Below are 230,686 nucleotides of genomic sequence, written 5' to 3' on the forward strand. Positions count from 1 at the left end.
TTCGCCCGCGCCGTCACGAAGCGCACCGGCGCCGCCGTCGGCTTCTACGCCGAGGGGGCGCGCGTCGCCTCCGGCGCGCCCGAGGGGTTCGACAAGGCGAACCTCGACCAGATCACGCAGGATCTGAAGCTGCTCGACGACAACAAGGACTACATCGAGAAGGGGCGCTCGGAGGTCCGCGTCATCGGCCAGCACCTCGGCGTGGTCTACGCGCGGCTGCCCGGCGAGGCGTGGGAGCTCGGCGCCGGCTACGCGGTCGGCCGCCTCGCGGCGTCGGTCGAGTCGCCGCTCAACTTCCTCGACAAGGCGAACAACGACGACAAGAGCGAGGTGCCCACGGCGCTGATCCTGGCCGGCGTCCTCGCCATGGCCGCGATCGGGCTGGTGCTCTCGTTCCTGGAGCACACGCGGCCGCTCCATGTCTTCCGCGGCGAGGCGGCGCGCTTCTCCAAGGGCGAGGTCGACGTGCTGGCGCCGAGCCGCTTCCGCGGCGCCTTCCGGAAGATCGCGGCCGACATCAACGACGGCGTCGAGAAGGTGGCCGCGAAGGGCGGCGCGCCCCGGAAGGCCGCCGACCTCGAGCAGGTGCTCGGCCCGATCCCGACGCAGCCGGCGATGAGCGCGTTCTCGGTGCCGCTCGGCCCCGGCGAGCCGCGCCCTGACTCGCGCCCCTCGTACCCGAAGCCCATGGTGAGCCCGCGCGGCCCCACGCGGCGGCCCGGCTCGCACCCGCTCAGCGGCCCGCCGCCGGCCCGCGACTCCGTGGAGCCGGTCGAGGCGATCGAGGAGGTCTCGGACGCGGGGATGGCGATCTCCACCCTCGAGCCCGCGGGCGCTCCCGGGCGCCCGCCGCCGCGGCGCCCGCCGCCGCCGCCGCCGCCCAGGGCGCCGGGTGCTGCGCCCGCCCTGCCGAACCCGCTCCCCGAGCCGATGAGCGCGCCGGCCGCGCCGCTCGCGCCAGCGCCGCAGCAGGACGGCGCGGGAGATCCGGACGAGCTCACCGAATGGAACGCCGTCTACGAGGAGTTCCTGTCGGTCAAGCAGCAGTGCGGGGAGCCCACGAACGCGCTCACCTTCGAGAAGTTCAAGGGGACCCTGCAGCGCAACAAGGACGCGCTCGTGGCTCGCCACAACTGCTCGCGTGTTCGCTTCACGGTCTACGTGAAGGACGGCAAGGCGGCGCTCAAGGCGTCTCCGGTGAAGTGAGGCCGAGCGGCGGGGATCGCCGCGCGGTGGGGACGGGGGGGGTCATGAGACGAGGATCTGCCGGCGCCGCGGGCGCCGCGTTCGCTGCGATGGTGGCCGGCGGCGCCGCGCGCGCGTCGTCGGGGCTCGACTCGCCCGACATCGGGGTGCTCCAGCTCGGCCGCGGCGGGGCGTGGGTCGCGCGGGCGGACGATCCGCTCGCCGCCTACTTCAACCCGGCGGGGCTCGCCGCGCAGCGGAGCGGGGCGCACGGCGGCGTCCACTTCATCCAGCTGGCCCAGTGCTTCACGAGGCTCGGCCCTGGCGGCCGCCCCGTCCCGCCGAGCGCCACGACGGCGATCCCGGCGCCCGGCAGCGACGGGGGCCCCGACCCCGCGGTGTGCGCCGAGGGCGGCCTGTTCCCGAACCCGCAGCTCGCGGCGACCCTGCGAGTGAGCGACGCGCTCGCCCTCGGCGTCGCGGTGCTCGGCCCGCACGGCGTCGGCGAGCGGGCATGGCCCGAGTCGCTCCGGTACACGCACCCGAGCTTCGGCGACATGACGCAGCCGTCGCCGCAGCGGTACCTGCTCACGTCGCTCGACGCCCTGATGTTGATGCCGACGCTCTCGGTCGGCTTCACCCCCGCGGAGGGGATCTCGCTCGGCGCCGGCTTCATCTGGGGCACGGCGGCGATCGATTTCGTCAACTTCAGCGAGGCGCTCTCGGGCGAAGGGGGCGACGACTTCAAGGCGCACGGCGATCTGCGCACGCGCGCGGAGGCGACCGACCTCTTCATCCCTGGCTTCGTCCTCGGCGCGCGCTGGGCGGCGGCGGCTCACCTCGACCTGGGCGCATGGTTCAAGTGGCAGGACGCCGTGCGCGCGAAGACCGATCTCACCATCGAGTCTCGCTACTGGACGCCGGCAGGGGCGAAGGACGAGGACCCCTGCAAGGGCGAGGCGCCGAAGTGCAACGTCACCGAGGAGCAGGGCGCCGGCGATCTCAGGATGCGGATCCCCATGGAGGCGAAGCTCGGGCTCCGGTACCACATGCCCCGCGCCGGCGCGCGGCGCGCGGCGAACGCACGCCGCGCCTCCGCCGCCGAGCTCCACGTCCGCGACCCGCTGGCGGATGACCTCTTCGACGTGGAGCTCGACTTCACCTGGGCCAACAACAGCGCGGTCGACGCGATCGAGGTCCGGTTCCGCGAGGGCATCCCCGTGCGCGGCACGAGCGTGGGCACGGTGCCGCCCAACGCCGACGTCCCGCACCGCTGGCGAGACGTCCTGGGAGTCCGGCTCGGCGGCGATTTCGTCGTGCTCCCGAGCCTCCTCGCGCTGCGCGCCGGCGGCTTCTTCGAGAACAAGGGGCAGGACGACGCCGATCTGAACCTCGACTTCCACCTCGGCTACCGGATCGGCGTCGGGGCCGGCGTGACCGCGCGCGTCGGCCCGGTCGACATTTCAGCGGCGTTTCAGCACACGTCCTTCGGTGCGCTGGACAACGGCGGGAACGGGCGCCTCAAGGCCGTATCCGGCGCTGCGCTCAGCGGCTACCGCAGCGTCCAGAGCGTCAACGGCGGCCGCTTCGAGAGCAGCCTGGACGAGTTCGGTCTGAGCGGAACCATGCGCTTCTGAGCGGGCGGCTGCTCGGGCGTGGCTCCGGCGTGGCTCCGGCGTGCCTCTGGCGTGCCTCGGGCGTGGTGGAGCGGAGCGCAGGACGCGCGGCGCAGCGGAGGCGCGCCGGACCGCCGGGGCGGTCGACGCGGAAGGCGGTCGCGCCTATAAGATGCCTCCACCATGAGTGAATCGAACGTCCGCAACCTGGTCATCATCGGCTCCGGCCCCGCCGGGCTCACCGCCGCCATCTACGCGGCGCGCGCCAACCTGAAGCCGCTCCTCATCGAGGGCTTCAGCGCCGGCGGCCTGATCCCGGGGGGCCAGCTCATGTTCACGACCGACGTCGAGAACTACCCGGGCTTCCCCGAGAAGATCACCGGCCAGGAGCTGATGCAGCGCTTTCGCGATCAGGCCGCCCATCAGGGCACGGAGATCGTGACGGCGGACGTGACCAAGGTCGAGCTGACGGGCCACCCCTTCAAGGTGTGGGTGGAGGACACGCTCTACCTGGCGAAGGCGGTGGTGATCGCGACGGGCGCGCGCGCCAACTACCTCGGCCTCGAGAGCGAGGACAAGCTCAAGAACAAGGGCGTCAGCGCCTGCGCGGTCTGCGACGGCGCCCTCTTCCGCGGCCAGGACGTCGTGGTCGTCGGCGGCGGCGACACGGCGATGGAGGAAGCCACCTACCTGTCCGGCCTCTGCAGCAGCGTCACGCTGGTGCACCGCCGCGACGAGTTCCGGGCGTCGAAGGCGATGATCCAGCGCGTGGTCGAGAACCCGAAGATCAAGATCCTCTACAGCCACGTGGTGGAGGAGGTGCTCGACGTGAAGGCCGATATGGTGACGGGCGTCCGCGTGAAGAGCACGAAGACGGGCGACAGCCACCTCGTGCCGGCGGCGGCGATGTTCGTCGCGATCGGCCACACGCCGATGACCGATCTCTTCGTCGGGCAGCTCGACACGCACCCGAACGGCTACCTGAAGACGGTGCCGGGCTCGACGCGCACCAACATCCCGGGCGTCTTCGCCGCGGGCGACGTGCAGGACTGGAACTACCGCCAGGCCGTCACGGCCGCTGGCACGGGCTGCATGGCGGCCCTCGACGCGGAGCGCTGGCTCGCGCAGCAGGGCGGCCACTGAGAGGACGACCATGGTCGAAGCGCTGCGCGAAGAGCTCGCCGATCTGACCGCCTCGCTCCGGGCGTTCCTGGAATGGCACGCAACGACCGGCGCGGACGGAATGCCGGGCCACCCCGCAGCGCTCCACGAGGCGCTGGGCGCGACTTCTTCGGACGGCGCTACGCCGGCGCCTCGGCGGCCGGAGCGCGGCTTCTCCGGGCAGGATGCGCCCTCGCCGCCGGTGGCGCGAGGGGGCAGCAGCGCGGCGTTCTCGCCGCCGCCGCGCGGTGGCGCCGCGGGCGCCCCGCTGCCGCATCCGGAGCAGCGCGGAGCCGCCGCGGGCGCCTCCCTGCCGCATCCGGAGCAGCGCGGTGGCGCTCCGCAGCCGGAGCAGCGCGGCGGCTTCGAGTCGCAGGGGGCGTGGTCGCCGACGCAGACGCAGGCGCAGCGAGGTCCCGAGCCGTCGCCCCGGCCTGCCGTGGGCGCCGCACCGGCACCTCGCGCGGATACGGCTGCGCGCGCGAGCGCAACGCTGCCGGACACGAAGGAGGAGCGCGCGGCGCGGCTCTCGCTCATCGCGGAGGAGGTCCGCACCTGCCAGAAGTGTCCGCTCCACGAGGGCCGCACCCACACGGTGTTCTCGCGCGGCGACCCGAGCTCCGCGGTCGTGTTCGTCGGCGAGGGGCCAGGGGCGGAAGAGGACCAGCAGGGGCAGCCGTTCGTCGGCGCGGCGGGGCAGCTGCTCGACAAGATGATCGCGGCGATGGGGTACCACCGCGACGAGGTCTACATCTGCAACATCGTGAAGTGCCGGCCGCCGAAGAACCGGAAGCCAGAGCCGGCCGAGATGGCGGCCTGCAGCCCGTACCTCACGGCTCAGCTCGCGCTGATCAAGCCGAAGGTGATCGTGGCGCTCGGCGCCACCGCGGTGCAGGGGCTGATCGGCACGAGCGAGGGGATCACGAAGCTCCGCGGCACGTGGAAGCTCTACAAGGGCTCGATCCCGATCATGCCCACGTTCCACCCGGCCTACCTGCTGCGCCAGCCGAGCGCGAAGCGAGAGGTCTGGAGCGACCTGAAAGAGGTGATGCGCCACCTCGGCAAGAGCGCGCCCGACAGAGGCTGAGGTGGCCCCGTGCGCTTCCGGGCGCGGGCAGCCAGCGGCGCAGGTGCCCGCCGCCGTCCGCGCGGGCGCCGAGCCGCACGCGCTCGCCGCTGTCGGCGCAGGCGCCGAGCCGCACGCGCCCGGCGAATCGAGCCCGGCCGAGCGGCTTTCGCTGCTGTCGATCGTGCGCTGCGCGCTGGTCCTCCTCGGCGCCCTGCCCTGGTGCCTCCCCCTCGCGCGGAGCCGCGCGCCGCTCGGAGAGCTCGGCGCGGCGCTCGATCGTGTCTTCGCGCCGATGTGCCACCGGATGCCCGAGCGATCCCTCGCGCTCGACGGCGTCGTCATGCCGCTCTGCAGTCGCTGCGCTGGCATCTTCGCCGGGATCGCGGCGGGCGCCGCGATCGCGCGCCCTCGCCTGGCGATGACGGCGTGGCGCCCGATCCTCATCGCCCTCGCCGCGCTGATGGCGGTCGACGTGGCGACCCAGGACCTCGGGCTGCGCCCCGTCTGGCATGCGAGCCGCCTCGCCACGGGCGTGGCCTTCGGTTATGCCGCGGCCGCGGCGTTCCTCACGCAGATCGCTCGCCGCCCGCTCTGAGCGCTACTTGCGGCCGCCCATGGCCCTGCACTCGTGGACGGGGCCCTTCGTGGCGTTGCGAACGCAATCGCTGTACGCGGCGAGGCCGTCCTTCCACTTGCCCGTGTCCTGGAGCGCCGAGCCCAGGTAGAGATAGGGCAGCGCGTCGCTCGGATCGGCCGCAATGGCCGCGCGGGATGCCTCGATCGCGTCCTTGTACCTGCCGCGGTTGAGGAAGCTCAGCGCCTCCTTCTTCAGCTTGCCCGCGTCCTCAGCGCTGGCCGCCGGCTCCGCCGCCTTCTCTGCCTCGGCCTTCTCCGCCGCAGCCTTCTCTGCCTCGGCCTTCTCCGCCGCAGCCTTCTCTGCCTCGGCCTTCTCCGCTGCGGCCCTCTCTGCCGCGGCCTTCTCCGCGTCGGCCTCCGCCTTCACCGGATCGGGAACGGCGCCGGCCCCTTTTGCAGAGGACTCCGTCAGCGCCGACTCGGTTTGCGCAGGCGTCTTCGCCCGTGCCGGAGAGGGAGCACCCGCCGCAGCCAAGAGCTTCGCCTCGACGGGCGCTGGCTTCGGAGCCGGCGCGGCCATCGCGACCGGCGCAGGTGAGGACGGCTTGCTCGAGAACACCGCCTTGGCGACGACCGCAACGGAGATCACCCCGGCGAGCCCCGCGACCCCCGCGACGATCCGACGAAGGCGCGCCCGCCGGGCGAGGGTCTCGGGCGACAGCTGATGAACCACGACGAGCCGCTCGTCAGCGTGATCGTCGGGGCCGCTGGCCACCTCGGCGAGCGGCGGGAACGACTCTTCCTCCTCGCGCCGAAAGAACGCCGCCGTGGGCGAGGAAGGGTCGATCAGATCGAGCGCATCCTCGTCGGACGCCAGCTCATCGGGCGGGGACGCAAGGGCACCCGGCTGGGTCAGGGCGCCGGCTTGTGGAGCCATGATCAACGGGTCGTGCTCGAGCGCCTTGTGAGGGTCCGCGTCGTCCGTGTCGCCTGGAACGGCGCGCTGCGCGGCGAGCGCCTCGGACGCCGGCGCGAGCGCGGCGACCGGTGCAGCCGCGACGACCGGTGCAGCCGCAGCCACCGGTGCAGCCGCAACGACCGGTGCAGCCGTAACGACCGGTGCAGCCGCAACGACCGGTGCAGCCGCAACCACCGGCGCAGCCGCAACCACCGGCGCAGCCGCAACCACCGGCGCAGCCGCAACCACCGGCGCAGCCGCAACCGCCGGCGCAGCCGCGGCCACCTCCGCGACGATCGGTGCGGCGGGCGCCTCGAGAGCCGGCGACACAGCGGGAGCATCGTCCGCAGCGCTGGCTGCCAGCGCAGGAGCGGCGGAACACTCAGCTACCTCGGCGACGACGTCCGAGCCGCTCGCGACCGGCCTCGCGGAGTCCCTTGTCGCGACGGCCGGCCCCTCAGGCGCCGCCGACACCCGCGGCTGGGAGGCCCGGGGACGGAGACTTCGGCCCCTGTTCGCGCGGGCCGATCCAAGAAGTCGCTTCGACATGTCCGAACCATCCTCCCGTGATTGTCACGCCCCCGATGGCGCAGGGGACCGGCGACTCGCCCTATTCATGATCCAGGCCGACCCCAACGGCGAGCGCTCGCCCGCGCATTTCCGTGCCTTCGCAGCACCATCGCCTGTGCCGGATCGTGCCGCGGTCACCCCAGCCAACCCTACCCGCGCTCGAACGAGCACACACGCGATCTCGCCCCACCGCGTTCGACAGCCCCCCCGCAAAAATGCGCACCGAGCGCACCCGCTGCCCCCTCCAGCCGGTGCGCCCCGAAGGCACGGCGATCCAGGCGATGGAGCCCCCCGGCGCCGCGCACGTCAGCCTCCACCGAGCTGCACCGGCCGCCCCGCGACCGGGGCAGCGCGGAGCAGGACGAGCGTGTCGAGCTTCTTCTTCGCGTCGGAGGCCATGACCGTGCCCGCCAGGTTGTGCGCCATCTCCCAGGACACCTCGTCGTCCGCCGAGAAGAAGGCCACCGTCGCGCTGCACGCGGCGATGTCCTTCGTGAGCTGCTCGCCGGTGTTCGACAGATCCGGGCCGGCAAGCCCCTTGCGCTGCTTCTTGCCCATGCCGCCGCCGAACGGCCAGATCGCCGTCGCGAGGTCCTTCAGCACCATCGTGCTGACGGCGCAGGAGGGCGGCTTCGACACGCGCCCCTCGGGGACCACCGTGATCTCCTTCGGGAGGTCGTCTCGACCGTCGGTCTTGATGACGACCTTCGGCGCGCCGGCCGCGCCGAGCTCGGTCACGACCGCGGCGACGGCGCTCGGCTTCGCCCTCTTGTCGGCCAGCAGCGTCACGGGCTTGCCCTCGATCGGCAGCTCGCGGATCACCTTCGTCAGCTTCTCGGGCCCCTCCTTCTGCGCCAGATCCACGCGCTGGCCGCCGATGTAGGGGCCCATGGAGTCGACGAGCAGCTCGGGCATGCCCTTCGGCTTCGGCGGCGCGACGGGCGCCTCGACGCTCGGGGCCGCCGTGGCAGCCGCGCCAGGCTCGGAGGGCTTCGGCGCGCTCTCGCACGCCGCCGCGGCCAGGAGCAGGCCGGCGGCGAGCGCGATGCGCGGCGAGGCGCCGACAAGGAGGCAGGAAGCTCTCATGGCGCGGCAGTGTAACCAACCGGCCTGGCTCCGCGCACCTCCGCTGTGCGAGAGTTCGCGCGATGGCTTCTCCGCTCGTCGAACGGCTCGCGCAGCTCGGCTCGTCCGCCCGAACCGCCGTCGAGGACGAGCGGGGGCAGACCAGCTTCGCGGCGCTCCTGGAGCGAGCCCTCCGCGTCCGCGGCGCGCTGCTCGCCGGCGGCTCGCGGCGCGGCGCGGGTGAGGCCGAGAGCCCGAGCTCCCTCGAGGGGGAGCGCATCCTGCTCCTCGTGTCGCCCGGCGCGGCGTGGGTCTCGGCCTTCCTCGGCACCCTCCTCGCCGGGGGGATCGCGCTGCCGCTGTCGGCGCTCTATCCGCCGGCAGAGCTCGAGTGGCTCGCGAGCGACGCCGGCGTGCGGCGGATCATCGCCGACGGCGATCTCGCCGCCGTGGCCGCCCCGATCGCGCAGGGCCGCGCCGTGCTCCGCGTGGAGGATCTCGAGCGCGCCGCCCCCGGGCGAGACGCGGCGATCTCTGACATCGCCGCGGACGATCCGGCGCTCCTGCTCTACACGAGCGGCACGACCGGCAAGCCGAAGGGGGCGCTGCTCACGCACCGCAACCTGGCCGTGCAGGCGGAGCTCCTGCGCGCGGCCTGGGGCTTCTCGGATCACGACCTCTTGCTGCACGCGCTGCCGCTGCACCACCTCCACGGCGTCGTCATCGCGCTCATGACGTCGCTGCTCGCGGGCAGCGCGACCAGGATGCTGCCGCGCTTCGACGCCCAGCGCGTCGCCGCCGAGATCGCGGGCCGCTCGGTGACGTCGTTCATGGCGGTGCCGACCATGTACCAGCGGCTGTTCGAGCACGTCGACCGGGGCGGCGCGCCCGGCTTCGCCGCGGGGGCGCAGGCCCTGCGGCTCGCGACGAGCGGCTCCGCGGCGCTGCCGGTGACGCTCGCCGAGCGCTGGCGCGACCTCACCGGCACGATCCCGCTCGAGCGCTTCGGGATGACCGAGATCGGCGTCGGCATGAGCAACCCGCTCGATCCAGGCGCGCGCCGGGCAGGCTGGGTCGGCTTCCCGCTGCCGACCGTCGAGGCCCGCATCACGGACGACGCGGGCAACGCGTGGGCGCCGGGTGAACAACCGCCGGGGGAACGGCCGCCGGGCGATCCCTCGGCGCCGCGCGACGCCGCGGTCGCGCGAGGTGAGCTCTGGATCCGCGGGCCCAGCGTCTTCAAGGGATACCTCGGGCGCGAGGACGCCACCGCCGCGGCCTTCCAGGACGGCTGGTTCCGCACCGGCGACGTCGCGGAGCGCTCCAGCGACGGGCGCTTCCGGCTCCTCGGGCGGACCTCGGTCGATATCCTCAAGAGCGGCGGATACAAGCTGTCCGCCCTCGAGATCGAAGAGGCCCTGCGGGAGCACGGCGCGATCGCCGAGGTCGCGGTGATCGGCGTCCCTGACGAGGCGTGGGGAGAGCGCGTCGTCGCGGTCGTCGTCGCCGCGCCCGGGCGAGAGGCGGAGTGCGCCACCGGACCGCTCCGCGCCTGGGCGAAGGAGCGCCTCGCGCCCTACAAGGTCCCACGCGAGTCGATCGTCGTGCGGGCCCTGCCGCGCAATGCGATGGGCAAGGTCGTCAAACCAGAGCTCGTGAAGACCATCGCAGCGGGCATTGCCGTGGAGGAGCGCGGCCCTCTCGCGCGGTAGACGCGCGAGACGCGCGGTCGTCGCGGCTTGACCGACGCGCTCGGCTCCGGCCTACTCGACGCCAATGCAGCCTGCCAGCCCCATGGTCCAAGCCCAAGCCGCGTACGGCGGCCTCGCGGTTCAACCGTTCTCGCACCCGACGTACACGATCAAGCGGCCTTTCTGGTCGCTGCTCGGCCGCAAGTTCCACGTCTATGCGCCCGACGGCTCCCTCGTCTGCTTCGTCAAGCACCCGCTGCTCAAGCTGCGTGAGGAGTTCACCCTCTTCGCGGACGAGTCGGAGTCGCAGCCGCTGCTCACGATCCGCTCGCGGCAGGTCATCGCCCTCAACCGGTGCCTCGACGTCCTCGACGCGCGCACCGGCGAGCGCGTCGGCACCATCCGCTCGCGCGGGCTCAAATCGATCGTCCGCGACACCTGGGACATCCTCGACCCCGCGGATCAGCCGGTCGGGCTGATGCAGGAGGACGGCGCCGCGCTGCTCCGCCGCATGTTCCCGCTCCTCATCGGGAAGTGGCACATCGAGCTCCATCAGCAGGAGGTCGCGAAGGTGAAGCAGGTGTTCCGGTGGTTCGTGAAGGAGTTCACGCTCGACCTGTCGATGAACCAGGGGCGAATCGACGCCCGGTTCGCCATCGCCTGCTCCCTGCTCGCCCTCATGGCCGAGACCGCGCGCGAGTCCCGCTAGGCCCCCACCCGAGACCCGCCGCGGCCTCGCGAGCGGCCCGCGGACGCCGCGGCCGGCGCGGCCTTCGGACGCACGCGCATTCGCTCGCTCGCCGAAACTTGGCCCATTTCCGCGAGCTCTGCGAGGGTCCGGCGCGATGCGCCTCGATCCTGTCTCCCGCCTCGACTCCGCCTCCGAGGAGGGCCGACCGACGTCCCCCCCTGCGCCCCCGTGCGGCACGGCCCGCTTCGCCCCGAGCGGGCAGGGCGCCGACTCCGAGCGCGAGCTCAGGTCGCAGCGCTTCCTCTGGGCGAGCGCGCCGGCAGCACCCGACGGGCAGCTCCGCGCGACGATCGAGGAGGCCGTCGAGCTCGCGCTGGCCCTGCGCGGCGCGCTGCCGCCGCGGGTCCAGGAAGGCGCGCCGGTCGAGGTGGTGATCGCCGACCAGATCTTCCGGGCCAGGGCGCTCGGCGCCGCGGGCCTCGCCGTCGCCCTTCCGCGCCTCGCGGGCGGGCGCTCAGCCTCGCCGCGCGCGCTCCACCCGGACGACAGCGCGACGCTCCTCGCCTGGCTCGGCGCGGCGCGCGAGGCGCCCGTCGCCCTCGTCTTCGACGCGGACGACAGGTCCGCGCAGGTGCTCGCGCCGGTGCCCCTCGCGGACCTCGTCGAGAGGAGCACGCGCGGCGGGTACGGCGCCGTCTCCTCCATGTCCCCGCGCGGGCAGGCGCGGAGCCTCGCGGCGCGCGGGGAGGACCGCCCCGTCGGGCCGGCGCAGCCGAGCGCCGGAGCGAGAGCCCCGGTCGAGGCGCTCCCGGCGGGGCCGACAGCCGTGGACGAGGCGCCCCAGGCCGGACCGACAGCCCCGGACGAGGCGCTCGAGGCCAGGCCGACGGCCCCCGAAGCGCACGGTGCGCCAGCGTCGCCCGCCTCCGCCGAAGGGCGGACGGACGGGCGGCTGCGCGGCGTGCTGCCCCCCCGCTCCTCGAGGATCCGCCGCGCGGACGCGCCGGCGGCCGTCGCCGGGAGAAGCGCCGTCGCGGCGCGGGCGCCGGGCGCGAGCACGCCGCCGGCCACGGACGAGACGGCCGGGATGGCGCCCGCCAGCGCCGAGCCGGCCGCGCCGGCCGCCGAGCCGGGCGCGCCGCACGAGGAGCGCGGCGCAGCGATGACGCTCAGGCCGCCGCGAGGGGCGTACGAGGCCGCGCCGAACGCGCCGAGCGTGCCGAGCGCGCCAAACGCGCCAAACGCGCCAAACGCCGACGGAGCCCAGGCGGACGCCGACGCGCCCCCGCAGGCGCGGCGGGAGCGGAAGGCGCCGCGCGACCGGATCCTCAGCGCGGCGGAGTGGCGCGCGCTCGCCGTCGAGCTCGACAACGCCCGCGGCCCGAAGCCGGTCCGGGTCATCGAACAGCTGTTCGCGACCCACTACACGCCGCTGCTCGGCGCGACGCTCGCGGGCGAGACGGACGCTGCCGTGCGCGGCGTGGTCGACAGCTGGAGGACCAGCTTCGAGCACAGCTACCGGGAGGCGTTCTCGGCGCTGCGCGTGACCGGCAAGCGGCCGCCCATGGTGTTCGACGCCCCGGACATCGCCTCCCGCATCGCCCGGCTCAACGGGGCGCGCGGGGTGAAGCTCCTGCTCGTGGACGCGATGCGCTTCGACCTCGGCGAGCGGGTCGCCGCGCACCTGAAGGAGATCCTGGTGGATCGGGCCATCCTGGTGGAGCGATCGCTCCTCTGGGCGGCGCTGCCGCCGACGACCACGGCGCAGATCTCGCTGCTCGCCCGAGGACCGGACGGGCTCCGCGAGACGATGCCCCCGAGCGAGGCGGAGCCCGCCATCGCCCGCGGGCGCGCGGTGGCGACGCTGCGGCGCGAGCGGGTCGGGTCGCGCGAGCTGATGAAGCTCGACCTCGTGGAGGCGCGCCTGCGCGCCGCTGGGCCGCCGTTCGCCGAGCGGATCGAGGCCATCGCGGAGGAGGTCGCCGATGTGATCGCGCGGTTCATGGCCAGCCTGCCGCCGCGGACGCTGCTGCTCGTGTTCGGCGACCACGGGTTCCGCATGGCACCGATGGGAGACGGCAGCGCGACCGGCCCGGCGTCGCAGGGCGGAGGCTCGCCCGAAGAGGTGCTCGTCCCGGCGCAGGCGTGGCTCGTCGGCGGCGTGCACTGAGCGGCCCTGGACTCGACAGGGGCGCGCTGGCGTCCCTGGACGGCGCTCCCCAGTTCCTGGACGCCCACCGGCCCCCTTCCCGGAGGGCACGGCCGTGTCATGACGCCCAGGAGGGCTACAGGGAGGGATCTGCGCCGGCCGAGAGAAACGCGGTGAGCGCCGGGAGGACGACCGCCGGATCCTCCAGGTGAGGAGCGTGCCCGAGCGGCACCATGTGCAGCGTGGCGCGGGGGATCGCCGCGGCCGCGGCGATGCCGAGCGGCGCCGGGAACACGTCGTCACGCTCGCCCCAGAGCACCAGCGTCTCCGCGTCGATCTCGCCGAGCCGCGGGAGGCGATCGGGAACGGCGCCGAGGGCGGGGAACAGCGCGTTGAACGCGGCGACGGGCGCGACCCGGCCGTCGGGCACGGCGTAAAACTCGCCGTGCAAGGCGGCCAGGCGCTCGCCGAGCGGGGTGGGCCGCGGCGGACGGATGCGGCGGAAGAGCGCGGGGCCGAGCACCCGCGCCAGGCGCTCCGGCGGGGCGCGGAAATAGGCGCGGCTCCACGCCGTCATGACGGGACCGACCCCCATCGCGCCGATGAGCACGAGCTTCCGCGGGCGCGCGCGCTTGCGGAGCGCGATCTCCGCCGCGACCAGCGCGCCGAGGGAGTGGCCGACGAGGGCGGCGTCGCCGAGATCCAGCTCGAGAAGGAGCTCCTCCACGGGATCGGCGAAGAAGCGGAGGCCTTCCTCGAACCCCCCGCCCTCGAAGGGCGGAGACGACGCGTGGCCGAAGCCGGGAAGATCCACCGCGACGACGCGGTGGCGCCGCGCGAGCTCGGGGAGCAGCGGGAACCACGTCGTCGCGGCGTTCCCGCGGCCGTGCAGGAGGACCACCGGCGAGCCGCTGCCGCCCTCCAGGTAGCGGAGCGTCGAGCTCAGCGCGGCGCGGCGGTGCACAGCGAACGGCGGCGCGCCCGCGGCGAGCTCCGCAAGGATCGCGCTCTCGACCGGGCCAAGGCGGGAGACGACGGCGTGGACGTTCGTCACAGGCGCATTCCGTAGCGCGATCGAAACGGCGCGGGAATGCCGCAGCCCAGGAGCAGCCCAGAACCAGAAGAACCAGCGGGAGAGGGCCGCCGCCGCGCCCCCTCCTTCAGTCCCTGCCGTGCCCGGGGCCGAGGATGAGCTGCATCTTGGCCACGGGGTCGAAGCCCTCCACGTGCGGCGGGTGGTGGCACTGCGTGACGCAGCTCTGGGGCGGGGCCGAGAGCACGATGAGCCCCTTCTTCTCGGGATCCTTCGCGTGGAGCGAGCCGGGGCCGTGGCACTCCTCGCATTGCACGTTCTGCAGCGACGCGTTGTGCGTCACCGTGGAGCCGCCCGGCTTGCCGTACCCGGTCACGTGACAGCTCACGCAGTCCAGGTTGAACTCCTTGAAATCCTGCTGCAGCGTGGCGTAGGCCCGCGCGTGCGCGGTGCCGTCGAAGACCTTGCGCTCCTCGTCGTGGCAGTTCGTGCAGGCGTCGATGCCGATGTAGCTGGCCTCGCCCTTCGCCGGCTTCTCGGGGACGCGATCCGCGAAGGCCTGCTTGTTGTGGTCGTTGACCCGCTTGTAATAGGCGAGGAGCTGCCCGGCGACGTCCTTGTCGGCCCCGAGCTTCTCGCGCACCTCGACCGAGCTGTAGCGGAAGAAGCTGCCGGTCACCTTCGTCTCCGCCGCCTCGAGCTGCGCCTTCTCGGCCCGGAGCTTCTCGAGATCCGCCTTCCGCGCCTCGACGTCCTTCGCCGCCACCCGCTTGTCGCCCTCCCAGCCGTTGAGGCGGATCTCGAGCTCCCGGATGCGCTCCGACAGGCTGATGAGCTCCCCGGCCTTCGCGACGCCGCCCGCGTCGGCGAACACGAGCGGGCCGCTGCCGCCGCCTCGAACGAAGAGATCCACGACCGCCACCGACTGGAGGTGGTTCGGCGTCTCCACGACAAGCGTCGACCCGATGATCTCCGGCGGCTTCGGGCCGTCGTTGCCGTCGCCGCGCTCGCTCGGCTTGCCGAGCACCAGCACGTGCAGCTCCGGCACGTTGTCCGCGAGCCGCAGCGCCTCGCCCCTGGGCAGCGCCGCGAGCCCCACGAAGACGCTCGCGCCCTGCTTCTTCGCCTCCTCGACGCCGGCCTTCATCGCGTCGATCGCCGGGCCGGCCTTGACGCCGTCGGGGTAGGCGCCGGCGCGGCCCTTCGGGTCGCTCACGCCGATGAGGCCCACCTTCACGCCGGAGACGTCGCGCACGACGACGCCCTGGACGCCCTTCGCGCCCTCGAGGTTCTTGCCGAGCAGCACCGCCCCGGATTGCTCCTGGTACTTGCCGAGCGCCTCCGCGCCGAGCGCCCAGTCGTTCTCGCCAGGCGCCCACGCCGTCAGCCCGATGTCCTTCGCCGCGAGCGCCATCGCCTCGGCCTTCCACGCGTCCTGCGAGGAGCGCTCCGGCTTCACCTCGGGGTCCGTGAAGAGCATCGGCCCGGCGCCGACCACGAGCCGATCCGGGGCCTCGCCGCGCTGGGCCTCGATCAAGGCGGCGAGGTGGTCGATGCCTCCCAGCTGATCCTTCGTGCAGCCGCACGGCTCCAGCGCGCCGGCGACCGTGCTGAGCACGTAGAGCCGCACCGTCGGCTTGTTCGCGTTCGCGTTCGCGTCCACGTCCGCGTCCGCGCTCACGGCGGCCGTCGCGGGGAGCTTGCACCCCTGACAGGCCGAAGCGAAGGCCGCCGCGGAGATCGCGACGAAGGGGATCAAGAGCGCGTATCCGCGACGCACTCCGTGAAGAAGCGAGCGCTTCATGCTCGCGCTATAGCACAGGGGCCCGGGCGCACCTCCGGGGCCGCGCCGAGAGGGCGGGGGCGCGATCAGAAGCCCGACGGCGCGAAGGGCAGGACCGTCTTCAGGTCCGCGTCGTTGAACCGGAGCTGCAGGCCGATGAAGTAATCCCGGCGATCGGCGTTCAGGATGTCGTCCATCCCGCCGAGCAGCCACAGCTTCCGGATGAACTCGTACGCGAGCGCGACGCGCCAGCGCGGCGACAGCTCCTCGCCGAAGCCGAAGAGGTCCTGGCGGAGCTCGAACCGATCGTCGAGCAGGTGGAGATCGAGGCCGAGGCCGCCCGTCGACTCCTTGATGCCGAACCGGCCCGTGAAGGGGCCGAGCCGCTTCGCGAACTGGAACGAGAACCGGAAGGCGTTCGTCGTGATCGTGCGGACCTCGCGGTAGTGCGCGGGCTCGTTCGGGTTGGTCGTGTCGACGTCGATCTGCTGGAAGTCCGTCTTGCCGCGCGGGTCGTTCACCAGCTCGACGACGTAGTACTTGTCCTCCGTCGGCTGGAGCCTGAGCTCGACGTAGCTCTTGATGGTGTTCGCGAGGAAGTTGTAGTCGGTGCGCAGCCCGACCACCGTCTGGAACCGGCTGAGCCCGCCGACGAGCTCGCCGACGTTCTCGACGACCGTCTCGACCTCGTTGATCAGCGTCTCGTCCCGGGTGATGCGGCCGAGCGTCCCCTCCCCGCGGTCGACGCGCGCGGCGACGCTGTCGACGTGCTTCAGCGCCGACTCGAGGCTCTCGGTCGCGCGGCCCACGCGCTCTGCAGCGCTCCGGAGCTCCCCGGGCTGCCCGTTCCGGCCGGGCACCTCGGCCGCGGCCGTCATCATGCGGATGTCGCGGCTCACCTGCTCGACGTTGCGCAGGATCTCCCGCAGGCGCGGGCCCGAGTCGCCCGTGATCTGGTTGATGTTGTTGATGGTCTCCGTGACGCCCGCGCGGTTCTCGCGCACGGTCGCGTTCATCTGCTCGGTGACCTCGGCGAGGTTCTCGAGGATCTGCGCGAGCCGCTCCTGCCCGCCCTCGGAGCCGACGGTGTTCCTCAGCGTCTCGGTGACGGCCTTGACGTCCTTCAGGATCTCGGAGACCTGCCCCTGCATCGACTGGATCGTGGGCTCGTCGATGTAATAGAGGACCCTCCCCTCGTCGGGGATGCGCGGCTTGCCCTCGGTGCCGGGCGAGAGCACGACGAACGACTCGCCGATGAGGCTCGTCGCGCGCTTGCCGATGGCCGCGTCCTCGTAGAGCGGGACGTCGGGGCTCATCTTGATGTCGATGCGCGCCTGGCCGTTGTAGAGCGAGATCTTGTCGACGACGCCGACCTGGATGCCCGAGATCATCACCCGCGACTGCGGAGATACGCCGATCGCGTCGGGCAGCGTGGCCCAGACGCGGTAGCCGTTCCCGCCGCCGACGTCGCGCGAGACGAAGCGGTACCCGCCGTAGGCCGCGCCCGCGAGCACGATCGTCATCACGCCGACCTTCGCGGCCTTGGAGACCTCAGCCATGCTGCGCGACGGCCACGGTAGCACGAGCCGCCCGCGGGACCGCGCGGCTTTCGCGGCGACTCAGGTGAACGAGCGCCGGGGCGGGAAACCTGCTAGCCGAGTCGAATGCGGTCATGGTGGGCCAGCGGGGTGCTTGGCGCGGCGCTCGCCTCCGCGGGCGTGGCGGCAGCGGAGCCGCCGGCGCTCACGTGGGAGGCGACGACGCGCTCGCCCCAACCCCCCAAGGCGGTCTCGCCGGAGATCGCCGCGCTCGCGGCGCGCTGCGGCAGCGCGGACACGGCGCTCGCCGCCGTCGCCCAGCGCAACGTCGAGCGGCAGCTCCAGGGCGGGGAGATCATGGCGCCCGACGAGCTTTCGTTCACGCTGCGCGCCGCCGGCGCGCCGCACGCCTGGCCGAGGGGATGGTCGATCTCCGGCCGAGGGCTCGGTCCGGCGGAGATCGGGGCGCGGATCGACGGGTGGCTCTCGGGGTGGACCTCCCTCGGGGTGCGGCGATGTGGGGTGGCCCAGGCGAAGAAGCCGGACGGGACGGTGATCGTGTCCGCGATCGGGGTGGACGCGCTCGCGGATCTGTCGCCGCTGCCGACGACCGCGCGGGTAGGGCAATGGGTGACCCTCGAAGGGACGATGCGGGTCCCGGCGACCGCGGCGAAGGTGGTGCTGCTGGGGCCGCGGGGCGCGCCCAAGACGGTGCTGAGCTCCCTGTCGGGCGCGCGGCTCCGCTCGAGCTTCGCGGTCGACCAGCCGGGGAGCTGGCTCGTGCAGGTGCTGGCCACGGTGTCGACCGGGCCGAGGCCCGTGCTGGAGGCGATGATCTTCGCGGGGAGCGCTCCGCCGGGCCGGTTCGTCCGCGCTGCAGCGCCGGGCGAGGAGGCCGCGAAGGGGGCGCAGGGCGACGAGGACGCGATGCTGCGGATGATGAACGCCGCGCGGGCGTCGGAGCGCCTGCCCGCGCTCGCGCGCGACGCGGCGCTCGCCGCGCTGGCGCGGGCGCACTCCGAGGAGATGATCAAGGCGAAGATGGTGGGCCACGACGTGGGCTCGGGCGATCCGGCGGCGCGCCTCAGGGCGGCCGGGTACGAGGCGACGATCGCGGGGGAGAACGTGGCCAGCTCGGGCACGACCGAGGGAGCGCACCGCGCGATCTGGGCGAGCCCGTCGCACCGGGGCAACCTGCTCGACCGGCGCTACCGGAGGACCGGCGTGGCGGTCGTGCGCGACCCGACCGGCCGGGTCTGGGTGACGCAGCTGCTCGCAGGCTGACCGCGGGCGTCGCGGCGCTGCGCTGACGTACGCTGTTCCCGTACCCCGCGGGCGGACGCGCCTCGCGGCGGGCGGGCGGGCGGGCGCCCGCGGCGCGCCAGCCGCGCGCCAGCGGCTTCGCCGGGCGTGTTCCATGCCTCGCCGGGCGGCGGCCGTTCCGCGCGTGTATCCTTGCGAGCGATGGCTGCACGCCCGCTTTACGTCGGTATCGACCTCGGCACCACGAACTCGACCGCGGCCGCCTTCGACGGCGAGAAGGTCACCCTCGTCAGGAACTCCCAGGGCGCGACGCTCACCCCGAGCGTGGTGCGGATCGACGCGCGCGGGACGATCACGGTCGGCGCGCGCGCGCGCCGGTTCCTCGAGAGCGATCCGCAGAACACCCGCGCGGAGTTCAAGCGGCTGATGGGCACGGCCCAGCCGATCGAGTTCGCGGCGGCGAAGGTCGCGAAGAAGCCCGAGGAGCTCGCCGCCGAGGTGCTGCGCTCCCTGCGCGCCGACGTCGCGGAGCACCTCGGGGTCCTGCCGGCCTCGGCGGTGATCTCCGTGCCCGCGCTCTTCGAGCTTCCCCAGAGCGCGGCGACGTCGGAGGCCGCGCGGCGCGCGGGGTTCGAGCGCGTCGAGCTGATCCAGGAGCCGGTGGCCTCGGCGCTGGCCGCCGGCTGGACGGTCGAGGAGTCGACGGGCAGCTGGCTCGTCTACGACCTCGGCGGCGGGACGTTCGACGTCTCGCTGCTCGAGACGCGCGACGGGCTGCTGCGCGTCGTCGGGCACGACGGCGACAACTTCCTCGGCGGACGCGATTTCGACTGGGCGATCGTCGACTGGGCGCTCGCCGAGATCGCGCGCACCCAGGGCGTCACCGTGAGCCGCGCCGACCCGCGGCACGCCGCCGCGCTCCGCAAGCTCAAGCTCGCGGTCGAGGAGATCAAGATCGAGCTCACCCGCGCCGACGAGGCGGCGCTCGCGGTGCCCGCGGCGTTCGAGGTGGACGGCGCGCCCGTCGACGTCGACCTGGTCCTGCAGAGGTCCACGCTCGACGCGCTCTGCGCGCCGATCATCGACCGCTCGGTCGAGGTCTGCCGCCGGCTGCTCGCGGCGCACGGGCTCGACGCGTCGCAGCTCGCGCGCGTCGTGCTCGTGGGCGGGCCGACGGTGATGCCGGCGCTGCGCGAGCGCGTCCGGAGCGCGCTCGGCGCGCCCTTCGGCGAGGGGCTCGATCCGATGACGCTCGTCGCGCAGGGGGCCGCGATCTACGCGGCGACGGCGGGGCTCGACGCGCGGGCCTCCTCCTCGGGCGCGCGGCCCAAGGAGGAGGGGCGCCGGCTGTGGCTCCAGTACCCGGCCATGTCGAGCGATCTCACGCCCCACGTGGTCGGCCGCGTCATGGAGGGGCCAGGGGCCGCGCCCGAGCGGATCCGGCTCGCGCGCGAGGGCGACGGGTGGACGAGCGCCGAGGCGCCGCTCGACGCCGAGGGGGCGTTCGTGGTGACCCTCGACCTGCTGCCGCGCCGGCCGAACGTGTTCAACATCGAGGCGAGCGCGGCCGGCGGCGCGCGGGTGCCGGTGCACCCGCAGGCGATCACGATCGTCCAGGGGCTCACGATCGGCGATCCGCCGCTGTCGCGCACGATCGGGGTCGCGCTCGCGGACAACTCCGTGCGCGTCTACTTCGAGCGGGGCGCGCCGCTGCCGGCCCGGCGGACGTTCGTGCACCACAGCGTGGAGAGCGTCCCGAAGGGCTCCAGCGCGTGCGTGCTGAAGATCCCCGTCGTGCAGGGCGAGCTCGACGTCGCCCACCTCTGCCGCGTGGTCGGCACGCTCGAGATCGACGGGAGCGGGCTCACCGCGACCCTGCCCGCGGGCTCGGCGATCGAGCTGACGCTCGAGCTCGATCGGGGCGGGCACCTCTCGGCGCGCGCGCTGATCCCGTCGCAGGGGCTCGTGTTCGAGCGCGTCGCGCACCTGCTCGTCCCCGAGGCGGCGCCGGAGGTGCTCGACGCCTCGATCGCCGCCATGCGCGAGCGGCTCGCCGCGGTGCGCGAGGCCGCCCTGCGCAGGGACGCGCCGCACGCGCTCGGCAAGGTCACCTACGTGGAGTGCGCGCTCGCCGAGGTGGAGCGCGACGCCGCCGCGGCGCGCGGCGGCGACGCCGACGCGGGGCAGAAGGCGCGGCGCGCGCTGCTCGATCTCGACGTCCTGCTCGAGCAGGCCGAGGCCGACAAGCGCTGGCCGGAGCTCGACGCCGAGGCCCAGGCCGCCGTCGCGAGCGCGTCGACGTGGATCTCGCAGCTCGGATCGAGCACCGAGAAGGCGCTCCTCGAGGAGGCCGCGCAGGGCGTCGCGCGGGCGCGCGCCGAGAAGAACCAGGTCGAGCTGCAGCGGCAGCTGCGCCTGGTCCGCAACCTGAGCAGCGCGGCGTTCCAGCGCCACCCGAAGGCGTGGGTGTGGATGTTCGAGGACGCCGCCTCCGAGGCGCACCAGGCCTCGGATCTGGTCCGCGCGCAGCGGCTCGTGCGCGACGGGCGCGGCGCGGCGGAGCGCGGCGACACGGCGGCGCTCAGGACGATCACCGAGGAGCTCTGGCGCCTGTTGCCGGTCGACGCGCAGAAGCGCAGGCTCGGCCACGAGTCGGGGGTGCGGTGATGGACGACGCGCTCGGCCGCATCCGCGACAACCCGTTTTACGTGCTCGGTCTGCGCCCGAGCGCGAGCCGCGCGGAGATCGAGCGCGAGGGGCAGAAGCTGCTCGGGATGCTCGAGCTCAAGCTGGCGAGCGCCGCGACGTACCCGACGCCGGTCGGCCCCGGCGCGCGGACGGCCGACAAGGTGCGGCAGGCGATGGCGGCGCTGCGGGATCCGGAGCGCCGCCTGGCGCACGAGGTCTGGGCGCGGCTCGACCCGAGGCCGCCGCCGAAGGACGATCTCGACGACGACCTCGGCGAGCTGCCGCCGCCGGAGCCGCCCGGGGAGGATCCGCGCGCGCCGTGGCCCGAGGCGCTGTCCGCGCTCGGCTGGAGGGCGCGGTGATGGGCCACCTCGCCCTCGCGATCATGGCCGTCCTCATCGTCGTGACCGCGGTCATCGTCGCGCCCCTGCTCGTCAAGCGGCGGATGGCCGCCCAGAGGGCGACCGACGACCACGCGCTCGGCCGCACCTTCGCGCGCATCCTCCTGGGCGTGCTCGCGGTGTTCTTCGTGTCCACCGTTCCGCGCGGGTCGCTCGTTGGCCTCCTCGTGCTCGCGCCGGCCCTTGCGCTCTTCGGGCCCTGGCTCGCCGCGCGGCACGTATTCATCCCGCTCGGCCTGCCGCGCGCGGCGTACGGCGCCGCGAGGCGCTCGCTCTTCGCGTGGCCCGCCGACCCGCGCGGCGGTGCGGCGCTCGCGGCGGCGTGGGCGCTCTGCCGCGCGCGGCGTCCGGACCCGGCGGCGGAGGCGTGGATCGGCGACCTGCTGGAGGGGACCGGCCAGCGCCACGGCGCGGAACGGGGCGGCGACGGCGGGGCGGTCGCTGCGGGCACGGAGCCGCTGCGCGGCGCGGGCGTCGCGGCCGGCGCGATGCTCGCGGCGTACCGCGGCGACGTCGAGGGCGCGCGGGCGCTCTTCGCGAGCGTCGCCAGCCTCGACGAGCACGCCTGCCCCCGCGAGGCCCGCCGCATCGCCGCGGCCTGGCTCGCCGCCGAGGCGGCCGCCCGCGGCGATTGGGCGGCGGTGATCGAGCGCGCGGCCGACGGGGGCGGCCGGGCGACGGCCCTCCTCGGCGCGGCCGCCGCGCGGCTGCTCGGCGACGCGACCGCGCCGGGCGCTGTCGAGCTCTGGCTGCGCTGGCTCGCCGCGCCTCGGCGTCGCGCCACGCTCCCGCTGCTGCGCCGCGCCCTCGCCGCGGGCGACGGCGCGCCCCGCCCGGAGCCGGAGCAGCCCGAGCCCTGCGCCGCGAAGGTCGCCGAGGGCGATCTGTGGAGCCGGGCGGTGCTGCTCCACGCCGCGCTGCTGCTCCGGCCCCGGGACCAGGTCTCGGGCGACGACCTCAGGCGGCTCGGCGGCGCGTGGGACGCGGCGCTCGATGACGAGCGCGCGCAGGCCGAGCTCCGCGAGCGGGCGGCATCGCTCGGCGCCTCGGGGGCGCAGGCGGCGCTCGGTCCGCTGGCGCGCGCGGTCGAGGAGGACCTCGCGGCGACGCTGCGCGCGGCGCGCGTGCCGCGCGCTGCGTGGGACGACCTCGGCGCGACCATCGGCCGCACGCGCCGGCGCCTCCGCGACGAGCTCCTGTCCGAGGTCGAGATCGCGTGCGACGCCCTGCGCCGCCGCGTCGACGAACGGCGCGAGCTGCCGGCGCTCTCGGAGTGGCGCGAGTGGACGTCGCTGCGCGCGCAGTACGAGGCCGCGGCGGTGCTCGTCGGCGTGGAGTTCCGCCGCCTCGCGTTCCCCAAGCTGCACGCCGACGTGTGCCACGCGGCCGTCTGGCTGTTCAACACGCGCAAGGAGCGGGTGATCGCGAACGCGATGTTCCGGTGGCTCCTCGCCGAGGCCGAGGCGCTCGGCGACTCGCGCCTCACGGCGCTCCAGCGCGGCAACGTCGAGTGCGGCGTCTGACGCGGGCGAAGGGCCTGTCCCGGTAGGAGCCCTACGCGCCGCTCCGTTCGCCCGCGGGCCCGTCCCCGCCAGGGGCCCCGGCGCCCGGCCGCCTGAGCGTCACCAGGAGCTCTTCCTGGAGCGGCTCCGGCTGGATCGTGCAGTGGGTGAGCGCGTGCTTCTCGCGCAGCCGCCGGGCCACCGCGGCGGCCACGTTCGTGCCGTGGTGCCCCTTGGCGAGGACGACGTGCACGGTGAGCACGTTGAAGCCGTCGGAGATCGACCAGACGTGCAGATCGTGGAAGTCGACGACCCCGGGCACGCTCCGGATGGTGTCCTCGACGTGGGCGAGATCGATCTCGATCGGGCTGCCCTCCATGAGCACGCGGGACGTGTCGCGCACGAGCCGCCAGCCGCCCCAGAGCACGAGGGCGCCGATGGCCGCGCTGATCACCGGATCGGCCCGCGTCCAGCCGAAGGCGAGGATGAGCACGCCCGCCGTGATGGCGCCGACCGAGCCGAGCGCGTCCGACAGCACGTGCGCCAGCGCGGCCCGCGTGTTGATGTTGTGCCCGTGCTCGCCGGTCGAGAGCAGCAGCGCCGCGACCACGTTCACGAGCAGCCCCAGCGCCGCGGTGATCGCCAGCGCCTCGGCGTGCACCGCCTGGGGCGCGCGCCAGCGGTGGGCCGCCTCGATGAAGATCCAGATCGCCGTCAGCGCCAGCGCGATGCCGTTGGCGAAGGCCGCGAGCACCTCGGCGCGCCGGAAGCCGTACGTCCGCTCGCGCGTCCGCGCCTGCGCCGCGATGCGCTGGGCGATGATGGCCAGGCCGAGCGCCGCGGCGTCCGCGAGCATGTGGCCCGCGTCGGCCAGCAGGGCGAGGCTCTTCGACCACCACCCGACCGCCGCCTCGACGACCAGGAACGACGTCGTGAGCGCGAACGCCGCGATCAGCCGGCGGAGCGGCGCGCGCCGGAGATCGTGGCTGTGGTCGTGGTGCTGCGGGTCGCCGTGGTCGTGGTCATGGCCGTGATCGTGGTCGTGACCCGGGGCATGGTGATGCCCGTGATCGTGCCCCTCGCCGCGCCGAGCGCCGCGCCCGTGCTCGTCCGAGGCGCTCCCGTGATCGTCGCGCACCCCCATCGCCGCGCCGGAGCGGCTCACACCCGCTCGAGGATGGTCGCCACGCCCATCCCTCCGCCGATGCACAGCGTGATCAGCGCGGTCGCCTTGCCGGCGCGCTCGAGCTCGTCGAGCGCCGTCCCGATCAGGCAGGCCCCGGTCGCGCCCAGCGGGTGCCCGAGCGCGATCGCGCCGCCGTTCACGTTGACGCGGTCGAGGTCGATGTCGAGCTTGCGCGCCGTCTGCAGCGGCACCGCCGCGAACGCCTCGTTGATCTCCCAGAGATCGACGTCGCGCGCCTGCATGCCCGCCTTCTTGAGGGCGCGCTCCGACGCGGGCGCGGGGGCCGTCAGCATGATCACCGGCTCGGCGCCGGCCGTCGCCGTGGCGCGGATCCTCGCCCGCGGGGCGAGCCCGTGCGCCTTCACGTAGTCGCCGGACGCGAGCAGCACGACCGCCGCCCCGTCCACGATGCCGCTCGAGTTGCCCGCCGTGTGGACGTGCCGGATCGACGCCACCTGCGGATAGCGCGCCAGCGCCAGCGCATCCACGGTCTCGCCGGCGGGGCCCATCGGCGTCGACCCGAGGCTGGCGAACGCCGGCTCGAGCTTCGCGAGGGCCTCCATCGTCGCCCCGGCCCGCGGGTGCTCGTCCCTGTCGAGCAGCGGCTTGCCGTCGAGATCGACGACCGTGAAGAGGCTCTTCGCGAAGCGCCCCTCGCCCGCGGCCCGCTCGGCCTTGCGCTGGCTCTCCAGCGCGAAGCGGTCGACGTCCTCGCGCGAGAAGCCCTCGATCGTGGCGATGAGATCCGCCGAGATGCCCTGCGGGACCATCGCGAGCTTCTTGCGGAGGGCGAGGTTGTTGCCGTCGAGGGGCGCGCCGTCCGAGCCCATCGGCACGCGCGACATGCTCTCGACGCCGCCGCCGACGGCGACCTCCTGCTGGCCGGACATGACCCCCATGGCCGCGAAGTTCACCGCCTGCGCGCCCGAGCCGCAGAAGCGGTTGACGGTCACGCCGGTCACGACGTCCGGCCAGCCGGCCGCGAGGATGGCGGTGCGCGCGATGCACGCGCCCTGCTCGCCCGCCTGGGTCACGCACCCGACGACCACATCCTCGACGTCCTGCTTGCGGATCCCGGTCTTCTCGGCCAGGCGATTGAGCGTTTGCGCGAGGAGCTCTTGAGGGTGCACGCCCGAGAGCGCTCCCTTGCCCGCCTTGCCGCGCCCGCGCGGCGTGCGAACGGCATCCACGATGAAGACGTCTCGCATGACAGGCCTCCGAGCCCGGTGTCCGGCCCGTGCTTAGCACACCGCCCGTTCCCGGGGCAGCCTGGTCGCGCCGGCTCTCGGTGGACCTGAGCCGGCGCGGATCGGCTATGCTCGCCGCCGATGACGGACCGGTCGCAGCGCATGGTGTGGGTCGATCTCGAGATGACGGGGCTCGACGAGAGCTCGTGTGCGATCGTGGAAATCGCGACCATCGTCACGGAGCCCGACCTGACCGTGGTCGCCGAGGGGCCGTGCCTCGTCATCCACCAGCCGGAGAGCGTCCTCGCGGGAATGAGCGACTTCGTCCGCGATCTCCACGAGCGCTCGGGGCTCCTCGAGCGCATCCGCGCGTCCACGCTCTCGGTCGGCGACGCGGAGTCCGAGACGCGCGCGTTCCTCGAGGCGCACTGCGACAAGGGGACGGCCGTGCTGTGCGGCAACTCCGTGTGGAAGGACCGCGCCTTCCTGCAGCGCTACATGCCGGAGCTCCTCTCCTTTCTGCACTACCGCATCGTGGATGTCTCGACGCTCAAGGAGCTCGTGCGCCGCTGGTATCCGCTGCGCGCCGCGCCCAAGAAGCGCGAGATCCACCGCGCGCTCGATGACATCCGCGAGTCGATCGAGGAGCTCAGGTGGTACCGGGCCAACGTGTTCCAGCCGCTTCCGGGGAACGAGCTCCGCTGAGCGATCGCGGTGAGCCGAGGGGCGCCCGAGGGCCGACCGCGCCCTAGGGCTTGCGCCGGCATCCCCAACCTCGGTCGGCACCCCGCCCTCAACCTCGGTCGGTTCACCCGGCCCTCAACCTCGGTCGGCACCCCGCCCTCAACCTCGGTCGGTTCACCCGACCCTCAACCTCGGTCGGCGCCCCGTCCTCAACCTCGGTCGGCACCCCGCCCTCAACCTCGGTCGGTTCACCCGCCGCCCGCCCTCCAAAATCCCGCCGAAAAGGCGGCTCTGCTGGCAATCGAAGAAAAATTGTCCTCGAAGTGAGAAAATTCGATCGATCGAGGCAATGCATTGAGTAGGGTAGCCATGCGTCCAGGCCTCCGGCACGAGGTCTGCGGCGTAGACACCCCGGCGGCCCCAATCCGCCGGGGTGTCGTTTGCTACCCGGCCTGCGCGATTGCCTCAGAACAGCTGGTCGCCGTACCACCGTTGCCCGGGGCTACCCTTGGCTTCCACGGCGGGAGTCGCGACCAGCGGGGCGGGCTCAGCACGGCGCGTCACCCCGGATTTCGTCGCCGGCGCCTCCACGGCAGAACCCGCCGCCTCGGAGGCGCCGGGTTCGCACTGTACCGGGGACGCTGTCGGCTCATTGTGATGTGGATCACTCACGTGAACCGGCGGTCCGGCGGGTGAGGGCGGTATCCCACGTCGGGCGATGTACGAGCTCAACGGCACCGCGACGGCGGCGCTCGTCAGCGCGACGAGCAGCAGCGCTCCGCCGGCCAGCAGGACGTTGCTGCGCGAGCGCGGCGCGGCGATCTCGACGACGGGGTGCCGCATGGCCTCCGGAGGGAGGGTCCCGGTGGGCAGCGTGTTGCGGGACGCCGGAGCGGGCACGCTCCGCTCCGTATCCGGCGCCGGCTCCTGCAGCGACGAGGCGGCCGCTGCTCGAGGGCGCGACCCCCCCGGCGGTGGAGCGCCCCCCGCGAGCGGCGCCGCGCCCACGAGCAGCGGCCGCACGGCGGCCATGAGCTCGTGGACCGTCTGGAATCGCGCGTCAGGGTCCTTCGCGAGCGCCCGGGCCAGCGCCTCGTTCACCTGGGCCGACACCCCCTCGAGCGGCGGCGGCACCTCGTCGAGCGCGCACACATCCAGATCGTCGCGGCCGTCGAACGGGCGCTGACCCCCGAGGAGGCAATACAGCAGCATGCCGAGCCCGTAGACGTCGGTTCGTTCATCGATCGCGCGAGAATCGAAGAGCTCCGGCGCCCGGTACCGCGCCGCATCCGCCATGGCGTCCTCGGGCGCCCCGAACAGCGTGTGCAGCCCGAACGCCCTCAGGACAGCGGCGCCCTGACCGGTGATCACCACCGTGTGCGGGCCGAGATCCCCGTGCGAGAGCCCCAGCGCGTGCGCGGCGCCCAGCGTCCGCGCGACGTCGACGACGAGCTCGTACGCGACGGAGCGAAGCCGGGGCAGCAGATCCTCCACCGAGGGATCGTCGCTCTGCCGGGCAGCGATCCACCCCGCATCTCCCTCCATCCCGCCCGCGATCACAGGCACGATGCCGTGCACCCGCGCAGACAGCGAGAGGAGCCTCTCCATCGCGCCGCGGAACGCATCGGCGTCGATGCCCATGCCCTCCTGGACATAGAGCGTCACCTCGCGGCCATCCGCGTCGAGCGCGCGATACGCCTCCGCCGGAGCGGGAGAGTCGAGGCTCGCGACGATGGTGTACCCCGCGAACTCCTGCCCGAGGATCACCATGGCCCCTCCGCCTCGATCCGCGCGACGGGCACGGAGGATTCAGGCCTCGCGCGCTGGAAGGAGAGGACAGCGCGGCGCGCGTTCTTCAATGCTGGCTGCGGTGTTGGATCAGCCCAAAAGATTCTGCTCACTGCGTCGGACCTCCGGCACGAGGTTCGAGTCCATGACACCCCCGGACACGGCGCGGGGAACATCGGTTGGCGGGGACAGTAACAGAGGTCTCAGGCGCGCGGAAGCCGTCGCCAGCGCGGACCGGCGCCGCGGAGCGCGCGAGGCGGGTCTATCACTTTCCGGAACGACGGCTCGACGGCGGAGTAATACGCCCTGAAAAAGCGCGCTCCGGGCGGGGCGACTTGGGCGGAGCCGCCGGGCGTGCGCGCTCCGGATCTTCGCTGGCGAGGGCGAGCATTGCTTGCTTTCTCGGTGAATCGTCAGGCTCCATGAGCAGAAAGAGGATCGCGCTCTGGAGCGTCTCCTCGGCCTGGTCAAAGCGCTCTGCCACGATGGAGCCGACAGGGCTGCGCCCGTCGCCGGGGAGCAGGAGGCGCGGCTCGCACTGGAGCCCCTGGGCGATCAGGCCGAGGGCGCCGAGCCCGAGATCCCGCTCGCCGCGCTCGACCTGCCGCAGGTACGTGGCCGAGAGCTGCGCCCGCTCCGCGAACTCCTGCATGCTGAGCCCACGGAGCAACCGGAGGATGTGGACCGCCTGGCCGACCTCCTTGGGGAGCGTGTCGCGCATGAGCGCGAGCCTAGCAGGCAGAGCTCGCCCGAGCCCCCGAGAAGGCAGGCCGCCCCGCGTGAGGAGCGCGCCCGCTCGCCGGCGCGCCGAACGCGCCGCGCCGGCGGCGCTACAGGTACCCTTCGGCCTGCAGCGCGAACATGCGGGCATAACGCTGGCCACGGGCGACGAGCTCGTCGTGGGTGCCCTCCTCGACGATGCGCCCGCCGTCGAGCACGACGATGCGGTCGGCCATGCGCACGGTCGGGAAGCGGTGAGAGATGACGATGGTCGTCCGCCCCTTGGACAGGGACCGGAACCGCTGGAAGACCGCGTGCTCGGCCTCGGCGTCGAGCGCCGCGGTCGGCTCGTCGAGCACGAGGATGTCGGCCTGCTCGCGCATGAAGGCGCGCGCGAGCGCCACCTTCTGCCACTGCCCGCCGCTCAGCTCGACGCCGCCCTTGAACCAGCGCCCGAGCTGCGCGTCGAGGCCCCCGGGCACGACCGTCACGACCTCGTCGGCGCCGCCCTCGGCGACCGCGCGCGCGACGCGCGGCTCGTCCGCGAGGTGCTCGACGCTGCCCAGCCCGACGTTCTCGCGCAGCGTGAGCTGGTATTGGTTGAAGTCCTGAAAGACGACACCGATCCTCCGGCGGAGCGCGTCGGGATCCCAGGCGCGGAGATCCTTGCCGTCGAGCAGGATTCGCCCCTCGGTGGGCTCGTACAGCCGCGCGAGCAGCTTGATGAACGTGGTCTTTCCGGCGCCGTTGTGCCCGACGAGCGCCAGGCTCTGGCCGCTCGGGATGTGGAGATCGATCCCCCGGAGCGCCCAGCGCGACTGGCCAGGATACCGGTAGCCGACCCCCTCGAACCGCACGCCCCGGTCGCGCGCGCCGCCTTCCGCCAGGGGCGCAGGCGCGTCTCCGCGGTCGACCGCCAGGGGCGCAGGCGCGTCTCCGCGGCCGGCCTGCGGCGCGGGCGGCTCGCCGGTCGGGATGGACAAATACTGAAAGAGGTTCGACATGTAGAGGTTGTGCTCGTACATGCCGCCGACGCCGGCGAGCACGGCCTGGAACGCCTGCTGGCCTTGCCGGAAGGCGGCGACGTAAAGGACCATCTCGCCGAGCGAGAGGCGCCCCGCCGCGGCGCCGGCCGCCATGGCGCCATAGCAGCCGTAGAACGCGGCGGTGCCGAGGAGCGACAGGCCATAGGCCCACCCGGCGCGGCGGACCGCGAGGGCGCTGTCCTCCCGGTAGAACGACGCCGCGAGCGCCTTGTACCGCTCGAGGAACGTCGGCCCGAGCCCGAAGAGCTTCACCTCCTTGGCGTGGCCGTCGTTGGCGAGCACGTACTCCAGGTAATTGAGCCGGCGGGCCTCGGGAGAGCGCCAGTTCCGGAGGCGGAACGCCGCGCCGGAGAAGCGCGCCTCGGCGACCGTGGCGGGGACGGCCGCGAGCACGAGCGCGAGCACCGCGAGGGCGCTGAACCCGACGAGCAGCGCGGCGTACCCCGCGAGCGTGATCAGGTTCTGCACGAGGGAGAAGCTCTCGGTCACGACGGCGGCGGGGCGGGACGACGCCTCGCGGCGCGCGCGGGTGAGCTGGTCGTAGAACTCGGGGTCTTCGAAATGGACCAGCGAGAGCGAGAGCGCCTTCTCGAGGATCATCCCGTGGATGTCGATCGAGAGCCGCGCGCCGAGCAGCTGCCGCGTCAGCGAGAGCCCGCGCTGCGCGAGCGCGAGCGCGGCCACGAGGCCGAGCTCGACCGAGACCCACACGAGCGCCGCGCGCTCGTCGCGGGCGACCACCGCGTCCGTGATCGCCTTTCCCACGTAGGCCACCCCGAGCGGCAGCGCCGCCGCGGCGAGCGTGAGCGCGCCGAGGGCGACGCTCGCCGCCTTCGACGAGCGCCAGACGAGCTGGAGCGCCCGTGGTGTGTAGGCAAAGCTGTCCCGCAGGCGGGAGAGGCCGAGCATCGACGGCGGATTCTAGCCACGCCGCGGCGCTCCGCCCGCAAAGACCGGCGAGGGCGCGAGGGCTGAGGGACGCGAGCGCGACGATCACGGGCGGCCGCGGTCGCGGGCGCGCGGCGGGCGAGCGGATGCGGTGGCGGACGCGCGCCCGGCGCGGTATCCCGGGCCTCCGAAAGAAAAGGAGGCTCTTCATGTCGAGCATGTCCACGTTGACCATGGGCTACGGCGCGCTGCTCACAGCGCTCGGCGTCGGCGGATTCGCGGCGACGAGCGCGCCGACGGCGCTCATCCCGGCCGGCTTCGGGGTCGTCGCGATCGGGCTCGGCCTGCTCGCGCGACAGGAGAAGTACCGCATGCACGCCATGCACGCGTCGGCCATGGTCGGCGTCCTCGGCTTCCTCGGCTCCGCCCGGGGCCTGACCCAGCTGCCGACGCTGCTCTCCGGCGGCGACGTGGCGCGCCCCCCGGCCGTCATCGCCCAGTCCGTGATGGCCGTCCTCTCGGCGGGCTACGTCGCCCTCTGCGTGCGATCCTTCATCACGGCGCGCCGCGCCGCCGCCCGCACCTGAGCGCGACGCGCGCCGCCTCGCGCTCGAAGCGCGCCGCCCCGCCACGCGGCGCGCGCCGCCTCGCGTGAGGAGCGCGCCGCCCCGTGAAGAAGCCCAGGCGCGCCTTCTCAGTCCCCTCTTCCCATCGCCGTCCAGCCGGCGCGCTCGGTGCGGTCCTGTCGGGCGCGAGAGCCATCGAGCGGCGCGCTCCTGCCGATCCGTAGAGAACGGCCGCTGCGGCCCCTCTCGCGTGGCGCGTGGTGGATGAGCCCCCTCCCCTCTCCTCACCCGCCTTACTCTGCACGTCCCATCTCTGCGTGTCCGATCTCCGCGCGTCGGATCAGGGCGCTCGCACGCCGAGGACCACTTCATGTCGATTATTTGACAATCCGGACCACCAGTCCGGAATGCTATAAATCCGCGCGCAAAAAGCCAGATCGGTGCCCTCGATGCCCGTGCATGATGTACTGTCATCGTCACCAGACCATCAACTACGAGAAGAGCGAGCACCATGCTTCGACGCGTCATTGCATTGGGGCTGACGGCGCCTTTTTTCCTTTCCTGCGAGGGGAGTGGTGGTGTCATCCAGATCTGGAATTGCGAGGAGTGCCTCAAGGGCTGGACCTGCACGGCGGACGCCTGCATCCCCCCGCACTGCAGCAATGACGTCACGGATGAGGACGAAGGAGAGACCGACCGCGACTGCGGCGGCTCGTGCAAGCCTTGCGGCTTCGGCGCCTCGTGCGAGACGGGCATCGACTGCAAGGAGGGCGTGTGTCGCCTGGGGGTTTGCCAGGCTCCGACCTGCGTCGACGGCGTGGCGAACGGCTTCGAGACCGGCGTCGACTGCGGCACGCGCTCGTGCCCGCTCTGCCCCGCGGGCGAGGCGTGCCTCACCGGCGAGAACTGCGGGTCCGGCGTGTGCAGGGAGCGTGTCTGCCAGCCGCCCTCGTGCGACGACGGGGTCCTGAATGGAAGCGAGCTCGCCGTGGATTGCGGCGGGGACTGCCGGACGTGCCGGTAGCCCGGAGCGCCCAGCGACGTGACCAGGCCTCGCGACCCCACCCCGACGAAGCGTCGGCGCGTGGGAAGAGCGCCCCTCGCCTCAGAGGAACTGGACCACGGGCACCGTCTCCAGGCTGACCGTGCCGCCGGTCGCGATCCAGCGGAAGCCATCGATGAGCGCGGTCGAGTCGAAGCGATCGTCGCCGGTGTCGAACAGGATGAACCGGAGCGAGATCTCCTCGCCGCCATGCACCGGCGCGCGGGTCTTGAGCCACCGGGTGCCGCCGTCGCGGCGCGGGCTGAACCCCGTCCCCACGAGCTCACTCGAGCCGAGCGGACATCCGTCGCAGACATCGAAGAACGCGATATTGACGCTGACCGGCCTTCCCTCCCCGTCGAACGAGAGATTGCCGTTGTACGACCCGGGAGGCGCGGGCGTCGCCAGCGCGACGAACTGATCGTTGAAGTCCTCGCAGACCCACTCCGGGTATTCGAACGTATAGAACTTGAAGAGGAACTCGTAGCCGGTCGCGTTCGTCGGCGCGCGGAGGACGACCTCGAGGCCGACGTCGTCGTTGATGAAGCTGGACGGAGGACAGGAAGGGTTGTCCTGAGGGAACCCGGGCGGCGCGGAGCCGGGACCATAGCTCGCGCAGCTCCCGGACCAGCAGGCGTCGGGGTGGCCAGGCAGGCGTGCGCTCCCCGTCGAGAGCGCGAGCAGGCGCGCGCCGCCCTGCACGTGCACGTTGGGACCGAACCCATCGAAGAGGCCAACCGCGGGCGACCGCTCTGCAGGCGAGCCGTCCCCGCGGACATACCTCGCGGAGAGCACACCCCACCGCCTGTCCTCACGGGACGCCACGGCGCAAAGGTCGATCGCCTTGGCCCCGTTCGCCGGATCGAAGTCCTCCAGCGAGAGGCCCTCGTCGCACGGCGGCGGCACGTCGTCGATCACCCCGTTGCAATCCTCGTCCGCCGGCGCGGGGATCTGGCCGCTCGCGTCAGCCTCGGTGACCTGGACCTCGATCGCGCCTGGATTCACATTTTCATCAACATCGTTGCAGTCGCCCTCCGCGGGCGTGAACCCGTCCCCGTCGCCATCCACGTTGGGATCGGTGATGGGGATTGCGTCACCGGGGCCCAGCCCTGGCTCGCCCGGCTCATCGAGCCCGCCGGGGCCGTCCTCGCCGATGGTCCCCGAGGGCTCCTCGCGCCCGTCTCCCCCACCCCCCTGCACGGACGCGCCGCCCACCGCGGAGCACCCGAATGCGACGGCGAGCACCGCCATCACGGCCATGCCGGCGCAGGGGAGAGCCAATCGTTGTTCGATCATGCTGCACTTTGCCAGAGAGAACGGACCGACGTCGCGCGCAACCTCGAGCGGGCGAGCGCAACCTCGGTTCGAATGCGCGGACAGGCACGCGCAGCTCAGGCAGGTGCGCATCCTCAGGCGGACGCGCGATCGCCGGACGCAGGCAGGGGCGGGCGCCGCTGCCGGACGCGCTACATCCGCTCCGGCGCCTCGATCCCGAGCAGGCCGAGGCCCTTCGCCAGCACCTCCGCCGTCAGATCACAGAGCGCGAGGCGCGAGCGGCGCACGTCGTCGCTCTCGGCCCGGAGCACCGGGCAGCGCTCGTAGAAGCTCGTGAACGAACCGGCGAGCTCGAAAAGGTAACCGCACAGGCGGTGCGGCTCGAGCGTGGCCGCCACGTCCTCGAGCACGGCGCCGAACCGGAGCAGCTCCAGCGCGAGCGCCCGCTCCGCCGGCTCGCTCAGCACGATCCCGGCCTCGCGCGGCGACTCCACGCCGGCCTTCCGGAAGATCGAGCGGATGCGGGCGTGCGCGTACATCAGGTAGGGCGCCGTGTTCCCCTCGAACGCCAGCATGCGATCCCAGTCGAACACGTAGTCCTTGATCCGGTCGCTCGAGAGATCGGCGTACTTCACCGCGCCCACGCCGACCGCCCGCGCCACGGCGTCAGCGGCCTCGGCGTCGAGCTCGGGGTTCTTCTCCCGCACCACCTTCGACGCGCGCTCCGTGGCCTCGTCGAGCAGGTCCGAGAGCTTCACGGTGTCGCCGCTCCTCGTCTTGAACATCTTCTTGTCGGCCCCGAGCACCGAGCCGAACGCCACGTGCTCGGCCCGGGCCGGCGGCGCGAGCCAGCCCGCCTCGCGCGCGGTCGCGAAGACCATCGCGAAGTGCTGGCTCTGCGGCGCGCCGACGACGTAGACGATCCGGCGCGCGCCGACCGTGGTGAGGCGGTGGCGGATCGCGGCGAGATCCGTCGTGGCGTAGCCGTAGCCGCCGTCCTGCTTGCGCACGATGAGCGGCAGCGGCTCGCCGCCCTTGCCGGTGAAGCCGGCCGGGAAGACGCAGAGGGCGCCCTCGCTCTCGCGCGCCAGCCCCTTGCGACCGAGCTCCTCGATGACGTCGGGCAGCATCGGGTTGTAGAAGCTCTCGCCGGCGAAATCCGCGTCGGTCAAGGTCACGCCGAGGCGGCGGTAGACCGACTCGAAGTAGCGCGTCGACTCGCGCACGAGCTGCCGCCAGAGCGCGAGGGTCTGCTCGTCGCCGCCCTGCAGCCGCACGACCCGGCGGCGCGAGCGCTCGGCGAACGCCGGGTCGCCGTCGAACTTGGCGCGCGCCTGCCGGTAGAACGCGTCGAGATCGCCGACCGAGAGCTCCTGCGAGGCCGCGGCCTCGCCGAGATCGAGCATGTGCTCGATCAGCATGCCGAACGGCGTGCCCCAGTCGCCGAGGTGGTTCTGGCGGATCACGCGGTGGCCGAGCGCCTCGAGCACGCGCGCGAGGGCGTCGCCGATGATCGTGCTGCGGAGGTGGCCGACGTGCATCTCCTTCGCGGCGTTCGGGCCCGAGTAGTCGACGATCACCGTCTCGGGCTCGGCCGCGGGCGCGATCCCGAGCCGCCCGCCGCCCGCCGTCTCGGCGAGCTCGCGCGTGAGGTACGCGTCCTCGAGCGTCAGGTTCACGAACCCGGGGCCCGCGATCTCGACCTTCCGGCAGATCCCGTCGAGCTGCAGGGCCGCCACGATCGCCGCCGCGACCTCGCGCGGCGGCTTGCCGATGCGCTTGCCGAGCGCCATGGCGGCGTTCGCCTGGTAGTCGGCGTGGGTGGAGCGGCGCAGGGAAGGATCAACCGCGGCGTGCTCGGCGCCGAACGCGGCGGTGATCGCCGCCTGGAGTGCGCGGGCGAGGGCGTGGACGGGATCGGCCATGGCGCATCCTTTGGCCCGGGCGCCCGGCCAATTCAATAGGCAAGCCGGCGCGGCCACGCCACATCAGCCCACCTTTGACAAAAATCGGGGTAGGCCGGACAGTTCACGCCCCACGTGAGCGCTCCCCCGCCCCCTGCCCCCGGCGATCCGCCGCCCGCCGCGAGCAACGCGCTCGCGGAGAGCGCGGCGGCCCAGCTGGTCGGGACGGTCCTCTCGGACCGGTACCGGATCGTGGAGCTCGTGGCGACGGGCGGGATGGGCGCGGTCTACAAGGCCGAGCACCTGCTCCTGCGCAAGTGGCTGGCCGTGAAGCTCCTCCTGCCCGCGGCGAAGGGCTCCCCGGAGCTCACGGCGCGCTTCGAGCGCGAGGCGATCGCGGGCGCGCACATCCAGCACCCGAACATCGCCTCGGCGACCGACTTCGGCACCCTCCCCGACGGCTCCCGGTTCCTCGTGCTGGAGCACGTCCGCGGCACGACGCTCGATCGCATCATCAAGAAGGGCCCCTTGCCTGCCCCGCGCGCCGCGGAGATCGCGCGGCAGATCGCGGCGGCGCTCGCCGCGGCGCACGAGCGCGGCGTCATCCACCGCGATCTGAAGCCGCGCAACGTCATGGTCGAGGACGGCACCGACGCGGTGAAGCTCATCGATTTCGGCCTGGCGAAGGTGCCGATCGAGCGCCTCTCCACGACGGACGCGCACAGCAGCGAGGCGCGGCCCGACGCCGGCCGGATCACGCTGAGCGGCATGGTCTTCGGCACGCTCGCGTACATGGCGCCCGAGGCGGCGCAGGGCATGGATCACGTCGACGAGCGCTCCGATCTCTACGCGCTCGGGCTCATCCTCTACGAGATGCTCGCCGGGAAGCACCCGTTCGACGCGATCCTGCCCGTCGAGATCTTCCGCGAGCAGCTCCACACGGCGCCGCCGCCGCTCCGGCTGCGCGCCCCGGGCACGGCGGCGCCGCGCGAGCTCGAGGCGCTCGTGATGCGCATCCTGCGCAAGGACCCGGCGGAGCGCCCCGCGAACGCCCGCGCGCTGCTCGCGGCGCTCGACGCGGCCGTGCCGAGGTCCGAGGCGCTCGGCCTCCTCCCCTGGAAGGAGCCGCTCTCGAGCGGGTCGTGGCGGCTCAGCGACCCGCTGCGCGCGATCCCGCACGCCATGCCGCCCGAGCTGCCGGCAGGGCAAGACCGCGCGGGCGCGGCCGGCGGCGCTGCGGCCAGGGGATCCGCCGCTGGCGGCGCGGCGACCGGCGGCGCCGAGGCCGATGGGTTCGACCTGCAGCTCGGGGCCTCCGGCGCGGACGGCGGGGCGCCCGGGAAGGCAGCGCGCGGGGCGGCAGGGAGCCGGCCACGAGCGCGAGGGCGCGCGTGGGGCTGGATGCTCGGGGTGGCCGCCGTGGCCGCGATGGGCGCGGCGGGCGCGCTGCTCCTCGGCCGGCTGCCCGCGGGCGCAGGCTGGCTGCGCGCGGGCGCCCCGGCGGCCGCCGGCCCGGAGCTCCAGGCGGCGCCCGCGGCGGCGCAGACGGCCCCCGCCGGGGCGCCGGCCGCCCAGGCGCAGGATGCCCTCGGCACCCCTCTGCAAGCCCCCTCCGAGGCGCCCGTCGCGAGCGCCTCGGCCCCCGGCTCGGCCGACGTCGCGGCGGCGCTGGACGCGGGCGCGGCGGCGCTGGACGCGGGCACGGCGGCGCCGGACGCGGGCGCGTCGGGCGCGGCGCTCGCCGGCCCGGAGCCGCTCGAGGGCGCCGGGCTCCCGGCCGAGCGCGAGCGCCTCGTGGCGACGGTCCGGGCGAAGCGGTGGGGCGACGCGGAGAGCGCGCTGCTCACGCTGCTCGAGAAGGATCGCGCCGCCTTCGAGCAACGCGACGTGATGACGGCCGCGGCCGCCGTCGCCGTGAAGAGCTCGTACCGGACCGACGGCCGCGCGGACGCGATCTTCGACGCGCTGGAGAGCCGCCTGGGCCCGGAGGGCCTCGACATCGCCTACGAGATCTGGAGCGGCTACGGGGGCACGCAGGGCGGAAAGCGCGCGGCGGCGCTGCTCCGCCGCCCCGAGGTGCTGAAGCGCGCGAGCGTCCCGCTGCGCATCGCCGTGGCGCTGCGCGAGGCCCCCTGCCGGCGCAAGGAGGCGCTCTTCGAGCGCGCGGCGCTCGAGGGGGACGCGCGCGCGCTCGTGTTCCTGGAGATGCTCCGCTCGTCGCAGTGCCAGCCGCGCATCGGGCAGTGCTGCTTCCACCACCACGAGGGGCTCGAGCGCGCGGTGCGCGCCCTGCGGGACCGGCTGCGCTACTGAGCCGACCGCGCCCGCGTGGCGCGGGCTCCCGGCGCGACGCGGTCCCGAGGGCCGCCGAGATGGGCTAGGCTCGCGCCCCCGCGTTCCACGGCGCCCAGGAGGCCAGAGCACGGCGACGGGGCGACAGGCGGCGCGCGGACGACAAGGACGAAGGATCAGGAATGAGCGACAAGACGAATGAGGAGATCTACAGGGCGTATCTGCTGGCTTACGCGTGCAGCGGCGACGCCTCGAAGGTCGCGGTGCTCCAGGACGCGCGCCCGCTGACGGCGGTGGTCGCCGCCGCGCTCGCCCTGGCCGAGCGGGACCGCCAGGCGAGCGAGCCGCCGGACACGTGGGATTCCCTGAGCGAGCGCCTGCAGGCCATGTTTGATGGGTTCGATCCGCACGGGTACGACCTGGCGGGCGGAGGCGACGAGTCGCTCGAAGACGAGGACGAAGACGACGAGGACGAAGACGGCGACGAGCCGATCGCCTCCTGAGCCGACCGAGGCGCTTCATCGAGGAGCGGCCGCGCAGCAGGCGCCGGCGACACGGCCATTCGCCCGGCGATCACGGGCGGATGGCCTGCTGTTCCGTCATTCGAGCAGGGTAGGGTGAGTACCCCACCACCCGCCGTTCAGCCGGCTCGTGTGCCGCAGAGTTCGAGGCGCGGCGCGCGACGCTGCCCCGCTCACCCCCCGAGGGTCGCGCCGTTCGAGGCGATGACCTCACGATACCAGTGAGCCGAGTCCTTGAGCACACGCTTGCCCGTCGGGTAGTCGACGAAGACGAGGCCGAATCGGTGTTTGTAGCCGTGAGCCCACTCGAAGTTGTCGAGGATCGACCAGTGGAAGTAGCCGTTCACCACCGCGCCCTCGGCGATCGCCCGGCGGAGCTCGATCAAATGACGCGCCATGAAATCGATGCGCTGGGGGTCGTGCACCTTCCCGTCGAGCGAGATCCAGTCCCGGGTCGACAGGCCGTTCTCGGTGATCACGATGGGCCGCTTGTACCGCTCGTAGAAGAATTTGGGCCCCCAGTAGAGGCACTCGGGGGTGACCGACCACTCGAACGCGGTGATCGGGTGTCCCACCGGGTGGGGCACCACCTCGGCTGCGCCGTTCGCCCCGGCGCGCACCGGGACTCCCCAGTACACGTTCACGCCGCAGAAATCGACCGGCTGCGCGATGATCTCCATGTCGCCGCTCCGGACCTCGGGCAGCTCGTTCGCGAACAGGCGGAGCCCGTCCTCGGGGTACCTGCCGAGGAACACGGGATCCATCCACCACGTGTTGGTCCACGTGGTCCGCGCGTTCACCGACCACGTGGCCGCGCGCGCCGCCTCCAGATCCTCCGGCGACGAGGTCGCGGGGTATTTCACCTGCGCGACGGGCGCATAATAGACGTTGCACCTCCCGGGGCTCGCCGCGCGGATGGCCTGCACCGACTTGCCGTGCGCGAGCAAGACGTGGTGGCAGACCCGGAGCACCTCGGCGAAGCGCAGCCGGTCGCCGGGGGCGTGGCGCCCCTCGTAGTGGCCGGCGCCGGCGAACACCTGAGGCTCGTTGAGCGTCATCCAGTCCTTCACCCGATCGCCGAGCTTCCTGACCACGACGCTCGTGTACTCGGCGAACCAGTCGGCGCTGTCGCGGTTCAGCCACCCGCCCTTGTGGTAGAGCGCGAGAGGAAAGTCCCAGTGGAACAGCGTGATGTGGGGCTCGACGCCCGCCTCGAGCAGCGCGTCCACGAGGCGATCGTAGAACGCGAGCCCGCGCTCGTTGACGGGGCCCGTGCCCTCCGGGAGGACGCGCGGCCACGAGGTGCTGAGTCGATAGGCGCGGAGGCCGATGTCGCGCATGAGGGCGACGTCCTCCGGGTACCGGTGGTAGTGGTCGCACGCGACGTCGCCCGTCTGGCCGTTCCACACGGCGTCCGGCTTCCTGCAGAACATGTCCCACACGGACGGCCCCTTGCCGTCCTCGTGCGCCGCGCCCTCGATCTGGTACGACGCCGCGGCGGCGCCCCACAGGAACCCTTCCGGAAAGCCCTCTTCGCTCTGCTGTCGCGTCATGGTGGCCGCCACCATACCAAAGGCGGCCGCGTTTCGGCGCCGCGGCGCACCGCGGCGTCAGCCAGCGTCGCGCGCCTCGTAGCCGGCCTCGCGCACGGCCGCGAGGAGGGCCTCCGCCGCCGCGCTCCCCTCGACGACCGCCTCTCCCCGCTCGAGGCTCACCTCGCTCACCCGCGTCACGCCAGGGACCTTCGTGAGCGCCTTCGAGACCGCCTGGACGCAGTGGCCGCAGGTCATCCCTTCGATAACGATTCTGCGCATCTCCCCCCTATGCCCGCTCGAGGCAGCAGCGTCAACGAGGCACGCGGGTTGCGGCGGTTGCGGCGTCCACGCCCGCGTGATGTGCTCTCGAGCGTGACTGCCCTCGAGCACACGGCGCTTGTCGGCCACGGCGGCGTGCACATCGTCGAGGGCGCCGGGGGGACGCGCCGCCATGCGCTCCACCTGGTCAAGCTGGTGGTGCCGGTCGAGGGGCCTCTCGAGATCGAGGCCGAGGTCGGGCGGCCGTTCGAGGTGCGCGCGCCCGTGCTCACCGGCGCCGGGGTCGCCCATTCCATCGGCTCTCCCGGCGCGACGGTGACGACCTTCCTTGCGCCCGAGGGGCTCGGCGCCGGCGCGCAGGCGGCCGCCCGCGGGCGGGTGCTCGTCCTCGAAGGCGCGCAGGCCGAGCGGGCGCGCGCGGCGGCGCGCGACGTGCTCCGTGGCCGGCTCGATCACGCGGCGACGCACGAGCTCATGAGGGCGTGCGCCGGTGCATTCGCGCCGGGCGGCCCGCCGGTCGATCGCCGCGTGCTCCGCGCCATGCGCCGCCTGGCGGAGCAGGCGCCGGGCCGCCCCGCGCTGGGCCCGCTCGCCGCCGCGGACGGCCTCTCCCGCTCGCGGCTCTCCCACCTGTTTCACGGCGCCTTCGGCCACCCGCTGCGCGATTACGTGACCTTCCTTCGCGTGCTGACGGCCATCCGGGCGCTCACGGACGGCACCCCGCTGGCGCAGGCGGCGCTCGCCGGTGGCTTCCACGACCAGGCCCACCTGACCCGCGCGATCGTCGCCACGCTGGGCCGCACACCGGGCTCGATCGCTCGCAGCCGCTTCGTACAAGCCGAGGCCACACGGCCGGGCCCATGGTGATCCCCTGAACCCAAGGAGGATCCATGCCCCCCCGCGCTGTCGGCGCAGCCCGCGTCGCCCTCGGCCTCATCGTCCTGCTCGGCGGCATCAACGGATTCGTGCGCATCGTGCCGGTCCCCGAGCCGCTCCACCCGTTCGTCCAGCTGCTTGTCGACAGCGGCTACATCTATGCTGTCAAGGTCGTCGAGATCGCCGCCGCGGTCCTGCTCCTCCAGGGCCGCCGCCGTCCCCTCGCGCTCGCGCTGTTATGGCCGGTCGTGGTGAACATCGCCCTGTTCCACCTGCTGCTCGACCCCCGCGCCGGCATCAACGCCGTCGTCCTCCTCGGGCTGCTCGGCGCCCTCACCTGGCATGATCGCCACGCGTTCGCGCCGCTCCTCGCCGAGGGGCGGTCCGGGTCGCCCGCCCCGAAGGGCGACCCGGCGCGCGGAGAGCGGGCCTCGCTCGCCTAGAACCCGATCCAATGCGCGCTTCGGGAAACCAACAGCAGAGAAGAAGACCGCCGGCGGACCCGCGCGGCGGCGCCGGTAGCTACGGCGCGCTGTCCTGGAGCACGCCGTCGGGCACGAGGCGGAGCGAGCGAACCGCGCCCTCACGCGCGAGCAGGAGGGCGCCGAGCACGCCGGCCTCGCCGCCCAGCGGAGAGGCGACGACCGGCACATCCCCGCCGCGGACGGCGTGGCGCGGCAGCTCCTCGCGCACGCCGGCAAGCAGGATATCGGGCGCGGCCAGCAGCTCGCCGCCCAGCACGATGAGCTGGGGGTTGAGCAGGTTCAGCAGGACCGCGATGCCGCGCGCGAGCTGCGTGCCCGCCTCGTGGAAGATCGCGCGGGCGCTCTCGTCGCCGGCGAGCGCCGCGCTCGCGATGGCGCTGACGGCGTGCGGGCGGGCGAGCGCGGCGAGCTGGGGTGAGCGCGCCGACGCCGCCTCCGCGGCGCGCCGGAGCGCCATGACCGAGGCGAACGTCTCCAGACATCCGCGGCGCCCGCAGCCGCAAGGCGGGCCGTCGTCCGCAATGCGGCAGTGGCCGATCTCCCCGCTGTATCCCTGCATCCCGAAGAACAGACGTCCATCGGCGACGAGGCCCGCGCCGACGCCGAGCCCGACATAGATCCACACATACGACGCGTGCCCCCGCGCCGCGCCGAGCTCCCCTTCCGCCACCGCCGCTGCCTGAGGCAGGTTGTACACAGGCACCTGCATGCGAAGCGCGCGGCTGAGCTCCGCGCGCACAGGGAACCGCTCCCAGCCCAGGTTGGGCGCAAGCACGCAGACGCCGCTCGGCCGCTCGATGAGCCCAGGCAAGACCGCACAGGCGCCGCGCAGCCTCTTCCGCGGCACCCCACTCAGCTGCAGCACCTTCGGCAAGAGCTCGACGATATCGCGGACCGTCCGGTGCGGATCGCGCAGGACGGTGGGCTGCTCCAGCCGCGCCCGCAGCCGCCCGCGGGCGTCAGCCACGGCCACGGCCGTCTGCTCGACACCGATCTCGATGCCGAGGAAGGCCGCGCTGTCGTCGTTGAACTCGAGGAGGCGCGCCGGGCGCCCGCCGCGCGATTCGGTCCCGACATCGCGGACGCTGCCGCTGTCGAGCAGCTCCTCGATGATGGCCGAGACCGTCGGCTTGGTCAGCCCGCTCAACCGCGCGAGGTTCGTGCGGGAGATCGGGCCGTGCTCTTGCACGAGGTCGAGGACGAGGGAGCGGTTGAGCTCCCGAGGGGTGCGGTTGTTCGCCGTCTTGTCGTTGGCACGGACCATTCGAGCAAAACCAGACTTAGCCGTCCTCGCGCAGCAAAAGCAAGGGGGGTCGCAGCCGAGCTGTCACGAAAGCGCGCGCGGCGAGCGCTTCACCCGTGGTTCCCCGCCTCACCCGTGGTTCCCCGCGCTTCCGCCCTCTCCTCGCACGTCTTCCGCACGTCTTCCGCACGTCTTCCCGCTTCCTCTCGCGCACCGCACGCATCGCTGCCTCGACGCCCCGCCACCTCGCGGCGCGTCAGAGCTGCTTATGTCAGCACCACAATCGTCGCTGCCCGGACGGCCACCGGCGCAGCGCCCCTCCCGCCTTCCACGTAGCAAACTGCCCCGCTTCAGGGGATGGGCTCCTACAGCCCGCACCCCCGTGTGGCGGAACGCCGCATCGCCGCAGGTGAGATGGAAACAGGGAGCGCGCGCGCTCCTCTCGACGTTCGACCCGCCCGGACCTGGCGATCGCCCCGCTCCCCGCTCCCGCGAGGCCGCGAAGATCCGCGGCGGGCGGGCTCATCTCTTCTCCGAGGGAACACCGATTGCAAACGACAACGGGCAACGAACGACAAGCGGGGATGACAGACGGCAGGCGCTCACCGGCAATCGACGCTCAATGAACGACAAACGGCAAACGCGGAAAGCGAGCAAACACCGAGTCGATGAGCGAAGACGCCGTGGGGCGTGAAGGAGAGCGTTCGTCAAGGCGCTGGAGTCCGGACATGCCGACGCACTGTCACCCCAGGTCGAGCCAGGGCTCGACGCGTTGGAGGACACGGCGACATCGCGCAGCGACGCGTTGCCCAGCTCGCGCGCGATGCGCATGGCCGAGGAGACGCCCGGAGCGCCGGGCCGCTTCCTCACGAGGAGTTTTCACGATCATGAAGATGACACATGTTCTGGGTGCAGTGTTCGCTGTGACGCTCGCCGCCTGCACGGCGACATCCGATGATGCCGAGGTCGCGGATCTCGCGGATGCGGAGGAGACCTGGGCCGCGGAGGGCGCGCTCGCGGTGAGCGACGTGGCGGAAGTACCGGCGTATTTCGAGCGCGAGAGCGGATTCACCCGCGCGCGGCCCGGCGGCATGTGCGGGGGCATCGCCGGTATACGCTGCGCGGCGGGCCTATATTGCGACTTCGCCCCCGAGGCGAACTGCGGCGCGTACGACCGGAGCGGCGCGTGCAAGCTCATGCCCGACGCGTGCCCGCAGCAGTACGATCCGGTGTGCGGCTGCGATGGCCGCACGTACAGCAACGGCTGCGTCGCGGCCACGGCCGGCGTCTCGGTGAGGAGCGCGGGCGAGTGCGGCCCCACGATCGTGGGGATCGGCGAGAGCTGTGGCGGCTTCACCCTCGGCGGGCCGCGCGTGTGCGGCGAGGGGCTCTACTGCAAGTACGCGCCCTCCGCGATCTGCGGGCGCGCGGACGCGTCCGGCACCTGCACGGAGAAGCCCGAGGTGTGCACGAAGGAGCTCGCGCCCGTGTGCGGCTGTGACGGCCAGACGTACGCCAACGCTTGCACGGCGGCCGCGAGCGGCACCTCCGTCGACGCGCGGGGCGCGTGCGTGGACGCGCCGATCGAGTGAGCGAGATCGCCGCCCCGCTCCGCGGCGGATCGAGCGCGAGGAGCGCGGGCGGCGCGGCGCGCGTTCACGGCTTCTTCTCGACGGACTGCACGTCGAGCTGGATGAATTGACCGACGTACGGCTCGGGCGCCGGGGGGACGCCGTCCACGACCAGATGCTTGAAGTTGGCGATGCTGGTGTGATTCGGATCCTCGCCCTTGAAGGACACCTTGGATCCGCCCCGGATCGGAATGGTCTTCGTGTGGTCGATCTTGAACGTGTCGTGCCCCACGGTGGGGTTATCGTTGAGCCAGTAGACCTCGGCCGGGTCGGAGACAGAGATGCTGTAGCGGTTGTACGTCGCGTTGTCGGGTGTACCGCCCACGCGGAAGTGATTGCCGTCGGACGTGCCGCCCTTGTAGGTCTCCGGCTCGACGACGCCGCGGAGCCGGACGGTCACCAGATAGACCGTGTCGGGCGAGCCGCCGAACGTCTTGGTCTCGTCGACCAGCGCCGAACACGGACACTCGTCGCTGTTGCCCGGGTCCCGGTCGCACGGCATCTCCCAGCGGAAGCCGTCGATGCTGTCGGCCGCGGCGAGCAGGTTTTCTTCTTCGCCGCCGCTGCCACCGGCGCCGCCGCTGCCGCCGGCGCCGCCGCTGCCGCCGGTCCCGCCGCTGCTGCTGCTGGAGCTCACGCTGCTGGAGGCGCTCGTGCTGGCGGCCGTCGAGGCTCCCCCGCCCGAACCCGCAACGCTCGTCGTGCTGGAGCTGGACTGGTCGTCGGCAGGGGGGTCGGCGTCGGAGCCGCAGGCAAGAAGGAACAACATCGCAGGAGCTACGATCAGAGAGACTCTCATTTTACACCAGTCCGGCGAGGGCGCCGGCAGTTAAGGCTGGGGACGCGAAACGTGGTTGCCCAGGTATCGCGCCTCGTTCGCGTGGCCAGTTCAGGTTCGTGAGCGGCCCGGTACCCTACCGGACGAAGCCAAAGGAGGATGGGCGCGACCCCAAATGTGAACGTTCACATGTCGGGCGTCAATGCGAATCGACCGACCCGCGGGGTTCCTCGAGCGCGCGGGGGGCGAGACCGAGGACATGGGCCTGCGCTCGCGGTAGGATGCCATGGCGTCCGGGGGCGCCGCGCTCCGTCGCGCCGCCTTCACGCTTTGCAGCGAGGTTGAACGTGAGATCGTGGATCTCTGCCCGTCGAATCCTGTGCGTCATCCTGGTCGCGCCGCTCGCCCTCGGGATGGGCGTCAGCGAGCAGGAGTTCCTGTGCGAAAACGCGGCTGCGCATCTCGAAGAGTGCTGTCCGTCGTTCGCCGCGACTCCCGCGCTCTGCCAGCAGAACGTCGGCTGTAACGGGAACGAGGAGCTGTGGCTCACGGCCGACGAGAGCCGGTGCATCCAGGAGAGGGAGTGCGGCGATCTCGTCGCGAGCAACGTCTGCGAGCAGGCGGCGGCGCGCATGAAGCTCGCCGAGGGGGGGAGCGCAGGCGTCGCGCGCCCGGTGGTGTGTCAATGAGGCGGCGTATCCGCTCGTCGAGCCGGCGATGGGGCGGCGCGGCCGCGCTCTGCGGGCTCCTCGCCCCGGCCCTCGCCAGCGCGCAGGAGGCGCCGCCGGCCGCGCCGCCTGGGGCGCCCGCACCCGAGGGCCCGGCGGGGTGGAAGCGCGGCTTCGGCGTCAAGCTGCACGCCGGGGGCTCGTGGCAAAGCTTCTATTCCCTCGCCATCTATGGAGCGAGCTTCGGCGCCGCCGCCGGGGGCACGCTCGAGCACGTCGCGCTCTGGGGGGGGTTCGAGGGCTTCGTCGGCGCTACCGAGTTCGGCCTCCCCGCGCGCATGTTCCGCCCGAGCTTCGCGGTGGAGACCCACCTCGGCGATTTCCGGCTCGGCGGAGGCGCTGGCCTGCTCCTGCTCGCGGTGACCCGCGCGACGTCAACGTCGTCCATGACCTCGACGGCGTTCGGGTTCAGCGGGCACCTGAGCTACGACCTCGTCACCCTCGATCAGCACGCGATCTACCTCGAGGCTCGGATGAACGTCGATCTCGCCTCGGCGATCCTCTGGGGGCCCTCGGGAGCCCTGGGCTTCCGCTACTGAGTTTATCGACCAGGAGTCCGGCCGGGGATCCAGGGAGAGATTTCAACGCAAAGACGCAAAGTCGCAAAGTCGCAAAAATACGTGAGATTTATTCTTTTTTGCGTCTTTGCGCCTTTGCGCCTTTGCGTTAAAATCTCTTTTCACTCGCCAGACATATCGCTGGCAGGCTGTCCGATCCGCGCAACCGGAGACGGCCTTCGGCGCCGCTACGGCTCTCCGCCGCCGACGCTGCCCTCGCCGCGCCGGTGCACCCGCGCCCGCCGCTCCCGGTTCCTCGCCACCTTCGCCGCGCGGCTCGCCATGAGCTCCGGCGTCGGCTTGCGCCCGAGGTGCGGCACCTGCTCCGTGTGGTGCTCGTCGAACGACCCCGGCTCGCTGCCGAGCTCGAAGACCGCGACCTCCCGCTGGCCCCGCTCGCCGAGGCGCAACGGCATCACCGCCGCGCCGATCCCCGCCCCGACGTAGACCGCCCCCTGGCCAGGCTCCCCCCGCTTGCGCGTGCCGTAGAGCCCGTGAATGTACCGGTGCCCCGCGATCTTGCCGATCGAGAGCTCGTTCAGGCGCGCGACCGTCACCTGGCCGGCGTGCGTGTGGCCCGACAGCACCAGCGGGATGCCATGGCGCCAGAGCCCGTCCGCCTCCTCGGCGATGTGCGAGAGGCCCAGCGTCGGCAGATCGCGCCGCATCCCCTTCACCGCCTTCTCGAGCGACGCGTGGCCCGTATACGCGTCGTCGAGCCCCACCACCTGGAGCCGCTCATGGCCCAGCGTGATCACCGTGCTCGCGTTGCAGAGCACCGCGGCGCCGCCCCGCTCGAGCGCGCGCTTCACCGCGTCGGCGCCCGACCAGTGATCGTGATTCCCCAGCACGGCGATCACCGGCGCCTGGAAGCCGCGCACCACCTCTTCCAGCTGATCGAGGTAGAGCTGGCTGTGACACACGAAATCGCCCGTGAGCACGACGAGGTCGGGCCGCTGCAGGTTCGTCAGCGCGACGGCCGCGCGCTGCACCCGCACCGACGTCACGCGACCGACATGCTGATCGGTCAGGTGGGCAATCCGGAGCGACGACATCTGATCCAGGTAGGCCGCCGGCCCCGCGAAACGCCGGAGCCGAATCCCCATGGCCGGGTCCGCTCCCTCGGGCGCGGGCTCCCCCCCGGAGGCGCCAGCGCCTCGCGTGAAGAGCCTCCGCCACCGCTCCCTCGCAAGTACTGCGCTGCTCACGATGGCCGAGTGTACGGGTGAGGCTGAATGGCCGCCACCTTTTCTTTCGTCGAAGACGCCTTGACACCTCGATTCAGCGGACCGCGGCAATGCATCGACGTGACCGACGTGCGCGTCGCGATCGCCGCCGTCCGCCGCCTGGCCGCACGCGGGACAGCGCCGATCTTGGAAAACTCCGCGCTCGTGCGACTCAGGCATCCATCATCGCGCCTGAGCTCGTCGGACCAGGTCGCGATCGATGGATGCCAGGGTAGGACAGCCGGCGAGCGCCATGGCGTTCGAGAGCTCATCGCGCAACCCCGCGAGCACGCGCGCGACGCCCTCGCCGCCGAGCGCGCCGAGTCCCCACAGGACTGGGCGTCCGACCAGCACCGCGCGGGCGCCGAGCGCGATCGCCTTCAGCACGTCGGTACCCCACCGGATACCGCCGTCCATCAGCACCGGGCACCTGCCGGCGACCGCGTCGGCGATCGCAGGGAGGGCCTCGATCGTCGCGGGGGCGCCGTCGAGCTGCCGCGCGCCGTGGTTGGAGACGACGACGCCGGCCGCGCCCGCCTCGAGCGCGCGGACCGCGTCGTCCGGCCTGACGATGCCCTTGAGCAGAATAGGGAGCTTCGTGAGCGAGGCGAGCCACCCGACGTCGCGCCATGTCAGCGAGGCGTCATGTCGCGAGGCGACGTAGGACGCGAGCAGAGAGCCCCGCTCCTCGGCCGGGGCGGCCGCCGCGGCGTCGATGAGGTTCGCCATCACGAGCCCCTCGGGCAGCGCGAAGCCGTTGCGCACGTCCGCTATCCGGCGGCCGAGGACCGGTGTGTCGACGGTCAGCATCAGCGCCCGGTAGCCGGAGGACTCGGCCCGCTCGACGAGGGCGCGCGTGAGGCCGCGATCCTTGTGGACGTAGAGCTGGAACCACTTCGGCCCTGGAGACGCGCCCGCGACCGCCTCGAGGCTCGTCGTCGAGAGGGTGGAGAGCGTGAAGATGGTGCCGAGCTCGGAGGCCGCCCGCGAGGAGGCGATCTCACCGTCGGGGTGCGCGAGGCGCTGATAGGCCGTCGGCGCCACGAGGATGGGGAACGGCACCCTCGTGCCGAGCACCGTCGTGCTCATGTCCCGCTCGGCCACGTCGACGAGGACGCGGTAATGGATCTCGAGGCGGCGGAAGGCGCGCCGGTTCTCGCGGAGCGTGCGGCCCTCGTCGGCGCCTGATCGGTAGTAGTCATAAGCCATCTTCGACAGCCGGGCGCGCGCTGCGCGCTCGAAGTCGTCGACGGTGAGCAGCGACGGGGCGGGGCGAGGGTCTTGCACGGTGTTCTCCTGGAGATCCCGGCGGCGCGTCCCGACCGCAGGGAGCGGCCATCCTACCAGCTGGCCCCGCGACCAGCCGGCTGGCGAGCGCGCTTCCCCGCAGCCCGGCGCGGCCGCGACGCCCGCGGGAGCCCGGCCGCTCCGGGCGAGGGGCGCGTCCACCACCGGGCCTCCGGGCGGCCGCCCTCGAGCAGGGGGCGCAGGCCTCGGCCTCAGTTGCAGGCGGCGAACTGCCCGCTCGCGGGCTGGTTTCCGGCCTTGAGCTCCAGCATCGCTTCCACGGTGGAACCGTTGATGTCGGTGACGCGGACATGGTACGGCGCATTCCCCATGTTCCCATCGCCGACGACGAAATAATTGTACGGCTCCCGCGTGGCCGTCTTCCACGTGCCGTTGATCTCCACCTCCAGCTTCTCGATCGGGTGCGCGTGCCCCTCGACGAGGATCTGGTTCCAGTTCTTGTTTGTCGGCTCCTTGAGCCGGAAGGAGACTGCACCCGTCGTCGGGCACGGGATGTACCGCCACGAGATCTTCCCCGCCGCGCCGCCGTTCGTGGTCCCCAGATACCCTTCGCGCTCTTCGCCGATCTTGAGAAAGGCGTTCTTGCTGAGATCGATGTGGCCCGTCTTGCACTTCGGGTTCGTGCCGATCGGGCACTGGTCCACGACCATGGCCTGCACCTTGCGACCGTCGTCCCGGGAGACCTCGACGCACGCGCCGCACATCGCCGCCGCGTTGTAGTCGGCGGTGTTCATGGCGGCGAAGTACTGGCCTCCGCCGAACGGGACGTGCCCGACGACGTCCGGGTTGCGTCCGACGATCGGGTAACTGCAGTTCACCTCGGTCGAGCCCATGTCGAGCGTGTAGAAGGTGATGGATCCGTTCGCGTACTCCGCGGGATAGTCGCAGCTCACCGGCTGGCTGCCCGTTCCCGTCGAGGTGGTCGCGCCGGTGCTCGTGGCGCTGGGCTCGCCGCCGCCGCCGCCGCCGCTCGTCGAGGAGGTGGAGCCGGTCGTCGTGGAGCTGCCCGGGCCAGCGCCCGCGCCCGCCGTGACGCCGTCCCCGCCCCCTTCCCCTGCGCCGGCGCTGGCACCGACCGCGCCCGCGCCGCCCGGCCCGCCGGCGGCGGACGAGGCGCTCTCCGCGCTGCCAGCGTCACCGCCGCCGCCGTCGCTGCAGCCAGCGACGCCGAGCGCGATCAGCGACACGAGCGGCCATGAAATGCCCTTGGGCAAATAACCTAGCTTCATCTCGACTCCTTAAGATTTACGATAGGGATGGATTCGCGAATCCACGCGGTTGGCTTATCACGGCCCCGCGGCGCGCTGCTCGATGAAGGTGCCGGCCGCGTTCGTGTACGCGATCCACAGCGAGCCGCCGCGATCCGCCTCGATCGCCACGTGCTTGAACGACTTGCCCTCCACCGCGACGCAGCGCGCGTGAAACCGCCCTTCGCCGTCGAGCTGCCCGAGCTCGAGCGCGTGGCGCGCCCCGGGCTCGCGCGAGACCGGCCGGACCCGGGCCACGTGGATCGGCGAGACGCCCTGCGTGGCCGCGATCGGCGCGGGGCTGAGCCCGTTCGGGTAGAGCGACCAGACCGCGGGCATGTCGTCGCGCGGCGCCTCGTCGACGCGGATCGCCGCCATGCCGAACGCCGAGATGTCCTTCGCCGCCGGCAGGAGCACGTACGCAGGCCCCGAGGCGCCGATGGCGAGCGCGCCGCCCATCCGCGATTCCCCCGCGTCGCCGACGAAGACGACAGCGTCAGGGCCGATCTCGAGCTTGCCTTCCGCCGTGAGCCCCAGCGTGCGGGCGTGCACCGGCGTCAGCGCCGAGCGCGCGTCGATGTACATCGCCAGCGCGCCTCCCTTCCAGGGCGACAGCGCGACGAAGGTGGCGCCGCTGCCCTCCTCGGAGAGCGGCACGGCGGCCCCGTCGTCGAGCACCGCAAAGGCCTGCGTCACGGCGCCCTCGGTCGTCTTCCGATCCGAGAGGAACGCGAGCAGCGTGTGCCCTCCGGGCAGCGCGACGGCGGAGATCCCCGTGCCGCGGCGCCCGGCGCCGATGGGCGGCCCCTCGCCGCCGCCGAGCGGGGTCCTCCGGATCGTGCCGCCGTGATCCATGCAGTACACGAACCGGGAGGCCATCACGCACGCCGGCCACGAGGCGCGCGCTGGATCGCCGCTGCCATCCCCGGCGTCGGGCGCGGCCTCCGCGGGCGGAGAGCCTGGCGCGGTGAGCCCGCCGAACGACGGCGCGACGTGCTGCGCCACGCCGTCGCGGTTGAAGATCACCCGGAAGTCGGCGCGCTCCGCCTCGTCGGGAGACCAGAGCAGCGCCGGCCCCCGGAGCGAGAGCGAGAGCGGCCCTCGGCGCAGCGTGCAGCCTGCGCCCAGCGCGGCGGCGTCTGGAGCTGCCGCGTCTGGCGCGGCGGCGTCCGAAGCTGCAGCGTCTGCCGCTGCTGCGTCCGGTGCCGCCGCATCCCCCACCCCCGCGTCCAGCGACGGCGCGCTCGGAGCGCTGGCCGCGCTCGCGGTGGGCGCAACGGAGGGCGCCGGCGTTGCAGCACCCGCGTCGGGCGCCGGCCCGGCGCCCGGCGTACCCGAGCCGTCACGGCAGGCGGCGAGCGCCGCCAACACGAGCACGCGCGCGCGCAGGGGGGGATAGCTCACCACCGCAGCCCGACTCCGAGCAGGGCCTGGATGTTCCCCGAACGCATGCGGAAGCTATCGGGCGAACGGCGTGTAGCGTCAACCCGGGAGGCATCGCCGGATGCCGTGACGTTCGAGCGCGTCGCACCGAGTCGAGATCCAGGGCTCGGCGAGGGAGGCCCAGAGAACACAGCACCGCTTTCCGCTCGGCAGCCTCTGCGCCTATCCGATGCAACCTCCCTGAACGGTCAGCGCACCTGGCGATGAAGATTGAGCCATCAAGGCGCCAAGGACGCCAGAGAAACGGAGAGATCTCCGCCTCGTGGCGTCCTTCGGCGCCTCGACACCTGATCATGCCCGTGGCCCGTCGAACGAAGGGGAAGTCCACGCGAAGGGCGAAAGGTGTTTTCTCGCCACATCTGGCGATGCCGGTCGCGCGAAGTAGATGTGCGCTATGCCTGAAGATGTGCCGCTACTCGCACCACCGGTACACCGCAGCGGGCAGCGTCTCCGGAGAGATCCTTGCTTGACCGGCACCGCTCAGCTGGGGTCGTCGAGCACCTCGGCGAGCGACGCGGCGACGACAGCCCGCTCAAGCCATCGTTCCAGAGTTTCCGGGTTCTTCTCGGCCAGGATGCGCTCCCGCGCCACGTCCGGAACGGCGATGCCTCGAGCCCGGAGCGCGATCAGCACAGCACGCGCCGCCTCCTCGGCACGGCCTTCCTTTCGCTCCTCGGCCCGGAGGTTCCTCTCGTAATCCTCGAACCACGCCCGGATCTCTGCGCTCACCTCGTCCTCCTCGTCGCTCGCCGGCTCCTGTCTTCCGAGCCGGAAGTGTACCAGCAATGGCTTGGCGATGCTCTTCTCCCAGGCATCGTCCGGCAGCGCCGCCAGATCCGCCAGCGCCTCACGCAGGAGGCGGCCCGAGCCGAGCAGCCGCAGGAGCAGCGTCGCGCGCGTCCGGGGCAGCTCGGCGAGCACCACGACGCGCATCGCCAGGCCCGGCACGGCGTGGTAGACGCCTGGCTGCACCGGCTCGCATCGGTAGGCGTCGAGCACCGTCTCAGGGCGCCCTGGGCCGATGACGACCAACGCAGGGAAGTCCACCCCCGGCTGCGGCGGCGCGTCGACGTCCTCGTCCGACACGATGGAGCCGGACGCAGAGCGGGCGCGGCGCTCGAGCTCGTGATGCCACGTGAGCTGCTTGCGCAAGCACTGGCGGATCAGACGAAGGCTCGGCGTGCGGTGAAACGGCTCGAACAGACTCGGCTCCGCCGAGAGCTCGCCAAGCAGGCCCATGCCGGCGCGCTCGGCGTGCCGCGCTGGATCAGGCACGCTGTAGACATCGATTTTCTGTGTCGCTGCCAGGACCTCCACCTCGGTCTCCGCCGCCGAGACGAGGCTCAGCCCGTCTCGCAGCAAGCTCTTGGAGAACTGGTCGGAGCGGTTATGCATCGGAGCGCGACTCTAATCCATGCAGACAGCACGAACCACCAGCAATCGACGCGGGAGAGACGAATTAAACGCTCCAGAAATCATCACAACCAGCGAGCGACAAACGCAACGTCTCACTGAACAACAACCGCTTACGGACATGGGAAGCCAATCATGCAACAATCGTCTTCGATCGTTGCGTTCACGGCGACGCCGAGATCGACAGGGAACCTCAGGGAGCGCAGACGCGCGCGTACAGGGCGCCATGGTCGCTCGCGATCATGATGTGAAGGAGCGCCCTCCTATCGAATCGATCCTATCGAATCGTTCGAGAAGGCCGGCGCGCGCGGCGACACCGGCGGTCCGGCGCCGGGGAGCTCGACGGTGAACGTGGCGCCGGCGCCGGGCGCGCTCTCGACACGGATCGAGCCGCCGTGCGCCCGCGCGATCTGGCGGCTGATGTACAGGCCGAGCCCCAGCCCGCCGTAGTGCCGGTCGGACACGGCGCGCTCGAAGCGATCGAAGATCCGCTCCTGGCGCGCCGGGTCGACGCCGATCCCGTGATCCTTCACCGAGAGCCGCGTCGTCCCGGCCTCCTCGCCGAGGACGATCTCGATGGGCTTGCCCGGGCCGAACTTGATCGCGTTGGCGACGAGGTTCGTGACGATCTGATCGACGCGGGAGCGATCCCAGGAGCCCACGCTCCGGCCGCTGATCCTCAGCGAGACCGAGCAGCCGGCGCGCGCCAGATCCAGCTCGAACCGCGCGATCACGTCGCGCACGACCACGCCGAGGTCGACCTCCGCGAGGTCGAGCGAGGCCCGATCCGTGTCGATCCTCGAGACCTCGAGGAGCTCGCGGTTCAGCCGGGCCAGGCGCGTCGCCTGCCGCAGCGCGCGCTCGACCTGCCTGCCCATCGCCGGCGGATCGCAGAGCCGACCCGAGCGAAGGCTCCGATCCATGGCCTCCAGCGAGAGCGTGAGCGACGTCATCGGCGTGTTGAGCTCGTGCGTCGCCACGGTGAGGAACTCGTCGCGCATGCGGATGGCCTCCTGGGCAGCGCGGTACAGCCGCGCATTGTCGATCGCGAGCGCGGCCCTGTGCGCCACGTGCTGGACGATCTCCAGGTCGGCCTCCCCGTAGCAGCGCCCCGGCGCGGACGAGACGACGCTCAGCGCCCCGATCGGCCGCCCCCGCGCCATGAGCGGCACCACGATGACGCTCTGCGCCCCGAGCTCGCGGATGAGCCTCGCATGCTCGTCGTCCTCGCAGTAGTGCCGGAGCTCTTCCTCGGAGCACCCGGAGACCAGCAACGGCTCACCACACCGCAGCGCCCTGGCCGCCGGATGGGGCGAATCCATCGCAGGAGAATACCGGCGCCGCAGCTGCTCGAGCAGCGACTCCTTGGCGGAATCCCTGTGCGCCCAGATGCTTCGCCGGATCTGCTCGCCTTCGACGACATCGGTGATGCACCAGTCGCAGAGCGATTGCACCGCGAGCCGCGCGACGCGCGCCAGCGTCTCCTCGTAATCGAGCGACCCGGCGAGGATCTCCCCGGCCTCGGCCAGGAAGGCCGCGCGCCGCTCCGCCGCCTCGGCCCCCGTCCTCGCGGCCTGCTCCCTGGAGAGGAGCCGCGCGTTCTCCAGCGAGATCGCGGCCTGCGCGGCGAGCAGCGACAGGGCGGTGAGCCGCTCCGGCGGGAACGCGCCGGCGAGGAGGTCGTTCTCGAGATAGAGCAGGGCCGCCACCTCCGCCTGCCTCAGGATGGGCATGCAGAGGACCGACCTGGGCTTGCGCCGCGCGAAGTACGCATCGCCGGAGAACTTGCCGTCGAAAGCCTCGGTAGAGCTCAGGATGACGCGCTCCTTCGTCCGTTGCACGTAGCGGACGAGCGACATGGGGACACGCTGTGAAGCGCCCTCCCCGGAGCGCGGGAGGAGGATCTTCACCTCCCCGCTCTCCTCCAGGATGGCCTCGGCTCCGATGGAGAGGCGCTCGTCCTGGTGCAGGACGAGACAAGCGCGCTGCGCGCCGCCCTGCTCGAGGACGACCGTGAGCAGCGTCCGCAGGAGCTTGTCGAGGACGATCTCGCTCGAGAGGGTCTGCGACGCCTTGATCACCGAGAGCTGGTCGAGCTGCTCGAACCGCGCCGCGAAGGAGGCGGTCGGGGCGAGCGGCCTCGCGTCCCAGAGACGCGGATTCCGCTGATCGATGTGCCGGACCTTGCCGTCCGCCCCCCAGCGGACATAGCAGGCGCGGGCCTCGCGGAGGTAGGTGTCGGCGATCAGCTCGAACCCTCGCTCCCGGTAGAACCCCGACGCGATCTCGTAGGCCAGCGCCTCGTCGTGGACGAAGCCGCTCGCGCGCCCGGCGCGGATCGCCTGCTCGTAGAGCTGGGCAGCGTCATCCCATGCGCCGCGGAGACGCGCGATCTCGGCGCCGATCAGCGCCGCCCTGTGGCCGAAGTTCTCGGGGCAGCTCTCCGCCCAGGTGTCGATCTGCCGCTGGTGGGCGGCGAGCGCCTCGAGGTGCCGGCGCCGCTCGGCGGCGTCCGCCGCGCGGCAGCGCGCCGCCCGCGCGAGCGCTCCATAGAAATGGTACTCGGCCACCTCGAAGAACGAGCCCGACGTCCAGAGGAGCGGCCGCGCCTTCTCCGCGGCCTCGAGCGAGCCGTCGATATCGCCCGCGAGGAAGCGCGCTTGCAGCTTGCGTATCCAGTACCAGCAGGTCGCGATCGCGAGGCGCGGATCGCCCTCCAGGCGCTGCTCGAACCGGCGCTCGTCGAAGTCGGCGTCGCTGAACGAGGAGAGATCGGGCAAGAGGCCCCGGAGGGCCCGGATGAGCCGGAGCTGCGCGGTGACGATGTCGACCTCGAGGCCGAACCGCGCCCGCCGCACGAAGTCGAGCGCGCGCTCGGCCTCGCGCTGCACCTCGCCGAGGGGCTCTCCCGAGGCGAGGAGGATCGTGATCAGGCAGTTCTTGTTGTACGACGCATACGTGATGTCCCCGGTCTCCTGCCCCGCCTCGAAGCCCCGTCGCAGGAGCTCCACGCCGGCGCGCATGTGCCTCACCCACGGGTTGACCCGGTGCCCGAAGCCCAGATAGACGCGGGATTTGAAGCGCAGGGCCCCGCGGCGCTCCAGGAGATCGAGGCCGAGCCTGGCGAACCGGTAAGCCATGCGGTAATCGCCGAAGCGCGGCCCGAGGAGCATGCCGAACCAGGTGTAGGCGATGCACGATGCATCGCAGTTGCCGCGCTCGAGGCTGAGGGTCGTCATTCGCATCACGACGAGGCAATTCAGGTTCGCGTCGGTGAACAGCGCCGGCGACTGCGCATGGGTCAGGACCTCGAGGGTCGCGCGGCATTCCAGGTCCGTCATCTGGGGTGAGTCGATGAGGTCCTCGACCGAACGGCTCCCGAGCAGCTCCCAGACGCGCTCGTATTCCTTCCGTACCTCCTCGTCCGTGGGGTGCGGAGACCACGTGACGCCGACGCGGCGGAGGTAGTCGAGGCCGACGTCGACGCCGCGATCGCTGCGGTCCATGGTCGTGTAGAGGCCGAGGCGCACGCACGTGACGGCGGCCAGATCGACGAGGCCCGCGGCGCGGCGCGAGAGCGCCGAGAGCCGCTCCTCGGCCGCCGAGAGATCGCCGGTGAGGTACTCGCACTCGGCCCGATGGAGCTCGAGCTCGAAGGTGAGCTCGTACCGTCGCTCCCAGCGATCCTCCGGGAGCAGCGCCCTGCCGGCGGCCAGGTACCTCAGCGCCAGTACGCAGGCGTTCGACCCCCTGGCGCGCTTGCCCGCGATGAGGTTGAGCTCAGCCACCCGCTCGCGCTCCGCCGGTGATGTGATCAGCGGAGCGCCTCGGTCGAGCTGATTGACGATCTCGAAGATCTTCTCCTCGAGCGCCTCCGGCGCCGCGCGCGACGCGAGCAGCCGGCCGATCCCGAGGTGCATCGCCGGCCGCTCGCCTTCGGGGATCAGCGAATAGGCGGCCTCCTGGACCCGGTCATGGACGAACCTGTACGAGGCGTCCCTGCGCAGGACCAGCCCCACGCGGACGGCATCCCAGAGGTCCGCGTGCGTCTCCTCCACCGAGCCGCCGCGGACCATCGCGAGGAGGTCGACGCCGGCGGCGCTCCCGAGACAGGCGAGGTGCTTCAGCGCCTCCTGGGCGCCCGGAGGGAGCCGCACGAGCTTGCCGACCATCAGGTCGATCACGTTGTCCGTGAAGCCCTTGTCGCGGATCCTCGCGACGTCCCATCGAAAGATCTCGGCGCGCTCGTCGAGCTCGATGAGCCGCTCCTCGTGCAGCGCGGTGAGGAACTGGATCGCGAAGAAGGGGTTGCCGGCCGTCTTCTCGTGGACGAGGGCCGAGAGCTGCGCGGCGTCCTCGCTTCGGCAGCGGAGCGCGTCGCCGACGAGCGCGCCGAGGTGCTCCCGGGAGAGCGGGCCGAGCACGATGTCCGAGACGCGCACGCCGTCCTTCCGCACCTTGTCGAGCGCCATCATGAGCGGGTGGGAGGGCGTCACCTCGTTGTCGCGGTACGCGCCGACGACGAGGAGGTGGCGCGTCTCGGGGTGGGTCATCAGATCATGAAGGAGCCCGAGGCTCGCGGGGTTGGTCCACTGGAGATCGTCGAGGAAGAGCACGAGCGGGTGCTCCTTCCGGGCGAACGCCCCGATGAACCTCCGGAACACGACGCGGAACCGGTGCTGCGCCTCGGCCAGCGGGAGCTCAGGGACCTGCGGTTGCCGGCCGATGACGAGCTCGACCTGCGGGATGACGTCCACGATGAGCTGTCCGTTGGGCCCCAGCGCGTCGAGCAGCCGCTGCCGAAAGGCCGCGATCCTGTCCTCGGGCTCGGCGAGGATCTCGCTCACGACATCCCGGAAGGCCTGGACGAGCGTGAAGTGAGGGATGCCGCGTCTGGATCGCTCGAACTTCCCCGAGAGAAACAGGGCTCGCTCCCGGACGATCGGCCTGTAGAGCTCGTGAACGAGGGCCGACTTTCCGCTGCCGGAATAGCCAGAGACCAGGACGAGCTCGGGGACTCCCGTGTCCAGGACGCGCTCGAACGTGCGCCGCAAGGCGCTCACCTCGCGCTCGCGGCCATAGAGCTTCTGCGGGAGCTGGACGCGGCCTGAGATGTCGCGCTCACCCAGGGAGAACGGCTCGATCCTGCCACACGCCCGGTGCTGCGAGAGGCACCGCTCGAGGTCGTGCCCGAGGCCGCGGGCGGTCTGGTAGCGATCCTCCGCCATCTTGGCGAGGAGCTTCAGGACGATCGCCGAGAGGACCTCGGGCACCCCGGGGACGATCGCGGAGGGCGGCGGCGGGGCGAGGGCGACGTGGCAGTGCACCCACTCGAGCGGATCCCGCGCCACGAAGGGCAGGCGCCCCGTGAGCATCTGGTAGAAGGTGACGCCGACCGCATAGAGGTCTGCGCGGCTGTCGATCGCTCGATTCATTCGCCCCGTCTGCTCCGGAGACAGGTACGGCAAGGAGCCTTCGATGAGCCGGGGAGTCCCCACCGGGGGCTGCTCGCGCGGGAGGCGGGAGGCAAGGCCGAAGTCGGCGAGCTTCACCTCGCCCGTGGTCGCGTTGACGAGGATGTTCTGGGGCTTGAGATCCTTGTGGAGGATGTCCCGCTGGTGGAGCTCCGCCACGCAGGTGACGAGGCGGACCGCGAGCTCGAGGAACCGCCCGGCGCTCATGGGCGCGTCGATGAGGTGATCGAGCGACTCGCCGCCGAAATCCTCCATGACGAGCGCCGGCAGCCCCTCGAACGTCTCGAGGGCGAGCGGTTCGACGAAGGCCTCGTGGCGGAGAGCCTTGCCCATCGTGTACTCGCGCCGGAGACGCTCGATGTCCTGCGAGCAGCCGCTCCTCGGGTCGATGACCTTCACGATCACCGGGCGGCCATCGACGCTCCGGACCGCGCGAAGCAGGCGGGTTCTTCCGCCCTCGTGGAGGGTCCCGGTGATCGTGTAAGGGGACCCATGCTCCCGCGATCGTGACATCGTCAGACCCCTCCTGTATCGATACACTATCGATACCACGGGGACCCCGCTGCGCCCGCCCCTGGACGGACGGCGAGCCCAGGAGGGGATTCACGAAGCGATCGCCCGGCTGCTCGAGCCGCCGGTCGCACCGGACGGGCGAGCCAGCCTGTGGACCGAGGGTCGGATCAGGATCGGGAATCTAGAAGGCGAACGGCACGTCGATCTGCAGGATCTTGTGCTCTGACGCCTTCATCGGATCATCGAGCCCCATCGCAAACGCGACGCCGGGGCGCAACCACATCTTCTCTCCCAGCTTGAAGTGGCCGCGCGGCCCCACGGCCACCGTGGTCGTCTCGCGCGTCGCGCGGGAGGCGTCCTTCTGCACGGAGACCGGCGTCGAGAGCCAGCGCTGGTGCCGGAGCTCGGCGCCGATCGACAGCATCGGGACGACGAAGTAGCCGAGGTGCAGGCCGGCGGTGAAGTTCGTCTTCGACGAGTCGGGCTGCACGTCCTCCCCGCGGACCCGCAGGAGCTGGAGCACCGTGGCCTCGGCCTGCGCGGTGAAGCCGTGCGCGACATAGGCGAACCCGACGCCCGGGAAGACCGTGAAGTCGTTGACGGCGAACATCGCGTTATCCATCGCCGAGCGGGCGTAGATCCCGGCCGTCCTCGCGGGGCCCATCTCCGGGCTCGGCGTGTTGCCGCCGCCGGAGCCCACGGGCACCGTGAGGCCAAGGAACAGGGCGAGTCGCAGCTCCGGCGTGAGCTTCAACGCGTAGGTGGCGCCGACGACAGGGTTCAGGAACCCGAAGCCCGAGTCGCCAGCAGGCGGGGAGTTCGAGACGACGCCGAGCCGCACGAGCGGGGCCAGATCGTCGGTCACCTTGTAGCTGAAGAGCAGCGTGGACGCGACGGTCGAGCCGGAGGAGCTCGCGGAAGGAGCGCTGTAGAAGGCGATCGCGGTGTCGGAGCGCACGACGGACACGGCGACCACCGGGCGGAGCTGAAACGGCAATGAATATGGAGGGGGCCTGGGCTTGTCCGCCGGCGGAGGCGCCGCCGGATCCGCGGCGGCGGGCTCCGTCGCGGGCTGAGCCGACGCCTGAGACGCAGGCAGGCAAAGGAGGCTCGCGCCGAGGAACACACGGAACAACGGACGACATGGATGCTTGTTGGTCATGGGCAGAGCAGGGGGTTGGGCTGGAGGACAACCGCTGTGGCCTCGTCGCCGGCGCAACGAGACGACCTTCGGAACTGCCGTCGGCTCCGCTGAGCCTGCTCCCACTCTCTGCGCAGAGAGGTTTCGCAAAGATGACAGGGACGAAATTATGTTGCGTGTTCGACACCTCTGTTCGCGGGAGGTGTCGTCACCTGCGCGCCGCGGAACCTCGGAGAAACACGCCGGCCATCCAGAGGAGCCGCGGGGGCGCTCGGCGCGGAGCGCCGCCCCGCCGCCCCGGCCGGGCGACTACTGCTCGAGCACCGTGATCGAGCGGTCCCAGTACGACGCGACAACCGCCCGCGCCCCGTCCTTCGAGACCGCCACGGCGCACGCGCCCTTGCCCGTGGGCAGCGACGCGACGACCCTCGGCGGGTCGCCCGCGATGACCGCGACGCCGCTGCCGACCGGCGGCCACCGGGTCCCGCCGAGCGCCACGAAGAGCGTCTTCCGGTCGGGCGACGTGACGCCCGTCAGCGGCACCCCGCGGAGCGGGAGCGTGCTCTTCACCTGCATCGTCGACAGGTCGATGACGCTCGCGGTCCGCGCCTCGGCGTTGAGCGTGATGCCGTACCGGTCCTCGTCGAGCAAGAAGCCCGCGGTCGGCCCGACGCCGACGGGCGTCTTCCTCGTCTCGGTCACCCCGGCGACGCTCAGCAGGATCGCCGTGTTGGACAGCCGATCCGGGAAGAACACGGCGCCGCCATCCCGCGTGATGTCGCCCTCGCGCGGCTCGCGCCCGACCGCGATGCTCCGCCGGGTCGCGCCGAACGGCGACTCGCTCGGATCGAACAGGTCGATCCACGCGCCCGCCGGCCGGCCCGCGTGCGTCAGCGCGCCGAGCGCCGCGATGTAGGGGCGCCCCTCGGCCTGCACGAGGAACAGCTGCCCCGTGGCGTGCGGGAGCGTGATGTTCGCGAGCCGCACCCCCGTCGGCAGCTCGAACTTCGTCACGCGCTTCGTGTCCGTCGTCGCCGCGACCACCGTCCTGCCGTCCGGCAGCGCCACGATGTCGCCGGGCGTCCGGCCGACGTCGAGCAGGACCGGATCGCGATCCCACGCGGTCGTGTCCATCACCGGGATCCGCGCGGCGTCCTCGTGCCGCAGCACCGCGACGTAGCGGTCGAACAGGAGCCGGATGTGGTCGCCCTGCGCCGGCATCGACGCCTTGTGGATGAGCTCGCCGCTCTGGAGCTTGTACTCGCGCAGCGAGGCGTCGTCGGCGCTGACGTAGATCGACGCGCCGCTCGGGTTGAAGACCACGTCGAGCGGGTGCACGTCCCCGATCCGGAACTCGCGGGCGCGCCAGCGGCCCTTCGGCTCCGCCGGGGGCGGCGCGGGATCGGCGGCGTCGGGGCCGAACGCCGCGGGGTCCGGCGCGTCGTCCAGCGTGTCGCGCGTGTCGCGCGCGGCGCGCGAGGCGGCGCCCTCCGGCGCGAGCGCGGTCAGCGGGGGCGCCTCGCCGACGGGCGACTTCAGGCTGGTCAGGGTGGCGATGATCACGGCCGCGACGCCGCTCGCCACGGTCACCGCGGCCCGCGCCAGGCGCGGCTCGCGGCCGGAGAGCGACCCGACGGAGCCGCGGTGGCGCTCGCCGAGCCACCCCTTGCAGGCGCGGCACTTGCGCGCCCCCTCGACGATCCGCGCGCCGCAGCTCGGGCACGGGACGCGACGCTCGCTCATTGCAGCACCCATGCGACCTTGGCGCGATCGCCGAGCGCGAGCGCCGTGCCGCCGTCCGGGGCGAGCCGCACCCGCGTCGGCTCGCCGCCGAGCGGGTGGACCTTCGCCGCGTAGCTCTTCAGATCGACCAGGGCCACCGAGCCCGCCCCGTCGCCGCTCAGCGCGACGACCGCCTGCGCCCCGTCCGGAGCGACGGCCATGTCGAGCGCGCGGCCGGGGAACGTGACGGCGCGGAGCAGCTCGCGCTTCGACAGATCGAAGACCTGGATGGCCCGCCCCTCGTTGCACCGCACGATCGCGCGCCGGTCGCTCCGGACGAGCGCGATCTGCTCCGGCTCCCGGCACGTCGTGATGCGCGCCTCCTGCCGGACCGCGCCCGACGGGAGCCAGGTGAGCGGCACCAGCGTGTTCTCGGCCCGGAGGGCCACGAAGCCCGCCGAGCCGTCGGGGATCATGAGCGCGCTGGCCGGGTTGCCCACCATCGAGGTGCGCACGCGATCCTGCTCCGAGCCGAGCCGGCTCGGGTCGAACGGATAGGCGACGCCGCCCGACGGCTCCCGCTGGCCGGACAGCGGGAGCTGGCCCGTCGTCGTGATCGCCCGGCTGCCGCTGTCGTCCACGGCCACGGGGCCCACGGCGTCGTCGCCGAACTGGATGCGCTCGATCTCGGCGTGGTACTCGGTCGCCAGGATCGCCACCGCGTGCGCCGCCGGCAGCGAGGCGAGCGCGCGCCGGCCCGAGGCGCCGACCTGGATGTCACCCACGGCCTCGCCGAGCTCGATCGTCTTGAGCAGCCGCGTCGTGGCGGCGTCGATCACGTAGATGCGCGAGGGCGCGGTCGCGTAGACCACGTCGCCCACGCGGTGCAGGCGCCGGACGTGGGGCGCCTCGGAGACGAGGCTCAGCGCCTGGCCGGTCCGGGAGCTGCGCACCTCCAGGCCGGCAGACAGCGCGACAACGAAGCGGTCGCGGTCGAGCGGGAGCGCGTCGAGCGCGTCCTTGGGGAGCGAGAAGGGCCCGGCGATCGAGGGCGCCTCGGCGAGGTGGCCGACGTCGTTCGGGCGCTGCCAGACGCAGCGGCCGAGCTGGCACGACTCGCCGCTCCAGCACGGCGCCCCGCACACCGGGGCCGGGGGAGCGACTGGCGACGCGGCCCGGGACGGCGCGAACCGGTGGGGCGCCAGGTAACGGAGCGCGCCGCCGGTGCTGATGAGCCCCAGGATCGCGCCGATCGTGACGAGCGGGCGCCAGTGGAGGGAGAGCCAGCTCGCGTCCTTGGGCGCATCGGGGATCGAAGGCGCCGTCGCCGTCCGCCTGGGCGCGTCGGCCGGCTCCCCGCACTCGGGGCAGAGGGCGACCCCGGCGGCGATGCGCTCGAGGCAGACAGGACAGGTCGCCTCGCCGGCGCCGGTTGAGCGCCGGGGCGGCGGCTCCGCCCACGGGACGGGCACCGGGCTCGCCTCGGCGGCGTGGCGAGCCTCCCGCGCCTCAGCGGCGCTGGAGCCGGGCTCGGTATCGCTCCGCGTCTCGTGGTCCACCGCGCACCTGCGTCTCTTCCGTGTCCGTGACGAGCGGACCTCGCGTAACCCGAGCGTGCCCGGAAGTCGAGCCTTTCGTGCCGGCGCGGCGGCCCCGGCGACGTGGCCCAAGCCACGAGCGGCCGGCGCCGTGGACGAAACGACGTGGCAGGAGATCGCACCGCCACGAAAGACGCCTCGCGCGGCGGAATGAGGACCGCCGGCGCGGCAGAGGGGAACATGGTTGTGGCCGTCAGCTCGGCAGTCGGTGGTTGGGCGTCAGCTCGGGAGTCGGCCGGCGGCCGCCGGGTGGCCGAAGCGTCGATATCACCGGATTGACGTGCTCCCTGCTCCCGGCGCGCTCGCGCCATGATTCGCCTCCCGGCGCGCTCGCGCGCCATGATTCGCCCAGCGAACACCATCAAGAGAAAATCCCAGCACCATCAAAAGAATAGGCACATTTACCGGGTGCAATTCCACCAGATAACGCGCCACGTCAGCACGCCGGGGGGACACCCTCATGCTAATTTACCGGCGGGGTCTTGGGACGGCATCTTAACACGAGGTTGGCGATGAAAAAGACGGCTGGGTGCGTGGCGGCGCTTGCGCTTGTGGGCGTGCTGGGTGCGTGCAGCGCAGTGGACAATCAGGGCAATAGCAGCAGCGGGGGCCAGGCGTCATCGCAGGGGCAGGGCGCAGGCGGGCCCGGCGGGACCACCGGCGGGCCCAGCGGGACGGGCGGCTACGATGACAGCTTCGGCTCGGTCAATCCCACCGTCGGCAGCAGCGGTGTCGGCGGGAACCCCGGGGAGGACCAGGAAACCGGCAAGTCGTGCGACGGCAAGTTCACCGGCCGGGTGCGCGACTTCCAGGAGGCGCACCCCGACATGGAGCCGCAGGACGAGGGCAAGTGCATCAACTGCGACGATCACATGATCGTCACGGACATCCTCGGAGAGGACCTGAAACCCGTCTATGCCGGCGGGGCCGAGGGCACCACGACCACGACCGGCAAGGAGAACTTCGACGTGTGGTTCCGCGACACCGAGGGCGTGAACATGCCGATGAACATCACGCTGCAGTTCGAGGACCCCGAAGGCGACGGCGTGTGGACGTACAACAACCGGGAGTTCTTCCCGATCGACGAGGCGCTGTTCGGCAACGAGGGGCGGACGCACAACTACCATTTCACCTTCGAGATGCACATCGGCTTCCAGTACAAGGGCGGCGAGCAGTTCACGTTCGCCGGCGACGACGACGTCTTCACGTACATCAACGGGCAGAAGGTGGTCGACCTCGGGGGCATCCACGCCGAGCAGCTCGAGGTCGTCGACCTCGACGAGCTCGGGCTCGAGATCGGGAAGACGTACCAGCTCGACTTCTTCTTCGCCGAGCGCCACGTGACCGACTCTCACTTCCGGATCGACACCTCGATCGAGTTCCTCAACTGCGGCATCCAGGTCAACTGACGCCGGCGACGGGCGAGGCCGCGCGCCTGGCCCTCCCGTAGCGCCTCGTCGGGGTGCCCCCTCCCTGCGACGCTCGCGCGCGCGGCGATCAGTCAGCGCAGGTGAACGTCTGCGGGCATGCCGCCGACGGCTCGCAGGCGTCGCCGCACTCCTCGTAGCAGCGCACGCACGCATCGTGGCTCTCGTCGGTGGAGCAGGACGGCACCGCGCCGCGCAGCTGAGCACAGCGCTGCTGCGCCTCGTCCGTCGAGAGCCCCCCGCAGCCACCCGCGAGCGCGACCAGCGAGAGCAGCGCCGCGACAATCCCCAGCCTTCGAGCCATCCGAGCCTCCCTTCGAGCCGTCCAAGCCTATCCGAAGCGCCGCGACAGGGCGCGGCTTTCCGCCGCGCGCGCTCAGCCGTCCGCCGGCCTCGGCACCGTGACGAGCCCGTACGTCCCCGCGCCGCTCACCTGGATCCACGCGCGCAGCACCTGGATCGGCCGCCCCGCCCGCGCCACGGCGGCCACCGCGTCGCCCAGGTCGCGCGCGCACGCGGCGTGCAGGTCGTCGGTCGTCTCGTGGTCCTCCGCGGAGCGGCGGATCCAGACCGCGGTCGACGGCATCGCCGCGCCCTCGTGCCTGTCCTGCCAGCGCCTGCCGACGAGGTGCGCGCGGAGCAGCTTCCTCGCTTCCGGGGGCGTGTCCGGGTGGAGCTCATACACCATCGTCGCGATGAACGACCTCATGCGCCCGAGCCTGCCGGAGCGCCGCGCGCCCGTCCAGCTTCGCCCGCCAGAAGTCCGGCCTTTGAACCTGCGTTCCTGTACAATGCGCGAGCGAGCATGACATCTTCCACCATCGTTGCCGTCGTCGGCGACGTGCATGGCGCCATGCACTCCATGGTCGAGCTGCTCGACGCCTGGGAGCACCGCCATCGCCGTCACATCGATTTCGTACTGCAGGTCGGGGACTTCGAGCCACACCGCCACGAGGACGATCTGGCCACGGCCTCGCTCCCGCAGAAGTACCGGGATCTCGGTGATTTCTGGGCCTTCGACCAGGGTTTGGCGAGCTTCGAGTGGCCGATCTACTTCATCGGCGGCAACCACGAGCCCTACGGGTTCCTCGATCAGTTCCCCAGAGGCGGCGAGCTCGCGCCGAACTGCTACTACCTCGGCCGCGTCGGTCGCGTCGAGGTCGCGGGCCTCAGGGTGGTGGGCCTGAGCGGCATCTACTCGGAAGACGCGCTCGCCTGGCGGCCGCCGCTGCGCGAGATCAAAAGTCAGAAGAAGAAGCTCTTCGCTTACTACACCGAAGACGAGGTGATGAAGGCCGCGAGCTACGGCAGCTGCGACATCCTCGTGTTGCACGAGTGGCCGCGCGGAGCGATCGAGCCCGAGCAGGAAGCGGAGCTCGCGGGCATGCGCCGCGCGCACCGTCCCGAGCAGGTGGGCAGTGAGCTCGCGCGGCTGGTCGTCGATTCGCTGCGGCCGAAGCTCGTGGTCGCGGGCCACATGCACTGGCGGCACCGCTCGCGGATCGGCCCGAGCGCCTTCGCCGCGATGGGACACATCGACACCGGCAAGGACGCGCTCGGCGTGTTCGAGGCACGCGCCGACGGCTCGATCGTGGAGATCGAGTGAAGCGCGATGGGCTCACGAGCAGAGCCCGGCGCTCAGCGTGCCAGTCGGACGAGCGAGCGGGCTCGCGCGGAGTTCCCGCACGCCCAGGCGGCGAAACGGTGGAATAGTGCCCCGCCCATGCCTCCGAGCGACCTCGACCCCCGGCGTATCCTGCCCATCGCGGACCGGCTCCACGCGGACCCCGGCTACGCCGGACGCGGCGTCACCATCGCCTTCCTCGACTCCGGCTTTTACGCCCACCCGGACCTCACAACGCCCCAAAACCGCGTCCTCGCCTACCACGACCTCTTCGCGCCCGAGGCGGGCCCCTCGGCGCTCGAGCACGGGGACGCCTCGTCGTGGCACGGCATGATGACCTCGGTCGTCGCCGCCGGGAACGGCGCGCTCTCCGACGGGCGCTTCCGCGGGCTCGCCTCGGAGGCGAACCTCGTGCTGGTCAAGGTCGGCTTCGCCCACCGCATCGTCCACGACGACATCCGGCGGGGCATCGAGTGGGTGATCGCGCACCGCGAGCAGTACGGAATCCGTGTGCTCAACATCTCCTGCGGAGGCGATTACGAGGAGTCGTACCTGACCGGGAGCCTGTCGCGCGCCGCCGACGACGCGACCCGGAACGGCATCGTGGTCGTGGCCGCCGCGGGCAACGCAGGGCACGACCCGGGGCACCGGGTCCTGCCGCCGGCCAGCGCGCCGAGCGTCATCGCCGTCGGGGGGCTCGACGACGGCGGCGCAGGAGAGCAGACGTGGAACTACCACTCTTCGTACGGCCTCACCCTCGACGGGCTGCAGAAGCCGGAGCTCATCGCGCCGGCGATCTGGCTGGCGGCGCCCATCCTGCCCGGGACGCCGACGGCGGCGCAGGCGCAGCTCCTGTCGCTGCTCGACCGCGCCCGGGACGAGGAGCTGCCCGGGCTGCTCGTCGAGCACGCGTGCGTCGATCCGGACCTCGACGCCATCGCCGGCCGCGAGCCGTACCTCGTGCGCCAGCTCGCGGCGGCCAAGCTGCGCGACCAGAAGGTGATCTCCGGCCATTACAAACACGTGGACGGGACGAGCTTCGCCGCGCCGATCGTGAGCAGCGTCGTGGCGCAGATGCTCGAGGCGAACCCGCGCCTCTCCCCGCAGCAATGCCGGCGCATCCTGATGAAGACCGCGCGCGGGCTGCCCGGCATCGCGCCGGAGCGGCAGGGCTTCGGCGTCGTGCAGCCCCGCGCCGCGGTGGCCGCCGCGCGCGCCGCCTGAGCGGGAGACCCGGCGAACGCGGCGCTCGCGCCGGGGGGAGCGCCGGGCAGCGGTGCCGGCGAGCTTCACGGTGACGTCGGCGCTCGCCGTGAGCGGCCCGTCGGCGGCGATCACCTTGACGCGGCCCGGCGACGCGGTCGTGAGCTCGCCGGCATCCACGCGGGCGAAGAGGTGGCTGGTCCCCCCTGCCCTGCGCCGTGACGTCGCGCTCGGGGCCGTCTTGGAAGCGGCCGATCGCCGCGAGCTGCACGGCAGCGGACTCGCCGGAGGCGAGCGCGACCGAGGCGGCGCCCGGCGCGACGCGCAGCCGATCCGGCGGCCAGCGCCCGATTTCGAGCACGAACGGCGCGAAGAGGACCCGGATCCCCGTTCGTCCCCATCGCACCGAGCATGGCGGCGCGAGGCGCGCGCCCTATCCAACGTGGGTGCGCGCCGTCGCCTGCCGGCCGACGCGATCGGCGGCCATGAACAGGCAGACGCGGCCAGCCTGGGGGAATACCTTGCGTACCCCGCCGCCGGCCGGTAGCTTCCGGAGCGCCTCAAGGCTCGTTCGTCCTCGACCTCTGATCCGGCCGCCTGCTGCAACGTGGTTGCCTCGTCCGAACGTGGGAGACGGCCGGTCGTCGGGGAGCGTTTTCGCGTGCGGCCCGCGGCACGATCCGGGCCGTCCGCGAGGGAAGCGGGGATCGTGCAACGGGATTGGCGGCAGACATGAGCAAGCGGCTTTATGTGGGGAACCTGGCGTTCCATTCGACGGAAGACAGCCTGCGCACCGCGTTCGAAGGCGCCGGCGTCGAGGTGCTCTCGATTCAGTTGATGACGGACAGGATGACCGGGCAGTCGCGCGGGTTCGGGTTCGTCGAGGTGAGCGATGCCCAGGCGCAGGCGGCCATCAATGCGCTGCACGGCAAGGACCTCGATGGCCGTACCCTGACGGTCAACGAGGCGCGCGAGCGCACCGGCGGCCCCGGCGGCGGCGGCGGCGGCGGCGGTGGCGGCTTCCGCGGGGGTGGCGGCGGCGGCGGCCGTGGAGGTGGCGGCGGCGGGCGCGGCGGTGGCCGCGGCGGCGGCGGGCGCGACCGCTGGTAGCGCTGAGAGGTCGACCCCGACGGCGCGCTCAGCGCCGCGCGGGGCCCCTCGCCCTCTCGACAACGGACCCCGGGGCGCGGAGCGCCGGGGGATCCCCCAGGAAATAAAGCAAGAAACGCCAGCGCGAAGGCGCGGCGACCCGCGCAGGAGCCCGGCCAGCGATGGCCGGACTCCTGGCCGGGTAGAGCAGAGCTAGCTGGAGCGCTTCGCGCCAGGGCGGCGGAACGGCGCGCGGCCGGCGAAGACCTGGCCGTCGCCGAGCGCGTAGGAGATCCGGAGCAGCTGGTTGTACTTCGCGACGCGATCCGAGCGGGACGCAGAGCCGGTCTTGATCTGGCCCGCGTTCGTCGCGACCGCGAGGTCGGCGATGAACGTGTCCTCGGTCTCGCCCGAGCGGTGCGAGATGATCGACCGGTAGCCGCCCTCGGCCGCCTGGCGGATGCACTCGAGCGTCTCGGTGACGGTGCCGATCTGGTTCAGCTTGATGAGGATGGCGTTGGCGAGGCCGTCCTCGATGCCCTTCGCGAGGCGCGCGGGGTTCGTCACGAAGAGGTCGTCGCCGACGAGCTGGACCTTCTTGCCGAGCCGCTCCGTGAGCAGGCGCCAGCCCTTCTCGTCGTTCTCGGCGACGCCATCCTCGATGGACACGATCGGGAACGCCTTGGCGAGCTCGTCGTAGATCGCGACGATCTCCTCGCGGGTCTTCTGCTGCTTGTCGAAGGTGTACCGCTCGGTCTTCGCGTCGTAGAACTCGCTGAGCGCCGAGTCGAGCGCGACGCCGACGTCCTCGCCCGGGCGGTGGCCGGCGGCCTCGATGGCGCGCACGACGTACTCGAGCGCCGCCCGGTTCGACGGGAGGCGCGGGGCGAAGCCGCCCTCGTCGCCGACGGCCGTGACCATGCCGTCCTTCTTGAGCAGGCCCCTCAGGGTGTGGAAGATCTCGGTGCCCGTGCGCAGCGCCTCGGCGAACGACTCGGCGCCGTAGGGGACGATCATGAACTCCTGGATCTCGAGGCCGTTGTCGGCGTGCACGCCGCCGTTCAGGATGTTCATGAGCGGCGTCGGGAGGACGCGCGCCGCGGCGCCGCCGAGGTAGCGCCAGAGCGGCAGGTCGACCGTGTCCGCGGCGGCGCGGGCGGCGGCCATCGAGACGGCGAGGATGGCGTTGGCGCCGAGCTTCGACTTGTTGGCGGAGCCGTCGGCCTGGATGAGCACCTTGTCGAGCTCGGCCTGGTCGAGCGCATCCATCCCGAGGACGGCCGGACCGAGGACGGTCTCGATGTTCTTCACCGCGGTGAGCACGCCCTTGCCGAGGAAGCGCTTCTTGTCGCCGTCCCTGAGTTCGACGGCCTCGTGCTCGCCGGTCGACGCGCCGCTCGGCACGGCCGCGCGGCCCGTGCCGCTCAGCGTGGTGACCTCGGCCTCGACGGTGGGGTTGCCGCGCGAATCGATGACTTCGCGCGCGATGACGCTCTGGATCTCCGACATGACCTCTCCTCAAGGGGATCGCCTTCGCGCGACCCCGGCTGCTCTCGAAGGGGGCTCGAGAAGCGGCCGGAGCATAGGCACGGCCCCCCCCGGATGTCGACGCTCCGGTGCACCCGCGGCGCGCGGCGCGGGATCCGGCGAGGACCGAACGTCGATCCGCGCGTTGCGCGCGAGGTGGACGCGCGCCCGGGTCGACGGTCGGTGCGCGCCTGGCGTAAGCTCGCGCCCGCGTGGAAACGTCCATCGGCGTCTTCGGTGAGGAGATGCTCCTCTGGCTCTGCATGCTCCGCCAGTCCCCGCGGCGGCCTCCGGCCGATCACGTGCTGCGGCAGGCGAACCTGCTGCTCGAGGAGCTGAAGGGGTCCAGGCTCGCGCAGGGGATGCCGGTCGCGTCGGTCGACGACGGGATGTTCGCGATCGCCGCGTGCGCGGACGAGTTCGCGATGTCGCTGCCGGACCTGCGGCCGGTCTGGGCGCAGCGCCCGCTCCAGGCCTCGCGGTGGACGACCAACAACGCGGGCGTCGAGTTCTTCGAGCGGCTCGAGCGCGTCCGGAAGGGCCCGCTCCCGGTGATGGCGACGTACGCGTGCGTGCTCGGGCTCGGCTTCCGCGGGCGCTACGGGCTGCCGGGGCAGAACACCGACGATCTGCTGCGGATCCGCCGCGAGCTGTCGCTCAAGCTCGGCGTGGATCCGGATCGGGACTGGAAGGGCGGGGTGCTCAAGCCGGTGCAGGTCGAGGGCGTCGCGGTGCAGCACCTCCCCACCCAGTCGTTCTGGCGGTCCGTCCTCGTCGGGCGGGCGCTGGCGTCGCTCGTCGCGATCGCCGGCGCGCTCGCGCTCGCGTGGACGATCGCCCAAAGGGTCCGATGAGCGGCTCCTTCGTTTACGAGCTGGCGAGCGTTCACACGCTGGTCGAGCAGGCGAACCTGGGCAACGACCAGGGGATCTACGCGGTCCCCTGCTACCTGGTGCTCGGCGAGCCCGGGTCGGGCCGCTCCACGGTGATCCGCTCGATGAACCTGACGTGGCCCGTGAGCGGCGGGCAGCTCCCGATCGGCGTGCCCGCGGCGCGGTGCTCTTACTGGCTGGCGAAGGAGGCGCTCTTCATCGAGCCGGAGGCGTCGGTGCTCGGCCCGCGGCGGGAGCCGGCCGAGCTGTCGCGGCTCTGCGACGAGCTGCGCCGCTCGCGGGAGCGCGAGCCGATCGACGGCATCCTTCTCGTCCTGAGCATCGCGGAGTTCGTCGAGCTCGACGAGCAGGGGCTCGACGCGTACGCGAACCGCATCCGCGCGTACCTCGTCGAGGTCGGCCGGGCGCTGCACGCCGACGTGCCGACGTACGTGGTGCTGTCGCGCTACGACACGCTCTGGGGCTTCGCCGAGGTGTTCCAGTGGACGGCCGAGCGCGGGCGCGAGGAGCCCTGGGGCTTCACGCTCCCGCTCGAGACGAGCCCGGACAACGCCGGGCCGCGGATCCTCCAGGAGCTCGAGGGGCTGAACGCGCGGCTGGAGGCGACCTGCCTCGCGCGGGTGAGCTCGGAGGACGCGCCCGAGGCGCGGACGCGGGCGTTCCAGCACCTGGCCGAGGTGCGGGCGCTGATGCCGCGGCTGCGGCAGCTGTTCGGGGTGATCGCGATGGCGAACGCGTTCGAGCGGGCGCCGTGGCTCCGCGCGGTGGCGATCGGCAGCGCGATGCCCGGGATGGGGGACCGGCTCCGCGCGGGGGTGACGCGGTTCATCAACATGGGGCTGGCGCAGCCGCCGCACGTGGCGGTCGCGATGCGGCCGGGGGGGCTGCCGATCCACGCGACCCTGAGGGCCGTCGTGCTGCCGGAGCGGGACATCGTGCCGCTCCGGCAGCGGTGGCGGGACGACCGGTTCACGCTCTTCTGCTTCGTGGGCGGGCTCTTGCTGCTGCTCGCGGCGGGGATCACCGAGATCATCCTGCGGTACGCGATGTGACGGTGTGAGCGGGCGCCGAGGGCGGCCCCGCCGGCCCCGGCCGTCCAGTTGACATGGCAACTCGTGGGCTCAAACGCCCGCGATATGCCGGATACGTCGGAGGCATGGAATCGACCTGCTGTCCAGGAAGCTCGCTCCGTCGAGCCTGGGCGCGCGCTCCCGGTGCGACCAGGCACAGCCCAGCTCAAGGGGTATCACGTCACCGCGAAGACCGGCGAGGGCCCGGGCTCCGCCACGTATCGAGCCCATCGGGACGCCGACGGCATCGACGTGGCGATCAGGATGCTGCACACCGATGACGCCCGATCCGGCGAGATCATGCGCTTCAGGCACGCCTACCGCGCGATACGGCAGCTCGACTCGGAGAGGGTCGTCAAGGTGTACGCCGTCGAGGAGCACGAGGACGGCCTGGCGCTCGTCACCGAGGTTTTCCCGGGCGACCCGCTGTCCGCGAAGACGGCCTGCAAGCTGGGCGTCGGCGCGTCGCTGGACGTCTTGATCCCCGTGGCCGAGGCCCTGGCCGACATCCATCGCCATGGCCTCATCCATGGCGATGTGAGGCCTACGAACATCCTGCTCGGAGAGGACGGTCAGGTGAAGCTCACGGGCTTCGGCGTGGATTCCATCGTGACGCGCGAGAAGGAGGAGATCTATTGCCGTCGCGTCCTCTCGAAGGTGCTCCCCTATATATCGCCGGAGCAGACCGGCCGCATGAACCGGAGCGTGGATTACCGCACCGACATGTACTCGTTCGGGGTCGTCCTCTACGAGATGCTCACTGGGCGGAGGCCGTTCGAGGCGCTCGACCCCCTCGAGCTGATGCACGCCCACATCGCCGTGACGCCCGTCGCCCCCTCGGAGCTCGACCCGGAGGTGCCCGACGCGCTCTCCGCCGTCACGATGAAGCTCCTCAGCAAGAACGCCGAGGACCGCTACCAGTGCGCCGAGGGGCTGAGGGCCGATCTGGAGGAGATCCGAGCGCGATGGCAGCGCGGCGGCCAGATGGGAGCGTTCAGCCCTGGCCGCCACGACAGGAGAGATCTCTTCCGGCTCCCCCAGAAGCTCTACGGCCGCGAAGGAGACATCCGGAAGCTCGTCGGCGCGTTCGACGACGTGCTGCGGGGCAAGCGGACGATCGTCCTCGTCTCGGGCTATTCGGGCATCGGCAAGTCGTCGCTGGTCCAGGAGATCTTGAAGCCGCTGGTGCGCGAGAAGGGCTACTACATCAGCGGGAAGTACGATCAGGTCAACCGCGACACGCCCTACAGCGCCATCGTCCACGCGTTCGACACGCTCGTCAGGCAGCTCCTCTCCGAGAGCGAGGAGCGGATCACGCGGTGGCGCGACGCCATCCTGGGCGCCCTCGGGACCAACGGACAGGTGATCTGCGACGTCCTCCCGTCGCTCAAGCACCTCATCGGCGAGCAGCCGCCCGTCCCCGCGCTCGGCCCGGTCGAGGCCCAGAACCGCTTCATCCTCTGCTTCCACAACTTCGTGTCCGTCTTCGCCCGGCACGCCCACCCGCTGGCCATCTTCCTCGACGATTTACAATGGGTGGACTCGGCCAGCCTGAGCCTGCTCACGAGCGTCCTCGCGAGAGAGGACGTGGAGTCGCTCTTCTTCTGCGGCGCTTACCGCGACAACGAGGTGAGCCCGACCCACCCCTTCCTCGTCGCCCTGGAGCAGCTCACGAAGGGCGGCCTCGAGGCGCGCGACATCGTCCTCGCGCCCCTCGGCCTCGCGCACCTGACCGAGCTCATCAACGACAGCCTGCAGATCGGCGGCGGAGAGGCGCTCGCGGCCGCGATCCTGAAGAAGACCGGGGGCAACCCGTTCTTCGTGAAGCAGTTCATGCGGCACCTCTACGACACGAAGGCGCTGGTCTTCGATCCACCGGCGGGCTGGCGCTGGGACCTGCGCCAGATCGAGCGGCTGGAGTGCACCGATAACGTCCTGAGCCTCATGACGGAGACCATCCGGCGCCTGCCGCAGGCGACGCAGCGGGTGCTCCGGCTGGCCTCGGCGATCGGCAACACGTTCGAGATGGACGTCCTGAACACCGTCAGCGAGCGGCCCCCCGACGAGACGTACGCGAGCCTCGAGCACGCCGTCGCCGAGGGCCTGATCGTGAGCGCGGACGAGCAGTTTCGATTCGCGCACGACAAGATCCAGGAGGCCGCATACTCGCTGATCCCGGAGGGAGACAGGCCGGCGTTTCACTACAGGATCGCGAAGCTCCTGCTCGGCAAGCCGCGCTCCGGCGACGGGCGCGCTCTGTTCGACGTCGTCAATCACCTGAACAGCGCCGGCGATCTGATCCGCGCGCCGGAAGAGCGCATGGAATCGGCCAGGCTCAACCTCCAGGCGGCCGGGCGCGCCCAGGAGTCGTCGGCCTTCACCGCGGCCCTCAGGTACCTGGAACATGGCATATCGATGCTGCCCGGAGACGCGTGGACCTCCAGCTACGAGCTGACCTTCACCTACCACACGAAGAAGGGGCTCCTGGAGTCGCTCTGCGGACGCCACGACGACGCGCTCTCCACCCTCGCGGGGAGCTTCGAACGAGCGGTGGGGCGACTCCACAAGACGGAGGTGCGCCGCCTGAAGATGAACGTGGAGATCCTCAAGAACGACCTTCCCGCCGCCATGGAAGAGGGGCTCGCCGCGCTCCGGGCGTACGACATCGACCTGCCGCCTTATCCGGACGACGACGCGCTCATGGCCGAGATGGAGCGGACGATCGCGATGATCGGCGACCGCCCGATCGCATCGCTCGTCGATCTGCCGGCGCTCGACGATCCCGAGATCGCCGCCCTGCAGGACGTGCTCCAGGAGATGTTCTCGCCGACCTACCAGCTCGGCACGAACAACTTCGGCATCACGGTGATGAAGGCGCTCCAGAACTCGCTGACATATGGCATCTCGAGGAACTCGATCTACGCCTACGTGAACTTCGGGACGCTCCTGTGCGCCAGGCTCGACATCGAGAAGGGGTACGAGTTCGGGCGGGCGGCGGTCCGCCTGAACGAGCGCCACCCGGACGCGAAGTCCGAGTCCATGCTGTGCAACATGTGGGGAGCGTGGGTCCAGCACTGGATGGATCCCTACGAGCGCTCGAAGGCGTCCCTGCGCAAGGGCGTCCACGCCGGCATGGAGACGGGGCAGTACATCTGGGCCTTCTACAATGCGTGCAACGCGAGCATGAACGGCCTCCTCCGGGGGGAGCACCTCCACGACGTCATCGAGGAGGCGAGGCTGTATCTGCCGCTCTGCAAGCTCGACAAGTTCAACGCGATCACGTGGATCGTCGGGGCCGCCGGGCAGCTCTGCGAAACCCTGAGCACGCAGGACGAGGGCGACTGGAAGCGCGGGGCCTGGGTCGACATCGACGCGGTCACCGAGGCCGCCCACAGCATCGACAACCGGGCGTCGCTCTACTTCGTGAACGTCTTCAAGGTCCTCGCCGGCGTGTTCCAGGGCGCGTACGAGGAGGTGGCCGAGATCTGGGGCTCGACCGATCCGGCCAGCCTCGGCATGCTCGCCGCGTGGCACGCGAGCCCTTGTTATCACTTCTACGGGGGGCTGGCCTTCTCACGGGCCGCGTGCGCCGCCGCCCCCGCGCTCAGGGCGGCGTACCTCGCGAGGCTCGGGGAGTGCGCGCGCAAGGTGGAGTCGTGGGCGGCGCTCGGCCCGGAGAGCCACCGCCACCGCAGCTTGATCCTGGAGGCCGAGGTCGCCCGCAGCGAGCGGCGAGAGGGCGCGGGCGCCCTCTACGATCAGGGGATCGCGGCCGCGCGGGAGGGTCGCTTCCTGCACGACGAGGCGCTGGCCAACGAGCTCTGCGCTCGACACTACCTCGACCTGGGCAGGGCGTTCGTCGCGCGCGCCTACATGACCGAGGCGCACAGGCTTTATGGGCGCTGGGGCGCCGTGCGGCCGATGCTGCGCCTCGAGAGGGACTTTCCGCACGCGCTCGCGCCGGAGGCGCTGCGCAGGCGGACCGACCTGGCGCGGGACGGGGGCGCCGACGTCCGCGGCGCCGCCGTGGGTCACGGCGCTCGCCCGGGGCTCGATTTCATGACCATGCTCAGGGCCTCGCAGGCGGTCTCCGGCGAGCTGAACCTCGGCCGGGTGATCGAGGCCCTGCTGACGATCGCGGTAGAGCACGCGGGCGCCGAGCGGGGACTGCTGATCCGCGCGTCGAGCGCCTCGCACACCGCGCACGACGTCGAGGCCGAGGTCGTCACCCGGCGCGGCCGGGTCGAGGTCACCCTTCGCCAGACGCCCGTCACCTCGAGCGATCTCCCGACAGCCGTCCTCCAGTACGTGATCCGCACGAGAGAGAGCGTGATCCTGGACGACGCCGCCGTACCCAACCTGTACTCGGAAGACGCCTACGTGCGCGCGCGGCGCCCCCGCTCCGTGCTCTGCCTCCCCCTGGTGAAGCAGGGCACGCTCGTCAGCGTGCTCTATCTGGAGAACAACCTGACCCCGCGCGCCTTCACCGCGGATCGGATCGAGGTGCTGGAGCTCCTGGCCTCCCAGTCCGCCATCTCGCTGGAGAACGCGCGCCTCTACACCCAGCTCCAGCAAGAGAACGGCGAGCGCAGGCGGGCGGAGCTGGCGCTGCGGGAGAGAGAGGCGCGCATCCGGCGCCTCGTGGACTCCAACATCATCGGGATCGCCGTCTGGGACCTCGACGGCAGGGTCATCGACGCGAACGACGCGCTCCTGTGCATGCTCGGCTACAGCCGTGAAGATCTGACCTCGGGGACCCTCCGCTGGGCAGATCTCACGCCGCCGGAGTTCAAGGAGACGACCCAGCGGACGCTCGAGCACGTCCGCATGACAGGTGAGTTCGGGCCGCTGGAGAAGGAGTATTTCCGAAAGGACGGCAGCCGCGTCCCGGTGGTGATCGGCGGCGCGCGGTTCGAGGGATCGGAGAGCCAGGGGGTGGCGTTCTTCCTCGACGTGACCGAGCGCAGGCAGGCGGAGGAACGCCAGAAGCTCCTGATGAACGAGCTGAACCATCGGGTGAAGAACACGCTGGCGATCGTCCAGGCGATCGCCGTGCAGACGCTCCGCATGGCGGACTCGCCCAAGGCCTTCACGAGCGCCTTCCTCGCCCGGTTGCTCGCCCTGTCCCAGACCCACAACCTCCTGAACCAGACCGCGTGGCAGGGCGCCGACCTCCACGACGTCGTCCGCGCCGAGCTGGCGCCGCACGCGAGCGGCGACGCCGAGCGCGTCCGCCTGGCCGGCCAGGACGTCCGCCTCCGCCCGGAGGCGGCGGTGACGCTCGGCATGGTCTTTCACGAGCTGGCGAGCAACGCGGCCAAGTACGGGGCGTTATCGCAGCCGTCCGGCCACGTCGCGGTCACATGGGACGTGATCAGCCAGGCGCACGAGCGCCTGCTCCACCTGGAGTGGCAGGAGACGGACGGGCCGCCTGTCCGACCGCCGCGCCGCAAGGGCTTCGGCTCACGCCTGATCGAGCGCGACCTCGGGCGCCAGCTCGCCACGGAGGTGCGCCTCGACTACCTGCCTGGGGGCGTACGTTGCGTGATGGACCTGCCCCTCGAGCGCGTGGGCGCAGGATGAAGCCGGTCCCAGGAGGCGAACGTGGGCTGGAGGGGCTGCGTGTCCTGATCGTCGAGGACGAGCCCATGATCGCCTCGTCCCTCGAGGACGCCCTGACCGACCTCGGCTGTGTGGTGATCGGCCCGGCGCTGAACATGAAGGACGCGACGCGCCTGGCCCTCGAGGCCGAGATCGACGGGGCGAGCCTGGACGTCAACATCGCCGGCGAGAAGGTCTATCCGGTGGCCGACATCCTGAGCGAGCGAGGCATCCCGTTCGTCTTCCTGACCGGATATGGCAAAGCCGGGTTGCGCGAGTCCGATCTCAGCCGTCCGGTGCTGCAGAAGCCGTGCAGTCTGGAGCGCTTCGAGGAGATCCTGGCGGGGTGGCGGTGAGCCATTCCACCGGGCTCCCGGGCGCAGCGGCGCCTGCGCGAGCTCGACCCTGCGCGCTCTGCCGAGGACGGCGCGCCCGTGTGGCGCTCCGCGACGGGCGGCGCGGCGCGGCGCGCCATGGCGGACATGGCCAGCGGCGCGGCGTCGACAGGCCACGTCATCTACGCTGGTTCACGCTCGCGACACGGCACCACACTTGCAAGTCCGACGTTTGCAAGAAAGGAGGTTCTTATGGCGGAACAGCAGCGTCAGCCGACAGGCCAGGACGTGTCCGTGAGCAAGTCGCAGCAAGGCAAGCCCGGCAGCCAGGCGACAGGTCAGACCCCTTCCCAGGGGGCCGGCGGTCAGTCGACCGGGATGCAGCGCCAGCAGGGCGGCGGCCAGATGGGGCGGTACAGCGCGGCGGGCGGCGTCTTCAACCCGTTCGCGATGATGAGCCGGATGATGGAGGACATGGATCGCATGTTCGACGACTTCGGCTTCGGAGGGTTGCTCTCGCCGTTCAGGCAGGGCCGCACGATGGGTGAGCCTGGCGGCGGCCGGGGTCTCTCGTCCCTCGGGGGCGGCCTCTGGTCGCCGCGCATCGAGCTGGGCGAGCGCAACGGTCAGCTCGTGGTCAAGGCCGATCTCCCCGGCGTCACCAAGGACGACATCCGGGTGGAGCTCCGCGACGACACCCTGATCATCGAGGGCGAGCGCCGGCAGGAGCAGCAGGAGCAGCGCGAGGGGATGAGCTACACCGAGCGCAGCTACGGGTCGTTCACGCGCGCCATCCCGCTGCCCGAGGGCGTGCAGGTCGACGACGTGGACGCGAGGTTCGAGAACGGCGTCCTCGAGGTCTGTCTGAAGCTGCCGCAGCAGCAGCAGCGCGGCCGCTCGGTCGAGATCAAGAGCGGCGGGCCCTCGCAGGGGACGAGCGCTGGCGGCGGCCAGATGTCCGAGAAGAACCGGCCCAGCTAGCCGATCTCGATCTGGGTCCCACCGGGGCGGCGGCTCGCCGTCGCCCCGGTGTCGCCTGGCGGAGGGGGTCAATCGCCAACCGAGCACGACCCGCAGGCGCGCGCGGCGGCCACGCCGCGCGGCGGCCCTACTTTGCGTCGCGCGGCGTCCCGCCTCCGGGCGCCGCCTCGCGCCCTCCGAGGATCGCGAGCTCGGTCTCGATCCACCGGTCGAGCTCGCCCTGCAGGCTGAACAGCGCCAGATCGAACTCCCGCCCGTTGATGACGATGAACGGCGTCCCCGAGAGCCCGGCGCGGTCGGCCTCGGCCTTGTCGCGCGCGACCACCCGGGCGGCGGGCTCGCCCGCCATGTCGGCGCGGAACCGGGCCATGTCGAGGCCGACCTTCTGCGCGTAGCCGAGCAGGTCCTTCTCTTCGAGCCGCTGCTGGTTCTCGAACAGGAGGCGCTCCATCGGCCAGTAGCGGCCCTGGCGGTGCGCCGCGATGGCCGCGCGCGCCGCGGCGTCGGCGTGCGGGTGCGATCGCAGCGGATACACCTTGTGGATCAGCCGGACGTGGGGCGCGTGGCGCTCGACGACCTCGTCGAGGTGCGGGACCGCGCGCCCGCAGGAAGGGCACTCGAAGTCCGACCACACGACGATCTGGATCGACGCGCGCTCCGGCCCGCGAGAGGGCGAGTCGGCGAGGTCGATCTGCTTCACGTTCGGACCGAACCTCACGCCGTACGCGGCCTGGGCCTCCGCGCCGCTCGCGCCGCCGCGGATCTTGTCGGCGAGGAGCTGCGCGGCGGGCGCGCAGGCCGCGCAGGCGCGCGACTCGCGGACGCACTGCGCGAGCGACACCGCCTGATCGGTGCACGGCGCGTAGAGCTGCGAGACGAGCTGCCACCAGGTATCGCGCTCGCGGCGCACGAGCTCGGCCGTGTCCACGCCGGGCAGCTCTTCCGGCGCGCCGCCGGGCGCGTCGAGCAGCGACGCGCCGGAGGAGCTGCCCGGGGGCCCGGGGAGCGGGACCTCGGGGGAATCGGCGAACTGGGGTTCCTGCCGCTCCGCGCCGCCGCAACCCGGGAGCGCGGCGAGCGCGAGGAGCGCGGCGAGCGCGATCCGTCGTGCACCTGATCTCGGAATGAACACGCGCGGATGCTACACCCCCGCCGCGGCCGGGCCAGGCCGAAGCGCCGCTCGAGGCGCGCTGCCGGCGCCGCGGCCCCTCAGAAGGCGGCGCCGAGACCGAAGGTGGTGCGGCCGGGCGCGAGGGCGACGTGCGGCGCGAACCGGAGCCGGAGCGGGCGGAGGCGGATGTACTCGTAGCTCTCGGGCCCCGGGGGCTCTTCGTACTCGAGGAGCGCGACGTCGACGATGTTGGCCGTGAGCGCTCCGAGGATGGCGCCGAAGACAAGGCCGGTGAGCTCGCCGTCTCTGTTGGGGGAAGCACCGCCGACGACCTGGCCGAGCAGACCGCCGCCGAACGTGCAGCCGACGTTGAGGCCGAGGCTGAGGAAGCCCTTGCCGAGGTGACCGTTGGCCCAGTGGGTGACCGGGCCGCCGAGCACGAAGGGGCCGGCGGTCATCCAGGCGAACATCTCGTTCTCCGTGGCGGCAGCGAGGGGTCCGAACGCGAGGGTCCCGCTGAGCACGAGGAGGTGCTGCCAGCCGTACCAGACGCGCTCTGTCTCGCGCTGCTCGCGCCAGGGAGAGCCCCCGGGCTGCCAGGACCCCGGGCTCGTCGTCCAGCTCGGGGGCGCCTGGGGAGCTCCGGGCGGCGCAGCGGGCGCAGGGAAGGCCTCGGACGCGGGCTGCATGGCGCTCGCCGGCGCCGCCGTGACCACCACGGCCGCTGCACAACCGATCCACAGCCCGCCGCGAAGCATGCCTGTCATCCTGCGATCCTCTCTCCCTTCTTCCCGCGCTCAGGACCTCTTTTACTTCCTTTCTCTCGGCCGCTGCGTGCAAATCCGGCGCCGCTTTCCTGCGAGCGGCGATGGACGGCGGCTCAGCCGGCGCGCGCCGTCAGACCCAGCGCCGCGTCGACCGGGCGTAGGTCTCGTAGGCAGCGCCGAACCGGGCGCGCAGCCGCCGCTCCTCGAACGCGATGTACCAGCGGTCGACGATCGCGACGAAGACCGCCGCGAGCAGGAGCGACGTCGCCGCGCCGCTCAGCGCCGCCATGCCCGCGGCCGCAAGGCCCATCCCGAGGTACATCGGATTCCTGGACCACCGGAACAGCCCGCCGGTCACGAGCCTCGTGGGCTCGGCAAAGGTGTTGATCTCCGTCGCGGCCCGCGCGAACTGCGCCCGAGCCGCGACCGCCATGACGACGCCGATCGCCAGCGGCAAGGCGCCGAGCCAGCGAGTCGACGCCGGGAGCACCGGCGGGAACGGCAGGACGGCGTGAGTCAGCCACATGACCGCCACCACGAGGAGGAGCAGGACCGGCGGGAGCAGATTGCGCGAGGGTGCGTTCGAGGTGATCATGCCCCACCAGTCTAGCGACAGGGCAAAACGCGGAGACTCGCGTTCGGGAGAGACGATGAAGCGCCCAGAAAAGCCGCGCAAAGAGCCTCGCCAGGCGCGCTCGCGCTTCCTCGTGGAGACCATCGTCGAGGCCGCGGCTCGCGTTTTCGACGCGCACGGCTACGACGGGGCGAACACGAACCAGGTCGCCAAGGTCGCAGGGGTGAGCGTCGGGTCGGTGTACCAGTACTTCCCGAACAAGGACGCCCTCGTCACCGCGCTGCACGAGCGCCACGTGCGCCACATGCTGAGGCTCGTCGAGCAGGTGGACGCGGCGGCCGACGGCGTCTCGCTGCGCGGAGCGACGGAGGCGCTCGTCGAGAGGAGCCTCGAGCTCCACCGGTCGGAGCCGCGGCTGCAACGGCTCCTTCACGCCGATCTCCCGACGCTCGAGCAACAGCGCACGCTGAGCGCGGCCAGCCGGGCTGTCTTCGATTGCACCCGGCGGCTGCTGTCGCGCCACGGCGCGGAGATCGTCCAGCCGGATCTCGATCTCGCCACCTACGTTGTCCTGCGCATGTTCGAGGAGCTCGTCCACGCAGCGGCCCTCGATCCGCCCGCGGGCGTCGAGGACGGCGCGCTCCGGCGGGCGATCACCGACGCGCTCATGGGTTATCTCACCGTCGGCGCGACACCGGCGCGGGCGGCGAGCCCCGCGGACCGGCCGTAGGCGCGGGCCCGCGACAACTTGCCGCATATTCCGCGCACGGCGGCCGTGCCACAGGTCGTGCGCCGGGCAGCCAGCAAGAGGGCCCTGCACGTTCCTTCGGAGGCAGGACGACCACCATGACCCAATCGCCGAGATCCACGTTGCTTGCGCTGGCGCTCGCCAGCTTCGCCGCCTTTGCTCCAGGCTGCGGCGACGATGAAGCGGTGACGCCGGCTGGGACCGGCGGCTCCGGCGGCGAGTCTCCCGCCGGGACCGGCGGCTCCGGCGGCGAGGAGCCCGCCGGGACCGGCTCTGGCGCGGGCGGCGGCGAGCCCGTGGATGACGAGGACAGCGACCACGACAGGGACGGCTTCACCCCGCGCGAAGGCGACTGCGACGACTTCAACAACACAGTCCACCCCGACGCCGAGGAGCGGAATCTCGATGGCGTCGACTCCAACTGCGATGAGTCCGACGCGCCGGTCAAGACGCTCGTGTGGAACGGCGGCCCGGAGCCCGACCTGGTGGACGCGATCGACCTCATGGACGAGGACGGCGACGGCCAGATCTCGCTCGCCGAGTTCGCCGCGGCGTGCGCCAAGTCCGCGTCGCTGACGGGCCCCGCGCGCCCCGGCGTGGTCCAGATCAACTCATCCTGCAGCCACTCGAACAGCTGCCGCGGCATGGTCTACCAGTCCTGGAACGAGCTTTACGAGCATACCTGCCGCGCCATGAACGGATGCTCGGGCTGGAGCTGCGTGGAGACCGCCGAGGATCAGGATCGAGACGGCCCCGCGGCGTTCAAGGCGGCGACGTGCGACCACTGCCACTCCGGCTCGGCGGGCTCGTTCGGCGTGAAGGTGCGGCCCACCGAGGACATGGCCACTTACGTCGCCGAGTTCTGGGAGCGCCGCTCGGATCTCTACCTGCAGTCCATCATCGCGTTCGGGATCGACGGCGTCCACCCGGAAGGCTACGCCTACTCGAACATGCCCGGCGCCTACCACCTGCTCTCGCTCGCCGAGATCGATCGGCTGATCGCCTACCTGCGCACCCTGACGCCCGAGGGCAAAACCTTCGACCCGATGGCGCCGGCCGACCCCATCGAGCCGAGCCCCTGAGCGACCGATGAGCGCGCCGCGAGGCCCGGCCGGCAGCCAGGCGCCCGTGGCGCGGGCGCTCCCGCGAGGCGCGCTCGGCCTCGGGCTGCGCCCGCCGCACTACGACGCGATCGAGCAGCTCCGGCCCCCGCTGGGGTTCTTCGAGATCATCGCGGAGAACTACCTTGGCGCGTCGCCGCTGCCCCGGGAGCGGCTCCGGCGCATCGCCGAGCGCTACCCGATCGTCGCCCACGGCGTCTCGCTGAACCTGCTCGGCGAAGCCCCCCTCGACCGGGATCACCTGTCCCGGCTCAAGGATCTGATCCAGGAGCTCCGGATCCCCTATTTCACGGATCACCTCTGCTGGACGGCGTTCGAGGGCGTGACGCACCACGACCTCCTGCCGGCGCCGTACGATCCGGAGCTGATCCCGTACGCCGCCGGCCGGGCGTTCGAGGTCCAGGAGGCCCTCGGTGTGCCCTTCGGGATCGAGAACCTGTCTTCTTATGTTGCGTGGGAGCGCGACACGATGCCTGAGTGGGAGTTCTATCGCCGCGTGGTGGAGGAGTCCGGCTGCTGGTGCATGCTGGACATCAACAACGTCTTTGTCTCCAGCGAGAACCACGGGTTCAATCCGCGCGAGTACCTCGACGACGTGCCCTGGCATCGGGTCTTGCAGGTCCACGTGGCCGGCCACCAGGTCTTGCCCTCGGGCCTGCGGCACGACACGCACGATCGTCCGGTGTGCGACGAGGTATGGTCGCTCTACGAGGAGGCGTGGCGCCGGGGCGGCCCTTTCCCGACGCTCCTCGAGTGGGACGCGGAGATCCCGCCCTTGCACGTGGCGCTCGCGGAGCTCGACAAGGCGCGGCAGGTGCGATCGTCATGAGCCCGAGAGGTGGAGATCCTCCGGGCTGGCTGCGGGAGCTCCAGCGCGACTTCACCGCCGTCCTCCGCGCGCCGCTCGACGCGAGCGCAGGCCGGTTCCGGGAGCGGCAGGAGCGATATCCCGCGGGGCTCGTGGCGCAGGTGAAGGGCGGGCCGGGGGGCCTCGCGCCGGCGGAGCGGCTCGCGATCTATCACCGCCAGTACTGGATGCGGCTGTTCACCGCGCTGCAAACGAGCTTCCCCCGCGTGTCGCGGGCGATGAGCTATTGGCATTTCAACCACCTGGCCGCGCTGCACCTCGCCGCGTGCCCGCCCCGACACGCGGACCTCGACTCGGCGTCCAGCGGGTTCGCCGAGCGGCTCCGCGGCGCGCTGCGCGGCCCTGACGGCGTGCTCAGCGGCCGCCAGCCGGGGCGCCCGGCGCGCGGGCACGAGGACGCGTGGCGCCGGCGGATCGAGCTCTCCAGGGCGCCGATGGCGATGGTCCGCCAGGCGCTAAGCATGGACGAGGCGGAGCGGCTCGCCTACGAGTCGCCGTTCGAGGGCCTCTGGCGGCCCACGCCGGAGGAGCTCGCCGGGCTGGCCGAGGCGCGGCTGCGCTTCGCGGTGTCCTTCACGCTCACCCACGAGGACTGGGACCTCGCGCGCTTCTCGCGGCTCACGGGGGGCGACCTGGGCGATCTGGAAGAGCGCCCCATGGACGCGAGGCGTCGCCACGCGTCCACCCGCGCGTGGGTCTTCGCCCGGAGCGCCTCCGGCACGACCACGACCTCGGTGGATCCGCTGTTCGCCCGCCTGCTCGAGCGCAGCCGGGAGCTCTCGTTCGGGCAGGCCCTTGCCGTCGTCGAGCAGGGCTGCACGACGGCGGAAGCAGCGCAGCTGCGGGCCAATCTGCAGGGCTGGATCGCGCTCGCCCTCTCGAACGGCTGGTGGACGGGCCTCGCGGGCGCCGGGACCGCTAGCCGCGGTCCGTCTTCTTCAGCTCGCCCTTGAACCGCCACTCCACAGCCGCCTTCACGCCCAGCGTGATCACCGACACGCCGGCGAGGAGGCTGGCGACGGCGAACGCGGGCACCACGCGGACCATGTTGGCGTAATAGACGCGCTCCACGTGGAGCGGCAGCGTCACCTGATCGGACGAGCCTGACGAGACCACGTACACGGCGCCGAACTCGCCCATCGCCCTGGCGGTGCACAGGATGACGCCATACAGGAGGCCCCAGCGGATGTTGGGCAGCGTGACGCGCCAGAAGATCTGCCATCCGTTCGCGCCGAGGACGCGGGCGACCTGCTCGTCCTCTGTCCCCTGGGCCTGCATCAGCGGGATGAGCTCTCGCGCGACGAACGGGAACGTGATGAACACCGTGGCGAGCACGATGCCAGGAAGGGCGAAGATGACCCGGGTGGAGACCTCGAGGCTCGTGAACCCGAGGCTCACCGCGTAGGTCCTGTTCACGAACGCGCCGAAGAACCCGTTCGCCCCGAAGAGCAGGACGAAGCACAGGCCGGCGACCACCGGCGAGGTCGAGAACGGCAGATCGATCAGCGTGACGAGCAGGCTCTTGCCCCGGAACTCGAACTTGGCGACGGCCCACGCCGCCGCGACGCCGAAGAGCGTGTTGAGCGGGACCGCGATGGCCGTGGTGAAGAGCGTGAGCTTCACCGCGTGGAACGTCGCGCGGTCGAAGACCGCCTGTCCGTAGGCCCTCAGCCCCTCGCTGAAGGCGTGCCAGAACACCACCCCCAGCGGGAGGACGAGGAACACGCCGACGAGCGCAACGCACAGGCCGATCAGCAGCCGGCGCGCGCCGCCGCCCTCGGCGGAGAATGCCTTGCCTGCCCGGGAGCGCGCGGCGAGCATCTCGTGCCTCGGGTCCGCCGGCCGCGGGCGGTCAGCCCGCCGCCCTGCCTGCGTGGGCGCGCGCGGCGGCGCGCTGGAGCAGGTTGATCGCGAGGAGGAGCGCGAAGGACGCCGCGAGGAGCAGGACCGCGACCGCCGTCGCGTCGGCGTAGGTGCCAGTCTCGTTCACCTCGATCATCTTGATGATCACCTGGGACGCGATCTCGGTGTCCGGCCGGTTGCCCGAGATGAAGATCACCGACCCGTACTCGCCGAGGCCGCGCGCGAGCGCCAGCGCGAACCCCGTGAGGAGCGCCGGCGCGAGCTCGGGCAAGACGACGGCGCGGAAGATCTGGAACCGGCCGGCGCCGAGCGTCGCCGCCGCCTCCTCGACGTCCCGGCTCAGGTCCTCGATCACCGGCTGCACCGTGCGCACGACGAACGGCAGCCCGACGAAGGCCATCGCGATCACCACCCCGAGCGGCGCCAGGGAGATCCTGTCATACACAGTCCACTCGATAGGCCACTCGCGCCATCCGCCCCCGTCCGCGAACCCCCGCCACGCGGGCCACGGATACCGGAAACCCAGGTTGGAGAGCCACCCGCCGAGCAGACCGCTCTCGGCGTACAGCGTGGAGAGCGCGATGCCCGCCACGGCCGTGGGCAGCGCGAAGGGCAGGTCGATCACCGCGTCGATCACGCGCGCGAACGGGAACGTGTACCGGCCGAGCACCCACGCGATGAGCAGGCCGACGACGACGTTGAGGAGCGCGGCGACGAGCGAGGCGCCCAGCGTGAACCGCACGGCCGCGGCGACCCAGCCGCTCGTGATCACCCCGAAGAACCGCTCCCACCCGAGCTCCGCCGTCTTCAGGAACAGCGCGGAGAGCGGCAAGAGGACCACGAGGCTCAGGTAGAGCACCGTGACGCCCAGCGAGAGCGAGAGCCCGGGGAGCACGCGCGCGCGGCGCGACATCACTTCTTCCGCATCTTGTCGAGCTCGGCCCCCTGGCTGAAGTGGACGTTCATCACGGTCGGCCAGTCGCTGAAATGGTCCTTGAACCGGAACAGCGAGAGCGGCCTGAGCCGCTCCGCGTGCTTCTTCGCGATCGCCTCGCTGTACGGGCGGTTGTAGCGCTTCGCGATGAGCTCCTGGCCCTCGTCGGAGAAGTGGAACTGGACGTACGCCTCGGCGACGTCCTTGACGCCGTGCCGCTCGGCGACCTTGTCGACGACCGCGAGGGGGACCTCGATCGTGATCGAGTCCGAGGGGATGACGACCTCGAACTGGTCGGCCGTGGCCGGATCGGCCGCGATCTGGAGGATCTCGTTCTCCCAGCCGAAGAGGACGTCGCCCGTGCGCTGTACGATGAAGCGGGTCGACGAGCCGCGCATGGCCGGGTCGAGGATGGCGTCGTCATAGACCTTCGCCGTGAACTCGCGCGCCGCGGCCTCCGCGTCCGTCCGGCCCTCGGCCTTCGCCTTGCGCTCGGCGTGCGCCCAGGTCGACAGGTAGATCCACCGCGCCCCGCCGCCGGTCTTCGGATCCGGGCACAGCGCCGTGACCTCGGGTCGCGCGAGGTCTTCCCAGCCCTTCACCTGCTTGGGGTTGCCCTTGCGGACCAGGAAGATGACGGCGGACGTGTACGGCACCGAGCCGTTCGGCAGGCGTTCCCGCCAGGTCGCGGGGAGCAGGCCCGCCTTGGCGATGGTGTCGATGTCGAAGTCGACCGACAGGGCGGCGACGTCCGTCTCCTTGCCGGCCGCGATGTCGCGCGCCTGCTTGCCCGACGGGCCGTGATCGGTCTCCACGTCGACGTCCTTGCCCGTCGTCTGCTTGTACCACCGCTCGAACGCCGGATTGAGCTCCTGGTAAAGCTCGCGGGTCGGGTCATACGACGCAACCGAGAGCTTCGCGACCCGACCTTCCGCGCTCGCATCGGGCGCCGTAGCCGTCGTCTTCTCCTCGCACCCCGCGGCGGCCAGGAGCAGGGTACCCAGCGCGAGCGCGGAACGGAGCAGCTCTGTCTTCATCGATCGTCGCCTCCGTGGGGGAAGGGCGGCCACTCTACCCCCGCACAAGGCGCTTGTCGCGACGAGCGCGACCCGACGCAGAGAGCCACGCGTCGAGCGCCGTCCCGGTGACCTTCGATTTCCGCCCACCTCTGCGACGTGCAGAGCAGAGCAGAGCGACGGTCACCCGCACAGGAGACGGGCCCAGATCGGCGTTTTCGGCGCGCAAGCGCACTCCCGTGCGCTGAGCACCGAAAACGCCGAGGTGGGCCCGTATCCGAAGCGGGTGACCGTCGCTCTAGGCGGCCGCGCTCCGGCGGCCAGAGGCACCGTTTCCGCCGTCGTTGAGCTTCGCTTCGTGCTTTGCGACCCACTTGCGGAGCCGCTGCGACAGCGGTGACCGCCCGTTTTCGTAGTTGGCGACCGAGCTGCGCGCGAGGCCGAGCTTCTCGCCGAGCTCGGCCTGCGAGAGCCCGAGCTTCTCGCGAAGCACCTTGAGCGTCGTCGAGTCCGCCGCCCCTTGCGCGCGCGCCGGTGCGCTCGGAGGGGTGGGAGGCACGGCCTCGACCGCGCGCCCGGGCCGCTGTGCGCGCTCGACCGCCGCCGGCTGCTCGGCGCGGGCGCCTTCAGGAGCGGCGCGCCGCGCGACGGGCGCTCGGACGCTGTTCGTGCTCCCCGCGAGCTTCTCGCCGCAGAACGGGCAGAAGTCGAACGCGAGGACCTTGCCCGCGTCGGTGCGGAGCTCGATTCCCTGGATCGACGCGGGAATCCCTTGCGCGCGGCGCTCTTCGCTCCCCCACCCGTACACGAGCGTGAGCCCGCGCTCCTCTTGATTCACCGGTAGCCCGGTCTGACTCATCCGAAGGCAGACCGTCCTGCCGTCGCGCGTGCACTGTCGTCCGATCATGGGCATCGTCATCTCCTCTTTTCCGTGCGGGCGCAGGCGTACCCGGTCGAACTTTTGCGCAGTACTGCTCACCTGTCAAGGTGGACACACGCCAGGTCGAACTTTTGCGCGATACTGTTCATTTGTCAAGGCAGAATAACGGGAAGCCTGGGCGAGGAAGAGGCGATGATGTAGGGATCGTCGACGGGCTCGTTCCCGTCGGTTTCAGTTTCAGCTTCAGCTTCAGCTTCAGCTTCAGCTTCAGCTTCAGCTTCAGCTTCACTCGTTCACTTTTCAGCTCCAGCGTGGGACCCGCGCGTGGAGTGTCCACGTGCCCTCGCGTTCCTGGGGGAGCTTGCAGCCGATGAGCCCCGTCAACGTTTACCACTGCCAGCGATGCATCGCGCCGCTGGAGGCCCCGCCGGGAAGCCGCACGATCGTGTGCCGCTACTGCGGAACACACAACGAGCTGCAGCGCCCAGCGCTGCAGCGCGCAGTCCCGCCCGGCCCGCCCGTCGCCGCGCCTCGCCCCGCTGTGGTGCCGAGACGCACGTCCGCGGCGATCCTCCTCGGGGTCGCCATCGCGATCGCCATGCTCGTGAGCATCGCCGTGCTCGCCCCGCGGGGCGCGCGGGTCGCCAAAACGTTCAGCGGCCCGCTCGAGCTGGAGTGGTCGAACGAGCGCAAATTCGTCGTCAAGTCCGACGAAACGCTCCACGGCGACGTCGCCATCTTCGAGGGCAGTTACCAGATCACCTTCCACGGCTTCCCGGAAGGCACCCGGTGGAAGGTCGGGGAGAAGAGCGGGCGCATCGAGAGCAATATCTATGACATCATCAAGCTCGATAATGTCGAGGGCCAGCTCGGAAAGCTTCCAGTCGCCAGGTACCGCGATCCCCTGCTAGGGCCCAAGGGGAAGCTCGAGATCGAGCTCCCCTCCGGACAGGCAGCTTCCATCGAGCTGCGCCAGGCCGACGCCGCCATGTCCGTCCTGTCGGTGCTCGATCGGGTCAAGAATGGTCCGGTCGTCTTCGAAGGCGAGCCGAAGCAGGAGAACGATCTGAGCAGCGTGCTCCTCCTCGAGACAGCTTCCATGAAGCTCTTCGGCCAGGCGGTCCTGCTGCAAGACGTCGATCTGGTGGCCGTCACGCGCCGGCTCCCCGAGATCAAGGGCCGAAAGACGTGCACCGGGTACAAGGACCGCGCGGGCGAGCCGCTCTCCGACCTGACGATCCGGTTCAAGGAGACCGAGGCCACCGTGTTCGATAGGCGGACCGGGCTCGTCGTGCAGAAGAAGGTCTTTCCGCCGGATGAAGAGTGCCCGATGTTCAGGTTGTCGATCGACGGCGATCGCGAGCGAGAGCAAGACAGCTACCCGCCGACGCGGGACATCGAGTCATGGCTGACCTCCCTGGTCCAGCGTTAGCCGACCGAGACGACGGGCCATGTACCGCGCCGGCGACGCGCCGAGCGCCTTGCGGAACATGGTGACGAAGCTGCTCGCGCTCTCGTAGCCGAGGTCGCTGGCGACGCTCTGCACGCTCGCTCCGCGCGAGAGCCGCTGGAGGGCCAGGACGATGTGGAGCTGCTGGCGCCAGCGACCGAAGCTGAGGCCCGTCTCCCGGACGAGCAGCCGGTTGAGGGTCCGTTCGCCGACGCCGATCCGGCGGGCCCACGTGCCCATCGTCGCGCTATCGGCGGGGTTCTCCGCCATCGCGTCGACCAGCTTTCGGAGGCGCTGGTCGGCCGGCATCGGCAGGCGATGTTTCTCGATCGTCGCCGCCGCCAGCTCGTCGAACAGGACGGCCACGAGCCGCGCATCCGGCCCGTCGAGGTCGTACAGCGCGGGGCGCGCCGCGAGACGGACGAGCAGCTCGCGAAAGAGCGGCGTGACCGAGACGGCGCAGCACTCGGCCGGCAGATCGGGAGCCACGGCTGGCTCCATGAAGACGCCGTAGCCCTCGAGCGGCGCGCGCCCTCGTATCTTGTGGAGCACGCCGGCGGGGATCCACAGCGCCGAACGCGGCGGGACGATCCACAGCGCGTTCGACGCCTCGCACGTGACCTCGCCGCGCTCGAGGAAGAACAGCTGTGACTCGCGATGGCTGTGGAACTCGCTCTCCAGCCCGCCGGTGACCATGCTCAGGCCGACTGCGTTGGCGGGCCGCGCGAGCGTGCTTCGCCACTCGCCACGATCCTCGCGCGCGAAGCGACGCGAGAGCGACTCCATCGCCTCGGCCGCCGATGCGCGCGGCGCGTTCGCGATCTGGACGTCGCCATGAAAGGTCCACCCGGGGGCGCCGATCGACGACGCGGGCGGGGCCGACGAGCCTTTCGAGGTGGAGCCGGCGGAGGGCGAGGCCGACGCCGGCGATGCCGCTGATGACACGGGCGACGCGGGACGCTTCCTTCGCTTCGAACCCATGGCCGGATTGCGAAACAAAATGTCCTCATCTCGGAATGCGGTCAAGGTCGCCGGCTGCGATGGTTCCTCTGCGCGCTCCGGCGGCCGTGCCGGAGCCCGGGAAACCGCTCTTCGGCGGACAGGAACGCGGAGGCTCTTCGATGCGGAAGGTGATGACCGCGCAGCAGATCGAGGCGATCGTCGGCGCCCCGATCCCGGCCGTGCGCATGAAGCAGATCGGCGCCCTGGACGATGGATGTCGGCGCGTCCTCGCCCATGCTCCGGTCGCCGGCTTCGGTTTTCGTGACGAACAGGGAGGCTGGCGCAGCACCTTCGTCGGAGGCGCCCGCGGCTTCGCGCACGTGGAATCGCCGAAGCGCGTTCGGTTCGAGCTACCGGCGAGACACCCGACGCCTAAGTCCGGCAGCGGCGCCTCCTTCGTCTTCCTCGTGCCGGGGATCGGCGAGGCCCTTCGGCTCAACGGCTCCGTGGCCGAGCGACGCGGCGGCCGGATCGTCGTCACCGTCGAGGAGGCCTTCGTGCATTGCGCGAGGAGCATCCTCCGATCCCGCCTCTGGGAGGGGCCGCGCGCTCGCGCCGCCGCCGCCGTCGAGCCGCCATTGCCGCGTGATGGCGCGCGCCACGAAAGCGAAGCCGGACCCCTCGGCGATCCGAGCGTCGCTCGCTTCCTCGCGTCGAGCCCCTTTGCCGTCCTCTCGTCGTGGGACGCCGCGGGCTCGGGCGATACGAGCCCGCGAGGAGATTTCCCGGGCTTCTTGCGGATCCTCGACCACGAGACGCTCGTCATCCCCGATCGCCGGGGAAACCGGCGGACCGATACGTTCCACAACGTGGTGACGTGCGACAAGGTCTCCCTCGCTGCCGTGGTTCCAGGGCGCGACGACGTTCTCCACGTGAGCGGCACGGCGCACGTCACCGACGAGCCGGCGCTCCTGTCGACCATGGCGCTCGCGGGAAAGCCACCGCAGGCCGCGCTCGTCATTTGCGTGGAGCGCGCGGAGCTCCTGGCGAACGAGGCCCTTCAGCGGTCGAAGATCTGGCAACGCTCCGCCGACGTCGACGTCGACGTCGACGTCGACGCGGGCGCCGTCCCCGATCTGATGGCGCTGGCGACTCAGCACCTTGCGCTCAACAAGGGCGGCGGCGCGAAGGCGGCGATGATTCGCCTCCTCGGCAGCGGCGCCGGCGCTTTCCCGAGGCTCCTGCGCTGGCTCATCGATCTCGGTTACCGCAAGGGGCTGACGGACGAGGGCTACGACCGCGGCGCGACGAGGGCGGACGACCCGGAGGGCCAGCGCGAAGGGCGCCTGCGATGACGATCGGCTCGGACAGCGAAGCGATCCGGTTCAGATCCGGTTCAATCCACGCGAACCACGGCGACCTGCGCAATCTTGCCGGGGGGCTCGACATCGACGGTGACGAAATGGCGCCCGATGCCGTCGAGCCGCTCGGGGATCGCGCCGCCGCCGCCTGAGATGTACGCGGGGATCCCCGCGTTCTCGAACGCATAGAACGAGTGGATGTGGCCGTAGAACGTGAGATCCACGCGCCCGTCCGCGAGCATCGTGAGGAGCTTGTTCGCCTCGGCGCGGCTCGCGAATGCGCCGTTGCGGGAGCCCACCGGGTCGAGGGGCGCCAGGTGCATCGTGACCACGTGCAGGAGATCCTGCCCCTCGGTGAGCCAGCCGTCGAGCCACCCGTAGGCGAGCGGATCGATCGTCGCGCTCGCCGAGTCGAGCATCGTGAACTGCACACTCCGGAACGCGAAGCGGTAATTCCCGCGGCCAAACCACTCGTGGTAGAGGTCGTCCCGCGTGCCGAGCTCGTGGTTGCCGAGCGTCGCATAGCAGGGAAAACGGAGCGTCTTCATCTCGCGCTGGAATCGCTCGAGCTGCTCGGGCGAGCCCCGCGACGTGAGATCGCCGCTGATGAGCGCGAAGCGGACGCCCTCCGCCTCGTTCATCTTCGCGTAGATGTCCTGAACGCGGTCGATGTCCTCCTGGACGTCGGCGAAGACCGCGAACCGCCACGGCTCGCGCCGCGCCTCGTCCGGCGGGCGCAGCGAGAGGGTCGCCTCGGCGCCGGGCGGCAGGGAGAGGCGGAAGGTGCGCTGGGTCGGAAACGGCGCCTCGACGAGCTCCACGGGCACGCTCTTGTCCCCGACGCGCGCCGAGAGCTCGGCGTCGGCGAGCATGTTCTCGATCGTGATCTTCCACGGCCCGCCCGCCTCGTCGGTGAGGCGGATCGAGAGCGCGGGCGCGCTCGCCCAGAGCGCGAGCTCGCCCGCGTCGAGGCGGCGGACCGCCGCGAGCCCCTCGTCCACGGTGACGCGCGCCTTCCCCCGTGAGGCCTTTCCCACCTCCAGGTCGCGGCGCGCGCGGCCCTCGGCCACGTCCAGGCAGGAGAGGGCGAGCGGCGCGGTGAGGACGACGAGCGCGAGGAGAGCGTCTCTCAGGATCATGGCGAGTCTCCGGGGCGGAAGAGCAGCGCGAGGCGCCCGACATACGCGGAGCCCGCCTTCACGTCGGCGAGCAGGCCCCAGCGCGGCGAGGCATGGAGCCGGCCCTCCAGGCCGAAATGGCCCGGGACGCCGCTGCCGAGGCCCGGGAGCTTCGCGCCGCCGACATACCCGTCGTGCCGGTGGTCGTAAACCACCTTGGCCTCGCCGCGCGGATACCCCGCGTGCCCGAGGTACGCGCCGAAGGCGAAGCGGGGAATCAAGAGCTCGTTCCCCTCGAGCGGGCGGCGGCCGTGGCGGTAGCCCTCGACCGCGATCCCCCAGCCCATCTCCGCGAACGAGCCCCGCAGCGTGCGCCCGAGGTGGGCGAGATCGAGCCGGCCCTCGAGGCTGACCTCACCGGTGGTGATCGAGAAGTCGTCGGAGGTGTAGCGGTGATGGGTGAGCGCGCCCTCGATCTCGAGGAACGAGCCGTCCGCCGCGCGCGGGCCGTCCGGCGTGCCGGGGCCGATGAAGCGATGCGCGGCCTCGACGCGGAGGCGCGCATTGTCGTCGTTCAAGGCAAACCAGCCGGAGCCCGAGAGGCGGAGAGAGCTCAGGCGCAGATCGATGCCTGGCACGAGGAACGTGCGGTACGCGAACGTGGGGTCATGGACGTAGGCGAATCCGAGCTGCGTCTCGACCCAGGGCAACGACGAAGGAGGGCTGCCGGTGCCGCCCTCCGGGGCAAGCACGCCATAGAGGTCCGCAAGAAGGGAGATCCCGAACAGGCCCACACCCGTCACGGTGGTGAGCACGATCGGCGCGATGACGCGCCGCGAGGCCCCCGAGGCCGCCGCGCTCGCGAGCCCGCCCACGGCGAGGCCGGCGCCCGCGCCCTCGAGCGCCAGGAGGGTCCAGCCCGTGCCCGGCTCACCCAGGATCAGGTGCCCGGTGCCGTGCGCGATGACCCCGGGGAACACCGCGCCGGCCGCGGCGACGGCGCGGCGCCCGGTGGAGACATCCTTGGTGGGTGGCGCCGCGGTCGCTGGCGCCTCGCCTGGCGCGGCCAGGGCCGGGGGGCCTGGCGCGCCATCACCCGCCTCGACCTGGGCCGGCGCGACCACGAGGAGGAGCATCAGGGTGAAGACGTGGCCTGTTGTGCGCGGGGGCCTCAGCATCGAGCTCTGCGTGGCGGGCGCCTACCGTGGCACGGCCGTGCCGGCTTTGCACGCGTCGAGAGCATCTGACCCCACCTCCTCGACGATCCATCCTGAAGAGCTCGCGGCGACGGGGTCCCTGACGCTGTAGCCGGCGCCGCAGGTCGGATAGTGTTGTTCGGCAACCAAGGAGAAGCCGCGAAGATGATCCGATCCTCACGCGCCGCGACGGCGGCCATGACAAGCCTGTTCCTGCTCCCGCTCGGAGCGTGCGTCACGGTGTCGGGGGCTCGGCCTCCCGCGGCGGCCACCGCCCCATCACCCAGCCCGGAGCCCGCGGCCCCTGCGACGAGCCCCGCTCCAGCCGCGACCGCGCCGGCGACAGCCGCCACCGCGCCGGCAACAGCCGCGCCCGGCCCGGCGGCCCCCGCGGTGGTGGATCTCGATGCGCTCTACAGCGAGGCGATCTTCAAGTCCGCCGTCGTCACGCCCGCTGCCGCGCGCAAGCTCGTGCCGCTCAAGCCCGACGCGAACGGCACCTACACCGTGACCACCTGGGCCGGCTGCCGGGGCGACGGCGGACCGAACAAGTGCGGCGCCTACGTGGCGCAGCAGCCCGTGAACGTGAAGTGGGACGTGTGGGTCACGAGCAACGGCGAGCTCCAGAACAAGTGCAAGACGTGGACAGGCGATGTGGTGCTCCAGATCCAGGTCCTCGGCCTGTCAGCCCCGCAGCCGCCGCTCCCCGCGGACACGACGGAGCGGCAGTTCGTCACGTTCTCCGGGGTGCCGGCCGCGAGCATCTTCCGCCCGTGCACGGACGCCCGCGTCGACACCGACTCCTGCGACGGGACGAAGCTGCCTGGAAAGCAGCCTTCACTGGCGCCGGCCGATTACTACAGGTGGTTCACGAACCATGCGATGTCGTCGTGGCAAGTGCCGGAGAAGGGTCAGACGCCCACGGGCTTCCCCTGGACCAGGCTGGGCTACTCGTACAACTGGGCGCCGGGCGCGGACATCTACGGGGCGTCCGAGTACGTCATCTCCGGCGGCACGAAGCCGGTGAAGCTCACCGTCGCCGCCGTCCAGACGGCCAAAGACTACTGCAAGCCTTAGCTGCGGGCTACGCCTACAGCCCCGGTGCGCCCTCGCTCTTCTTGTCGGGCACGAGATAGATGCCCGGCAGGCTTATCAGGGTCATGGCGAATTTGGTCGCGAGATTGATGGCGAAGATCTGCCGGATCACCTCGAACGGCAGCACAAAGGCGAAGGCGCCGAAGCAAAACAGCAGGTTGTCGACCGGGACGCTGACCGCGTTGCTCGTGAGGACCGCGAGCCACTGGCGCCTGGGGCCCGACTTTCTCAGATAGGCCTCGCGGACCCGGTGGAAAACTTCGGTATCTAGCAGCTCGCTCACGACCTCCGCGACGATGCTCGCGAACACGATTCGCCACACCGGGCTCAGGATCGCCGAGAACTGCTCGCCGAGCCCCCAGGACGGATCGGACGGCACTTGCGCGGCCCAGAGGAGATAGAGGGCCATCAGGAGATTGACGCCGCCGGCGCAAAGGATCAGCGTCTGGGCGCCGCGCTTGCCGATGGTCTTGTGGACCATGTCCCGCAAGGTGAAGGTAAGGGGATAGATGAAGGTCCCCATATCCACGGCCAGCGAGAAGACGACGCCGATCTTGAGGCTTGCGATCTGACTGATGAGCTGCGCCGCGATATAGAGCGAGATGACGATGATGGCCGCCGGTCTGACGGCGTTCGTCAGATCTTGGCTCGCGCTCCTGGACGACGATTCGGACATGAGAGTTGTCTCGTTTCTAAGGCGGGCTCGGGGACCGCCGCGGTCTTGAGCCCGGGTGCCCAGGATGTTCATGCGTCGCTGGTGCCTCGCGCCGCTGAACCACCCGGGCGGGATGAGGGGCCTCGCGTCGCTGGACCGATGGCGTGGCGCCGCGAGCCTAGCTGGTCGCCGCTGGCGAGGACAAGGAATCAACGACGACCCCGCAGAGGCTCGCTGCGTGGCGTGCCCGTCTCCGTGCTCGCGCCGCTCGGGACGCGTTTGAGAGAGCCGCTCGCGAGCGCCCGGTGCACCCGCCCCGCCACGTCCGCGCAGAGCGCTCGCGTCCCGAACCCCGGGTGGCCGATCGTCGCGTACGCCCTCGACTCCACGCCCCTCGCGATCGCCACCGACACCGCACCGGGCACGCGGGCGATCTGCAAATTCCGCAAGGGACGGTATCGCCGAAGAGGTGGTGAGCGCCATGAGCTCCGGCCGATGCGGAGTAGAAGGTAGCGAAGACAAGAATCGACGAAGTCGCACACGCCCAGGGCGAAAGACCAGCAAGGCCCACGGTTCACGGACGAGCAGCGCGAGATTGCATCGGAGCTGAGCGGCTGGGCACGCTCGGTCGCCGGAGGGAGCCCCTCGGGCGGCAAGACATGTGAGACGGTCGACCATCACAACAGCGTCGACCTCCGATGGGCAGAAGCTCGACCATCTCCTCGCATTCAAGGTCACTGATAGGGCAGAGTTGTCGCGGGCGACGGGGAGCGCTCGACAGCACATACACGAAGCGTGTAGGCTCACTCTTCATGGCTAAGGACCCGCGTTGCTTCGCCAGCATCACTCTCTCCGAACGCCTGGGTCTCGGCGGCTTGCGGGTCTTCGGAGCCGCGACGTGTCTAGGCGTGCTGATGTTGCAGGGCTGCCGTGACCGCGCCGACGAGCTGCGGACCCCTGCACCTCCTGACGTGCCCCCGACATCGTCTTCGATTCCGACCCAGGCCTCGGCGTTCGTGCGCTCCCGCACCCCGGATTTGTCCGACTGCGGACGCGGCCTCACGCGGCGTGTCGTCGTGCGGGTCAGGGGACAGCTCTCCGCCGAAGGGGGCACTCTGCAGTCGCCCGAGGTCCGGGCTGCTGCTCAGTTCAAGGTCGAGGATCCCGGCAAAACGGACGGCGCCACTTCGATCACGTCCGTCGACCTGCCGGACTTCGCCGCGTGCGTGCGCCCTCGCGTCGCGGCGTGGAGGTTTCCCAAGCCCTCGCTGCGTCCGCCCGCCACTTCCGCGACAGCCCACGCCGTGAGGTTCGGCTTGATCTTTGCTCCCAATTGCTATTAGCGCGATCCGAAGAGACGCTGCCCGCCCCGAGCTGTCTTCCTTCCGAGCTCAAAATGAAAATTCGAGTGAATCTAGAATGGCTGCTTCGCGCGCCGGGGCTCCCGCCAGCACGCCTGCTGCCACCATCGCCGCCGGCCTCCATGGCTCTATCGAGGAGGCATCTATAGCGGGACTCGAACGAGCCGTGCGACTCACGTCGACTTTCCGAACCAACGGAAGGCGGCGATGATCAGGCCGAAAAGGTAGACCACGATGCCCCAAAGCACGGAGAGCCCACCATGGCGAGCCCGCAGCCAGTCGAGCCATGTCGGCATGAGGCTCCGGCGGTTCTCGCCCACTCCCCGGCTCATGCCCCGCACGTGGCCACGAAACTTGAGCTCAATTCGGCCCTGCTTGAACTCCAGCGTCCTCAGCTCGCCGTCCACCTGTTCAAACTCGATAACTTCTCCTGGACGGAGCTTGCGCTCTTCGCCATTGAGCGCCTCGAAGTAAATACTCCCCGACTGGACCGTGGACATCCGGTGCACGCGGGATCGGTTGGCCTTGTGCGCTTCATCCTTCAGGAACGACAGACGACTCACCGAGATCTGCGGGCTCAAGGCGTTCCTTGAGGAGTCGCGGAACCTGATGTCGAGGTCGACTTCATCGCTGGGCTCGAGCAGCACCGCCTTCGCCATGTCGAGATCGCACTGTTGCCGCTCGCCTGATCTCATTTCTACCGGACCGCTGAGGCTGACACGCAACGGTTGCATCTTGCCCGACAACGATAGCCGGTACCCGTCATCAGCGGGTTCGTGGCTGATCCGAACGCGCGTATCGGCAGGTAACTCCAGAGGCTCGAGGGTCATGCTGCCTGCGCGCGAACCATCGCCCGCAGCGGACAGGTGCACATTTACATCGGCTGCACCGGAAGACGGAAGCGGGCGGGCGTCGGCGTCGTCCACGCATGGAAGTACGGGAGTCGTGCGCAACCCAGAGGCGCCCAAGGTAGAGAGATTCATCGTCTCTGTCAGCTCTTGGTTCGGCTGCGAGAGGACGAAATCCACCTCCGACACCTCCAGATCCAGCTCGATCTCGGTCCGGCTCTCTCTGGTGAAGAGCAGTACGCCGATCAGGAGCGTGCCCCCGAATGCGGTGAGAACGGCCCAGCGCTGCCGTGCAGCAGGCGGCCGCGAGACGTCCGAGAGCTCGACGAGGCGGGCCAGCCGTCCGAGGGCTTCAATCTTCTCAGCGGAGACCTGCCCACCGGAGCGGATGGCGTCCTCACTGGCAGCGGTCACCTCCCTGTGGAGCTGATCGCGAAGCTGGTCGTGTGCGAGCCTTGGTGGGCTCTGTCGAGTGAGAGACATCAGCAGCCCCTGTCAGCCAACGTGAACAAACCGAAACCCGATGGCGGCAGGTCCGCCGTCCTTACGCGTTGCGCCGACCTCCAGAAGGTAGACGCGGCCTGCCTTGAGATCCGAAACCGGAATCGGAACCTTGAATCCCCGGCCAGCCGGATAGTAGCCATGCTCCTGCAACACCTGCTTCTCCTGGACGAACGGCCCGAAGCGTCCATCAGGTTCGACTCCGCGCAAGCTGTACATGACTTCGACGAGCTCGACTCCGGCCATGAGGACCACGGTGTACACCGAGTTTCGATCCATTGGATTCGCCTCGGTCCGCTGCTGGACTCGGACTGGCAGATAAGCATCGTTTTCTTTGCCGCCGACGGCATGCCGCGTCCAGGCGAGCATGGCGAGCTCGTCCTTCTTGAGATCGAAAGCAGCCAGAAGATCGGTCGGCCAGCTGTAGAGCGTGCTCCCCGCAGCGACGATCGTATCCATGCGATAAAAGTGCCTGGGCTTCAGGGACTCCGCGCGCACATGCGTATCACCGTCGCCGAACGCTGGCCATCGCACGAGCAAGTCCTCGCCAGAACGTGTATCGAAGTCTTCGACGATCTCCGTGAACGAGACGACACGAAGGTCGGTGCTCCCCACATCCTTCACATAGAGGCCCTCGCAGCGATGCCCCCGGATGCGGTAGGCAAAGGCGTTGTCACGCGGTGGATTCAAGCTGGCATCACAGGTCAGTTTCTGCGCAGATGCGGAATTTCGAGAAGAAGGCGCCAGAGGCGAGCCGGAGCCCCCGGCCGAGGCGGAATTCAGCGCGGTGGGCGCCGAAGCCGATCCGCACCCCCAGCCGAGCAGCGACAGGCAGAGCGCAACGATCGGAATCGACGACGGACAGGTCCGTGGCATGCGCAGCTCCAGGTTTGGGGCCAGAAGTTCGACGCGACTCTCGCTGGATCGAATGGTCATGAACGTCAATTGGGGCGATTCGACCGGGTACGAGCTATTGGAGCATAGGAGCGCGAGCTGGCCTGGTGCTGCCGGTCGCTGTTCCGGTGCCCAACCCAAATCTATCGGATCCCCAGCAATAGATCGAACGATCCGTGCTCACGCCGCACGTGTGGTTGACCCCGGCGCTGAGCTCCACGAACCGAAGGTTGCCCGAAACGGGGACGGGCACGCTGCTCCTGGTCTTCGTTCCATTGCCGAGTGAACCATTCGTATTCTGGCCCCAGCAGAATGCCGCGCCATTGGTGCTGATCCCGCATGCGTGTCCACCCAGACCGGCGGTGACCGACCGAAATTTCAGCGCAGTGGCGACTCGGACAGGCGTCAGCTCGATCTCCGTCGTGGATCCGTTTCCCAATGCGCCGTCCTCGTTGGACCCCCAGCAATACACATCGTTGTTGGCCGCCAGCCCGCAAAGTTGATGTTGGCCCGCTGCCACGGATTTGAATGTGATGTTGCCCAGCACGAGCGCTGGGCTCCAGGTGTTCGGGGACTCTGTGCCCTCTCTGCGTAGGCCAGTCCCGCTCATTCCGCCCCAGCAGTAAACAGACCCGCTCGTGGTGAGCCCGCAGGTGTTCCGCAGGCCTGCGGTGATCGACGTGAACCTGAGGCCGCCCGAGACAGGCACCGGGATCCGGCTGTCGTGACCGGAGTTGTTGCCCAGACGACCTTCCGCGCCGTGCCCCCAGCAGAATGCGCTGCCCTCGATCGTGACGGCGCACGTGTGGAATCCGCCTGCGGCGACGGAGGCGAACACGAGCGGCCCCTGCTGGACCCCCGTCTCCACGTCGAAGCTGTTCGCATCGGAGCCGTTGCCGAGCTGGCCGTAGTTGTTCACTCCCCAACAGGACGCGGTGCCATCGAACGTCACACCGCAAGCGTGTCGCAAGCCCACGCTGACGGACTTGAAACGCGCCCCCGAGAGGGTCAGCGTTTCGGAGGTATTCTCCCCGAGCAGATCCCCCCAGCACCGGACGGTCCCCTCCGGATTCACGACGCATGTTCGATCGCCTCCCGCGCTGACGCGCGGGAATGACGGCTGCAGCTTTACCGGGTACTTCCACTCTCGCAACGTTTCAATGACTCGTGCGATGCTGATGGCTACACCCGTGGGCGGCTCATCGGCGCGGAGCAGGCCGATGATCTCCCACCGATCGTTCAGCAAGGCGCCCCCGGAGTGGCCCGTGCGAATGAACATCGAGTCAAAGATGACCTCGTCGTTCTCGATCCTCGCGACCCGGTCGGGATCTGAGCTCACGCTCCAGTTATTACCTGATGGGTTTCCCAGCGCGTAGACAGCGTCTCTGCGCGCGATGGGGCTCACACCGAGCCGAGTGAAAGATAGACCATCGACGTCGACGCCAAGCTTCCTGGGGTTCGCCACGCTCACCGCCGCGAGGTCGAGCCGATCGCCCGCTCGCCTCAATACATTCGCCTCGACTTGCCGCTCGAGCCCTCTGAGCTTGACGCGCACGCCGCTCGGGCAGTGCCCCACGACATGTGCTACGGTCGCGATATAGAGGTGTCCCTCGTCCACGCCGAAGATGATGCCTGCGCCGTCGATTTCACGGCACCTGATCATCACGACGAGGCGCATGATCTCTTCGTCGGGTTCACCGCCAGGATGCGCGCGCTCCGGAATGGATGCGGAGATCCATCGTTGCGCTTCCGGAGGGGAGCGCTCGGGCATCCCCCTTTCGCCGTTCTGCTTCGAGGTCGCCGCTGTGGACGGAGGCGGCCGTGCACAGCCGGCCACACAGAGCGGCAGAAGCATGACCACGAGCTTTGTCAAGAGACACGCTCGCCCGAGCGACGTCCGACCCCGCAGCAGCATCACGACCGAGTATACGAGCCCGCGGCGCGGCGGGGAACTGCCCTGACAGCACGAGGAGCGTCCCACGCCCTCGATGCGCTGGCTACAACCTGAGCATCCCCACGGCCACGATACAGCCGGCGACCCGCACATCGGCCGCGCAATAGTGGCGATGTATGTAGTATGCGGTCGAACATCGTCCGCCTATCGGACCTCGGCGCCGCTGGCGAGACGCCGACACGCCGAGCTAGCGCCCGAGCAGGCGCAGCGTCGGCGGATCGTCTTCGGCCACGAGCTCGGTTCTCAGCCCGATGGTGAACCCATTGCCGCGCCAGGCGGCGCGCCTGCTGCCATACGCGCTGAGCCAGCATACGAACTCGCAGGCCGTCCGCAGCGGCTCGACCAGCACCTGTGCGATGTTGAAATTTGCTTCTCCCGCCTCCGAGCGAATCTCCTCGGCTGGATTTCTGACACACGGAACCAGGTGGGATTTCACCGCCTCGATGGTTCGAGGTACCGTCGGTGATTGGCCCGGCCGCTGATGCAGAGAGAGGGTGGGGCCCCTCGCCATCCAGCCTCGGTGCGGCGGTCGCCGGCCCTCTCCCCTACCCCAGCAGCGACGCCGCCACCCTCGGCGCCTCCCGCGCGGAGCACCCCATCCAGCCCGAGAGCCGCTCCGCCGGCTCGCCGCTCGCGAGCGCCCGGAGCACCCGCTCCGCCACGTCCGCGCGGAGCGCCCGCGTCCCGAACACCGGGTAGCCGATCGCCGCGTAGGCCTTCGGATCCACGCCCGGCGCGACCGCCATCGACACCGCGCCGGGCGCCGGGCACGCCGGCACGCGGCCGCGGTCGAACCAGGCGGCGCACAGCGCGAGGCGGCGCTCGAGCGCGCCGCGCCGGAGCAGCGGCTGCACGTAGAGCACGCGCTCGCCCACCTCGATGCCGCGCGCCGCGAGCAGCGCCCGGCCCTCCGGCGCGAGCTCGGCGACCTGCTCCTCCGCGTCGCGCGCCGCCGCCGTCCCGAGCCCCTGCTCCAGCTGGTAGACGATCCCCCGCGCCGCGCCCGGGAGCGCGCGCACCTCGGGCGAGCGCAGCGGCGCGAGCAGCGCCTCGACGAGATCGCGCGCGAACGCCACGAGCCGCCGGAGCACGCGCGACCGCGCCCCCGCGCCGAGGTCCTCGAGCGCGGCGAGCCGCACGTCGGGCAGGAGCAGCGTCGGGCCGCGCGCGAGCTGGCCGAGCAGCCGCTCGCCGTCGAAGATCCGCCCGCCCACGTCGACCGAGAACCGCTCGTGCGGCGCCCCGACGAGCTCCTCGACCCAGCGCGCCCGGTCGTCCTCGAGCGCGGGCGCCGCGGGCCCCGGCGCGAGCCGGGCCCGGAGCGCCGCGATCCGCGCGAACGGGTGCCCCTCCGGCACCGCCGGCGGCTCGGCCTCCGCGCGCCGCTGCGTCGAGGGCGCGCCCGGCGACGAGCGCGCGCCCGACGCCGCCCGCGAGCGGCGCGCCGCACCGCCGCCCCGCTCGACGAAGCGCTGCACGAGCCGCTCGTGGAGCGCGTCGCTCAGGCGATCCTCGATCGCCCGCGTGCGCTCCTGCCACGCCGCCGCGTCGCGGACCCAGCGCGCGTGGTTCGAGATGTACGTCCACGTCCTGATCGACGCGATCCGCGTGATCAGCGTGTCGATGTCGCCGCCCACCTCGTCGATCTCGGCCACCCGGGCGGCCATCCAGCCGGCGTCGAGCGCCGCGGTCGGGCCCGAGAGCTGCCCGTAGATCTCGGCGAGGAGCGCGACGTGCGACTCGAACAGGAGCTTGCGGAAGTCGGGGATGCGGCAGACCTCCCAGAGGAGCCCCACCGCCTCTTCACCCCGCGCGCGCGCTCGCACCTCCGGGTCCTCGGCGAGCCTCGCGAGCGCGGCCGTGTCCTCCGCGTCGTCGACGAGCCTCAGCGAGCGGACGCGCGGGCGCGCCCGGAGCGACGCGAGGAGCGCGTCGATCGAGCTCATGTCGAGCTCGCTGCTCCGCCAGAGCAGCCGCCGCACGGGGGGGAACCGGTGCGCCTCGATCGCGAAGGCCACGCCGTCGGGGAGCGAGAGCGGCGCGACGGTGCCGAAGGTCCCGTCCGCGAGGTGCCTGCCCGCGCGACCGGCGATCTGCGCGAGCTCGGCGGGGTCGAGGTCGCGCACGGCGCGCCCGTCGAACTTGCGGAGCGCCGCGAACGCGACGTGGCGCACGTCGAGGTTGAGCCCCATGCCAATCGCGTCGGTGGCGACGAGGTAGTCGACCTCGCCCGACTGGAAGAGGGCGACCTGCGCGTTGCGGGTGCGCGGCGAGAGCGCGCCGAGCACCACGGCCGCGCCGCCCCGCTGCGCGCGCAGCCGCTCGGCGATCTCGTAGACCTGCGGGGTCGAGAACGCGACGACGGCGCTGCGCGGCGGCAGGCGCGAGAGCTTGCCGGCCCCGGCGCTCGCGAGCCGCGACAGGCGCGGGTGCTGGACGATGCTTGCGGTCGGCACGAGCTCGGCCACGAGCGGCCGCATCGTGTCGGCCCCGAGGAACCAGGTCTCGCGCCGGCCGCGCGAGAGGAGCAGGCGCTCGGTGAACACGTGGCCGCGCTGGTCGTGCGCGGCGAGCTGGATCTCGTCGATGGCCAGGAAGTCGACCTCCAGATCGACCGGCATCGCCTCGACGGTGCACACCCAGTAGTCCGGCCGCCTCGGGACGCGCTTCTCCTCGCCGGTCACGAGCGCGACGCGGGCCTCGCCGACCTGGATGCTCACCCGGTCGTAGACCTCACGCGCGAGCAGGCGCAGCGGCAGGCCGATCATGCCCGAGTCGTGCGAGAGCATGCGCTCGATGGCGCGGTGGGTCTTGCCGGTGTTGGTCGGGCCCAGGACGGCGGTGATGGGGGAAGCGTCGACCATGGCGCACGCAGCTTAGTACCGGACGCCGCAGTTACGCCCCCGCGCGACGCGCCGAGGGCGTGCGCCCGGTGCGTTCCCCCACGGGTGACCCGCGCTGCGAGCCGGCGCACCCGCGACGGAAGCGTAGGCACCGTCGGCGAACGACGGATCTGTCCTAGCGCGCCGTCGGGTCCGCGAGCCAGGCAGCGAGCGCCTCGGGCGGGAGCGCCAGCCTGGCATCGTCGAGGCGATCGGCGCCGAGGCGCTCGAACCGTTCAGCCAACACGGAGTGCTCCATCTCGGTCAGCGGCCGGCCCAGCTTCTTCTCGAACTGCCTCGCCAGCACCCGGAGCTGCCCCTCCTTGCGCCCCTCCTGGAGGCCCTCCTTGCGCCCCTCCTGGAGGCCCTCCTTGCGCGCCTCGTCGCGTAGCGACTGCTTGAGCTGCTCGAACCATTGCTGAACTTCCGTCACGATCTCCTCCTCTTCCGCGTCTTCTGCGGTGCGCGCCGAGGGCTCTGCCGGGGTCTCGAAGCACAATCGTGCCAGCCAGGGCAGGGCGATGCCCCTCTCCCAGGCGTCGTCGGGCAGGGCGACGAGCTCGCGGATGGCATCCCGGAGCACGGTGCGCGCGCCGAGCAGGCGCAGCAGCAGGGTGTCTCGGGTGCGCGGCAGCTCGGCGATGACAACGAGGTCGATCCGCCATCCCGCCGCGGCCCGGTACAGGCCGGGACGCCCGGGCACCGGGTCGAAGCCGAACGCATCGAGCATGGTGGCGGGCCGGCCGCTGCTGAGGACGCACAGCCGCGGGAAGGGCACGGTGCCGCCGGCGCAGCGCTCGAGCTCGTGGTGCCAGTGGAGCTGCTTGCGGACGCAGCCGCGCAGCTCGGCCGGACCGGGGGTGTCGTGGAAGGGCTCGAACTGGCAGGGTTCTGCCGCGAGTTCGCCGAGCAGGCCGAGCTCTGCGCGCAACGCGGCGCGCGTGGGATCGGGCACGTACCGGATGTCCATGGTCTGGGATGTTGCGATGACCTCGACCTGAGTGTCGGCGCCGCCGACGAGATCGAGGGTCTCGCGCAGGACGCTTTTGCCGAAGGCGTCGAATCTGCTGCGCATCGATGCGGCGACGAGAATGGGATTCATCGGACGCGCCAGCAAGCCAATTTTCGCGCGAGTCGTGCTGTTTTTGCGAAATGATGGAGAGCGGCGTCGCGTATGGGGAGGAGAAGAACTGGGGCTATTACATGCGCCGCATCGATGTCATTTAGAAATCGTATCTTCAGCGCTGCACCGCCACGGCGTTGGGGGGGGGCGCGAATCGATGAACAGGAGAGTGGCAGTTCATCGCGCGGAGGTTCGGGGTGTGCGCGCACCTACCGCGGGAGAGCGCGAACGACGCGGCGGTCGAAGGCGCGGGCGTTGACGCTGAGGATCGAGCTCGCGCACGCAGCGCGCTGGCCCGTGTCACGGACGAGCACGGCAGCTCGCCCCTACCTACCTCTTGGCTGCATCGACGTCGGCGATCGGCGGGCCCCGAACGCCTGAATAGCCGGAAAATTTCACCAATATTGCATGCACGGGAGCAGAGCCCTGAGCCACCTGGGCGGGAGCAGCTTCTCCCTCGTCAGCGACATCGCCCCTGGCCTCGATGCCGCGGAGCGCCCGGAGGGCCTGGGAGCCGCCTGTCGATGCGGGGGAGGAGAAGATGCGACAGCAGCCCGCTCGCGCTCGGCCTTCGTCGCGTCGCCGCGCCCGTGGCATGATGAGGCGAGATGCCGGCCGCTGTAAGGAGCGCGACATGGGACCCGGCCTCTGCTAGACCGCGGAGGCCCGAACGGAACGACGCTGGGACGCGGAAGGCTCGATCGCATGCTGTCGCTTGAAGCGGGGAGCGTCGTCGGTGGGAAGTATCGCCTGGAGCGGCCGCTGGCGGGCGGCGCCATGGGCTTCCTCTGGGTGGCCCGGCACCTCCAGCTGGACGTCGAGGTCGCGCTCAAGTTCATGATGCCGCAGCACGCCGACTCCCCCGTCGCGCGCGCGCGGTTCGAGCGGGAGGCGAAGGCCTCGGCCCAGCTCCGGACCCCCAACGTGGTCCACGTCTACGACTACGGCCTCGAGGGCGACACGCCCTACCTCGCGATGGAGCTGCTCGAGGGAGAGGACCTCGCGGCGTACCTCGCACGCCACGGGCGCCTCGAGCCGGAGGAGCTGCTCGGCATCGTGAGCCAGGTGTCCAAGGCGCTCCGCCGCGCGCACGAGGTGGGGCTCATCCACCGCGACCTCAAGCCGGCGAACATCTTCCTCGCGCGGCAGGGCGAGGAGGTCGTCAAGATCCTCGACTTCGGGGTCGCCAAGGCGATCGGCACCGGGCTCGCCGCCGACGCGACGAAGACCGGCACGCTCATCGGCTCGCCGCACTACATGAGCCCCGAGCAGGTGCGCCGGAGCAAGACGATCGACTTCCGCAGCGATCTCTGGTCGCTCGGCGTGATCATCTTCCAGTGCCTCACGGGCCAGCTGCCGTTCCCCGGCGAAGAGCTCGGCGACGTGCTCGTGGAGATCTGCACGGGCGACATTCCGGTCGCCTCGCAGCTCGCGCCTGCGCTGTGGCCCGAGCTGGATCGTTTCCTGGAACGCGCGCTCAAGCGCGAGCCCGCGGAGCGCTTCCAGAGCGCGAGCGAGCTCGCCCGCGCGTTCGCCGCGGCGGTGCAGCGCACGGCGGTCCCGGACTCGCGCGACTCGCTGGACTCGACCGAGGCGCTGGCTCACGGCGTCGCGCCGGCTCATGGCGTCGCGCAGGCTCTCGGCAGCGCGCCAGCTCACGGCGTCGCGCCGACTCACGGCATCGCGCAGGCTCTCGGCATCCCGCCGGCTCACGGCGTCGCGGGCGCTCACGGCGTCGCGCCGGCCGGGGGTGGCACCGTGGCCCTGGACGACGCGGTGACCGCCGGCGGCACGCTGGCGGCGGGCGGGACGGTCGTCGAGGACCGCACGCGGGTCCCGGGTGGCGTGGTGAGCGCGGGCGACACGCTGGCCGCGGGCGGCACGCTGACCGCCAGCGGCACGCTGGAGGCCGTGGGAGGCGCGCTGTCCCCGCCCGTGGATCGTCGCGCCCCGTCGCGGGCGGTGCTCGCCGTGGCCGCCAGCGTGCTCGTGGTCGGCCTGGGGATCGCCGCAGTCGTCCTGCTTCGCTCGCCTGCTCCCGACGTCACCGCTTCCCCTGCGGCGACGTCTCCGCCGGACGCTCCGGCGTCCGCTGCACCGCCGACCCGGGTGGAGGAGATGCCTGCCCCGCCTCCCCCGGACACGAGCGCCGTCCCCGCCACGCCGGCATCGTCGGCCCCGACCAGCGCGGCCTCCGCCTCGGCGCCCCCCCCATCGGCCGCCCCCCCACCTGGCGCCGCGAAGGCCACGCCAGCCACGCCAAGGCCTGCGCGCCCGCAGGCGCCTCCCCCGGCCAGGCGGCCCTCCCAGGGTGCGCCCTCCAGCAAGGGCGCTTCCGAGAAGGATCCGACCTTCGGCTTCTAGTCTCCCGTCTCTGAAGAGCGCGAACCAAAACCGTCGATGAACTCGACCGTCTCGTCGAGCGGCGCCCGGCCCGTACGGGTGTAACCGGCCGTGGGGTCCTCGTAGCCGATCGACATGCCGCAGAAGAGGATGAGCCCGTCCGGGGGTGACAGCACCTGCGCGACGGTCTTGCGAACCTGCGACCACGCCATCTGCGGGCAACTGTGCAGCGCTTCGGCGCGCAGCAGCAGCATGACGGTCTGCAGATACATCCCGGTGTCGGCCCACTGGGCGGGGCCCAAATCACGGTCGATGTAGCAGAACAGGGCGGCGGGCGCGCCGAAACAGTCCCAGTTGGCGATCGCGGCCCGCTGCCGCGCCTCCCAGTCCTCGCGAGCAATGCCGAGCGAGGCGTAGCGCTCCCTGCCGAAGGCGGATCGGCGCTCTCTGTACGGGGACTTCAGTCCCGGCGGGTACATTTCGTACTCCCGCTCGTCCCAGGGGTCGCCTGCAGCCACGCGCGCAACGGCGAGCCTCTTGAGCTCAGCCAGCGGCGCGCCGGTCACCACGTAGATGTTCCACGGCTGGAGATTCGATCCGGATGGCGACCAAGCCGCTGCGGATAACACGCGCTCCAGCACCTCCCTCGAGACGGGCTGGTCGGTGAATCCGCGCACCGCCCGTCGGCTCCTGACTGCCTCATAGACGTCCATGACCGCCTGCCTCTCCAGATCTTCTCATTGAAATCACAATCCTATTCGACCACTTGGCCAGGGTCGAATCGCCGCGTGGCGGAGCGAGACCGACTCATGCGGACCACGCTCATCGCCTCCACGGACGTCGCCGCTCATGTCGTCAGGCACCTCGCGCCCGCGCGCGAGGACGAGGACGAGGACGAGGACTTCGGGCACGGCGACCTCCTCTACGCCGCGGACGCCGTCGACCAGGCCTGGGCGCCGCTCGCCCGGTGGCTCCTCCACCACGAAAGCCCCGCGGGGAGCGCGCCGGATCCTCCGAACTAGTGCTCTGACAGGATTCTGTTGAACCATTCGGACCCGAAGATTCGCTCGGCGTCGCGGACGGTGAACGTCCAGTTGATCTTGCGGCGAGCTCGGTCCGCAGCTGCGTTCCACTGCCGTACGCGAGCCCGGAGCGCCGCGAGCGTTGGGATGCGGTTGCGGCCGAGGCACTCCCTCGACACGAGGCTGGCCTCGATCTCCGCAGCATTCAGCCAGCTCGCGTGCTTCGGCGTATGGTGAAACTCGAAACGGGAGGCAAGCGCATGGCCCCGCTCGGCCCCGAAGGCCTTGATGAGCGATGCAGGGGTGTGAGTGTTGAGGTTGTCCAGGACCAGATGAATCCGACGCGCCCGCGGGTAGGTACGCGCAATACGCTCGGCAGCGAGCGCGAAGGACGGACGCGTCCGGTCCTCCGTCGCATGGGTGAGATGGCGCCCGGTCTTCGGCTCTACGATGGAGAAGATGTTGGCCGTTCCCCGACGCACGTACTCGTAGTCGATGCGCCGCGGCTTTCCTGGGCGCATCGGCCTGTCGGGCCTTGCGTTGTCGTGCAGGACGACGGGGCGCTCATCGAGCGCTACGACTGGTTCGCTCGGGTCGTGGGGCCGGGCGTACAGCTCCAGCACGTCCTTCATCCGCTCGACGAACGGCTCGTTGATCTTGGGAACGCACCACATTTTTTTCCCGCCAGGGCTTGATGTCCTGGTCGGCGAGGGTCCTGCGTATGGTCTCTCGGCTAACCGAGCGAACGATCTTTCTGCGCTCGGCTTCGTCGGTGACCAGGGCAATGGTCCATCGCGCCCGCCCTTCGGGCGGCGGGCCACAGACCATCGCGATCAGCGCAGCCGTCTGCACACTGTCGAGGAGCTTGGAGCGGCGCCGCCGGGACTCCTCGCTCAGCGCGTGCTCGACGCCACCCTCCAGGAAGCGGTTGGCGACACGCCGCACTTCGCGGCGGTATGTACCCGTCGCCTCCGCTGCCTGCGTGATCGTCCAGCCCTTGTCGAGCAGACGCAGCGCCTGGACCCGCCGTGCGACGAGCATGCCCAGCGGGCCCTCCCGCTCGCGTCGGCGCAGCGCCTGCTGGTCCTCCTGGCTGAGCTGGAGCCCTCTGAACCGGGGCCTCGGCTGCTTTCGTTCTTCCCTCACGCCCACCCAGACGCACGAGCCGGGCGAAACGGATCGTCAAATCTGCGGGGCGGCACTAGAGGCGCCTGGGCGCCTTGGCGGGACACCGGCGAGATGGGAGCCGGACAAGCCTCGCCCAAGGTCGTGGTACAGTGGGCTCAATGGACCGGATGGACGCACGCCTTCGAGAGATGCAGTTCCTTGCGCAACTAGATCGCGAGGGGACGCGTGAATATCAGGAGAAGTATGCTGGAACAGCCGACCAGCAGATGATCGCGTCGCTGCTTGAAAACGGCTACCTAAACGACTTCTACGATCACGCAGCAAAAGTGCACCCCGACGGCGTATTCCATGCGCTCGCTGCGAGACCAGATTTCATTACCAATCTTGTTGGCATGCTTATCATTGGACAGCCGGTCACTCTGAGAATCGGCCATAGGGGTCGCGTGCGGCTGTCCGAGCTTGAACAGCAACTCAAGACGGGGCGCGACCGTGATGAAACCGGTCTGCTCTGGGCCAAGCGTCACATCGAGACCGACCTCGCTATTGCTCTCCTGTCAGCGAGCACGGAAGCGTCGTTGTCGGTCGTCTTCCTCGACATGAACGGGCTGAAGGCGATCAACGACACATACGGGCACTCGGGGGGCGACGAAGCGATCCGTGCGTTCTTCCAGGCCGTCATGTCAACGCTCGGGCAGCACGGGGAGGCATACCGCAACGGAGGCGACGAGGCCGTGGTCATCTTGCCGAGAACCACCGACGATGGAGCAGGCAGGCTTCTCGGCGCGTTCGTGCGGCAACTCGGCAAGGAGGTCCTGCGGCTCGGCGAGAGCAGAGTCGAGGTGGCGCTGACGGCCTCGTGCGGGAGTGTGAGCACCACGAACCCAGCCGGGAATGCCAAGGCGCTCCTCAAACGCGCGGACGAAGTTCAGTACCGCGCGAAGAACAAGTCGAAGGAACAATCACCGCGGGTGAGCGCCATCGCCGTCGGCGAGACTGAGGTGACCACCTACGCGCCCGTGGTTTGATCTACACAGCGCCAGCGGAGGGGGTCGAGGCGCTTACGGCGAGGTGGTCGCAGTTGACGCGGGGTGGTCGCGTTTCAGGCAAACGCGACCACTACTGGGCGGCGAGGCGCCCCGGCATGTCGGACATGGGCCCGCGCCTGGGCGGCGGGTGGTGGCCTTCTTTGCAGAAGACTGGCCTCGTTTGATTCCGGGCCTCGCGTGAGCGGCTAAGTTCGGCGCAAGTGACCCCCGCGTGCGTTGGCGCGCACCGGGGGTCGTGGCCGAAACCTCACAGCGCGAGGTCCCGACAGTGCAACTGTACTTGATCCCGCCGGACGGTGGGCAAGGCGAAGGTGCGCCCAAGCGCCGCCGCCGTGTTTCTCCCTGTATTTCGCTGACCCAGACCCAGCGCAAGCGCCTACGGGCAGCCTTGCGCAGCCTTCGAGCGGCGTACGGCTCGTGGTCCTGCTTGGCCGAGGTGATGGACATGTCCGTCATCGCGGTCGAGAGCATCGCGAACGGACGGGCAAACGGCTCGCCTGCGACCGCGCTTCGCGCCGCCAAGGCAGCGGGCGTCACCGTCGAGCAACTGCTCGGTGGCCTCGCTCCGGTCCAGCGTTGCCCAGCCTGCGGGAGGAGCGGATGAAGCCCCGGCGGAAGGGGGCCGGACGCCCGTAAGCGCCCGGCCAACGCCATCGTGACCACCCCGTCGAGGCCGGTTACCAGTCCCCATCGCGACGAAGGAGGAAGCGATGGCGACGAAGGCGGAGTGGGCCGAGCGGGTGGAGCGATGGGAGCGCAGCGGGCTGAGCGCCGAGAAGTTCGCGCGGCGCGAAGGGTACATGCCGAAGCAGCTGTACTGGTGGCGCTGGAAGCTGCGCGCTGACCGGCCCTCGCAACCCTCGCCGTCGTCGTTGACCGAGGCACCGCGTTTTCTGCCGGTCCACGTGGTGACGGACGCATCGGCCGTCGCGCCAGAGCCGATCGAGATCGCGCTGCCCAACGGGCGGGTCGTGCGGGTCCGGCCGGGCTTCGACCCGGCCACGCTCGAGCGGGTACTGGCGCTCGCGGCCGAGGAGACGCCGTGCTGACGCTGCCGCCGTCGGTGCGCGTGTACGTCGCAGCCGAGCCCACGGATCTGCGCAAGAGCTTCGATGGGCTGTCGGCCTTGGTCTCTCAGCGCTTCGGAGCCGACCCGCTCTGCGGGCATCTGTTCGTGTTCAGGAATCGGCGAGGCGACCAGATGCGCGTCTTGTTCTGGGACCGCACGGGGTACATGATCGTGGCGAAGAAATTGGCTCGCGGGCGATTCCATCTCTCCTGCGACCTGCCCAAGGGGGCCACGCACGTCGAGGTCGAGGCGGCCGAGCTGTCGCTGATGCTCGAAGGGTTCGACCTGTCCCAGGCCGTGCGGCGCAAGCGCTGGAGGCCCGGCGTGAGAAAAATTGCTCCGTCGAAGCAAAGCTTGATGGATGCGCGCGGGATAGCTATCCCGCGCGCCACGTGACCAGTCCTCTTCAGTCCCAGGCACAATTGCCCGCCGATCTGGCGGACGTGCGGCACAAGCTCGAGCAGCTGGCGGCCGCCGGGCAGCTTCCAGAGCTCATCGAGCTGGTGCTCGGGCTGCTGGTCCAGCTGCGCGACAAGAATACGGCGCTCTCGGCGAAGCTCGCGAGCGCGCTGCGGGAGCTGTACGGCCGCAAGAGCCAGCAGATCTCGACCGAGCAGCTGATGCTGATGTTCGCCGAGCTCGGGGCGGAAGCTCCGCCGCAACCGGAGCAGGGGCTGGTGCCGCAACCTCCTGAGCCGCCGAAGCCGCCGCGAGGACGGGGCGGGCGCGCGCCGCTTCCCGAGCACCTGCCGCGTGAGACGCGCGTGGTGCCCGTCCCCGAGGCGGAGCGGACGTGCCCCCAGTGCGGCGCGGACAAGAAGTGCATTGGCCATCGTACGAGCGAAGTGCTCGAGTTCGTTCCGGCGCAGTTCAAGATCATCGAGGAGCGGCGGGAGAAGCTCGCCTGCCCGCGCTGCCCGGAGCAAGGCGTAACGACGGCGGACAGCGAGAAGGTGATGGACCGGGGGCGTCCGGGACCGGGGCTGCTCGCCAGCATCCTTGTCGAGAAGTTCGAGGATTCGATGCCGCTGTACCGGCAGTCGCAGCAGTACGCGCGCTTCGGCGTGTCGCTGTCCCCGTCGACCCTGGGCGACTGGTCGGCCTTCGCGCTCGATGTGCTCGCTCCGGTGGCTGAGAGGATCGAGGAGCGGGTACTGGACTCGTTCTACCTGCGCGCCGACGACACGGGGATGCGGGTCCTGGATCGAGATCATCCGACGGGGGTGAAGCGTGGCCACATCTGGGCCTTCGTCGGGGCAGATCTCGTGGCGTTCCTGTACGCACCGGACTGGAAGGCGAAGCATCCTGCCGCGCTGCTGCAGGGCTTCACCGGCTACTTGCAGGGCGATGGGTACGCGGGTTATGGCGCGATGCTCCGCGGAGGTGAAGGCGGCGAGATGATCGTGCCCGAGGAGCGTCGGCTTGGCTGCGGGATGCACATCCGCGCCAAGCTCGAGAAGGCGGCAAAGGGCGGCGACACGCGGGCCGCGGTGGCGCTCTCGTACTTCAAGGCCATCTACCGGATCGAGGCGGCCTGCAAGGAGGAGGCGCTGCCCACGGAGACGCGCCTGGCGCGCCGGCAGGAGCGGTCGCTCCCCGTTGTGGATGAGCTGTATCAGTGGATTCACGAGCTGCACCTGCGGCTCGTACCAGGCACGCCGCTCTGCATCGCCACCCAGTACGCCATCAATCAGGAGGCGGCATGGCGGCGCTGCTTCACGGATGGACGCTTCGAGATAGACAACGGCGAGGTCGAGCGGCAGCTAAGACGTGTCGCGCTCGGAAGAAAGAACTACCTATTCGCGGGCTCCGACAAGGGCGCTCAGCGCCTGGCCATCGGCTACACGATCTTCGGCTCGTGTCGAATGCACGGAGTCAACCCGCTCGCCTGGGCGACAGACATCATCGGCAAGTTGCAGGCGGGCTGGCCGCGCGACCGGCTGGACGAGTTGCTGCCCGACGCCTGGACGAAGTCGTCGCACGCTGCTCCGAGCACCGGCGACGCCGACGCGACCTGAACAACGCGAGCCTCGGCCGGCGACCTAGGCGGATGCCGCCTTGCCGGGCCCTTTCTCAGGACCGCCTGTGCCCGCGCCGAGTCGTGGGCCGACGCCGCCCCGCGTCCAGCCTCCTCGACCCCGCCGAGAGCTGCAAGGGGCCGTGCCCATGGCGATCGCCGGGTGGTTACGGACGCCCGCCTGCCGCGCGCCACCCCAGGAAGAAGCCGACGATGGAGGCGATCCTCGTGGAGCGCGGCATCGTCCTGGCGACGCTCGCCGGCATCCCGAAGCGCGACCGCCGCGACGTGGAGGCCGAGGTGTTGCTCAACGCCTGGAACGCCATCCGCCGCGGGCTCTACAGACCCGACCCGAGGGACAAGCCCAGGGACGCCCTGCGGAAGTGGCTACACGGGATCGCCTGGCGCCTTGCCTCGCACTACTTCAGGTCCACGTACGTGCGACGCGTTGTCCCCCACCCGTCGCCGCTCGGGTTGCTGCACGAGCCCGTCGGCATCGACATGCACGCGCAGATCGAGGCGCGCGAGGTGCTCGACGCCATGAGCGAGCTCCCGCCCTGGCAGCGGGATGCCCTCCTCTCCGTGGACGATCCGGAGAGCCTTGCCGCCTACGCCCGACGGCGCCGGATGAACCCGCACACGGCAGCGTCGAGGCTCCGGATCGCTCGGGAAGCGCTCGCGCTGAAGTTGAGGCGGTGGCGGCGGTGAGCCACCCCGACTTCATGAAGCGCGTGCTGAGCGCCGAGGACCTCTCCCTCGTCGCTGGCGGAGTTCGCGCGCTGGCCGACCTCCCAGGCGTGCGCCCTAAAACCGCGACAAACTCCGGACCGCCGTCCTCCACGTCCTCATCCACGAGAAGACCAAGCCCTCGCACAAGGCGGTGCGCCATCCAGATGGCAAGAAGCAAACCAGCTCGGCGCTACACGTCATCGCCGTGATGGCGCAGTGGGAAGCGGCAGGAGGGCACCGAGTCAACTCTCCGCCATACTAGCCGCTCAGGGACGATGCTACAGTAGACCTTCGCCTGAGACAGGTGCGACATGTGGCACATCCTCGCACACTCAAGAATCTGCGGCAAATATTCCCTGGATAGAAGTTCAGTAGATGCAGAGATTCCTGGAATTGCAACCTGAGGCACGTTGCCCTAGCCTGGGCATAACTAAAGCTGAACTGTAGCCTACAGCTTGAGCTTCCCGCAAGCAAGACGCCCATCTAAGAGATCCACGTGGAGACTAGTGAACATGAGAACGCCGTTCTTCGAAACCTACAGTTCATGCTGCTTGTTAATAAAACAACGGCAAGCACGGGAATAGTTCAGAAGCTTACCCAGGAGCTTTCTGGCTGGAAGAAGAAGCAGGCCACCAGCCCGTCGACTATTATTGAAAGCTCTTTCCTTTCGGAAGAGGAAGATGCTCCGTATTATGCGTGGTTTCACATCGACACGTCGGAAGAAACTGGCCGACCTCCAGAGTTTTTTCTTCACATAGGTCTTCGGCATAAGCCCAAGAGTCGGCCACCGAAAAACATGATATCGAGGAAGGAGTCTGGAAAGGTTGCGGAGTGGTTTTTCTCCATCGTGGAGCCGATTACAGCCGGAGGTATTGCTCTCGTTGAGGCCGAATTGCAGCTAGACAATTGGCGTAGAGCTGACGTGGCTCCGGTCCCACAGCTGGTTGTCGACGGCACATGCTCGATGGAGAGCTGCGGAGTTGAATACAAGGCCAAAGGTCCTGGTGATATCAGGAGCTTTCGCTGGTCATCTCTTGATCCGCAGGCCACAAAGGTGTGGATCTCATATATACTAAAAGACGTGTCGATTAGTCGACATACATGGGAGGAGGGGGGAAGGCAATGCGTTCAGCATCTGAGGAAGATCTTCTAAACACAATAAGGAAGATTGTTCGTCAATCGCAGGACGCTACGGATCCATGGATTTCGACTGAAAAAGAGTCCTGGGAACCCGGCAGAGCGCAGTCGAACGATCGGGCGCTACATGAACAGTTTTTGGTCCTATTGCAGGACGAGTTGCGCGCATCGAAAGACATCAACAAAGACATCAGTAAGCGAGTCGCGACCGTCGAATCGGTCGCCTCCAGCGCCGAGCGCATTGCGATAGAGGCACTGGTTGCTGCGAAGGGTGGAGTTCGTGATGCGGCGCTTGGTTACCCGAACCGGCTTCACGAGCTGATTGCCGCCGCAATCAGGGGACGAGCGCCGAAGATAAGTGGTGTTACGGCGGCATACTTGAGTCCAGACGGCACGAGCTTTGTTATTACTGGTCCAGAATGGACTGAAGAGCTAAGTGAGGCAGGAGCAACTCTGGCGTCCGAGCTGCAAGGCGTCTATGCACCTCATGGTGACCCATATATCGATGGCTCGTTTGTTGAAGGGGAAGGGCGCCCCGAGGAACTCTGGATTAAGGTATTCCCGTGAGCTTGTCTCATGAACATCTGGCGAGAAAGAACTTCGAGCAGTCTGCGGGTGCGTGCACACCAGAGTGGCGCGTCACCATGCTGTTTTATGCCGCCGTGCACGCTGTCTCGCACGTTCTTTTTCCTAGCTCGCACGCGCCGATGACGTTCAAGCACAAAGATCGCGGCAAACGAATTTTCGTACATCCGAAGCTTCGTGCCGTAGACTCTGACTATCGCGAGCTATATGGCTTGTCAGTGACATCTCGCTACATGTCCGCATGTCATCCAATGTCCGTAGCCAAAGTAAATAGGGCATTTACGCTGGCGGTGCGGGTATTGAGCCTCGCTGGTATCTCAACTAGCACTGCGCCTCCTGTATCCGCGGCACGCGCCGCAGACTCAGGTGCGGGAACTGCACATGCAGCAGGCTCCGCCCCATCTAGTCAGGCGGATCAGGCGGGAACAAGCTCAGCTGCACCATCGGCCTCGGCATCCCCGCAGGCGGAGGCTCCGACGGTGGCGGTTCCGGCCCCGCGGGCGTCGTAGGCCCAGCGGGCGCAGCCGGCGCGCTCCCGACCAGTCGCAGGAACCCGCGTCCGTTCGGCAGCGCCCTGGCCGGCGCGGTGGGCGTCCGTCCCCGGTGGCGGCTCGGCAGCCGCTCATCCGAACACGCGACAGCCCGCACTGTGGTCGTCAGATGCGCGCCCCGCTTCATCCGGGGACACGGCGACCATCGGCGCGCTGGTGTATCATGGTGCTCATGACCGACCGCGAGATGCGCGAGCGAGCGAATGCGATGTTGAAGGATGCGGCTAACGCAGTAATTGCCGGCGGTACGGGCGCTGGAATAGCGCTGGCGTCAGGCGCTGGACCTAGCATGGCTGCCATCCAGGGAGGAGCTGGCCTCTTACCATGGGCGCTGACGACTGTGTTCGCCATCGCCCGCGGCTGGAAGGAGCGCGAGGTCGCTAAGTGGTGGTACGAACTCCTGCATGGTCAGGAAGACGACCAGGTTACGCCTGAGGAGGTCGCCGGGCTCATCGACGCACACCAAGAAGAGCCGTTTGTTCGAGAGACGGTCCTTCGGTCGGTTCGGGCGCTCGGTGAAGCAGTCGATCCAGCAGTAGTGACGCCTCTTGCGGTACTGGCCCGCGAGTACGTTAGCGAACAGAAAACACCAGACGCGTTCTTTCGTGGCACGGCTCGCGTTCTCGCAGACCTTTCCGGCGGCGAACTCGCCGACCTGAGAAGAGTAGTCTCGTGGGGGCTCAGCACGTGCAGTGAGGATCGCTGCATGCTCGTCGCCTTTGACCAAGATGTTATTTCCGGCAAAAACAAGGACGAATGGCCTAAAATCCCGTGGCGCGTGCTTATGTTCGCCGGCAAATTCAAGTCGCTGGATAAAGCCGACGGCGTACTTGATGGTGTCAGTAACCCGAATCGGCTACTGCGGCTGCTGGAAATGAACGACCTCGCTACCCGGCCATCTAGCTCAGCATGGGGCGTCGACCCTCTACGGATTATGGTGGAGACCGAGACGCTCAGCAGACTTGCTCGCGTACTCGGTCCATCTGACTAGGCGCCCGAGACGAGCGGGCCAGCCGCGACGAATCGGCCGAACGACGTTGGCGCCGCGTAGCCCGCCCGGAGCCCGCGGATCTGCTCGCCTCGACCGCGGGGAGTAAGCGCTGCATGAAGCGCCGTCGGCCCCAACCTCGGTCAGCTGGTGCAAGATGGGGGCGATGGAACCGGCTCAGTCAGCCCGTCGCGTGCTGCTCTTCCGCGGGAAGCGGGGGCGGGACGGTGATCGGCCCGAGGGCGAGCTTCAGCTCGTCGGCGACGAGCCGGGTGCGGGTGCGCGCCCAGTACCTGGGGGCGAGCTCGAGGTAGCGGTCCCGCGGCCAGTAGGGCATCACGCGGATGACGTCGGCGAGGTAGGCCTCGGGGTCGAGACCGTGGAGCTTGCAGCTTGCCACGAGCGAGAAGAGGTTGGCGGCGGCCGAGGCGTGGTCGTCGCTGCCGAAGAAGAGCCAGGACTTCCTTGCAACCGCGATGGATCGCAGAGCTCGCTCGCTCGCGTTGTTCTCCAGGCGCAGCCGACCATCATCGAGGAAGCGCCGCAGGGGCTGCTCTTGATTGAGGGCGTAGCCGAGCGCAGTAGAGACCAGGCCGCGCTCGCGGGGACGCGCGTGCTCGGCCCTCGCCCACGCAAAGAACGCGTCGACCAAGGGGCGGACGACGGCGTCACGGCGCACCTTGCGCTGTGCGGGCGCAAGATCCGCGAGCTTGCGATCGACCGCAAAGATGGCGTTGATGCGACGCAGCCCCTCGACGCCGAGCTCGTGCTTGCAGACCGCCGCCTCCCAGAAGTTGGTACGGCAATGCGACCAGCATCCGACTTCGGTCGGGGGCGGACCGCGCTTCTCGTCGGCAGCAGCGCCTCTTGGTGGTGTGCCGCGGAAGAGGGCGTCATAGATGGCGTGAGCGTCGGCTTGAATGTACCGAGAGAAGCCGCGGAACATCTCGCAAACCGCAGCGCTGGTATGCTTGGGCTGGTACTCGAAGAAGACGTGATCCTTGTCCGCGAGGACGACGAAGAAGTGTCCTTTGCGGCACGGCCCGGGCTTCTTGTCCTTGCGCTCCTGGATGGGCCCAGGCTGGATGGAGACCCCGGTAGCGTCCGTGGACAGGCAGAAGGCGGTCTCGAAGGCCTCTTTGCGCGCGGCCTCGACGATGGCGCCCAGGGTCGCGCCCGCGTCTTCGGCGTAGCGGCACATCGTGCCGCGATCGAGCGACGCGCCCTGAAGCTCCAGCTGCTGCTCCAGTCGATAGAACGGGACACCGAGCAGGTACTTGCTGATGAGGATGTGCGCAATGATGGACGGCGCGAGAAGCGACCTCCGGAACAGCTCCTTCGGAAGCGGCGTCGTGATGAAGACCGTGCAGGTCTCGCCCTTCGGCGCCGGCGGCGGCGCATCGAGCGCTGTGGAGCAAGCGCTCGGCTCGCCGGCCGCTGCCGTGTTCTCGGGGCTGACGCTCGCTGCGGGCGTCGGCGCCGGGACCTCTCTCGCGACGACCTGGAGCGGGGCAGCTTCCCCCTCGCCAGCGCTGCTCGCATCCGTGACGGACCGCTCGGCCTTGTACACGACGCGTGCGAGCACGATGCGGCGCATTCCGCCGCGCTCGTAGCCGAGTCGCGAGGTCTCCTCGACCCCGATGCGCGTCGCCGTCGCATCGAGCTCAGGACAGGAGAGCTCAATGCGGACGACGGGCAGGTCCGACTCGGACAGGTCGCGACGGCCCTTGCTGCCGGTCCTTCGTTTCGGCCCCTTGGGGTCGTCGTCCTGCCGCTCGTCGCCCGTCTTGCGCTCGGCGTCGTCGAGTGCCTTCTGGAGACGCTGGACCTCGAGGAACATCGACTCGAACGCGAGCTGCTCCGCGCTCACCTCGGCGCGCTCCGCTTTCGCCACGAACAGTCGACGTTGCAAAAGCTGGAGTTGCTCGAGCGCACGGGTGTAGGCGCGCCGAAGCTGCGCGAGCGCATCGCGCGCTCCGACGAGCTCGCTCTTGGCCGCTGCGAGCTCCGCTTCGAGCTGCGCGATGCGCTGCTGCTCGGGCGTCGGCGTCGGCTTTGCGGCAGCGTCGTGCACGACGCCGCTCTACGTAAGCGGAGCGTACTTGTCGAGTGAATTCGTGCGGCTCAGTGGACGCGGCGCGATGCACGCCTTCGCGGTTTGGACGTCGGCGCGATCTCGATGCCGTCGAGCAGCGTCTCGAGCGTCGCGTCGTCCACCTCGACGTGCGTGGCGCCCTCGGTCGGGGGGTCGGGCAGCACGAACGCCCCGCGATCAAGACGTTTGTACCTCACCACGAACTGCACGCCCTTCGCCCACGGGCGAGCGTCTTGTGCGCGTGACGCACCCGTTCCACCCGCTCAGCGGACGGCAGCTCGTCTGCGTGGGCGAGCGGTACAACCGGTACGGGACGCGGCTCCTGCTGCGCGTCGACGAGGCGCACGTCTACTCGGTGCCGCGGCAGTGGACCGACGTCGTCGCGCCCGATCCGGAGCTCGTCATCGGCGAGGGGCGCGCGCTGCTCCGGGTAGCCGATCTCCTGGAACTCGCCGGCCTGGTGTCGCACCTCGTCGAGCAGGCGGGCCGGGCTCAAGCGCGTAAAGGGAATAACACCGCACATGTAAAGCGAAATGTGCCGCCTACAAAGAAGAGACGACCCGAACATGCGAAAATGCGCGACAAGATCTGACCAATACGCGTTGCGCATGTTTGACATCGGTCACCGATGCGGCCTAGTTATCGTGACTCACATGTCGGAGGGCTCATGCCGAAACGAGGCGACCGGACAGAGCCGAAGACCGCAGCGCTCCGCGAGGACGGCACATTGAACCCGTCCCCCGACGAGGTCAGCGATCCGAAGTTCCAGACGGGCGGCTTCTTCGATTCTCGCGACCTGATGCAGGTGAGGTACGAGATGTTGCGCCGCGTGTCGATCGACAACCTGTCAGTAACGCAGGCCGCCGCCGAGTACGGGGTCTCTCGCCCGACGTACTACCAGGCCAGAGCGAGCTTCGATGAGTCGGGGCTTGGCGGACTCGTGCCAAAGAAAAGGGGCCCCCGTGGGCCGCACAAGCTCCAGGGTGACATTTTGGCCTTCGTCGAGAAACGGATCGTCCCGGGGAAACCGCTCCGGGCGCGCGAGTTGGCGAGGCTGGTCTGGCAGGTGTTTTCGGTCGAGATCCACCCCAGAACGATCGAGCGGGCGCTCGGCGGAAAAAAAACGACACAGCGGGCACCCGAGCGGGTGCCGAGGAAGCCGCTGCGAGGGTGAGAGTGACCGAGCAATACGAGGCATTGCGAGCGGCCGCTCTTGGCGAACGGCTCCCCCTCGAAGCGAGGAGCGGTCTTGCGCTTTTGCTTCGGCGAGGCATGTGGGCTTGGGCGCGGGCAGCGGCCGCCCAGAGCACGACATCGCGCACGACGCAACCGTCGCCTCCAAGCTTGACCCCCGATGATGAACAACGAGCCGTTGTTCACCTCTTCGCAGCGATGGCGAGGAGTTCCACTCCCCCGAGGAACCATGAATGAATCGCGCAAAGTTCAGTCGCACCATCTCGAGCGTGAAGCTTACCTCTACATCCGACAGTCGTCGATGAAGCAGGTGGTCGAGAACGTTGAGAGCACGAAGCGCCAGTATGCGCTTCGGGCGCGCGCGACAGCGCTCGGCTGGCCCGACGATCGCATCGTCGTGATCGACTCCGACCAGGGAGAGTCGGGCGCATCCGCGGCTTGGCGCGAAGGGTTTCGGCGGCTGGTGACGGATGTCGGGCTCGGGCGTGCCGGCATCGTGATGGGGCTCGAGGTCTCGCGGCTCGCGAGGAACAACGCCGACTGGCATCGACTGCTCGAGATCTGCGCCCTGGCGAACACCCTGATCCTGGACGAGGATGGCGTGTACGACCCGACGAACTTCAACGATCGTCTCCTTCTCGGCCTCAAGGGAACGATGAGCGAGGCGGAACTGCACGTCCTGAAGGCGAGACTGCGCGGCGGGGTCCTGAACAAGGTCAGGCGCGGTGAGTATCGATGCGTTCTCCCCACCGGCTTCGTCTACGATGAGAGCGGGACCGTCGTCCTCGACCCGGATGCGCAGGTGCGCGAAACGATCGCGCACCTCTTCGAGACCTTCGCCCGCGTCGGCTCGGCACACCAGACGGTCAAGGCGTTTCGAGACGAGGGCCTCCGTTTCCCTTCTCGCCTCCGCGCCCCAGCCGCGGGCGTGATCTTCCGTCCGCTCACGGCATCGGCGGCGATGCGGACGCTGCGCAACCCGCGGTACGCCGGTGCCTACGCGTACGGACAGCGTGTGTACAGTCGTACAATCGATGGAAAGAAGACGCAGCGGAAGCGCGCGAGCGAGGACTGGCTTGCCTGCATTCCCAACGCCCATCCTGGTTACATCACGTGGGACCGATACCAGGAGAATCTCCGGCTCCTCGCGTCGAACGGTCGCGGGTACGACGCCGCGCGTGCATCGCCGCCGCGCGAGGGCAGCGCGCTCCTGCAGGGGCGCGCCGTCTGTGGGCGATGCGGGCAGCATCTTCGCGTACGCTACAGGGAGGCTCGAGGGAAGCTCGAGTCCTGGTACGTCTGTGACCGCGCCACCGATTCCCATGCCGAACCGAACTGCCAATCCCTCGCAGGGCCTCCCATCGACGAGGCGGTCGGGCTCTTGGTGACCGAGAAGATGACGCCTGCCGCCGTCGAGTTGGCGCTCGAGATTCGGAGAGAGGTCGAGACTCGGTACGAGCAGGCGGATCAGCTTCGGTGTCACGCGATCGAGCGGGCGCAGGTCGACGCTGACCTCGCACAGCGCCGCTTCATGATGGTTGACCCCGCCAACCGTCTCGTCGCAGATACGCTCGAGTCCAATTGGAACGACAAACTTCGCGTACTGGCGAAAGCGCGCGACGAACGCGAGCGCGCTCGACACGACGATGGGATCGCGATCGACGAGGCGCTTCGCGATCGACTCGTCGCGATGACGACTGACTTCAAGCGGCTGTGGTTCGACCCGACGACGCCGAATCGGGAGCGGAAGCGAATGCTCGCCTACGTGGTGGAGGACGCGACGCTCGTGAAGCAATCTGCCGACGCGACCACGAAGATCCATATTCGCTTCCGAGGCGGTCAAACGACGACCATTACGACCGTTAACCCGAAAGCTTCCTGGGAGAAAGTGAAGACGCCGGCGAAGATTGTGGAGCTCGTCGACCGGCTGCTCGACCATCACATCTACGACGAGATCGCCGACATTCTTAACGCGCGTGGGCTCCATCCCGGCGGGGCCGCGTGGCCCGGCCGTGGCGGGGCCCGCTTCACGCCGAAGCGCGTGCAGTACATCGTGCATACGTATAACTTGAGACCACGCTTCGATCGACTGCGCGCCCGCGGGCTTCTCACCAAGGAGGAGCTCGCCGCTCGCCTTGGAATTCACGAGTCCACCCTGATCAGCTGGGTGAAGCACCGCATCATCAAGGCGCACGCGTACAACGGCCACGCGTGGCTTTACGAGGAGCCGGCGACTCACCCCAGGAAGCACTGCAGCCGCTGGGATCGCCTCAGCGACCGGGCAGCGGCAGCCCGTGCATCACGGAGCCGGAACCAACGTCCTCGTCTGAATTCGAAAGAGGTGTAGTATGAAGACAGGTGGTTTGAAAACAGGCAGAGTCCGCTGCCGTCGAAGAAGAGGATCTTGATGCTGGTCCGCCGCTTGCCGATGAACGCGAACAGCGCTCCGCAGCGCGCCTCATACCCCACACGCTCGCGAATCAGCCCCGAGAGCCGCTCGAAGCCGTAGCGCATGTCCACCGGCTCCAGCGCGACGAACACCTGCACGCCGGCCGGGATCATCGCGCGCCACCGCCGAGGGCGCGGACCACGTCGGCCAGCAGCGCGGCGTCGAAGCCCGCTGCCACGCGCACGCGCGCGCCACCGACCTCGACGACGAGCTCCGAAGCGCTGCTTGTCACGGCGGGCGCCTTCGGCACCAGCCGCAGAAAGCGCGGCCGCTCGGTCCGCGACAGCCGGCTCGACCAGCCGTGCAGCGTCGAGGCCGCAAATCCGCGGCTCCGCGCGAACTCCTCCGCCGTTTCACCGCTCTCGCGCCACGCCCGAACGCGCTCGGACCACATCACTTCGGTCGCCTTCGTCCTTGTCATGCACGCCATCATGAACTGGACAGCGCGGCCAGGGGGAGACGGCGCTTCGCGCAGCGCTTACCGCGGGGAGTCAGGGTTTCACGCGCATCCCGAGGCAACGGCGTCCTGTAGGCTATGACATACCCCGTCCTGTCGGCATCTGCCGCGCGCCCTTCAGAGCGCTTTCCCTCGGCAAAAGCGCTATAATCGAAGGACCTTAGACGAAAGCGCCCTGCCTCCGGCTGGTCCCCGGAAGCAGGGCTGCGAAACGCCAGGCAGTCGCCTACCTCGCGCCCATTGCACCGCGAAGGGTACGGCCGCGCCTGGGGAGAGGCAAGGGTCCCGTGGCGAACGTGCTCCCACGCGAGCGGCAGCTTGCCGTGCTCGCGGCCTTGGTGGACGGCAACAGCGAGCGCGCGGTCAGCCGGATGACCGACGTCAGCCGAGCGGCAATCAGCCGCTTCGGGCTCGCTCTCGGCGCCGGTGCGCAGCGCCTGCATGACCGGCTCGTGCGCGGGCTCCGCTGCGAGCTGATCCAGGCCGATGAAGTGTTTTCCTATGTGGGTAAAAGCAAGCCCGCGTGACGGCTTCCGACGCGCCCGGAATAGGCGAAACGTACTCCTTCGCGGCCATGGACACGGCATCGCGCCTCGTCATCGCCTGGCGTGTCGGCAAGCGCGACATGGAGACGTGCAGCGCCTTCGTCGCAGACCTTCGGTCTCGACTCCTGGTGATGCCGCAGATCACCACGGACGGATTTGCGCCGTACATCGCTGCTGTAGCAGCGCACTTCGGGCTCAGCGTCGACTTCATGCAGACTGTCAAAAACTACCGCACTGCCTCCTACCGCGGCCCGGACCATCGGTACGAGCCTCCCCGTGACCCGTTCATCACGAAGCACACGATCTACGGCGCACCCGACGCGAAGAAGGCTTCTACGGCGTACGTGGAGCGGCTGAATGGCACCACGCGCCATCTGCTCGGACGCATGAGAAGGCTCTCGTACGCCTTCAGCAAGAGCCCCGAGCACCATAGGGCCGCCGTCGCCCTGCATTACACGTACTTCAACCTCTGCTGGACCCCGCGCACGCTGCGCGTCACGCCCGCGATGGAGGCTGGACTCACCCGGCACGTGTGGGATCTGGAGGAGCTCCTGGACGCCATCCTGACCGAGCCGGCCGACGAGAAGCCGCAGCCGCAGCCACTGGAGCACTGGCAGCCGGAAGCGCCCTCCAGGCCGTTGCCCGGCGGCCGTGGCTTCCTGCGGCTCGTCACCGCGCCGACGCCCGCGCTCCGCCGTCCGACCGTCCAGCCGGACCCGCCGCCCGTCGCACCGGTTACGCCTGCTCATGACGCACCTCCGCCCGGCCCGGTGCAACTCGATCTCCTGTCGTGGCGACCGAAGCCGAGGGCCCCCGAGCAGCTCTCCCTCTTCCCTGAACCCCCGCCCGAATGACGGCCAGTTTTGAAGACTGGCCTTTGAAGGCCACCACCGGGCGGCGACGCAGCCGGCCATGTCGAACATGCACCCCTGATTCATTCACTCTCCTGGGAAAGCGACGGTAGTTCAACAATCGATCGATGCCATCGGCGGTGCTCTCTCTTGTGGGGCCAGAAAATCCACACGCTCGGGCACGTGCGGCGGCTGGCGCGCGCGGGGCGCCGGCGGAGGAGCAGGGCGCCTGCTCGGCGACGTCCGTGGCGAGGCTTGCCCCCTTGCGTTGGGAGCCCCCGCGGGGTTCCCGTTCAAAGGTTCGCGGTCGTCAGCCAGTGGGGGTTCTTCGTCGTGCCATCGTAGCGCTCCGTGGTCTTGAAATGCTCGTGGTCCCCTCTGGCCCCGAGCTCGGCGGTGCGCGCCAGGATCGCCGAGACGCGCTCGCTGCCGAGCGGCTGGAACGTGTAAGCCGCCTTGAGCGCCTGCTTGAGGACACCCAGGCTATCGCAGCCGGTGATGACCACCGACGTCGGCAAGCTCATGGGATAGTGCAGGCAGGTTATCGGCGAGACCACGCCCGCCTTCGCGATCTCCCCGCCGGCGAACGGCTTCATCCCCAGCACCCCGATGCCCTGCTGCGTCAGCACCGGGAGCACCGCCTTCTCGAAGCTCCGGTAATGGGGATCCAGGACGTTGAGAGGCATCTGCACGGTGTCGAGCGGGACGCCCTGCCGCTCGGCCATCTTCAGCATGGCGAGGTGGATGTCCGGGTCCTTGTGCCCCGTGAAGCCGATGAACCGGATCTTGCCGGCCTTCTTCGCGGCCACGAGCGCCTCCATCGCGCCGCCGGGCCCGTAGATCTGCTCGGGATCGCTCATCCGGATGATCTCGTGCATCTGCACGAGATCGATGACGTCGGTGCGCAGCCGCCGGAGCGACTGCTCGAGCTGCGCCTCCGCGGTCGCCCGGGTGCGGCCGTCGAGCTTGGTCATCAGGAAGACCTTGCTGCGGTATCCGTCCTGGAGCGCCTTGCCCATGCGCTCCTCGCTCTTGCCATCGTGGTAATCCCAGCAGTTGTCGAGGAAGGTGACCCCGTGATCGATCGCGAAGCGAACGAGACGGATGCTCTCCTGCTCGTCCTTGGGGACCGCCATGTGGAAGCCGCCGAGGCCGAGGAGGCTGACCTTCACGCCGGTCCGCCCGAGAGCCCTCGTCGGCATCACGCCGCCCGCCGGTAGCGTGACGTCCTCTTCCTCTGGCGCCCCGGAGGAAGGCCCCTCGGGAGGCTCCGGAGCGCCCGCGCCCGGGGATGTAGCGTTTTGCCGCAGCTGCGCGCTCCCCGCACACGCGCCGAGCGCGAGGCTGGCGCCCGCGGCGTGGAGGAAGGTCCGCCGAGAAGGTCGCTTCGTCATGACAGGGCAACGCTCCTTTTCAGGGCGAAGCCAGACTGCAGGGGACATGCCATGCGCACACAGGCACGAGCCCACGTTCACGACCAAGGTGGTGACCGCTGGCGGATGGAGGAGCTCATGGCCGTCCGAGACGCGACTGGGCGTGAGCAGCCTGGGGGGAGGACCGCAGGGCGGTCAGCGCGGCCTGGTAGACGGTCTGGAAGCGGGCCTGCTCTGGCGCGAGCGCGGCGGCGCGTTTCAGCGGCTCGAGCGCTTGATCCTGGTGGCCTTGCCGGACCAGGGCGAGGCCCAGCGAGTGGAGCAGCTCGGCCTGCTCGGGAAGACGGGTGATTCCGCGCCGGAGCAGCGCGACGCCGTCCGCGTCGCGACCGAGCTCGCGATAGAGGTCGGCGAGGTTCACGTAGGTGGGGACGTAACCGGGCTCGATGCGAAGCGCGGCGAGGTAGGCGTGCTCGGCGTCGCGCGGCTTGCCCGTGCGGGTGAAGATCAGGCCCAGGTTGTTCTGGGCCTCGGCGCGATCGGCATGGAGGGTCTGGGTGGCGATGTACTCGCTCAACGCCCCGTCCAGCGCCCGCGCGGCGCGCTCGGGCAAGGCGCCGAGGTCGACGCCCGCAAGCACGCGCGCGGCTTCGACGCGCACGCCGCGCACGGGATCGGCGAGGAGCGGCGCGGCGACGGCCGCGGCGTGGCGAGGGTCGTAGCCCTCCAGCGCGCTGAGCGCGGCGCGCCGGAGCAACGGGTCGGGATCGGCGAGCGCCGCGCGGAGAACGGCGAGCGACGCGGCCGTCGGTGCGGCGCGAAGCGAGGCGACCGCCGTCGCGCGCGCGATGGCGGGGATGGCGCGATCGGTCGCGAGCCGCTGGAGCTCAGCGGCGACGGCCGGGTCGCCGGGCGCGGTGCTCGCGAGAGCGAACACCTCGGCATAGGTCTGGTAGCCCTGCGCGGGGCGGCCGAGCCAGGCTCGCACGGCGTCAGCGGCCCAGCTCGCCGGCTTCTGAGCGTGGCAGTCGGTGCATGGGTTCGGGATCCCGAGGCGGACCGAGAGATCCGGACGAGGCACCCGGAAGCCGTGATCGTGACGGACGTCGACGCCCATGTACGTGCGCGCCGGCATGTGGCAGTCGACGCAGCGCGGAGCGACGGGCGCGCCGGGCGTGACGACGGCGTTCGCGGCGTGGCGGTGATGCGCGGGGACATCGAAGCGCGCCGGCTCATGGCAGGACGCGCACACGCCGTTGCCCTCGGCGCGCAGACGGCCGGAGTGCGGCTCGTGGCAGTCGCTGCACGTCACGCCGGCATTGGCCATCTTGCTCTGCTGGAACGAGCCATAGGTGAAGACCTCGTCGCTCATCACGCCGTCGGGCGTGTAGAAGGGCGCGGTCAGCAGCTCGAGCGCGACGCTGTCGAGCAGCGGGGCGCCGTGCCGGAACGGCTGCGAGAGGGTCTCGCGGCGGCTGTGGCAGAACGCGCACGTGGCGCTCTCGGTGCCGCTCGAGGCGCTCTTGGCACGCTGCGCGGTGCCGCTGGGCAGCCGCGTCCACGTGGCGTCCTTGCGCTCGTCGAAGCGCACGTCGAGGCCCTTCGAGGGGTCCGGCGTCCTCGCCTTGGTCCAGTCGAGGTGGCGCGCGCCACCGCCGTGGCAGCCTTCGCAACCGACGCTGAGCTCGGACCAGGTGGTGGTGAAGTGATCTGCGGCCGCGTCATACCCTTTCGTGACGTGCGTCGAGTGGCACTCGGCGCACATGTGGTTCCAGTTCTGGCTGGCGGCGGTCCAGTGCAGCACGTCGCCGGAGCGCACGTCGTCGCGCTCGTGCAGGTGGTACCAGCGCTGCCCACCGCGTGCCTGGGGGCGCGCGTCCCACGCAAACGGCAGCGCCTGCAAGCGCCCGCCCGGGCCGGCGACGAGGTACTGCTGGAGCGGCTCGACGCCGAAGGTGTACAGCACCTCGTAGCGGTGCAGCTGGCCATCGGGGCCGTCCGTGGTGACCCAGTATTTCCCGCCCTGGCGATCGAAGCGGTGGACCTGCCCGGCGTAACGCAGACGCGCCCCGTCGAAGTTCCCGAGCACGGTGGCGGCGGTCGCGTGCTGCATGGCCCGCGCGTGCTGCGAGCCCTGCCACGCGGCGTGCTCCTCGGCGTGGCACGGCGCGCATCGATCGCTGCCGACGAAGCCGGCCGCCGCGCGCTCCGGCGAGCGCTCCGCCGGGCTGACCGGCGTCGCGGCAGCCGGCGAGGCCTCCGCGGGCCCGCCTCGCGCCGCCCCGGGTTTCACCACCGAAGCGCTCGCCGTGGATGCGTCGGCCGGCGTGAGCGAGGACGCGCTCCTGGGCGCGCGCCAGACCACGAGCCCGATGAGCGCCAGGGTCACGACAGCGAGGGGCCACGAGCGAACGAGTCGGGAATCGGCCATGTGCAGAGCGGAAGTGAGCGCCGCCGCGAGACGCGGGTCGCGCAGAGACGCCCGGGTCTCGCGTGCGGCAGGGTGCGCGTTTACTCGGTGAGGATGACGCCGCGGGCGGTGGCGTACTGCGCCCACGCGGCGGCGAGCTCGGCCGCCACGTCCGGATGAGCCGCGGAAACGTCGTTGATCTCGCCGCGGTCGGTGGCCAGATCAAACAGGCTCCAGGCGCGCGGCGTCGGGCCATAGGGCGCGCTGAGCCACAAGAGCTTCCAGTTGTCGCGAATCACGTAGCGGTGGTTGCCGTGCTCCCAGATCAGCGTCTCCCCCGGCGCGCGCAGGCCGGTCGCCCGATCTTCGAGCACCGGCAGGATCGAGTGCCCGCTGATCGGCTCGACTTCCCTGCCCTTGTAGGTGCTCCCCGGGTTGGGCACACCGGCCAGCTCGAGCACGGTCGGCAGGAAATCGATCACGTGCGTGGTTCCATCGAACTGCGGCCTGCTCTGGTGCTGCCCCGGCAGCCGTGCGATGGCCGGAACGGCGATGCCGCCTTCGGTCGTGTAGCTCTTCCACAGCCGGAACGGCGTGGCGCTCACTTCGGCCCAGCGGGGTCCGACGCCGATGTACGAACCCGGTCGACCCAGGTTCTCGAGCGAGTTCTCCACCGCCCCGGAGCGGCTCGGGTCGGTGGCGGCGAAGCCCTCCCGATTGCCACCTTCCGCGCCGTTGTCGGACTGGAAGAAGATGAAGGTGTTCTCGTACTCGCCGACCCGCTTGAGGTACTGGATCAACCTGCCGATGTTGGCGTCGAGGTTCTCGACCATGGCAGCGTAGATCTCCATGCGCCGCGCCTCGTAGATCCGCTCCTCCGGCGTCAGCTCTTCCCAGGTCTTCGGGTTGCTGCCGCCGCTCGGCAAGCGGGGATTCGGCGTGAACGACTGCGGGATGACGCCGCGGCTCTTGAGCCGCTCGAGGCGCCGCTCGCGGATGGCGTCGTAGCCCGCGTCGTAGCGGCCGCGGTACCTGTCGATGTACTCCGGCGGCGCCTGAAGCGGCCAGTGCGGCGTGGTGTACGTCGCGAACGCGAAGAACGGCTTGCCATCGGCGCGGTTGCTCTCGATGTACTGGATGAGCTTGTCCGTGTAGAACTCGGTCGCGTAGAAGTCGCGCGGCGGCTGCGTGTACACGCCGTCCTCGCGATACAGCTGCGCCTGCGCGGTCGTCGGCGGGTCGGCGAACTCGTTGAAGAACGTCGCCACGCCGGGGAGCAGGACGTACGATTTCTCGAAGCCGCGCGCCGGAGGGCTCTGATCCTCCGTGTCGCCGAGGTGCCACTTGCCGGCGATGTACGTATGGTATCCGGCGTCTCTCAGGATCTCGGCGACGGACAGCGCGTTGTCGGTCAGGTGGCCCTCGTAGCCGGGCTGCCCTGCTTGCGGTCCAGTACCGCCGCCCATGCGGCCCAGCCCGACGGCGTGGCTGTCGGTGCCCGAGACCAGCATCGCGCGGGTCGGCGCGCACAGCGATCCGGAGCGGTGCCCGGTGAGGATGCGGCCTTCTGCTGCGAGCGTATCGAGGTTCGGTGTGGTGATCTCGCCGCCGAACGCGCCGAGGTCCGAGAAGCCGAGATCGTCGGCCACGATCGTGACGATGTTGGGCAACTCGACGATCGGACCGCCGCCGCCCGTGCCGCCGGCACCACCATCTCCGCCGCCACCATCTCCGCCGCCCGTGCCGCCGCCGCCCGTACCGCCACCGGCACCGCCGCCGCCCGTACCGCCGGTACCTCCGCTGCCGCCGGCACCGCCGCCGCCCGTACCGCCGGCACCGCCGCCGCCTTCGCCGGTCGCGCCAGCTTCACCCGAGTTGCCACCGCCGCCGACACCGCTCGTGCCGTTGCCGGTGCCGCTCGTGGAACCGCCCGACCCGCCGCTCGAACTGCCCGTCTGAGCCGCGCTGCCACCGCTGCCCGCGTCGTCGTCGCTCCCGCAGCCGATCGGGCCGAGCAGCGTCGCCAACAACCAGGGTCCGCTCGCGAGCGCCGAACCAATCCATCGATGACGTTCGAAGAACCGCTTCATACCTGTCTCCTTGGGAGTGCTGGAAGCGCCGCATGCCGGAGTCGAACGTCGTCGCGAGCGAGGTTCCGCCGTCCTCCCGAAGGGACGCCTCGGCTCGCGCCCCGGCCAAAGGTCAGCCGGGCGCGCCACGAGAAGGGCGGACGCTGACGGTGATGAGCCGCGTGGCTCGGCCGTCACGACGAACGACGGCGCCGCACGTCACCGGGGACGCGGGGGCGCTGCTTCGCTGTTCTCCTCGCCGCAGCCTGCGCCGCGGCACATGCGGCTAACTACAGCAAGAACGACAAGCGCTTGTTCGACAGCACGCCTCCGAGCGAGCACCGAACATCCGCATGGCCACGAGGCAAGGAAACATACGTCCGCTATAACGGACATCGCGACGTTATACAAGACAATTCTCTCGCCGCGGAGCGGCGGTCCGAGGTCCTGCCAGAAAAGCCGGTCGATCACGAGTCGTCGCCGGAAGCAGCATCGCGCGGGCGCCCGCTACCCGACCAAGGTCGGGTGACGGTCAGCGCCGGGCATCCGTGGTGGTCGGGTAGACTCGGGCCGTCCCGCGGGACGATCGACCTTCCACGATCGATGACCATGGCAGTACTGACGCACGAGAATTCCGGTGGAGAGGGCTCCGGCGAGCCGATACCGATCGACGTGGTTCGTCTGGAGCCGCTCTGGGAGGAGGGCGAGGTCGTCCTGTCGCGAGGGCTCCGTCGCAGCGACGGCGCGCCGATCCTCACCGCGACCGGGCCGATCGCCCGCCTCGAGCGCGAGCTCGCGCTCCGCCACGCGATCGAGCCGTCGTGGGGCGCACAGCCGCTGGGGCTCGCGCGCGCGGCGGGACGGCTCGCGCTCGTCCTCCGCGACCCAGGCGGCGAGCTCCTGGCGGGCCTCGTCGGCCCCGCGTGGGAGACGACGGCCTTCCTGCGCGTCGCGATCGGCCTCGGCATCGCCCTCGACCGCGTCCACGACCGCGGCATCATCCACAAGGACCTCAAGCCGGCCAATATCCTCGTCGACGTCCGGGCCGGCGCCGTATGGCTCACCGGCTTCGGCAGCGCGTCGCTGTCGCTGCGCGAACAGCAGAACGCCGGCGCGCCGGTGCCCGCAGGGACGCTGGCGTACGTGGCGCCGGAGCAGACCGGGCGCATGAATCGCTCGGTCGACGCGCGCAGCGACCTCTATTCGTTCGGCGTCACGCTCTACCAGCTGCTCACCGGCGTGCTCCCGTTCAGCGCCACCGAGCCGGCGGAGCTGCTGCACGGGCACCTGGCGCGGGAGCCCAGGCCGCCGCACGAGCTCGTGCCGGCGATCCCGCTGCCGATCTCGGAGATCGTGACGAAGCTGCTGGCGAAGACCCCGGAGGACCGCTACCAGTCGGCGCGCGGGGTGCTCACCGACCTGCGGCGCTGCCTCGCCGAGTGGGAGTCGTTCGGGCGCGTCGAACCATTCCGGCTCGGCGCGCAGGACGTCTCGCGGCGGCTCCGCGTGCCCGAGAAGCTCTACGGTCGCGAGCGCGAGATCCACGAATTGCTGGCGATCTTCGGCCGCGTCGTGTCCGCCGGCGCCAAGGAGCTCGTGCTCGTCACCGGATACCCGGGGGCCGGCAAGTCGTCGCTCGTGAACGAGCTCCGGCGCGTGCTGTCGCCGGCGCGGGCGCTGTTCGCCAGCGGGAAGGCCGACGAGTCGACGCGCGATGTCCCGTACGCGTCGGTCGCTCAGGGCCTCCGCACGGCGGTGCGCGCGATCCTGGCGCAGAGCGAGGGCGAGGTCGTGCGCTTTCGCGAGTCGCTGCAGCGCGCGCTGGGACCGAACGGCAAGCTGATCGTCGACCTGGTGCCCGAGCTGGCCCTCGTCCTCGGTGAACAGGCCCCCGTCGCCGAGCTTCCGCCGGAGGAGGCGAACAACCGCTTCTACGCGGTGTTCCGCCGCTTCCTCGCGATCTTCGCGACCGCCGAGCACCCGCTCGTGCTGTTCCTCGACGACCTGCAGTGGGCCGACGAGGCGACCCTCGCCCTGCTCGAGCACGTGATCCGTCAGGACGACGTGAAGCATCTGCTGGTCGTCGGCGCCTACCGCGATCAGGACGTCGGCGCCGGGCACCCGCTTTCGCGGGCGCTCGAGCGGATGACCGCGGCCGGCGCGGCGCTGCGCGAGATCGCGGTGCCGCCGCTGCAGGTGCAGGACGTCGAGAAGATCCTCGGCGGGGCGCTCGGCTGCAGCCGCGAGCACGTGCGCCCGCTGGCGCGGCTCGTCTACGAGAAGACCAGCGGCAATCCGTTCTTCGCCATCCAGTTCGTCTCCGCGCTCCACGATGACGCGCTGATCGGCGTCGACCCGGTGAGCGGCAGCTGGACCTGGGACGTCGCGCGGATCCAGGCCCAGAACTTCACCGACAACGTCATCGAGCTGATGATGACGCGCTTCGGCGGCCTGCCCCCGGCCACGCGCGAGGCGCTGAAGGACCTCGCCTGCCTCGGACGCACGGCCTCGGCGCGGACCCTCGAGGACGTCCACGGCGAGCACGTCCACGCGGCGCTGGCGGAGGCGATCCGGTCGGGCCTTGTGTACCAGCTCGACGGCGCCTACTCGTTCCTCCACGACCGCGTGCGCGAGGCGTCGTACGCGCTGCTCGGCGAGGCGGAGCGCCCGGTGGCCCACCGGCGGATCGCGCGGCGGCTCCTGGCCAGCACGCCGGGCGAGCGACGCGAGGAGGCGGTGTTCGACATCGTCAACCAGTACAACGGCGGCTCGTCGCTGGTCGTGGACGACGAGGAGCGGCTGCTGCTTTCGGAGCTCAACCTGCTCGCGGGCAGGCGGGCCAAGGCCGCGAGCGCGTACGCCCAGGCGCTCAAGTACCTGACGCAGGCGCGCGCGCTGCTGCCGACCGACAGCTGGCAGCGCTGTCCGGCGCTGGCGTTCCCGATCGAGCTGGCCGTCGCCGAGTGCGAGTGGCTGAGCGGCGCCAGCGACTCGGCCGAGGCGCGGCTGTCGCGGCTCTCGTCGCATGTGACCGACCCGGTCGACCTCGCGGCGATCGTGTGCGTGCAGATCCACCTGTACACGACCACCGATCGGTTCGACCGCGTGGTGCCGATCGGCCGCGATTACCTGCGCGGCGTCGGCATCGCGCTGCCGGCCGCGCCGACCGACGACGAGGTGCGCGCGCAGTACCAGCACATGCGCGCGCGAATGGGCGAGCGCTCGATCGAGTCGCTGCTCGACCTGCCGCCGATGACCGACCCGCGGCGCCGGGCCGCGATCGACGTGCTGTCGCTGCTCGCGACGCCTGTGTACTTCGTCGACAAGAACCTCTACGCGCTGCTCATCCTCCACATCGTCCTGCTCAGCCTCGAGCACGGCAACACCGACGGCTCGGCGCTGGCCTTCTCGCTGCTCCCCAGCATCATCGGGCCGCGCTTCGCCGCGTACCGCGACAGCTACCGGTTCGGCCAGCTGAGCGCCGACCTTGTCGAGAAGCGCGGGTTCGACCGCTACGCGGCGCGCGTGCTGATGGTGTTCGCGACCCACGTGATCTCGTGGACCAGCCATTTGCGGGCCAGTCATTCGATCACCAAGCGGGCCTGCGAGAAGGCGCTCGAGAGCGGCGACCCCTACGGGGCGTACTGCGCCGGGTTCGCGATCACCTACCTCCTGGCCGCGGGCGCGCCGCTGGCCGAGGTCCTGGGCGAGGCCGAGGGCGCGCTGGGCGTCGCCCGCCAGGCCGGCTCCGCGTTCGCCATGGAGCTCATCGGCGCCCAGCTCGACCTGATCCGGACCCTGCGCGCGCCGCTCGGCGGCGACGGAGCCCCGACGGCAGACGACGAGCGGCTCTTCAGCGACCCGTACGATTCGGGCGCCCTGCTCGCCGTGTTTCGCTGGGTCCGCGAGCTCCAGGGCTGCTTCCACCGCGAGCGCTACGACGAGGCCGTGGCCCTGGCCGAGCGGGCGCGCGAGCGCATGGATGTCGCGGAGCGGTTCTACGAGGAGGCCGAGTTTCACCTGTACTCCGCGCTGGCCCACGCGGCGGTCAGCGACGGGAGCGCGGACGGCGGTCACGTCGAGCGGGTGGCGGCGCACCACGTTCAGCTGGCCGCGTGGGCCGAGGATTCGCCGCGGACCTTCGGCTGTCAGGCGGCGATGGTGGAGGCGGAGCTGGCCCGCCTGGAGGGCCGCGAGCTTCTGGCGGAGCGCGCCTACGAGCAGGCGATCCGGCTCGCGCGCGAGGAGGGCTTCGTGCACTTCGAGGCGGTCGCCAACGAGCTGGCGGCGCGCTTCCACGAGCGCCGCGGGTTCGCCACGATCGCGGCGGCGTACACCCGCGAGGCGCAGGGCCTCTACGACCGCTGGGGTGCGCGCGGCAAGGTCGAGCTGCTGGCGCGGCGGCTGCGGGCCGGTCGCCCGGTGGCGTCGTCCCTCGAGACGCTGTTCGAGCGGCTCGACGTCGCGGCGGTGCTCCGCGCGTCGCAGGCGCTGTCGAGCGAGATCGTCCCCGAGCGGCTGATCGAGGCGTTGATGCGCACGACGGTCGAGAGCGCCGGGGCGACGCGCGGGGTGCTGGTGACGCTGGCGCGCGGCGAGGTCGAGGTCGCCGCGGTGGCGACGACGTGCGAGGGGGGCGTGGCGGTGCAGCTGCGCGGCGCCGGAGCGCCGGCGGAGGAGCTGCCGGAGAGCGTCCTTCAGTACGTCGTGCGCACCCGCGAGAGCGTGCTCCTCGACGACGCCCTGCAGGCGCACCCGTTCGCGGGCGATCCGTACATCGCCTCGCGCCGATGCCGCTCGCTGCTGTGCCTGCCGCTCGCCAAGCAATCGCGGCTGATCGCGGTCCTCCAGCTCGAGAACACGCTCGCGCCGCACGCCTTCACGTCGGAGCGGATCGCCGTGCTGACCCTGCTCGCGTCGCAGGCGGCGATCTCGCTGGAGAACGCGCGCCTCTACGCCGAGGTGGGCCGCTCCGAGGGCCGGCTGACGCGGATCATCGACACCATCCCGACGCTCGCCTGGTCGGCCCGGCCCGACGGGTCGGCGACGTTCTTCAACCGCCAGTGGCTCGATTACACCGGCCTCACGCTGGCGGAGGCGCAGGCGCAGCGCCACCCGAGCGCGACCCACCCCGACGACACGGAGGCGGCGCGCTCGTACTGGCAGCGGCTTGTGCGGTCGGGCGAGCCAGGCTCGTTCGAGGCCCGCCTGCGCCGCGCCGACGGGGTCTATCGCTGGTTCTTGACGCGGGTGCAGCCGCTCTACGACGAGCACGGGATCGTCGAGTGGTACGGCACCAGCACCGACATCGAGGATCGCAAGCAGGTCGAGGAGGAGCTCGACGCGCGGGTCCGCTTCTGGACGCTGCGCTCGTCGATCTCGAGCAAGCTGGCGGCCTCGCCGACCGACCGCCTCGACGCGGAGATCGACAAGGCGCTGGCCGAGGTCGGCGGCTTCTTCGAGGTCGACAGCATCTTCATCTTCTGGTTCTCGCACTCGGGCACCGACGCCGTCAGCACGCACACGTGGGCCAAGTCGGGCGTGGCGCTGCCGCCGAGCACGGTCACGATGTTCCGCGAGAGCGTGGACGAGCTGCGCCGCGGCGAGGACGTGCCGGTCCACGACGTGAGGCGGATGCCGGAGCACAAGCGCGACGAGGGGCTCGCGCTCGAGGCGATGGGGATCAAGTCGATCATCGCGCTGCCGCTGGTGGTCGGCGGGGTGACGAGCGCGTCGCTCAACCTGGCGTGCACCTCGCGGTACGTGCTGTGGAGCGACCCGATCCGCCAGCGCCTCCGGATCCTCGGCGAGGTGTTCGCCAACGCGCTCGTGCATCGCCGGGCCGAGCTCGACCTCGAGCGCTCCGAGTCGGCCCTCCACCGCGCGCAGACCGACCTCGCCCACGTCACCCGCATCACCATGCTCGGCGAGCTGGCGGCGTCGATCGCCCACGAGATCAACCAGCCGCTGACGGCGATGATGGCCGAGGCGGCGGCGTGCACCAACTGGCTGGCGGCGCCGCAGCCGAAGCTCGACGACGTCCGCGACTCGCTGGCGGCGATCGCCAGCGAGGGCAGCCGCGCCGGCGAGATCTTGCGGCGGATCCGGGCGCTGCTGTCGCGCTCGTCGATCGAGACCAACTCGTGCGACCTCACCGCCGTCGTCCACGCGGTGCTGCCGGTCGTGCGACGACAGCTGCTGCAGTCCGAGGTGGTGCTCGAGACGGCGCTACGGCCGAGCTTGCCGGCGGTCGTCGGCGACCCGGTCCAGCTACAGCAGGTGGTCCTGAACCTGATCCTCAACGCGAACGACGCTTCGCGCGACGTCGATCCCGCTCGTCGCCGCATCACCGTTCGTACGTTCGTCGAGCGGGGCGACGCCGAGGGGTCGGTCGTTGTCGAGGTCGAGGACTGCGGCATGGGCATCGGCGAGGCCGACCCGGCGAGCCTGTTCGAGCCGTTCTTCACCACCAAGACCAACGGCCTGGGGATGGGGCTGGCGATCAGCCGCTCGATCATCGAGCGCCACGGCGGCCGGCTCTGGGCCGAGCCCAACGCGTCCGGTATCGGTGCTACCTTCGGCTTCTCGCTCACGGCGATCTCGCGCGACTTGCAGCGGAGCTCCGGATGAACGCGACCTCGACCCTCTCCTCCCCGGCCCCGAAGGTCTTCGTCGTCGACGACGACGCGTCGGTGCGCGCCAGCCTGAGTCGGCTCCTTGCGTCCGTCGACCTCACGGTCGAGACCTTCCCGTGCGCCGAGAGCTTCCTGTCCGCCGATCGCTCCGACGCGCGCGGCTGCGCGGTGCTCGACGTCAAGCTGCCGCAGCTCGACGGCCTCGAGCTGCAGCGCCGGCTCTCGGACGCCCGGGTCAACCTGCCGATCATCTTCCTCACCGGGCAGGGCGACATCCCGATGTCGGTGCGGGCGATGAAGGCGGGGGCGGTCGAGTTCATGACGAAGCCGTTCCGGCCGGCGGACCTGATCGCGGCCGTCCGCGAGGCGATCGAGCGCGATCGCGTGGCCCGGATCGAGCGCGACGACCTGGCCGGGCTGACCAGCCGCTACGAGTCCTTGACCGCCCGCGAGCGCGAGGTGATGCGCGGGGTGGTCGCCGGCCAGCTCAACAAGCAGATCGCGGCCGAGTTCGGCACGCGCGAGGCGACGGTGAAAGAGCAGCGGGCCAAGGTGATGGAGAAGATGCGGGCCGGATCCATCGCCGAGCTGGTGCGCTTCGCCCTGCGCCTCGGCCACCTCGATGGGGCCGACGGAGGACGGGGGCGATGAACGACGAACGGCTGATCGCGATCGTCGACGATGACGCGTCGCTGCGCCGCTCGCTCGGCAACCTGCTCAAGTCGACGGGCTTCAACGTCGAGACGTTCGCCTCCGCGGAGGCGTTCCTCGCCGCCGGCAAGATCGAGGCGATGGACGTCCTGGTCCTCGACGTCCGCATGCCGGGGATGAGCGGCGTCGACTTGCTCGTCGAGCTGACCCGCCGCGCGTCGCGGCTGCCGGTCGTCGTCCTCACCGCCCACGGCGACGAAGATGTGCGCAAGCAGTGTTTCCGCGCCGGCGCCGTGGCCTTCCTGACCAAGCCGTTCCAGCCCAAGGACCTGCTCGACGCGATCCATCGGATCACGCGCGGCGACTGAGCCGCTCAAGCGCAGCCGCCGAGCGGCTGCCGTGCGAGCGCGGCGCTAGCCCCGGTCGAGGCCGAGCGCGCGGGCCACGCCGGCCCCGTAGGCGAGGTCGGCCTTCATGCAGTTCGCGACGTGCCGGCGCTGGATGTCGACCGACGCGCCGCCGAGGGAGCGAGCTGTGTTGTCGAACAGCGCCTGCCGCTGCGCCGGCGACATCAGGCGGAACAGGCGACCTGGCTGCTCCCAGTGGTCCTCGTCGGCGCGATGATCCCAGTGGGCGGCGTCGCCCGCGACGGGCAGCGGCGGCTCACCGGCGCCGGCGTTGTCGTCCCATTCGCCGTGTCGGTTCGGGAAATAGCTGATCGTGGCGCCGAGGTTGCCGTCGACGCGCATCGCGCCGTCGCGGTGGAAGCTGTGAAACGGGCACTTCGGCGCGTTGACGGGGATCTGGTTGAAGTTGACGCCGAGCCGGTAGCGCTGCGCGTCGCCGTACGAGAAGAGCCGCGCCTGCAGCATCTTGTCGGGCGAGAGGCCGATGCCGGGGACGATGTTGGCCGGCGAGAACGCGGCCTGCTCGACCTCGGCGAACACGTTGTCGGGGTTCTTGTCGAGCTCGAGGACGCCGACCTCGATGAGCGGATAGTCGGCCTTCGGCCAGACCTTGGTGAGGTCGAACGGGCTATGCCGGTGCGTCCGCGCCTGCGCCTCGGTCATGACCTGAATGCAGAGCTTCCAGCGCGGAAACCGCCCCGCCTCCAGGCTCTCGAACAGGTCGCGCTGGTGGCTCTCGCGGTCTCGCCCCACCACCGCCTCGGCCTCGGCGTCGGTGAGGTTCTCGATCCCCTGCTGGCTGATGAAGTGAAACTTGACCCACACGCGCTCGTTCGCGGCGTTGATCATGCTGAAGGTGTGGCTGCCGAAGCCGTGCATCGTGCGATAGCTGCGCGGGATCCCGCGGTCGCTCATCACGATCGTCACCTGGTGGAGCGCCTCGGGCAGCGACGTCCAGAAGTCCCAGTTGCTGTCCGCGCTGCGCATCCCGGTCCGGGGGTCGCGCTTGACCGCGTGGTTGAGGTCGGGGAAGCGCAGCGGGTCGCGGAAGAAGAACACCGGCGTGTTGTTGCCGACGATGTCCCAGTTCCCCTCCTCGGTGTAGAACTTCACCGCGAAGCCGCGGATATCCCGCTCGGCGTCGGCGGCGCCGCGCTCGCCGGCGACCGTCGAGAAGCGCACGAACACCGGCGTCCGCTTGCCGACCTCGGCGAGGAGCCTGGCCCGGGTGTACCGCGTGACGTCGTGAGTCACGGTGAACGTCCCGTAGGCGCCCGAGCCCTTGGCGTGCATGCGCCGCTCGGGGATCACCTCGCGGTCGAAGTGCGCGAGCTTCTCGATCAGCCAGAGGTCCTGCAGCAGCGCGGGGCCGCGCGGACCGGCGGTCTGGATATTCACGTTATCGACCACCGGCGCACCGGTGGCATGCGTCAACTTCGGTTTGGACATGCGTCGACGGTAGTTCGCGACCAGTCCGGAGCAAACCCGACGATGGTCGGGTGACGTCGTCAGGCCACGTTCCCCGGACCGCGCGGGCGCCGCGGCGAGGGCGGCCCGCAATCCTGGTCAGGTGAGGTGCTGCTTGAAGAACGCATCGGTCCGCCGATTGGCCAGCGCGGCGTCGGCAGCGTCGTAGCGTTCGCCGCCCGGACGGGCAAACGCATGGTTGCGGCCCGGGTAGGTGTGGATCTCGACGTGCTGGTTGTCCCGCAGCGCGGCGTGGATCGTCGCCTGGGCCTCCTCGCCGATGTATTCGTCGTCGCCGGCGAGGTGCATCAGCAGCGGGCGCTCGATGTTGACGCCCTCGGTCACGTATTTTTCGGTGCCTCCGCCGTAGTAGGCGACGAAGACATCGGCATCGGCGCGGGCCGCGGTCAGGAACGTGAGCAGTCCGCCGAGGCAGTAGCCGGTCACGCCGACCTTGCCGGAGGCGCCGGGCATGGCGCGGGCGGCCGCGACAGTGGCCGCGATGTCGCGCGGCCCCTTGTCGAAGTCGTAGGCGCCATACAGGGCGAAGCCCCTGGCCACGTCGGCTTGGTCGCTCTCGGACATGTCCACGCCCCGCTGGGCGCGCCAGAACAGGTCGGGACAAACGGCGATGTACCCCTTTTCGGCGTAGGCGTCGGCGATGCTGCGGATCCCCGCGTTGACGCCGAAGATCTCCTGGATCACGACGATCGCCGGCGCGATGGCGGCCCTGGGACGCGCGACGTAGCAATCGAAGCTGCCATCGTCTGTCTGGACGGTGAGACGATCGTTCATGCTGGGCTCCTCCGGTTGGTTGATGGCCGGCTCAGGGCACGAGGTGTGGGCGGTTCGAAGCGCCCGAGCACGACCACGGGGGCCGTGAGCGGCGTCGGCGCCAGCTCCGGCGTCGAGAACCTGAGCCGGTATGGACGGGATCTTCGGCCGGGAACACCCGACCAAGGTAGGATGGCCCCCTCGCTCCCTCGAGCGGAGCCTCGGAGACGCCTCCGTTGTCGCCAGCACCGGCCCACCCACGTTGCGCCCCATGACGACCTCGCACGACCCCGCAGCCGTCTGCTTGCGCGACGACGGCGAGCTCGCGCTCTACCGCAGCGGTGAGGGACAACCGGCGTTGATCTTGCGGCCGGTTCACGCGCCTGCGGCGGACCTGTTGCAGAAGCTGGAGAATGAGTTCGCGCTCCGCGAGGAGCTGGATCCGGCGTGGGCGGTGTGCCCACGTGAGCTCGACTCCAGGCCAGGCCGCACGAGGCTCTGGCTGGAGGATCCCGGCGGTGAGCTGCTCGCCCGTCGGGTCGGGCGCGCCTGGCCGATAGGCGACTTCCTGCGCGTGGCGCTCGGCTGGACGCGCGCGCTCGACCAGCTGCACGCCCGCGGCATCGTGCACAAGGACATCAAGCCCGCGAATGCGCTGGTCGATGTGGACAGCGGCGCGGTGTGGTTGACCGGCTTCGGCGCCGCCGCGCGCGCGGCGGACGAGCAGCGCGCGCGGCCGCCGACGCTGGTCGGCAGCCTGCCATACATGGCGCCGGAGCAGACGGGGCGCATGAGCCGAGCGGTCGATACGCGCAGCGACATGTACGCGCTGGGCGTCTCGTTCTACGAGCTGTTGACGGGTGGCCTGCCGTTCGCCGCGTCGGAGCCGATGGAGTGGATTCACTGCCACGTGGCCAAGCAGCCAGCCGACCCGCGCGATCGCGTGGCCGAGCTGCCGGCGCAGCTCGCCGCCATCGTCATGAAGCTGCTGTCCAAGCCGGCGGAGGAGCGCTACCAGACCGCGGCCGGCCTGGCGCGCGATCTGGAGCGCTGCCTGCTCGACTGGAGCGCGCACGGCCGCATCGAGCCTTTTTCGCTCGCGAGCGGGGACGCGCGCCATCGCAGCATGCCCGAGCGCCTGTACGGACGCGACCGCGAGCGCAACGCGCTGCTCTCCGCCTTCGAACGGGCGCGCACGAGCGGCGCTCCCGAGCTCGTGCTCGTGTCGGGTTACTCGGGGATCGGCAAGTCGGCCCTCGTCGACGAGCTGAGGCGGGCCATCGGCCGGCGCGCGGCGTTCGCGTCGGGGAAGTTCGACCAGTTCAAGCGCGACATCCCGTATGCCACCTTCGCCCAGGCGCTCGAGAGCCTTGTGCGGCAGGTGCTGGGCCGGCCCGCAGAAGAGCTCTCGGCGTGGCGAGAGGCGCTGCGGCACGCGCTCGGCACACACGGTGGCCTGGTGACGAACCTCGTGCCCGACGTCGAGTTCATCGTGGGGCCGCAGCCGCCGGCGCCCGAGCTGCCCCCGCACGACGCCAAGCAGCGCTTCCAGCTGATCTTTCGGCGCCTGATCGCGGTGTTCGCCAGGCCCGAGCAGCCGCTCGTGCTGTTCCTGGACGACCTGCAGTGGCTCGACGCAGCCACCCTCGACCTGATCGAACATCTGGCCTCGCACCCCGAGCTCTCGAACCTGCTGATCGTGGGGGCGTACCGCAGCAACGAGGTCGACGCCGAACACGCGCTGCACCGCCTGGTCGCGCGGCTGCGCGCGGCGGCCGGACGCGTGGAGGAGATCTCGCTCGCGGCGCTGGCCCCGCCCGACGTGGCCGACCTGCTCGCGGACGTCCTGCAGGCGGACGCCGCCGAGCTCGCGCCGCTCTCGGAGCTGGTGCGCGAGAAGACCCACGGCAACCCGTTCTTCGCGATTCAATTCATCAACGCGCTCAACGACGTGGAGCTGCTCCATTTCGACCCAGCGAGATCACGCTGGCGCTGGGACCTCGAGCGCATCCGAGCGCGCGGCTTCACCGACAACGTGGCCGAGCTGATGATCGAGAAGCTGACGCGCCTGCCGGAGCCCACGCGCCGCGCGCTGATGCACCTCGCCTGCCTCGGTATCTGCGCGCCGATCGAGGCACTTTCGCTCGCGCTCGGCGCCGGCGAGCGTGAGCTGACCGCCGCGCTGGACGACGCGCTGCGGAGCGGGCTCGTCGTGCGCGTGGAGCGTGAGTATCGCTTCTTGCACGACCGCGTGCAGGAGGCTTCCTACGCGCTGATCGACCCGCGCGAGAGGCCCGCCCTGCACCTCGCCATCGGCATGAGGCTCTCCGCGGGGTCGGCCGAGCGCGCGCGCGAAGAGGGCAGCTTCGACATTGTGAACCAGCTCAACCGCGGCCTCGACCTCCTGCGCACGCGTCGAGAGCGCATGCAGGTGGCGGAGCTGAACCACGCGGCGGGGCGCCGCGCCAAGGCCGCGTCGGCGTACACCTCGGCGCTCGTGTACCTGGCGGTGGCCGATGCGCTGCTCGGCGAAGACCGCTGGGAGAGCGACCACGCGCTCGCCTTCGCGCTCGGCCTGGACCGCGCGGAGTGCGAGCTGCTCGCCGGCGAGCTCACGGCCGCCGAGGCGTGCTTGAAGCAGCTCGCGCCGAGGGCTGACAACCTGGTCGACAGCGCAGCGATCGCGCGGCTTCGCATCCTGCTCTACACGACGGCGGGTCGAAACGGCATGGCCGTGCAAGTCTGCCTGGACTTCCTGGGTACGATGGGCATCGACTGGACGCCGCGGCCCACGCGCGACGACGTGGAGAGCGAGTTCCAGAGTCTGTGGGACGAGCTGGGTAACCGCAGCATCGAGTCGCTGATCGAGCTGCCGGTCAGCAACGACAGCTGGCGCGCCGCGCTCGACGTGCTCACGGCGGCGCAGCCGCCCGCGCTCTTCACCGACAGCGCCCTGCACGATCGTCTGGTCGCGCGCATGGCGCGCCTCAGCCTCGCTCACGGCAACAGCGATGGCTCCTGCTACGCTTACGCGGTGCTGGGCGTGGTGCTCGGCTCCACCTTCCGCGACTATCCCGCCGGCAACCGCTTCGGCAAGCTGGGCTTCGATCTCGTCGCGGCGCGCGGCTTCGAGCGCTTCAAGGCGCGCGCGTACATGTCCTACGGCGCCCACGTGAACACGTGGGCCCAGCACATCGACACCAGCTTGGCGCTGGTGAGGCGGGCGCACGCGGCCGCGCTCGAGGCGCTCGACTTGACCTTCGCCGGCTTCAGCAGCGAGACGCTGGTGACGCTGCTGCTCGGGAGCGGCGCGCCGCTGTCGGAGGTGGCGCGCGAGGCGGAGCGCGGGCTCACGCTCGCTCGTCGTACCGGCTTCGGGCTGGTCGAGGACATCATCACGTCGCAGCTGCGGCTGATCCGGCTGCTCCGCGGCCACACGCCGAGCTTCGCCTCGTTCGACGACGACGACTTCGACGAAGCCAGCTTCGAGCAGCACTTCGCCGAGGACCAGCAGCTCGCCTTTGCCACCTGCTGGTACTGGATCCGCAAGCTGCAGGGGCGCTTCTTCGCGCGCGACTTCGCGGCGGCGCTCTCCGCGGCCCGGCAGGCCGAGGCGCTCTTGTGGACCTCGCCCGGCCATTTCGAGGTGGCCGAGTTCCACTTCTACACGGCCCTGGCGCGCGCCGCGCTCTACGACGCGAGCTCGCGCGAGGAGCGCACGCGCCACGCCGAAGCGCTGTACGAGCACGAGCGCATCCTCGCCTTGTGGGCGCGTCACTGCCCGGACAATTTCGAGAACCGAGCCAAGCTGGTGGCGGCGGAGGTGGCGCGCATCGAGCGGCGCGAGCTCGCCGCGGAGCGGCTCTACGAGGAGGCCATCGACTCCGCGCGAAAGCACGGCTTCACCCAGAACGAAGCCGTGGCGAGCGAGATGGCCGCCCGCTTCTATGCAATGCGCGGGTTGAGCGGCGTGGCCCTGGCCTATCTCAGGTCGGCGCGTGATGGTTACGCCAACTGGCAGGCGACGGGAAAGGTGACGCAGCTCGAGCTGCTCGAGCCGCGCCTGCGCCAGCCGCCTTCGCTCACGCGCTCCGGCGCCGGTGCGGCGCGCGTGGAGCAGCTCGACCTGGCGCCCTTCCTCAAGGCGTCTCAAGCGCTCTCGGGAGAGATCCAGCTCGAGCGCTTGATCCGCACCTTGATGACCATCGCGCTCGAGGGGGCCGGCGCGGAGCGGGCGCTCTTGATCACACCGCGGGGCGAGGAGCTGTGGGTCGAGGCGGAGGCGGTGACCGCAGCCGACCACATCGAGGTGCGGCTCATTCGTGAGCCCACGCCAGCGAGCGATGCGCCCGCGTCGATCCTGCGCTACGCGATACGCACACAGCAGCCGCTCCTCCTCGGAGATGCCGCGCTCGACGCGCGTTTTGCCGCCGACGAGCACGTGCGGCGCGCGCGCCCGCGCTCGATCTTCTGCGTACCGCTCGCCAAGCAGGCGCGGCTGTCCGGCGTACTCTATCTGGAGAACAACCTCGCGTCGCACGCCTTCACGCCCTCGCACCTCACGCTGCTCGAGCTGCTGGCCTCGCAGATGGCCATTTCGCTGGAGAATGCGCGGCTCTTCGACGACCTGCAGCGCGAGAACACCGAGCGCCGCAAGGTGGAGGAGCTCTTGCGTCGCACCAAGGCCTACCTGGCCGAGGCCGAGAGTCTGACGGACACGGGCAGCTTCGGCTGGACGTTTGCGACTGGAGACCTGTTCTGGTCAGAAGAGACGTATCGCATCTACGAGGTCGACCCGAGCACCAGGCCTTCGCTCCCGCCGCTCCTGGAGCGCGTACCCAGAGAGGAACGCGCGAGCGTGCAGCAGGCGTTCGAGCGCGCCAAGACCGAGGGGCAGATGATGCTGGAGCACCGGCTGCTCTGCGCTGGCGGGCGCGTCAAGCACCTGCGCATCCGCGGGCGCGCCCGCACCAGCTCGGATGGTAGCGCCGAGATCGTGGGCGCGGTGATGGACGTGACCGCATCGCGACGCGCGGCCGAGGACCTCGAGGAGGCGCGCGCGCAGCTGGCCCACGTCGCGCGCACCACCACGCTGGGCGAGCTCGCCGCGTCGATCGCGCACGAGGTCAATCAGCCCCTCGCGGCCATCGCCGCGGACGCGAGCGCGGGCGTCAACTGGCTCGATCGCGCGGAGCCCGACCTGGTCGCCGTGCGTGAGTCGCTTGTCGCGATCGTGAACGACGGCCATCGTGCCGGCGACGTGCTCGCGCGTATTCGCCGTCTCTTGACGCGCTCGGCCGCGCACCGCGAGCGTTGCCACCTGGACGCCGTGATCAGCGCGGCGCTGCCGGTGGCAGAAGCCGAGCTGGCGCGGCGTCGCATCGCGCTCGAGCTCGGGCTCCGATCGGGCGGGGCGCAGGTCTTCGCCGATCCGGTCGAGCTGCAACAGGTCATCCTCAACCTCTTGCTCAATGCGGCCGAGGCTTCGCGCGATCTGCCGGAGGCGCGCCGGCGCGTGCGCCTGGAGACGGCGCTCTCGGAGGGCGACGGCCGCGTCCTGGTCGTTGGCGCCGTCTCCGACGCGGGTGTCGGCCTTTCGCACGTGGACGGCGCGCGGTTGTTCGAGGCGTTCTACACAACGAAGCCCGGCGGGCTGGGCATGGGATTGTCGATCTCGCGCTCGATCCTCGAGCGCCACGGCGGCCGACTCTGGGCCGAGCCAAACCCTGTATTTGGCGCGACGTTTCGCTTCGAGCTGCCGGCCGTCGAAGGAGCCTGAGCGACGCAGACAGCGATGAAAGGCCGCGGACTCTCGTGTCCGCGGCCCTCGCCCTCACGACTGGATGAACTCCAGCAGATCCGGATTGACGACGTCCGGGTTGATGGTGCACAGGCCATGCCCCAGGCCCTTGTAGACCTTGAGCGTGCCCTTCTTGAGCAGCTTGATCGACAGCAGCGCGGAATCCGCGATCGGCACGATCTGGTCGTCGTCGCCGTGCATCACGAGCACGGGCACATCGATCTTCGCGAGGTCGTCGGTGAAATCGGTCTCCGAGAACGCCTTGATGCAGTCGTAGTGCGGCTTGATGCCGCCCATCATGCCCTGCCGCCACCAGTTGTCGACGACCCCCGGCAGCGTCTTGGCCCCTGGACGATTGAATCCATAGAACGGCCCTTCGGGCACGGCGCGGTAGAACTCGGCGCGGTTCGCGACCAGCGCGGCGCGGAATCCATCGAACACCTCGAGGGGAAGGCCACCGGGATTCTTGTCGCTCTTGACCATGATCGGCGGCACGGCGCCGATGAGCACGGCCTTGGCCACGCGGCCGTCCTGCCCGTACTTCGCGACATAGCGGGCCACCTCACCACCGCCCGTGGAGTGGCCGATGTGCACCGCGCCCTTGAGACCGAGGTGAGCGGTGAGCTGCGACACGTCGCTTGCGTACGTGTCCATCTCGTTGCCGTCGAAGGTCTGCGACGAGCGCCCGTGACCGCGGCGATCGTGCGCGATGACGCGAAAGCCCTTCGCAAGGAAGAACATGAGCTGCGCATCCCAGTCGTCTGCCGACAGCGGCCAGCCGTGATGGAACACAAGAGGCTGTCCGCTTCCCCAGTCCTTGTAGAAAAGTTCGACGCCTTCTTTGGTCTTGAAAATCGGCATGTGGCGCTCCTTCTATCTATCGAATGGCGTGACGCAGGAACGAGGCCACCTGTTCGGCGGCGAGCTGCGGGTACTGGTGCTGCGGGGCGTGCCCCGACTCAGGATACACGGCCAGATGTGCGTTGGGGATCTTGCGGTTCAGCGCGAACCAGTTGTCCACGGCGGTGCTGATGTCGTTGTCGCCGCTGATGATGAGCAGCGGCGTGCGCGTGACCATCAGCTTCTGCAGCCGCCCGGCCTCATCGGCGTGATACTCCTCGGCCGCGGCGAGGTAGGCCTTGATCGCCTCGGGGGTCGACGGAATTTTCTCATCGACCCCGGGGCGCACGCGGATGCGGTCCCGCGACTCCTTCGCCATCTTCCGGCTGAACTCCGATCTCGGCTCGAAGAACAACACGATCTCATCGTCCAGGTCGTTCACCGGCTTGAACGCGCGGTCGATGAACGCCTGTTGAATGTCCACCGCGCGTTTGCCGGGCGGCGCCGTGCCCACGAGGATCGCGTGCGTGACGCGGCCGGGATGTTCGACCACCACGGTCTGCGCCACCGTGCCGCCCCATGACCAGCCCAGGAGGACGAATTTGTCGAGCTTCATGGCGTCCGCGAACGCAAGCACGAAGTCCGCGGCCTGGCCGATGCCGGGCGGCAGCTTGCCTTCCGAATAACCCACGCCCGGATAGTCCACCGTGATGATGCGGTTGTTCTTCGCCAGCTCATCGAGGAACAGCGGATCCCAGGTATCGAGCGTGCCGCGCATGCGCGTGATGAGCACCATGGGTTGGCCCGTGCCGATGCTGCGGTAGGCAATCTTATCGCTTCCGACCTGTACGTACTGCGTGGGTGCGCTGGCTGCCATGTCGCCTCCTATCTGTGCGTGGTGCGTGGGTGCGCTTGCTGCCTTGTCCGCAGGCAGCCCGGAGCAGCCCACCACGGCGAGTGCAAGCAATAGAACGAAACAACTCTTCTTCATGACGGAGACCTCAGGCGATGCGCGCGTTGATCCAGCCCACCACGTCGGCCATCACCCGCTCTTTGCCGAGGTCGTTGAGCAGATCATGGAAGTGCCCTTCGTAGAGCTTCAGCGTCTTGTCGCTCGAACCGGCCTTGTCATGGAAGAGCTGGCTGCCCGCGGGCACGGTGGCCTTGTCTTCGGTGCCGTGCATGATGAGCAAGGGCAGCGTGAGGGTCCCGAACTCCGCGCGCATGCGGTCGGTGGCCTTGAGCAGCGCCGCCACCGTGCCCGCCGGCTGGACTTCACCATGGGTCAGCGGATCCGAATTCAGCTTCTGCAGGGCTTGCGGGTCGCGCGTGAAGTCCTTCTCATGCAACTTCAGCACCGGCAATTTTGGCGTTACGCGCCCGAGGAAACGCACGAGCGACAGCACGGGCTTCGGCGCCCACACCTCGAACGCAAAGCTCTCGCAGATGAAGCCGGCGATCTCTCTCTGATGATCCAGCGCCCAGGTGCAGGAGATCACCCCGCCCATGCTGTGCCCCAGCAGGAACACGTTGAGGCCGGGCTCGCGGTTTTTCACCAGGGCGATGAACGTCCCCAGATCGTCCGTGTACTCGGCGATGTCATTGACGAACAGGCGCGGCCCCTCCGATTTGCCACGCCCGCGATGGTCGTAGGCGTACACGGCGAAACCCGCCGCCGACAGCTGCTCCCCCGACCACTTGTATTGCCCGCTGTGCGCAAGAACGCCGTGGCAGAGCACCACGGCAGCGCGCGGCGTCCCCGCCGGCCGCCAGGAACGCATGTGGAGGCGCGTGCCGCCGCGGCCGGTGAATGTTTCTTCTTTCATGGGAGGTCCTCGTTGGAGATGGCGTTTGAAACAACTCGAGCGTGCGTGGGTGGCTCAGCGGGCGGCGTCGTCGCGATGGTCGGACTCGGGCGCGGGCACGCCGGTGATCTTGGGCGCGCACTCGCGGGTGAACCATGCCGCGCTGAGCGGCTCCCCGGCGAGGAGCCGCCGCGCGGCCGGGCCGACCTGCTCGCCGAGGAGCATGCCGCACAGCCCGATCAGCGCGATGATCGGCGGCGCGGGTGCGCGCACGTTCAGCACGCTGTAGAGGGTGCCGACCAGCACGCCGACGCCCAGCGAGATCAGGTAGAGCTTCATGCGCTCCTAGTGGCCGCCCTCGGAGGCGTTGAACATGGACTTGGCGTAGATGATGCCGAGGCCATAGGCGCCCCCGAGCTCGGCGGCGATCCCGGTGGTCGCGCCGTACGTCTCGCCGCGGGCCCAGTCGCGCTGGAGCTCGAGCAAGTACTGCAGGGCGGTCAGCGGGCGTGCGCCGGCCTGGACCATGCGCGTGACGGCGCGCTCGTGCGCCTCGTCGGACACGTCGCCGCAGGCGTCGGTGATCACGTAGACCTCGAAGCCCTGCTCGATCGCCGACAGCACGGGGCCGACGATGCACACCGAGGTCCACAGGCCGGCGATGACGAGGCGCGACTTGCCGAGCTTGTTGACGCGGGCGATGATGTTGGCGTCCTCCCAGCAGTTCATCGTGGTGCGATCGATGAGGTCGAGCTCCGGCTGGGCGGCGCGGATCTCGGCGAAGATCGGGCCCGAGAAGGTCTTCTCGGCCACGGTGGTGAGGATCGTGGCGACGCCGAAGACGCGGGCCGCGTGGGCCGTCAGGGCGGCGTTGTTGCGAAGCAGGACACCGTCGATCGAGCGGGTGGCGAACGCCATCTGCGGCTGGTGGTCGATGAGGATCAGGGTGTGATCGCCGGGGGTGAGCAGCGACTTGGCGGGAGCGGCGGTGGCGGTGGGCATGGTCCGTGAGTCCTTTTTGGTGAAGAGGAAATGAATGAACGAACGGTGACTGTCAGAGCTCGAGAGGCAGCCACGAGGCGATGAAGTCGACGTCGCGGATGCCGCCGGCGTGGGCACGGGAGCGGCCGCGGAAGAAGCGGCTAGAACACGGCGCAGGGGCAGGCGAGGCCGGGGTGGTGGTGATGGCGGCGGGCGCGCCGGCTCAGCGCGCGGGCGACCGCGCCGGGGTCGTAGCCGCCGTACTGCGCGGGCGGGGCCCAGTCGGGGCTGAACGGCAGCGGCGGGGGAGCGAGGCCGCCGAAGTCGCCGCTGGCGTGGACGACGTCGCCGCCGACCACCGTGAGCACCGAGGTGATGTTGCGGATCTCCGCCTCCGGCACCACGAAGTAGTCGTCGGACAGCACCGCGAGGTCGCCGAGGCGGCCCTCGGCGACTAGGCCTCGCTGGCCGTCCTCGCCGGAGAACCACCCGTTGCCGGCGGTGTAGAGGCGCAGCGCTTGTTCACGCGACAGGCGGGCGCCGGGGCCGAGCAGCTCGGTGCCGCCAACGCTGCGACCGGAGACCAGCCAGCCGAGGCCGACCCACGGGTTGTAGCTGGCGACGCGCGTGGCGTCGGTGCCCCCGCCGACGGGGATCCCCGCGGCGAGCATGCGCCGCACCGGCGGGGCGTCGCTCGTCATCTCCGGGCCGTAGCGGTGGAGGAAGTGCTCGCCCTGGTAGGCCATGCGGTGCTGGATGGCGATGCCGCCGCCGAGCGCCGCTATCCGGTCGATGTTGCGCGCCGACACCGTCTCGGCGTGATCGAAGAACCACCGCAGGCCGGCGAACGGGACCTTGCGATTCACGTCCTCGAACACGTCGAGCATGCGCGAGATCGACTCGTCGTAGGTGGCGTGCAGGCGGAACGGCCAGCGACTCGCGACCAGGTGCTCGACAACGGCGCCGAGCTGCGCCTCCATGTGCGGCGGCAGATCGGGCCGCGGCTCGAGGAAGTCCTCGAAGTCGGCGGCCGAGTAGACGAGCATCTCGCCGGCGCCGTTGAGCCGATAATAGTCGTCGCCGCGGCCAGGGCTGACGGCCTTGGCCCACTGGCTGAAGTCCTCGAGCTCTTGCCCGGGGCGCTGGGTGAACAGGTTGTAGGCCAGCCGCACGGTCAGCTGCCTGGCGGCCGCGAGCTCCTCGATGATCTGGTAGTGCTCGGGGTACTGCTGGAAGCCGCCGCCGGCGTCGATCGCCCCGGTGATGCCGAGGCGGTTGAGCTCACGCATGAAATGACGGGTGCTGTTGCGCTGCTCGTCGGGGCCGAGCCTGGGGCCCTTGGCCAGCGTGGCGTACAGGATCCACGCGTTCGGCTTGGCGACCAGGAGGCCAGTCGGCTCGCCGTGACGGTCGCGCTGGATCACCCCGCCCGGCGGGTCGGGCGTGTCGCGCGTGTAGCCGACGGCGCGCAGCGCGGCGCGGTTGAGCAGCGCCTGCGCGTAGAGGTGGAGCACGAACACCGGGGTGTCCGGCGCTGCGGCGTTGAGCTCGTCGAGGGTCGGCATGCGCCGCTCGGCGAACTGGAACTCCGACCAACCGCCGACGACGCGGACCCACTGCGGCGGCGGGGTGATCTGGGCCTGCGCGCGCAGCTGCCTCAGGGCCTCGGCCAGCGAGGCGACGCCGTCCCACCGCAGCTCGCTGTTGTAGGTGAGGCCGCCTCGGATGAGGTGAAGGTGTGAATCGATGAGGCCGGGGATCGCCCGCCGGCCGCGGAGATCGATCTTGCGGGTGCCGGCGCCGGCGCGGCGCAGCACGTCGGCGTCGTCGCCGACCGCGACGAATCGCCCGTCCCGGATCGCCGCCGCCGAGGCCGCGGGCGCCTGCGGATCCATGGTGGTGATTCGCCCGTTGAAGAGGATGAGCTCGGGGTCCGCGCTGGTTGTCATAGGCAGGGTCCGCGCGGAAGATGGCAGAGAGATGGTGGACGGTAAACCCGACCTTGGTGGGGTGAGGGCGCTCCGGCGTCTCGTAGCGCTCCTCCGTCTCGAACCACGATTTGATCGGGGCTAGCGCCGCGCTCGCGCGATCGTAAGCTGCGCGATGCAGCTGACATACCTCGGGACGGCGACGCTCGTCATCCGCATCGGCGAGACACGGTTCTTGACCGATCCGGTGTTCGACGAGGTGGGGACTGCCTACGACTTCGGACCATGGTTCGCGCCGCGATCGTGGTTCGCGACGGAGAAGCGCTATGTGACACCGGAGAGCCCGGCGTCGCTCGGCTCCTTCGACGCCGTCCTTCTGAGCCACGATCATCACGCCGATAACCTCGACCTGGCCGGGCGTGCGCTCGTCGCCGACGAGGCGCGCGTCGGCCGGGTGGTGACGACGGTGCCGAGCGCGCGGCGGCTCGCTCGCCCCGCGGCGACCAGGGACGCGCCGGGCCGCGGCCTCGGGCTCGGCGGGCGCGCCGTCGGGCTCGCGCCTGGAGCGAAGACACGCGTTGGACCGGCCACCGTCACGACGATCGTCGCCCGCCATGGTCCGGGCTACGCGCCGCAGGCCCATGAGGTGACCGGCTTCCTCGTCGACGTGGACGATGGCCCGCGCGTCTGGATCTCGGGCGACACCGTGCTCTTTCCAGCGCTCGAGGCCACGCTCGCGGAGATCCGACGCCAGCGCCCCGTCGACCTGGCCGTCGTCCACTGCGGCGCGGTCGGCTTCCCGCGCGCGCCCGGGCTCCGCTGCGCGCGCTTCACGTTCGACGCGGCGGAGGCGATCGCCGCGTGCCGCCTGCTGGACGCGAAGACCATCCTGCCGATCCATCGCTCTGGATGGGCGCACTTCCGGCAGTCCGAGGACGACCTCCGCGGCGCGTTCGTCGCCGCCGGCCTCGAGGAGCGGACGCGCTTCCTCGAGCTCGGCGGCACGCTCGAGCTCTGACGCACCTGTCGCTCTCGAGGGGTGCTTGACTCCGGCAGCCAGCGCTCCTATGACATTCGCACATCTAGATACATGAATACATGAGTCTTTCCGAATACATCGAGACGCTGAACCTCCTCGGGGACGAGAGCCGGATACGGCTCTGCGTGCTCCTCCGCGAGCGCGAGCTGCGGGTGACGGATCTGGTTCGCGTGACGGGCATCGCGCAGTCGCGCGTCTCGACGCACCTCGGGCGGCTCCGCGAGGCGGGGTTCGTGCGGGATCGGCGCCAGGGGCCGCAGTCGTTCTATGCGCTCGCGGTCGATACCCTGCCCGGGACCGCGAAGGCCCTCCTCGATGAGGCCACGAAATCGCCCGACCCGACCCTGGAGGGCGACCAGCGGCGCCTCCTTGAGCTCGACGCCGAGCGGCGCGGCGGCCTCCCCGAGTCCTTCGCCGGCGAGATGGAGAGGCACTACTCCCCGGGCCGCACGTGGCAGTCGCTCGCTGTCGGCATCGCCGCGTTGCTCCGCCTCGGCGACGTCCTCGACGTCGGATCGGGCGACGGCGCGGCGGCCAGCGCGCTCGCGCCTTACTGCCGCTCGCTCACGTGCATCGACTCGAGCAGCCGGATGATCGAGGCCGCGAGAGAGCGGTTCTCGACCCAGCTCCACGTCCGCGTCCAGGTCGCCGATGTCCACGCGCTGCCGTTCGGAGACGCCTCCTTCGACTCGGTCCTCGTGTTTCACACGCTGACCTACGCCGAGGACCCGCCACGGGCGCTGGAAGAGTGCGCCCGCGTGCTCCGCCCGGGCGGTCGCGTGGTCATCCTGTCGCTCGACGCGCACCAGCAGCGGGAGATCACCGTGCCCTACGGCGAGCGCCACCCCGGCTTCTCGCCCTCCGACATCCGCGCCATGCTCACCCGCGTGAAGCTCGATGTCGCCGCGTCCGAAGTCGCCTGCCGCGAGACAAAGAAACCCCATTTCCAGGTCGTGCTCGCCATCGCCGACAAGCCGACCCCCGGTCCCTCCAAGAGCGCCAAGCGAGGCTGATCATGCCGTCCAACAACACAACGCCTCCCCTTCATCCACTCCAGAAGCTCCTCCAGAGCCGCATCGTCATCATCGACGGGGCGATGGGGACGACCATCCGCACCTACGGGATGAAGGAAGCGGACATCCGGGGCCAGCGATTCGCGGATTCGAAGAAAGACCTGTTGAACAACGGCGATCTGTTCTCGCTCACGCAGCCGGAGATGATCTGCGATATCCACCGGCGCTTCCTCGAGGCCGGCGCGGACATCATCGAGACCAACACCTTCGGCGCGACAAGCATCACCCAGAGCGAGTTCTTCGTGGACGACCCGCGCGAGCACGGCGGGCGGAAGGACCCGGCCTTCTATCAAGGGATCATCGACGACCCGTTCCTCAACGACCTCGCCTGGGAGATCAACGAGCAGTCCGCGCGGCAGTGCCGCGAATGGGCCGATCGCGTGGCGAACGCCGACGGGCGGCAGCGGTTCGTCGCGGGCGCCATCGGCCCGCTCACCGTCTCGCTGTCCAACTCCCCGGACGCCGACGACCCCGGCTTCCGCGTCGTGACGTTCGATCAGGTGAAGCAAGCGTACGTCCACCAGATCCGCGCCTTGATCGCCGGCGGCTCCGACGTGCTGCTTGTCGAGACCATCTTCGACTCGCTCAACGCGAAGGCCGCGCTCGTCGCCATTCGAGAGGTGTTCGACAAGGACGGCAAGACCCTGCCGGTGATGATCTCGGCGGCGGTCGGGCGCGGCGGAGAGACGATGATCTCCGCGCAGACGGTCGAGGCGTTCTGGAACGCGGTGAAGCACGTGAACCCGCTCGCCATCGGGCTGAACTGCTCGCTCGGTCCGGACCTGATGTATCCGTTCCTGTCCGACCTCTCGGAGAAGTCCAGCGCCGCGATCTCCTGCTACCCGAACGCCGGCCTGCCCAACCCGCTCTCCCCCACGGGCTTCGATCTGGAGCCGCCGGACATGGCGCGCCACATCGGCGGCTTCGCCGACGCAGGCCTGCTCAACATCGCCGGCGGCTGCTGCGGCAACACGCCCGAGCACATCGCGGCCATCGCCAAGGCGCTCGCCGGCAAGCCCCCGCGCGCCCTCGACTCGAGGCCCCCCGCCGAGGCCCCGCCCGGCGACGCGGCCTCTTCCGGCGCGCCGATCCCCCTGCGCCTGTCCGGCTCGCAGCCGTTCACGCAGCAGCCCGGCGTCTACATGATCCTGGGCGAGCGCACCAACGTCGCCGGATCGCCGAAGTTCGCGAAGCTCATCAAGGAAGGGAAGTTCGAAGAAGCGGTGAGCGTCGCGCGCCAGCAGGTCGAGAACGGCGCCAACGTCATCGATATCTGCATGGACGAGGGCATGATCGACGGCGTCGCCGCGATGACGCGCTTCCTGCTGCTCCTGGCCAGCGAGCCCGAGGTGGCGAAGGTCCCGTTCATGGTGGACTCGTCGAAATGGGAGGTCATCGAGGCCGGCCTCAGGTGCATGCAGGGCAAGGGCATCGTGAACTCCATCTCGCTCAAGGAGGGCGAGGCGAAGTTCCGCGAGAGCGCGAAGACCGTCCTCAAGTACGGCGCCGCCGTCGTGGTCATGGCCTTCGACGAGCAAGGGCAGGCCGCCACCTACGAGGACAAGATCCGGATCTGCAAGCGCGCGTACGGCATCCTCGTCGACGAGGTGGGGTTTCCTCCCGAGGACATCATCTTCGATCCGAACATCCTCACGGTCGCCACCGGCATGGAGGAGCACAACAATTACGCTGTCGACTTCATCGAGGCCACCCGCTGGATCAAGGCGAACCTGCCGCACGCCAAGGTGAGCGGCGGCGTGTCGAACATCTCGTTCAGCTTTCGCGGCAACAACCGGGTGCGCGAGGCCATGCACTCGGCGTTCCTCTACCATGCCATCCGGGCCGGCATGGACATGGGCATCGTCAACGCGGGCATGCTCGAGGTGTACGAGGAGATCGAGCCGGAGCTCCGCGAGCTCGTCGAGGACGTCCTGCTCAACCGGCGTCCGGACGCGACGGAGCGGCTCGTCGACTTCGGCGAAGCGCTGAAGGCCAGGAGCGCCGGCGCCGCCGCGACCGAGAAGAAAGAAGAGGAGTGGCGCAAAGGCACCGTCGAGGAGCGGCTGTCGCACGCGCTGGTCAAGGGCATCGACACGTACATCGATATCGACACCGAGGACGCGCGCGCCAAGCTCGGCCGCCCGCTCTCCGTGATCGAGGGCCCGCTGATGGATGGAATGAGCGTCGTCGGAGATCTCTTCGGCGCCGGCAAGATGTTCCTGCCGCAGGTGGTGAAATCGGCGCGCGTGATGAAGAAGGCCGTCGCGTACCTCACGCCGTTCATGGAGGAGGAGAAGGCCGCGATGGCCGCCGCGGGGCAGGAGGTGAAGACGCAGGGGAAGATCGTCCTCGCCACGGTGAAGGGCGATGTCCACGACATCGGCAAGAACATCGTGGGCGTCGTGCTCGCCTGCAACAATTACGAGGTGATCGACATGGGCGTCATGGTCCCGTGCGAGAAGATCCTCGAGCGCGCCAGGCAGGAGAAGGCTGATCTTATCGGCCTGAGCGGGCTGATCACGCCGTCGCTCGACGAGATGATCCACGTCGCCCGCGAGATGGAGCGGCAGAACTTCAAGCTGCCGCTCCTGATCGGCGGGGCGACGACCAGCAAGGCGCACACGGCCGTGAAGGTGGCCCCGCATTACAGCGAGCCGGTCGTGCATGTGGTCGACGCGAGCCGCGCCGTGCCCGTCACGACGAGCCTCCTGAGCGAGGAGGGCAAGGCGGCGTTCGTCGCCCAGCACCGCGCCGAGTACGAGAAGCTCCGGCGGCTCCACGCGGCGCCGAAGCACAAGCTCGTCTCCCTCGAGGCCGCGCGCGCGAACCGGACGCGGATCGAATGGCGCGCCGAGGACGTGCCGGTGCCCGAGTTCACCGGCGCGCGCGTGCTCGAGGACTTCCCGCTCGCCACGTTGCGCGAGTACATCGACTGGACGCCGTTCTTCCACACGTGGGAGCTGAAAGGCGTCTATCCGCGGATCCTGGATCACGAGAAGTACGGCGAGCAAGCGCGCCAGCTCTTCTCCGAGGCGAACGCGCTGCTCGACACGATCATCGAGAAGAAGCTGCTGACGGCGCGCGGCGTGTATGGCTTCTTCCCCGCGAGCGCTGTGGGCGACGACGTGGAGGTGTACACGGACGGGACGCGCGCGAAGGTGCTCGAGCGGTTTCACTTCCTGCGCCAGCAGACGGCGAAGGAGAGCGGCGAGCCGAACCGGTCGCTCGCGGATTTCATCGCGCCCAGGGAGACCGGTCTCCGGGACCACATCGCCGGCTTCGCGGTCACCTCCGGGATCGGCCTGAAGGAGCTGTGCGAGCGGTTCAGGGCGGTGCACGACGATTACAACGCCATCATGGCCGAGGCGATCGCCGATCGCCTGGCCGAGGCGTTCGCCGAGTGCCTGCACAAGCGGGTGCGCGACGAGTGGGGCTATGGCCGGCAGGAGGATCTGACCAAGGCCGAGCTCATCGAGGAGAAATACCGCGGCATCCGGCCCGCGGCGGGGTACCCGGCGTGCCCGGATCACACCGAGAAAGGCACGCTCTGGCGGCTGCTCGACGTCGAGAAGAGCACCGGCATCCAGATCACCGAGTCGTTCGCGATGTGGCCCGGATCGAGCGTGAGCGGCCTGTATTTCGCGCACCCGGAGGCCCGGTACTTCAGCCTGGGAAAGATCGATCGCGACCAGGTGGTCGACTACCACGCGCGCAAGGGCATGACCGTCGCGGAGGTCGAGCGCTGGCTCGGCCCGAACCTCAACTACGACGCTTCAAACTAGCGGAAATCCCGCCGGGGATCGGCCTCGCGAAGGAAGAGAGATTTTAACGCAAAGGCGCAAAGACGCGAAGACGCAAACCTGAAAAAAGATCTGTTTTTTGCGACTTTGAGGCTTTGCGACGCTGCGTTGAAATCTCTATCTGTTCTTTTTTGCGACTTTGCGTCTTTGCGTCTTTGCGTTGAAATCTCTATCTGTTCTTTTTTGCGACTTTGCGTCTTTGCGTCTTTGCGTTGAAATCTCTCGCCGGATCAGGCCTTGAGCTCGTCGAGCTCGCCGGACTGACCGAAGGAGCCGAAGTTCGTGATCGGCCCCCCGCCCTCCTCGGTGCAGCCGACCGCGTTCGCCAGCGTCGTGAGCAGCTTGTTGTGGGGCGCGTCCTTGTCCTGCACCGTGCTCGACTGCCGCGTCACCTTGATGTACTGCCCCGTCTTGAAGTAGCCGCCGCAGCTCCCCGCGATGATGTACGGCAGGTCGCGGAAATCGTGGCGCAGGCCGTCGGAGAGCTCGTTCATGAACACGACGGCGCTGTTGTCGAGCACCGTCGCCCCGCCCTCCTCGTAGCCCGCGAGCCGGTCGAGCAGATAGACATACTCGCCCATGAACCAGCGATCGATGTTGAAGAGCATCTCCTCGTAGCCGTCGACGGCGCTCCCGGTGTCGTCGTCCCTCGTGTTCCCGTGCGAGAGCTTGTGGTGGTTGTACTCGTGGGCCATCCCATCCCACTTGAAGATGGGCCCCGCCGCGCCCGAGCCCCATTGCAGCGTCGCCGACCGCGTCGCGCCGGTCGCGATCGCCAGCGCGAGGATGTCCATCTGCATCCGCCCGACCTTCTTGAACTCCGCGTCGAACCCCACCGTGTCCGGGTCGATCCCCTCGATCTCCGCCGCTCGCTCCGGCGAGAGCTCGCGCGGGATGATCCCCGAGCCGCCCATGCCCACCTCGAGGTCGCGCACGGTCTGGAAGTGCATGTCGAGCTTGTCGCGATCGGCCTTGCTGAGCTTCTTCTTGAGCAGGGCCTCGTACTCGACCGAGACCAGGTCGAGCACGCTCTCGCGGCGCTTCGTGAGCCGCACGAGCGCCTCCTCTTCGAGGTCCGTCCCGCCGACCAGGTCCCGGTACGCGAGCCACGGGTTGTTCTCGCCGCTGACGGGCTGCTCGCTTCCGGTGTACGAGATGTGCCCGCGCACGTTCGGCGTCTTCGCCCCGACCATCAGCGTCAGCGCGGGCGTGCCCGGCGGGTTGATCTTGTTCGCGATGAACTGGTCGAGCGAGATCCCCGCCGCGTACTGGGTGCCCTGGACGAGCGGCTGCGCCGTGAGCTTGCAGCCCATCCCCTTCGCGTGATCGTCGCCCGCGCTCGGGTCGAACCCGTAGCCGCGCGGCACCATGTGGATGCCCCGCGGGATCAAGAGCTTGTCCCGGTACGCGGCGAGGGGCGCTATCGCCCGCGTCGCCCCGAACGAGGCGGCCGTCAGCGCGCCGTACTGCGTGCTCGGGAAGAACTTGGTCATGTTCACGCCGTTGCACATGAAGAAGGCGATGAACCGGCGCGGCGCGCTCGCGTCGGCCTTGGCGTCGCGCGGGCGCAGCGACTCGAGGAGCGGGAGGCCGAGCATCACCCCGCACGCGCCCCGCAAGAACGTTCTGCGATTCATTGGTCCACCTCTTCCACGGCCCGGTACCTGAACGTCTTCGTCTGCGTGAGCGCGACCAGCAGCTCCTTGATGTTGTACCCGGACGCGCCGAGCTTCTCGTCGAGCTCGGCGATCGTGCACGCGTCCTCCCGCGAGAGCTGGCGGGCATTGCCGTAACGGTACCAGTTCGTCAGATAACACCGCTGCGCGACGGGGCTCTCCGCGAGCTGCTGCGCGAAATCCACGGCGCCGTCGAAGCTGATCTCACCGTCCCCGACGGCGATCGTGCCTGTCGCGTCGATCGTCTCGCCGTCCTCGTCGGCGCGGTAGCGCCCGACCGCGTCGAAGTGCTCCAGCGCGAAGCCCGGCGGGTTGATCACGGCATGGCAGTCGTTGCACGCCTTCGGCGACGTGTGCACCTCCACCTGGTCGCGCGTCGTCTTGATCTCGCCCTGAATGGGCGGCAGCGTCGTGTTGATGTCCGCCGGCGGGTCCGGGAGGTCGGTGCACAGGATCTGGCGCTGGATGAACACGCCGCGGTGGATCGGCGAGCTCTTGTTGAAGAACGCGTGCGAGCTCAGGAAGCCGGCCTGCGTGAGGAGCCCCGCCCGCTCCGCCGGGTCGAGCGGCGTCTCCACGAGCTCGCTCGTGAACGACCCCTCCACGCCGTAGATCGGGGCGAGCCTGTCGTTCACGAAGCCGACGGGCGCCGTCATCAGCGTCCTGAAGTCGCCCTCCATCTCGAGGACGACGTGCCGGATGAACTGCCTCGTCTCGGCCGCCATGGCCGAGGACACGCTGGCGTCGAAGTCCTCGTAGAGCGCCGGATCCTTCGAGAGATCCGCGTAACGGCTCATGTGGAGCCACTGGGCGTGGAAGTCGTCCAGGGCGCTCGTGGCCCTGGGGTCGGCGAGCATGCGCCGCGCCTCGGCCTCGATGCCCTCGGGCGTGCCCAGCGCGCCGCCCTCCGCCGCTTCGAGGAGCGCGTCGTCGGGCAGGCTGTTCCAGAGCAGGTAGGAGAGCCGCGTCGCGACCTCGTAGGCGTCGAGCGGGATGATCCCCCCGCCGTCGAGCTCCTCGCTGAGCTCGATGCGGTAGAGGAAGTGCGGCGACTGGAGCATCGCCTCGATGACGTGGCGCACGCCCTGCTCGAACGGCGTGCCCGCGTCGAAGAGGCCGTTGCCGCGGGCGTAGGCGGCGGCGTACGCCTCCTCCTGCTCCGCCGAGAGCGGCCTCCTGTAGACGCGCTTGCCGAGCTCGCGGATGAGCTGCCGGGCGCAGGCTGCGCCGTCGCCCTCCGGCGCGCACGGCACGATCTTGCCGAGCACGGCCTGGTCGACGACGGCGTCGGCCGCGATGGTCTCCGCCGCACGGCGGTAATCGCGGGCGAGGCGGTCGGAGACGAGGAGCCCCTTGGCGTTGTTGTTGAACCCCTCGAACGCCGGGTCCGCGAGGAACGCCGCCGAGGCCTTCATGTCCTTGCCGAAGAGGTCCCGGATGGTGTTGTCGTACTGCGCGTGCGTCAGCCGCGTCAGGCGCGGGGTCGGGCCTGGCGCGGTGACGCCGGGCTCGCACTGGGCGCCGGGGTCGGGACCTGGGCCGGTGCCGGTGCCGGTGCTGGTGCCGGGACCGTCGCCCGGATTCGATCCGCCGTCTCCAGACGATCCCGAGCACGCGGCCGCGCTGGAGAGCGCGATGGCCGCGAGCAGCATCCTCGGGGTGCTTCGATTCACGGGCAGCTCCTTCGTGAATGAGCTCGAAGAAAGAAGAATCTACGAGCGCTCCATGGAACAGGCTATCGGGGCCAAGAGCTCAGCGTCAATGCGAGGCGATGGTGGAGCGGTCGGTTCTTTCGGTCCCGTCGGTCCCGTCGGTCTCGTCGGTCCCGTCGATTCCGCCCGTTCCGCCGAATGCGCCGGAGCTGTTCACCGGAATCGGCGCAGCGCGGCGATGACGCGCCGAGACGGGAAGGCGCCCAGGTGGGCGCAGGAAAGTGCCTTATCCACGATTCAGGAGACAGCGCCTGATCACGCACGCCAGGAGCGCTGGTCGTTCCTGGTCGTTCAAGGTGCCGGGGGCATCTGCGGCTGACACCTGCCCGACGAACAGACCGCCGTCATCCCGCCCGGGAACACGGGCGCGCACGGAGGGCACGCGCCCATGCCGGCGGGACAGACCAGGGCATCGAGCTCCGCGCTCTGGTTGAGGGCGACGATGCCTGTCCCGTCGCACCCCTCGCAGCAGCCGAGGCCGTCGCGCAGGGCGCAGTCCGAGTCGACAGTGCACTCCGTCAGCGGCGACTCGCGCACGTCGAGGACGACGCAGCGCCCCGCCTCGCACGTGGCGGTGAAGTACTGGGTCGTGCGCTCCGCCTCGGTGACCTCCGGGCACGCGCCGCACGCGACGCCCCCGCACCCCTGGATGATCTCGTTGAGCTTCGTCCCGGCGCGGTTGATGGCCCTGAAGTTCTCGGCATTGGCCGTGTCACAGGCGCCGCAGCAGCCCCGCGACACGAGGATGCAATCGCTCGGCGCGTTGCAGACGCCTATGTCGGGCAGCTCGCCCCGACAGGCCTCCTCGCACGCGGCAAGGGAATCGAAGCGGTTCTCGTTGCCCTCGCAGCCGCCGTAGGTGAACTCCCTGCACGCGCCGGCGGCCGGGTCGTACCAGTATTTCGGGAACGCGGCCTCACACGGACCAGGATCCGCCGGGAGCAGGCACCGGACGGGCAATTGCCCGCCGCCGCCACCGCCGCCGGTCTCCGCAGACGAACCGCCTCCGCCCGGGTCCCCGCCGCCCGAGCCTGCGGGATCCACCTTTCCGGAGCAGCCTGCGGCGAGCAGAAGGGAGCTAAGCAAGCCAAGACCCAGGGATAAGCGCCGAGGCATGCCGGGCGAGTTGCAACGGGCATGCCCTGGGCGTCCGGTCGATGCGCCCGCCGATCTCGGCCCGGATCGCGCGGGCGCTGGGTCTCGGTGTGCCAGACGGCGCGGCACACCATGACGGCGTCGTCGAGGGGACCGGTCCCCGAGCTGATCGCCGTCAGGGGTCGCGCGTCAGCCGGACATTGTAAGTGGTGCTCTCGAACGCGATGCTGCCGTCCGCCCTCTGCTGGTCGACGAGAAGATCGAAGGCGGGCACGTCGCGCGCAGCGGCGCATCCGGGCTCACGACAACCGCAAACGCCGCTTTCACACAGCGCGAGGTATCCGCAGTCGACAGGCCGCCCGCCCGCGAAACAGCCCTCGGACGTTTCTTCCCACGCCCCCCCGTTGTGCACGCATTCGTAGGAGCCTGAGCCTGGGGACGACGCCTGAAGCTCGCACCAGCCCTTCCAGAGCTCCCGGGGGTCGATGGCGAAACGCAGCCGGCGGTCGGTGAGCTGCGCGCCGAGCATCGTGAAATCGAACCCTTCGTAAGGCAGGCCGATATTGTAGTCGCCGAACAGCCCGAGGTTTTCGGGATAGGGCACGTCCGGATCCACGGCCGGGGGCAGGGAGGCTCCCGTGCCGAAGCGCACCTTCCCCTGGATCGATGTGCCCTCCACGGTGTCGATGTCGATCTGGATCACGTCCGATCCCGAGCGGAACTTGAAGTTCTCGACGTATCCCTCCCAGTGAGCGATGAGCAGGGAGGCCGTGTCGGATCCCTCGCCGCCGGAGCTGGCCTCACCGCCGCCCGAGCTGGCCTCATCGCCGCCGATGGGCAGGTCCTGCGGCTGACAGCCGGTGTTCCCGAGCGAGGCAGCAGCGAAGAGCAACGCGAGCGCGACGCGAGTCGAATGATTCATGGTTCCTCCTGTCTCTTGCGGTCCATCGGTACATGGCCGGCGCGAGGAACATCCGTCTCTGTCAGTCGATATTTTCTCGGAACGCGCAGGAGGCGCGGACGCGGCCCGCGTGCACCGAGCCCGGCGCTTCGCCGAGGAGCCGCTCGGCCTCCGCGCGCGCCTCCGGCGCCCGCCCTGCGGCGCAGAGGGCGAGCACGCGCGCGGCCATGCGCTCCTCGCGGAGCTGGCCCTCTGGAAACCGGGCGCCGAGGTCGTCGAGGCGATCGAGCGCGGCCGACGGATCGCCGTCCCGCACGGCGTCCTGCGCCTCGCGCAGCAGGGCCATCTCCGCGGCGAGCGTGCTCGGCCTCGCCGGCTGTCCGCCGCGCGGGCGCGCCGGCCCGCGTTCGCCGTCCCCTGTCGAGGACGCCCGCGCGGCGTCCTCCGCGCTGGGGTCCAGCGGCCGCGGCGGTGCCGGCGCGACCGCGCGGGCCTCGCGCGGGGGCGGGGGCGCCGCCGTCGGCGCCGGCGCGTCGACCGGAGCTGCTGCGGGCGGAGCCACCTCGGGCGGAGCCACCTCGGGCGGTGTCATCGCGGGCGGAGGCGCCGCGGGCGCGCTCGCCGGCGGTGCTGCGCTGGCCGGCGGAGGGACGTCGACGGTCGCCCTGCCGGTGAAGAACCCGCCGGCGAAGGCGACGGCGCCGATCAGCGCGCCCGCCGCGAGCATCTTGCCCGAGAGCACGCCGCCGGCCGCCTTGCCCGCGAGCACGCCGCCGCGTGCCCCGCTGCCCGCGAGCGGCGACGGGGGCGCCTCCCCGGACGGCTCCTGCGGCGCGCCGACCGCCAGCTTGCCCGCGAGCGCCGCGCGGAGCCGCGCCTTGTCGGACGGCGCGAGCCCGTCCGCTCGGGCCGCCTTCAGGAGCGCGCGCGCCTTGTCGCTCGGCTCGCTCATGGCCACCCGCCCCCGCGCCTCGCCAGCGCCAGCTCGAACTCGCGGCGCGCGGCGCGCAGCCGCGAGTAGACGGTGTTCAGCTTCAGGTCGAGCGCCGCGGCGATCTCCGGCGCGCTCAGCTCCTCGATCTCCGCCATCACGAGCACCGCGCGCTTGTCGTCGTCGAGCTCCGCGAGGAGCGCGTCGACGAGCTTCAGCGCCTCGACCTGCTCGAGCCGCTCCGCCGGCCCCGGCCCGCGGTCCGCCACGCCGCCCGGCAGCTCCTCGAGCCCGCCCTTGCGCCGGACGAGGCGCCGGTGATCGCGCGCCACCCGGCAGAGGATCGCGAACAGCCACGCCTTCACGCTCGACCGCGGCTCGAGCTCGCCGAGCCGCCGGTGGACCACGACGAAGACGTCCTGGAAGGCGTCGTCCAGGCTCGCCTCGCTGACGCCGAGCCGGCGCAGGTTTCGCCAGACGAAGTCGGCGTGCTCGTCGTAGACCGCGTCGAAGTCGAGGGCGACGGGCGCGTCGTGGGCGCCGAAGTGCGGATCGAACACGGACCCCGCGAAGGGAAGCGCCGACGCGGGGGACGTCCTCGTCACGCGAAGTACATGGCCGGCGCCCTCTGGATCCGTCACGGAAATCGCACCTCGACCCCCAGCGAGGCGCGGAGCGTGGCGGCGGCGCTCCGGTGGACCGCGCCGATGCCGACGAGCACGAACCGATCGCGCGTCACCGGGAACGGAACGTCGATCGTGAGCGGGACGCGGAGCCGGTCCGAGAGGGTGAAGGTCGCGAGCGCTCCGGGGTGCGGCGCGACCCAGAGCGCCCGGTTCGAACCGGGCGACGCCGCGCCGAAGCTGTCCGCGCTCATGACGCCGACCTCGACGCCGGCGCAGGGTCCGAGCTCGATCGAGCGATAACGCATCGCGTAACACACGCGCAATCCGCCGGTGGTCAGCTGGACGTCGCCGCCCATCGTCGTCCGCTCGACGAACGCTTGCTGCGCGCCGAAGTAGGTGCCGGAGAGCTCGACGCGGACGGCTCCGATCAGCATGCCCGCGGCGATGCCGGCCCCCGGGGCGACCGCCGGGAGCGAGGCGGTGTCGAGGACACCGGAGGCCCTGAGCGTGCCGCGCAGCTCGAGGGGGCGCGACGGGCCCTGCGCCGGGGCCGCGCTGGCCCCTGGCGAGGGTGAGGCCGCAGGCGGCGCCTCGGCGGCGGTGGGCGCGTCCGGAGATGCGTCCGCCGCCGCCGAGGCGCCGGCGCCCGGATCCCCGTCGGCGCCTGGATCCGCGCCGGAGATGTCGCCGGGCGCCGCGCCGGTGTTCGGCTCCGCCGTCGGGGTGCCGCGGCTCGCTGCGTCGGGATCGATGGCGAGCGCGATGATCAGCGCCGCCGCGTCCGCGAGCTCGGCGCAGGTCTCGCCGTGGAGCTCGCGCGACCGTGTCGTCTCGCCGAGCGTCGTCGAGAGGCGGAGGTCCCACGACCCGCGCCCGTTCCGGGACACCACCGCGCGCGCCTTCAGCGGCGGCTCGCCGTTCGCCTCGGATGACCGCCCGAGGCGCTGCTCGATCTCGGCCAGCACGCGCCCTCGATCCGCGCATTCCCCGGGCGCGATCCAGTCGAGCTCGACGCCGCCCGCGCTCGCCGCGGTGTCGGCGCGGGCATCACCCGCCACCGCGGCGAGCGCGGCGAGCGCGAGCGCGCCGAGCGCGGGCGCGGAGACGACGAGGGAATCCGCAGCAGCGAGGAGATCCCGCCGACAGGGATCGAGCAGGCGCATCACGTCCTACGGATGGAGCGGCGGCAGCTGCTCGCGGAAAAACGCGTTGTACTTGGGATCGTTGTACCGCTCGTACTCGATCGCGAACGGGGTCAACTGGCTGACGCCGCCCTTGTACCGGATGGTGAGGGCCATCGGCGTGACCTCGCGGTAGTTGCTGGTCAGCGGCAGGTCGTCGTTGGTCTTCCCGCCCGCGGAGAACAGGGTGAGCAGCACCCCGTCGGGGTCGTCGTGCACGACGCGGAAGCCCTCCGGGACGCGCTCGTGGCCGCGGATCAGCGTGGTACAGCCGAGCTTCTGCATGAAGCTCTTGAACTGCCGCTTGCCGAAGGGGAAGCGCGCCGTGGACTTCTGGAGCTCCGCGGGGATCGCGTCGACCTCGCTGGGGTCGCTCCAGAGCATCTGGAACCGGATCTCCGGGTCGTTGAGCGAGGACACCGACGTCCACCGGGCGGCGATGGTCTCGTCGCGCGGGATCCCCGCGTGGACGAAGAGGATCCGGTCGAAGATCAGCATGTTGGGGAGCGCCTCGAAGAGGCGCATGTAGGCGGCGAACACCTCGTTCGGCGCGATGGCCGCGAGCGAGCTCATCGCCTCGGAGGGCCGCACCGGCGCGAGGACGCGGCCGTTCAGCTCGACGTAGTACTCGTGGTTGCCGCGCAGCACGAAGACGCTCTCGGGCGCGGCGAGGAAGAGCTGCATCACCGTGCGCAGGATCCCGTTGTAGCTGAACCTGCCGCGATCGATGTAGTCGCCGAGGAACACCAGCATCATCCGCGGGTGGTTCGCGGGGTCGTCGCGGTGGGCCTGCACCTTGGCGAAGAAGTCGGCCTGCATCAGCGCCCCCTTGAGGCACGAGTAGCAGCCGTGCAGATCGCCGATGACCAGGAGTTCGACGTCCTCGGCGGGGTCGGGCGAGGCGACGTAGACGTGGCCGTCGAGGAAGGGCGCCTGCCCGGCGAAGCCCGCGAAATCCGCCGCGCCGTCGAGCCGGCCCGCGCCGCGCGCGCGCTGCTCCTCGAGCTTCGCCTCGAACCTGCGCATCAGGTCCATGTCGACCTTGGCCTGCTCCGCGAACGTGGCTGCGTCGCTGGCGTAGTCCCACTCGAACGCCTTGAAGAACGGGTGATCGACCTCGCGCGCCTGCTTGCGCGTGGCCGGATCGATCACCACCGCGCCCTGCTCGATCGTCTCGATGTCGACGTCGTCGATCTCGATCGGGGACGCCGACAGGAGCGACGAGAGCTCGTCGCGGAACCGCTGCTCGTTCGGGTGGACGACGCCGTCGGCGAGCATGAGCTCGTCGACGGTCGCGAGCAGCGCCTTCCGGTTGTCGTCGTCGAAGCCGTCGAGGAGCTCGAAGCAGCGGAGCTTGATCTTGGAGAGGACGAAGTCCTTCGGGTCCTCTCCCTCGGCGACGCTCTCGGTGAAATGGCTCTGGATCTGGTGGTCGATCTCGGAGAAGACCTCGTGGAAGTGGCTGGTCCACCGGCCGACGACGTCCTGGTTCTCCTGGGCCTCGCCGGCGAGGGCGTCGCGCGCGCGCTGCCGGACGAGGTCGTGGATGTAGCCGCGGATGAAGGACTTCTCGGTCGGATCGAGCTCGCCGTCGATGTACCCGAACCCCGTGAGGTAGTAGATGATGGCGTGCATCTGCTGCTCTGCGACGCGCGGATCCGGGCTGAACGACATCATCAGACAGCTCTCCTCTTCGCGATGGTGCCCCAGGGTAGCGCAAGACGGGCGCGCGGCGGCGGCGAGCGCGCCTCACGGCCGCGTGGGCGAGCGCGCATCGCGGCCACGGCGGCGAGCTCACATCACGGCCGCGCGGGCGGCCCTGCGCGCCCGACGAAGGCGCGGATGCGCGCGCGGTCGGCCTCGGACAGCGCGTATCCCGGGGGCGGCATATTCCGCTCGTCCACGACCCGGCGCGCGATGGCCTCGCGGAGCGAGGCCCACGCTGCGGGCGTGGAGAGGTCGACGCCGCCCTCGCCGCGCGGGCGGTGGCAGCGCGCGCACGCGCGGGCGAACACGGGCGCGATCTCGCCCCAGGCGGTCCCGGCGCCGTCCTCTGCGGCGAAGCGCCGGAGGGCGCCCGACGCGAGCAGCCACACGTCGCCGCTCGGCGAGCCGACGAGCCTGCCGCCCTGCGGGAGGGGCGCGCCGTGGGTCTCGCGCGCGCCGGCCTGCTCGAGCACGCCGAGCTCGTCGCCGTCGGCGAACCACGCGCGGTCGCCGGAGACGGCGAGCCCGTGGAGCGCGGCGCGCGCCCGGAACCGGAGGCGCAGGACACCGGCGCCATCCTCCGCGTAGAGCGCATCGGGCGTCGCCGCGAGCAGCGCGCCCGCGCCCGTCAGGGCGAGCAGCGGCGCGACGCCGTCCGCCGGGAGCGGGTACGATCGCAGCGCCCTCGTGGCGACGTCGAGGGCGCCGAGCCCATCGCCCCCGGCCGAGAAGGCCACGCGCCCGGCCCCCGCCGCGAGCGTCGCGAGCGGGCCCGTCGCGTAGCGCGTGACGGTCTCGCCGTCCGCCACCGCGATCTCGCGGTCCAGCGCGAAGGTGGCGCCGCCCTCGCCGAGGCCGATCGCGGACCGCACCGCGGCGCGCTCGAGGCCGTAGCGGTCGGAGACGACCTCGAAGGCCCCCTGGCCCGGGAGCCGGAGCAGCCGGCCCTCGGCGTCGACGCCGACGATCCACGTGCCGTAGCCGTCGGGCGCGGGCAGGGCCGCGGCGCTCACCCAGCGGTGGGGCGCGCGCTCCACCCTGGCGAGCGCGCCGTTCACGAAGACGGCCGCGGCGCCGTCGTGGAACACCACGACGCGGCGCCCGTCGTCGGCGACCGCGCGCACCGGGCCGAGCTCCCCCGGGGACGGCCACACGACCTCGCGCACGACGAGCGGCGGGAGGGGCGCCGCGGCCTGCAACGCGCATCCGGCGAGCGAGAGCGCCAGCGCGGAGGACGAGAGCGCTAACGCGGAGGACGAGAGCGCCAGCGCAGAGGACGAGAGCGCCGGCGCGCAGGACGAGAGCGCCAGCGCGGCGGCCGACGCCGCTCGGCGGAGGAGCGTCACGGCGACCGGAGCAGCTCCGGTACCACCTCGCCGTCGCGCAGGTGCTCGCGCGGGGAGATGCCGAAGGCGAACAGGAAGGTGGCGAGCAGATCCGGCGGGGCGATCGGCCGCGGCCCGCCCTGGAACGTCTTCGCCGGGGCCGGCAGGAGCTGCTCGGGGTCGGTCTTGCCGAACGCGAAGCTCCCGCGGAAGCGCGGGGAGATCACCATGGCGGAGTTGTTGGGGTAGTGGTCGCGGCCCATCGCCGTGTTGAGCTGGGGCGTGCGGCAGAAGTCGCTCGTCACGAGGATGTGGGTGTGATCCGAGAGCTTCTTGCCGGCCCGGGTCGGGTGCGGGGTCTTGTCGAGCGAGCCGAGGAGGGCGGCGATCAGGTCGAAGAGCTCCTGCTGGGTGGCCGCGTGCTGGCGGTAGGTGCTCGTGTGCGTGTCGAACCCGCTGCTCGAGAAGCTCACGCAGCGCACAACGTTCCGCCGCATGGCCTCGATCGCGAACGCGGCGTTGACGGCCGCTTGCCTGGCGTAGCGGGCCGCGTGGTTGAACTCCGGGTGCGCCTGGATGAGCTTGCCCCTGGAGAACACCTCCTGGAGGCCTGAGCTCAGCATCGTGCCCAGCCCTTCCGCCTGGATGGCGAAGCCGCGCAGGGCGTCGGTGTGACTGGATCGCGCGGCGAGGGACCTGGCCTCCTCGGAGAGGAGCGCGGTCACCGCGGCGCGGTCCTCGTCGGTGTCGTAGTGGCGCGCGCGGGAGAGCGAGCGGCTGAGGGTGCCGATCTCCCCGACCATGAGCGGGACGGCGCGCCGATCGAGGCGGTCGCCGACGAACGCCGAGGGGAACTGGACCGAGACGACGGGGAAGGTCTGGCCCGCGCCGAGCTCGCTCCCGCAGATCGCGTCGACACTCGAGGCCACGGTGCGGCCGCCGCTGAGGTGCCGTCCCGTGGTCGAGAACGCCGTGCCATCGGGGTGGCTCACGGTGTTCATCGCCAGGCCGTTGAGGATGCACAGCCGGTCGTGCATGTCCGCGAGGGCGCCGATGCCGGGGCCGAACACGAGGCTCGAGCCCCTGGGCGTGACCGGCGCGAAGCTCTTCGCGCCGCCGGCCGCGGGCGCGTCGACCCAGAGGCGGAGCCCCGCGGTGTCCGTGTTGTCGGTCGTCGCGGGGCTCACGAGGCCCCTGGCCTCGTTCCGAGGATCGGCCCAGAGCGTCACGTCCCAGCCGCCGGACGCGTGGATGAAGAGGAAGAACTCGTCCTCCGCGGCCTTGCCCTGCGCCGCGAGCGCGCGCGCCGGCAGGCCGAGGACGCCGGCGAGCGCCGCGCCCGCGGCGGCCTCGAGCAGCGCGCGGCGCGGGACGGCGAGGCGGCGGGGGCGGGGGCGGGGGTCGTGGCGAGGCATCGGGCGCGCGGCTCAGGATACCCTTCGCGGCCGCGCGCGCCCGCACGACATTGCCGTCGAACGAGCTCGTGCGTGCCGCCTTCGTGACGGCCTCTGGGTTGGTAGGCGCGCGCTGGCGGCCAGAGCGGCGCACGCTGACGGCCGGCGCTGCCCGCTTGCTACTGAGCTCGCCCTTCCTCCATGCTCGTGATGCCCCGCCCGTCGAGCGCCCCCATGGTTCAGTACGTCGCTCTCGGCATCTCCGACTTCCGCGATCTGCGCGAGCGCGGGCTCGCCTACGTCGACAAATCGCACCTCATCCAGGAGCTCCTCGACCGCCCAGGGCTCGTGGGGCTCCTGCTCCTGCGGCCGCGGCGCTTCGGCAAGACGCTGAACCTGTCGATGCTCCGGTACTTCTTCGAGAGGCGCGACGAGGACCTCTCGCACCTGTTCGAGGATCTCTCTATCTGGCGCGCGGGCGAAGCGTACCGGGCGCACTTCCAGCGCTATCCGGTCGTGTTCATGACCTTCCGGGACGTCAAGGCGCCCGCCTTCGAGGCGTGCTGGAAGGCCATCCAGAAGAAGATCGAGGCGCTGTTCGACGAGCACCGGGCGCTCCTCGACGGGGACGCCCTGAGCGAGCGCGAGGCGCGCGATTACCGCGCCATCCTCGACGGCACCGCGGACGAAGTCCTCTATCAGCGCGCGCTCTTCGATCTCTCCGCGTATCTGCACCGCGCCTCCGGCGAGAAGGTCATCATCCTGATCGACGAGTACGACGAGCCGATCCACGCCGGCTTCGTCGGGGGCTACGCCCGCGAGGTCCTCGACTTCTTCCGCGCCTTCCTGACCGGCGGGATCAAGGACAACCCTCACCTGTCCAGGGCCGTTCTCACGGGCGTCCTGCGGATCGCGAGGGAGAGCATCTTCTCGGGCCTCAACAACATCGGTGTCTATTCGCTCCTGCGCACCGAGTTCTCCACCTGCTTCGGCTTCACCGAGCCCGAGGTGATCGCGCTCCTCAAGGACGGGAGCGCGCTCGACAGGCTCGAGAGCGTCCGCAAGGCCTACAACGGCTACATCTTCGGCGAGACCGTGGTCTACAATCCCTGGTCCGTGCTGAGCTTCCTGGCCAGCGACGACAGGCGCACCCGCAGCTACTGGGTGTCGACCAGCGCGAACGAGCTCATCAGAGATTTGCTGGTGCACCACGCGCTCGACGTCGAGGACGACATCGCCATCTTGCTCGAGGGGGGCGCGATCGAGCAGCGGCTCGACGAGAACGTGGCCTTCGACCAGCTGCCGGGCAGCCCGCGAGCGCTCTTTGCCCTGCTCGTGTTCTCGGGGTACCTGCGCGCCGAGGCGGTCGAGGCGGGGACGACCCTCGTGCCGGCGTATCGATTGTCGATCCCGAACGACGAGGTGCGCGAGGTCTATATCAGCACCTTCCGCGACTGGATGGAGGGGCGGCTGTCCGGGCAGGGCGCGAGCTCGCGGCGGCTGGTGCGGGCGCTGCTGAGCGGCGATGTGGCCACCTTCGAAGAGCAGCTCCGGGCGTTCGTCGTGAACGTCCTCTCGTACCATGAGGCGCGCCGCCTCGGCCCGGAGGAGGTCTATCACGGGTTCGTCGCAGGCCTGCTCGCCACGCTGGAGCCCGACTACGAGGTGCGGTCCAACCGCGAGTCCGGCGAAGGGAGGCCCGACGTGCTGGTGCGGCCCCGACAGCCGGGCAAACCCGGCGTCGTGCTGGAGATGAAGGTGGCGCGAGGCGGCCAGACGCTGGAGCAAGCGCTGGAAGAGGGGCTGTCGCAGATCGACCGCAGGGACTACACGGCCGAGCTCCGCGCCGCTGGCGCGTCTCCGGTGCACGCGCTCGCGGTGGCGTTCAGCGGCAAGCAGGTGGCGGTGCGCGCGGCGGCGAGGGGCAGCCGATGATCCTGACAGCAATCCTGGTGCTCAGACGCGGACAGCGGAGCGCCCGCCGGTGGAGGTGTTCGTCAACCCGGCGGTAGCGCGCTGCGACCTCCTTCGCACCGTCCCGTCCAAGGGCCATCCTCCGCGCGGGTGCGATTCCGGAAGGATGAGCCGGCCATCGATGCGGGTGGGATGAGAAATTTCGTCGCCGAAATGCAATGCAACGCCAGGTGCCTCGTGGCATCGCTCACGCGCCGGGAACGCTGGCCAGGCACACACGGAGGATGGTAGAGAGCGAGCGTGACGCTGGCGCGCGGTCACGTGCGTTGGCGCGCCCGAGGTGGAGCGTGCGAGGTCCTCGATCAGCATCCTGGCTTCCGTCGTGGGCAGTGTTGCTGCTCGCGGCTGCTTCCGCGCGTGCGGAGGCGCCTCCGAAGCGCTCACGAGCCGTCAAGGAGCTCATTCGCGAGGCGGGGGCGGCGCTGGATCGGCTCGACGTCGCGCGAGCCCGGGAGCTGTGGGGCGAGGTGTACGATATCGAGCGGTCGAACGTCGCGATGTGCAACATGGGGCAGCTCGACCTGCGGATGGGCCGCTGGGAGGAGGCCGTTGTGGAGCTCTCGCAGTGCGTCGAGCACATGCCGGCCCCGCGCACGGAGGTGGAGCGGCGCCTGTATGACCACCGGCACGCCGACCTCGCCCGGGCCCGGCGGCGCGTGGGTGAGGTGGTCCTCATGCCGCCGCCCGGCGTCGTGGGCATGTTCGTGAACGGCCGGGGGCTGAAGGACGGCAGCCGCGTCTACGTGAGGCCTGGCCAGCACGAGGTGATGGCGGTCGGGCAGGAGGGGCAGGTCGCGCGCGCGGGTGTGAGGGTGGAGGCGGGCGAGTCGAAGCAAGTGCCGCTCACGTTCGACAAGCCGGCACAAGCGCCGGAGGACCACGCTCAGCCGCCGAAGAGGGCTTCCGGGCCTGGAGCGCCCGGGCCTGCGACACAAAAAGGGCCGCCGCAGGGCGCAGGCCGGCCCGGGCCGGACTTCCGGATCGTCACGACGGGCGCGGTGGCCTCGGTCGGGTTCTTGGTGGCAGGCACCGTGTGCTTGCAGAGCGCGCAGGGGTACGGGCAGGAGGCGACGGCGGCTCGACATCATGCCCGGGTGATGGGCGCGGTCGACCCCGCATTTCAACCCGACTACAACGAGATGATCGATGCTGCCGCAAACGAGAAGCTGATGCGTCTCCTGGGTACCAGCGCGTTGATCGCTGGGGCGGCAGCAGGCGCGGCCACCCTCGTGTACGTCTGGTTGCCGAACGACGCGCAGATTCGAGTGACGGCGCACGGCGCGGAGCTTCGCGTTCGATGGTGAGCGTCGGCGATGTCGCTTTGGACCGTCAGCGAGTGAGCATGCCGACGCTGGCACGGAGGCCTTTCTGATGCGGCGTCCGATGTTGCTGTTCGTCTCCGCGATAACGCTGCTCGCGTGCGAAGACGAGTGGTTTGTGCCGCTGCTGCCGCCGCCGGCCGATTCGGCTCCAGTGCTGTGGATGTGGGTAGGTGCGGAGGACGATGCGCCTCCCTGTATCGACGGCCAGCCGCCGAAGTGGGAAGGCTGGATGGTTGACGCGCCTAAGGGGCTGCCGGACACGTGCGATGCGTGCGAATGCGGTCCGGCGGCGTGCGAGCTGCCCTCCACGGTCATGGTGAACGCGATGACCTGCCCAGGCGGAAGCACCTCGATCGCGCTCGACGCCGGAGCGGGATGGGATGGGACGTGCGCTGCGCTCCCGTCGCCCGTCCAGCCGGACGATTTCGCGTCCGTCGTCTACGTGCCGCCGTCACTCTCGCCGTGCACCCCCTCGGCGACATTCGAGCCGCCGCCCGTTCCTGCAAGGTTCGTCCGGGTGTGCGCCGGCAACACGGCGCAGGAACCGCCGGGGTTCATCCCCTGCATGCAGGCCAGCAGCGAGGGGACCTGCAGGCGTGGCCTGACACGACACGAGTTCTTCGAACAGCTGATCGACAACCGCGCCTGCGCTCCGTGCGAGTGTGGTCTCCCAGCGGGGGGCAGGTGCGTCGCCGACGTCGGCTTGTATGGGGACAGCGCATGCAGCGACCGCATGGACGCGGGGCTCCCCGTCGGCCTCGGGGAGACGGCCTGCGCGGACGTCACCTCACCCCTCCCGCTCAGCGCGATGCGCGCCACGCTCGTGGAGGAAGAGCCAGGCGCCTGCTCCCCCAGCGTCGCTGCCGTGCTTGGCACCCTGGAGCAACGCGAGCCGCACATCGTATGTTCCTATTCCGAGATCTGGTGGGACACCCCGTGAGGCGGATGACGATGTCCATGTCGAGCGCGCGGCTCACGCTCCTGGCCGTGCTGTCGCTGCCAGCGATGGCGTGCGCCAACCATCCGGACATCGCGGGGAAGGCGGTCGTCTCCCTCGACGGTGAAACGCTGAGCTACGATACCGGCGATGATGGACGGAGGTTCGTGAAAACAGGGGAGAGGTGGTCGACGGGGTGCTACCTGAAAGACTCCTTGCCGGAGATGTCCCTGGACCGCGCGCGCGACGACGACCCGCCGATCAGCTCAATTGTATTGCTCGTCAAGCGCGAGGATGACGGCGGCGAACCTCTACCGAATGTCACGATGCACGCAGGAGAGGATTTCTACGATGGCTTTTGCCACGTCGTGGCGACGATCGGCAGCGACCCGCGCGAGGTGGAGTTCTCGACGGGCGATTGCGAGCTGCAGCGAGCCCTCGACGGCCATCCCGCGCTGCTCGTCTCCGCTCTGTTTCACGTCAAGGAGTGCGACGAGTAGGTCACGACCGGCGCGGCCGGAGCCACGCGCGGCGCCGGCCGCGCCGTGAGCCCGCTGATAGTACCCCTAATACAGATGAAACTCCGGGTGCCGCACGAGCCCGTAACAGACGGCCGCCCACCCCGCCTCCTCCGGCGAGAACCGCGACCTCGCCGCGCCCTTCGCGCGGTGCCGCGCGACCGTCCCCTCGTACAGCGCGAAGAACTTCCCCTGCCGATCCGGCGGCGCGAGGCGTGCCGGGTAGCTCAGGAACGTCCGGTGCAGCACGTCGAAGCGCGGGGCGAACGCCGCCTCGTCCGGGTCCTGCGCGGGCAGATCGAACGCGAAGATCAGCCGCCGCTCGATCGGGACGCGCTCCTTCGCCTTGAGATCGTGCTCCAGGGCGCGGTCGCAGAGCGCGATCCCGAGCCGCTCGAACGCCGCCAGCATGAGCGCGTTGGTCTGCGTGGCGCGCGGGAGATCCAGGCCGTGATCCGGGAGCCCGAGCGCCGCGAGGTAGTCGCCCCACGTGTCGAACAGCGCTGCCTTGTCGTCCCCCCGCGCGCGGCGCTCGACCTCGGCGGGCGCGAGGCCGCCGAAGAGCCGGAGATACGTCCTCAGGTACGCCTCGGCAGGGATAAGCCGCAGATCCTCCCTCGGAGCCCGGCTCTGCGCGACGCGCCCCGTCTCCCGGAGCGGCGCAGCAGGCCGCGGCGCAATGGCCTCCGGCGGGCCGCACGCGCCGGCCAGCGCGGCCACCGCGGCCACGCCAGCGAGGGCGAAGGCCCCCGTCCGCCCGGGCGCCCTCCCCCGGCCCTGCATCACCGCGCCCCCTCGCCGCGCGTCCCGCCGCCCCGCTCCCCCGCCCCGCCCTTCGCCGCCCCGCCCCGCTCCGCCTCGCCCCTCACCGCCCCTCCCCGCTCCAGCGCAGGCCGCACGTTGCTCGCGCGCGCATATGCCGGCGAGCGGACGATCGCCTCGACCAGCGGCCGCATCCGGTAGCCGCGCGACACGAACCGCTCGCGCAGCGCGCCGAGCAGCGCCTCGTCCTCCTCGCGCAGGGGCCGCCCCAGGAACGACTCTGTGACGCGCGCGACCGCGCACGACGCGAACTCCGGCATACGCGTGAGATCGGCCGCGGCGCCGGCCGGGCCGCGCTCGGCGTGATCCGCCGAGGCATAGGCGCCCCGCAGCACGCCGCGCTCCCGGCTCGAGAACACAGGGTCATAGAAGCGCTGGCACGATTGCCCCGTCTTCCCCTCCGCGTTCAGCTTGCACACCGGGTTCTCGATCGGGAACCGCTCGGCGGGCAGATAGGTCCACGTCGTCTCCTCGACCCGCGTGAAATACGCCGCGAGCGGCTCCAGCGTCGCATGACAGCTCGCGCAGCCCGGCCGGATCATGAGATCGGGCTCCTCCGACGGCGGGAGCTCCGCGTGCTCGGCCGTGAAGCTCTTGCACAGGAACGCGCTGTAGAGCGCCGCCGCCCGCGCGCGCCGCGAGGAATACTTCGTGAGGAACACCGGCGTCGTGAGGATCCCCGCCGCGCGCGGCCCGCGATCGGGGATGAACGTCCAGGTCGAGACGTCATGCGGCGCGACGACCGGCGGCACCGCGCCCGGCAAGAACAGGGGCGCCTCGTCCTCGCGCATCCCATACGATGGATGCAGCGAGCAGCACGCCGCGGGCGCGCTCGACCGGTAAAACTGCGCGAGCGGCCCGTTGATGAACGTATAACGACCGGTGAGGATCTCCCGGAAATCGCGATCCGCCGCGAAGACGTGATTCATCGTGTGAATCGCCTCCTGCGACCACCAGAACTTGTTCCAGCCGCTGATCGTGTGCGGCGCGGAGCCGATGGGATCCTCGATGCCGAGCGGGGTATTCGCCGGCAGCACGAAGGCGCGCGGATCCCTGCCCGCGCTGTCGGCGGGCAAGCAATGCTCGAGGCCGATGCCGCAGCCGCAATCGACGCTCATCACGGGCGCGAGCGCGCTCCGGCACGAGATCGGCTCGCCCCGGTGCGCCTTCGCATAACGATCCTCGCGCACCGGCGGGCGCGCGCGGCCCGGCGGCAGCGGAGCCCCCTTCGGCGGCGGGGGGATGTCGCTCGCGTAGATGTGGCCGACCTCGGCCGTCTGCGCCTCTTCCTTGCAGACCCGGACCTCGACGGTCGGCGTCTTGCCGTCCGGCTCGACAAGGAGCTGCGGCAGCGGGACATAGGCGCTGTCCGGGTCCTTCCACCCGTCGCCATAACGCTGCGTCGGGACGACGGAGAGGTAATCGCGATAGAGCCAGTAGGGGCGCACGAGCGTCGTCCGCTCGTCGAGCAGCCGCTGGGAGATGCGGGCGGGCGTCCCCTTGATGGGCGCGTAGGCCGCCACCCCGAGCCCGCTCTCGGCGTCGGAGAAGCAGAACTCGCCGTCGATCACCGGGTTCAGGCGGCGCTGGTTGACGCGGTAATAGACATAGAGCGGCTTGCCCTCCGGGCCGAGCACCTGCACCCGGCGGAGCGTCGTCGCAGGCGGCGTGAACAGCCCCGCCGGGCCGAGCTCGAGCCGCAGGACATCCATGTAGATGCGCGTGAGCCGCTCGGCATACCCCGGGCCGTCGAGGTGGCGCTCTATCCAGGCGTCCAGATCGAAGCCCGGCGACTCGAGCTCTGCGAGCTCCTCGCGCGTCGGGAGCCGCCCCTTCAGATCGAGGGAGAGCGCCCGGAAATACCGGTACTGCTCCAGCGTCGGCGCGGCGGCGGACGGCGGCGCGAACGAGGCCGCGGCCGCCGCCGCGAGCGGCGCCGCCACGGCCAGCGCGCGCAGCGCCCTCCCCCTCATGCGTCGACCTCCTCCGCGGCGGGCGGCGGGGCCTCCTCGCCGGGGAGCACCCCGGCCATCAGCATCCCGAGCTCCGTCCGCGATACGGCGCCCGCGTCCCGCGTCGCCACGATCTCGCCCCGGTACATGACCGCGATCCTGTCCGACAGCGCCAGGATCTCGTCGAGCTCCGCCGACACGAGCAGCACCGCCGCCCCCGCGTCACGCGCCGCCACGATCTCGCGGTGGATGTGCTCGATCGACCCGACGTCCACGCCCCGGGTCGGCTGGCTGGCCACGAGCAGCTCGACGGGGCGGCTCATCTCCCGGGCGAGGATCACCTTCTGCTGGTTGCCGCCCGACAGCGCGGAGACGGGCGTCCCCGGGCCGGGCGCGCGGATGTCAAAGGTCTTTATCAACCGCCTCGCGTTCTCCTCGCGGGCGTCGTCGCGGAGCACGCCCCGCACGGCGAAGGGAGCCTTGTAGTAGGTGCACAGCACGAGGTTGTCCGCGATCGCGTACGAGAGCACGAGCCCGTGGCGCTGGCGGTCCTCGGGCACGTGCGAGACGCCGCGCTCGATCAGGGCGCGGGGCAGCGCGCCGGTGACGTCGCGGCCCCGGAGGAGCACGCGCCCGGCGCGGGGCGGCGAGAGGCCGGTGATGGCCTCGCAGAGCTCGGTCTGGCCGTTGCCCTGCACGCCGGCAATCCCCAGGATCTCGCCGGCGCGCACCGAGAAGCTCACCTCGCGCACCACGTCGGCGCCCGATCCGCGGCGGCCCGCGACGCCGAGGCGCTGCACCTCGAGCACGACGTCCTTGGGGCTCGCCGGGGCCTTGCTCACCTGGAGCGCCACCTCGCGGCCCACCATCATCGCCGCCAGGCCGCGCTCGTCCGTCTCGGCCGGGATCGCGGCGCCCACCACGCGCCCGGCGCGCATGACCGTCACCCGGTCCGCGACAGCGAGCACCTCCCTGAGCTTGTGCGTGATGAACAGGACCGAGACCCCCCGCGCCGTCAGCCCCCGCAGCACGCGGAACAGCTCGTCCGCCTCCTGGGGCGTGAGCACGGCCGTCGGCTCGTCGAGGATCAGGATCTCCGCCTTCCGGTAAAGAGCCTTGAGGATCTCCACCCGCTGCTGCACGCCGACCGGGAGGTCCTCCACCCGGGCGTCGGGATCGACGTCCAGCCCGTGGCGCGCCGAGAGCTCGCGGACCTCGGCGCTCGCGCGCCGGCGGTCGAGCAGGGCCCCGCGCACCGGCTCCGCGCCGAGCACGACGTTCTCGGCCACCGTGAACACCGGGATCAGCATGAAGTGCTGGTGCACCATGCCGATCCCGAGCGCGATCGCGTCGATCGGCGAGCGCAGCGCAACCGGGCGCCCGCTCCGGAGGAGCGACCCCTCGTCCGGGCGCAAGAGCCCGTAGAGGATGTTCATCAGGGTCGACTTGCCAGCGCCGTTCTCCCCGAGCAGGGCGTGGATCTCGCCCTTTCGGAGGTCGAGATCGACCTTGTCGTTCGCCAGGACGCCGGAGAACCGCCGGGTGATCCCCCGGGCCTCGAGGACGGCCGTCACCGCCGCCCCTCCCGCTCGTACGGCAGGCCGTCGGCGGCCGGCGGCGTGGTCTTGCCGATGACGCCGGTCAAAAGCAGCAGCGTCAGGAGATAGGGCACCAGCCCGACGACCGACGATTGCTGCAGGAACGACCACGACGGCGGGATCTGGTCGCGGAAGAGCTGCAGGTTGATCTGGAACGCCTGCGCCGCGCCGAAGACGAGCGCCGCGGCCCACGAGCCGAACGGCGTCCAGTCGCCGAAGATCATCGCCGCGAGCGAGATGAAGCCGCGCCCGTTCGTCATCAGCGGCTCGAAGGACGGCACCGACTCCAGCGTGAAATACGCCCCGCCGAGCCCGGCTATCGCGCCGCCGATCACGACGTTCACGTAGCGCACGCGGGCCACGTCGATCCCGACCGTCGCGGCCGCGCGGGGGTGCTCGCCCACGGCCCGCGCGCGCAGGCCCCACCGCGTGCGGAAGAGCACGAGGTGCGTCAGCGCGACCAGCGCGATGGCGGCGACGGCGATCGGCTGCTGCTCGAACACGGGGCCCACGACCGGGATGTCCGCGAGCAGCGGGACGCCGATGCGCGGAAGGACGCCCGGCGCGTGAGGCACCTGCCCGCCGAACACGCTGCCCGACCCGAAGAAGAGCTGGCGGTTGAAGAAGCCGGTGAGCCCCACGGCGAGCAAGTTGATCACCGTCCCCGCGAGGATCTGGTCCACCGAGAAGGTCACCGCAAGCGCGGCCAGCAAGAGCCCCAGCGCGGCGCCGGTGGCGACCGCGATCACGACGCCGAGCAGCAGGCTCGGCAGCGGCGGGAAGCCCAGGATCGAGCTCGCGTAGATCGACCCGAACCAGCCCGAGAACGCCGCCGCGAGCATCATGCCCTCGATGCCGAGGTTGACGACCCCGGAGCGCTCGCAGAAGACGCCCGAGAGGGCGCCCAGGGTGAGCGGGGTGGCGACGGCGAGCGTCGTGGCCGCCATGCTGGCCACGATCGTCAGCGGCGGCACCTGCGACGCGCCGACCAGCGTCACGACGAGGACCAGCACGCCCACGACCACCGCGATGAATGCGTAGCGTCGATAGCCCATCTTCGTCCTTCCCTGCTCCCGTTCCCCGCTCCGGTCCCCTCGCTCGATCCGGCGCGCTAGCCGCCCCACCCGCGCGTGAGCACGAGCCGCTCGTGCTCGCCCCGGACGCGGTAGATGCGCCTGACCAGGGCGTCCGCCGCGACGAAGAGCAGGATCAGCGCCTGGATGATGGAGATCACGTCGATCGGCACCTGCGTCAGGTACTGCATCCGGGTCGCGCCGCTGCGCATCACGCTGAACAGCAAAGCCGCCAGCACCGTCCCGCCGGGGTGCGCCTTGCCGAGCAGGGCGATGGCGATCGCGTCGAAGCCGTAGCCCTGCGAGAACCCGAGCTCGTGCCGGTGGTGCAGCGCGCTCACCTCGATGGAGCCTGCCAGCCCGGCGAAGGCGCCCGAGAGCGCCATGGTCGCGATCACGGTGCGGCTCACCCGCACGCCGGCGTAGCGCGCGGCGTCGGGGCTCTGCCCGGCCGTGCGGATCTCGAAGCCGAACGTCGTCCGCCGGAGCGCCCACCCGACGAGCGCCGCCGCGAGCAGGGCGAGCGGGAAGCCCCAGTGCAGCCGGAAGCCGTCCACGAGCGCCGGGATGCGCGCGCTCTCGTCGATGAGCGGCGTGCGGGAGAGCACGTTGGACGCGCCCGGATCCTTCATCGGGCCGTTCAGGAGGAAGCTGACCGCGTTGAGGGCGACATAGTTGAGCATGATCGTGCTGATCACCTCGTGTCCCCCGGCGCGCGCCTTGATCCAGCCCGGCACCGCGGCCCACAGCCCGCCCGCGAGCGCGCCGAGGAGCAGCGTCAAAGGGACGTGCAGCGCCGCGGGCAGGCCGCCGCCCACGAGCTGCGGCAGCCAGTGGCCCGCCCAGGCCGCGGAGAGCGCCCCGAGCGCGAGCTGCCCCTCCGCGCCGATGTTGAAGAGGCCGCCCTTGAGCGCCAGCGAGACCGACAGGCCGGCCAGGATGTACGGCGTCGCCCAGACGAGCGTCTCGCTCACCGCCCGCGGCGACCCGAGCGCGCCCTCGAGCATGCCGGCGTAGGCCTCGATCGGGTTGCCCCCGGCCAAGGCGATGAGGACGCCGCCCAGGACCATCGCGGTGAACACCGAGAGGGCCGGCAGGAGCAGCGGCCGGAGGGGCCGGATCAGCTTCTCTCGCATCCTCAAGAGCCCAGGGCGATCACGGCCCCTTGGCCGGCGGCACCGCCGTCTTGAGCGTCCCGTCGAGCAGCCCTTTCCGGAGCTCCTCCATCTTCGCCTTCACCTCGGCGGGGACCTTGGCGTCGAGATCGTGATACGGCGCATACCCGGACTTGCCCTGGAAGTTCCCCGACGGCAGCTTCCCCTCCTTGGCCGACTTGATGAGGTCGAAGGTGCCGTCGGAGATGAGCTTGACGGCGCTGGAGAGCAGGACCTTCTGGGCCTCGGGCACCGTGAAGTACTGGTCGGTGTCGACGCCGATGGCGTAAACGCCCTTCGTGGCCGCGCCGAGCAGCGCGCCGTTGCCCGTCTTGCCGCCGCCGCCGAAGACGATATCGACCCCCTTGTCGATCATCGAGACGGCGGTCGTCTTCCCCCACTCGGGATCGGTAAACGTCTTATCGAAGCCGACGTCGTTGTGATAGACGACGCTGAGCTCGATGTCGGGCTTGACGTGGCGCGCGCCGGCGCGGAAACCCTCCCCGAAGCGCCACACGGGCGGGACGGCGTCGGTGGCGAGCACGGCGCCGATCTTCCCCGTCTTGGTCATCATCGCGGCCAGCGCGCCGACGAGGAAGCCGCCGTGGTCCTCGGGGAAGACCAGGCCCACGACGTTCGGCTTGGTCGCGCTCTGGAACTGGTCGATGCCGATGAACTTGACGCCGCTGAACTGATCCGCCGCGGCGCGCGTCGCCTCCGTGAGCCCGAAGCCCGACGTGACGACCACGTCGTACCGCTCCTCGGCGAACGTCGCGATGTTCTTTGGGTAGTCCTTCGGATCCGTCGTCTCGATGTACTGCGTCGTGGCGCCGAGCTCCTTCTGCGCCCGCTGGAGCGCCTCCCAGGCCGACTGGTTGAACGACTTGTCGTCGATCTTGCCCATGTCGGTGACGAGGCCCACGCAGAACACCTCGGGGCTCGCGCAGTCGGCCTTCTTGCTGCTGCTGTTACACCCCGCGAGCGCGCTGGCGAGGGCCAGCAGGACCGCGATCGCGACGCGCCGCTTCTTCAACATGCCGGATCTCCTTGGAAGGCCCGCATTGGACACCGGGCCGCGCACCAAGGCAACCACCGTATCGCACCGGCGCACCTTTGCTCACACGGGCGCTCTCATCTGCTGCGCGGGAGCACGGCGAGCTGCGCTGGAGCACGGCGAGCTGCGCGGGAGCACGGCGAGCTGCGCGGGAGCACGGCGCGCCTCCCCTCGAGATCGCGATCGGGGGAGCAACATTTTTTCCTCGAGCGTTGTCACAGTCGATCGGCAGCGCCCGATGAGCGACGGGGCGCGCCGGCGCAGCCTTCCCGAGGAGGTCCTTCCATGAATGGTCCCGCCGTTCGATTCACGCTTTTTTGTGCACTCATCGCGTCTGCCGTCATCCCTTCGGCGGACGCGTCGGCCTGCGGTGGAGTCGAGATCATGCCCGCGATCGACCACCGCGTGATGGGGATCGCCCAGGCCGAGCAAACGCTTCACGACGGCCGGTTCACCGCGGCGGCGGGGAGCGTGATCCGGATGTTCCCCGAGATCCGGCGGATCTCCTATGACAAGGACCCGCTGATCAACCGGGCCTTCCGCGTCCTCGCGGTGGCCACCGCGCGCGCGGACGGGGCGCTCCAGGTCGGACCGCAGCTGCCGCGCGAGCTGCTCGAGACGTGGGGCGGGGCGTCGGCCGAGGAGCGCAAGGGGAACATCGACTGGTCGATCCGCGCGCTGCGCCGGCTGAACGAGCAGCGGAAGAACGATCCGGCGCTCCAGACCGACCTGGGCGAGGCGCTCGCCAGGGCGCCCGAGCACCGCGGCGAGGCGCTCAAGCTGCTCGGCGATCTGGCGGAGAAGGACCTGCTGACGAGCCCCGAGGCCTACGCGACGCTGGCGCGGCTGCGCGCGCTCTCGGGGGACAACGCGGGGCACGACGCCGCGGCCACCCGGTGCGAGACGATGGCGCAGAACAAGGCGCTCTGCCGGACGAGCGGCGCTGTCGGCGCGGTCGGACCGCAGAGCTGACGCCGATGCGCGCCCGTCCGCTGCTCGCCCTGCTCGCGGCGCTCGCCTCGGGCGCCGCGGGGTGTACCTCCGAGGACGCGCGGGGCCCCGCGATGGCCGCGGCGCCGCGCGCGAGCGGCAGCGGCGCCGGGGCGGCCGCTCCGGCCGCCGTTGCCGCGGCGCCGGCCGGCGATCCGGCGCGCGGGGAGCGGCTCGTCGCGGAGCTCCAGTGCAACCGCTGCCACGACGGGACCGGGCAGGCGCCCGCGGCGCGCGACGCCCACTGCGTCCAGTGCCACCAGGACATCGCGGCGGGCCGGTTCCAGGCGCCGGCCGCGGCCATGAAGCGGTGGAACGAGAACCTCGTGCAGCTGCGCGACGTGCCGTCGCTCGCCGCCGCCGGCGACAGGCTGCGCCGCGACTGGATCCGCGCCTTCTTGCTGTCACCGCACGACGTGCGCCCGCGCCTGCACGCGACGATGCCGCGGCTCCCGATCGGGCCCGAGCAGGCGAGCGATATCGCGGCCTACCTCACGCGCGATCGCCGCGATCACCGCGAGGGGCGCGAACGTCCGAGTGCGTCGCTGGAGGGCGCGAGCGCGGCCCGGGGGCGCGAGCTCTACGAGGCCAAGGGGTGCGGGACGTGCCACGCCTTCTCCGGGGCGGCCGGGGTGACGGCGGTCGCGCCCGTGAAAGGGATGGAGAAGGAGACGCGCGCCGCGATCGCCCTGGCGCCGGATCTGAGGCACGCGCGCGACCGGATGGAGCCCGCCGATCTCGCCGCGTGGGTGCTCGACCCCGCGGCGATCAAGCCGGGGACGCCGATGCCCCAGGTGCCGATGTCGCCCGCCGAGGCGCGGGACATCGCGGCCTTCGTCACGACCGCGGAGCTCTCGCCGCGGGCGCCGGCGAGCGCGCCCGAGCGGCTGCCGCTGCTGTCGCGGCGGGTGACGTACGCCGAGGTGGATCGCCGGGTGTTCCGCGTCACGTGCAGGCACTGCCACTCCGAGCCGGATTACGCGCTCGGCGACGGCGGGCCCGGGAACACGGGCGGCTTCGGGTTCAAGCCGCGCGGGCTGAACCTCGCCACGTACGAGGGGATCGCCGCGGGCTACATCGACGATCAGGGCGAGCGGCGGAGCGTGTTCTCACGCGGGCCGGACGGCGCCCCTCGCCTCGTCGCCGCGCTGCTGGCGCGGCAGGCGGAGGAGGCGGGCCACGCGGCTCCGGCGGTGCGCGGGATGCCGCTCGGGCTGCCCGCGGTCGGGCCGGAGGAGATCCAGCTCGTCGAGAGCTGGATCGCGCAGGGGCGGCCGCAATAGCGAACGAGCGGGAGGGGGCGATCGCCAGGGTCGCTCCGGCCTTGTCGTGGTGCCCCCCTTGCTTCCACGGTGACACCGAGGAGGTGGCCAGTGCCTCGGTGGTCTCAACGCGCTCAGCACGCGGGCTCGCCTCCGAGCGGCGGAGGCAACGGGCCTCCGGGGAGGATGTCCATCGGAAGGCGTCTTTCCTTGCTCGTGTTGAGTCAGCTGATCCTGGCCGCCCTGGGCATCACGATGTCCATCGTCGCGCTCAAGCGGCTGGCCATCGAGACAGCCTACCTGCGTCACTATGTCTTCCAGCCGTTCGTCGTCATCAGCAGCGGTATCGAGTCATCGAACGCGCTCTATGCCCTGCTCGCTCGCCCGCCGTCGGACGTCTCGGTGGAGGTCCGGGAGCCCATGATGCGGCTCCGCTCCTTCATCGATCGGTACCAGCGCGATTGGTTGACAGCGACCTCGACCCTCCCGGAGGCCATCCACCTCCGCGCTGCGCTCGCTCGGGCCGGTGAGCTCGTGCTCCTGGAGGAAGAGCGCGAGGCGGCGGACACCATCGCCGCCGTCGTGATGCACCTCGAGCGCACGACCGGGCTCATGGGTCCAACGCCCGCGCCGCACGTGCGGCGCGCCGACGTGGAGCACCTCAGCGACGCCCTCGTCAAGCTGCACAGGATCAACCTGCGCTACATGGAGGTCGCTTACGACGCGTTCGACCACATCCGGCGGCGCATCCTCCTCGTCTTCATGGCCGTCGGCCTCGGGGGCGTCACGGCGGCGTCGCTCTTCGGCCTCGCGGTGCGCCGCGCGATCGCGCCGCGCATCCACCGGATGGTGACCGCCGTCCAGCGCTTTCGCGAGCGCGGCGTCTACGAGCCGCTCGGGGACCGGGGGGACGACGAGCTCGCCGTGCTCGCCCACACGCTGAACACGAGCTTCAAGGCCATCGCCGAGCGCGACAAGGATCGCGACCGGTTCCTCGCCGTCGCCGCGCACGAGCTGAAGACGCCGCTCACCACCATGAAGGGGTTCTCGCAGGTCGCGCTCACCCACCGGAACGACACGGCCATCCGCGAGCGCGCCCTCACGATCATCGATCGCCAGGCGACGCGCCTCGGCCGCCTGGTCCAGGATCTCCTGTGGTCGGCGCGCATCTCCGGAGGCGAGCTCCCCTTCAAGCCCGAGGCGATCGACGTCGAGGAGCTCGCCCGCCGCGTGATCGGGGAGTTCGAGCTCGTGGCCAGAGATCACAGCATTCGCCTGGTACCCCGGGGAGACGCGCACCTCCTGGGCGATCCAGCGCTCGTCGAGCAGGCGCTCTGGAGCCTGCTCGTCCAGGCCGTGTCCGTCGCGCTGGAGCGCGATCCGGTGCTCGTCACGATCGACGCCGGCTCCGCCGCGCGCGTGCTCATCACGATCGAGGTCCGGGGCGGGAAGGATCTCCCGGAGGACCTCGAGAAGCTGCTGGAGCCCTTCGCCGTCGTCGCGTTCGAGGGGCGGCGTGACCAGCCGCGCAGCACGGGCATCGGCCTCCACCTCGTCCAGGGGATCGCCCGGCTCCACGGCGCGAGGTTCTGGATCGAGCGGAGGGCCGGTGACCTCATCGTCTTTTCACTGGAACTGAGGCGCTAGCGAGCAGAGGGAACATGCTGCGAAACCGCGTGCTGGTCATCGACGATGACCCCGATTTCCGGGAGCTCGTCGCCCTCAGCCTGAACGGGTGGGGGCTCCATTGCCTCCAGGTCGCCGACTGCGCCGAGGCGCTCCCGCTCCTCGAGCGCGAGCGCGACGGGCTGCGGGCGGTGCTGTGCGACTACTTCATGCCAGGGCTCTCTCCCAGCGTCTGCGCGAAGGCGATCCTCGCGCGGGTCGATCCGGCGGTGCGCGTGGTGCTCGTGAGCGCGGCGGTGGACGTCTCGGCGCTGGCCGCGGAGCTCGGGCTCGCGCGGTTCCTCCCCAAACCCTTCGATCTCGACCAGCTCCACGACGTGGTGCTCGGCCCGCACGAGCCCGCCGCGTGAGCGGCGCGGCCGGTGGCAGCGGGGCGCACCCGGACGCGGCGCGCTCCGTGGTAGCCTCCCGGCCCTCGCCGCGCGCGGGCGGACCGCGCGCCGTGCGGCGCTCGGAGGTCTGCGTCATGACAGGACAGCTTCTGGAAGAGGGCTTTACCAACCCTGGAATCGATCCGCGGCTCACGTGGCGCAACCCGCCGGCGCGCTGGGCGGTGGCGCCGGAGCGGGGCGCGCTCGTCGTCGAGCCCGCCGCGAAGACGGACTACTGGCAGCGGACGCACTACGGCTTTCGCAACGACAACGGGCCTTTCCTCTTCACCCGCGCCGGCGGCGACTTCGTGATGACCTGCCATGTGCGGTTCCGGCCGGCGCACCAGTACGATCAGGCAGGGCTCATGGTGCGGATCGCGGAGTCGTGCTGGCTGAAGACGTCGGTCGAGTTCGAGCCGGACGGCCCGAGCCGGCTCGGCGCGGTGGTGACGAACGCGGGCTACAGCGACTGGTCGACCCAGCCGTTTCCCTCGGATCGCCGCGAGATCTGGCTGCGCGTCCGGCGGGAGGGGCCGGATTACCTCGTCGACAGCTCGGACGACGGCGCGGCGTGGACGCAGATCCGCATGGCCCACCTTCACGAGGACGACGGGGCGCGCGAGGTGGAGTGCGGGCTCTACGCTTGCAGCCCGCTGGGCGAGGGCTTCGTGGCGGAGTTCGATCTGCTGCGGATCGCGCCGGGGCGCGCGGCGTGAGCCCTCGAGTCGTCGAGCGGGAGGGCTCGCCGTCCGGGAGCGCTCGGATCAGCGGTCGAGCGCCTCGAGGTGCGAAGAGAGCACCTCGGTGATCCAGCTCATCACCGCGCGCACGCGGCGCGGCACGCTCCTGCCGTGCGTGTGGAGGAGCGAGACGGGCATCGGCGCGCAGGTGAGGGAGGGCAAGACCTCGACGAGCTCACCCGCGGTGATGCTGGCGAACTTGCCTACCCGCGGCGCCTGGATGATGCCCAGGCCCGCCACACACGCCGCGAGATAAGCGTCAGCGCTGTTGACCGTCACCACGCTGCGCATCGGCCACTCGCGGTAACCGCCGTCGTGGGGGTACTCGAACGACGGCGCTTCGGCGCCGAGCGTCGACGAGTAATGCACGAGGAGGTGCCGATCGAGATCCTCGATCCGGCGAGGCGCACCGTACTGCCGCAGATAGGACGGGCTCGCGAGGTTCACCATCCGCAGGACGCCGAGCCTGCGGCCGACGAGCCCGTCGCCCCCCGGGGCGCCGACGCGCAGGACGCAGTCGAAGCCCTCGCGGAGCGGCTCGACGCGCCGATCGGTCGTGCTGAGGAGCACCTCGAGCTCGGGGTGGCGCGCGAGCAGCTCGGGCAGGCGCGGGATGATGACGTCGCGCGCGAAGTTCACCGGCAGATCGATCCGCACCCGCCCGCGCAGGCCCCGCGCGGCCTGGAACATCGCGCCGAGCTCGTCGGCCTCGAGCGCGAGGCGCCGCGCCCGCGGGAGGAGCTCCTCCCCGTCCGGCGTGAGGCGCACGACGCGCGTCGACCGCTGGAGGAGCCGGGTGCCGAGCTCGGCCTCCAGGGCCTTCAGCCGCAGCGACACGCGCGCCTTGGGCATGCCGAGGTGCTCGCCGGCGCGCGTGAAGCTGCCGAGCTCCGCCACCTTCACGAAGATCTTCAGCGATCCGACGTCGACGGTCATTGTTTCGATTGGCGAAACAGTGTGTCGGAGCCTCGCGCCTTCCGCAACCGGGATCGGATCGCTATTCACTCTCGCAGACAGCGGCGAGCAGCCGCCACGGACAGCGGCGAGCCGCCGCGTCGCCATCGAAAGGACCCGACCATGAGCACATCCAAGCGTAGCCCCGTCGCCCTCGTCACCGGCGGAAGCCGCGGGCTCGGAAAGAGCATGGCGCTCCACCTCGCGGATCGCGGCGTGGACGTCATCATCACCTACCGCGGCGCCGCGGCCGAGGCGGCGGATGTGGTGAAGCAGATCGAGGCCAAGGGGAGGACGGCGGCGGCCATCGCGCTCGATCTTGGGAGCACCCGCGGATTCGACGCGTTCGCCGCCGCGGTGAAGGCGGAGCTCGCCGGTCGCTTCAAGCGCGATCGCTTCGATTACCTTGTGAACAACGCCGGCATGGCCGGCCACGCGAGCTTCGCCGAGACGACCGAAGAGCAGTTCGACGCGCTCATGAACGTCCACTTCAAGGGCACGTTCTTCCTCACGCAGAAGCTCCTTCCGCTCATCGCGGACGGCGGGCGGATCCTCAACGTCTCGTCGGGGCTCACGCGGTTCAGCTTCCCGGGCTACGCCGCCTACGCCGCGATGAAGGGCGGGGTGGAGGTGCTCACCCGCTACCTGGCGAAGGAGCTCGGACCGCGGAAGATCGCGGTGAACACGCTGGCGCCCGGCGCGATAGAGACCGACTTCGGGGGAGGCGTCGTTCGCGACAACGCCGAGCTGAACAGGATGATCGCCGCCCAGACCGCCCTCGGCCGGGTCGGCCTCCCCGATGACATCGGCAGCGCGGTCGCCGTGCTGCTCTCGCCCGAGGGCCAGTGGATCACCGGCCAGCGCATCGAGGCGTCAGGCGGCATGAACCTCTGAGGCGCTCCGAGCTCGCGGCAGGCGCGTGATCGTCGGGCCCGCGCCTGCAACGAGGGCAGCGAACACCACGAGCATTCCGACACAGAACGGCACAGGCCATCGAGCGTAACCGGGGCTTTTGCGAAGGAGCGCGACTGGCACATTTGGTGCTGAGTGGCAGCGCATCGCAAGGAGGCGAGCGCTCATGAGCAGGGAATTGCCTAACCATATCCTTCGAATCCTCGGGATCGGCATGCTCGCCGGCCTGTCGGTGACGCTCGGGTGCCAGGGAGAGACCAGCGTGCCAGCTGGCACAGGAGGGGCCGGCGGCGCCGGGGGTGAGGGCGGCGCCGGGGGTGAAGGCGGCGCGGGCGGTCAAGGCGGCGCGGGCGGTCAGGGCGGCAGCCCGGAGACGTGCGAGTCGCGGCGGGGCGACCACGACGACGCCTGTCCCGCGGACGCGCCGTGCGCGATCACGCTCGACGTGGAGGTGACGTGCGCCGGGCACGACTTCGCAGCGGGCGGGGTGCGGGCCGTTCCGGCGGCGGGCGCGACGTACCTCGTGACGAGCAGCAACGCCCCGACGCGGCTGTTCGAGCTCGACGGCGGCGGGGCGACGCAACGCGACTTCGACGTGCAGTCCAATACCGTGAGCGTGGCGCTCTCGCCGGACGGAAGGGCGTACGCCGCGGTGGATGAGACGCAAGGCCCCGGTGACGGCTACCCCGGCGGTGTCGTGTTCCTGCCGCTCGCCGGAAGCGCGGCCGACAAGCAGATGGTGTTCGATCGCGACGACAAATACGTGCCGGTCATCGATGTCGCGGTGGACTCCCAGGGCGAGCCGCACATCTGGATCCTCACGGACGCGCCGGAGCTCGTCGAGCACGCGACGCGCACGTCCGGCGGCGCCTGGGACGTCGCGCCGGCGAGCCAGCTGGCCGACAGCGGTTGGCCCCGCTTCGTCCTCGCGCCCGACGACGCGCCGCTTTCGTTCGGCATGGTCCAAGCGGGCTCCGGCAGCTGGCAGCTCCAGGTGCTCGACGGGGCCACGGAGCAGAGCCTTGGCGCTCCGGTCCCCGAGAGCTCGCCGATCCGTTACGAGCCCGTCCTGCCGCCGAAGCCCGCCGCTCAAGCGACGATCCCGCGCTTCGCGGCGGTCGTGCAGCACCCCGACGGGCTGCGGCTGGCGAGCGCCGGCGACGGCGAAGTCGCGATCCCCGGCACAGCGACGCCGGCGTACAGCTGCCAGCGCGGCTTCGGCGACTCCCCGTCGCCGGGCTGCCCGGCCGACTGCCACGAAGTGACCTCCGGGCTCGAATGGTCGGCCTTCTCGGCCGCGCGCACGAGCGACGGCGACGTGTGGATAGCATTCCTGATCAGCCACCTCGACTGGACGATCGCCTACGAGGTGCAGAACGCCGATCTGCCGACGTGCGTCGGCAACATCGCGGCGGACGCGAGCCGCGGCGAGCTGCGCCTCGTGCGCGTGCCTGCCGCCGGAGGCGCGCCCGAGGTCGCTGTGACGCTGCCGCTCCCCGCGATCGCAGGCGAGAGCCATTTCAGCGATGTGTACCAGCGCCACCCGCTCGTCGATGTCTCCGCGTTCGGCACGGAGCTCACCGTGGCCATGCGCACGCAGGCGTCACGCGTGGGGCCCTTCACGGCCCGCGTGCTGCGCGTCGACACATCGCTCCTCGCGCCCGCCGCGCCAGGCGACTGAGACGCGCGCCGCACATCGACGCATCGGTCCTCGACTCCACGAGCGCAGCCGCCGGATCGGATTCGGGCGCGCCACGGCTGGCGGAGCCGGCGCGAGGACAGGAGATCGAGCCCTCCAGATATCGAGCCCTCCAGATCACGATCGAGCTCCGGCAGCTCGACAGGGAACCACGGCTGCGCCTCGTTCCGAATGCGCATTTTGACACAGAACGACACAAGCCATCGCGTGGGACATCGGCTTTTGCGCGAAAGATCGACTGGCATGTTTGATGTTAAGTGCCAGCGCATCGCAGGGAGGCGATCACTCATGCGCCAGGAATTGCAAATACACATCTTTCGAATGCTTGGGACCGGCATGCTCGCCGGCCTGTCGGTCACGCTCGGGTGCCAGGGCGATACCACCGCGCCAGCTGACACGGGAGGGGCCGGTGGCACCCAGGATCAAGGCGGCGCGGGCGGTCAAGGCGGCGCGGGCGGTCAGGGCGGCGCGGGCGACGCCCCGGCGACGTGTGAATCGCGGCGAGGCGATCACGACGATGCCTGTCCCGCGGACGCGCCTTGCGCGATCACGCTCGACGTGGAGGTGACGTGCACCGATGCCACGTTTGCAGCGGGCGGGGTGCGGGCCGTGCCGGCGGCGGGCGCGACATACCTCGTGACGAGCAGCAACGACCCGACGCGGCTGTTCGAGCTCGACGACGATGGGGCGACGCAACGAGACTTCGACGTGCAGTCCACTACCGTGAGCGTGGCGCTCTCGCCGGACGGAAGGGCGTATGCCGCGGTGGATGAGACGAACGGCAGCGGTGACGGGTATCCTGGCGGTGTCGTGTTCCTGCCGCTGGCCGGCAGCGCGACGGAGAAGCAGGCGGTGTTCGATCGCGACGACGGCCACGTGCCGGTCCTCGATGTCGCGGTGGACTCCCGGGGCGAGCCCCACCTCTGGATCGACACGGGCGCGCCCGACAGCGTCGCGCACGCGACGCGCACGTCCAGCGGCGCCTGGGACGTCGCGCCGGCGAGCCGGCCGAGCGGCAGCGATTACACCCGCTTCGCCCTCGCGCCCGACGACGCGCCGCTGGCGTTCGGGCTCGTCGAACCGCTCCCAGGGGACCGGCAGCTCACGGTGCTCGACGGCACCACGGAGCGGAGCCTTGGCGCCCCGGACTCCGCGAGCTTCCTGCTCGACTACGAGCCCGTACCGCCGCCGCAGCCCGCCGGACATGCGACGCTTCCGCGCTTCGCAGCGGTCGTGCAGCACACCGACGGGCTGCGGCTTGCGAGCGCCAGCGAGGACGGCGGCTTCGACGAGGTCGCGATCCCCGGCACCGAGACGCCCACGTACCGCTGCCAAGTCGGCGTCGACGGCCCACTTCCGGGCGCTACGAGCTGCCCGGCCGAATGCCACATGGTGGCCTCCGGGCTCGAATGGTCGGCCTTCGCGGCCGCGCGCACGAGCGATGGCGACGCGTGGATCGCGCTCCTGATCAGCCACATCGACGAGACGCTCACGTACGAGTTGCAGGACACCGGTCTGGACCGGGTGTGCGTCGGCCACACCGTGGCAGACGAGAGCCGCGGCGAGCTACGCCTCGTGCGCGTGCCTGCCGCCGGAGGCGCGCCCGAGGTCGCTGTGACGCTGCCGCTCCCCGCGATCGCAGGATGGAGCTACTTCAACGATCTGCACGAGCAGCACCCGCTCGTCGATGTCTCCGCGTTCGGCACGGAGCTCACCGTGGCCATGCGCACGCAGGCGTCACGCGAGGGGCCCTTCACGGCCCGCGTGCTGCGCATCGACACCTCGCTCCTCGCGCCCGCCGCGCCAGGCGACTGAGACGCGCGCTGCACATGGACGCGTCGGTCCTCGACCCGGCCGCGCAGCCGCCGGATCGGATCCGGGCCGCCTACGGCTGGCGGAGCCGGCGCGAGGACAGGAGCTCGAGCCCTCCCGTGCGCTCCGCGATGCGCTGGAGCGACGCGAGCAGCGCGCCGGCCTGCTCCTCGCCGAGCAGCGCGCGGAGCCGCCTGTTCACCGCGGCGCGCGCGGCGCGCCCCGCCTCGACCGCCGCCCACCCGCGGTCGGTGAGCTCCACGAGCCGGTTGCGCTGGTCGTCCTCGGCGACGCGCCGGCGCACGTAGCCGAGCTGCTCCAGCTCCGCCACCGCCTTCGAGGCGCCCTGCGCCGTGATGCCGAGCCGCTCCGCGAGCTCCCTCACCTTCACCGGCCCCGGGACGAGGTGCTGGAACACGTATCCATGGCTCGGCCGGAGATCCCCGTGGCCGGCCCGCTCCACGCGGCGCATCACCTCGTCGCTGTTCGCGGCCGCGATTGCGGCGAAGAGCAGCACGAGGTCCTCGTCCGGGCGCGCAGGCTTCACGGCCGGAGCGTGTAACCCGCAACCGAGGTTGCGCAAATGACGTTGACGGCCGCGGGCGGCGGCCCTATTCATCAACCAAGGTTGCGCAATATAGGTTGCGCATCATCGGGGTCGGGCGCGAAAGGGCCGGGCGGCTCGCCCGCGCGCGCCCGGGCCCGTGCTGCCCCGAGGAAGGGACGAAGGGACGAGCGATGCACCTCGCCATCCATGGCTCCTGCGACCCGGCGTTCGCGCCCGTGCGCGCGGCGTTCGCCTCGAATTTCGAGCGGTTTCCCGAGCTCGGGGCCGCCGTGTGCGCCGCCGTGCGCGGCCGCGTGGTCGTCGACCTCTGGGCCGGCTTCCGGGACGCGGCGAAGACCTTGCCGTGGCGCTTTGAAACGATCGTGAACGTCTTCTCGGCGACGAAGGGCGCCGTGGCGCTGTGCGCCCACGCGCTCGCGGAGCGGCGCGCGCTCGACGTGGACGCGCCGGTCGCCGCCGCCTGGCCGGAGTTCGGCGCGGCCGGCAAGGGGCGCGTCCTCGTGGCCCAGCTGCTCGACCACAGCGCCGGCCTGCCGGCGCTCCGCGCCGAGCCGAAGGAGGGCGCGCTCTACGACTGGCAGGCCATGACCGCCGCCCTCGCCGCGGAGGAGCCGTTCTGGGAGCCGGGCGCCCGGCACGGCTACCACGCCGTCACGTTCGGCTTCCTCGTGGGTGAGGTGATCCGGCGCGCGAGCGGCCAGCGGGTCGGCGCGTTCCTCCGGGAGGCCGTCGCGGGCCCGCTCGGCCTGGACTTCCACATCGGCACCGGCGCCGAGCACGACGGGCGGATCGCCGAGGTGCCCCCGACCGTCGCGAGCCCGAACGGCCTGGGCGGCGCGTTCGGCGCGAGCTTCCGCGACCCGGCGTCGCTCACCTCGATGGCCTTCACCAGGCCGCGCGACCTCGTGTCGCCGGGCCTCGTCAACACCGCCCGCGCCCGGCGCGCGGAGATCCCCGCGCTGAACGGCCACGCGAACGCGCGCGCGCTCGCGCGGATGTACGGAGCGCTCGCGAACGGCGGGGCCCTCGCCGGCACCGCGCGCGTGCTGTCGCCGGAGGCGGTCGAGGCCGCGCTGGCGGAGCGGTCGGCCGGGCTCGACGCCGTCCTCCTCGCGGAGAGCCGGTTCTCGCTCGGGTTCATGCTGCAGAGCGCCCTGCGCCCCTTCGGGCGCGGCCCGCGGACCTTCGGCCACCCCGGCGCGGGCGGCGCGCTCGGCTTCGCCGACCCCGACGCGGGGCTCGGGTTCGGCTACACGCCGAACCAGACGATCGCGAGCGGCCAGGGCGGCGATCCGCGGTGGCCGGCGCTGATCGAGGCCGTGTACTCGTGTCTATGAGCGCTGATCCCGCGCGGCCTGGGCGCGTGCGTGGTCTCGCGAGCGAAGAGAGAGCTCAACGCAAAGACGCCAAGAGCGCAAAGGCGCAAAAATGCACGAATCGCTCTGATTTGCGGCTTTGACGTCGAAGCCATTCGCGAGCTCGTCACCCACACATACGAAATCGGGGAACAGAGCGCGCTGTACGTCCGCCGGCTGGACGAGCGCCTGCACCGATCTCATCAAGGACTGTTCCGAGGCGCGCATCGTCGTTCACGGCTTTCCATTGTCAACGCTGACCTGCACCGGAGTTCAAGCATACCGGCGATCAGGCGATGCGCGCCGCGCCGCGCCTCGCGCCGCCAGGGCGGAGCCCTCCTGTCGTCAGCTCGTGAAGGGCTCCCGCCAGCGACGAGTACGTGGCCAGACTGCCTAGCTCCACGTCCACGAGGCTCCTGGCGAGCTCGGGGCGCACGCCGACCAGGAAGAGGCGCGCGCCGAGCAGGGCGACCGCGCGGCTCGTCTGGCCCAGCGCGTGGGCGACCTGGGCGTCCACCGCTGGCACGCCGGTGATATCGAGCAACACGAAGCGCGCCTCATACCGGCCCACCCCCTCGACCACGGCCGTGAGCACCTGGAGGGCGCGGTCCCGGTCGATCGCGCCGATCAGCGGCACGAGCAGCACGCCGGGCAGGAGCGGGATGAGCGGGCAGCCGAGCTCGCGCACCGTCTCCGAGAGCGTCCGCTCGCTCGCATAGGCCATCTGCAGCGCCGCGTTCTTCGCCGAGAGCGACTGGACGAGCTCGCCGCGCTCGAGGGCCGCGGCGAGCAGCGACGCCCAGACCCCGACGGTGCCCTCGTCGCCGGCCAGCTCGCGGAGGGTCGGCCCCATGAGCGCCACGACCCCCCAGTCGCGCCGCTCGGTGCGGATCGGCAGCAGCATCATCATGAGCGCGCCGCTCGCGGCCGCGGGCGGCAGCAGGTGCTCCGGCGGAAACGCCTCCAGCCGATGGCGGCCGCCGATCGGGGGCGTCGCGCTGCCGTCACGGCTGTAGACGCCGGCGACGACGAGCGTCTTCGCGTCCTCCCGGAGCGCAAGGCAGGCCCAGGTCGCGCTGGTCTTCGCGAGCCATGAGAGCGACATGGACTCCTCCTGGGAGCCGCTGACCAGCGCGAGTCCCACGTCGTGATTGGACCGCACGAGCATCCCGAGCTGCGCCACGAACTCGGCCTCGACGCTGAGCCGAGCCCGCGCGATCGAGAGGTGCGCGCCGTCCAGGAACGACTCGACCCGCTGCGCCGACGCCGCATCCCCGCCCAGCCGCTCGCGGCGCCGCTCGTGGGACCGGCGGAGCAGGCGCACGATCGCCATCAAGGTGCCCATATCGGAGGAGATGTCGACGGCCTGTTTGTAGGCGCGCTCCAGCGCCTTCGCCGGAGGGGGCGCGGCGCCCTCGATCGCCGCCTCATACGCCTCGAGCACCAGGGCGACCCCCGGCCATACCGCGGCAGGCGGTGTATCGGGCGCCAGGGGCCGGGGCGCGAGGAGCAGCTCGACCATCCGTCGATCCAGGTCGCCGCCGCCGTGCTCCCGCGGCGCCGCGTCCTCGTCGAGGAAGGTCTGGACCACGTCGCATCCGCACGAGATCCGCGGGATCAGCGTGTTCGGCGTGAGCACGAGCTCTGGCAGAGCCGTCTCGCCGGAGAGCATCGAGATGACGAGCTCACACGCGGCGCTCCCCAGCATCTCGAACTGCTGGCGCACCGTGGTCAGCGGTGGGTCGGAGGTCTGCGCCTCCGGCACATCGTCGAAGCCGACGATCGCCAGCTCCTCGGGGATGCGGACGCCCGCCGCCTTCAGCGACGGCATCATCCCGATCGCGTTCTTGTCCGTCCCGAAGACCGCAGCCGTGCACGCGTTCCGCCGCGCGATGAGCTGCGGGGCAGCGTTCTCGCCGCCTGTATACCAGTTGTCGTCGGTCCGGATGACCAGCTCCGGGTCGAGCGGTATCCCCGCCTCGGCGAGCGTCTCTCGGTAGGCGTCGAAGCGCTCGCGCACATCGGACTCGTGGAAGCAGCCGACGAACGCGATGCGCCGGTGACCGTGTCCGATCAGATGGCGCACCGCGCCCCGGATCCCGCTGTGGTTGTCCGGGATCACCGACGGGCAGTTGCCCTTGTGGACATGGGTGCCGACGACGACGAGCGGGACCCGCGCGGCAGCGAGCTGCTCGATGCCGTCCACCCCGATCACGACGATCCATCCATCCACCTGTTCTCTGGCGAGCGAAGGGGCCTGGAGCGAGGCGGCCGTGCCGCGCATCACCAGCATGCGACAGCCGTGCTTTCGCGCCGCCTCGTGGATACCCGTCAGGACCGGGTTCCAGAACGAGCCGTCCAGGTAGGGGGTGATGACGCCCACGGTCATCCCACGTCGCATCCCATGAACGCCTGTACCGCCGGGGGGCGGCTCTGCAAGGCGATTCACATCACGCGTCGAGCGGCCGGCATCTCCTCCCGTCGTTTGCTGTCCGGCCGCGCCATCTCCCTGGACCGGGCCGTCCGATCTGCCACCCCGCGGCTCTGGCAACCCGACTTCACTGCCCCGGCTACCCTCGACCATCACACCGCTCTCCCTGCTCCCCCGTCCCACGGCTGCGCGCGCTTGTCCAGCCTTACCATGATCCGGACGGGCTCTTCTGCGACGCCTCGATGTCGAATCACTGGCTCGCCAACGATTTCGATCCATTCGTGCTGAACGCTAACGCTACCAATCTTCCCATCGATCCCCATGAACTGGTCGCCATGATCGCGCCACGCAGCCTGCTTGTCCTCGACACCCCGCGCCAACGTCAGTTGAGCGCGCCCAGCCGGCCATACAACCGTCCTTGCAGGGACGGAGGTCTATGCCGCGCGGGGAGAACATTCACACCATGTCGAACATCGCCAACCAGCGACATTGCACGAACCCCGGAGAACGACCTCACGACGGATGGAGGCGACTGAGGAAACCCATAACAGCGGAGCGGCGCCCGCGGCGCAGGGCTCACCGCGCGGCGCCCGCGACGCGGCACAGCCGGAAGCCGATCGTGGGATCGCCGCGCAGATCCGGCGGGCTCCCCATCCGGAACGAGACGCGCACGGCCCACGCGCAGTCGGCCCAGGAGCCGCCGCGCAGGACGCGCTGCTTCGCGGTGGCCGGCCCGCCCGGGTCGGCGCGCGGGCTCTCGGCGTAGTAGCGCGCGTCGTACCCGTCGCTCGTCCACTCGCGGACGCCGCCGCTCATGCCGAACAGGCCATATCCGTTGGGCGGCAGGCTGCGCGGCGGCCGGATCGAGAACGCCTCGAACCTTTCGAAATCGCAGAGCGCCGAGGAAGGCGGCCCGTCGCCCCAGGGATAAGGCCGGCCGACGAGCCCGCCGCGCGCGGCCTTCTCCCACTCCGCCTCGGTCGGCAATCGGTAGGTGATCCGGTCCCCGGAGAGCGCCTTGCCGAGCGCCGCCGCCTGATCCCACCGGACCGCGACCATGGGCTTCTGATCGTAGGTCCACGGGCGCGCCGGATCGCCGCGCGCGACCTCTCCGAACAGCGCGGACGCCGGCATGACGCGGCCACCTGATTGCCACTCGACGTCCGGCGCGTGAGCGTGCCAGTCGCTCGCCGCGACCGTCTCGCTCTCGCAGTATTGCCGGCGGATCTTGCCGTCGTTGTGGAGGCTGAACGCCGCCGCGTCGATCTCGCCCTTCTTCGTGGGCCTCGCAGGGGGCCCACCGCCCGGCGGGGGCGGCCAGCCGAGGAGCGCATGGTACGCGGCCCAGGTGATGGGGACGTCGGTGATCCAGAACGCGCCGAGCTCCACCGAGTGCACGGGCCGCTCGTCGGGATCGCCGTCGCCCGCCCCCATCAGGAACGGGCCCGCAGGGACGTAGCGGAACACGAGGCCGTGCTCCTCGATCTGGAGCCGATCGAGGAGGCGGCCGCGCGCCTCGGCGAGCTCCATGTCCCCGGGTGCGAGGCCGAACGCGGCGTCGCACGCGGTGGCGGCCAGCTCGAGGCGCCCCTCGCCCGCGAGGCGCGCGGCGAGGGAGAGGAGCTCTGCGGCCGAGGGGAGCTCGCGGTCCGCGGACAGGAGCCAGCTCGCGTCGGGGGCGCTCACGGGAGCTCCCTCTGCGCGCGCAGCACGGTGAGCGGGTTTCTGCGCTGCGGCGCCGCCTCGTGCTGCGCGAGCCACGGATCAGGGGCGTTCACGTCGCCGGCCATGACGAGCGAGCGGGCGCGGCAACCGCCGCCGAAGGAGGCGGTGCCGGCGCCGTCGCCGGGCAGGCCGCGGATGGCACGGAAGCGCTCGCTATCGCGCCAGATCTGCTCGAAGGGGGCGCGGCGGAGGTTCTCGGCGACGAAGCCGGGGCCGAGGAAGCTGCACGGGTTCACGTCGCCGCCGACCGAGATGGAGCACACGGTGTTGCCCGCGCCGCAGCCCCAGTTGTCGTGCACGACCGCCCGCGTCTCGCTGCGGCTCTTCGGCGAGAAGGGGTCGATCGCGCGCGCGGCCGTGGCGCGGCCGTCGCCGGTCGCGCCGAGCGTGAAGAGGGCGCCGAGGGCCGCCTCGTAGTCGTCGAACGAGGGCCACAGCTCGGCGCGCGACTCGGCCGCCCCCACCGGGTAGAGCGGCCGGAACACCGCGGTGTGCGCGCCGGCGGCCGCGGCCAGCTCGGCGAACGCCGCGGCCTCGGGCGCGTTGTGGCGCATGACGGTGAACGCGAGCGAGAAGCGCGCGTGCTCGCGGAGCATCGCGACCTTCTCCAGCACGCGCGCGAACGTGCCCTCGCCGCGGACGACGTCGTTCGTCGCGGCCGTGGCGCCGTCGAGGCTGACGTTGAGCCACACGAGCGAGCGCTCGCCGAGCTTCTTCGCGGTCTCCTCGGTGAGGAGCAGCGCGTTCGTGGTGAGGCACGGGTGCAGGCCGTGCGAGGTCGCGAGATCGAGGAGGTCGAACAGATCCTTGCGGAGCAGCGGCTCACCGCCGGTGAGGCCCAGCCGGAACGAGCCGAGGCGCGCCAGGGAGCCGAACAGCACGTCCAGCTCGGCCAGGGTGAGCGGCGGCTCTCGGCGCGGGAGCTCGCCGGCGAAGCAGTGCGAGCAGGCGAGGTTGCACGCGGCGACGACCTCGAGGTGCACGGCCAGCGGCCCGGTGAGGTGACCTTCGGGCGGCGCCACGTCGAGCGCGACGCCGTCGAAGAAGAGGTCATGCGTGAAGAAGGCCCGCTCGTAGAAGACCGAGGCGAACGCGGCGAGCGCGCCGCGGCGCTCGGCCGGCGCGGCGTCGACGATCGCGCCGATCGGGGTCTCGCGGGCGCGGAGCAGGATGCCGGTGGTCTCGTGGTCGAACGGCAGGTAACGCGACGCGCGGCGATCGAACACGGTCGACCCGAAATGCTGCGGGACGAGGACGAGCGGCGGGCGCGCGGTCACGGCCCGCCCCCGAGGTCGACGTCGAACGAGCACCGGACCCAGACGTCGCCCCGCGCGTCCGGCAGCCCCACGATGCAGGCGCCGGTCTTCAGGACCTCCTGGAGGTGCCAGCCGGCGCTGCTCTTCGTGGCCGCCTTCACAGGCGCGAGCGCGCGCCACCCGCGCTCGTCGAAGCCCGGCAGCTTCCACGCGTCGCCGCCCGGGTCGCCCGAGGTCCCGACGATCGCCGCGCCGGCCCCCGAGAGGACGTCGAGCCGGCGCCCGATCGACCTGTCGCGCGTGGGCTCCAGCGCGGCGCGAGGCTCGGTCTCGTCGGAGTAGCGCAGGGAGAGCGCGAGATCGGCGGGCGCGTCGCCCTCGTGGCGGAGCGCGATCGCCAGGACGTGCGCGCCCGGGCGCGCGTCGATCCGGCTCGATCGCACGGGCGCGCCGTCGAAGAAGACCTCCGCGCCGCGCGCCGTCCAGATGCGCAGCGTGAGCGGCAGCGCCTCCTGCGGGTCGATCCAGCGGAGGATGCCGCCGCCGCACCCCGCCGGGACCTCGCAGCTCGAGTAGTCCTCGAGCACGAGGCGCTCCGACGATTTCTCGTAGCGCGCCAGGTCGTTGACGACGAGGTCTCTCTTCTTCTCGGCCACCCGCCGAGGCTAACAGGCCGCGTCGCGACCGCGTCAGCCGCCGTCGTCGCCCGGCTCGCCGCCGGCCCCCGGCGAGCGGCACTTCATCACCATGCGGATCTCGTTGCCCTTCTCGTTGTGCCGCACCTCGTCCATGAACGTGCGGATCAGCATCAGGCCGCGGCCGCTCGGCTTGTCCAGGTTGGCGAGATCGGTCGGATCCGGCAGGTTGCGCGGGTCGAAGCCGGGCCCCTCGTCGCGCACCACGTACGTCGCCTCGGTGCGCGTCTCGCGCGCCACGACGACAACGCGCCGATCCCGGTACGGGCTCTCCGCCCGGCGGCGCTCGACGAGCGCGGAGAAGGCGCTCGGCTGCTCGTCGAGCAGCGTCGAGCTGACCTCGAGGTTGCCGTGCACGATGGCGTTCACGAGCGCCTCGCGCAGCGCCACCGCGACCTGGATCCGGCCCGTCTCGTCGCACAGCCGCATCCGCCCCAGGCTCTGCTCGACGTGGCCCACCAGCGCGGGGACCTTCGCCACGTCGTTGTCGAGCTCGAAGTGGGACTCGGTCGCCGTCAGGCATGAGAGGAGCTGCTGCTCCCGCCGATCGAGCCGCGCCACCGCGAGGACGTTCTCGACCGTGTTCACGAGCTCCGCCGCGAGGTTCCGCTTCGCGACGTAGCTCGCGGCGCCGCGCCGCAGCGCCTGCACCGCGATCTCCTCGCTGCCGTGCGCCGTCATCAGGATCACCGGGAGGTACGGGTGCTCGCGGCGGATCGCCTCGACCAGCTCCAGGCCGTCCATCTCCGGCATCTGGAGATCGGTCAGCACGATCTCGGGCATCGACCTGGCGATCGTCTCGAGCGCCTCGACGCCGTTCTCGGCGTACACGGGCTCCATCCCGGCGCGCTTCTTGAGCAAGCTCCCGGAGAGGCGCCGATCCATCGGGGAGTCGTCCACCACGAGCACCCTCACCATCGCGTCACCTCGCTATCAGAGCGCCGCTCGCCCTGCACCGGCGGCGCCGGGTCCGCCGGCGCGCCCTCGCGCACGAACGCGGCGAGCTCGGGGAGCAGGCGCTCGATCTGCGCCCGCAGCGCGAACTGCGCCTCGGCCAGGCTGCCGAGCTCGTTCGCGCGCGCCATCTTCTCCAGCGCGAAGGAGGCCTCGAACGCGCCCCGCGCGCCGAAGCTGTCGACCCCGCCCTTCAGGCTGTGCGCGGCCCGCTGGAGCTTGCGGGCGTCGCCGGCGGCCACCGCGTCGTCGATGTCGCCCATCCAGCGCGGGCACTCCTCCAGGAAGACCTCGGCGAGCTCGCGCAGGAGGTCGGCGTCGCCGCCCGTCCGCTCCAGCGCCTTCGTGCGATCGAACATCGGCCGGGCCGCGATCGAGGAGGGCGAGGGCAGGAGCCGCTCCTCCGATCGGGTGCTCGGCGGCCCGCTGTCGGACGCCGGCGAGGGCGCCGACGTGTACGAGCTCGGCGCGCCGAGCGACATGCGCGCCGGGTCCTCGATCTCCAGGGCAGAGGGCCCGGCGGCCAGCCGGTCGATCATGTCGTAGAGCTCGTCGACCTGCACCGGCTTCGACAGGTAGCCGTCGAAGCCGGCCCGGAGGCAGCGCTCGCGGTCGCCCTTCATCGCGTACGCGGTCACGACGATGAGCGGCATGTGCCCGCCCTCGCGGCGCTCGCGGGCCCGGACGACCCGCGCGACCTGGAGGCCGTCCATCTCGGGCATCTCCACGTCGAGCAGGGCCACGTCGTACTGCCCGCCCGCGATCTTCTCGACGGCGAGGCGGCCGTTCTCGACGATGTGCACGTGGTGGCCCTGCCGCTCCAGCCAGCGGCGCATCAGCTTCTGGTTGATCGCGTTGTCCTCGGCGACGAGCACGCGCAGGCCGCGCGCGCGCGTCCCGGGCGCGGCGCGGCGCGGGTCGGCCGACCGGAGCGAGGTCCGCGTCGGGACGCCGAAGGCGTGGAACACGGCCTCCTGGAGGTGGGACGTCTTCACGGGCTTCGTGACCATGGCGAAGACGCCGAGATCGCGGCAGCGCGCGACGTCCGCCTGCGCGGACGTCGAGCTGAGCAGCATGAGGACGCGCCCCTTCAAGATCTCGCGCTTCCGGCAGTGCTCGACCACGGCGAAGCCGTCGACCTTCGGCATGCGGGCGTCGACGATGGCGAGGCCGAACGAGCTGCTCGGCCCGACCGCGTTGCCCCCCGGCTTGCCCCAGGGCAGCGCCCACACGCCCGAGTCCTCCGAGAGCGCCGCGATCGCCGCCGCCCCCGAGTCGACGGGGACCGCCTTCATCCCCCAGCCCTCGATGGTCTCGGCGAGGATGCGCCGCGCGGTCGCGTTGTCGTCGGCGATGAGGACCTTCGTGCCGAGGAGGTCCTTCGGGATCTCCAGGCGGCGCGACCGGGCGGCGCCATCGAGCGCGCGGAGCTGGAGGGTGAAGTGGAACGTGCTTCCCTTGCCGACCTCGCTCTCGATCCAGATCTTGCCGCCCATCATGTCGACGAGGCGGGCGCAGATCGTGAGGCCGAGCCCCGTGCCGCCGTACTTGCGGGTGGTCGAGCCGTCGGCCTGGGCGAACGCGTCGAAGACGAGCCGCTGCTTGTCCGGGGCGATCCCGATGCCCGTGTCGATCACGCTCACGCGCAGCACCACGGCGTCGCCGAGCGCCTCGCCCGCGTAGAGGCTCGGCGTGCCCTGGCTGTCCGCGCTGGCCTCCTCCTCGGCGGTGGGGGGCGCGCGCGAGACGACCTCGGCGCGGACGACGACCTCGCCGGCGTCGGTGAACTTCACCGCGTTGCTCACGAGGTTGACGAGGACCTGGCGCAGGCGCAGCGGATCGCCGACCAGCGCCTCGGGCACGTCGGGGCCGACGTCGTAGGCGAGCTCGAGCCGCTTCTCGTGGGCGCGGAGCGCGAGCGTCTTCACGGCGTCGCCGATGATCTCGCTCGGGTCGAAGACGACGGGCTCGATCTCGAGCTTGCCGGCCTCGATCTTCGAGAAGTCGAGGACGTCGTTGATGATGGAGAGCAGCGCGTCGGCCGAGATCTTGACCATCTCGAGGTACTCGCGCTGCTCCGGGGTGAGCTCGGTCTGGAGCGCGAGCGACGTCATGCCGATGATGCCGTTCATCGGGGTGCGGATCTCGTGGCTCACGCTGGCGAGGAACTCGCTCTTCGCGCGGCTCGCTGCCTCGGCGGCCTCCTTCGCCTGCTGGAGCTCCTCCTCGACCGCCTGGCGCTGCATGAGCAGGGCGCGCAGGCTCGCGGAGTGCTCGCGCTCGTTCTCGAGCGAGGCCTCGCCCATGGCGTCCGCGCGGCGCTTGGCGATGCTCGCCATCACCGCCATGGCGGGGGTGGTGACGGCGTAGACGATGACCCGGAGGAGGTTGTCTTCGTCGTACGATAAAAGGACGCCATCCTTGGAGAAGTAGAGCGCGAAGAAGACGCACGAGATGAGCGCCGTGACGATGCCGCTCCAGAGGCCGCCGCTGAACGCCGCGAAGACGATGATCATCGAGAGGATCGCGGGCGGGTTCGGGACGGTCCAGTCGAGCGCGGCCTCGAGCGTGGCGACGGCGCCGATGACGAGCAGCGCGAGCAGGGGGCCGAGCAGCGGGAGCACGAACTTCTCCCACGAGGGCCGGCTGAGGCGCCGCTGCAGCGCGGTGGGGAGCGGCAGGAACGTGCCGCGGCCGTCGGCGTCGCCCAGCGACGGGCGGGGCTCGCCGCCCAGCGACGGGCGAGGCTCGCCGCCCAGCGACGGGCGGGGCTCACCGCCCAGCGACGGGCGAGGCTCGCCGCTCAGCGACGGGCGGGGCTCGCCGCCCACGCCCACCGATGCGCGGGGGTCCGCGTGAGCGGTCCCCGGCGCGGCGGCGGGCGGGGGATCCTCGGCCTTCGGCATGGCTTCATGGAGATAGCGGGGTCGCGATCGGGCGTCCACGGCCGCGAGGGCCGGGTCCCATGAACGGGCGGCGCCCGGGCACGGCGGGCAAGTAGGAGGGACGCCCCTCGGCCCCGAGCAGCACGAGGCCGGGCAGCGCGGGTCGCGTCGCCGGCGGACGCGGCGCTGGCGGCCCGCGCCGCCGTGGCCGCGTCCGGGGCGCCCGCAGCCACGCTCACCGCGGCGCGCTCACCCCTTCACGCCGCCGGTCGTCAGCCCCGCGATCAGGTGGCGCTGCACCACATAGAACGCCGCCATGACCGGCAGCGACACGAGGAGCGCCCCCGCCGCGAACCGCTCCCACTGCGCGTCGTACTCGCCGATGTACCGCTGCAGCACCACCGGCAGCGTGAACATCTCCTCCTTGCCGAGCAGCGTCGCCGCGAGGATGAACTCGTTGTACGCCGTCATGATCGCGAACAGCGCCGTCACGGCGATCGCCGGCCGCGCCGCCGGGAGCACGACCCGGAGGAACGCCTGGAAGCGCGTCGCCCCGTCGACCATCGCCGCCTCCTCCAGGTCGACCGGGATCGCCTCGAACGCCGCCCGGAGCTGGAAGATCGAGAACGGCACCGCCGTCGACGCGTAGCAGAGCACGAGCCCCGTCCGCGAGTTGAGCAGGCCGAGCGCGTCGAGCAGGAGGTACAGCGGGATCGCGCTCGCCACCGTGGGGAACATCTGCGTCGCGAGCAGCGCGCGCAGGCCGCGGTCCTTGCCGAGGAACTGGAAGCGCGCGAGCGCGTACGCCGCCGGGACCGCGACGGAGACGCCGGCGGCCGCCGTCGCGAGCGCGACGACGATCGAGTTGGCGAGCTGGCGGGGGAAGAGCCAGATCGGCTCGCCGCCGACCTTCTTCGACGTCGTGACCACCGCGACGATGTGCTCGAGCGTCGGCTGGTTGGGGATGGGCAGCACCTCCGGCACCGGCGGGCGCGCCCCGGAGAAGGCGATCGAGGCGACCCAGAGCACCGGGTACAGCGCGAACGCGACCGCCGCGACCAGCGCGGCGTGCACCGCGATCGACTCGACAGGAGAGGGCCTCCGCGTCACGCGACCTCCGTCGCCGCCGCCGGAAGGGGCGCCGATCCAGCCTCGGCCCCGCCCTGCGGGATGGCGGAGACGGGCGTCCGCCGCCGCCGGAAGCGAAAGGCGCGCGTCGCGAGCGTCAAGAGCAGGAAGATGAGCACCGAGTACGCCGCCGCGTAGCCGTACTGGGCCTCGCGGGTGAACGCCCACCGGTACGCCTCGGAGACGAGGATGTCCGTTGTGCCGTCCGGGTCGCCGCCGGACACGAGGAACACGACGTTGAACATGTTGAACGTCCAGATCGCGCCCAGCGTCACCGCGGGCGCGAGCACCGGCTTGATCAGGGGCAACGTGATCATCCGCAGGCGCTGCCACCGCGTGGCGCCGTCGACCTCGGCGGCCTCGAGCACGTCCTCCGGCACGGCGGTGAGCGCGCCCAGCGTGACCACCATCATGAACGGGAACCCGAGCCAGACGTTGGTCGTCACGTTGGCCGTGAACGCCGTCGTGAAGCTCGAGAACCAGGAGATGGGCTCGATGCTCGTCCCGAGCGCGGAGTTCACCGCCTCGATGAGGCCGGTGACGGCCCCGAACTGCCGGTGGAACATGCCCTTCCAGGACAGCGCTGTCACGTAGCTCGGCACGGCCCAGGGCACGATGAGGAGCACCCGGTAGAGCGCCCGGAGGCGCAGGGTCGGGCGGTGCAGGAGCAGCGCGAGCGAGACGCCGAGGAGGACGTGGAGGCAGAGGTTCACCGCGGTCCAGAGCGCGGTCACCGCGAGCACGAGGTAGAACGAGCCGCTCGCGAAGAGCGGCCCGCCGCGGGCCGTGAGGATGCTGATGAAGTTGGCGAGGCCGACGTACCTGAGGCCCTCGCCCCTGCCGGCGAAGAGCGACGTCGCCGCGCCGATGACGAGCGGGATCACCACGAGCACGCCGATCGCGACGACCGCGTGCGCCACGTACTTGTAGGCAGGAAGCGAGCGCCCGAGCGCGCGCCGGAACGACCGCCAGTGCGCGGTGCCGGGCGCCGCGCCCCTCGCGGCGCGGACCCACCGGAGAGCGAGCAGCAGCGCGAGCGCGCCGAGCGCGACGAGGAGCGGCGCCGGCGAGGCGGGGGGCGGGAGCGGCCGGCGGACGTCGTCGAAGCGGCGCTTGGCCTCGGAGAGCGCGACGTCGGGGGGCGCGTCGCCCCGGAGCACCTTGCGGATCGCGCGCGTGGCCGGCTCCCAGGTCGAGCGCATCGCCGGCGAGGTCGGCATCGGGATGGCCGCCTTGGCCTGCTCGGTGAACGCCGCGATGAAGGCGTCGCCGGCCGGGACGGCCACGTCGCTCCGCACCGGCGGCGTGCGCGCGACCTCGAGCCGCGTGGCCGCGGCCGCGGCGCCCGCGAGGTGGCGCGCGAGCGCCCGCGCCCCGGCGCGCCGCGCGCCCTGGGGCGAGAGCATCACCGCCTCGACGGTCATGAACGGCCGCATCGGGAGGCCGGTCTCGCGCACCTTGGGGAGCGGGACGACGCGGGCGCGCCGCCGCGCCTCCTCCCCGAGGCCGCCCGCGAACCACGGCCCGCTGATCACGAACGCGGCGCGGCCCGCGTTGAACAGGTCGGTCACCAGCGCGCCGTTCGCGTCCTCCGGGACGACCCGGCGCTGGATCAACGTTCGGACGAGCTCGAGCGAGCGCTCGGGCCCCGGGCCGACGAAGCCGAACTGGTCGTCCTCGCCCAGCATCGCGCCGCCGAACGCCGCGAGGATCGGCATGTGCGCGTAGGCGTTCGACGCCTCGTACGCGAGCGGGTACACGCCCTCGGGGAGCGAGCCGGCCAGCGCCGCGATGTCCTCGAGGGCCGCCGGGGCCTCCTTCACGAGCGCGGTGTTCATGTAGAGCGCCACGCACTTCTGGCTGATCGGCAGGCCGAGGATCTGGCCCCCCTGCCGGACCGCCGCGAGCGCCGGCCCCTGGAACACGGCCTCGCCGCCCGGCTCGAGCGCGTCGCCCACGGGCGTGACGAGGTCGCGCGCGCGGAAGTCGCCGAGCCGCTCGTGGGCGTCGATGAACAGGTCGGGCCCCTCCCCCATGGGGATCGCGGCCTGGAGCTTCGATGCGTAGGCGTCGAACGGGACGGCGAGGACCTCGACCTCCTCGCCCTCGAAGGCCGCGACGATGGCGTCGAGCGCCCTGGCCTCGTCGTCGCGGTAGGCGTGCCACAGCCGGATCGGCGCGGCGGCCGCGAGCGCCGGCAAGAGGAGGATCAGCGCGGGCGCAGCGAGCGCGAGCGCGAGACGACAGCGACGGCTCGGCACGGTCGCCTCACGCTTCTCGCAGGCTCAGCCCGGAGTCCGCGTCGAAGAGGTGCACCTGGCGGAGCGCGACCCGCACGGTGTCCCCCTTCGCGACGCGCGCGGCCGGGTCGAGGCGCGCCACGAACGGCGCCCCCGCGACGGTGCCGTGCGCGTACGACTCGGCCCCGAGGGCCTCGACGATCGCCACCTCGAACGGGGCGCCGCCGTCGCCCGAGGCGAGGTCCACCTCGTGCGGGCGCACGCCGACCGTCACCTGCCGCCCGGACGAGAGCGCGCCCGGGAAGTCGGCCGCGTCGACGTCGATGGCGAGGTCGCCCTGGGCCGCGACCCACCGGCCGCCCCGGCTCTCCAGGCGCGCGTCGACGAAGTTCATGGCCGGGCTGCCGAGGAAGCTCGCCACGAACCGGGTGCGAGGCCGGGCGAAGACCTCGAGGGGCGGCCCCGACTGCTCGACGACGCCCTTGTTGAGCACGAAGATCTCGTCCGCGAGCGTCATGGCCTCGACCTGATCGTGGGTGACGTAGACGCTGGTCGCGCCGAGCCGATCGTGCAGCTTGCGGATGTCGACCCGCACCTGCGCGCGCAGGGCGGCGTCGAGGTTCGAGAGCGGCTCGTCGAACAGGAAGAGCTGCGCCCGCCGCACGATGGCCCTGCCCATGGCCACGCGCTGCCGCTGGCCGCCGGAGAGCGCCCGGGGGTGCCGGTCGAGGAGCGGGCCGAGCCCGAGCATCTCCGACGCCTCCTTCACGCGCGCCTCGATCTCGGCCGGCGGCGTCTTCCGGAGCTTGAGGCCGAAGGCGAGGTTCTCGCGCACCGTGAGGTGCGGGTAGAGGGCGTACGACTGGAACACCATCGCGATGTCGCGATCGCGCGGCTCCAGCCGCGTGACGTCGCGGTCGCCGAGCGCGATCGTACCGTCGTCTGCCTCCTCGAGCCCGGCGAGCAGCCTCAGCAGCGTCGACTTGCCGCAGCCGCTCGGTCCCACGAGGACGGCGAACGAGCCGTCGGGCACGTCGACAGAGACGCCGCGCAGCACGTGGGTCTGGCCGAATCGCTTGTTGAGTCCGCGCACTTTGACAGACGCCATGTTGGAGACTCTCTTGGAAGGGAGGAGTGCCAGGCAGGATCAGAGACCATGGATGATCTGGTCTTCCGGGATGAGCAGCGCCCCGCTCACCGGAGGCAGCTTGACGGTGACAGCGCCGTTCGCGCCCGCCCTATATGTCTTTTTTTCGGGCGAGAGCACATCGACGAGCACGGTCCCCCGCGTCAGCCCCGTCGTCATCGCCGCCCCGTTGAAGCTCGTCGAGCTCTGCTTCCGGGGGTGCGTGTTGAGCACCACGAGCGCATAGTCGCCGTCCGGCTCCCCCCGCTCGAACGCGAAGATCCCCGCGTCCTCGTCCCCTTCGCCCGTCCGCTCCGTCGACCAGCGCACCCGCTGCTCGCCGGCGGTGAGCGCCTGGTAGCCCCTGCGAAGCGCCGTGAGCCGCTGGATCCACCGGAAGAGCGGGCGCTCCGTGTCATAGCCGCTCTCCCAGAGATCTTCGCGGTTCGCCGGATCGTCGCCGCCGCTGAAGCCCTGCTCCGTGCCGTAGTACAGGCAAGGGATGCCTTCCTCCGTGAAGAGGAACAGGAGCGCATTCTTGAGCGCCGCCTCGGGATCGGCCTTGAAGGGCGAGGCGCCCGGGCCGACATGGAGGAAGCGCGGGACGTCGTGGTTGTCGATGAAGTTGACGAGCGCCTTCAGCGGCGGGACGCCGATGCCGTTCGCGTTCGGCTCAGCGCCGTAGTTGAGCGCCCGCGCGTCCCAGAGCTCCTCGATCCGCCGCGTGGACCGGGCGTCGCGGAAGACGTCGCGAAAGACCCGATAAGCTTGGGGGAAATACAGCACGGAGTCGACAGAGTCCCCCGTGATCGGCGCGGCGCCCGGACAGCCCCCCTCCGCCTCGTCGGCGTTCTCGCGCTCGAGGTTGCCGCCGAGCGCCTCGTCGTGCGGGTGGGCCGGGACCTCGTGCTTCGTGAAGCTGCCGACGAGGTCGTCCTTGCCGTCGAAGGCCTCTCCGAACATGAAGAAATCGGTCTTGCCCATCGCCGCCAGCTGCAGCCGGACGTTCTGCGTGAAATAGCGCCAGAACTCGTGCTCGACGTGCTTCAGCGTGTCGATGCGAAACCCGTCGACGTCGGTGAGCTCGACCCAGCGCACGAACACGTCGACCATCGCCCGCTTCACGTCGCAGCGGGAGGTGTCGATGTCCTTGAGGCCGCCCGGGAGATCGCCGTGCACGAGCTGGTCGACATCCTCGAAATCGAGGATGCGCCCCTTGCGGTTGTAGACCTCGGGATCCTGGAAGAGCTCGGGCTGCGGGGGGAGGTGGTTGGTCGCGGGCTCGTGGCGGAAGACGATCGGCGCCGGGCCCGACTTGCCGGGCGACGTCCGCGCCTGGACGCCGCGGGGGTCGAACTCCGGATCGTACTCGTTCACGGCCTCGAGCTGGAGGCGCCCGTCCTCGCCGCCGCCGTGGACGTCCGCGTCGGGCTGCCCATTCTCGTTGATATCATAATAGAACAGCTGGCCGACGTGGTTCGTCACGATATCGAGGATGACCTTCATGCCGCGATCGTGGGCCGACGCGACGAGGCGGCGCAGCGACGCGAGGTCGCCGAAATGGGGGTTCAGCTCGGTGAAATCCTGCGTCCAGTAACCGTGGTATCCGTCGACGCCGGCGTCGGTGTCGACGTTCTTGACGATCGGCGAGATCCAGAGCGCGGTGACGCCGAGCGCCTCGAGGTAGGGCAGACCCTCCTCGAGCCCCTTCCAGTCGCCGCCGTGCCACCTGCCCGGCGCCGAGGACACCCGGTGGTTGTTCCCCGCGTCGCCGTCGGCGAAGCGGTCTATCAGCACCTGATAGATGATCTCCTCCCGCCAGTCGCTCGCGTGCGCCGCGAGCGAGGCCGACCGCACGGGCTCCTCGTCGAGCTCGGCGCACGCCGCCGCGAGGAGCGCCAGTGAGGCGACCCCGGCCGCCCGCGCGAGGGCGGCCGCGCGCGCCGTCCGCCAGAGGGAGAGTCTCGATCGCCGCCGGTCCATCGTGATCACCTTAGCTCGGCGCGTCGAGCCATCATGCATCCACGCGAGCCGACACACGCGCCGGACGAGAGCCCATCTCGACGGATGAGCCCGATGGGCAGCGGCGCGGCCGGCGCGAGCGCGTCCGGGTCAGGCCGCCCGCGCGCTCCGGCAGGAGCTTCTGGAGTGTCAGGCAAAGCCGTAGTGTCTGCAGGAGCCTTCCGAGCCGCGGAGCGCAATGCGCAGACGAGCAGCGGCGCGGCGGCCGGCGCGGCCACCACGCGATTCTGCCCCGCCCTCAACGCTCCTCGCACGGCGCGAACGCTACACCAGCAGCGGTGGCCCGGTCCACGATTTCTGGACGTAAAAAGCGGGTTTTCGCGGCGCGACACCACCGACGCACACGCAATCGCGCCGCGCGCAACGCAGGCGCACAGCCGGGGCCGGGGCGCGCGTCGCCAGCGCCTTCGCCGGCGAATCCCGATCGTGTGGGCGCCAGCCCATCCGGTCGACGCGACATTCGCGTGACATTCACCGCGCCGTCGCGAGCCCTGTTGTTTCGCCGCGGACGCCAGCGACACGGGCTGTCGTTCCGTTGACGGTCCTGGCGTCGCATGGCACCGTCAGATTCGTGACCTTCTCGGCGCCTCCCGACCTCGTTCAGGCGAAGGCCAGTGCCGGAGATCACAGGCGCCGGTTCCAGGCGGGCGGGACCGTGGGCGAGGGCGTGATCTATATCGAGCGCCCCGCCGACAGGGAGCTCTTCGAGGCGCTCCTGCGCGGAGAGCTCTGCTATGTGCTCTCGACCCGGCACACCGGGAAGTCCAGCCTGCGACTCCAGGTCTCGACGCGGCTCCGCGCCGAGCAGGTGGAGTGCGCGAGCGTCGATCTCGGGGCGCTCGGCACCGACACCACCTCGCCGGTGAGCTGGTACCTCGGGATCGCGTCGGAGATCGCCGAGCAGCTCGGGCTGGAGCCGCCGGACGAGTTCTGGGACGCCCACTGGCACCTCGGGCCGGTGCACTGCTGGTTGCGCTGGCTCGAGGACGTCGTGCTCGTGGAGATCTCCTCCGCGATCGTCCTGTTCATCGACGAGGTCGACGCCACGCTGGCCCTCCCGTTCTCGCGGGACGATTTCTTCGCCATCCTCCGGGCCTTCGTGAACCGGCGCGCGGAGCGCCCCGCCAACACCCGGCTGACGTTCTGCCTGCTCGGGGCGGCGGCGCCCTCGGAGCTCGTCGCGGATCCGGCGCGCGCGCCGTTCAACATCGGCCGCCCGATCCGGCTCGACGACTTCACCCGCGCCGAGGCGCGCGGCTTCCGCGCGGGCCTGGAGGGGCTCGTGGCCGACCCCGACGCGCTGCTCGACGCGGTCTTCGCGTGGACCTCGGGCCACCCCTACATGACGCAGCGGCTCTGCGCCGATCTCGCCGGAGAGCGGCGCGATCTCGACGTCGACGAGGCCGTGGCGCGGCGGTTCCTGGACCAGGGCCGGACCGAGGACCCGAACCTGCGCCACGCGGAGCGGTGCCTGGAGGCGCAGTGGCCCCGCTGCGGGCGGGCGCCGGCGCTCCTCCAGCTCTACAAGCAGCTGCTCGACGGCCACCGGGTGGGCGTCGACGCCGGCGATCCGGTCCAGCGGACGCTGCTGCTCTCGGGGCTCTCCGTGGAGCGGACGGCGGCCTCGGGCGCGCCGTACCTCGACGTGCGCAATCGCGTCGTCCGCAGGGTCTTCGACCGGGCGTGGGTCCTGTCACGGGAGGCGGACCGAGCCACCCGGGAGCCGCTCGCGCGCTGGCTGTCGCACGGCCGGAGAGACGACTACCTCGTGGGCGGCGCGGCGCTCGCGGAGCTCACGTCGTGGTGCGATGGGCGGGCGGACCTCTCGGCGGAGGAGAGGGCGTTCCTCTCCGCCTGCGCGCGGGCGGAGGGCCAGAAGCGGTCGACGCGGCGGCTCATCAGCGTGCTCGCCGTCGCCGTCACGCTGCTCGGCGGCCTGACCCTCGTGCTGCTCTGGCAGATGGGGAAGGAGGAGCGGGCGCTGGTCCGCGCGCGGCAGGAGTCGCGCGAGAACGACGCCCGGCGGCTCGCGGCCCAGTCGGCGAAGGAGCGCGCCGAGGGCCTCTTGCCCCGCGCGCGCCTGCTCGCCGTGGAGGCGGCCCTCGCCACCAGGGCGAGCGGCCGCCCCGCGGGCCCCGCCGTGGTGCAGGCGCTCGGCGACGCGGTCTGGGGCCCCGCCGTCGACCAGGAGGTGCTCGTCGGGCACGGCGGCGCGGTCCACCACGCGGCCTTCAGCCCCGACGGCCGCCTCGTCGCCACCGCCTCGGCCGACGGGGCCGCGAGGATCTTCCGCCTCGGCGGGCGCGACGAGCCGCTCGTGCTGCGCGCCGCCACCCCCGGCGGCGTCGTCGCCGTCGCCTTCAACCACGACGGGAGCCTCCTGGCGACCGCGTCGACCGACGGCGCGGTGCGCCTGTGGCGCCCCGACGGCCACGAGGTTCGCGCGCTCGGCACGAGGGACGCCGCGCCGACCAGCGTGGCGTTCAGCCCGGATGGCAGCCGCGTCGTCGCGGGGACGACGGGCGGCGCGATCTACGTGTGGCGCCTGGGCATGGAGGGCGAGCCGCCGCTCGTCGTGCCCCTGGGCGAGCGGCTCATCCGGCGCGCGGTGTTCAGCCATGACGGGGCCCGGATCCTCGCCACGGCCATCAGCGGGACGGTCCACGTCGTCCGCGCCGACGGGCACGGCGCCCCCGCGGCGCTGAAGGGGCACGGGCCGGGCGTCGAGAGCGCGGACACGAGCCCGGTGGACGACCGCATCGTCCTCGCGACGGGCGACGGAACGGCGCGCATCCCCGGCGCGAACCGGCGTGAGCCCGTCGTCCTCCGCGGGCACGAGGGCGCGGTGCGCAGCGCCGCGTTCAGCGCCGACGGCGGCGCGGTCGTCACGGCCTCCGCGGATGGGACCGCGCGCGTCTTCCGCGCGGACGGCAAGGGCGCGCCGATGGTCCTCGAGGGCCACGAGGGGGTCGTGAACAGCGCCGCCTTCAGCCGCGACGGCGCGAGCGTCGTCACCGCGTCGGAGGACGGGACCGCGCGGGTGTGGCGGCTCGGCGGGCGGGGCGAGCCGCTGCTCCTGCGCGGCCATGAGGGGCCGCTGACCGGCATCGCCGTCAGCCACGACGGCAGCAGGATCGCCACCGCCGGGACCGACAAGACCGCGCGCGTCTTCCGGGCCGACGGCTCGGGCGAGCCCGTCGTCCTCCGCGGGCACGCGGAGCACCTGCTCAGCGTCGACTTCAGCCCCGATGGGAGCCGCCTCGTCACCGGCTCGGCCGACAAGACGGCGCGGATCTGGCGCGCCGATGGGCGGGGCGAGCCGATCGTGCTCGGGGTCCACGACGACCGGGTGGTGGGCGTCGCCTTCAGCCCGGAGGGCACCCGGATCGTCACGACCTCGTGGAACGGCATCCTGCGCGTGTTCGAGGACGGCGTCCCGGGAGAGCCCGTCGTGCTGCGCGACGAGCGCGCGGGGCTGCTCCGGGCGGCGTTCAGCCCGGATGGCCAGCACATCGTGGCGACGTCGGGGCCCAACGTGAAGGTCTGGCCCGCGGACGGCCGCGGCGTCCCGCGCGTCCTCCCGTCGGGGTACGAGGACCGGGCGATCGCCGCCATCGCGGTGAGCCCGGACGGGAGCCATGTCGCGATCGCCGCGCTCGACGGCGGCGTGCGGCTGCTCCGCGTCGACGGCCAGGGCCAGCCCGTCCTCCTGAGCGGCCTCGGCGCGGCGGTCCGGACCGTCGCGTTCAGCAGCGACAGCGCGCGCCTCGTCGCGGTGTCGAGCGACGGCATCGCGCGGGTGCTCCCCGTCGACGGGCAGGGCGAGGCGATCACCCTCCGCGCCGAGGGCGTCACGCTGACGGACGCCGTGTTCAGCCCCGACGCCACCCGCGTCGTGACCGCCGCAAACGACGGCGCGGCGCGCGTCTTCTCGATCGCGGCCGAGTCGCTGATGGCGCGCGCGTGCGCCTACGCCGGGCGCAACTTCACGCGCGAGGAATGGGCGCAGCTCATGCCCGGCATCGACTACCGCGCCACGTGCCCCGAGTGGCCAGGCGCCCCCGAGCAGGACGCCGGCGCAGCGCCGCGGCTGGACGTGCGCTGAAGCAGGGAATCGTCGGTGAGTGTCCGAGCGTGTCGGCGCGCTCCGCGGCGGGCCGTGATCGTCTCTATCGGCTGCACGCGGAAACGTGAACCCACGTGAACCCACGTGACCCCGCGTGACCCCACGTGACCCGCGCGCTGCGCGCTGCGAAGCGCCTGGCAGCAGCCCCACAGGATGCCTCTCCCACCTTTGTTCCGTGGGGGCGGACGTTCTTGTCATGGTTCGCGCTTCAGCGGGAACCATGTATGCTCGGCCAGGCTTGCTCGCCCTCTGCCGCGCACTGCGCGGCCCCTGATCGCTGCCCGGTCTATGGCCCCGCTCGACCCGCACGCCGAGGAGCCGAACCTCGTGGACACCGCCGCTTCGCGGATCGGGACAGCCCTGAACGCCAAGTGGCGGCTCGACGATCTGCTCGGCGTCGGCGGCATGGGCGCGGTGTTCGCGGCGACCCACCGCAGGGGGACGCGGGCGGCGGTCAAGGTCCTCCACATCGAGTTCGCGCGCAACGCCGAGCTGCGGGACCGCTTCCTGCGCGAGGGCAAGATCGCGAACCGGGTCGATCACCCGGCGCGCGTCGCCGTGGTCGAGGACGACCTCAGCGACCGCGGCGAGCCGTTCCTCGTCATGGAGCTGCTCTCCGGCACCACGCTCCAGCGGCTCGCGAGCAGCGCCGGCGGCACCCTCCCCCTCGCCCAGGTGCTGCCCGTCTTCGACGTGGTGCTCGATCTGCTCGAGAAGTGCCACTCGATCGGCATCGTCCACCGCGACATCAAGCCGGCGAACATCTTCGTCACGAGCGCCGGCCACGTGAAGGTCCTCGACTTCGGCATCGCCCGGATGCGCGACCCCGAGCGGCAGGCCACGCGCGCGGGGCTCACGTTCGGCACGCCGGCCTTCATGTCGCCCGAGCAGGCGATGGGCGTGTCCGGCATCGACGGCCGGTCCGACCTCTGGTCGGTCGGCGCGAGCCTGTTCACCCTGCTGTCGGGCAAGCGGCTCAACCGCGGCCGGAGCGAGTCCGAGTCGTATTTCCTGGCCGCGACGCAGACCGCGCCGTCGATCGCGACCGAGGTCCCCGACCTGCCGGTCGAGATCGTGGCGTTCGTCGACAAGGCGCTCGCCTTCGAGCGCGGGGGCCGCTTCCAGAGCGCCGCCGCGATGCGCGGCGAGCTCCGCCGGCTGACGGCCGCGCACGCCGCCGGCCAGCTGACGCCCTCGCGCGAGAAGAAGGCGCCGCGCGTGCTCGTCCGCGGCAACGACACCATCGACGAGGACCAGGATCCGCCGTCGATCGTCGAGCAGACCTGCCAGCGGCTCGTCGGCGTCTGGAGGCAGCTCGCGCTCGTGCTCAGCAACATCCGCCAGTACGGGTGGAACCACCCCCACGTGAACAAGGGCATCCACTTCGCGTTCGACGAGATCACGCGGACGCTCTCGCAGAACCCCCTCGGCGTCCGCTGGGAGGTCACCCCGAGCGCGTTCACCTCGGGCGGCCAGCCGATCTGGCAGCCCGACAGGCCCCCGTTCGATCGCATCCCCTACCAGCTCTTCGCCGACGGCGTCCGGAAGATCCAGATCAAGGCCGGCATCACCGAGGCCGAGCTCCGCGATTTCGCGGCCATCCTGCTCCGCGACCAGAGCTTCGGCATGGGCGAGGACGACGACGCCGTGACCGCGCTCTGGGACCGGCGCTTCGAGCACATCGCGTACATGGCGATCGACCAGTTCGCCGAGGGCGACGCGGACCTGGAGGATTTCGAGGAGCAGTGCCGTGAGGTCGCGGTGGGGGCGCGCGCCCTCGCGCAGATCGAGAGCCTGTGGGACGAGAGCTCGCTCGCGGGCAGGGCGCTCCAGCGGAACGTCGAGGCCGCGCTCGCGGAGACGGGCGCGGCCGCCTCGGCGCTCGCCATCGACCCGCTGACCCGGAGCACCCTCGGCGCCCAGATCGCGCTGCCGTCGGAGCAGTGGAACGAGCGCTACATGGACGCGTTCGTCGACGGCTACGTGGACGCCGTCCGGCACGGCGACGAGGACCGCATGACGGGGGCGCTCACCGCGTGGACCGCCGACCAGATCGTCCTGCACAGCTACGAGCTCGCGTTCGAGGTGCAGACGATGCTCCGGCGCGCGTTCTTCGCGCGGCTCGACGGCATGCAGCGCGGCGCGGCGGGCGCGGCAGGTCGATCCAGCGCCGCGCTGCCGCAGCTCTCGGCGCGCGCCGTCGACCGGACGCTCGCGCAGGCGATGTTCCCGGTCGAGGCGCTCCGGGCGATCCTCAACGATCTCGCGACGGCGCACCCGGAGGAGCCGGCGGCCACCGGCGCGGCGGCCACGGGAGCGTCGGCCCCCGGCGCGGCGGGCCACGGCGGGGCGGCCGCAGGCGCTGCCCTCGGCGGCGCGGCGGCCGCAGGTGTGGCGGCGCAGGCCGGCGTGGGCCGGAGCGCGGCGCAGGCCGGCGCAAGCCGGAGCGCGACACAGGTCGACGCGGGCCGGAGCACGGCGCAGGCCGACCCAGGGCGCAGCGCGGCGCAGACCGGCGCAAGCCGGAACACGTTGCAGGCCGGCGCGAGCCGGAGCGCGGCCCAGGCCGGCGCGAGCCGGAGCGTGGCGCCGCTCGACCCGGCGATCGTCGAGGGGCTGGCCCACGCGCTCGACGCGCTCGAGGACGGCTCGCTCTTCAGCGCCGCATGCCAGTGCCACGGCGCCGTGCAGTCCGAGCGCCTGCGCGAGGTCCTGTTCGTCTACATGCGGCGGTGGGCGCCGGGCCGGGAGGCCGAGCTCGGGGACCTGCTCTCTCGCGCCCCCGCCCCCCTCGCCCTGACGCTCCTCCAGCTGCTCGCGCAGCTCAAGACCCCCGGCGCCCTCGCCGCGCTGGAGGCCGGCTTCGCGAGCCCGCACGTCGAGGTGCGCATCAACGCGCTCGCCGAGCTCCCCGACGCCGCCGCGGGCGAGGGCGGCTCCGCGGGCTCCGCCGCCGACCGCGTCCGGGAGGAGCTCCAGAAGCTCCTCGACGACCCCGCGCCGCTGGTGCGCTGCGAGGCCCTGCGCCTCATCGGCAAGCTCGGCGTGCTCGCCGCGGGCCCGACGCTCGTGCGGCGGATCGTCGCGCCGTCGTTCCACGACCTCTCGGGGGCAGAGCGGCGGCAGTGGCTCGAGACCGTCGCGCAGCTGAACCCTGCGCGGGCCGAGAAGCTCGCGATCGAGCTGCTCGAGAAGCGCCAGCTCATCCCGTCCGAGGCGATCGAGCAGACCCGCGAGCTGGCCGCGCACTTCCTCTGCCAGGCGCGGAGCTACGAGGCGCTCCGCGCGGTCAAGGAGGCGACCAAGCCGCGCTGGTGGAACACCCCGCCGGTGCGCGACGCCGCAGCGCGCGCCGCGGTCGCGATCGCCGCGCGCCTCGTCGCGCCGACCCGCCCGAGCGATCGTCCCCTGGCGCAGGCGCACCCGGACGCGAGCGCGCCGCCCTCCCGCGCGAAGCGCTCGTACTCGCCCGTCTCGGTCCGGCGCGTGAGCCCGGGCGGGCCGCTCAGCCTGCCGGATCAGCTCGAGCCGTGGAGCACCCCGCGCCCCGGATCCATGGCCCCGAACGGCGGCGACGCCGGCCGATCCGCCTACAGGCCGCCGCTCGTCTCGCCGGTGCCCGCCTCGACGAGCGCCGCCTCGGCGCCTCCCACCTCCGTGCCGTTCAGCCGGCGTGGGCCGCCGCCTTCCTCCACGTCGTCGACCAGCCCGACGGCCGCGCCGCCGCCGATGCCGCCGTCGATGCCGCGCCCGGCCATGCCGCCGAGGTCCCCCGCCCCGCCCTCGAGCGCCAGCGCCGCGCCGTACAGCGCGCGGCAGGGCCCCGCCTCGTTGCCGTTCGGCGCGCCGTCCCGCACGGCCATCGAGCCTACGCCCGGCAGCGCGGTGCCCTCGACGAAGCCGGCGCCGTCTCCGTCGCCCCGCGGCGGGAGGAAGCCGTGAGCGAGGAGAAAGCCAACCTCCACGAGAGCACCGGCGACACGGCGATCTCGGGCGTGAAGGCCGACGGGCGGCGCCGCGCGGCGCTCGGCCTGGTGCAGATGATCTACCGGCTCGCGAAGGCGTGCCTCCTGCACAGCGACTCGAACCAGGCGGTGCTGTCGCTCGTCCCGTCCGCGATCGACAGCATCGTCCAGTTCTGCGAGCTGTCGGGGAGCGAGGCCGCGACGATCGTGTTCGCGGGCAACACCCTCTTCATCAACGGCCAGATGCTCCGCGCCTCGCGCGAGACGTACGAGGTCGCCCTGGAGCTCGGCAGCTTCTTCGAGGCCTGCGACGTCTCCGAGCTCGTGCTCGACAAGACGGTCCGTCGGGCCGAGCTCGCCGCCTTCGCCCGCCTCCTCGCCGACGCCCAGCGCGACCGCAGCATCGCCGCGCGGCTCCTCCAGTCGAGCCTGCGGGGCGTCCGCGTCCGCAAGCTCACGAACCCGTTCCCCGGCGGGGCCATCGACGGCGACGGCACCCGCATCGGCCGGATCAGCCGCACCTACGCGGCGGCGATCCTCGTGATGCGGTCGTTCTACGCGGCCCTGCGCTCGTCCCCGGTGATCCTGCCGCAGCGGGTGAAGCGCGTCGCGCAGAAGCTCGTCGCCGCGGCCGAGGAGGACGCGCGCCTGCTGCTCTCGGTCGCCGCGGGCAAGATCGCCGACCCGGACGAGGGGGGCCTCAGCGTGTCCACGGCGATCGTCGCGCTGGGCATCGCCCGGCAGCTCACGACCGACAGGAGGATGCTCGGGAGCCTCGTCACCGCGGCGCTGCTCTACGACGTGAGCCGGCTGCGGCTCACGGGGGTGCTCGCCGGCTCGGCCGACGGCGAGGAGCCTGTCGCGCGCTCGCTCCTCGAGCGCGGCCTGAGCGACGACGAGAAGGAGCGGCTGCCCGCGAGCGCGGCCGTCATGTTGACGGCGCTCGGCAAGCTGCACGCGCCCTCGATCACGCGCACGGTCATCGCCTACGAGGCGCTCGCGCTCCGGCAAGGCGGCCGGCAGGGCCCGCTCTACGGCGGCCGGCGCAGCCCCACGGTGCTCGCGCGCATCCTGGCGGCGGCCCGCCAGTTCACGGAGCTCCGGACGGCGCCGTTCCCGACGATCGAGACGGCATCGGGCGGCGCCTCGTCGCTCGACGCCGTGCTCCAGCGCATGATCACGGGCGCCGAGAGCGCGACCGACCGGGCGATCGGCAAGCTGCTCGTCGGCGCGCTCGGCATCATCCCGACCGGGACGTTCGTGCAGCTGAGCACCGGCGAGCTCGGGGTCGTGCTCTCGACGCCGCTGTCGCCCGCGCACTTCGCGCAGCCGCCGGTGCGCGTCCTGTTCGACGAGCAGGGCCACCTCCACGGCGCGCCGTTCGACGTCGACCTCTCGCAGCGGGCGCCGGGCGCGGAGCCGTGCTTCATCGTCCGGCCCGTCGAGGTCGAGCCTCACCACGAGCGGGCGATCCGCGCCGCGTTCGGCTTCCGTTCCGGGAGGGGCGCCGCGGGGGTGGAGTCGCGCGTGACGGCCGCTGCGCCGGTGCTCTTCGGCGACGAGGTCCCGCCGACGGAGCCGGGCGACACGCTCGCGCCGCGCGCGGTCCGCTCGGAGGAAGGCGCCCGCGCCGCGCAGGCGCGCAAGGAGGCCGCGTGGCTCGGCAGGCCGCTCGCGGGCTCCGCGCAGGCCGGGTCGTCGCCGACCAGCATGCAACCCCGGCAGCCCGCGCCGGCCGAGCGCCCGGCGCCGGCCGAGCGGGGTCGCGACGAGAACCTCATCTCGACGCAGCCGCCCCCCTCGACGGCGGCGGCGCGCGCGGCGATGGCCGTCCCTCCTCCGCCGCGGTTGCCGCGGGATTCGCGGCCCTTCGGGCAGGTCGCGTCGACGAGGTACTCCGTGCCGGCGCCCGAGCCGACGCGCCCGTCGCGGCAGATCGAGCGCCGGGACGACGCGCCGGCGCGGGATCCGGGCGTGGGCCAGCTGCCGACGATCGGCCCTCCGGCGGCGTTCCCGGCGTCGCGGAGGTCGGGGGATCTCCGGCTCGGCGCGTCGTCGCGCCGGTCGGATTCCCGAGTTGATCCGGAGGATTGGGACTGGGACGACGAGCTCCCGACCATCGATCCGCCGCCGCCGGGACCGCCGCCGACCTCGCGGAGCCCTTCCTTCGCGTCCGAGCCTCCGCCCGCCAGCGCGCTCGATCAGGCGCCCACGTACACCCCGCCCCGTCCTTCCAGCCACGCGTCGGACCGCGCCCCGGGCTATCCGCCGCCGCATCCTTCCAGCCACGCGTCCGACCGCGCCCCTGCCCCTCGCTATCCATCGCCGCATCCTTCCAGCCACGCGTCCGACCGTGCCCCTGCCCCTCGCTATCCATCGCCGCATCCTTCCAGCCACGCGTCCGACCGTGCCCCTGCCCCTCGCTATCCGTCGCCCCATCCTTCCAGCCACGCGTCGGACCGCGCCCCTGCCCCTCGCTATCCATCGCCCCATCCTTCCAGCCACGCGTCGGACCGCGCCCCTGCCCCTCGCTATCCATCGCCCCATCCTTCCAGCCACGCGTCGGACCGCGCCCCTGGCTATCCGCCGCCCCGTCCTTCCAACCACGCGTCGGACCGTGCCCCGGGCTACGCGCCGCCCCGCACCCCTAGCCCCACGCCGGCCCGTGCCTTCAGCCACGCGTCGGACCGCGCCCCTGGCCACGCGGCGCCCCGTACCCCCAGCCCGCCCCCGGCCCGTGCCTCCAGCCATGCGCCGGGCGGTGCCCCAAGCTACGCGCCGGAGCCTGTCCCGACGGAGCGGAACGCGCCGCGCGCGTTCTCCAGCGCCGGGTCCGGCTCGAGCCTGGACGAAGCGGACCTGACGTGGACCGACGAGCTGCCGACGCTCGATCCTCCCCCGCCGCCGAGCACGGAAGAGCTCGAGCGCGATCGGCTGCTCGCGGCGTACCTGGCCGAGCGCACGCCCTTCCCACAGGCTGGTCTCCATGAATGGAGCTCGGCGCCCAGCGAGGCGCCGGGGCGCGCCGAGGCGGACGTCGACGGCAGGTGGCGCGGCGACGCGCTGTCTCAGCGCCCGGCGCCCGACTCGCGGGCGGTGGCGCCGATCACCATGGCGCCGATCACCATGGCGCCGATCAGCTCCAGCTCCTTGGGCGCCACGAGGCGCCCGCGCGCGCCGATCCCGCGGGAGGAGCCCGAGGACGACGGGGGTGATCCTCCGGCGCCGGAGGGGCGGGACCGCTGATGGCCTGGCCCGCTGCGGCGAGCCGCGGGCTCGCCGCGCTGCTGCTCGCCGCGCCGGCGTGCGCCGACGACGGCGGGGATCCCCCGCCGGTCGAGCACGCCTGCAAGCTCGGGTACCTGGGCGAGGAGGGCGCCGACATCCGCATGGAGGTCATCGCGCTCGACTCGAGCGACGCGGCGCACCCGGTGAGCGACGGCGACGGGATCGACATCATCATGCCGCCGCAGGGCGGGCGGGTGCTCTTCCTGGGCGTCCGGGCGACGAACCTGAGCGCCTGCGGCGTCCAGCTGTCCGGCTCGCTCCGCGATCCCGCGTCCGGGCGTGTGATGTCCGAGTCGAGGACGGTCAACCTCAGGCCGACCGGCGACGGCTGGGGAGCGAGCGTCGACGCCGACATCTCGACCTTCGCGAACGTGGGAGTCTGCCCGAACAACTGGTCGGGCAGCGACATCTTCGATCACGACTACGAGATCGAGGTGCAGGTGAAGGACAGGGAGGGCCGGACGGCGAAGCAGGTGCGGCAGGTCCGGCCGGCGTGCAACGAGCCCGAGTTCGAGGTCGAGTGCCGCTGCATCTGCAAGCACGGGTACGTCCTCGGCGAGGCGTGCGAGTAGGCCGGAGCGCTGCGAGTCCAGCAGCGGAGCGGATGATCCGAAAAATAAAAAATCGTTCGCAATGCGATCTCGTGATGCGCATGCACCACCGCGCGTAAGAGACGAAGCGGCGAAGAACACGGCAAAACGCGCTGGTTCCCGTGGACACGCTCTGTTACTGAGCCGCGCGTGGGGCAGCCGGACCAGTTCGCCAAACGCACCTTTGCCGCAGAGACGGAGCGGATCACCGGCGGTGCTGTCACATGGCAGGATCCGCCCGAGATCGGCCTGGTGAAGGTGCAGAGCGATGGGCTCCTGCTCGTACGCCACCCCGACCGTATTGCAGCGCTGCCCGCCCCGTGGCCAGAGGCCGGGAGCCACGAGGAGGTCCTGGTCGAGCTGAAAATGCCAGGAGATCATCTCGATTTCCCGGCCGTGGAGCGCGCGCTGCTCCGGCGGCAGGCAAGGCAGGTGCAACGGGCGGAAGAGAGCACTCATGCGTGGTCGGGCCAGGAGCCGCTCTGGCTCGTCGCGCCGCACGTGCCCGACTGGCTGCGGGCGCAACGCGCGCTCGTCACGATCGGGCCGGCTTGCTACCGTGTGGAGCCGTCGAGCTTCCCCTTCCTGTGGATCGCAGCCAACGACCTTCCGCTGCGCGACGAGCTCGTGCCCTTCCTGGTTGCCCGCTCCGGACGGGCGCTCGACGAGTTTGCCCGGTGGGTCGCCTCGCGAATGCCGCTCGCGTGGGTGCTCGGCATGGTAAGATTCACCGCGATGTCGGCGACCGTGCGCGAAGAGCTGTTGTGGTGGGTTGGCAAGGGTGAGGACCCCGAGGTCAAGGCGCGGGAGCGAGAGATCCTTCAGGCTCTGCTCGGTGCAAACCCGGACGTACAGCAGAAGCTGGTCGAGAAGGGCATCGAGCGGGGCATCGAGCGGGGTCGCCTCTCGGAGGCCCGAACCGCGCTGCGCAGGGTGCTCGCGCAGCGGCAGCTCGCGCTGCGTCCTGAGGAGGACGCACGCATCGAGGGCTGCGCCGAGCTCGAGGTCCTGGAACGGTGGCTCGAGCGCGCCGTCACCGCCACGACGGCGGCCGAAGCGTTGACGTAACCGCGAGCTGCCCTGCCTGGAGGCGCCGCTCGTGCGGCGACCGGCCGCGCCAGCCGGCGCCAGGCCCGCGACGGCGCGGCCACGTGCCCTACACCCCCCCGCCTCGCCCGCGCCGGCGCGGCCACGCGCCCTACACGTCGAGGTCCTTCCACCGCCTCGAGCGCCGGGAGAAGATCAGCATCCCCACGAGCGAAGCGACCCCGATCGCCGCGAACGAATACCAGATCTCGTAAGGCCGGTAGGTGTCCCAGAGCAGGCGCGTGGCCTCGGCGGCGTCGATGTGCAGCGTCTCCTGCAGCGTCCTGAAGGCCTGCTGGCGCGACACCCCGAGGAGCTCCGAGAGCGACGCCACGTCGCCGTTCCAGGCCTTCCCCTTGGCGAGATCGGTCTTCTCGGCGAGGTAGCGCAGGGCCAGCGTGGCCTTCTCGCCCCGGGTCCCATAGAGGATCCCCGCCATCTGCGCGCCGATCGCGGGGCCGATCGCCGCCGGGATGTTGACGTAACCGAGATAGAGCGCCTTCTTTCCCTTCGGCGCGATGAGCGCGAAATACTCGCTCTTCTTCGGGCCGGTCAGCATCTCGCCGATGGAGAAGAGCAGGATGCCCACGAAGAGGACGTAGAGCGACGTCGTGGTCCCTGCGACGAGGATGCCGAAGATGGCGACGAGGATGCCCAGCGTCATCGCCGAGAGCACCTTCATCCTCGCCACCAGGTACGAGAAGGGCACGAGGAGCAGGACGATGCTCACCGAGTTCAGGTTGATCACGTTCTCCTGCTTGAGCTGGACCCCGCGCGGATCCTTGATATCGAGCCACGACGCCGGGAGCCAGGGGTTGTTCTGCACGAAGGAGGTGCTGCTGATCCAGTCCGTGTAGAAGTTCGGCATCAGGTCCCAGAGCTGGTACATCATCAGCCAGAACCCCGAGAGCAGCAGGATCACGGTGATGAGCCGCGCGTCCCAGATGTTCTTGATCGTGTCCTTGAAGACCTTCCACGCCCCGGAGGTCTTGTCAGCGCCGGAGTCGACCTCCTTGTACGTGAACAGCATCAGGAAGTTCAGGGAGATGATGGCGGCGCAGCCATAGAAGACCCACGACCAGCTCTTGCCGTGGAGGTAGCCGGCGAGCGGCGGGCCGATCGCCGCGCCCACGTTCACGAGCCAGTAGAAGAGGCCCCAGCCGACCGATGAGTTCGACTTGTCCATCGACTGGGCCAGGGTGCCCTGGATACCGGGCTTGAAGAGGGCCGTGCCCGTCGCGAGGATGACCACGCCGAGCAGAAAGCCGGTGAAGCTCCGCTGCGTCGCCATCAGCAGATAACCGATGATCTTCAGCCACACCGTGATGAAGATCGTGCGCTTGTAACCGTACCGGTCGGCGTAACCGCCGCTGATCATCGGGAGCAGCGACTGGATGAGGGCCCAGACCATGTAAATGGTGCCCTTGTCCTGCTGGCTGAAGTGGAGCCCTCCGGGTTCGTCAGCCTGCGCGATATAGATGGGCATGACGACACGCACGCCGTAGTAAGCCAGCCGTTCCCACATTTCCATGATGCAGCCCATCCAGAAGGAGCGCGGCAGGCTTTTCAGGGTCTGAGCAAAGGAAAGCTTCGGCGGCGCCTCGACGGCCGGCTCGCTCACGGCGGCGTTGGTCATTTCATGCTCCTCGTGCGCCCGGGCCCCGGGCAAGCCCTCGTACCACACCGAGAGCAGCGTACACACCTGGATCACAGGCGCGTCCCGCCGCGGTCCGTCAGGGGCAACTACGATTGAGCAGCTCCTTCGCGGCGAGCGAGCGGGCGCCGGTCTCACGCGCGTCGAAACAGCCGGTCTTCACCGCCGCGCTCTGCAGTCCGATTCACGCCTCGACAGCGCAGATCATGGATCATCCTGGACAGCAGAACCGGGAGCCAGCGGCGCTCGCGCCATGTCGCCCACCGGGTGGGTGGTTCGCTCGTGATCCGTGAGGGGCGTTTCTTGTCAGGGCATGGCGAGACACGCCCCGCGACCTCCACCTGCCCGCCGCGGGACGTGGCGACCGCGGTCCCCTCCGGCCAGCGCCCGCCTCGCCTGCCGTGCCGCGCAGCGGCGCCGGCCGAGCGGCGCTCCACCTCGGCCGCCGGCGAGTCTTTGCCTGCGGCGGCGTCCTGATGGTAGGGCAAACCCCGTGATGCACGCGCGGCGGAGCGGCGATCGATCCGGCGGGACCACGCTCGAGCAGGCGATCGCGCGTTTCCTGACCTACCTCACGGCCGAGCGGCGGGCCTCGCGCCACACCGTGGCGGCGTACCGGCGCGACCTCGAGCAGCTCGCGCGCTTCGCCCGCGAGAAGGCGGCCGCGAACGCCGATCACCGCCCTGCGCGAGCGCGCAGCAAGGCCCCGGCCCCCGGCAAGGCCCCGGCCACCGGCGAGGCCCCCTCTCCGGACGAGGCCACGGCCGTGGATGGCCTCGACGTGCTCCTCCTGCGCAGCTGGCTGGGCTCGCTCGCGCGCACCCACGCGCCCGCCTCGATCGCGCGCAAGGTGGGCGCCGCCCGCGCCCTGCTCCGCTACCTGGAGCGGCGCGGCGAGGTCGACAAGAACGCGGCGGCCCAGCTCGCCCTGCCCAAGGTCCGGCGCCCGCTGCCCACCTTCCTGGACGTCGACGCCGCCGCCGAGGTCATGGAGATCCCCGGCGCCGAGACGGCCGAGGGGCTCCGCGACCGCGCCATGCTGGAGACCCTCTACGGCGCGGGCCTGCGCGTCTCCGAGCTCTGCGGGCTCGACCTCACCCACGTCGACCGGCGCCCGGCCGACAGGGCCGCGGTGCGCGTCGTCGGCAAGGGCGACAAGGAGCGGATCGTCCCGCTCGGCTCCCACGCCCTCGCCGCCATCGAGCGCTACCTCGAGCGGCGCGACGAGCTCGCCGATCCGACGACCGGCGCCCGCGACCCCCGCGCCCTCTTCCTGTCCCGCCGCGGCGCGCGCATCGGGGTGCGCCGCGTCCAGGCGCTCGTCCAGCGCTACGGCGCGCTCGGCGCCGGCCGGGCCGACCTGCACCCCCACGCGCTCCGGCACACCTGCGCGACCCACCTGCTCGACGGCGGCGCCGACCTCCGGGCCATCCAGAAGCTGCTCGGGCACGCCTCGCTCGCCACAACGCAGCGGTACACGCACGTCTCGATCGACCACCTGCTCAAGGTCTATGACGCCGCTCACCCCATGGCGCGGAAGCGGGGCCCGGCGTGAAGCGAGCCTCGAGCTCGCCGGGCCCCGCGGTCCCGACGCTGGCCCGCGCGTGGGCGGGGCGGCTCGCCAGGAGCGCGCTCGGCGCCAGCGTCTTCGGCGTCGTGGCCGCGTCGCTCGACGCCGGGTGGGCCACGGCGGGCGCCGGCGACGACGCCGCCTTCCAGCTCGCCACCTACCTCGCGGACACCGGGGTGTTCGCGCCCGTCGCGCTCGTCGTCGGTCTGCTCGCGGGCGCCTCCGCGATCGTGGTCGACCCGTCGAGCCCGCCGTCGCCGGCCACGCTCGTGGGCGCGCTGCGGGTGCGGGCGATCGGCCGGCCCGCCGACATCGCGGCGTTCGTGCCGCTCGCGGTGCTCGCGGCCTTCCTCTGGATGACCCTGTCCGCCCACCTCGCCCGCGCCCTGCTCGGCCTCGAGGCCGCGCCCCTCCTGGTCGGCACCGCCGTCGCCGCGGGCGCGCTCGGCCTCGGCCTCATCGCGGGCCTCGCCGTGCTCGCCCTCACGCCGCCGCTCCGGCGCGCGCTCGCCAAGGCCAGCGACGGCCGCCCCGCCTGCGTCGATCCGGCGGTCACGGGCGGCGTCGCGCTCGCGATCGCCGCGGCCCTGTTCGCGTTCGGCGTCGCCACGGGCGGCGTCTCGGGCGAGGGCGGCTTCCTCGGCGTCTACGGCATCTTCAAGCGCCCCGAGCTCGACCTGCGCGCCCCGGCGCTCCTCCTGGTCGTCGCGCTCGCCGCCTTCCTCGCGCCGGTCGCCGTCCGGACGGCGCGCGCGCCGGTCGCGCTCCTGGCCGCGCTCCTGCCGCTCGCGCTCACCGCGCGCGCCGCCTCCGCGCTCAACGCGGAGCCCGCGGTGGCGCAGGCGATCGAGCGCGGCGCGCCCGTCGGAGGCAAGAGCCTCGCGGTCCTGCGCCGCCTCACCGATCGCGACGGCGACCGCGCGGCCGGCCTCTTCGGCGGCGGGGACTGCGACGACCGCGACGCGCGCGTCCACCCGCTGGCCGAGGAGATCCTCGACAACGGCGTCGACGACGACTGCTCCGGCGGCGATCTGACGGCCGCCGCGCTCGCCGCGCTCGCCCCCGCCCCCAAGGCGGCCCCGAGCGCCGACGCTCCCGCGGCGCGCCTGCCGGCGGACCTGAACGTCGTCCTGGTCACC

The 230,686-nt window shown here is 71.1% G+C and carries 174 protein-coding genes and 2 pseudogenes (2 of these 176 running past the window's edge); 82 read left to right on the forward strand and 94 right to left on the reverse strand.

The features are described 5' to 3' along the window. The 5 genes from WME97_RS41020 to WME97_RS41040 form a co-directional block, all read left to right on the forward strand. Window positions 1-1,206: the 3' portion of an MXAN_5187 family protein gene (locus WME97_RS41020; RefSeq protein ID WP_437545924.1), read on the forward strand. It extends 570 nt beyond the left edge of the window; only the last 1,206 of its 1,776 coding nucleotides appear in the window; its start codon lies off the left edge, out of view; the stop codon is at window positions 1,204-1,206. A 44-nt stretch (window positions 1,207-1,250) separates the two neighbouring features. After that, complete coding sequence (locus WME97_RS41025) at window positions 1,251-2,822, forward strand: OmpP1/FadL family transporter (RefSeq protein ID WP_437545926.1); 1,572 nt, start codon at window positions 1,251-1,253, stop codon at window positions 2,820-2,822. A gap of 162 nt (window positions 2,823-2,984) precedes the next feature. Next, window positions 2,985-3,944: a thioredoxin-disulfide reductase gene (trxB, locus tag WME97_RS41030; protein WP_437545928.1), complete on the forward strand. Its 960-nt coding sequence runs from the start codon at window positions 2,985-2,987 to the stop codon at window positions 3,942-3,944. 10 nt (window positions 3,945-3,954) lie between these two features. Then, the gene (locus WME97_RS41035) at window positions 3,955-5,049 is read left to right on the forward strand and encodes a uracil-DNA glycosylase family protein (protein WP_437545930.1); all 1,095 of its coding nucleotides are present in this window, start codon (window positions 3,955-3,957) and stop codon (window positions 5,047-5,049) included. 1 nt (window position 5,050) lies between these two features. After that, the gene (locus WME97_RS41040) at window positions 5,051-5,626 is read left to right on the forward strand and encodes a DUF2085 domain-containing protein (protein ID WP_437545932.1); all 576 of its coding nucleotides are present in this window, start codon (window positions 5,051-5,053) and stop codon (window positions 5,624-5,626) included. Between the two features lie 3 nt (window positions 5,627-5,629). Here the strand turns inward: WME97_RS41040 and WME97_RS41045 are convergent, their stop codons facing one another. Both WME97_RS41045 and WME97_RS41050 read right to left on the reverse strand, forming a co-directional pair. Further along, window positions 5,630-6,688: a hypothetical protein gene (locus WME97_RS41045; protein ID WP_437545933.1), complete on the reverse strand. Its 1,059-nt coding sequence runs from the start codon at window positions 6,686-6,688 to the stop codon at window positions 5,630-5,632. 753 nt (window positions 6,689-7,441) lie between these two features. Then, window positions 7,442-8,221, reverse strand: a complete 780-nt coding sequence (locus WME97_RS41050) for an ExbD/TolR family protein (protein WP_437545935.1) — start codon at window positions 8,219-8,221, stop codon at window positions 7,442-7,444. A 62-nt stretch (window positions 8,222-8,283) separates the two neighbouring features. Between WME97_RS41050 and WME97_RS41055 the strand changes: the two genes are divergently transcribed. From WME97_RS41055 to WME97_RS41065, 3 genes are all read left to right on the forward strand, one after another. Then, complete coding sequence (locus tag WME97_RS41055) at window positions 8,284-9,912, forward strand: AMP-binding protein (protein ID WP_437545937.1); 1,629 nt, start codon at window positions 8,284-8,286, stop codon at window positions 9,910-9,912. 82 nt (window positions 9,913-9,994) lie between these two features. After that, window positions 9,995-10,600 carry a hypothetical protein gene (locus tag WME97_RS41060; RefSeq protein WP_437295507.1) on the forward strand — a complete coding sequence of 202 codons (606 nt, stop codon included), beginning with the start codon at window positions 9,995-9,997 and terminating at the stop codon, window positions 10,598-10,600. 136 nt (window positions 10,601-10,736) lie between these two features. Further along, entirely contained in the window at window positions 10,737-12,752 is a 2,016-nt protein-coding gene (locus WME97_RS41065) for a hypothetical protein (protein ID WP_437545939.1), read from the forward strand. Between the two features lie 115 nt (window positions 12,753-12,867). On the opposite strand, the gene WME97_RS41070 is transcribed toward WME97_RS41065, so the two are convergent. From WME97_RS41070 to WME97_RS41080, 3 genes are all read right to left on the reverse strand, one after another. Beyond that, window positions 12,868-13,785 carry an alpha/beta fold hydrolase gene (locus WME97_RS41070; protein WP_437545941.1) on the reverse strand — a complete coding sequence of 306 codons (918 nt, stop codon included), beginning with the start codon at window positions 13,783-13,785 and terminating at the stop codon, window positions 12,868-12,870. A 106-nt stretch (window positions 13,786-13,891) separates the two neighbouring features. Then, window positions 13,892-15,568, reverse strand: a complete 1,677-nt coding sequence (locus WME97_RS41075; RefSeq protein WP_437545943.1) for a multiheme c-type cytochrome — start codon at window positions 15,566-15,568, stop codon at window positions 13,892-13,894. Between the two features lie 65 nt (window positions 15,569-15,633). Then, the gene (locus WME97_RS41080) at window positions 15,634-17,106 is read right to left on the reverse strand and encodes an MlaD family protein (RefSeq protein WP_437545945.1); all 1,473 of its coding nucleotides are present in this window, start codon (window positions 17,104-17,106) and stop codon (window positions 15,634-15,636) included. Between the two features lie 105 nt (window positions 17,107-17,211). Between WME97_RS41080 and WME97_RS41085 the strand changes: the two genes are divergently transcribed. The 4 genes from WME97_RS41085 to WME97_RS41100 all read left to right on the forward strand — a co-directional run bounded on the left by WME97_RS41085 (window position 17,212) and on the right by WME97_RS41100 (window position 22,960). Further along, window positions 17,212-18,369: a CAP domain-containing protein gene (locus tag WME97_RS41085; protein WP_437545947.1), complete on the forward strand. Its 1,158-nt coding sequence runs from the start codon at window positions 17,212-17,214 to the stop codon at window positions 18,367-18,369. Between the two features lie 180 nt (window positions 18,370-18,549). After that, complete coding sequence (locus WME97_RS41090) at window positions 18,550-21,015, forward strand: Hsp70 family protein (RefSeq protein ID WP_437545949.1); 2,466 nt, start codon at window positions 18,550-18,552, stop codon at window positions 21,013-21,015. Then, on the forward strand, window positions 21,015-21,398 hold the full coding sequence (locus WME97_RS41095) for a hypothetical protein (protein WP_012240257.1): 384 nt from the start codon (window positions 21,015-21,017) through the stop codon (window positions 21,396-21,398). The genes WME97_RS41090 and WME97_RS41095 overlap by 1 nt, the downstream gene beginning before the upstream one ends. Then, window positions 21,356-22,960, forward strand: a complete 1,605-nt coding sequence (locus WME97_RS41100; RefSeq protein WP_437545951.1) for a hypothetical protein — start codon at window positions 21,356-21,358, stop codon at window positions 22,958-22,960. Before WME97_RS41095 ends, WME97_RS41100 begins: the two co-directional genes overlap by 43 nt. A 31-nt stretch (window positions 22,961-22,991) precedes the next feature. On the opposite strand, the gene WME97_RS41105 is transcribed toward WME97_RS41100, so the two are convergent. Both WME97_RS41105 and WME97_RS41110 read right to left on the reverse strand, forming a co-directional pair. Further along, the gene (locus WME97_RS41105; RefSeq protein WP_437545953.1) at window positions 22,992-24,104 is read right to left on the reverse strand and encodes a cation diffusion facilitator family transporter; all 1,113 of its coding nucleotides are present in this window, start codon (window positions 24,102-24,104) and stop codon (window positions 22,992-22,994) included. Beyond that, entirely contained in the window at window positions 24,101-25,333 is a 1,233-nt protein-coding gene (locus tag WME97_RS41110) for an acetyl-CoA C-acetyltransferase (RefSeq protein ID WP_437545955.1), read from the reverse strand. The genes WME97_RS41105 and WME97_RS41110 overlap by 4 nt, the downstream gene beginning before the upstream one ends. Before the next feature lie 120 nt (window positions 25,334-25,453). Between WME97_RS41110 and orn the strand changes: the two genes are divergently transcribed. Further along, window positions 25,454-26,017 carry an oligoribonuclease gene (orn, locus tag WME97_RS41115; RefSeq protein WP_012240261.1) on the forward strand — a complete coding sequence of 188 codons (564 nt, stop codon included), beginning with the start codon at window positions 25,454-25,456 and terminating at the stop codon, window positions 26,015-26,017. Between the two features lie 444 nt (window positions 26,018-26,461). Here orn and WME97_RS41120 read toward each other — a convergent pair whose 3' ends face one another. The 3 genes from WME97_RS41120 to WME97_RS41130 all read right to left on the reverse strand — a co-directional run bounded on the left by WME97_RS41120 (window position 26,462) and on the right by WME97_RS41130 (window position 30,459). Next, the gene (locus WME97_RS41120) at window positions 26,462-27,766 is read right to left on the reverse strand and encodes a serine/threonine protein kinase (protein ID WP_437545957.1); all 1,305 of its coding nucleotides are present in this window, start codon (window positions 27,764-27,766) and stop codon (window positions 26,462-26,464) included. Window positions 27,767-28,049: 283 nt separating this feature from the next. Further along, window positions 28,050-28,505 carry a helix-turn-helix domain-containing protein gene (locus WME97_RS41125; protein WP_437545959.1) on the reverse strand — a complete coding sequence of 152 codons (456 nt, stop codon included), beginning with the start codon at window positions 28,503-28,505 and terminating at the stop codon, window positions 28,050-28,052. A gap of 109 nt (window positions 28,506-28,614) precedes the next feature. Then, entirely contained in the window at window positions 28,615-30,459 is a 1,845-nt protein-coding gene (locus tag WME97_RS41130; RefSeq protein ID WP_437545961.1) for an ABC transporter ATP-binding protein, read from the reverse strand. A 188-nt stretch (window positions 30,460-30,647) separates the two neighbouring features. On the opposite strand from WME97_RS41130, the gene WME97_RS41135 reads away from it, so the two are divergent. Then, window positions 30,648-31,025, forward strand: coding sequence for a hypothetical protein (locus tag WME97_RS41135; protein ID WP_437545963.1), 378 nt, complete (start codon window positions 30,648-30,650; stop codon window positions 31,023-31,025). A gap of 490 nt (window positions 31,026-31,515) precedes the next feature. Then, entirely contained in the window at window positions 31,516-32,028 is a 513-nt protein-coding gene (locus tag WME97_RS41140) for a hypothetical protein (protein WP_437545965.1), read from the forward strand. A gap of 81 nt (window positions 32,029-32,109) precedes the next feature. On the opposite strand, the gene WME97_RS41145 is transcribed toward WME97_RS41140, so the two are convergent. Both WME97_RS41145 and argS read right to left on the reverse strand, forming a co-directional pair. Beyond that, on the reverse strand, window positions 32,110-33,342 hold the full coding sequence (locus WME97_RS41145) for a choice-of-anchor L domain-containing protein (RefSeq protein ID WP_437545967.1): 1,233 nt from the start codon (window positions 33,340-33,342) through the stop codon (window positions 32,110-32,112). 170 nt (window positions 33,343-33,512) lie between these two features. Beyond that, window positions 33,513-35,246: an arginine--tRNA ligase gene (gene argS / locus WME97_RS41150; RefSeq protein WP_437545969.1), complete on the reverse strand. Its 1,734-nt coding sequence runs from the start codon at window positions 35,244-35,246 to the stop codon at window positions 33,513-33,515. A gap of 114 nt (window positions 35,247-35,360) precedes the next feature. Here argS and WME97_RS41155 point away from each other — a divergent pair, with 114 nt between their 5' ends. Both WME97_RS41155 and WME97_RS41160 read left to right on the forward strand, forming a co-directional pair. After that, window positions 35,361-37,538: a protein kinase domain-containing protein gene (locus WME97_RS41155; RefSeq protein ID WP_437545971.1), complete on the forward strand. Its 2,178-nt coding sequence runs from the start codon at window positions 35,361-35,363 to the stop codon at window positions 37,536-37,538. A gap of 161 nt (window positions 37,539-37,699) precedes the next feature. Next, complete coding sequence (locus tag WME97_RS41160; protein WP_437545973.1) at window positions 37,700-38,020, forward strand: hypothetical protein; 321 nt, start codon at window positions 37,700-37,702, stop codon at window positions 38,018-38,020. 191 nt (window positions 38,021-38,211) lie between these two features. On the opposite strand, the gene WME97_RS41165 is transcribed toward WME97_RS41160, so the two are convergent. Together WME97_RS41165 and WME97_RS41170 are read right to left on the reverse strand one after the other, a co-directional pair. Further along, the gene (locus tag WME97_RS41165; RefSeq protein WP_437545975.1) at window positions 38,212-39,591 is read right to left on the reverse strand and encodes a GH1 family beta-glucosidase; all 1,380 of its coding nucleotides are present in this window, start codon (window positions 39,589-39,591) and stop codon (window positions 38,212-38,214) included. A gap of 57 nt (window positions 39,592-39,648) precedes the next feature. Next, the gene (locus tag WME97_RS41170) at window positions 39,649-39,852 is read right to left on the reverse strand and encodes a CopZ family metallochaperone (RefSeq protein WP_437545976.1); all 204 of its coding nucleotides are present in this window, start codon (window positions 39,850-39,852) and stop codon (window positions 39,649-39,651) included. A 93-nt stretch (window positions 39,853-39,945) separates the two neighbouring features. Between WME97_RS41170 and WME97_RS41175 the strand changes: the two genes are divergently transcribed. Then, window positions 39,946-40,719 carry a helix-turn-helix domain-containing protein gene (locus WME97_RS41175; RefSeq protein ID WP_437545978.1) on the forward strand — a complete coding sequence of 258 codons (774 nt, stop codon included), beginning with the start codon at window positions 39,946-39,948 and terminating at the stop codon, window positions 40,717-40,719. 23 nt (window positions 40,720-40,742) lie between these two features. Next, complete coding sequence (locus WME97_RS41180) at window positions 40,743-41,171, forward strand: membrane spanning transport protein (RefSeq protein ID WP_437545980.1); 429 nt, start codon at window positions 40,743-40,745, stop codon at window positions 41,169-41,171. A 79-nt stretch (window positions 41,172-41,250) separates the two neighbouring features. Here WME97_RS41180 and WME97_RS41185 read toward each other — a convergent pair whose 3' ends face one another. Then, window positions 41,251-42,477 (reverse strand): ROK family protein, encoded by a 1,227-nt coding sequence (locus WME97_RS41185; protein ID WP_437545982.1) that lies wholly within the window; start codon window positions 42,475-42,477, stop codon window positions 41,251-41,253. 866 nt (window positions 42,478-43,343) lie between these two features. On the opposite strand from WME97_RS41185, the gene WME97_RS41190 reads away from it, so the two are divergent. Beyond that, window positions 43,344-44,048: a Kazal-type serine protease inhibitor domain-containing protein gene (locus WME97_RS41190; protein ID WP_437545984.1), complete on the forward strand. Its 705-nt coding sequence runs from the start codon at window positions 43,344-43,346 to the stop codon at window positions 44,046-44,048. Between the two features lie 64 nt (window positions 44,049-44,112). On the opposite strand, the gene WME97_RS41195 is transcribed toward WME97_RS41190, so the two are convergent. After that, window positions 44,113-44,856 (reverse strand): hypothetical protein, encoded by a 744-nt coding sequence (locus WME97_RS41195; RefSeq protein WP_437545986.1) that lies wholly within the window; start codon window positions 44,854-44,856, stop codon window positions 44,113-44,115. A gap of 356 nt (window positions 44,857-45,212) precedes the next feature. On the opposite strand from WME97_RS41195, the gene WME97_RS41200 reads away from it, so the two are divergent. Next, complete coding sequence (locus WME97_RS41200) at window positions 45,213-45,554, forward strand: hypothetical protein (RefSeq protein WP_437545988.1); 342 nt, start codon at window positions 45,213-45,215, stop codon at window positions 45,552-45,554. Continuing rightward, complete coding sequence (locus tag WME97_RS41205; RefSeq protein ID WP_437545990.1) at window positions 45,551-46,132, forward strand: hypothetical protein; 582 nt, start codon at window positions 45,551-45,553, stop codon at window positions 46,130-46,132. Before WME97_RS41200 ends, WME97_RS41205 begins: the two co-directional genes overlap by 4 nt. Window positions 46,133-46,338: 206 nt before the next feature. On the opposite strand, the gene WME97_RS41210 is transcribed toward WME97_RS41205, so the two are convergent. From WME97_RS41210 to WME97_RS41250, 9 genes are all read right to left on the reverse strand, one after another. Beyond that, window positions 46,339-47,256, reverse strand: coding sequence for a metallophosphoesterase (locus WME97_RS41210; RefSeq protein ID WP_437545992.1), 918 nt, complete (start codon window positions 47,254-47,256; stop codon window positions 46,339-46,341). Window positions 47,257-47,559: 303 nt separating this feature from the next. Continuing rightward, window positions 47,560-48,663: an alpha-hydroxy acid oxidase gene (locus tag WME97_RS41215; protein ID WP_437545994.1), complete on the reverse strand. Its 1,104-nt coding sequence runs from the start codon at window positions 48,661-48,663 to the stop codon at window positions 47,560-47,562. Window positions 48,664-48,875: 212 nt separating this feature from the next. Further along, window positions 48,876-49,913, reverse strand: coding sequence for an expansin EXLX1 family cellulose-binding protein (locus WME97_RS41220; protein ID WP_437545996.1), 1,038 nt, complete (start codon window positions 49,911-49,913; stop codon window positions 48,876-48,878). Window positions 49,914-49,970: 57 nt separating this feature from the next. Further along, complete coding sequence (locus tag WME97_RS41225; RefSeq protein ID WP_437545998.1) at window positions 49,971-51,335, reverse strand: hypothetical protein; 1,365 nt, start codon at window positions 51,333-51,335, stop codon at window positions 49,971-49,973. A 519-nt stretch (window positions 51,336-51,854) separates the two neighbouring features. Continuing rightward, a complete protein-coding gene (locus WME97_RS41230; protein ID WP_437545999.1) occupies window positions 51,855-52,769 on the reverse strand; it encodes a hypothetical protein in 915 nt (304 codons plus the stop codon). Window positions 52,770-53,050: 281 nt separating this feature from the next. Next, window positions 53,051-58,774 (reverse strand): sensor histidine kinase, encoded by a 5,724-nt coding sequence (locus WME97_RS41235; RefSeq protein ID WP_437546001.1) that lies wholly within the window; start codon window positions 58,772-58,774, stop codon window positions 53,051-53,053. Between the two features lie 181 nt (window positions 58,775-58,955). After that, window positions 58,956-59,936 (reverse strand): hypothetical protein, encoded by a 981-nt coding sequence (locus WME97_RS41240; protein WP_437546003.1) that lies wholly within the window; start codon window positions 59,934-59,936, stop codon window positions 58,956-58,958. A 288-nt stretch (window positions 59,937-60,224) separates the two neighbouring features. Further along, window positions 60,225-61,658 (reverse strand): YncE family protein, encoded by a 1,434-nt coding sequence (locus tag WME97_RS41245; protein ID WP_437546007.1) that lies wholly within the window; start codon window positions 61,656-61,658, stop codon window positions 60,225-60,227. Continuing rightward, entirely contained in the window at window positions 61,655-63,196 is a 1,542-nt protein-coding gene (locus WME97_RS41250; protein ID WP_437546009.1) for a YncE family protein, read from the reverse strand. The genes WME97_RS41245 and WME97_RS41250 overlap by 4 nt, the downstream gene beginning before the upstream one ends. A 551-nt stretch (window positions 63,197-63,747) precedes the next feature. Here WME97_RS41250 and WME97_RS41255 point away from each other — a divergent pair. Next, window positions 63,748-64,644, forward strand: a complete 897-nt coding sequence (locus tag WME97_RS41255; RefSeq protein ID WP_437546011.1) for a fibro-slime domain-containing protein — start codon at window positions 63,748-63,750, stop codon at window positions 64,642-64,644. Window positions 64,645-64,732: 88 nt separating this feature from the next. On the opposite strand, the gene WME97_RS41260 is transcribed toward WME97_RS41255, so the two are convergent. Both WME97_RS41260 and WME97_RS41265 read right to left on the reverse strand, forming a co-directional pair. Next, the gene (locus WME97_RS41260) at window positions 64,733-64,966 is read right to left on the reverse strand and encodes a hypothetical protein (protein ID WP_437546013.1); all 234 of its coding nucleotides are present in this window, start codon (window positions 64,964-64,966) and stop codon (window positions 64,733-64,735) included. Between the two features lie 72 nt (window positions 64,967-65,038). Beyond that, a complete protein-coding gene (locus WME97_RS41265; protein ID WP_437526997.1) occupies window positions 65,039-65,371 on the reverse strand; it encodes a hypothetical protein in 333 nt (110 codons plus the stop codon). 96 nt (window positions 65,372-65,467) lie between these two features. Here WME97_RS41265 and WME97_RS41270 point away from each other — a divergent pair, with 96 nt between their 5' ends. The 4 genes from WME97_RS41270 to WME97_RS41285 all read left to right on the forward strand — a co-directional run bounded on the left by WME97_RS41270 (window position 65,468) and on the right by WME97_RS41285 (window position 68,599). Continuing rightward, complete coding sequence (locus WME97_RS41270) at window positions 65,468-66,268, forward strand: metallophosphoesterase (protein WP_437546015.1); 801 nt, start codon at window positions 65,468-65,470, stop codon at window positions 66,266-66,268. Between the two features lie 117 nt (window positions 66,269-66,385). Then, window positions 66,386-67,510, forward strand: coding sequence for a S8 family serine peptidase (locus tag WME97_RS41275; RefSeq protein WP_437546017.1), 1,125 nt, complete (start codon window positions 66,386-66,388; stop codon window positions 67,508-67,510). Window positions 67,511-67,730: 220 nt separating this feature from the next. After that, complete coding sequence (locus tag WME97_RS41280) at window positions 67,731-68,036, forward strand: hypothetical protein (protein WP_437546019.1); 306 nt, start codon at window positions 67,731-67,733, stop codon at window positions 68,034-68,036. Between the two features lie 185 nt (window positions 68,037-68,221). Next, window positions 68,222-68,599, forward strand: coding sequence for an RNA recognition motif domain-containing protein (locus WME97_RS41285; RefSeq protein WP_437546021.1), 378 nt, complete (start codon window positions 68,222-68,224; stop codon window positions 68,597-68,599). A 192-nt stretch (window positions 68,600-68,791) separates the two neighbouring features. Here WME97_RS41285 and eno read toward each other — a convergent pair whose 3' ends face one another. Beyond that, on the reverse strand, window positions 68,792-70,087 hold the full coding sequence (gene eno / locus WME97_RS41290; RefSeq protein ID WP_437546023.1) for a phosphopyruvate hydratase: 1,296 nt from the start codon (window positions 70,085-70,087) through the stop codon (window positions 68,792-68,794). A 230-nt stretch (window positions 70,088-70,317) separates the two neighbouring features. Between eno and WME97_RS41295 the strand changes: the two genes are divergently transcribed. From WME97_RS41295 to WME97_RS41315, 5 genes are all read left to right on the forward strand, one after another. Beyond that, on the forward strand, window positions 70,318-70,959 hold the full coding sequence (locus WME97_RS41295) for a DotU family type IV/VI secretion system protein (RefSeq protein WP_437546025.1): 642 nt from the start codon (window positions 70,318-70,320) through the stop codon (window positions 70,957-70,959). Continuing rightward, window positions 70,956-72,050 carry a type VI secretion system protein gene (locus tag WME97_RS41300; RefSeq protein ID WP_437546027.1) on the forward strand — a complete coding sequence of 365 codons (1,095 nt, stop codon included), beginning with the start codon at window positions 70,956-70,958 and terminating at the stop codon, window positions 72,048-72,050. The genes WME97_RS41295 and WME97_RS41300 overlap by 4 nt, the downstream gene beginning before the upstream one ends. A 162-nt stretch (window positions 72,051-72,212) precedes the next feature. After that, window positions 72,213-77,651, forward strand: coding sequence for an AAA family ATPase (locus WME97_RS41305; protein WP_437546029.1), 5,439 nt, complete (start codon window positions 72,213-72,215; stop codon window positions 77,649-77,651). A gap of 65 nt (window positions 77,652-77,716) precedes the next feature. Next, window positions 77,717-78,025, forward strand: a complete 309-nt coding sequence (locus tag WME97_RS41310; protein ID WP_437546031.1) for a response regulator — start codon at window positions 77,717-77,719, stop codon at window positions 78,023-78,025. 231 nt (window positions 78,026-78,256) lie between these two features. Continuing rightward, a complete protein-coding gene (locus WME97_RS41315) occupies window positions 78,257-78,985 on the forward strand; it encodes an Hsp20/alpha crystallin family protein (protein WP_437546032.1) in 729 nt (242 codons plus the stop codon). 127 nt (window positions 78,986-79,112) lie between these two features. Here WME97_RS41315 and WME97_RS41320 read toward each other — a convergent pair whose 3' ends face one another. The 3 genes from WME97_RS41320 to WME97_RS41330 all read right to left on the reverse strand — a co-directional run bounded on the left by WME97_RS41320 (window position 79,113) and on the right by WME97_RS41330 (window position 81,458). Continuing rightward, complete coding sequence (locus WME97_RS41320; protein ID WP_437546034.1) at window positions 79,113-80,117, reverse strand: DsbA family protein; 1,005 nt, start codon at window positions 80,115-80,117, stop codon at window positions 79,113-79,115. 77 nt (window positions 80,118-80,194) lie between these two features. Further along, complete coding sequence (locus tag WME97_RS41325) at window positions 80,195-80,863, reverse strand: hypothetical protein (RefSeq protein WP_437546036.1); 669 nt, start codon at window positions 80,861-80,863, stop codon at window positions 80,195-80,197. 130 nt (window positions 80,864-80,993) lie between these two features. Further along, complete coding sequence (locus WME97_RS41330) at window positions 80,994-81,458, reverse strand: methyltransferase family protein (RefSeq protein WP_437546038.1); 465 nt, start codon at window positions 81,456-81,458, stop codon at window positions 80,994-80,996. A 55-nt stretch (window positions 81,459-81,513) separates the two neighbouring features. Here WME97_RS41330 and WME97_RS41335 point away from each other — a divergent pair, with 55 nt between their 5' ends. From WME97_RS41335 to WME97_RS41350, 4 genes are all read left to right on the forward strand, one after another. Next, window positions 81,514-82,167 carry a TetR/AcrR family transcriptional regulator gene (locus WME97_RS41335; protein ID WP_437546040.1) on the forward strand — a complete coding sequence of 218 codons (654 nt, stop codon included), beginning with the start codon at window positions 81,514-81,516 and terminating at the stop codon, window positions 82,165-82,167. 116 nt (window positions 82,168-82,283) lie between these two features. Beyond that, window positions 82,284-83,267, forward strand: coding sequence for a MopE-related protein (locus WME97_RS41340; protein ID WP_437546042.1), 984 nt, complete (start codon window positions 82,284-82,286; stop codon window positions 83,265-83,267). Between the two features lie 7 nt (window positions 83,268-83,274). Next, window positions 83,275-84,135 carry a DUF692 domain-containing protein gene (locus WME97_RS41345; protein WP_437546044.1) on the forward strand — a complete coding sequence of 287 codons (861 nt, stop codon included), beginning with the start codon at window positions 83,275-83,277 and terminating at the stop codon, window positions 84,133-84,135. After that, entirely contained in the window at window positions 84,132-85,127 is a 996-nt protein-coding gene (locus WME97_RS41350) for an HvfC/BufC N-terminal domain-containing protein (RefSeq protein ID WP_437546046.1), read from the forward strand. Before WME97_RS41345 ends, WME97_RS41350 begins: the two co-directional genes overlap by 4 nt. Here the strand turns inward: WME97_RS41350 and cysW are convergent. From cysW to WME97_RS41375, 5 genes are all read right to left on the reverse strand, one after another. Continuing rightward, window positions 85,093-85,995: a sulfate ABC transporter permease subunit CysW gene (gene cysW, locus WME97_RS41355; protein ID WP_437546048.1), complete on the reverse strand. Its 903-nt coding sequence runs from the start codon at window positions 85,993-85,995 to the stop codon at window positions 85,093-85,095. The two genes, WME97_RS41350 and cysW, sit on opposite strands and share 35 nt — an antisense overlap. Before the next feature lie 31 nt (window positions 85,996-86,026). Continuing rightward, the gene (locus WME97_RS41360; RefSeq protein ID WP_437546049.1) at window positions 86,027-86,950 is read right to left on the reverse strand and encodes an ABC transporter permease; all 924 of its coding nucleotides are present in this window, start codon (window positions 86,948-86,950) and stop codon (window positions 86,027-86,029) included. Further along, the gene (locus WME97_RS41365; protein ID WP_437546051.1) at window positions 86,950-88,008 is read right to left on the reverse strand and encodes a sulfate ABC transporter substrate-binding protein; all 1,059 of its coding nucleotides are present in this window, start codon (window positions 88,006-88,008) and stop codon (window positions 86,950-86,952) included. Before WME97_RS41365 ends, WME97_RS41360 begins: the two co-directional genes overlap by 1 nt. Window positions 88,009-88,285: 277 nt before the next feature. Beyond that, window positions 88,286-88,900 (reverse strand): helix-turn-helix domain-containing protein, encoded by a 615-nt coding sequence (locus tag WME97_RS41370; protein ID WP_437546053.1) that lies wholly within the window; start codon window positions 88,898-88,900, stop codon window positions 88,286-88,288. A 112-nt stretch (window positions 88,901-89,012) separates the two neighbouring features. Then, window positions 89,013-89,156, reverse strand: coding sequence for a hypothetical protein (locus WME97_RS41375; protein WP_437546055.1), 144 nt, complete (start codon window positions 89,154-89,156; stop codon window positions 89,013-89,015). Window positions 89,157-89,237: 81 nt separating this feature from the next. Here WME97_RS41375 and WME97_RS41380 point away from each other — a divergent pair, with 81 nt between their 5' ends. Continuing rightward, a complete protein-coding gene (locus WME97_RS41380; RefSeq protein WP_437546056.1) occupies window positions 89,238-90,299 on the forward strand; it encodes a hypothetical protein in 1,062 nt (353 codons plus the stop codon). Here the strand turns inward: WME97_RS41380 and WME97_RS41385 are convergent. Further along, the gene (locus tag WME97_RS41385) at window positions 90,270-91,103 is read right to left on the reverse strand and encodes an AraC family transcriptional regulator (RefSeq protein ID WP_437555590.1); all 834 of its coding nucleotides are present in this window, start codon (window positions 91,101-91,103) and stop codon (window positions 90,270-90,272) included. The genes WME97_RS41380 and WME97_RS41385 overlap by 30 nt on opposite strands. 335 nt (window positions 91,104-91,438) lie before the next feature. Here WME97_RS41385 and WME97_RS41390 point away from each other — a divergent pair, with 335 nt between their 5' ends. Beyond that, window positions 91,439-92,614, forward strand: coding sequence for a pyridoxamine 5'-phosphate oxidase family protein (locus tag WME97_RS41390; RefSeq protein WP_437546058.1), 1,176 nt, complete (start codon window positions 91,439-91,441; stop codon window positions 92,612-92,614). A 41-nt stretch (window positions 92,615-92,655) separates the two neighbouring features. Here the strand turns inward: WME97_RS41390 and WME97_RS41395 are convergent, their stop codons facing one another. Then, on the reverse strand, window positions 92,656-93,759 hold the full coding sequence (locus WME97_RS41395) for a metallophosphoesterase family protein (RefSeq protein WP_437546060.1): 1,104 nt from the start codon (window positions 93,757-93,759) through the stop codon (window positions 92,656-92,658). Further along, entirely contained in the window at window positions 93,756-94,916 is a 1,161-nt protein-coding gene (locus tag WME97_RS41400; RefSeq protein WP_437546062.1) for a hypothetical protein, read from the reverse strand. The genes WME97_RS41395 and WME97_RS41400 overlap by 4 nt, the downstream gene beginning before the upstream one ends. A 183-nt stretch (window positions 94,917-95,099) precedes the next feature. Here WME97_RS41400 and WME97_RS41405 point away from each other — a divergent pair, with 183 nt between their 5' ends. After that, window positions 95,100-96,011, forward strand: a complete 912-nt coding sequence (locus WME97_RS41405; RefSeq protein WP_437546064.1) for a hypothetical protein — start codon at window positions 95,100-95,102, stop codon at window positions 96,009-96,011. 13 nt (window positions 96,012-96,024) lie between these two features. Here the strand turns inward: WME97_RS41405 and WME97_RS41410 are convergent, their stop codons facing one another. Continuing rightward, entirely contained in the window at window positions 96,025-96,705 is a 681-nt protein-coding gene (locus tag WME97_RS41410) for a queuosine precursor transporter (protein WP_437546066.1), read from the reverse strand. A 791-nt stretch (window positions 96,706-97,496) separates the two neighbouring features. Between WME97_RS41410 and WME97_RS41415 the strand changes: the two genes are divergently transcribed. Further along, window positions 97,497-98,027 carry a hypothetical protein gene (locus tag WME97_RS41415; RefSeq protein ID WP_437546068.1) on the forward strand — a complete coding sequence of 177 codons (531 nt, stop codon included), beginning with the start codon at window positions 97,497-97,499 and terminating at the stop codon, window positions 98,025-98,027. Between the two features lie 191 nt (window positions 98,028-98,218). On the opposite strand, the gene WME97_RS41420 is transcribed toward WME97_RS41415, so the two are convergent. The 6 genes from WME97_RS41420 to WME97_RS41445 form a co-directional block, all read right to left on the reverse strand. Continuing rightward, complete coding sequence (locus tag WME97_RS41420) at window positions 98,219-99,307, reverse strand: hypothetical protein (protein ID WP_437546070.1); 1,089 nt, start codon at window positions 99,305-99,307, stop codon at window positions 98,219-98,221. An 81-nt stretch (window positions 99,308-99,388) separates the two neighbouring features. Then, a complete protein-coding gene (locus WME97_RS41425; RefSeq protein ID WP_437546071.1) occupies window positions 99,389-100,330 on the reverse strand; it encodes a hypothetical protein in 942 nt (313 codons plus the stop codon). 34 nt (window positions 100,331-100,364) lie between these two features. Continuing rightward, a complete protein-coding gene (locus WME97_RS41430; RefSeq protein WP_437546073.1) occupies window positions 100,365-102,143 on the reverse strand; it encodes a trypsin-like peptidase domain-containing protein in 1,779 nt (592 codons plus the stop codon). A 286-nt stretch (window positions 102,144-102,429) separates the two neighbouring features. After that, window positions 102,430-102,678 (reverse strand): hypothetical protein, encoded by a 249-nt coding sequence (locus WME97_RS41435; RefSeq protein WP_437546074.1) that lies wholly within the window; start codon window positions 102,676-102,678, stop codon window positions 102,430-102,432. Between the two features lie 109 nt (window positions 102,679-102,787). After that, a complete protein-coding gene (locus tag WME97_RS41440) occupies window positions 102,788-105,106 on the reverse strand; it encodes a helicase-related protein (protein ID WP_437546076.1) in 2,319 nt (772 codons plus the stop codon). Between the two features lie 154 nt (window positions 105,107-105,260). Continuing rightward, window positions 105,261-106,241, reverse strand: coding sequence for a hypothetical protein (locus WME97_RS41445; protein WP_437546078.1), 981 nt, complete (start codon window positions 106,239-106,241; stop codon window positions 105,261-105,263). Between the two features lie 711 nt (window positions 106,242-106,952). Here WME97_RS41445 and WME97_RS41450 point away from each other — a divergent pair. Next, entirely contained in the window at window positions 106,953-108,611 is a 1,659-nt protein-coding gene (locus tag WME97_RS41450) for a protein kinase domain-containing protein (RefSeq protein ID WP_437546080.1), read from the forward strand. On the opposite strand, the gene WME97_RS41455 is transcribed toward WME97_RS41450, so the two are convergent. Beyond that, window positions 108,608-109,303, reverse strand: coding sequence for a nitroreductase family protein (locus WME97_RS41455; RefSeq protein WP_437546082.1), 696 nt, complete (start codon window positions 109,301-109,303; stop codon window positions 108,608-108,610). The genes WME97_RS41450 and WME97_RS41455 overlap by 4 nt on opposite strands. 96 nt (window positions 109,304-109,399) lie before the next feature. Between WME97_RS41455 and WME97_RS41460 the strand changes: the two genes are divergently transcribed. Continuing rightward, the gene (locus WME97_RS41460) at window positions 109,400-109,612 is read left to right on the forward strand and encodes a hypothetical protein (RefSeq protein WP_437546084.1); all 213 of its coding nucleotides are present in this window, start codon (window positions 109,400-109,402) and stop codon (window positions 109,610-109,612) included. Here the strand turns inward: WME97_RS41460 and WME97_RS41465 are convergent. Continuing rightward, a complete protein-coding gene (locus tag WME97_RS41465; RefSeq protein ID WP_437546086.1) occupies window positions 109,609-110,244 on the reverse strand; it encodes an IS630 family transposase in 636 nt (211 codons plus the stop codon). The genes WME97_RS41460 and WME97_RS41465 overlap by 4 nt on opposite strands. Beyond that, window positions 110,177-110,758, reverse strand: coding sequence for a helix-turn-helix domain-containing protein (locus WME97_RS41470; protein ID WP_437546088.1), 582 nt, complete (start codon window positions 110,756-110,758; stop codon window positions 110,177-110,179). Before WME97_RS41470 ends, WME97_RS41465 begins: the two co-directional genes overlap by 68 nt. 140 nt (window positions 110,759-110,898) lie before the next feature. Between WME97_RS41470 and WME97_RS41475 the strand changes: the two genes are divergently transcribed. The 7 genes from WME97_RS41475 (at window position 110,899) to WME97_RS41505 (ending at window position 117,305) form a co-directional block, all read left to right on the forward strand. After that, a complete protein-coding gene (locus WME97_RS41475; protein WP_437546090.1) occupies window positions 110,899-111,765 on the forward strand; it encodes a diguanylate cyclase domain-containing protein in 867 nt (288 codons plus the stop codon). Between the two features lie 731 nt (window positions 111,766-112,496). Beyond that, entirely contained in the window at window positions 112,497-112,835 is a 339-nt protein-coding gene (tnpA, locus tag WME97_RS41480; RefSeq protein WP_437544793.1) for an IS66 family insertion sequence element accessory protein TnpA, read from the forward strand. Continuing rightward, window positions 112,829-113,251 (forward strand): IS66 family insertion sequence element accessory protein TnpB, encoded by a 423-nt coding sequence (gene tnpB, locus WME97_RS41485; RefSeq protein ID WP_437544794.1) that lies wholly within the window; start codon window positions 112,829-112,831, stop codon window positions 113,249-113,251. Before tnpA (WME97_RS41480) ends, tnpB (WME97_RS41485) begins: the two co-directional genes overlap by 7 nt. Further along, window positions 113,248-114,873, forward strand: a complete 1,626-nt coding sequence (tnpC, locus tag WME97_RS41490; protein ID WP_437544796.1) for an IS66 family transposase — start codon at window positions 113,248-113,250, stop codon at window positions 114,871-114,873. Before tnpB (WME97_RS41485) ends, tnpC (WME97_RS41490) begins: the two co-directional genes overlap by 4 nt. Before the next feature lie 212 nt (window positions 114,874-115,085). Continuing rightward, on the forward strand, window positions 115,086-115,580 hold the full coding sequence (locus tag WME97_RS41495; protein WP_437546092.1) for an RNA polymerase sigma factor: 495 nt from the start codon (window positions 115,086-115,088) through the stop codon (window positions 115,578-115,580). A gap of 517 nt (window positions 115,581-116,097) precedes the next feature. After that, complete coding sequence (locus WME97_RS41500; RefSeq protein ID WP_437546094.1) at window positions 116,098-116,754, forward strand: hypothetical protein; 657 nt, start codon at window positions 116,098-116,100, stop codon at window positions 116,752-116,754. Beyond that, the gene (locus WME97_RS41505) at window positions 116,724-117,305 is read left to right on the forward strand and encodes a hypothetical protein (RefSeq protein WP_437546096.1); all 582 of its coding nucleotides are present in this window, start codon (window positions 116,724-116,726) and stop codon (window positions 117,303-117,305) included. The genes WME97_RS41500 and WME97_RS41505 overlap by 31 nt, the downstream gene beginning before the upstream one ends. Before the next feature lie 420 nt (window positions 117,306-117,725). On the opposite strand, the pseudogene WME97_RS41510 reads toward WME97_RS41505, so the two are convergent. Then, a pseudogene (locus tag WME97_RS41510) lies at window positions 117,726-117,917 on the reverse strand (hypothetical protein); the annotation flags it as partial. A gap of 129 nt (window positions 117,918-118,046) precedes the next feature. On the opposite strand from WME97_RS41510, the gene WME97_RS41515 reads away from it, so the two are divergent. Next, window positions 118,047-118,865, forward strand: coding sequence for a hypothetical protein (locus tag WME97_RS41515; RefSeq protein ID WP_437546098.1), 819 nt, complete (start codon window positions 118,047-118,049; stop codon window positions 118,863-118,865). Window positions 118,866-119,043: 178 nt separating this feature from the next. Here the strand turns inward: WME97_RS41515 and tnpC (WME97_RS41520) are convergent, their stop codons facing one another. Continuing rightward, window positions 119,044-120,936: an IS66 family transposase gene (gene tnpC, locus WME97_RS41520; RefSeq protein WP_437546099.1), complete on the reverse strand. Its 1,893-nt coding sequence runs from the start codon at window positions 120,934-120,936 to the stop codon at window positions 119,044-119,046. Window positions 120,937-120,986: 50 nt separating this feature from the next. Beyond that, on the reverse strand, window positions 120,987-121,166 hold the full coding sequence (gene tnpB, locus WME97_RS41525; RefSeq protein ID WP_437546101.1) for an IS66 family insertion sequence element accessory protein TnpB: 180 nt from the start codon (window positions 121,164-121,166) through the stop codon (window positions 120,987-120,989). Between the two features lie 32 nt (window positions 121,167-121,198). On the opposite strand from tnpB (WME97_RS41525), the gene WME97_RS41530 reads away from it, so the two are divergent. From WME97_RS41530 to WME97_RS41540, 3 genes are all read left to right on the forward strand, one after another. Beyond that, the gene (locus WME97_RS41530; RefSeq protein ID WP_437546103.1) at window positions 121,199-121,549 is read left to right on the forward strand and encodes a DUF5372 family protein; all 351 of its coding nucleotides are present in this window, start codon (window positions 121,199-121,201) and stop codon (window positions 121,547-121,549) included. Window positions 121,550-121,624: 75 nt separating this feature from the next. Beyond that, window positions 121,625-122,131 carry a helix-turn-helix domain-containing protein gene (locus WME97_RS41535; protein WP_437546105.1) on the forward strand — a complete coding sequence of 169 codons (507 nt, stop codon included), beginning with the start codon at window positions 121,625-121,627 and terminating at the stop codon, window positions 122,129-122,131. 249 nt (window positions 122,132-122,380) lie between these two features. Then, complete coding sequence (locus WME97_RS41540; protein WP_437546107.1) at window positions 122,381-124,498, forward strand: recombinase family protein; 2,118 nt, start codon at window positions 122,381-122,383, stop codon at window positions 124,496-124,498. On the opposite strand, the gene tnpB (WME97_RS41545) is transcribed toward WME97_RS41540, so the two are convergent. Together tnpB (WME97_RS41545) and tnpA (WME97_RS41550) are read right to left on the reverse strand one after the other, a co-directional pair. Continuing rightward, complete coding sequence (gene tnpB, locus WME97_RS41545; protein WP_437546109.1) at window positions 124,387-124,713, reverse strand: IS66 family insertion sequence element accessory protein TnpB; 327 nt, start codon at window positions 124,711-124,713, stop codon at window positions 124,387-124,389. The genes WME97_RS41540 and tnpB (WME97_RS41545) overlap by 112 nt on opposite strands. Continuing rightward, on the reverse strand, window positions 124,710-125,021 hold the full coding sequence (gene tnpA, locus WME97_RS41550; protein WP_437546111.1) for an IS66 family insertion sequence element accessory protein TnpA: 312 nt from the start codon (window positions 125,019-125,021) through the stop codon (window positions 124,710-124,712). The genes tnpB (WME97_RS41545) and tnpA (WME97_RS41550) overlap by 4 nt, the downstream gene beginning before the upstream one ends. A 323-nt stretch (window positions 125,022-125,344) precedes the next feature. On the opposite strand from tnpA (WME97_RS41550), the pseudogene WME97_RS41555 reads away from it, so the two are divergent. Continuing rightward, window positions 125,345-126,456, forward strand: a pseudogene (locus WME97_RS41555) (IS1 family transposase). A 290-nt stretch (window positions 126,457-126,746) separates the two neighbouring features. On the opposite strand, the gene WME97_RS41560 reads toward WME97_RS41555, so the two are convergent. The 3 genes from WME97_RS41560 to WME97_RS41570 form a co-directional block, all read right to left on the reverse strand. Continuing rightward, window positions 126,747-127,847 carry an aldo/keto reductase gene (locus WME97_RS41560; RefSeq protein ID WP_437546113.1) on the reverse strand — a complete coding sequence of 367 codons (1,101 nt, stop codon included), beginning with the start codon at window positions 127,845-127,847 and terminating at the stop codon, window positions 126,747-126,749. A gap of 115 nt (window positions 127,848-127,962) precedes the next feature. Next, window positions 127,963-130,257 (reverse strand): multiheme c-type cytochrome, encoded by a 2,295-nt coding sequence (locus WME97_RS41565; protein WP_437546115.1) that lies wholly within the window; start codon window positions 130,255-130,257, stop codon window positions 127,963-127,965. Window positions 130,258-130,337: 80 nt separating this feature from the next. Then, window positions 130,338-132,326, reverse strand: a complete 1,989-nt coding sequence (locus WME97_RS41570) for an arylsulfatase (protein ID WP_437546117.1) — start codon at window positions 132,324-132,326, stop codon at window positions 130,338-130,340. 291 nt (window positions 132,327-132,617) lie between these two features. On the opposite strand from WME97_RS41570, the gene WME97_RS41575 reads away from it, so the two are divergent. Genes WME97_RS41575 through WME97_RS41585 form a run of 3 tightly spaced genes read left to right on the forward strand, consistent with a single transcriptional unit; the run spans window position 132,618 to window position 139,959 of the window. Continuing rightward, entirely contained in the window at window positions 132,618-138,935 is a 6,318-nt protein-coding gene (locus WME97_RS41575; protein ID WP_437546118.1) for an AAA family ATPase, read from the forward strand. Further along, entirely contained in the window at window positions 138,932-139,591 is a 660-nt protein-coding gene (locus tag WME97_RS41580; protein ID WP_437546120.1) for a response regulator transcription factor, read from the forward strand. Before WME97_RS41575 ends, WME97_RS41580 begins: the two co-directional genes overlap by 4 nt. Beyond that, window positions 139,588-139,959, forward strand: coding sequence for a response regulator (locus tag WME97_RS41585; protein ID WP_437546122.1), 372 nt, complete (start codon window positions 139,588-139,590; stop codon window positions 139,957-139,959). Before WME97_RS41580 ends, WME97_RS41585 begins: the two co-directional genes overlap by 4 nt. Before the next feature lie 45 nt (window positions 139,960-140,004). Here WME97_RS41585 and WME97_RS41590 read toward each other — a convergent pair whose 3' ends face one another. Both WME97_RS41590 and WME97_RS41595 read right to left on the reverse strand, forming a co-directional pair. Beyond that, window positions 140,005-141,447: a catalase gene (locus tag WME97_RS41590; RefSeq protein ID WP_437546124.1), complete on the reverse strand. Its 1,443-nt coding sequence runs from the start codon at window positions 141,445-141,447 to the stop codon at window positions 140,005-140,007. Window positions 141,448-141,564: 117 nt separating this feature from the next. Continuing rightward, a complete protein-coding gene (locus WME97_RS41595; protein ID WP_437546126.1) occupies window positions 141,565-142,260 on the reverse strand; it encodes a dienelactone hydrolase family protein in 696 nt (231 codons plus the stop codon). Between the two features lie 250 nt (window positions 142,261-142,510). Between WME97_RS41595 and WME97_RS41600 the strand changes: the two genes are divergently transcribed. Then, window positions 142,511-148,018: a trifunctional serine/threonine-protein kinase/ATP-binding protein/sensor histidine kinase gene (locus WME97_RS41600; RefSeq protein WP_437546128.1), complete on the forward strand. Its 5,508-nt coding sequence runs from the start codon at window positions 142,511-142,513 to the stop codon at window positions 148,016-148,018. Window positions 148,019-148,072: 54 nt separating this feature from the next. Here the strand turns inward: WME97_RS41600 and WME97_RS41605 are convergent, their stop codons facing one another. The 6 genes from WME97_RS41605 to WME97_RS41630 form a co-directional block, all read right to left on the reverse strand. Then, the gene (locus tag WME97_RS41605) at window positions 148,073-148,900 is read right to left on the reverse strand and encodes an alpha/beta fold hydrolase (RefSeq protein WP_437546130.1); all 828 of its coding nucleotides are present in this window, start codon (window positions 148,898-148,900) and stop codon (window positions 148,073-148,075) included. Window positions 148,901-148,916: 16 nt separating this feature from the next. After that, the gene (locus WME97_RS41610; protein ID WP_437546132.1) at window positions 148,917-149,756 is read right to left on the reverse strand and encodes an alpha/beta fold hydrolase; all 840 of its coding nucleotides are present in this window, start codon (window positions 149,754-149,756) and stop codon (window positions 148,917-148,919) included. A 124-nt stretch (window positions 149,757-149,880) separates the two neighbouring features. Beyond that, complete coding sequence (locus tag WME97_RS41615) at window positions 149,881-150,705, reverse strand: lysophospholipase (protein WP_437546134.1); 825 nt, start codon at window positions 150,703-150,705, stop codon at window positions 149,881-149,883. A 54-nt stretch (window positions 150,706-150,759) separates the two neighbouring features. Further along, window positions 150,760-151,023 (reverse strand): XapX domain-containing protein, encoded by a 264-nt coding sequence (locus tag WME97_RS41620; protein ID WP_437546135.1) that lies wholly within the window; start codon window positions 151,021-151,023, stop codon window positions 150,760-150,762. 6 nt (window positions 151,024-151,029) lie between these two features. Further along, window positions 151,030-151,686 (reverse strand): hydrolase, encoded by a 657-nt coding sequence (locus tag WME97_RS41625; protein WP_437546136.1) that lies wholly within the window; start codon window positions 151,684-151,686, stop codon window positions 151,030-151,032. A 140-nt stretch (window positions 151,687-151,826) separates the two neighbouring features. Further along, window positions 151,827-153,614 (reverse strand): amidohydrolase, encoded by a 1,788-nt coding sequence (locus WME97_RS41630; protein ID WP_437546138.1) that lies wholly within the window; start codon window positions 153,612-153,614, stop codon window positions 151,827-151,829. A gap of 154 nt (window positions 153,615-153,768) precedes the next feature. On the opposite strand from WME97_RS41630, the gene WME97_RS41635 reads away from it, so the two are divergent. The 3 genes from WME97_RS41635 (at window position 153,769) to metH (ending at window position 159,487) form a co-directional block, all read left to right on the forward strand. After that, window positions 153,769-154,611, forward strand: a complete 843-nt coding sequence (locus WME97_RS41635) for an MBL fold metallo-hydrolase (protein ID WP_437546140.1) — start codon at window positions 153,769-153,771, stop codon at window positions 154,609-154,611. 80 nt (window positions 154,612-154,691) lie between these two features. Continuing rightward, window positions 154,692-155,645, forward strand: a complete 954-nt coding sequence (locus tag WME97_RS41640) for an ArsR/SmtB family transcription factor (RefSeq protein ID WP_437546142.1) — start codon at window positions 154,692-154,694, stop codon at window positions 155,643-155,645. A gap of 2 nt (window positions 155,646-155,647) precedes the next feature. Further along, entirely contained in the window at window positions 155,648-159,487 is a 3,840-nt protein-coding gene (gene metH, locus WME97_RS41645; protein ID WP_437546144.1) for a methionine synthase, read from the forward strand. Between the two features lie 248 nt (window positions 159,488-159,735). Here metH and WME97_RS41650 read toward each other — a convergent pair whose 3' ends face one another. The 10 genes from WME97_RS41650 to WME97_RS41695 all read right to left on the reverse strand — a co-directional run bounded on the left by WME97_RS41650 (window position 159,736) and on the right by WME97_RS41695 (window position 172,074). Further along, window positions 159,736-161,142, reverse strand: coding sequence for a DUF1552 domain-containing protein (locus tag WME97_RS41650; protein WP_437546146.1), 1,407 nt, complete (start codon window positions 161,140-161,142; stop codon window positions 159,736-159,738). Beyond that, window positions 161,139-162,854: a DUF1592 domain-containing protein gene (locus tag WME97_RS41655; protein WP_437546148.1), complete on the reverse strand. Its 1,716-nt coding sequence runs from the start codon at window positions 162,852-162,854 to the stop codon at window positions 161,139-161,141. The genes WME97_RS41650 and WME97_RS41655 overlap by 4 nt, the downstream gene beginning before the upstream one ends. A 330-nt stretch (window positions 162,855-163,184) precedes the next feature. Further along, window positions 163,185-163,979 (reverse strand): BPTI/Kunitz domain-containing protein, encoded by a 795-nt coding sequence (locus WME97_RS41660; RefSeq protein ID WP_437546149.1) that lies wholly within the window; start codon window positions 163,977-163,979, stop codon window positions 163,185-163,187. A 184-nt stretch (window positions 163,980-164,163) separates the two neighbouring features. Then, on the reverse strand, window positions 164,164-164,910 hold the full coding sequence (locus tag WME97_RS41665; protein ID WP_437546151.1) for a hypothetical protein: 747 nt from the start codon (window positions 164,908-164,910) through the stop codon (window positions 164,164-164,166). A gap of 61 nt (window positions 164,911-164,971) precedes the next feature. Then, on the reverse strand, window positions 164,972-165,841 hold the full coding sequence (locus WME97_RS41670) for a hypothetical protein (RefSeq protein WP_437546153.1): 870 nt from the start codon (window positions 165,839-165,841) through the stop codon (window positions 164,972-164,974). Next, on the reverse strand, window positions 165,838-166,461 hold the full coding sequence (locus WME97_RS41675) for an RNA polymerase sigma factor (RefSeq protein WP_437546155.1): 624 nt from the start codon (window positions 166,459-166,461) through the stop codon (window positions 165,838-165,840). Before WME97_RS41675 ends, WME97_RS41670 begins: the two co-directional genes overlap by 4 nt. After that, on the reverse strand, window positions 166,458-167,609 hold the full coding sequence (locus tag WME97_RS41680) for a hypothetical protein (RefSeq protein ID WP_437546157.1): 1,152 nt from the start codon (window positions 167,607-167,609) through the stop codon (window positions 166,458-166,460). Before WME97_RS41680 ends, WME97_RS41675 begins: the two co-directional genes overlap by 4 nt. Before the next feature lie 6 nt (window positions 167,610-167,615). Further along, entirely contained in the window at window positions 167,616-169,304 is a 1,689-nt protein-coding gene (locus WME97_RS41685) for a metallophosphoesterase family protein (RefSeq protein ID WP_437546159.1), read from the reverse strand. Window positions 169,305-169,426: 122 nt separating this feature from the next. Continuing rightward, window positions 169,427-170,680, reverse strand: coding sequence for a c-type cytochrome (locus tag WME97_RS41690; RefSeq protein ID WP_437546161.1), 1,254 nt, complete (start codon window positions 170,678-170,680; stop codon window positions 169,427-169,429). Continuing rightward, on the reverse strand, window positions 170,677-172,074 hold the full coding sequence (locus WME97_RS41695; RefSeq protein ID WP_437546163.1) for a DUF1501 domain-containing protein: 1,398 nt from the start codon (window positions 172,072-172,074) through the stop codon (window positions 170,677-170,679). The genes WME97_RS41690 and WME97_RS41695 overlap by 4 nt, the downstream gene beginning before the upstream one ends. A 213-nt stretch (window positions 172,075-172,287) precedes the next feature. Between WME97_RS41695 and WME97_RS41700 the strand changes: the two genes are divergently transcribed. From WME97_RS41700 to WME97_RS41715, 4 genes are all read left to right on the forward strand, one after another. Continuing rightward, window positions 172,288-173,988 (forward strand): AAA family ATPase, encoded by a 1,701-nt coding sequence (locus tag WME97_RS41700; RefSeq protein ID WP_437546165.1) that lies wholly within the window; start codon window positions 172,288-172,290, stop codon window positions 173,986-173,988. Between the two features lie 368 nt (window positions 173,989-174,356). Beyond that, on the forward strand, window positions 174,357-175,331 hold the full coding sequence (locus WME97_RS41705; RefSeq protein ID WP_437546167.1) for a tetratricopeptide repeat protein: 975 nt from the start codon (window positions 174,357-174,359) through the stop codon (window positions 175,329-175,331). Between the two features lie 247 nt (window positions 175,332-175,578). Further along, window positions 175,579-176,289: a hypothetical protein gene (locus tag WME97_RS41710; RefSeq protein WP_437546169.1), complete on the forward strand. Its 711-nt coding sequence runs from the start codon at window positions 175,579-175,581 to the stop codon at window positions 176,287-176,289. An 11-nt stretch (window positions 176,290-176,300) separates the two neighbouring features. Next, window positions 176,301-176,786, forward strand: a complete 486-nt coding sequence (locus tag WME97_RS41715) for a hypothetical protein (protein ID WP_437546171.1) — start codon at window positions 176,301-176,303, stop codon at window positions 176,784-176,786. A gap of 66 nt (window positions 176,787-176,852) precedes the next feature. Here WME97_RS41715 and WME97_RS41720 read toward each other — a convergent pair whose 3' ends face one another. Genes WME97_RS41720 through WME97_RS41745 form a run of 6 tightly spaced genes read right to left on the reverse strand, consistent with a single transcriptional unit; the run spans window position 176,853 to window position 184,439 of the window. Next, window positions 176,853-177,587: a hypothetical protein gene (locus tag WME97_RS41720; protein WP_437546173.1), complete on the reverse strand. Its 735-nt coding sequence runs from the start codon at window positions 177,585-177,587 to the stop codon at window positions 176,853-176,855. Further along, on the reverse strand, window positions 177,587-179,599 hold the full coding sequence (locus WME97_RS41725) for a DUF1585 domain-containing protein (protein ID WP_437546175.1): 2,013 nt from the start codon (window positions 179,597-179,599) through the stop codon (window positions 177,587-177,589). Before WME97_RS41725 ends, WME97_RS41720 begins: the two co-directional genes overlap by 1 nt. Beyond that, window positions 179,596-181,152, reverse strand: coding sequence for an ABC transporter ATP-binding protein (locus WME97_RS41730; RefSeq protein ID WP_437546176.1), 1,557 nt, complete (start codon window positions 181,150-181,152; stop codon window positions 179,596-179,598). The genes WME97_RS41725 and WME97_RS41730 overlap by 4 nt, the downstream gene beginning before the upstream one ends. Next, complete coding sequence (locus WME97_RS41735; protein ID WP_437546178.1) at window positions 181,149-182,231, reverse strand: ABC transporter permease; 1,083 nt, start codon at window positions 182,229-182,231, stop codon at window positions 181,149-181,151. Before WME97_RS41735 ends, WME97_RS41730 begins: the two co-directional genes overlap by 4 nt. 56 nt (window positions 182,232-182,287) lie before the next feature. Beyond that, window positions 182,288-183,385: an ABC transporter permease gene (locus tag WME97_RS41740; protein ID WP_437546180.1), complete on the reverse strand. Its 1,098-nt coding sequence runs from the start codon at window positions 183,383-183,385 to the stop codon at window positions 182,288-182,290. Between the two features lie 19 nt (window positions 183,386-183,404). Further along, entirely contained in the window at window positions 183,405-184,439 is a 1,035-nt protein-coding gene (locus WME97_RS41745; protein WP_437546182.1) for a BMP family lipoprotein, read from the reverse strand. Window positions 184,440-184,841: 402 nt separating this feature from the next. Here WME97_RS41745 and WME97_RS41750 point away from each other — a divergent pair, with 402 nt between their 5' ends. The 5 genes from WME97_RS41750 (at window position 184,842) to WME97_RS41770 (ending at window position 189,482) form a co-directional block, all read left to right on the forward strand. Next, the gene (locus tag WME97_RS41750; protein WP_437546184.1) at window positions 184,842-185,429 is read left to right on the forward strand and encodes a hypothetical protein; all 588 of its coding nucleotides are present in this window, start codon (window positions 184,842-184,844) and stop codon (window positions 185,427-185,429) included. A 5-nt stretch (window positions 185,430-185,434) separates the two neighbouring features. Beyond that, entirely contained in the window at window positions 185,435-186,730 is a 1,296-nt protein-coding gene (locus WME97_RS41755; RefSeq protein WP_437546185.1) for a c-type cytochrome, read from the forward strand. 195 nt (window positions 186,731-186,925) lie between these two features. Then, on the forward strand, window positions 186,926-188,356 hold the full coding sequence (locus tag WME97_RS41760; protein WP_437555592.1) for a sensor histidine kinase: 1,431 nt from the start codon (window positions 186,926-186,928) through the stop codon (window positions 188,354-188,356). Between the two features lie 14 nt (window positions 188,357-188,370). Next, window positions 188,371-188,745 carry a response regulator gene (locus tag WME97_RS41765; protein WP_437546187.1) on the forward strand — a complete coding sequence of 125 codons (375 nt, stop codon included), beginning with the start codon at window positions 188,371-188,373 and terminating at the stop codon, window positions 188,743-188,745. A gap of 116 nt (window positions 188,746-188,861) precedes the next feature. Further along, the gene (locus tag WME97_RS41770; protein WP_437546188.1) at window positions 188,862-189,482 is read left to right on the forward strand and encodes a DUF1349 domain-containing protein; all 621 of its coding nucleotides are present in this window, start codon (window positions 188,862-188,864) and stop codon (window positions 189,480-189,482) included. A gap of 48 nt (window positions 189,483-189,530) precedes the next feature. Here WME97_RS41770 and WME97_RS41775 read toward each other — a convergent pair whose 3' ends face one another. Next, on the reverse strand, window positions 189,531-190,442 hold the full coding sequence (locus WME97_RS41775) for a LysR family transcriptional regulator (protein ID WP_437546190.1): 912 nt from the start codon (window positions 190,440-190,442) through the stop codon (window positions 189,531-189,533). 141 nt (window positions 190,443-190,583) lie between these two features. On the opposite strand from WME97_RS41775, the gene WME97_RS41780 reads away from it, so the two are divergent. The 3 genes from WME97_RS41780 (at window position 190,584) to WME97_RS41790 (ending at window position 194,886) form a co-directional block, all read left to right on the forward strand. Continuing rightward, window positions 190,584-191,354: an SDR family NAD(P)-dependent oxidoreductase gene (locus WME97_RS41780; RefSeq protein WP_437546192.1), complete on the forward strand. Its 771-nt coding sequence runs from the start codon at window positions 190,584-190,586 to the stop codon at window positions 191,352-191,354. A gap of 184 nt (window positions 191,355-191,538) precedes the next feature. Then, on the forward strand, window positions 191,539-193,053 hold the full coding sequence (locus WME97_RS41785; protein WP_437546194.1) for a hypothetical protein: 1,515 nt from the start codon (window positions 191,539-191,541) through the stop codon (window positions 193,051-193,053). A gap of 339 nt (window positions 193,054-193,392) precedes the next feature. Continuing rightward, a complete protein-coding gene (locus tag WME97_RS41790) occupies window positions 193,393-194,886 on the forward strand; it encodes a hypothetical protein (protein ID WP_437546196.1) in 1,494 nt (497 codons plus the stop codon). Window positions 194,887-194,956: 70 nt separating this feature from the next. Here WME97_RS41790 and WME97_RS41795 read toward each other — a convergent pair whose 3' ends face one another. Then, entirely contained in the window at window positions 194,957-195,430 is a 474-nt protein-coding gene (locus tag WME97_RS41795; protein WP_231864492.1) for a MarR family winged helix-turn-helix transcriptional regulator, read from the reverse strand. 191 nt (window positions 195,431-195,621) lie between these two features. Here WME97_RS41795 and WME97_RS41800 point away from each other — a divergent pair, with 191 nt between their 5' ends. Next, a complete protein-coding gene (locus WME97_RS41800; RefSeq protein WP_437546198.1) occupies window positions 195,622-196,788 on the forward strand; it encodes a serine hydrolase domain-containing protein in 1,167 nt (388 codons plus the stop codon). Between the two features lie 307 nt (window positions 196,789-197,095). Here WME97_RS41800 and WME97_RS41805 read toward each other — a convergent pair whose 3' ends face one another. Beyond that, window positions 197,096-199,207 (reverse strand): substrate-binding domain-containing protein, encoded by a 2,112-nt coding sequence (locus WME97_RS41805; RefSeq protein ID WP_437546200.1) that lies wholly within the window; start codon window positions 199,205-199,207, stop codon window positions 197,096-197,098. A gap of 272 nt (window positions 199,208-199,479) precedes the next feature. On the opposite strand from WME97_RS41805, the gene WME97_RS41810 reads away from it, so the two are divergent. Beyond that, window positions 199,480-199,773: a glucuronyl esterase domain-containing protein gene (locus WME97_RS41810; protein ID WP_437546202.1), complete on the forward strand. Its 294-nt coding sequence runs from the start codon at window positions 199,480-199,482 to the stop codon at window positions 199,771-199,773. A gap of 40 nt (window positions 199,774-199,813) precedes the next feature. On the opposite strand, the gene WME97_RS41815 is transcribed toward WME97_RS41810, so the two are convergent. The 9 genes from WME97_RS41815 to WME97_RS41855 all read right to left on the reverse strand — a co-directional run bounded on the left by WME97_RS41815 (window position 199,814) and on the right by WME97_RS41855 (window position 213,229). Further along, window positions 199,814-200,923, reverse strand: a complete 1,110-nt coding sequence (locus tag WME97_RS41815; protein WP_437546204.1) for a formylglycine-generating enzyme family protein — start codon at window positions 200,921-200,923, stop codon at window positions 199,814-199,816. Then, complete coding sequence (locus tag WME97_RS41820) at window positions 200,920-202,239, reverse strand: radical SAM/SPASM domain-containing protein (RefSeq protein ID WP_437546206.1); 1,320 nt, start codon at window positions 202,237-202,239, stop codon at window positions 200,920-200,922. The genes WME97_RS41815 and WME97_RS41820 overlap by 4 nt, the downstream gene beginning before the upstream one ends. Further along, on the reverse strand, window positions 202,236-202,874 hold the full coding sequence (locus WME97_RS41825) for a hypothetical protein (RefSeq protein WP_437546208.1): 639 nt from the start codon (window positions 202,872-202,874) through the stop codon (window positions 202,236-202,238). Before WME97_RS41825 ends, WME97_RS41820 begins: the two co-directional genes overlap by 4 nt. Before the next feature lie 33 nt (window positions 202,875-202,907). Continuing rightward, window positions 202,908-203,831, reverse strand: coding sequence for a response regulator (locus tag WME97_RS41830; protein WP_437546209.1), 924 nt, complete (start codon window positions 203,829-203,831; stop codon window positions 202,908-202,910). Continuing rightward, window positions 203,825-206,773, reverse strand: coding sequence for a response regulator (locus WME97_RS41835; protein WP_437546211.1), 2,949 nt, complete (start codon window positions 206,771-206,773; stop codon window positions 203,825-203,827). The genes WME97_RS41830 and WME97_RS41835 overlap by 7 nt, the downstream gene beginning before the upstream one ends. Window positions 206,774-207,001: 228 nt before the next feature. Continuing rightward, entirely contained in the window at window positions 207,002-207,862 is an 861-nt protein-coding gene (locus tag WME97_RS41840) for a sugar ABC transporter permease (RefSeq protein WP_437546213.1), read from the reverse strand. After that, window positions 207,859-210,141: an extracellular solute-binding protein gene (locus WME97_RS41845; protein ID WP_437546215.1), complete on the reverse strand. Its 2,283-nt coding sequence runs from the start codon at window positions 210,139-210,141 to the stop codon at window positions 207,859-207,861. The genes WME97_RS41840 and WME97_RS41845 overlap by 4 nt, the downstream gene beginning before the upstream one ends. Window positions 210,142-210,148: 7 nt before the next feature. Then, window positions 210,149-211,228 carry an ABC transporter ATP-binding protein gene (locus WME97_RS41850; protein ID WP_437546217.1) on the reverse strand — a complete coding sequence of 360 codons (1,080 nt, stop codon included), beginning with the start codon at window positions 211,226-211,228 and terminating at the stop codon, window positions 210,149-210,151. Window positions 211,229-211,267: 39 nt separating this feature from the next. Continuing rightward, window positions 211,268-213,229: an alpha-amylase family glycosyl hydrolase gene (locus WME97_RS41855; protein ID WP_437546219.1), complete on the reverse strand. Its 1,962-nt coding sequence runs from the start codon at window positions 213,227-213,229 to the stop codon at window positions 211,268-211,270. 610 nt (window positions 213,230-213,839) lie between these two features. On the opposite strand from WME97_RS41855, the gene WME97_RS41860 reads away from it, so the two are divergent. The 5 genes from WME97_RS41860 to WME97_RS41880 all read left to right on the forward strand — a co-directional run bounded on the left by WME97_RS41860 (window position 213,840) and on the right by WME97_RS41880 (window position 226,305). Next, complete coding sequence (locus WME97_RS41860) at window positions 213,840-217,373, forward strand: AAA-like domain-containing protein (protein WP_437546221.1); 3,534 nt, start codon at window positions 213,840-213,842, stop codon at window positions 217,371-217,373. Window positions 217,374-217,682: 309 nt separating this feature from the next. Further along, window positions 217,683-221,336, forward strand: coding sequence for a protein kinase domain-containing protein (locus tag WME97_RS41865; RefSeq protein WP_437546223.1), 3,654 nt, complete (start codon window positions 217,683-217,685; stop codon window positions 221,334-221,336). Next, window positions 221,333-224,605 (forward strand): hypothetical protein, encoded by a 3,273-nt coding sequence (locus WME97_RS41870; RefSeq protein WP_437546225.1) that lies wholly within the window; start codon window positions 221,333-221,335, stop codon window positions 224,603-224,605. Before WME97_RS41865 ends, WME97_RS41870 begins: the two co-directional genes overlap by 4 nt. Continuing rightward, the gene (locus WME97_RS41875; RefSeq protein WP_437546227.1) at window positions 224,605-225,219 is read left to right on the forward strand and encodes a hypothetical protein; all 615 of its coding nucleotides are present in this window, start codon (window positions 224,605-224,607) and stop codon (window positions 225,217-225,219) included. Before WME97_RS41870 ends, WME97_RS41875 begins: the two co-directional genes overlap by 1 nt. 168 nt (window positions 225,220-225,387) lie before the next feature. Next, window positions 225,388-226,305 carry a hypothetical protein gene (locus WME97_RS41880; RefSeq protein ID WP_437546229.1) on the forward strand — a complete coding sequence of 306 codons (918 nt, stop codon included), beginning with the start codon at window positions 225,388-225,390 and terminating at the stop codon, window positions 226,303-226,305. Between the two features lie 130 nt (window positions 226,306-226,435). On the opposite strand, the gene WME97_RS41885 is transcribed toward WME97_RS41880, so the two are convergent. Next, on the reverse strand, window positions 226,436-227,959 hold the full coding sequence (locus WME97_RS41885) for an MFS transporter (RefSeq protein ID WP_437546231.1): 1,524 nt from the start codon (window positions 227,957-227,959) through the stop codon (window positions 226,436-226,438). Between the two features lie 514 nt (window positions 227,960-228,473). On the opposite strand from WME97_RS41885, the gene WME97_RS41890 reads away from it, so the two are divergent. Together WME97_RS41890 and WME97_RS41895 are read left to right on the forward strand one after the other, a co-directional pair. Further along, window positions 228,474-229,532 carry a tyrosine recombinase XerC gene (locus tag WME97_RS41890; protein WP_437555594.1) on the forward strand — a complete coding sequence of 353 codons (1,059 nt, stop codon included), beginning with the start codon at window positions 228,474-228,476 and terminating at the stop codon, window positions 229,530-229,532. Then, window positions 229,529-230,686: the 5' portion of a sulfatase-like hydrolase/transferase gene (locus WME97_RS41895; RefSeq protein WP_437546233.1), read on the forward strand. 1,146 nt of this gene lie beyond the right edge of the window; 1,158 of the gene's 2,304 nt are visible here — the first part of the coding sequence; the start codon lies at window positions 229,529-229,531; its stop codon lies off the right edge, out of view. Before WME97_RS41890 ends, WME97_RS41895 begins: the two co-directional genes overlap by 4 nt.

Origin of the sequence: Sorangium sp. So ce367, from assembly GCF_051520455.1 — a bacterium.
GTDB lineage: Bacteria > Myxococcota_A > Polyangia > Polyangiales > Polyangiaceae > Sorangium > Sorangium cellulosum_B.

Bases quoted from the DNA above. Each gene is read 5' to 3' on its own strand.
- WME97_RS41025 (WP_437545926.1), top strand. From the start codon at position 1,251: ATGAGACGAGGATCTGCCGGCGCCGCGGGCGCCGCGTTCGCTGCGATG.
- trxB (WP_437545928.1), top strand. From the start codon at position 2,985: ATGAGTGAATCGAACGTCCGCAACCTGGTCATCATCGGCTCCGGCCCC.
- WME97_RS41035 (WP_437545930.1), top strand. From the start codon at position 3,955: ATGGTCGAAGCGCTGCGCGAAGAGCTCGCCGATCTGACCGCCTCGCTC.
- WME97_RS41050 (WP_437545935.1), bottom strand. From the start codon at position 8,221: ATGAGAGCTTCCTGCCTCCTTGTCGGCGCCTCGCCGCGCATCGCGCTC.
- WME97_RS41055 (WP_437545937.1), top strand. From the start codon at position 8,284: ATGGCTTCTCCGCTCGTCGAACGGCTCGCGCAGCTCGGCTCGTCCGCC.
- WME97_RS41060 (WP_437295507.1), top strand. From the start codon at position 9,995: ATGGTCCAAGCCCAAGCCGCGTACGGCGGCCTCGCGGTTCAACCGTTC.
- WME97_RS41065 (WP_437545939.1), top strand. From the start codon at position 10,737: ATGCGCCTCGATCCTGTCTCCCGCCTCGACTCCGCCTCCGAGGAGGGC.
- WME97_RS41075 (WP_437545943.1), bottom strand. From the start codon at position 15,568: ATGAAGCGCTCGCTTCTTCACGGAGTGCGTCGCGGATACGCGCTCTTG.
- WME97_RS41080 (WP_437545945.1), bottom strand. From the start codon at position 17,106: ATGGCTGAGGTCTCCAAGGCCGCGAAGGTCGGCGTGATGACGATCGTG.
- WME97_RS41085 (WP_437545947.1), top strand. From the start codon at position 17,212: ATGCGGTCATGGTGGGCCAGCGGGGTGCTTGGCGCGGCGCTCGCCTCC.
- WME97_RS41090 (WP_437545949.1), top strand. From the start codon at position 18,550: ATGGCTGCACGCCCGCTTTACGTCGGTATCGACCTCGGCACCACGAAC.
- WME97_RS41095 (WP_012240257.1), top strand. From the start codon at position 21,015: ATGGACGACGCGCTCGGCCGCATCCGCGACAACCCGTTTTACGTGCTC.
- WME97_RS41110 (WP_437545955.1), bottom strand. From the start codon at position 25,333: ATGCGAGACGTCTTCATCGTGGATGCCGTTCGCACGCCGCGCGGGCGC.
- orn (WP_012240261.1), top strand. From the start codon at position 25,454: ATGACGGACCGGTCGCAGCGCATGGTGTGGGTCGATCTCGAGATGACG.
- WME97_RS41120 (WP_437545957.1), bottom strand. From the start codon at position 27,766: ATGGTGATCCTCGGGCAGGAGTTCGCGGGGTACACCATCGTCGCGAGC.
- WME97_RS41125 (WP_437545959.1), bottom strand. From the start codon at position 28,505: ATGCGCGACACGCTCCCCAAGGAGGTCGGCCAGGCGGTCCACATCCTC.
- WME97_RS41130 (WP_437545961.1), bottom strand. From the start codon at position 30,459: ATGCTCGGCCTCTCCCGCCTGCGGGACAGCTTTGCCTACACACCACGG.
- WME97_RS41135 (WP_437545963.1), top strand. From the start codon at position 30,648: ATGTCGAGCATGTCCACGTTGACCATGGGCTACGGCGCGCTGCTCACA.
- WME97_RS41140 (WP_437545965.1), top strand. From the start codon at position 31,516: ATGCTTCGACGCGTCATTGCATTGGGGCTGACGGCGCCTTTTTTCCTT.
- WME97_RS41145 (WP_437545967.1), bottom strand. From the start codon at position 33,342: ATGATCGAACAACGATTGGCTCTCCCCTGCGCCGGCATGGCCGTGATG.
- argS (WP_437545969.1), bottom strand. From the start codon at position 35,246: ATGGCCGATCCCGTCCACGCCCTCGCCCGCGCACTCCAGGCGGCGATC.
- WME97_RS41160 (WP_437545973.1), top strand. From the start codon at position 37,700: ATGAGCGACAAGACGAATGAGGAGATCTACAGGGCGTATCTGCTGGCT.
- WME97_RS41165 (WP_437545975.1), bottom strand. From the start codon at position 39,591: ATGACGCGACAGCAGAGCGAAGAGGGCTTTCCGGAAGGGTTCCTGTGG.
- WME97_RS41170 (WP_437545976.1), bottom strand. From the start codon at position 39,852: ATGCGCAGAATCGTTATCGAAGGGATGACCTGCGGCCACTGCGTCCAG.
- WME97_RS41180 (WP_437545980.1), top strand. From the start codon at position 40,743: ATGCCCCCCCGCGCTGTCGGCGCAGCCCGCGTCGCCCTCGGCCTCATC.
- WME97_RS41185 (WP_437545982.1), bottom strand. From the start codon at position 42,477: ATGGTCCGTGCCAACGACAAGACGGCGAACAACCGCACCCCTCGGGAG.
- WME97_RS41190 (WP_437545984.1), top strand. From the start codon at position 43,344: ATGAAGATGACACATGTTCTGGGTGCAGTGTTCGCTGTGACGCTCGCC.
- WME97_RS41195 (WP_437545986.1), bottom strand. From the start codon at position 44,856: ATGTTGTTCCTTCTTGCCTGCGGCTCCGACGCCGACCCCCCTGCCGAC.
- WME97_RS41205 (WP_437545990.1), top strand. From the start codon at position 45,551: ATGAGGCGGCGTATCCGCTCGTCGAGCCGGCGATGGGGCGGCGCGGCC.
- WME97_RS41210 (WP_437545992.1), bottom strand. From the start codon at position 47,256: ATGGGGATTCGGCTCCGGCGTTTCGCGGGGCCGGCGGCCTACCTGGAT.
- WME97_RS41220 (WP_437545996.1), bottom strand. From the start codon at position 49,913: ATGAAGCTAGGTTATTTGCCCAAGGGCATTTCATGGCCGCTCGTGTCG.
- WME97_RS41230 (WP_437545999.1), bottom strand. From the start codon at position 52,769: ATGCATAACCGCTCCGACCAGTTCTCCAAGAGCTTGCTGCGAGACGGG.
- WME97_RS41235 (WP_437546001.1), bottom strand. From the start codon at position 58,774: ATGTCACGATCGCGGGAGCATGGGTCCCCTTACACGATCACCGGGACC.
- WME97_RS41240 (WP_437546003.1), bottom strand. From the start codon at position 59,936: ATGACCAACAAGCATCCATGTCGTCCGTTGTTCCGTGTGTTCCTCGGC.
- WME97_RS41245 (WP_437546007.1), bottom strand. From the start codon at position 61,658: ATGAGCGAGCGTCGCGTCCCGTGCCCGAGCTGCGGCGCGCGGATCGTC.
- WME97_RS41255 (WP_437546011.1), top strand. From the start codon at position 63,748: ATGAAAAAGACGGCTGGGTGCGTGGCGGCGCTTGCGCTTGTGGGCGTG.
- WME97_RS41260 (WP_437546013.1), bottom strand. From the start codon at position 64,966: ATGGCTCGAAGGCTGGGGATTGTCGCGGCGCTGCTCTCGCTGGTCGCG.
- WME97_RS41265 (WP_437526997.1), bottom strand. From the start codon at position 65,371: ATGAGGTCGTTCATCGCGACGATGGTGTATGAGCTCCACCCGGACACG.
- WME97_RS41270 (WP_437546015.1), top strand. From the start codon at position 65,468: ATGACATCTTCCACCATCGTTGCCGTCGTCGGCGACGTGCATGGCGCC.
- WME97_RS41275 (WP_437546017.1), top strand. From the start codon at position 66,386: ATGCCTCCGAGCGACCTCGACCCCCGGCGTATCCTGCCCATCGCGGAC.
- WME97_RS41285 (WP_437546021.1), top strand. From the start codon at position 68,222: ATGAGCAAGCGGCTTTATGTGGGGAACCTGGCGTTCCATTCGACGGAA.
- eno (WP_437546023.1), bottom strand. From the start codon at position 70,087: ATGTCGGAGATCCAGAGCGTCATCGCGCGCGAAGTCATCGATTCGCGC.
- WME97_RS41300 (WP_437546027.1), top strand. From the start codon at position 70,956: ATGAGCGGCTCCTTCGTTTACGAGCTGGCGAGCGTTCACACGCTGGTC.
- WME97_RS41310 (WP_437546031.1), top strand. From the start codon at position 77,717: ATGATCGCCTCGTCCCTCGAGGACGCCCTGACCGACCTCGGCTGTGTG.
- WME97_RS41315 (WP_437546032.1), top strand. From the start codon at position 78,257: ATGGCGGAACAGCAGCGTCAGCCGACAGGCCAGGACGTGTCCGTGAGC.
- WME97_RS41325 (WP_437546036.1), bottom strand. From the start codon at position 80,863: ATGACAGGCATGCTTCGCGGCGGGCTGTGGATCGGTTGTGCAGCGGCC.
- WME97_RS41330 (WP_437546038.1), bottom strand. From the start codon at position 81,458: ATGATCACCTCGAACGCACCCTCGCGCAATCTGCTCCCGCCGGTCCTG.
- WME97_RS41335 (WP_437546040.1), top strand. From the start codon at position 81,514: ATGAAGCGCCCAGAAAAGCCGCGCAAAGAGCCTCGCCAGGCGCGCTCG.
- WME97_RS41340 (WP_437546042.1), top strand. From the start codon at position 82,284: ATGACCCAATCGCCGAGATCCACGTTGCTTGCGCTGGCGCTCGCCAGC.
- WME97_RS41345 (WP_437546044.1), top strand. From the start codon at position 83,275: ATGAGCGCGCCGCGAGGCCCGGCCGGCAGCCAGGCGCCCGTGGCGCGG.
- WME97_RS41350 (WP_437546046.1), top strand. From the start codon at position 84,132: ATGAGCCCGAGAGGTGGAGATCCTCCGGGCTGGCTGCGGGAGCTCCAG.
- cysW (WP_437546048.1), bottom strand. From the start codon at position 85,995: ATGCTCGCCGCGCGCTCCCGGGCAGGCAAGGCATTCTCCGCCGAGGGC.
- WME97_RS41360 (WP_437546049.1), bottom strand. From the start codon at position 86,950: ATGTCGCGCCGCGCGCGCGTGCTCCCCGGGCTCTCGCTCTCGCTGGGC.
- WME97_RS41365 (WP_437546051.1), bottom strand. From the start codon at position 88,008: ATGAAGACAGAGCTGCTCCGTTCCGCGCTCGCGCTGGGTACCCTGCTC.
- WME97_RS41370 (WP_437546053.1), bottom strand. From the start codon at position 88,900: ATGCCCATGATCGGACGACAGTGCACGCGCGACGGCAGGACGGTCTGC.
- WME97_RS41380 (WP_437546056.1), top strand. From the start codon at position 89,238: ATGAGCCCCGTCAACGTTTACCACTGCCAGCGATGCATCGCGCCGCTG.
- WME97_RS41385 (WP_437555590.1), bottom strand. From the start codon at position 91,103: ATGGAGTCGCTCTCGCGTCGCTTCGCGCGCGAGGATCGTGGCGAGTGG.
- WME97_RS41390 (WP_437546058.1), top strand. From the start codon at position 91,439: ATGCGGAAGGTGATGACCGCGCAGCAGATCGAGGCGATCGTCGGCGCC.
- WME97_RS41395 (WP_437546060.1), bottom strand. From the start codon at position 93,759: ATGATCCTGAGAGACGCTCTCCTCGCGCTCGTCGTCCTCACCGCGCCG.
- WME97_RS41400 (WP_437546062.1), bottom strand. From the start codon at position 94,916: ATGCTGAGGCCCCCGCGCACAACAGGCCACGTCTTCACCCTGATGCTC.
- WME97_RS41405 (WP_437546064.1), top strand. From the start codon at position 95,100: ATGATCCGATCCTCACGCGCCGCGACGGCGGCCATGACAAGCCTGTTC.
- WME97_RS41410 (WP_437546066.1), bottom strand. From the start codon at position 96,705: ATGTCCGAATCGTCGTCCAGGAGCGCGAGCCAAGATCTGACGAACGCC.
- WME97_RS41415 (WP_437546068.1), top strand. From the start codon at position 97,497: ATGGCTAAGGACCCGCGTTGCTTCGCCAGCATCACTCTCTCCGAACGC.
- WME97_RS41425 (WP_437546071.1), bottom strand. From the start codon at position 100,330: ATGACCATTCGATCCAGCGAGAGTCGCGTCGAACTTCTGGCCCCAAAC.
- WME97_RS41430 (WP_437546073.1), bottom strand. From the start codon at position 102,143: ATGCTTCTGCCGCTCTGTGTGGCCGGCTGTGCACGGCCGCCTCCGTCC.
- WME97_RS41440 (WP_437546076.1), bottom strand. From the start codon at position 105,106: ATGGTCGACGCTTCCCCCATCACCGCCGTCCTGGGCCCGACCAACACC.
- WME97_RS41450 (WP_437546080.1), top strand. From the start codon at position 106,953: ATGCTGTCGCTTGAAGCGGGGAGCGTCGTCGGTGGGAAGTATCGCCTG.
- WME97_RS41455 (WP_437546082.1), bottom strand. From the start codon at position 109,303: ATGGACGTCTATGAGGCAGTCAGGAGCCGACGGGCGGTGCGCGGATTC.
- WME97_RS41460 (WP_437546084.1), top strand. From the start codon at position 109,400: ATGCGGACCACGCTCATCGCCTCCACGGACGTCGCCGCTCATGTCGTC.
- WME97_RS41465 (WP_437546086.1), bottom strand. From the start codon at position 110,244: ATGAAGGACGTGCTGGAGCTGTACGCCCGGCCCCACGACCCGAGCGAA.
- WME97_RS41475 (WP_437546090.1), top strand. From the start codon at position 110,899: ATGGACCGGATGGACGCACGCCTTCGAGAGATGCAGTTCCTTGCGCAA.
- tnpA (WP_437544793.1), top strand. From the start codon at position 112,497: ATGGCGACGAAGGCGGAGTGGGCCGAGCGGGTGGAGCGATGGGAGCGC.
- WME97_RS41495 (WP_437546092.1), top strand. From the start codon at position 115,086: ATGGAGGCGATCCTCGTGGAGCGCGGCATCGTCCTGGCGACGCTCGCC.
- WME97_RS41505 (WP_437546096.1), top strand. From the start codon at position 116,724: ATGCGTTCAGCATCTGAGGAAGATCTTCTAAACACAATAAGGAAGATT.
- WME97_RS41515 (WP_437546098.1), top strand. From the start codon at position 118,047: ATGACCGACCGCGAGATGCGCGAGCGAGCGAATGCGATGTTGAAGGAT.
- WME97_RS41535 (WP_437546105.1), top strand. From the start codon at position 121,625: ATGCCGAAACGAGGCGACCGGACAGAGCCGAAGACCGCAGCGCTCCGC.
- WME97_RS41540 (WP_437546107.1), top strand. From the start codon at position 122,381: ATGAATGAATCGCGCAAAGTTCAGTCGCACCATCTCGAGCGTGAAGCT.
- tnpB (WP_437546109.1), bottom strand. From the start codon at position 124,713: ATGATCCCGGCCGGCGTGCAGGTGTTCGTCGCGCTGGAGCCGGTGGAC.
- tnpA (WP_437546111.1), bottom strand. From the start codon at position 125,021: ATGACAAGGACGAAGGCGACCGAAGTGATGTGGTCCGAGCGCGTTCGG.
- WME97_RS41560 (WP_437546113.1), bottom strand. From the start codon at position 127,847: ATGACGAAGCGACCTTCTCGGCGGACCTTCCTCCACGCCGCGGGCGCC.
- WME97_RS41565 (WP_437546115.1), bottom strand. From the start codon at position 130,257: ATGGCCGATTCCCGACTCGTTCGCTCGTGGCCCCTCGCTGTCGTGACC.
- WME97_RS41570 (WP_437546117.1), bottom strand. From the start codon at position 132,326: ATGAAGCGGTTCTTCGAACGTCATCGATGGATTGGTTCGGCGCTCGCG.
- WME97_RS41580 (WP_437546120.1), top strand. From the start codon at position 138,932: ATGAACGCGACCTCGACCCTCTCCTCCCCGGCCCCGAAGGTCTTCGTC.
- WME97_RS41585 (WP_437546122.1), top strand. From the start codon at position 139,588: ATGAACGACGAACGGCTGATCGCGATCGTCGACGATGACGCGTCGCTG.
- WME97_RS41590 (WP_437546124.1), bottom strand. From the start codon at position 141,447: ATGTCCAAACCGAAGTTGACGCATGCCACCGGTGCGCCGGTGGTCGAT.
- WME97_RS41595 (WP_437546126.1), bottom strand. From the start codon at position 142,260: ATGAACGATCGTCTCACCGTCCAGACAGACGATGGCAGCTTCGATTGC.
- WME97_RS41600 (WP_437546128.1), top strand. From the start codon at position 142,511: ATGACGACCTCGCACGACCCCGCAGCCGTCTGCTTGCGCGACGACGGC.
- WME97_RS41605 (WP_437546130.1), bottom strand. From the start codon at position 148,900: ATGCCGATTTTCAAGACCAAAGAAGGCGTCGAACTTTTCTACAAGGAC.
- WME97_RS41610 (WP_437546132.1), bottom strand. From the start codon at position 149,756: ATGGCAGCCAGCGCACCCACGCAGTACGTACAGGTCGGAAGCGATAAG.
- WME97_RS41615 (WP_437546134.1), bottom strand. From the start codon at position 150,705: ATGAAAGAAGAAACATTCACCGGCCGCGGCGGCACGCGCCTCCACATG.
- WME97_RS41620 (WP_437546135.1), bottom strand. From the start codon at position 151,023: ATGAAGCTCTACCTGATCTCGCTGGGCGTCGGCGTGCTGGTCGGCACC.
- WME97_RS41625 (WP_437546136.1), bottom strand. From the start codon at position 151,686: ATGCCCACCGCCACCGCCGCTCCCGCCAAGTCGCTGCTCACCCCCGGC.
- WME97_RS41630 (WP_437546138.1), bottom strand. From the start codon at position 153,614: ATGACAACCAGCGCGGACCCCGAGCTCATCCTCTTCAACGGGCGAATC.
- WME97_RS41635 (WP_437546140.1), top strand. From the start codon at position 153,769: ATGCAGCTGACATACCTCGGGACGGCGACGCTCGTCATCCGCATCGGC.
- WME97_RS41640 (WP_437546142.1), top strand. From the start codon at position 154,692: ATGAGTCTTTCCGAATACATCGAGACGCTGAACCTCCTCGGGGACGAG.
- metH (WP_437546144.1), top strand. From the start codon at position 155,648: ATGCCGTCCAACAACACAACGCCTCCCCTTCATCCACTCCAGAAGCTC.
- WME97_RS41650 (WP_437546146.1), bottom strand. From the start codon at position 161,142: ATGAATCGCAGAACGTTCTTGCGGGGCGCGTGCGGGGTGATGCTCGGC.
- WME97_RS41665 (WP_437546151.1), bottom strand. From the start codon at position 164,910: ATGAATCATTCGACTCGCGTCGCGCTCGCGTTGCTCTTCGCTGCTGCC.
- WME97_RS41670 (WP_437546153.1), bottom strand. From the start codon at position 165,841: ATGAGCGAGCCGAGCGACAAGGCGCGCGCGCTCCTGAAGGCGGCCCGA.
- WME97_RS41680 (WP_437546157.1), bottom strand. From the start codon at position 167,609: ATGCGCCTGCTCGATCCCTGTCGGCGGGATCTCCTCGCTGCTGCGGAT.
- WME97_RS41685 (WP_437546159.1), bottom strand. From the start codon at position 169,304: ATGATGTCGTTCAGCCCGGATCCGCGCGTCGCAGAGCAGCAGATGCAC.
- WME97_RS41695 (WP_437546163.1), bottom strand. From the start codon at position 172,074: ATGCCTCGCCACGACCCCCGCCCCCGCCCCCGCCGCCTCGCCGTCCCG.
- WME97_RS41700 (WP_437546165.1), top strand. From the start codon at position 172,288: ATGGTTCAGTACGTCGCTCTCGGCATCTCCGACTTCCGCGATCTGCGC.
- WME97_RS41710 (WP_437546169.1), top strand. From the start codon at position 175,579: ATGGTTGACGCGCCTAAGGGGCTGCCGGACACGTGCGATGCGTGCGAA.
- WME97_RS41715 (WP_437546171.1), top strand. From the start codon at position 176,301: ATGTCCATGTCGAGCGCGCGGCTCACGCTCCTGGCCGTGCTGTCGCTG.
- WME97_RS41720 (WP_437546173.1), bottom strand. From the start codon at position 177,587: ATGCAGGGCCGGGGGAGGGCGCCCGGGCGGACGGGGGCCTTCGCCCTC.
- WME97_RS41725 (WP_437546175.1), bottom strand. From the start codon at position 179,599: ATGAGGGGGAGGGCGCTGCGCGCGCTGGCCGTGGCGGCGCCGCTCGCG.
- WME97_RS41735 (WP_437546178.1), bottom strand. From the start codon at position 182,231: ATGGGCTATCGACGCTACGCATTCATCGCGGTGGTCGTGGGCGTGCTG.
- WME97_RS41740 (WP_437546180.1), bottom strand. From the start codon at position 183,385: ATGCGAGAGAAGCTGATCCGGCCCCTCCGGCCGCTGCTCCTGCCGGCC.
- WME97_RS41745 (WP_437546182.1), bottom strand. From the start codon at position 184,439: ATGTTGAAGAAGCGGCGCGTCGCGATCGCGGTCCTGCTGGCCCTCGCC.
- WME97_RS41750 (WP_437546184.1), top strand. From the start codon at position 184,842: ATGCCCGCGATCGACCACCGCGTGATGGGGATCGCCCAGGCCGAGCAA.
- WME97_RS41755 (WP_437546185.1), top strand. From the start codon at position 185,435: ATGCGCGCCCGTCCGCTGCTCGCCCTGCTCGCGGCGCTCGCCTCGGGC.
- WME97_RS41765 (WP_437546187.1), top strand. From the start codon at position 188,371: ATGCTGCGAAACCGCGTGCTGGTCATCGACGATGACCCCGATTTCCGG.
- WME97_RS41770 (WP_437546188.1), top strand. From the start codon at position 188,862: ATGACAGGACAGCTTCTGGAAGAGGGCTTTACCAACCCTGGAATCGAT.
- WME97_RS41775 (WP_437546190.1), bottom strand. From the start codon at position 190,442: ATGACCGTCGACGTCGGATCGCTGAAGATCTTCGTGAAGGTGGCGGAG.
- WME97_RS41780 (WP_437546192.1), top strand. From the start codon at position 190,584: ATGAGCACATCCAAGCGTAGCCCCGTCGCCCTCGTCACCGGCGGAAGC.
- WME97_RS41785 (WP_437546194.1), top strand. From the start codon at position 191,539: ATGAGCAGGGAATTGCCTAACCATATCCTTCGAATCCTCGGGATCGGC.
- WME97_RS41790 (WP_437546196.1), top strand. From the start codon at position 193,393: ATGCTTGGGACCGGCATGCTCGCCGGCCTGTCGGTCACGCTCGGGTGC.
- WME97_RS41800 (WP_437546198.1), top strand. From the start codon at position 195,622: ATGCACCTCGCCATCCATGGCTCCTGCGACCCGGCGTTCGCGCCCGTG.
- WME97_RS41805 (WP_437546200.1), bottom strand. From the start codon at position 199,207: ATGCGACGTGGGATGACCGTGGGCGTCATCACCCCCTACCTGGACGGC.
- WME97_RS41810 (WP_437546202.1), top strand. From the start codon at position 199,480: ATGTCGAATCACTGGCTCGCCAACGATTTCGATCCATTCGTGCTGAAC.
- WME97_RS41830 (WP_437546209.1), bottom strand. From the start codon at position 203,831: ATGGTGAGGGTGCTCGTGGTGGACGACTCCCCGATGGATCGGCGCCTC.
- WME97_RS41835 (WP_437546211.1), bottom strand. From the start codon at position 206,773: ATGCCGAAGGCCGAGGATCCCCCGCCCGCCGCCGCGCCGGGGACCGCT.
- WME97_RS41850 (WP_437546217.1), bottom strand. From the start codon at position 211,228: ATGGCGTCTGTCAAAGTGCGCGGACTCAACAAGCGATTCGGCCAGACC.
- WME97_RS41855 (WP_437546219.1), bottom strand. From the start codon at position 213,229: ATGGACCGGCGGCGATCGAGACTCTCCCTCTGGCGGACGGCGCGCGCG.
- WME97_RS41865 (WP_437546223.1), top strand. From the start codon at position 217,683: ATGGCCCCGCTCGACCCGCACGCCGAGGAGCCGAACCTCGTGGACACC.
- WME97_RS41875 (WP_437546227.1), top strand. From the start codon at position 224,605: ATGGCCTGGCCCGCTGCGGCGAGCCGCGGGCTCGCCGCGCTGCTGCTC.
- WME97_RS41885 (WP_437546231.1), bottom strand. From the start codon at position 227,959: ATGACCAACGCCGCCGTGAGCGAGCCGGCCGTCGAGGCGCCGCCGAAG.
- WME97_RS41890 (WP_437555594.1), top strand. From the start codon at position 228,474: ATGCACGCGCGGCGGAGCGGCGATCGATCCGGCGGGACCACGCTCGAG.